Source organism: Pseudorhodoferax sp. Leaf265 (assembly GCF_001422365.1).
Classification (GTDB): domain Bacteria; phylum Pseudomonadota; class Gammaproteobacteria; order Burkholderiales; family Burkholderiaceae_C; genus Pseudorhodoferax.
In genome coordinates, this window is record NZ_LMMT01000002.1 from 1 (window position 1) to 224,686 (window position 224,686).

192 protein-coding genes and 4 pseudogenes (1 of these 196 cut by a window edge) are annotated in these 224,686 nt (G+C 71.0%); 100 read left to right on the forward strand and 96 right to left on the reverse strand.

Features of this window, described 5'->3' with window-relative positions; all coding sequences use genetic code 11:
• Positions 1-955 precede the first annotated feature (955 nt).
• A complete protein-coding gene (locus tag ASF45_RS35040) occupies positions 956-1,153 on the reverse strand; it encodes a hypothetical protein (RefSeq protein ID WP_156472846.1) in 198 nt (65 codons plus the stop codon).
• Positions 1,154-1,213: 60 nt separating this feature from the next.
• On the opposite strand from ASF45_RS35040, the gene ASF45_RS04310 reads away from it, so the two are divergent.
• Entirely contained in the window at positions 1,214-1,774 is a 561-nt protein-coding gene (locus tag ASF45_RS04310) for a GNAT family N-acetyltransferase (RefSeq protein ID WP_056657523.1), read from the forward strand.
• Positions 1,775-2,073: 299 nt separating this feature from the next.
• On the opposite strand, the gene ASF45_RS04315 is transcribed toward ASF45_RS04310, so the two are convergent.
• From ASF45_RS04315 to ASF45_RS04345, 7 genes are all read right to left on the reverse strand, one after another.
• Positions 2,074-2,322 (reverse strand): hypothetical protein, encoded by a 249-nt coding sequence (locus ASF45_RS04315; protein ID WP_056657526.1) that lies wholly within the window; start codon positions 2,320-2,322, stop codon positions 2,074-2,076.
• A complete protein-coding gene (locus ASF45_RS36895) occupies positions 2,323-23,754 on the reverse strand; it encodes a LamG-like jellyroll fold domain-containing protein (protein WP_056657529.1) in 21,432 nt (7,143 codons plus the stop codon).
• 53 nt (positions 23,755-23,807) lie between these two features.
• On the reverse strand, positions 23,808-24,677 hold the full coding sequence (locus tag ASF45_RS04325; RefSeq protein WP_162243957.1) for an efflux RND transporter periplasmic adaptor subunit: 870 nt from the start codon (positions 24,675-24,677) through the stop codon (positions 23,808-23,810).
• Between the two features lie 11 nt (positions 24,678-24,688).
• On the reverse strand, positions 24,689-26,686 hold the full coding sequence (locus tag ASF45_RS04330; RefSeq protein WP_056657535.1) for a hypothetical protein: 1,998 nt from the start codon (positions 26,684-26,686) through the stop codon (positions 24,689-24,691).
• An 8-nt stretch (positions 26,687-26,694) separates the two neighbouring features.
• On the reverse strand, positions 26,695-28,869 hold the full coding sequence (locus ASF45_RS04335) for a hypothetical protein (RefSeq protein WP_056657538.1): 2,175 nt from the start codon (positions 28,867-28,869) through the stop codon (positions 26,695-26,697).
• 16 nt (positions 28,870-28,885) lie between these two features.
• Positions 28,886-30,793, reverse strand: coding sequence for an HlyD family efflux transporter periplasmic adaptor subunit (locus ASF45_RS04340; RefSeq protein WP_056657541.1), 1,908 nt, complete (start codon positions 30,791-30,793; stop codon positions 28,886-28,888).
• An 89-nt stretch (positions 30,794-30,882) separates the two neighbouring features.
• The gene (locus tag ASF45_RS04345; protein ID WP_082550806.1) at positions 30,883-31,509 is read right to left on the reverse strand and encodes a PEP-CTERM sorting domain-containing protein; all 627 of its coding nucleotides are present in this window, start codon (positions 31,507-31,509) and stop codon (positions 30,883-30,885) included.
• 220 nt (positions 31,510-31,729) lie between these two features.
• Between ASF45_RS04345 and ASF45_RS04350 the strand changes: the two genes are divergently transcribed.
• The 3 genes from ASF45_RS04350 (at position 31,730) to ASF45_RS04360 (ending at position 35,015) form a co-directional block, all read left to right on the forward strand.
• Positions 31,730-32,920, forward strand: a complete 1,191-nt coding sequence (locus ASF45_RS04350) for a M20 aminoacylase family protein (RefSeq protein WP_056657547.1) — start codon at positions 31,730-31,732, stop codon at positions 32,918-32,920.
• Positions 32,917-33,999, forward strand: coding sequence for a M14 family metallopeptidase (locus ASF45_RS04355; protein WP_056658090.1), 1,083 nt, complete (start codon positions 32,917-32,919; stop codon positions 33,997-33,999). The genes ASF45_RS04350 and ASF45_RS04355 overlap by 4 nt, the downstream gene beginning before the upstream one ends.
• A 62-nt stretch (positions 34,000-34,061) precedes the next feature.
• The gene (locus ASF45_RS04360) at positions 34,062-35,015 is read left to right on the forward strand and encodes a LysR family transcriptional regulator (protein ID WP_056657550.1); all 954 of its coding nucleotides are present in this window, start codon (positions 34,062-34,064) and stop codon (positions 35,013-35,015) included.
• Here the strand turns inward: ASF45_RS04360 and ASF45_RS04365 are convergent.
• Genes ASF45_RS04365 through ASF45_RS04380 form a run of 4 tightly spaced genes read right to left on the reverse strand, consistent with a single transcriptional unit; the run spans position 35,012 to position 39,291 of the window.
• Complete coding sequence (locus ASF45_RS04365; protein WP_056657553.1) at positions 35,012-35,779, reverse strand: type III pantothenate kinase; 768 nt, start codon at positions 35,777-35,779, stop codon at positions 35,012-35,014. The two genes, ASF45_RS04360 and ASF45_RS04365, sit on opposite strands and share 4 nt — an antisense overlap.
• A 59-nt stretch (positions 35,780-35,838) precedes the next feature.
• The gene (locus ASF45_RS04370; protein ID WP_056657557.1) at positions 35,839-37,266 is read right to left on the reverse strand and encodes an amidase; all 1,428 of its coding nucleotides are present in this window, start codon (positions 37,264-37,266) and stop codon (positions 35,839-35,841) included.
• A 28-nt stretch (positions 37,267-37,294) separates the two neighbouring features.
• Positions 37,295-38,263, reverse strand: coding sequence for an AEC family transporter (locus tag ASF45_RS04375; protein WP_056657560.1), 969 nt, complete (start codon positions 38,261-38,263; stop codon positions 37,295-37,297).
• Positions 38,264-38,295: 32 nt separating this feature from the next.
• A complete protein-coding gene (locus ASF45_RS04380) occupies positions 38,296-39,291 on the reverse strand; it encodes a tripartite tricarboxylate transporter substrate binding protein (RefSeq protein ID WP_056657564.1) in 996 nt (331 codons plus the stop codon).
• A gap of 203 nt (positions 39,292-39,494) precedes the next feature.
• Here ASF45_RS04380 and ASF45_RS04385 point away from each other — a divergent pair, with 203 nt between their 5' ends.
• From ASF45_RS04385 to ASF45_RS04395, 3 genes are read left to right on the forward strand one after another with little or no spacing between them, the layout of a single operon-like run.
• The gene (locus ASF45_RS04385; protein WP_056657566.1) at positions 39,495-41,564 is read left to right on the forward strand and encodes an ATP-dependent helicase; all 2,070 of its coding nucleotides are present in this window, start codon (positions 39,495-39,497) and stop codon (positions 41,562-41,564) included.
• Positions 41,561-42,001 (forward strand): hypothetical protein, encoded by a 441-nt coding sequence (locus ASF45_RS04390; RefSeq protein WP_056657569.1) that lies wholly within the window; start codon positions 41,561-41,563, stop codon positions 41,999-42,001. Before ASF45_RS04385 ends, ASF45_RS04390 begins: the two co-directional genes overlap by 4 nt.
• 35 nt (positions 42,002-42,036) lie before the next feature.
• Positions 42,037-43,242 (forward strand): phospholipase A, encoded by a 1,206-nt coding sequence (locus ASF45_RS04395; RefSeq protein ID WP_056657572.1) that lies wholly within the window; start codon positions 42,037-42,039, stop codon positions 43,240-43,242.
• Here the strand turns inward: ASF45_RS04395 and ASF45_RS04400 are convergent.
• The 4 genes from ASF45_RS04400 to ASF45_RS04415 form a co-directional block, all read right to left on the reverse strand.
• The gene (locus ASF45_RS04400; RefSeq protein ID WP_156472847.1) at positions 43,211-43,672 is read right to left on the reverse strand and encodes a hypothetical protein; all 462 of its coding nucleotides are present in this window, start codon (positions 43,670-43,672) and stop codon (positions 43,211-43,213) included. The genes ASF45_RS04395 and ASF45_RS04400 overlap by 32 nt on opposite strands.
• Entirely contained in the window at positions 43,669-44,991 is a 1,323-nt protein-coding gene (locus ASF45_RS04405) for a hemolysin family protein (RefSeq protein ID WP_056657577.1), read from the reverse strand. Before ASF45_RS04405 ends, ASF45_RS04400 begins: the two co-directional genes overlap by 4 nt.
• Before the next feature lie 98 nt (positions 44,992-45,089).
• Positions 45,090-45,437 carry a hypothetical protein gene (locus ASF45_RS04410; RefSeq protein WP_156472848.1) on the reverse strand — a complete coding sequence of 116 codons (348 nt, stop codon included), beginning with the start codon at positions 45,435-45,437 and terminating at the stop codon, positions 45,090-45,092.
• Positions 45,438-45,488: 51 nt separating this feature from the next.
• Positions 45,489-45,863, reverse strand: a complete 375-nt coding sequence (locus tag ASF45_RS04415; RefSeq protein ID WP_056657583.1) for a hypothetical protein — start codon at positions 45,861-45,863, stop codon at positions 45,489-45,491.
• Between the two features lie 139 nt (positions 45,864-46,002).
• Here ASF45_RS04415 and dbpA point away from each other — a divergent pair, with 139 nt between their 5' ends.
• The 10 genes from dbpA to ASF45_RS04465 all read left to right on the forward strand — a co-directional run bounded on the left by dbpA (position 46,003) and on the right by ASF45_RS04465 (position 56,594).
• A complete protein-coding gene (gene dbpA / locus ASF45_RS04420) occupies positions 46,003-47,400 on the forward strand; it encodes an ATP-dependent RNA helicase DbpA (RefSeq protein WP_056657586.1) in 1,398 nt (465 codons plus the stop codon).
• A gap of 25 nt (positions 47,401-47,425) precedes the next feature.
• Complete coding sequence (locus tag ASF45_RS04425) at positions 47,426-48,124, forward strand: TetR/AcrR family transcriptional regulator (RefSeq protein WP_056657587.1); 699 nt, start codon at positions 47,426-47,428, stop codon at positions 48,122-48,124.
• 52 nt (positions 48,125-48,176) lie between these two features.
• Positions 48,177-48,692, forward strand: a complete 516-nt coding sequence (locus ASF45_RS04430) for a TRAP transporter small permease (RefSeq protein WP_235580801.1) — start codon at positions 48,177-48,179, stop codon at positions 48,690-48,692.
• On the forward strand, positions 48,689-49,969 hold the full coding sequence (locus tag ASF45_RS04435) for a TRAP transporter large permease subunit (protein WP_056657590.1): 1,281 nt from the start codon (positions 48,689-48,691) through the stop codon (positions 49,967-49,969). The genes ASF45_RS04430 and ASF45_RS04435 overlap by 4 nt, the downstream gene beginning before the upstream one ends.
• Before the next feature lie 34 nt (positions 49,970-50,003).
• Positions 50,004-51,005, forward strand: coding sequence for a TRAP transporter substrate-binding protein (locus ASF45_RS04440; protein WP_056657593.1), 1,002 nt, complete (start codon positions 50,004-50,006; stop codon positions 51,003-51,005).
• Between the two features lie 6 nt (positions 51,006-51,011).
• Positions 51,012-52,076, forward strand: coding sequence for a Gfo/Idh/MocA family protein (locus ASF45_RS04445; RefSeq protein WP_056657596.1), 1,065 nt, complete (start codon positions 51,012-51,014; stop codon positions 52,074-52,076).
• Positions 52,073-52,519: a type II 3-dehydroquinate dehydratase gene (gene aroQ, locus ASF45_RS04450; RefSeq protein ID WP_056657599.1), complete on the forward strand. Its 447-nt coding sequence runs from the start codon at positions 52,073-52,075 to the stop codon at positions 52,517-52,519. The genes ASF45_RS04445 and aroQ overlap by 4 nt, the downstream gene beginning before the upstream one ends.
• 148 nt (positions 52,520-52,667) lie before the next feature.
• Positions 52,668-53,561, forward strand: coding sequence for a DUF4394 domain-containing protein (locus tag ASF45_RS04455; protein ID WP_056657601.1), 894 nt, complete (start codon positions 52,668-52,670; stop codon positions 53,559-53,561).
• Between the two features lie 28 nt (positions 53,562-53,589).
• A complete protein-coding gene (locus tag ASF45_RS04460) occupies positions 53,590-54,201 on the forward strand; it encodes a methylamine utilization protein (RefSeq protein ID WP_056658097.1) in 612 nt (203 codons plus the stop codon).
• Positions 54,198-56,594, forward strand: coding sequence for a bifunctional diguanylate cyclase/phosphodiesterase (locus tag ASF45_RS04465; protein WP_056657604.1), 2,397 nt, complete (start codon positions 54,198-54,200; stop codon positions 56,592-56,594). The genes ASF45_RS04460 and ASF45_RS04465 overlap by 4 nt, the downstream gene beginning before the upstream one ends.
• Positions 56,595-56,609: 15 nt before the next feature.
• Here ASF45_RS04465 and ASF45_RS04470 read toward each other — a convergent pair whose 3' ends face one another.
• From ASF45_RS04470 to ASF45_RS04480, 3 genes are read right to left on the reverse strand one after another with little or no spacing between them, the layout of a single operon-like run.
• Entirely contained in the window at positions 56,610-57,515 is a 906-nt protein-coding gene (locus ASF45_RS04470) for a sugar phosphate isomerase/epimerase (protein ID WP_056658100.1), read from the reverse strand.
• 5 nt (positions 57,516-57,520) lie between these two features.
• Positions 57,521-58,429, reverse strand: coding sequence for a VOC family protein (locus tag ASF45_RS04475; RefSeq protein ID WP_056657607.1), 909 nt, complete (start codon positions 58,427-58,429; stop codon positions 57,521-57,523).
• 35 nt (positions 58,430-58,464) lie between these two features.
• Positions 58,465-59,235, reverse strand: a complete 771-nt coding sequence (locus ASF45_RS04480) for an SDR family oxidoreductase (RefSeq protein WP_056657610.1) — start codon at positions 59,233-59,235, stop codon at positions 58,465-58,467.
• 93 nt (positions 59,236-59,328) lie between these two features.
• Between ASF45_RS04480 and ASF45_RS04485 the strand changes: the two genes are divergently transcribed.
• Positions 59,329-60,402, forward strand: a complete 1,074-nt coding sequence (locus ASF45_RS04485; protein WP_056657613.1) for an adenylate/guanylate cyclase domain-containing protein — start codon at positions 59,329-59,331, stop codon at positions 60,400-60,402.
• 3 nt (positions 60,403-60,405) lie between these two features.
• Here the strand turns inward: ASF45_RS04485 and ASF45_RS04490 are convergent, their stop codons facing one another.
• Positions 60,406-61,209: an IclR family transcriptional regulator gene (locus ASF45_RS04490; RefSeq protein ID WP_056657616.1), complete on the reverse strand. Its 804-nt coding sequence runs from the start codon at positions 61,207-61,209 to the stop codon at positions 60,406-60,408.
• Positions 61,210-61,460: 251 nt separating this feature from the next.
• Here ASF45_RS04490 and ASF45_RS04495 point away from each other — a divergent pair, with 251 nt between their 5' ends.
• Together ASF45_RS04495 and ASF45_RS04500 are read left to right on the forward strand one after the other, a co-directional pair.
• The gene (locus ASF45_RS04495; RefSeq protein WP_056657619.1) at positions 61,461-63,506 is read left to right on the forward strand and encodes a PQQ-binding-like beta-propeller repeat protein; all 2,046 of its coding nucleotides are present in this window, start codon (positions 61,461-61,463) and stop codon (positions 63,504-63,506) included.
• A gap of 67 nt (positions 63,507-63,573) precedes the next feature.
• Positions 63,574-64,341 carry a PEP-CTERM sorting domain-containing protein gene (locus ASF45_RS04500; RefSeq protein WP_056657622.1) on the forward strand — a complete coding sequence of 256 codons (768 nt, stop codon included), beginning with the start codon at positions 63,574-63,576 and terminating at the stop codon, positions 64,339-64,341.
• A gap of 75 nt (positions 64,342-64,416) precedes the next feature.
• On the opposite strand, the gene ASF45_RS04505 is transcribed toward ASF45_RS04500, so the two are convergent.
• Positions 64,417-64,959, reverse strand: coding sequence for a PEP-CTERM sorting domain-containing protein (locus ASF45_RS04505; RefSeq protein WP_082550808.1), 543 nt, complete (start codon positions 64,957-64,959; stop codon positions 64,417-64,419).
• Between the two features lie 321 nt (positions 64,960-65,280).
• On the opposite strand from ASF45_RS04505, the gene ASF45_RS04510 reads away from it, so the two are divergent.
• The 3 genes from ASF45_RS04510 (at position 65,281) to ASF45_RS04520 (ending at position 68,678) form a co-directional block, all read left to right on the forward strand.
• A complete protein-coding gene (locus ASF45_RS04510; protein WP_063887577.1) occupies positions 65,281-66,246 on the forward strand; it encodes a ThuA domain-containing protein in 966 nt (321 codons plus the stop codon).
• Positions 66,247-66,747: 501 nt separating this feature from the next.
• Complete coding sequence (locus tag ASF45_RS36255; protein WP_056657632.1) at positions 66,748-67,224, forward strand: ThuA domain-containing protein; 477 nt, start codon at positions 66,748-66,750, stop codon at positions 67,222-67,224.
• Positions 67,225-67,226: 2 nt separating this feature from the next.
• A complete protein-coding gene (locus tag ASF45_RS04520) occupies positions 67,227-68,678 on the forward strand; it encodes an ELWxxDGT repeat protein (protein ID WP_056657635.1) in 1,452 nt (483 codons plus the stop codon).
• A gap of 433 nt (positions 68,679-69,111) precedes the next feature.
• Here ASF45_RS04520 and ASF45_RS04530 read toward each other — a convergent pair whose 3' ends face one another.
• The 11 genes from ASF45_RS04530 to ASF45_RS04580 form a co-directional block, all read right to left on the reverse strand.
• The gene (locus ASF45_RS04530) at positions 69,112-69,501 is read right to left on the reverse strand and encodes a type II secretion system protein (protein ID WP_056657640.1); all 390 of its coding nucleotides are present in this window, start codon (positions 69,499-69,501) and stop codon (positions 69,112-69,114) included.
• Positions 69,501-69,980: a type II secretion system protein gene (locus ASF45_RS04535; RefSeq protein ID WP_056657643.1), complete on the reverse strand. Its 480-nt coding sequence runs from the start codon at positions 69,978-69,980 to the stop codon at positions 69,501-69,503. The genes ASF45_RS04530 and ASF45_RS04535 overlap by 1 nt, the downstream gene beginning before the upstream one ends.
• Positions 69,977-72,193, reverse strand: coding sequence for a secretin N-terminal domain-containing protein (locus tag ASF45_RS04540; RefSeq protein ID WP_056657646.1), 2,217 nt, complete (start codon positions 72,191-72,193; stop codon positions 69,977-69,979). Before ASF45_RS04540 ends, ASF45_RS04535 begins: the two co-directional genes overlap by 4 nt.
• Positions 72,193-72,795 carry a hypothetical protein gene (locus ASF45_RS04545; RefSeq protein WP_156472849.1) on the reverse strand — a complete coding sequence of 201 codons (603 nt, stop codon included), beginning with the start codon at positions 72,793-72,795 and terminating at the stop codon, positions 72,193-72,195. The genes ASF45_RS04540 and ASF45_RS04545 overlap by 1 nt, the downstream gene beginning before the upstream one ends.
• Before the next feature lie 5 nt (positions 72,796-72,800).
• The gene (locus tag ASF45_RS35045; RefSeq protein ID WP_056657653.1) at positions 72,801-73,286 is read right to left on the reverse strand and encodes a hypothetical protein; all 486 of its coding nucleotides are present in this window, start codon (positions 73,284-73,286) and stop codon (positions 72,801-72,803) included.
• Positions 73,283-73,801, reverse strand: a complete 519-nt coding sequence (locus tag ASF45_RS04555) for a PilN domain-containing protein (protein ID WP_056657655.1) — start codon at positions 73,799-73,801, stop codon at positions 73,283-73,285. The genes ASF45_RS35045 and ASF45_RS04555 overlap by 4 nt, the downstream gene beginning before the upstream one ends.
• Position 73,802: 1 nt before the next feature.
• Positions 73,803-74,600, reverse strand: a complete 798-nt coding sequence (locus tag ASF45_RS04560) for a hypothetical protein (RefSeq protein WP_056657658.1) — start codon at positions 74,598-74,600, stop codon at positions 73,803-73,805.
• Complete coding sequence (locus ASF45_RS04565) at positions 74,578-76,266, reverse strand: GspE/PulE family protein (RefSeq protein ID WP_056657661.1); 1,689 nt, start codon at positions 76,264-76,266, stop codon at positions 74,578-74,580. Before ASF45_RS04565 ends, ASF45_RS04560 begins: the two co-directional genes overlap by 23 nt.
• 73 nt (positions 76,267-76,339) lie before the next feature.
• The gene (locus ASF45_RS04570; protein ID WP_056657664.1) at positions 76,340-77,533 is read right to left on the reverse strand and encodes a type II secretion system F family protein; all 1,194 of its coding nucleotides are present in this window, start codon (positions 77,531-77,533) and stop codon (positions 76,340-76,342) included.
• Between the two features lie 12 nt (positions 77,534-77,545).
• Complete coding sequence (gspG, locus tag ASF45_RS04575) at positions 77,546-77,962, reverse strand: type II secretion system major pseudopilin GspG (RefSeq protein ID WP_056657666.1); 417 nt, start codon at positions 77,960-77,962, stop codon at positions 77,546-77,548.
• A gap of 44 nt (positions 77,963-78,006) precedes the next feature.
• On the reverse strand, positions 78,007-78,807 hold the full coding sequence (locus ASF45_RS04580; protein ID WP_056657669.1) for an IclR family transcriptional regulator: 801 nt from the start codon (positions 78,805-78,807) through the stop codon (positions 78,007-78,009).
• A 125-nt stretch (positions 78,808-78,932) separates the two neighbouring features.
• On the opposite strand from ASF45_RS04580, the gene ASF45_RS04585 reads away from it, so the two are divergent.
• From ASF45_RS04585 to ASF45_RS04610, 6 genes and pseudogenes are all read left to right on the forward strand, one after another.
• Complete coding sequence (locus ASF45_RS04585) at positions 78,933-79,940, forward strand: TRAP transporter substrate-binding protein (protein ID WP_056657672.1); 1,008 nt, start codon at positions 78,933-78,935, stop codon at positions 79,938-79,940.
• 28 nt (positions 79,941-79,968) lie between these two features.
• Positions 79,969-80,415, forward strand: a complete 447-nt coding sequence (locus ASF45_RS04590) for a type II 3-dehydroquinate dehydratase (protein WP_056657675.1) — start codon at positions 79,969-79,971, stop codon at positions 80,413-80,415.
• A 4-nt stretch (positions 80,416-80,419) separates the two neighbouring features.
• On the forward strand, positions 80,420-80,950 hold the full coding sequence (locus ASF45_RS04595) for a TRAP transporter small permease (RefSeq protein WP_369802098.1): 531 nt from the start codon (positions 80,420-80,422) through the stop codon (positions 80,948-80,950).
• 12 nt (positions 80,951-80,962) lie between these two features.
• The gene (locus ASF45_RS04600) at positions 80,963-82,243 is read left to right on the forward strand and encodes a TRAP transporter large permease subunit (protein WP_056657679.1); all 1,281 of its coding nucleotides are present in this window, start codon (positions 80,963-80,965) and stop codon (positions 82,241-82,243) included.
• Positions 82,244-82,483: 240 nt separating this feature from the next.
• Positions 82,484-82,798 (forward strand): annotated as a pseudogene (locus tag ASF45_RS04605) (TRAP transporter large permease subunit); the annotation flags it as partial.
• Between the two features lie 8 nt (positions 82,799-82,806).
• Positions 82,807-83,100: a hypothetical protein gene (locus tag ASF45_RS04610; RefSeq protein WP_156472850.1), complete on the forward strand. Its 294-nt coding sequence runs from the start codon at positions 82,807-82,809 to the stop codon at positions 83,098-83,100.
• Here the strand turns inward: ASF45_RS04610 and ASF45_RS04615 are convergent.
• From ASF45_RS04615 to ASF45_RS04630, 4 genes are all read right to left on the reverse strand, one after another.
• Positions 83,090-84,073, reverse strand: coding sequence for an MDR family oxidoreductase (locus ASF45_RS04615; RefSeq protein ID WP_056657688.1), 984 nt, complete (start codon positions 84,071-84,073; stop codon positions 83,090-83,092). The genes ASF45_RS04610 and ASF45_RS04615 overlap by 11 nt on opposite strands.
• Before the next feature lie 49 nt (positions 84,074-84,122).
• Entirely contained in the window at positions 84,123-86,066 is a 1,944-nt protein-coding gene (locus ASF45_RS04620; protein ID WP_056658106.1) for a TRAP transporter large permease subunit, read from the reverse strand.
• Positions 86,063-86,683 (reverse strand): TRAP transporter small permease subunit, encoded by a 621-nt coding sequence (locus tag ASF45_RS04625; protein WP_056657691.1) that lies wholly within the window; start codon positions 86,681-86,683, stop codon positions 86,063-86,065. The genes ASF45_RS04620 and ASF45_RS04625 overlap by 4 nt, the downstream gene beginning before the upstream one ends.
• Positions 86,684-86,761: 78 nt before the next feature.
• Positions 86,762-87,880: a TRAP transporter substrate-binding protein gene (locus tag ASF45_RS04630; RefSeq protein ID WP_056657694.1), complete on the reverse strand. Its 1,119-nt coding sequence runs from the start codon at positions 87,878-87,880 to the stop codon at positions 86,762-86,764.
• A 133-nt stretch (positions 87,881-88,013) separates the two neighbouring features.
• On the opposite strand from ASF45_RS04630, the pseudogene ASF45_RS36265 reads away from it, so the two are divergent.
• The 3 genes and pseudogenes from ASF45_RS36265 to ASF45_RS04640 form a co-directional block, all read left to right on the forward strand.
• Positions 88,014-88,514, forward strand: a pseudogene (locus ASF45_RS36265) (MBL fold metallo-hydrolase); the annotation flags it as partial.
• Between the two features lie 138 nt (positions 88,515-88,652).
• Positions 88,653-89,123 carry a rhodanese-like domain-containing protein gene (locus ASF45_RS36270; protein ID WP_235580821.1) on the forward strand — a complete coding sequence of 157 codons (471 nt, stop codon included), beginning with the start codon at positions 88,653-88,655 and terminating at the stop codon, positions 89,121-89,123.
• A gap of 15 nt (positions 89,124-89,138) precedes the next feature.
• On the forward strand, positions 89,139-89,408 hold the full coding sequence (locus ASF45_RS04640; RefSeq protein ID WP_056657700.1) for a DUF2277 domain-containing protein: 270 nt from the start codon (positions 89,139-89,141) through the stop codon (positions 89,406-89,408).
• On the opposite strand, the gene ASF45_RS04645 is transcribed toward ASF45_RS04640, so the two are convergent.
• Positions 89,398-90,384 carry a response regulator transcription factor gene (locus ASF45_RS04645; protein ID WP_056657703.1) on the reverse strand — a complete coding sequence of 329 codons (987 nt, stop codon included), beginning with the start codon at positions 90,382-90,384 and terminating at the stop codon, positions 89,398-89,400. The genes ASF45_RS04640 and ASF45_RS04645 overlap by 11 nt on opposite strands.
• A gap of 98 nt (positions 90,385-90,482) precedes the next feature.
• On the opposite strand from ASF45_RS04645, the gene ASF45_RS04650 reads away from it, so the two are divergent.
• Positions 90,483-91,130 (forward strand): helix-turn-helix transcriptional regulator, encoded by a 648-nt coding sequence (locus tag ASF45_RS04650; RefSeq protein WP_056657705.1) that lies wholly within the window; start codon positions 90,483-90,485, stop codon positions 91,128-91,130.
• Positions 91,131-91,139: 9 nt separating this feature from the next.
• Here ASF45_RS04650 and ASF45_RS04655 read toward each other — a convergent pair whose 3' ends face one another.
• From ASF45_RS04655 to ASF45_RS04665, 3 genes are all read right to left on the reverse strand, one after another.
• Positions 91,140-92,579 carry an amidase gene (locus ASF45_RS04655; protein WP_200932111.1) on the reverse strand — a complete coding sequence of 480 codons (1,440 nt, stop codon included), beginning with the start codon at positions 92,577-92,579 and terminating at the stop codon, positions 91,140-91,142.
• A gap of 27 nt (positions 92,580-92,606) precedes the next feature.
• Positions 92,607-93,026, reverse strand: a complete 420-nt coding sequence (locus ASF45_RS04660; RefSeq protein WP_056657711.1) for a YgiW/YdeI family stress tolerance OB fold protein — start codon at positions 93,024-93,026, stop codon at positions 92,607-92,609.
• Between the two features lie 273 nt (positions 93,027-93,299).
• On the reverse strand, positions 93,300-94,484 hold the full coding sequence (locus tag ASF45_RS04665) for a glycoside hydrolase 100 family protein (RefSeq protein WP_056657715.1): 1,185 nt from the start codon (positions 94,482-94,484) through the stop codon (positions 93,300-93,302).
• Positions 94,485-94,534: 50 nt separating this feature from the next.
• Between ASF45_RS04665 and ASF45_RS04670 the strand changes: the two genes are divergently transcribed.
• A complete protein-coding gene (locus tag ASF45_RS04670; RefSeq protein ID WP_056657718.1) occupies positions 94,535-95,632 on the forward strand; it encodes a DNA glycosylase AlkZ-like family protein in 1,098 nt (365 codons plus the stop codon).
• 1 nt (position 95,633) lies between these two features.
• Here ASF45_RS04670 and ASF45_RS04675 read toward each other — a convergent pair whose 3' ends face one another.
• Entirely contained in the window at positions 95,634-96,896 is a 1,263-nt protein-coding gene (locus ASF45_RS04675; RefSeq protein ID WP_056657721.1) for a putative Na+/H+ antiporter, read from the reverse strand.
• A 272-nt stretch (positions 96,897-97,168) separates the two neighbouring features.
• Here ASF45_RS04675 and ASF45_RS04680 point away from each other — a divergent pair, with 272 nt between their 5' ends.
• The 4 genes from ASF45_RS04680 to ASF45_RS04695 are packed head-to-tail and all read left to right on the forward strand — an operon-like array spanning position 97,169 to position 102,172.
• Positions 97,169-98,647 (forward strand): aldehyde dehydrogenase, encoded by a 1,479-nt coding sequence (locus tag ASF45_RS04680; protein ID WP_056657724.1) that lies wholly within the window; start codon positions 97,169-97,171, stop codon positions 98,645-98,647.
• Positions 98,648-98,692: 45 nt separating this feature from the next.
• A complete protein-coding gene (locus ASF45_RS04685; protein WP_056658109.1) occupies positions 98,693-100,192 on the forward strand; it encodes an FAD-dependent oxidoreductase in 1,500 nt (499 codons plus the stop codon).
• Positions 100,189-101,196 carry a tripartite tricarboxylate transporter substrate binding protein gene (locus ASF45_RS04690; protein ID WP_056657726.1) on the forward strand — a complete coding sequence of 336 codons (1,008 nt, stop codon included), beginning with the start codon at positions 100,189-100,191 and terminating at the stop codon, positions 101,194-101,196. The genes ASF45_RS04685 and ASF45_RS04690 overlap by 4 nt, the downstream gene beginning before the upstream one ends.
• A 49-nt stretch (positions 101,197-101,245) precedes the next feature.
• On the forward strand, positions 101,246-102,172 hold the full coding sequence (locus ASF45_RS04695; protein WP_056657730.1) for a LysR family transcriptional regulator: 927 nt from the start codon (positions 101,246-101,248) through the stop codon (positions 102,170-102,172).
• Between the two features lie 100 nt (positions 102,173-102,272).
• Here ASF45_RS04695 and ASF45_RS04700 read toward each other — a convergent pair whose 3' ends face one another.
• Genes ASF45_RS04700 through ASF45_RS04710 form a run of 3 tightly spaced genes read right to left on the reverse strand, consistent with a single transcriptional unit; the run spans position 102,273 to position 104,892 of the window.
• A complete protein-coding gene (locus tag ASF45_RS04700; RefSeq protein WP_056657733.1) occupies positions 102,273-102,500 on the reverse strand; it encodes a DUF2783 domain-containing protein in 228 nt (75 codons plus the stop codon).
• Positions 102,488-103,273: a class II aldolase/adducin family protein gene (locus ASF45_RS04705; RefSeq protein WP_056657737.1), complete on the reverse strand. Its 786-nt coding sequence runs from the start codon at positions 103,271-103,273 to the stop codon at positions 102,488-102,490. The genes ASF45_RS04700 and ASF45_RS04705 overlap by 13 nt, the downstream gene beginning before the upstream one ends.
• Positions 103,270-104,892: an FAD-dependent monooxygenase gene (locus tag ASF45_RS04710; RefSeq protein ID WP_056657740.1), complete on the reverse strand. Its 1,623-nt coding sequence runs from the start codon at positions 104,890-104,892 to the stop codon at positions 103,270-103,272. Before ASF45_RS04710 ends, ASF45_RS04705 begins: the two co-directional genes overlap by 4 nt.
• A gap of 92 nt (positions 104,893-104,984) precedes the next feature.
• Between ASF45_RS04710 and ASF45_RS04715 the strand changes: the two genes are divergently transcribed.
• Positions 104,985-105,755 (forward strand): helix-turn-helix transcriptional regulator, encoded by a 771-nt coding sequence (locus tag ASF45_RS04715; protein ID WP_056657743.1) that lies wholly within the window; start codon positions 104,985-104,987, stop codon positions 105,753-105,755.
• A 108-nt stretch (positions 105,756-105,863) separates the two neighbouring features.
• On the opposite strand, the gene ASF45_RS04720 is transcribed toward ASF45_RS04715, so the two are convergent.
• Genes ASF45_RS04720 through ASF45_RS04755 form a run of 8 tightly spaced genes read right to left on the reverse strand, consistent with a single transcriptional unit; the run spans position 105,864 to position 113,649 of the window.
• The gene (locus ASF45_RS04720) at positions 105,864-106,838 is read right to left on the reverse strand and encodes a tripartite tricarboxylate transporter substrate binding protein (RefSeq protein WP_056657747.1); all 975 of its coding nucleotides are present in this window, start codon (positions 106,836-106,838) and stop codon (positions 105,864-105,866) included.
• Positions 106,839-106,856: 18 nt separating this feature from the next.
• Positions 106,857-107,876, reverse strand: coding sequence for a tripartite tricarboxylate transporter substrate binding protein (locus ASF45_RS04725; protein ID WP_056657751.1), 1,020 nt, complete (start codon positions 107,874-107,876; stop codon positions 106,857-106,859).
• A gap of 35 nt (positions 107,877-107,911) precedes the next feature.
• Complete coding sequence (locus ASF45_RS04730; RefSeq protein ID WP_056657753.1) at positions 107,912-108,823, reverse strand: CoA ester lyase; 912 nt, start codon at positions 108,821-108,823, stop codon at positions 107,912-107,914.
• Between the two features lie 32 nt (positions 108,824-108,855).
• Entirely contained in the window at positions 108,856-110,076 is a 1,221-nt protein-coding gene (locus tag ASF45_RS04735; protein ID WP_056657757.1) for a CaiB/BaiF CoA-transferase family protein, read from the reverse strand.
• Positions 110,073-110,561, reverse strand: a complete 489-nt coding sequence (locus ASF45_RS04740) for a MaoC family dehydratase (RefSeq protein ID WP_056657761.1) — start codon at positions 110,559-110,561, stop codon at positions 110,073-110,075. The genes ASF45_RS04735 and ASF45_RS04740 overlap by 4 nt, the downstream gene beginning before the upstream one ends.
• Entirely contained in the window at positions 110,558-111,790 is a 1,233-nt protein-coding gene (locus ASF45_RS04745; protein ID WP_056657764.1) for an acyl-CoA dehydrogenase family protein, read from the reverse strand. Before ASF45_RS04745 ends, ASF45_RS04740 begins: the two co-directional genes overlap by 4 nt.
• 3 nt (positions 111,791-111,793) lie before the next feature.
• The gene (locus ASF45_RS04750; RefSeq protein WP_056657767.1) at positions 111,794-112,291 is read right to left on the reverse strand and encodes a MaoC family dehydratase; all 498 of its coding nucleotides are present in this window, start codon (positions 112,289-112,291) and stop codon (positions 111,794-111,796) included.
• Positions 112,288-113,649, reverse strand: coding sequence for an MmgE/PrpD family protein (locus tag ASF45_RS04755; RefSeq protein ID WP_056657771.1), 1,362 nt, complete (start codon positions 113,647-113,649; stop codon positions 112,288-112,290). Before ASF45_RS04755 ends, ASF45_RS04750 begins: the two co-directional genes overlap by 4 nt.
• A gap of 104 nt (positions 113,650-113,753) precedes the next feature.
• On the opposite strand from ASF45_RS04755, the gene ASF45_RS04760 reads away from it, so the two are divergent.
• Positions 113,754-114,638 carry a CoA ester lyase gene (locus tag ASF45_RS04760; protein ID WP_056658112.1) on the forward strand — a complete coding sequence of 295 codons (885 nt, stop codon included), beginning with the start codon at positions 113,754-113,756 and terminating at the stop codon, positions 114,636-114,638.
• Between the two features lies 1 nt (position 114,639).
• Here the strand turns inward: ASF45_RS04760 and ASF45_RS04765 are convergent, their stop codons facing one another.
• Both ASF45_RS04765 and glnE read right to left on the reverse strand, forming a co-directional pair.
• Positions 114,640-115,377: an IclR family transcriptional regulator gene (locus ASF45_RS04765; RefSeq protein ID WP_056657775.1), complete on the reverse strand. Its 738-nt coding sequence runs from the start codon at positions 115,375-115,377 to the stop codon at positions 114,640-114,642.
• Positions 115,378-115,404: 27 nt separating this feature from the next.
• Positions 115,405-118,122 carry a bifunctional [glutamate--ammonia ligase]-adenylyl-L-tyrosine phosphorylase/[glutamate--ammonia-ligase] adenylyltransferase gene (gene glnE / locus ASF45_RS04770; RefSeq protein ID WP_056657778.1) on the reverse strand — a complete coding sequence of 906 codons (2,718 nt, stop codon included), beginning with the start codon at positions 118,120-118,122 and terminating at the stop codon, positions 115,405-115,407.
• Positions 118,123-118,239: 117 nt separating this feature from the next.
• On the opposite strand from glnE, the gene ASF45_RS04775 reads away from it, so the two are divergent.
• From ASF45_RS04775 to ASF45_RS04790, 4 genes are read left to right on the forward strand one after another with little or no spacing between them, the layout of a single operon-like run.
• On the forward strand, positions 118,240-122,271 hold the full coding sequence (locus tag ASF45_RS04775) for a YhdP family protein (protein WP_056657781.1): 4,032 nt from the start codon (positions 118,240-118,242) through the stop codon (positions 122,269-122,271).
• Positions 122,268-123,083 (forward strand): carbon-nitrogen hydrolase family protein, encoded by an 816-nt coding sequence (locus ASF45_RS04780; RefSeq protein WP_056657784.1) that lies wholly within the window; start codon positions 122,268-122,270, stop codon positions 123,081-123,083. Before ASF45_RS04775 ends, ASF45_RS04780 begins: the two co-directional genes overlap by 4 nt.
• Positions 123,080-125,176, forward strand: coding sequence for a nitrogen regulation protein NR(II) (locus ASF45_RS04785; RefSeq protein ID WP_063887579.1), 2,097 nt, complete (start codon positions 123,080-123,082; stop codon positions 125,174-125,176). The genes ASF45_RS04780 and ASF45_RS04785 overlap by 4 nt, the downstream gene beginning before the upstream one ends.
• Positions 125,163-125,789: a response regulator transcription factor gene (locus tag ASF45_RS04790; protein WP_056657787.1), complete on the forward strand. Its 627-nt coding sequence runs from the start codon at positions 125,163-125,165 to the stop codon at positions 125,787-125,789. The genes ASF45_RS04785 and ASF45_RS04790 overlap by 14 nt, the downstream gene beginning before the upstream one ends.
• A 185-nt stretch (positions 125,790-125,974) precedes the next feature.
• On the opposite strand, the gene ASF45_RS04795 is transcribed toward ASF45_RS04790, so the two are convergent.
• Together ASF45_RS04795 and ASF45_RS35800 are read right to left on the reverse strand one after the other, a co-directional pair.
• Positions 125,975-127,804 (reverse strand): ABC transporter ATP-binding protein, encoded by a 1,830-nt coding sequence (locus tag ASF45_RS04795; RefSeq protein WP_056658115.1) that lies wholly within the window; start codon positions 127,802-127,804, stop codon positions 125,975-125,977.
• Between the two features lie 70 nt (positions 127,805-127,874).
• Positions 127,875-128,015 carry a hypothetical protein gene (locus tag ASF45_RS35800; protein WP_162243956.1) on the reverse strand — a complete coding sequence of 47 codons (141 nt, stop codon included), beginning with the start codon at positions 128,013-128,015 and terminating at the stop codon, positions 127,875-127,877.
• Between ASF45_RS35800 and ASF45_RS04800 the strand changes: the two genes are divergently transcribed.
• A complete protein-coding gene (locus ASF45_RS04800; protein ID WP_082550817.1) occupies positions 127,948-129,210 on the forward strand; it encodes a murein transglycosylase A in 1,263 nt (420 codons plus the stop codon). The genes ASF45_RS35800 and ASF45_RS04800 overlap by 68 nt on opposite strands.
• Here the strand turns inward: ASF45_RS04800 and ASF45_RS04805 are convergent.
• Genes ASF45_RS04805 through badH form a run of 5 tightly spaced genes read right to left on the reverse strand, consistent with a single transcriptional unit; the run spans position 129,197 to position 134,609 of the window.
• The gene (locus ASF45_RS04805) at positions 129,197-130,174 is read right to left on the reverse strand and encodes a tripartite tricarboxylate transporter substrate binding protein (RefSeq protein ID WP_056657793.1); all 978 of its coding nucleotides are present in this window, start codon (positions 130,172-130,174) and stop codon (positions 129,197-129,199) included. The two genes, ASF45_RS04800 and ASF45_RS04805, sit on opposite strands and share 14 nt — an antisense overlap.
• Before the next feature lie 27 nt (positions 130,175-130,201).
• Entirely contained in the window at positions 130,202-131,845 is a 1,644-nt protein-coding gene (aliA, locus tag ASF45_RS04810; RefSeq protein ID WP_056657796.1) for a cyclohexanecarboxylate-CoA ligase, read from the reverse strand.
• Between the two features lie 23 nt (positions 131,846-131,868).
• Entirely contained in the window at positions 131,869-133,020 is a 1,152-nt protein-coding gene (aliB, locus tag ASF45_RS04815; RefSeq protein ID WP_056657798.1) for a cyclohexanecarboxyl-CoA dehydrogenase, read from the reverse strand.
• Between the two features lie 10 nt (positions 133,021-133,030).
• On the reverse strand, positions 133,031-133,813 hold the full coding sequence (badI, locus tag ASF45_RS04820; protein ID WP_056657801.1) for a 2-ketocyclohexanecarboxyl-CoA hydrolase: 783 nt from the start codon (positions 133,811-133,813) through the stop codon (positions 133,031-133,033).
• A gap of 28 nt (positions 133,814-133,841) precedes the next feature.
• Positions 133,842-134,609: a 2-hydroxycyclohexanecarboxyl-CoA dehydrogenase gene (gene badH / locus ASF45_RS04825; RefSeq protein WP_056657805.1), complete on the reverse strand. Its 768-nt coding sequence runs from the start codon at positions 134,607-134,609 to the stop codon at positions 133,842-133,844.
• A 143-nt stretch (positions 134,610-134,752) separates the two neighbouring features.
• Here badH and ASF45_RS04830 point away from each other — a divergent pair, with 143 nt between their 5' ends.
• Positions 134,753-135,265, forward strand: coding sequence for a MarR family winged helix-turn-helix transcriptional regulator (locus ASF45_RS04830; protein WP_056657808.1), 513 nt, complete (start codon positions 134,753-134,755; stop codon positions 135,263-135,265).
• Between the two features lie 43 nt (positions 135,266-135,308).
• Positions 135,309-136,367: a selenide, water dikinase SelD gene (gene selD, locus ASF45_RS04835; RefSeq protein WP_056657811.1), complete on the forward strand. Its 1,059-nt coding sequence runs from the start codon at positions 135,309-135,311 to the stop codon at positions 136,365-136,367.
• Here the strand turns inward: selD and ASF45_RS04840 are convergent.
• Positions 136,354-137,388, reverse strand: a complete 1,035-nt coding sequence (locus tag ASF45_RS04840) for a LacI family DNA-binding transcriptional regulator (RefSeq protein ID WP_056657814.1) — start codon at positions 137,386-137,388, stop codon at positions 136,354-136,356. The two genes, selD and ASF45_RS04840, sit on opposite strands and share 14 nt — an antisense overlap.
• Before the next feature lie 196 nt (positions 137,389-137,584).
• Here ASF45_RS04840 and ptsP point away from each other — a divergent pair, with 196 nt between their 5' ends.
• The 4 genes from ptsP (at position 137,585) to ASF45_RS04860 (ending at position 143,737) form a co-directional block, all read left to right on the forward strand.
• Positions 137,585-140,101 (forward strand): phosphoenolpyruvate--protein phosphotransferase, encoded by a 2,517-nt coding sequence (gene ptsP / locus ASF45_RS04845; protein ID WP_235580803.1) that lies wholly within the window; start codon positions 137,585-137,587, stop codon positions 140,099-140,101.
• Positions 140,101-141,066 carry a 1-phosphofructokinase family hexose kinase gene (locus ASF45_RS04850; protein WP_056657820.1) on the forward strand — a complete coding sequence of 322 codons (966 nt, stop codon included), beginning with the start codon at positions 140,101-140,103 and terminating at the stop codon, positions 141,064-141,066. The genes ptsP and ASF45_RS04850 overlap by 1 nt, the downstream gene beginning before the upstream one ends.
• Positions 141,067-141,081: 15 nt before the next feature.
• Positions 141,082-142,809: a fructose-specific PTS transporter subunit EIIC gene (locus ASF45_RS04855; protein WP_056657823.1), complete on the forward strand. Its 1,728-nt coding sequence runs from the start codon at positions 141,082-141,084 to the stop codon at positions 142,807-142,809.
• Between the two features lie 103 nt (positions 142,810-142,912).
• Positions 142,913-143,737, forward strand: a complete 825-nt coding sequence (locus ASF45_RS04860; protein WP_056657826.1) for a shikimate 5-dehydrogenase — start codon at positions 142,913-142,915, stop codon at positions 143,735-143,737.
• 72 nt (positions 143,738-143,809) lie between these two features.
• Here the strand turns inward: ASF45_RS04860 and mrtJ are convergent, their stop codons facing one another.
• The 10 genes from mrtJ to ASF45_RS04910 all read right to left on the reverse strand — a co-directional run bounded on the left by mrtJ (position 143,810) and on the right by ASF45_RS04910 (position 153,588).
• Positions 143,810-144,220 carry a JDVT-CTERM system glutamic-type intramembrane protease gene (gene mrtJ, locus ASF45_RS04865; protein ID WP_162243958.1) on the reverse strand — a complete coding sequence of 137 codons (411 nt, stop codon included), beginning with the start codon at positions 144,218-144,220 and terminating at the stop codon, positions 143,810-143,812.
• Between the two features lie 29 nt (positions 144,221-144,249).
• Positions 144,250-146,205: an alpha/beta hydrolase domain-containing protein gene (locus ASF45_RS04870; RefSeq protein ID WP_156472851.1), complete on the reverse strand. Its 1,956-nt coding sequence runs from the start codon at positions 146,203-146,205 to the stop codon at positions 144,250-144,252.
• Positions 146,206-146,358: 153 nt separating this feature from the next.
• Positions 146,359-146,703, reverse strand: coding sequence for a hypothetical protein (locus ASF45_RS04875; protein ID WP_056657835.1), 345 nt, complete (start codon positions 146,701-146,703; stop codon positions 146,359-146,361).
• Entirely contained in the window at positions 146,700-147,443 is a 744-nt protein-coding gene (locus ASF45_RS04880) for a hypothetical protein (RefSeq protein WP_056657837.1), read from the reverse strand. The genes ASF45_RS04875 and ASF45_RS04880 overlap by 4 nt, the downstream gene beginning before the upstream one ends.
• Positions 147,440-148,567: a PepSY domain-containing protein gene (locus ASF45_RS04885; RefSeq protein WP_056657840.1), complete on the reverse strand. Its 1,128-nt coding sequence runs from the start codon at positions 148,565-148,567 to the stop codon at positions 147,440-147,442. Before ASF45_RS04885 ends, ASF45_RS04880 begins: the two co-directional genes overlap by 4 nt.
• A gap of 36 nt (positions 148,568-148,603) precedes the next feature.
• A complete protein-coding gene (locus ASF45_RS04890; RefSeq protein ID WP_082550811.1) occupies positions 148,604-150,769 on the reverse strand; it encodes a TonB-dependent siderophore receptor in 2,166 nt (721 codons plus the stop codon).
• A 138-nt stretch (positions 150,770-150,907) separates the two neighbouring features.
• A complete protein-coding gene (locus ASF45_RS04895; RefSeq protein WP_056657843.1) occupies positions 150,908-151,582 on the reverse strand; it encodes an alpha/beta hydrolase in 675 nt (224 codons plus the stop codon).
• A 29-nt stretch (positions 151,583-151,611) separates the two neighbouring features.
• Entirely contained in the window at positions 151,612-152,079 is a 468-nt protein-coding gene (locus tag ASF45_RS04900) for a TerB family tellurite resistance protein (RefSeq protein ID WP_056657848.1), read from the reverse strand.
• A gap of 42 nt (positions 152,080-152,121) precedes the next feature.
• Positions 152,122-152,664, reverse strand: coding sequence for a hypothetical protein (locus tag ASF45_RS04905; protein ID WP_056657851.1), 543 nt, complete (start codon positions 152,662-152,664; stop codon positions 152,122-152,124).
• A 51-nt stretch (positions 152,665-152,715) separates the two neighbouring features.
• Positions 152,716-153,588 (reverse strand): MurR/RpiR family transcriptional regulator, encoded by an 873-nt coding sequence (locus tag ASF45_RS04910; protein ID WP_056657853.1) that lies wholly within the window; start codon positions 153,586-153,588, stop codon positions 152,716-152,718.
• 64 nt (positions 153,589-153,652) lie between these two features.
• Between ASF45_RS04910 and iolC the strand changes: the two genes are divergently transcribed.
• The 7 genes from iolC to ASF45_RS04945 all read left to right on the forward strand — a co-directional run bounded on the left by iolC (position 153,653) and on the right by ASF45_RS04945 (position 161,150).
• Positions 153,653-155,605, forward strand: coding sequence for a 5-dehydro-2-deoxygluconokinase (gene iolC / locus ASF45_RS04915; RefSeq protein ID WP_056657856.1), 1,953 nt, complete (start codon positions 153,653-153,655; stop codon positions 155,603-155,605).
• A complete protein-coding gene (iolB, locus tag ASF45_RS04920) occupies positions 155,602-156,396 on the forward strand; it encodes a 5-deoxy-glucuronate isomerase (protein ID WP_056657860.1) in 795 nt (264 codons plus the stop codon). The genes iolC and iolB overlap by 4 nt, the downstream gene beginning before the upstream one ends.
• An 81-nt stretch (positions 156,397-156,477) precedes the next feature.
• Positions 156,478-157,455 carry a tripartite tricarboxylate transporter substrate binding protein gene (locus ASF45_RS04925; protein ID WP_056657863.1) on the forward strand — a complete coding sequence of 326 codons (978 nt, stop codon included), beginning with the start codon at positions 156,478-156,480 and terminating at the stop codon, positions 157,453-157,455.
• Between the two features lie 141 nt (positions 157,456-157,596).
• A complete protein-coding gene (locus ASF45_RS04930) occupies positions 157,597-158,574 on the forward strand; it encodes a tripartite tricarboxylate transporter substrate binding protein (protein ID WP_056658121.1) in 978 nt (325 codons plus the stop codon).
• Between the two features lie 17 nt (positions 158,575-158,591).
• The gene (locus ASF45_RS04935) at positions 158,592-159,395 is read left to right on the forward strand and encodes an SDR family NAD(P)-dependent oxidoreductase (RefSeq protein WP_063887582.1); all 804 of its coding nucleotides are present in this window, start codon (positions 158,592-158,594) and stop codon (positions 159,393-159,395) included.
• Positions 159,396-159,453: 58 nt separating this feature from the next.
• Complete coding sequence (locus ASF45_RS04940) at positions 159,454-160,089, forward strand: HAD-IA family hydrolase (RefSeq protein WP_056657869.1); 636 nt, start codon at positions 159,454-159,456, stop codon at positions 160,087-160,089.
• Positions 160,090-160,139: 50 nt separating this feature from the next.
• Positions 160,140-161,150, forward strand: a complete 1,011-nt coding sequence (locus ASF45_RS04945; protein ID WP_056657872.1) for a tripartite tricarboxylate transporter substrate binding protein — start codon at positions 160,140-160,142, stop codon at positions 161,148-161,150.
• A gap of 3 nt (positions 161,151-161,153) precedes the next feature.
• Here ASF45_RS04945 and ASF45_RS04950 read toward each other — a convergent pair whose 3' ends face one another.
• Entirely contained in the window at positions 161,154-162,524 is a 1,371-nt protein-coding gene (locus ASF45_RS04950) for a PLP-dependent aminotransferase family protein (RefSeq protein ID WP_056657875.1), read from the reverse strand.
• 282 nt (positions 162,525-162,806) lie between these two features.
• On the opposite strand from ASF45_RS04950, the gene ASF45_RS04955 reads away from it, so the two are divergent.
• The 8 genes from ASF45_RS04955 to ASF45_RS04990 all read left to right on the forward strand — a co-directional run bounded on the left by ASF45_RS04955 (position 162,807) and on the right by ASF45_RS04990 (position 170,034).
• On the forward strand, positions 162,807-163,289 hold the full coding sequence (locus tag ASF45_RS04955) for an MSMEG_0572/Sll0783 family nitrogen starvation response protein (protein WP_056657877.1): 483 nt from the start codon (positions 162,807-162,809) through the stop codon (positions 163,287-163,289).
• 167 nt (positions 163,290-163,456) lie between these two features.
• Entirely contained in the window at positions 163,457-164,464 is a 1,008-nt protein-coding gene (locus tag ASF45_RS04960; protein ID WP_056657880.1) for a Nit6803 family nitrilase, read from the forward strand.
• A 73-nt stretch (positions 164,465-164,537) separates the two neighbouring features.
• Positions 164,538-165,620, forward strand: a complete 1,083-nt coding sequence (locus ASF45_RS04965) for an MSMEG_0568 family radical SAM protein (RefSeq protein ID WP_056658124.1) — start codon at positions 164,538-164,540, stop codon at positions 165,618-165,620.
• A gap of 11 nt (positions 165,621-165,631) precedes the next feature.
• The gene (locus tag ASF45_RS04970) at positions 165,632-166,201 is read left to right on the forward strand and encodes an MSMEG_0567/Sll0786 family nitrogen starvation N-acetyltransferase (RefSeq protein WP_056657883.1); all 570 of its coding nucleotides are present in this window, start codon (positions 165,632-165,634) and stop codon (positions 166,199-166,201) included.
• Positions 166,198-167,235, forward strand: coding sequence for a sll0787 family AIR synthase-like protein (locus tag ASF45_RS04975; protein ID WP_056657886.1), 1,038 nt, complete (start codon positions 166,198-166,200; stop codon positions 167,233-167,235). Before ASF45_RS04970 ends, ASF45_RS04975 begins: the two co-directional genes overlap by 4 nt.
• A complete protein-coding gene (locus tag ASF45_RS04980) occupies positions 167,232-168,404 on the forward strand; it encodes an MSMEG_0565 family glycosyltransferase (protein ID WP_056657889.1) in 1,173 nt (390 codons plus the stop codon). Before ASF45_RS04975 ends, ASF45_RS04980 begins: the two co-directional genes overlap by 4 nt.
• Before the next feature lie 9 nt (positions 168,405-168,413).
• A complete protein-coding gene (locus ASF45_RS04985) occupies positions 168,414-168,704 on the forward strand; it encodes an MSMEG_0570 family nitrogen starvation response protein (RefSeq protein WP_056657892.1) in 291 nt (96 codons plus the stop codon).
• A 19-nt stretch (positions 168,705-168,723) separates the two neighbouring features.
• On the forward strand, positions 168,724-170,034 hold the full coding sequence (locus ASF45_RS04990) for an MSMEG_0569 family flavin-dependent oxidoreductase (protein WP_056657896.1): 1,311 nt from the start codon (positions 168,724-168,726) through the stop codon (positions 170,032-170,034).
• Positions 170,035-170,058: 24 nt separating this feature from the next.
• On the opposite strand, the gene ASF45_RS04995 is transcribed toward ASF45_RS04990, so the two are convergent.
• Entirely contained in the window at positions 170,059-171,291 is a 1,233-nt protein-coding gene (locus tag ASF45_RS04995; RefSeq protein WP_056657899.1) for an MFS transporter, read from the reverse strand.
• A 179-nt stretch (positions 171,292-171,470) separates the two neighbouring features.
• Between ASF45_RS04995 and ASF45_RS05000 the strand changes: the two genes are divergently transcribed.
• Both ASF45_RS05000 and ASF45_RS05005 read left to right on the forward strand, forming a co-directional pair.
• Positions 171,471-172,739, forward strand: a complete 1,269-nt coding sequence (locus ASF45_RS05000; protein WP_056657901.1) for an NAD(P)/FAD-dependent oxidoreductase — start codon at positions 171,471-171,473, stop codon at positions 172,737-172,739.
• An 11-nt stretch (positions 172,740-172,750) separates the two neighbouring features.
• Positions 172,751-173,059, forward strand: a complete 309-nt coding sequence (locus tag ASF45_RS05005) for a UBP-type zinc finger domain-containing protein (protein WP_056657905.1) — start codon at positions 172,751-172,753, stop codon at positions 173,057-173,059.
• A 22-nt stretch (positions 173,060-173,081) separates the two neighbouring features.
• Here the strand turns inward: ASF45_RS05005 and ASF45_RS05010 are convergent, their stop codons facing one another.
• A complete protein-coding gene (locus ASF45_RS05010; RefSeq protein ID WP_056657907.1) occupies positions 173,082-173,819 on the reverse strand; it encodes a response regulator in 738 nt (245 codons plus the stop codon).
• A 151-nt stretch (positions 173,820-173,970) separates the two neighbouring features.
• Here ASF45_RS05010 and ASF45_RS05015 point away from each other — a divergent pair, with 151 nt between their 5' ends.
• Positions 173,971-174,333: a response regulator gene (locus ASF45_RS05015; RefSeq protein WP_162243959.1), complete on the forward strand. Its 363-nt coding sequence runs from the start codon at positions 173,971-173,973 to the stop codon at positions 174,331-174,333.
• Positions 174,334-174,542: 209 nt separating this feature from the next.
• A complete protein-coding gene (locus ASF45_RS05020) occupies positions 174,543-177,038 on the forward strand; it encodes an ATP-binding protein (RefSeq protein WP_056657912.1) in 2,496 nt (831 codons plus the stop codon).
• 89 nt (positions 177,039-177,127) lie between these two features.
• Here ASF45_RS05020 and ASF45_RS35050 read toward each other — a convergent pair whose 3' ends face one another.
• Positions 177,128-177,697, reverse strand: a complete 570-nt coding sequence (locus tag ASF45_RS35050) for a hypothetical protein (RefSeq protein WP_156472853.1) — start codon at positions 177,695-177,697, stop codon at positions 177,128-177,130.
• Here ASF45_RS35050 and ASF45_RS05025 point away from each other — a divergent pair.
• A complete protein-coding gene (locus ASF45_RS05025) occupies positions 177,696-178,253 on the forward strand; it encodes a Dps family protein (RefSeq protein ID WP_056657914.1) in 558 nt (185 codons plus the stop codon). The genes ASF45_RS35050 and ASF45_RS05025 overlap by 2 nt on opposite strands.
• A gap of 66 nt (positions 178,254-178,319) precedes the next feature.
• Here ASF45_RS05025 and ASF45_RS05030 read toward each other — a convergent pair whose 3' ends face one another.
• The 4 genes and pseudogenes from ASF45_RS05030 to ASF45_RS05045 all read right to left on the reverse strand — a co-directional run bounded on the left by ASF45_RS05030 (position 178,320) and on the right by ASF45_RS05045 (position 181,365).
• Positions 178,320-178,646 (reverse strand): N-acetyltransferase, encoded by a 327-nt coding sequence (locus tag ASF45_RS05030; RefSeq protein ID WP_235580806.1) that lies wholly within the window; start codon positions 178,644-178,646, stop codon positions 178,320-178,322.
• Positions 178,647-178,800: 154 nt separating this feature from the next.
• Entirely contained in the window at positions 178,801-179,295 is a 495-nt protein-coding gene (locus ASF45_RS35055) for a chloride channel protein (protein WP_056657920.1), read from the reverse strand.
• Positions 179,296-179,360: 65 nt separating this feature from the next.
• Positions 179,361-180,509, reverse strand: a complete 1,149-nt coding sequence (locus ASF45_RS05040; RefSeq protein WP_056657923.1) for an FAD binding domain-containing protein — start codon at positions 180,507-180,509, stop codon at positions 179,361-179,363.
• 34 nt (positions 180,510-180,543) lie between these two features.
• Positions 180,544-181,365: pseudogene (locus ASF45_RS05045) on the reverse strand (alpha/beta fold hydrolase).
• A gap of 301 nt (positions 181,366-181,666) precedes the next feature.
• Between ASF45_RS05045 and ASF45_RS05050 the strand changes: the two are divergent.
• A complete protein-coding gene (locus ASF45_RS05050) occupies positions 181,667-183,970 on the forward strand; it encodes an FdhF/YdeP family oxidoreductase (protein ID WP_056657926.1) in 2,304 nt (767 codons plus the stop codon).
• A gap of 19 nt (positions 183,971-183,989) precedes the next feature.
• Here ASF45_RS05050 and ASF45_RS05055 read toward each other — a convergent pair whose 3' ends face one another.
• On the reverse strand, positions 183,990-184,565 hold the full coding sequence (locus tag ASF45_RS05055; RefSeq protein ID WP_056657928.1) for a DNA-3-methyladenine glycosylase I: 576 nt from the start codon (positions 184,563-184,565) through the stop codon (positions 183,990-183,992).
• A 120-nt stretch (positions 184,566-184,685) separates the two neighbouring features.
• Here ASF45_RS05055 and ASF45_RS05060 point away from each other — a divergent pair, with 120 nt between their 5' ends.
• The 7 genes from ASF45_RS05060 to ASF45_RS05090 all read left to right on the forward strand — a co-directional run bounded on the left by ASF45_RS05060 (position 184,686) and on the right by ASF45_RS05090 (position 195,362).
• Positions 184,686-185,105, forward strand: coding sequence for a universal stress protein (locus ASF45_RS05060; RefSeq protein ID WP_056657933.1), 420 nt, complete (start codon positions 184,686-184,688; stop codon positions 185,103-185,105).
• A gap of 160 nt (positions 185,106-185,265) precedes the next feature.
• Complete coding sequence (locus tag ASF45_RS05065; RefSeq protein ID WP_056657935.1) at positions 185,266-187,512, forward strand: TonB-dependent siderophore receptor; 2,247 nt, start codon at positions 185,266-185,268, stop codon at positions 187,510-187,512.
• A 13-nt stretch (positions 187,513-187,525) separates the two neighbouring features.
• On the forward strand, positions 187,526-188,659 hold the full coding sequence (locus ASF45_RS05070; protein WP_056657937.1) for a PepSY domain-containing protein: 1,134 nt from the start codon (positions 187,526-187,528) through the stop codon (positions 188,657-188,659).
• Positions 188,659-188,844, forward strand: coding sequence for a hypothetical protein (locus ASF45_RS05075; protein WP_056658126.1), 186 nt, complete (start codon positions 188,659-188,661; stop codon positions 188,842-188,844). Before ASF45_RS05070 ends, ASF45_RS05075 begins: the two co-directional genes overlap by 1 nt.
• A 79-nt stretch (positions 188,845-188,923) precedes the next feature.
• Positions 188,924-191,044 carry a TonB-dependent siderophore receptor gene (locus ASF45_RS05080; RefSeq protein WP_235580807.1) on the forward strand — a complete coding sequence of 707 codons (2,121 nt, stop codon included), beginning with the start codon at positions 188,924-188,926 and terminating at the stop codon, positions 191,042-191,044.
• A gap of 20 nt (positions 191,045-191,064) precedes the next feature.
• On the forward strand, positions 191,065-193,188 hold the full coding sequence (locus tag ASF45_RS05085; RefSeq protein ID WP_056657942.1) for a TonB-dependent siderophore receptor: 2,124 nt from the start codon (positions 191,065-191,067) through the stop codon (positions 193,186-193,188).
• Positions 193,189-193,220: 32 nt separating this feature from the next.
• On the forward strand, positions 193,221-195,362 hold the full coding sequence (locus ASF45_RS05090; protein ID WP_056657946.1) for a TonB-dependent siderophore receptor: 2,142 nt from the start codon (positions 193,221-193,223) through the stop codon (positions 195,360-195,362).
• Here ASF45_RS05090 and ASF45_RS05095 read toward each other — a convergent pair whose 3' ends face one another.
• The 3 genes from ASF45_RS05095 to ASF45_RS05105 all read right to left on the reverse strand — a co-directional run bounded on the left by ASF45_RS05095 (position 195,363) and on the right by ASF45_RS05105 (position 197,282).
• The gene (locus ASF45_RS05095) at positions 195,363-195,980 is read right to left on the reverse strand and encodes a Crp/Fnr family transcriptional regulator (RefSeq protein ID WP_235580809.1); all 618 of its coding nucleotides are present in this window, start codon (positions 195,978-195,980) and stop codon (positions 195,363-195,365) included.
• Positions 195,981-196,045: 65 nt separating this feature from the next.
• A complete protein-coding gene (locus tag ASF45_RS05100) occupies positions 196,046-196,627 on the reverse strand; it encodes a YigZ family protein (RefSeq protein WP_056657952.1) in 582 nt (193 codons plus the stop codon).
• A gap of 31 nt (positions 196,628-196,658) precedes the next feature.
• A complete protein-coding gene (locus ASF45_RS05105) occupies positions 196,659-197,282 on the reverse strand; it encodes a pyridoxamine 5'-phosphate oxidase family protein (RefSeq protein WP_056658129.1) in 624 nt (207 codons plus the stop codon).
• Between the two features lie 74 nt (positions 197,283-197,356).
• On the opposite strand from ASF45_RS05105, the gene ASF45_RS05110 reads away from it, so the two are divergent.
• From ASF45_RS05110 to ASF45_RS05140, 7 genes are all read left to right on the forward strand, one after another.
• Positions 197,357-198,241 carry a LysR substrate-binding domain-containing protein gene (locus tag ASF45_RS05110; RefSeq protein ID WP_056657956.1) on the forward strand — a complete coding sequence of 295 codons (885 nt, stop codon included), beginning with the start codon at positions 197,357-197,359 and terminating at the stop codon, positions 198,239-198,241.
• A gap of 72 nt (positions 198,242-198,313) precedes the next feature.
• Entirely contained in the window at positions 198,314-199,114 is an 801-nt protein-coding gene (locus tag ASF45_RS05115; RefSeq protein WP_082550813.1) for an ABC transporter permease, read from the forward strand.
• 2 nt (positions 199,115-199,116) lie between these two features.
• On the forward strand, positions 199,117-200,070 hold the full coding sequence (locus ASF45_RS05120; RefSeq protein WP_056657959.1) for an MlaD family protein: 954 nt from the start codon (positions 199,117-199,119) through the stop codon (positions 200,068-200,070).
• Complete coding sequence (locus ASF45_RS05125; protein WP_056657961.1) at positions 200,067-200,690, forward strand: hypothetical protein; 624 nt, start codon at positions 200,067-200,069, stop codon at positions 200,688-200,690. The genes ASF45_RS05120 and ASF45_RS05125 overlap by 4 nt, the downstream gene beginning before the upstream one ends.
• A gap of 134 nt (positions 200,691-200,824) precedes the next feature.
• Entirely contained in the window at positions 200,825-201,499 is a 675-nt protein-coding gene (locus tag ASF45_RS05130) for a CsgG/HfaB family protein (protein WP_056657964.1), read from the forward strand.
• Complete coding sequence (locus ASF45_RS05135) at positions 201,496-201,891, forward strand: DUF4810 domain-containing protein (protein WP_063887580.1); 396 nt, start codon at positions 201,496-201,498, stop codon at positions 201,889-201,891. The genes ASF45_RS05130 and ASF45_RS05135 overlap by 4 nt, the downstream gene beginning before the upstream one ends.
• Entirely contained in the window at positions 201,888-202,559 is a 672-nt protein-coding gene (locus ASF45_RS05140) for a DUF799 domain-containing protein (protein ID WP_056657967.1), read from the forward strand. Before ASF45_RS05135 ends, ASF45_RS05140 begins: the two co-directional genes overlap by 4 nt.
• Before the next feature lie 43 nt (positions 202,560-202,602).
• Here the strand turns inward: ASF45_RS05140 and ASF45_RS05145 are convergent, their stop codons facing one another.
• A complete protein-coding gene (locus ASF45_RS05145; RefSeq protein ID WP_056657970.1) occupies positions 202,603-203,349 on the reverse strand; it encodes a hypothetical protein in 747 nt (248 codons plus the stop codon).
• A 158-nt stretch (positions 203,350-203,507) separates the two neighbouring features.
• Between ASF45_RS05145 and ASF45_RS05150 the strand changes: the two genes are divergently transcribed.
• Positions 203,508-203,945: a YciI family protein gene (locus ASF45_RS05150; protein WP_056657972.1), complete on the forward strand. Its 438-nt coding sequence runs from the start codon at positions 203,508-203,510 to the stop codon at positions 203,943-203,945.
• A 114-nt stretch (positions 203,946-204,059) separates the two neighbouring features.
• Here ASF45_RS05150 and ASF45_RS05155 read toward each other — a convergent pair whose 3' ends face one another.
• Positions 204,060-206,828 carry an autotransporter outer membrane beta-barrel domain-containing protein gene (locus ASF45_RS05155; RefSeq protein WP_056657975.1) on the reverse strand — a complete coding sequence of 923 codons (2,769 nt, stop codon included), beginning with the start codon at positions 206,826-206,828 and terminating at the stop codon, positions 204,060-204,062.
• A gap of 480 nt (positions 206,829-207,308) precedes the next feature.
• Between ASF45_RS05155 and ASF45_RS05160 the strand changes: the two genes are divergently transcribed.
• The 4 genes from ASF45_RS05160 to ASF45_RS05175 all read left to right on the forward strand — a co-directional run bounded on the left by ASF45_RS05160 (position 207,309) and on the right by ASF45_RS05175 (position 209,376).
• Entirely contained in the window at positions 207,309-207,764 is a 456-nt protein-coding gene (locus ASF45_RS05160) for a metallophosphoesterase family protein (RefSeq protein WP_056658139.1), read from the forward strand.
• A gap of 71 nt (positions 207,765-207,835) precedes the next feature.
• Complete coding sequence (locus ASF45_RS05165) at positions 207,836-208,354, forward strand: GNAT family N-acetyltransferase (protein ID WP_056657978.1); 519 nt, start codon at positions 207,836-207,838, stop codon at positions 208,352-208,354.
• A gap of 1 nt (position 208,355) precedes the next feature.
• The gene (locus tag ASF45_RS05170) at positions 208,356-208,718 is read left to right on the forward strand and encodes a DUF5329 domain-containing protein (protein WP_056657981.1); all 363 of its coding nucleotides are present in this window, start codon (positions 208,356-208,358) and stop codon (positions 208,716-208,718) included.
• Positions 208,719-208,746: 28 nt separating this feature from the next.
• Complete coding sequence (locus ASF45_RS05175) at positions 208,747-209,376, forward strand: LysE family translocator (protein WP_056657985.1); 630 nt, start codon at positions 208,747-208,749, stop codon at positions 209,374-209,376.
• Here the strand turns inward: ASF45_RS05175 and ASF45_RS05180 are convergent.
• On the reverse strand, positions 209,278-211,275 hold the full coding sequence (locus ASF45_RS05180; RefSeq protein WP_063887581.1) for a patatin-like phospholipase family protein: 1,998 nt from the start codon (positions 211,273-211,275) through the stop codon (positions 209,278-209,280). The genes ASF45_RS05175 and ASF45_RS05180 overlap by 99 nt on opposite strands.
• A gap of 157 nt (positions 211,276-211,432) precedes the next feature.
• Here ASF45_RS05180 and ASF45_RS05185 point away from each other — a divergent pair, with 157 nt between their 5' ends.
• The 6 genes from ASF45_RS05185 to ASF45_RS05210 all read left to right on the forward strand — a co-directional run bounded on the left by ASF45_RS05185 (position 211,433) and on the right by ASF45_RS05210 (position 216,658).
• Positions 211,433-212,605 carry a GNAT family N-acetyltransferase gene (locus ASF45_RS05185; protein WP_056657988.1) on the forward strand — a complete coding sequence of 391 codons (1,173 nt, stop codon included), beginning with the start codon at positions 211,433-211,435 and terminating at the stop codon, positions 212,603-212,605.
• Positions 212,606-212,697: 92 nt separating this feature from the next.
• Positions 212,698-213,825 (forward strand): ABC transporter permease, encoded by a 1,128-nt coding sequence (locus tag ASF45_RS05190; RefSeq protein WP_082550818.1) that lies wholly within the window; start codon positions 212,698-212,700, stop codon positions 213,823-213,825.
• Positions 213,822-214,631 carry an ABC transporter ATP-binding protein gene (locus ASF45_RS05195; RefSeq protein ID WP_056657990.1) on the forward strand — a complete coding sequence of 270 codons (810 nt, stop codon included), beginning with the start codon at positions 213,822-213,824 and terminating at the stop codon, positions 214,629-214,631. Before ASF45_RS05190 ends, ASF45_RS05195 begins: the two co-directional genes overlap by 4 nt.
• A 1-nt stretch (position 214,632) precedes the next feature.
• Positions 214,633-215,637, forward strand: a complete 1,005-nt coding sequence (locus ASF45_RS05200; protein WP_056657994.1) for an MlaD family protein — start codon at positions 214,633-214,635, stop codon at positions 215,635-215,637.
• Complete coding sequence (locus ASF45_RS05205) at positions 215,637-216,278, forward strand: ABC-type transport auxiliary lipoprotein family protein (protein WP_235580812.1); 642 nt, start codon at positions 215,637-215,639, stop codon at positions 216,276-216,278. Before ASF45_RS05200 ends, ASF45_RS05205 begins: the two co-directional genes overlap by 1 nt.
• 131 nt (positions 216,279-216,409) lie before the next feature.
• Positions 216,410-216,658 carry a hypothetical protein gene (locus ASF45_RS05210; RefSeq protein ID WP_056658002.1) on the forward strand — a complete coding sequence of 83 codons (249 nt, stop codon included), beginning with the start codon at positions 216,410-216,412 and terminating at the stop codon, positions 216,656-216,658.
• A gap of 14 nt (positions 216,659-216,672) precedes the next feature.
• Here ASF45_RS05210 and ASF45_RS05215 read toward each other — a convergent pair whose 3' ends face one another.
• The 8 genes and pseudogenes from ASF45_RS05215 to ASF45_RS05250 form a co-directional block, all read right to left on the reverse strand.
• Positions 216,673-217,095 carry a PPC domain-containing DNA-binding protein gene (locus tag ASF45_RS05215; protein WP_235580813.1) on the reverse strand — a complete coding sequence of 141 codons (423 nt, stop codon included), beginning with the start codon at positions 217,093-217,095 and terminating at the stop codon, positions 216,673-216,675.
• A 2-nt stretch (positions 217,096-217,097) separates the two neighbouring features.
• The gene (locus ASF45_RS05220) at positions 217,098-217,652 is read right to left on the reverse strand and encodes a 3-hydroxyanthranilate 3,4-dioxygenase (RefSeq protein WP_056658004.1); all 555 of its coding nucleotides are present in this window, start codon (positions 217,650-217,652) and stop codon (positions 217,098-217,100) included.
• A 9-nt stretch (positions 217,653-217,661) separates the two neighbouring features.
• Positions 217,662-218,465 (reverse strand): aspartate dehydrogenase, encoded by an 804-nt coding sequence (locus tag ASF45_RS05225; protein WP_056658008.1) that lies wholly within the window; start codon positions 218,463-218,465, stop codon positions 217,662-217,664.
• The gene (locus ASF45_RS05230; protein ID WP_235580815.1) at positions 218,462-219,436 is read right to left on the reverse strand and encodes a dihydrodipicolinate synthase family protein; all 975 of its coding nucleotides are present in this window, start codon (positions 219,434-219,436) and stop codon (positions 218,462-218,464) included. Before ASF45_RS05230 ends, ASF45_RS05225 begins: the two co-directional genes overlap by 4 nt.
• Entirely contained in the window at positions 219,430-220,392 is a 963-nt protein-coding gene (locus tag ASF45_RS37040; RefSeq protein WP_369802099.1) for a xanthine dehydrogenase family protein molybdopterin-binding subunit, read from the reverse strand. The genes ASF45_RS05230 and ASF45_RS37040 overlap by 7 nt, the downstream gene beginning before the upstream one ends.
• A 30-nt stretch (positions 220,393-220,422) precedes the next feature.
• Positions 220,423-221,610 (reverse strand): annotated as a pseudogene (locus tag ASF45_RS36280) (xanthine dehydrogenase family protein molybdopterin-binding subunit); the annotation flags it as partial.
• Between the two features lie 38 nt (positions 221,611-221,648).
• Positions 221,649-222,233, reverse strand: a complete 585-nt coding sequence (locus tag ASF45_RS05245; protein WP_056658017.1) for a GNAT family N-acetyltransferase — start codon at positions 222,231-222,233, stop codon at positions 221,649-221,651.
• A gap of 16 nt (positions 222,234-222,249) precedes the next feature.
• Entirely contained in the window at positions 222,250-222,465 is a 216-nt protein-coding gene (locus ASF45_RS05250; protein WP_056658020.1) for a DUF2917 domain-containing protein, read from the reverse strand.
• A 97-nt stretch (positions 222,466-222,562) separates the two neighbouring features.
• Here ASF45_RS05250 and ASF45_RS05255 point away from each other — a divergent pair, with 97 nt between their 5' ends.
• The 3 genes from ASF45_RS05255 to ASF45_RS05265 all read left to right on the forward strand — a co-directional run bounded on the left by ASF45_RS05255 (position 222,563) and on the right by ASF45_RS05265 (position 224,589).
• Complete coding sequence (locus ASF45_RS05255; RefSeq protein ID WP_235580816.1) at positions 222,563-223,495, forward strand: LysR substrate-binding domain-containing protein; 933 nt, start codon at positions 222,563-222,565, stop codon at positions 223,493-223,495.
• A 2-nt stretch (positions 223,496-223,497) separates the two neighbouring features.
• Positions 223,498-223,998, forward strand: a complete 501-nt coding sequence (locus tag ASF45_RS05260) for a DNA-deoxyinosine glycosylase (RefSeq protein WP_056658025.1) — start codon at positions 223,498-223,500, stop codon at positions 223,996-223,998.
• Positions 223,999-224,067: 69 nt separating this feature from the next.
• Complete coding sequence (locus ASF45_RS05265) at positions 224,068-224,589, forward strand: DUF962 domain-containing protein (protein WP_056658029.1); 522 nt, start codon at positions 224,068-224,070, stop codon at positions 224,587-224,589.
• On the opposite strand, the gene ASF45_RS05270 is transcribed toward ASF45_RS05265, so the two are convergent.
• A protein-coding gene (locus ASF45_RS05270) for an SDR family oxidoreductase (RefSeq protein ID WP_056658033.1) crosses the window boundary here: on the reverse strand, positions 224,590-224,686 show its end. Its footprint extends 650 nt past the window's final position; only the last 97 of its 747 coding nucleotides appear in the window; its start codon lies beyond the right edge, outside the window; it ends in the stop codon at positions 224,590-224,592.

Below are 224,686 nucleotides of genomic sequence, written 5' to 3' on the forward strand. Positions count from 1 at the left end.
CGCCATGGACTTCCCCTTTTCCGTTTCAGATTGAACTTCCGCGAGTCAATCTTGGTGCCTGGACACCGTGTTGGGACTGGGGAAGTCCCTTCGTATTCTTTCCATCGGACCGCCTTCGGCGTCCGCTGAAATCAGACGTTAGGCAGCATGGCAAAAGGCGCGTTCAAGCGAAGGCTGAGGTGGGTTCCGGGCGACGTATTCGTTGTACCGCTCAGCGATGGCAGCTTTGCACATGCCCAAGCTGTGGCGCCAGTCGCCTCGCATGCGATTGACTTCGTTCTGTTCAACACGCGAGTTCCCCCAAATTCGGCGCTCATCGGGCCTGCCGCCGACTGCATTGCAATCTCAGTGCACGCCACTTGGCGCACAGTGGTGACAGGTGGGCATTGGGGGTTCATTGGACATCATCCACTGTTGGTTTCGCCCGAGGCATGCCCCAACCAGCGGCTTATTGCAGCCGGAAGTGTGCAGGTCAAGCATTCTTCGTGGGGACTGGTGGAGAGCTTCTTGTCGGCTTACCATGGCCTTCTTCCTTGGAATATGTATCCAGCATTCGACTTCGATTCGTACCTTCTGCCGGGGGTTGATCGACCTATCGCTGCAAAAGTGCTTACGCCTTACCAATTGGCACTAATGCGCTCTCGGGAAGCCGGTAGCTCATATGCTGCCTAACAAGTCTGCAGCGGACGGCTTCGCCGCCCGCTGAACTTCAACGTTGAGCGACCGCTGTACGACCTTGAAATCGGCCAGCGCTTTGGCCGCTATGGGCCCTTTGCAGCCACCCACGACTCTCCTGTAGCTGATCTAGTCGCACGCGTTCCCCGAATCAACCCATGTTCAGTGGCGCAAAACCAGCACAAACCCATGATCAGTGGCGCGCGCAACCAAACATCCATGGCGCAGTGCTCGCTCGATCACATGGAGTCAATAACTTATCCGTGCCTAGTGCCGAACATCAATGGCGTTCCGCAGCGCTTGCAGGAATCCCTCTGGCATTGACGTACAACATCTGGGCGTGGACGCGGGCCGAGATGTTTCCCATTTCCGCGGATGCTTCTTCTTCCGCACGCAACGTGAACTGGTTTGTTACTTTGCTTGCGTTGTTGGGCATCTTTGGCTCTTGAGAAAACGTGAAGCCGATGCCGTTTGACATTTCCTCACATCGGGCCGTCTTCGGCGGCCGCTGATCGTCACCTCAGACCGCAGGTAGCTTATGGTCGATTTTCCAGCGCTGGAGACATCCCGACTCACACTGCGTGAGATCGTGGAATCGGACGCGGAGGATATTATTCGAATCCATGGCGACGCCGAGCACATGAGATGGTTCGGATCGGATCCGATTCGCGATGTTGACGGCGCCGCGAAGTTGGTCGCCATGTTTGCCAGTTGGCGGAAAGAGCCGGTTTCCGGTGCACGCTGGGCCTTGGAGTTGAGAAACCAGCCAGGACTGATTGGTACATGCGGCTTGTTTCGCTGGAGTCGAAACTGGAGATCCTGCACCATCGGCTACGAAATCACTCCGGCACATCAGGGCCGTGGATACATGAAAGAAGCTCTCAAGACAATCATCACCTGGGGTTTACGAGATGTGCCGTTGAATCGAATCGAGGCGCAGGTACACCCTGACAACACCGCATCGCTGGCCTTGCTTGAAGCGCTCGGGTTTCGGCAAGAGGGGCGGCAGCGGGAAGCTGGGTACTGGGCGGGCCGGCACCACGACCTCCTGCAGTACGCCCTGCTCAATGCGCAGTGGAGTACAGCGAAGACGGTCTAAGCTGTTGCTGCAGCGGGTGGCTTCGCCCGCGGCTGAGCGTGAACGTTGAGGCGAGCGAAGGGGCCTCTGCGTAGATCGAAGTCCAGAAGTCTGGTCGATGAACGATCAACAGCGGCTACAGGTCCCGAAAAGTGATTTGCTGCAGCGTGGCAGCTTCGCGTTCGCCCTGCCGACCCAGGCCGTGCAAGCCCTGCGGGTCAGGGCCGAGGGCGTGCAGCCCTCTGTGCGTTGCCCTTGCAAACCATGGTGCGTGCGTGCGTGCGGGCGGGCGGGCGGTTTGAGGGAGCCGTTCCGCCCTGCTACCGCCCACGCCACCACCGCCACCCCAGCCAGCAACACCCCAGCGCCAACCCCACGCCCACCAGCGTGAGCACGAGGTTGGTCGTGTAGGCCGCTTCCCCCGCCTGGTACACCGCCCCCAGCTTCCCCGGCACCTGCCCGGTGCGCCAGGCACGCCACAGGTGCCGCACGCAGTAGCCCAGCACCGCCAGGCCGCCGGCCAGCATCAGCAGGCCGGCGAACCGGTGGCCGCCGGGCGGGCTGGCCAATCAGGCCACCACGCCCTGCGAGACCGCCGACGGCACCACCTTCAACGCCACCGGCAGCAGTGCCCCATCGCGGCTGGCCGCCGTGCTGCGGCTGGCGGTGTCGCCGGAGGCCGCCGCCAGGCCAATGCTGCCGCCGTTGGCCACCGCGAAGTTCGAGAAGGTTCCTGCCAGGTTCAGCGTCGGCGTGGTGGACTCCACCGGTTGCTCCGGAATCGCCGGGATGGTCGCCGTGCCGGCCGCGCCCGCCATGCGGCGCTGCTGGATCATGGCGGCATCGGATGCGTTGAAGACGCCGTCGCCGGTCACGTCGCCCACCACCAGGAAGTCGATGTCGTTGGCCCAGGGCAGGTGGTTGTCCAGCCGCACGATCAGGCGCTGCGCCAAGGTCACGTCGTTGGCCTCGTACTTGCCGTTGCCGTCCATGTCGCCCGCATGGCCGACGAAGACGAGGCCGGCATCGGCCGACGCGGGCCGCGCTGCGCCGTTGACCATCAGCTGGTCGACCACCATCAGGCCCGCGCTGCCCAGCGTGGCGGTGGCGCTCACGGTGCCGACGATGCTCAGCAACTGCAGGTTGCCAGCCGCCAGCGGTGTGGCGCTCGTGATGATGATGCGCACGCCGCCCTCGGCCGCCTGCACGCTGAGCGTGGCACCGGCCGGCAGCTGGCTGCCGCGCCGCACCTCGGTGATGCGCAGCAGCGCCGGGTCGGCCTTGAGCAGAAAGCTCAGGCTGGTCACCGTGCCGTCCGTCGTGAGCGTGATCGGTACCCCCCCGTTGGCCGTGGCCGGCACGGCCTGGCCCGGGCCGCGTGCGAAGTCGGGCAGCCGCAGCCGCACGGTGGGCAGGGTGCCCACCTGGAACTGGCCGGCCCAGTCGCCGCCGGCCTGGCCGTTGGCGTCGCCGTCCAGGTGGCCGCGCTGCGTGCTGGTCAGCGCCTGCGCGCCGGACTTCAGCGTGAGCGTGTAGGCATCGGCCTCCAGCCCCGCGCCAGTGCGCACCCAGGTCAGGCCCTTGCCGTCGGCATCGAACACCACCGAGCCGAACTCGGGGCCGACGCGTGCCCCCGTGACCGTGAAGTCGGGGTTGGCGCCGTACAGGTTGAACTGGCTGGCGTCGATGCTGTCGTTGAAGCGCAGCGAGAAGCCCCAGGCGAACTGCTGCACCGCGCTCACGCGCAGCGTGCCCAGCTGCACACCGATGCTGAAGCTGCGCTCGGCCGTGCCGCCCTGGCCGTCGCTGACCTGCACACGCACGGTCTGCGGGCCGGACAGGGCCACGGCCGTCCAGCGCAGCTGGCCGGTGGCTTCGTCGAGCGTCGTGCCTTCGGGTGCCTGCAGCAGCGTGTAGCGCAGTGGGTCGCCGTCCACGTCGCTGGCCTGCAGCTGCAGCACCAGGGTCTGGCCTTCGGTCAGCTGCTGGTCGGGCAGCGCGTCCAGGGTCGGCAGGTCGTTGACCGGGCGCACCGTGATCTGCACGGTGGCGCTGCTGCTGCGCCCGCCGGGGCCGGCGATGCTGTAGGCGAAGCTGTCGCTGCCGTGGAAGTCGGCATCCGGCGTGTAGACCAGTTGGCCTTCGACCAGGGCCACGCTGCCATGCGCCGGGCCGTCGCCGACCAGCTCGAGCACCAGGCCGGTGGCGTCGGATATCTGGTCGTTGGCCAGCACGTTGACCGTGACCGAGTTGTCCTCGTCCACGGCCGCCTCGTCGGCCACGGCCTGGAAGGCGCCGGACTCCACGCTGCGCAGGCCCAGCGCGATGCCGGTCTGGTTCAACCCGCTCGTGACGGTCAGCGGCACGTCGTTGCCCGCGGTCTGGCCGGTCGGCGCGACCGCGCGCAGCGTGACGTTGCCCGGGCCCATGCTCTGGAAGGCGAAGCGGCCGTCGGCGCCCGTCACCGTGGACTGCTCGCCCTGGTCGAGGCTGCCGTTGTCGTTGGCGTCCAGGTAGACCTGGATGCCGGCCTGCACGGCCTCGCCCGCGTCGTGCTGGCCGTCCTTGTCGGCGTCGGCATAGACGACGCCTGCCACCTGGCCCAGCCGGAAGTTGCCGAAATCCTGGCCGCTGGCCGTGGCGCCCGGCGTGACCTGCAGCGTGCGCGCGCTGTAGGCCGAGAGCGGGCCGTCGGTCGGCGTCTCGCCCTGGCCGCCACCGCCCGCGCTGCCGCCGCCGGCCGCCGCATAGGCCTGCAGCCCGCGCAGCAGCTTGGGGATGTCCAGCTTGTTGTACGCGGCGCTGGTGTTGGCCACGTTGTCGCTCTCGTCGTCGCCATCGACGGCCCGGTAGGTGTTCTTGGCCAGCAGGTCGGCGAACTCGCCCGTGGTCAGGTAGCGGCCCATCAGCAGCTTGGCGGCCTGCTGCACCAGGGCTGCCGCGCCGCTCATGAAGGCGGCGGCCTGGCTGGTGCCCTGCATGGTCGACAGGCCACCGTTCAGGCCGGCCGAGGTGAAGCGGGCACCGGGCGCCATGACGTCGATCTGGTCCGGATCGCGCTGCGTGAAGCTGGCGATGCGGCCATAGGCCGTGGTGTAGTCGGTCGCGCCGCTGGAGAAGCGCCACGGTCCGCCGAAGTTGCCGGCCCACATGGCGCCGACCGACAGCACGGCCGGGTCTGCGCCCGGGTAGGCCACGCCCATGGCGCCGCCAGTCTGGTAGTAGTTGTTGCCGGACGCGGCGATGGTCACCAGGCCGCGTGCGGCCAGGCGCTCGAACAGCTCGCCCATGCCGTAGCGGCTGATGGCCTCGCCCCAGTTGCCGCCGTCGCCCAGCGACATGTTGATCACGCCGATGTTGTAGGCCTCGGCATTGGCCTCGACCCATTCCAGCGCGGCCTTGAGCTTGCTGAAGTAGCCGTTGCTGTTGGCGTCGAAGACCTTGAGCACGACCAGGTCGGCGCCGGTGGCGATGCCGCTGTACTGCGCGTCCTGGCCGGCGATCACGCCCGCCACGTTGGTGCCGTGGCCGATCATGTCGTTGGCGTCCGCATCGCCGTCGCCGAAGTCGTACTGGTAGACGATGCGGTCGGACACGCCGTCGCCGTCGCTGTCCGGGCCGAAGAAGCTCGAATCGGTGTCCACGCCCGTGTCGATCACCACCACGCGCACGCCCTGGCCGGTCAGCGAGGCCAGCATGGGGTCGGTCAGCGTGTCCATCTTGGAGAAGTGCGAGGCCGCCTGGCCCTGCGTGTACTTCTCCAGCACGAAAGTGCCGCAGCCGCAGTCGTAGTTCATGCCGGTCTCGTTGAGGTAGGCCTGCAGCAGGTCTTCTTCCACGTCGGCCACCATGCCGGGCAGGGTCAGCAGCGCATCCAGTGCCTGCTCGTGGCCGCCGCCGGCCTCCACCGTGCCGGGCGCGGTCTGGATCCAGCCCGTGCGGGCCAGTTCGACCACGCGGAAGCTGCCGGGCAACAGGCCCGTGAAGACGTAGTGACCGTCGGCATCGGTCTGCGTGAAGCGCTCGCCGGTGTCCAGCGCATCGTTGCCGTTGTCGTCCAGGAAGATGGTCCAGCCGGCCACGCCCAGCTCGCCCGCGTCGCGCTGGCCGTTGCCGTTGACGTCCTCGTACTTGGTGCCGCTGATGCTGCCGGGGCGCACGGCCGCGATGTCGCGCGTGAAGGCCTCGCCCGACTTGGGCGAATAGACCGTGGAAGCCAGCAGCGGCAGGTAGCCGTCGCCGGCGAACAACACCACGCGCAGTGTGGCCGGGGCCAGGTCCTGGAAGCTGTAGCCACCCTGGGCGTCCGTGGTGGCGGTGGCTTCGCCCACATCGGCCACGCCGTTGGCGTTGGCGTCCAGCAGCACCAGGCGGCCGGCCAGCGCGGCTTCCTCAAGGTCGCGCACGCCGTTGGCGTTGGCGTCGTCGAACACCGTGCCCGACAGGCTGGCCAGCGCGAAGGCGCCGAAGTTCTGCGTGACATCGGGCGCATCGGCACCGAGCGTGACCTGCACCTGCGTGCCGGGCGTCATGGTCCAGCCGCTCGGCGCAACGACCACGATGCGGTGCGTGCCGATGGACAGGCCGGAGAGCGTGTAGCGGCCGGTCACGTCGTCGGTGACGGCCGAGACCTCGCCTGCGTCGAGCTGGCCGTTGTCGTTGTCGTCGGCGAACACGGTCCAGCCGCCCTGGGCCAGCTCGTCGGCCTCGCGCGTGCCGGTGCCGTCGATGTCGTCGTAGACCACGCCGCTGATGCTGCCGGTGCTGGCCAGCTGGCCGGCGAAGGAGAGCGCCACGCTGCCGTCGCCGGCGTTGCCGACCTCGTCGCGCACCTGCGGCATGGCCACGCTGAAGCGGTAGCTGCCGGCGTCGTCCGTGCGCCCGGCCAGGCCACTCAGCACGTACTGGGTGGCGCTCACGCGCGTCAGCGTGGCGCCGGCCAGCAGGTTGGCGCCGCCGTCGCGCGTGAGGCTCAGCGCGGCCAGCGTGAGGCTGGCCGGGTCGATGGGCTCGCTGAAGTTCAGCGTGATGCGGTCGACGTTGCCGTCGGCGTCGCGGTGCAGCAGCGGCTCGGAGAGCGTGGGCTTGACCACGTCGACGAACACGCTCACCACCGCGTCGGCCAGGTTGCCGGCCGCGTCCACGGTGCGCACGCGCAGCTCGTGGATGCCGGCGGCGTCGAGCTGCACGGCGATGCTGAAGTTCAGCCCGTCCACGGTGGCGTAGCCGATCTCGTTGCCCGTGGTGCGGTCGGTCACGCGCACCGACAGGCCGGCTTCGCCGAGCTGGCCGCTCAGCGTGAAGTTCAGCTGGTTGCTGCGCATGTCGGTGGACGACTGGCCGTTGTCCGGTGCGATCTTGATCGCGCTGGCCGCCACCGGGTCGTGGAAGTCCATGAGCCAGGATTGGCCGGCTTCGCCCGTGCCGGCGTTGCCGGCCTCGTCCGCCAGGCCCGCGCCGCTGACGCTGAACTCGTAGGTGCCTTCCAGCCCGCTGACCCAGTTGAAGCCGCTCACGCGGTAGGTGTTGCCCGACAGGTGCTCGACCTTGGTCTGCGCGTCGATGAGGTTGCCGCTCTTGATGCCGGCCACGGTGCGCGTCAGCACGATGTCGCGGTAGTCGAAGGTGGCCAGGTCCACGCGCTCGGACAGTTCCACGTCCAGGCCCAGCACCACCGTCTTGCGCACGGTGTCGATGAGGTCGACCACGTCGAGCACGCGCGGCGCCACCGTGTCCATGCGCCAGCCGACCGACTGGCTGCCCAGGCCGGCCGCGCCGCCGGACGACAGCAGGCCGGTGGACAGCAGCGTCAGCGTGTAGGCGCCGTCGGTGCCCGTCACCGCGCCCAGGCCGCTCAGGCGGTACTGGTTGCCGGCCAGTGGCGTCAGCGTGAGCGTGGCGCCGGCCAGGCTCTGCACCACGCCGTCGCGCTCCAGGCGCAGGTCGCTGGCGCTGAAGCTGGCGGCGTCCAGCGCGGTGTTGAAGCTGATGTCCACCATGTCCAGCGGCGTGTGCCGCGCCGCCGGGCCGGCCGCCATGCTCAGCACGTAGGGGCCGATGTCGCCCATGCCCCAGGTCTCGGTCAGCACGCCCTCGCCGGCGTTGCCGGCGTAGTCGGCGATGCCGGTGGCGTTGACCGTGAGCCGGTACAGCCCGTTGCCGGCCGTGAAGCTGGCCAGGCCCGAGATGCGGTACAGGTGGTCGGCCGCCGCGCCAATCTGCGTCACCGTGATGCCGTTGGCGCCGGCCAGCAGGTTGCTGCCGTCGCCGCCTTCGCGCGTCAGCGCCAGGTCGGCCACCGAGAAGCTGGCCAGGTCCAGCGCCTCGCTGAAGCGCACGTCCACCGTGTCCACCGGCGCGGTGGCCGGGTCGGGCGAGACCGGCAGGACCTCGACCAGGCGCGGCGCCACCGCGTCGTCGATCTTGTAGTAGGCGGTGTAGCTGCCGGTGGAGCCCTCGTCGATGAAGTGCAGCAGGTTTTCGCGCACGGCGCCGGCCAGCGACTCGGGGAAGCTGCGGTCGGTGCGCCAGACCTCGCGGCCCAGCGTGAGCACCTTGCCGTCCGAGCGCACGATGCGGTCCAGCGCATAGCCCACGCCGGGGTCGGCGATCTTGAAGTAGCCCCAGCCCGCCGCCGCGTCGGCCGTCAGCGTGACCGCCAGCGCGCCCGGCGCGGCCGTGCGGTTGGCCGCGGCGTTCGCCAGGGTCTTGACCACGTGCTGCGAGCCGTCGTTCATGTACAGCCGGTCGGGCGTGTGGTCGCTGTCGGGGTCGTCGTTGGCCAGGAAGTCGGGCGCGTCGCCCGCGTTGGCCTTGACCGAGCGGATCAGCTCGTGGATGTTGACCGACTCGATCAGCGACAGCCGTGTGTCGCCCATGCCGTCCAGGTGCTCGAAGGTGGCCGTGTAGTCGATGAACTTGCCCTGCAGCGTGGAGGTCATGTTCCACTGCGCGACCTGGGTCTGGCCGGCCGCGATGTTGCCGAGGTTGGCGGTCAGCGTGGGCGCCTGGGCCTGGTCGCCGACCTGGGTGCCGACGATCTTGAAGTCGATCAGCAGGCCCTTCTCGTTCTCGATGATCTTGGGCTGGGCCGAGGTGATCGTGAAGTTGCGCGCATCGCCGGCGCCGTCGTTGTAGGCCAGGAGGCCCAGCGCGAACTCCTCGCTGGGTTCGACCACGTCGTCGGTGAACGGGTCGTCGCCGTAGACGTCGCGCTGCTGGAAGTAGTGCAGGTTCAGCCGCGCCTCGGGGTAGACCGTGATCTGTGCGGCCACCAGCGGCACCGTGATCTTCTGGCCGCCTTCCACGTAGCTCAGCGTGCCGCCGATGGTGTAGCGCGTGGGCTGGTTGCGCGCCGCGTCCACCGTGGGGATGAACAGGTACTGCGCGCTGCCGGTGGCGCCGCCGGCCAGCACGCCGCTGCCGTCCAGCGCCGTGAGGCCGGTCAGTGTGGGGCCGCGCGCGGCGAACAGGTCGTTGACGGCGTTGCCGGCCTCGTCGCGGATGTCCAGCACGAGCTGCACGCCGGTCAGCGGCACGCCGGTGTTGCCGTTGACGATCTGCAGCGTGCCCTGGAAGGCGGTGCGCGTGAGCACCGCCTCCTGCTCGATGCTGATGCGCACCTGGGCGCAGATGCCGGCTTCCTCGGCGTTGAGGATGCCGTCGCCATCGGCCGCGAGTGCCGCGAGCTGCTCGGTGCGCGACTCGTTGTGCGCCTCCACCGCCGCGATCGCCTCGGGCGCCACGGCGCCGGAGGCCACGGCCGCCATCAGGCCCTCGTCGGCGCGCTGCTGCTCCAGCGCCGAGACGGGCTCGCCGCGGCAGTTCACGTACTGGATGTCGTAGGACCAGCCCGAGCCGCTGGCGTAGCCGCCGCCCGGGTACCACCAGCCCCAGCCGCCGCCACCGCCGGACGGGCCGCCCGTCACCGTGCCGCTGCCGCCGCCGATGGGGCCCAGGATCTGGCACAGGCAGGCCAGCAGGTCGTCCAGCGCGCCGGCCGCGCCGGCCGCCGCGCCCCAGGGGCCCGCCGTGACGCCACCGACGATGGCGCCGCAGGCCGCGTTGATGAAGAAGGACAGGCAGTCGTCCGCGTCCAGGCAGGACAGCAGCAGGTCCAGCGCGTCGCAGCCCAGGTCCAGCAGGTTGAAGTCGTCGCCGATGTAGCTCAGCAGCTGGCCGGCGGCGGCCTCGTTGAAGTCCATCGCGCACAGCACGGGCTTGATGTCGGTCTTCTCGCTGTACCAGCGGCCGTCCGGGCCGCAGCGCAGCTTGTAGGCCGTGTCGATGCCCAGGCACTTGACGATGGCCGAGCCCCAGCCCTCGGGGCCGATGCCGCCGTTGGACAGCGAGGCCGCGGCCAGCATCTCGGGCGTGACGCCGTCCTTCACGCGGATCGTGATCGGCACCTCCACCGAGCTCTTGGCCGGCAGGATGTCGATCACGTTGGTCAGCGCCACGATCTCGAACAGGTCGTCGTTAGGCACGTTGATGCGCACGTCCTCGGCCTGGATCAGGCCGTGGTTGGAGACCTTGATCGTGATGGTCGAGGTCACGCCCGGCAGCACCACCGGCATCTTGAGCGCGTCCACCGTGATGACGGGCACCGGCACCTCGGTCTCGAAGGTGGACTCCAGCTTGATCTGGTAGCGGTCCTGGATCTCGACCGGCACCACGTTCCACGAGTAGCTGACCAGTTGGCGGTCCAGGAAGATGGTCTGCTCGCTGGTGGTGCCGGCCGTGATCATCTTGGTCGCGCGGTAGCTGCTGTGCTTGTCGGCGTTGACCGTGAGGATGTAGTTGCCCTCGGGCACGCCGGTCAGCAGCACGGTGCCGCTGGCGTCCGTGGTGGCGGTGGCGACCACGTCGAAGGTGTAGGGGTCGGTCAGCGTGACGGTGGCGCCGGCCACCTTGGGTGCGCCCTCGGCGTAGTAGGTGAGCTGGTCCTCCACCGAGACGCGCATCTCGCCCTTGGCCTCGCTGACGGCGCGGAACTGGAAGGGCATGGCCAGCCCGCCCAGGCGTGCGTTGAGCGCGATGTTGCCGTCGTAGCGGATCAGGTCGGCGTTGTCCTCGGTGGGCGAGAGCGCCACCGTCACCGTGGCCTTGCCGCCGGCCGCGATGTTGTCGATCACCGCGGGGCTGACGAGCTTGAGCCAGGGGAAGTCGGGCAGCTGCACGGTGACGGGACCGGTGTCGGCCGCGCCCTGGTTCGTCACCTCGAACGAGACCAGGGTCTGGCGGCCCATCAGCATGCCCTGGGCCAGGTAGCCGGGCGTGGCGACCAGCTTGGGCGTCTGCGGGATGCAGGCCAGGTCCAGCACCAGGCGCTCGGTCGCGCCCTCGGCCGTGGTCAGCACCAGCATGCCCTTGCTGGCCACCAGCTGGTCGGTGATGCCGTGGCCCGTGAGGCGCCAGTTGACCGTGACCGAGCCGTCGCCGGCCAGGCTGGTGGCCAGGTTCACGACCTCGAACTGGAAGTTGCTTGCCAGGCCTTCCACGGCGGCCGTGAGACCCGTGAGCGGCACGTTGCCCATGTTCTCGAGCACGAAGCTGCCTTCCAGGGGCGTCTCGTTCGTGCCCATGGCGCGGATGTAGGGCACGCTGGCCTCGATGGCGAGCAGCTTGAAGCTGTCCTGCACCGTGAAGTCCTTGTCGCCCGTGAAGCCGGCGCCGATCTCGAAGATGCCGGCCTCGCCGGGCAGCGGCACGAAGTCCACGCTGAACTTGCCGCTGGCGTCGGTGGTGGCGTCCAGCAGGCGCTCGACCGTGCCCACCCGCACCATGACCTTGACGGCGGTGTTGGCCGCGGCCTGGCCGGTGCGCACGTCGGTGGCGGTGCCGGTCATGGGCACCACGGTCTGGCCGGCCTCGCCGCTGACGGCCAGCTGCGTCACGGCGGTCTGCACCGTGGCGGTGATGGGCGCGCGCACGTTCAGCGGCAGCGAGGACACGCCCACGTTGTTGCGCTCGGAGCCCTCGTTCACGCTGCTCAGCGCGTCGGTGACGACGATCACGCGGTAGACGCCGGTCTCCTCGGGCAGCAGGATGGAGGCGGTCTGCGTGTAGCTCTGGCCCTGCGGCACCGGGCTGGTGTGGATCACGGCGGCGACCAGGCGGTCGGCCGAGCTCAGCACGTCGTCGCGCGAGAGGTAGACCCGGTCGCGGAAGCCGCCGTTGGCCGTCGCCAGGCCCTGGTTGGTCACGGTCCAGCTCAGGTCGATGCGGGTCTGGGCATAGCCGCTGGGGGGCTGGCCGATCTCGGTGACGAGGAGGTCGGGCAGGTCGCCCTCGGTCACGTTGAGGCCGGCGGCACCGCTGCTGAAGCCGCTGGCGCTGGCGCGGATGGTCACGGCCTGGGTGCCGTCCACGGTGCTGTCGGCCTGCGGCGTGATGCTGAAGGTGGCCGAGTCCTGGCCCGCCAGGATGGTCACGGTGGTCGGCACACGGGCCTCGGTCGTGTCGCTGCTCGAAAGGGTGACCACCAGGTCGCCCGTGGTGGCGGTGTTGCGCTTGACCGTGCCGGTGATGGCGCCGCCCAGCTCGCTGACGCTGTCGGCCGACAGCGTGACGGACAGCGTGGGCCCGTCGTCGTCGGTCACGAGGATGGCGTTGGAGGCGGTGTTCTGGCGCAGCTCGACGCCGGCCGGGTTGAGCATGGTGGCGAACACGTTCACGCTGCGGCTGCCGTCGCCCGACAGGGTGTTGTCCACCGGGCTGGCGTTGAAGTGCACCTCGGTCTCGCCGGCCGGGATCACCACGCGCGTGGGCACGGTCAGCGCGTCGCGGTTGTCGCTGAGCACGTTGAACACCAGGTCGTAGGTGCCCGGGCGGTCGCGCCGCAACGTCACGCCCACGGCGTTGGCGCCGGCGCCCTCGGCCACCTGGTTGCTGCTGAAGCTCATCGTGAGCTCGGGCAGCTCGTCGTCGGCGATGGTGACGTTGACCGCGTGGGCGGTGTAGCCGTCGGCCGCGGCGTTCACGCGCACCTCGCGCGTGCCCCAGACCTCCAGGTCGTCCATGATCTGGGCCTGGAAGCTCACGCTGGTGGCGCCGGCCGGGATGGTCACGATGCCGGGCACGCGCAGCGCCGCCGTGTTGGCACTGTTCAGCCGCACCTGCAGCGCGCCGGCACCGGCGTCGGTGTTGCGGCTCACGGTCATCGTGAGCGTGCCCTGGTTCTCCTGCACCGCCAGCACGGACGTCAGCGTCAGCGCGGCGCTGTTGCTGTCGGTCACATTGAGGTTGCGGTTGTCGCCCAGCACGCCATTGGCGGTGGCCGCGATGTTGACGAGCTGCGTGCCGTCGACGATGCCGTCGGCCGGCAGGCCGACCGTGAAGTTCACGAGCGCCTGGCCGGCCGGGATGGTGACCGTGGCCGGCACCGTGGCCTCGCTGGTGTCGCTGGAGACCAGGGCCACCGTCAGCGCGCTGCTGAGGTCGCCGTTGCGCTGCAGGCTGGCCGTGAAGCTGCCCGCGGCCTCGGCCACGCTGGCGACCAGGTTCAGCTGCAGCGCGGCGGGCACGGTGCTCGCGGTGGCCGCGATGGCGGCGTTGTCGAGTTCGTCGCGTTCGAGCACGCGGTTGGCGCTGTCGGTGCGCACCACGAAGCGCCAGGCGCCGGGTGCCAGCGTGGTGGGAAGCAGGACCTCGGCCGAGCGGGCCACCTGGCCGTTGGCCGCCAGGCCGCCCGTGAAGCTGGCCGAGCCGACCAGGATGTCGCCGCCGATGGCGTTGTCCGAGGACAGGTAGATCTGCGCCGACCAGTCGCCCGTGGCGGGCTCGTCCAGCAGGTTGCGCTCGGTCCAGGTCACGGTGGCGGCCTGGCCGGCGCGGATGCTGGCCGGGCCAGCCACGTTGCTGACCGTGAGGTTGGGCAGCGGCGCCTCGGCCACGGCGAAGGCGGCCGAGACCGCCAGGTTGTTGGCCTCGCCGGCCGTCAGCTCGCGCAGCGCGTTGTCCGCATCGCTCTGCACGATGATGCGCCAGCTGCCCGCGGCCAGGTTGGCCGGCAGCTGGGCCTGCACGCTGCGCAGCAGCACGCCGTTGGCGTCGATGGCGCTGCCCACGGTGGTGGTGGCCAAGAGGATGTCGTTGCCGTCCAGGACGTCGTTGGAGGACAGGAACACCCGCTCCAGCCAGTCCGGCGGCGCGGCGGCGCTGCCGTCGTTGCGGGCGGTCCAGCTGATGGTGCTGGCACGGCCCGCGGCGGCCCCGGCGCTGACGGTGATGCCGGTGGCGCCCACGTCGGGGTGGGCCACGGCGGTGGTGGCCGCGGCCTGGCCGCTGTTGCCTGTCTCGGCATCGGCCGCGCCGCTCTCGTAGACCTGGTTGTTCACGTCGGTGACCACGATCACGCGCCAGTTGCCGTCGGCCACGTCGGGCATCCAGAACTGGGTGTTGGCCTGCGTGGTGCTGTTGCCCGCCAGCGGGCTCTGGTGCGTGAAGCTGGTCAGGTAGATGGCGCCCGTGAGGCTGCCGTTGGACGACAGGTAGAGGTGGTCGGTCCAGGGTGCCGCGGCCGCGCCGGCGCCCGCGTTGCGGATCTCCCAGCTCACGGTCTGCTGCTGGCCCGGGCGGGCCGTGGCCGGGCCGGCCACGTTCTGCACGCGCAGGTCCACGGACGGCGCCTCGCTGAGCACGATGCTGGTAGCGGAGACGGCGCTGTTGTTGTCGTTGAAGCGGCTCTCGGCCACCCAGTTGTAGATGTCGGACTCCACCACCAGCTTGAAGCTGCCGCTCACGCCGTTGGGCAGCGTGACCTGCTGCTGCTCGACGCGGCTGGCGCCCGCGGCCAGCGCGCCGGCGCTGCGTGCGAAGTTGCCGAGCAGGATGGCGCCGGAACCATCGCCGATCGCGCCCGTGGGCGACAGCCAGAGCCGGTCGTACCACCAGGTGTTGCCGGTGCCGGCATCGCCGCCGTTGGTGGTGCGCCAGCTCACGGTGACGCTCTGGCCGCCGTTGCCGTTGGCCGGCAGGCTCAGCTCGCTGACGGTGAGGTCGGCGTGGTAGGGCGTCAGCAGCGCGGCGCGCAGCGCGCTCACGTTGTCGTTCTCGGCGTCGGGCTCGACCACGGTGTTGAACACGTCGGTCACGAGCGCGAAGCGGTAGTTGCCGTCGTAGCCGGCCGGCACGGTGGCCGACCACTCGACCGTGTAGCTGGCGCCCGCGGCCAGCGCGCCGTTGCGCGCCACGGTGGCCACGGTCACGTCGTCGGCGTTGCCGATGGTGGCGTCGGCCGACAGCACGATGCGGTCGTGCCAGGCCGTGCCCGGCGTGGCGGCGTTGCCGCTGTTGCGCACGGTCCAGGCGAAGGCGGCGGTGTCGCCGCTGCGCTGCGTGGGCGGGGCCGTGAAGTCGGTCACCACGAGGTTGGCGGCCTGGCTCAGCACGGCCGCGCGGGTCACCTGGGCCTGGTTGTTGCCTTCGTTGGTCTCGGCCAGGCCCGAGGCGTTGCTGGCGTTCTGGTCGGCCACCACGGTGAAGCGGATGTTGCCCACCGAGGCCTGGCCGTCCGGCAGCCGCAGCTGGAAGCTGCGCGTGGCCGAGCCGCCCACGGCGAGCGCGCTGGTGGGCGTGTAGAACACGTCCAGGTTCAGCAGCGTGGTGCCGGTGTCCACGTTGGTCACGACGATGTGGTCGAACCAGCCCGTGGGCGTGGGCGCGTTGCCTTGGTTGCGCACCGTCCACTGCAGGTCGACCAGGCCGCCGGAGACCGGCGTCGTGGTCAGCACGGTGAGGCCGTCGATGGTGAGGTCGGGGGCCGAGGTGAACTGCGTGCTGGCGGCGTTGTTCGATTCGGCCGTGTCGGTGGCGTTGTACTCGGCCACGGCGCCGTCGGCGTCGGCCGTGACGGTCACCTCGAAGTTGCCGACGCCGTTGGCACCGGCCGGCCAGCTGAACACGTATTGCCGGGCCAGCGCGCCGCCCGCCGCGATGGCGGCGCTGCCGGCCGGCACGGTGACGCGCTGGTCGAGCACGACGGCGCCCGTGCTGGTGTTGCGCACCACCACGCGGTCGGCCCAGCCGTTGGCGGGCGCGGCGTCGCCGCGGTTCTCGTCACGCCAGCTGACGGTCACCTGGTCGCCGGCCTTCAGGCCGGCGGCCGGCGAAATGGCCAGCTGGCCGACGCCCAGGTCGGGGTAGACCAGCAGCGTGGAGTTGACCGTGGCCTGCAGCGTGTTGTCCGACTCGCCGGCCGCGCCCTTCTCGAGCACGGCGTTGGTGGTGTCGGTGATGACGGTGATGGTCAAGAGGCCCGCGCCGGCCGCACCGGGCGGCAGCAGCACTTGGGTGCTGCGCGCCTTGGCCTGGCCGATGCCGATGACGCCGGCCACGGCCGGGTCGTAGGGCAGCAGCACGTTGACCACGGTCTGGCCCTGGGCGTTGGTGACGACCACGCGCTCCTGGAACGCGGTGTCCAGCGCACGGTCGCCGCTGTTGGTGGTCTGCCAGGCGATGTTGAGCGTGCCGCCCGAGTGCACGCTGCCGTCGGCGCCGCTGACCTGCAGGTTCTGCACCTGCAGGTTGGGCGCCGGCTGCAGGCCGATGCTGAGCGCGACGGGTGTCTGCGGCAGCACCGGCACGACGTTGACGTTGTAGTTGGCACTTTGCGTGTTGCCCGGATAGCCCTCGATGACCAGCGTGTAGCGTCCGGTGTAGGCCAGCTGCGTGACGTCCACGTCCTGCAGGTCGGTGCCGCCCCAGATGCGCTGGCCGTAGGGGTCGTACAGACGCCAGTACATGGTCTGGCTGGTCGTGCGCGAGACCATGTCGAAGAAGAAGCTGTCGCCGGCCTGGGCGTTGAAGGCGTAGAAGTCGACTTCGGTGCCTGGCGTCAGCGTGCCGCTCTGCGCGGTGCCGGGCGTCAGCAGCGTGGCTGTGGCCATGTCCACGAGCCGGAAGCCGAAAGCGCCCGCGGCCGCCACGCGGCCGTCGATCTGCAGCGTGTAGCTGCCGGCCGCCAACGTGAACGGGTCGTACCAGTTGGTGTAGTCGCGGATGTCGCGGTCGCTGAACACCGCGATGCCGTCGGCGTCCAGGATGCGCCAGACGATGTCGGAGCGCTCGGTCAGCGAATCGAACCACAGGCGCTTGGCGGCGTCCAGCGTGAAGCTGTAGTTGGCCATGTCGCCGGGCTGGGCGAGGGTGCCGCTGACGGTGCTGCCCAGCGTGAGCGCGGTGGTGGTGCTGGCATCCTTGTACAGCGTGAAGCCATAGGTGGACTGGCCGGCGGTGTCGAAGTAGCCCTCCAGCGTGAGGATGTAGCTGCCGTTGCGCGGCACGGTCAGGTCGTCGCCCTGGTTGTTGAAGTAGCCCTGCGCCACCGTGCCCAGGGTCTGCGCGTCCAGCAGCCGCCAGTAGGCGTTGCCGGTGTTGGTGGTGGTCGTGGCGTTCAGGAAGTAGCGCGTGCCGGCCTCGCCGTCGAAGCGGAAGAAGGCGGCGCTGTTGGCCTGGGCCAGCGTGCCCGAGACCGCCGTGCCCGGCGTGAGCGTCTGCGCCACGGCATCGATGTCGATGAGCTTGAACGCGAAGGGCGTGAGCGCCCAGTCGTAGGGCGTACGTACCGAGAAAGCGTAATCGCTGGCCGGCAGGTCGTAGTAGCTGCGCTGGTTGGGGCCGTCGGTGTCGTAGGCCCAGCGCTCGGCCACCGTGCCGGCCGGGCTGCTCAGGTTCCAGATCTTGTAGTAGGCGTTGTTGGTCGAGGGGTTGAGCGTGTCGATGTAGATGCGACGCGGCTGGGCCAGCGTGAAGGTGTAGACGGCCGGGGTGTCGACGGCCGTGCTGGTGCCGTTGACCGTGGCGACGCCGGCCGTGAACGTGAGCGCGGTGCCGGTGGGCAGGGCCGGCGGCGTCACCGTGCCGGCCAGGTGCACCTGGAAGCTCGGGCGGGTGACGCCGCGCTGGTCGATCTGGCCCTCGATGGCCAGCACGTAGGTGCCGGTGCGGGCCAGCGTGAGCGTGGGTGAGTCGCTGTAGAAGTAGCTCTCGTGGATCTGGTTGCCGAACGGGTCGTACAGGCGCCAGTAGGGCCAGTTGCCGCCGGACCACGCCAGCTCGTCGAGCACGATCTGCTGGCCGGCCACGCCGGAGAAGCTGAACAGCCGCGTGGCGTTGGCCGGCTCGGCCGGGTAGGCGATGGTCTGGTCGTAGGCGATGGCCTCGGCGTTGGTCAGGTTGAGCAGCCGGAACGCGAAGTCGCCCGTGTTCTGGCCGTCGGCATCGATGACCAGCGTGTAGCTGCGGCCGGCGCGCAGCAGCATGAGGCTGCTGCTGGAGTTGGCGGAATCGGCGTCGCGCAGGCGGCGGTTCTGCAGTGCCTCGCCGTTGACCTTGGCCACCACGCCGCCGCCCTCGTCGAGCAGGGACCAGGTGAAGGCGCTGTTGGCCGTCAGCGTGTCGAACAGCACGCGCGTGTCCTGCGCCACGCTGAGCTGGTAGAGCACGCGCTGGCCGGGCTGGGCGATGCGGCCTTCGACCACGGTGGCCGGCAGGTCGGCATGGACGCTCTGCACGCGCGCCGCGAGGCCGCCGGCCGCGCTGCCCTGCACCGCCAGGGTGCTGCCGCTGCCCCCGCTGATCGGCAGCAGCAGCACCAGGCCGGCCTCGTTGCCTGCCAGTGCGGTGGTGCTCTGCGTGGCGCCGATCTGGGCCGCCGTGCGGGCGGTGTTCCAGACGCGCACGTCGGCCACGGCGCCGTACAGCGGCGTGCGGTCGGTGAGCTCGGTCGCGCCGACGAACAGCTTGGCGCCCGGCTGGCTGCTGGCCGGGCCGTCCTGGTAGTACTGCAGCTGGGCCGAGGCCACCTGGTTGCCGTCCACATAGATCGCCACCGCGCCCGTGCTGCGGTTCACGCTGGCGCTGAGCCGGTGCCAGGCGTTCAGCGAGACGGCGCCATTGGCCGAGCCGACGTTCCAGACCTGGTCGAAGGGGTAGTCGGGGTTGGTGCTGCCCAGCTGGTGGCTGTCCAGGTAGATCTGGCCCTGGGTTCCGATCCACAGGCCGAAGGTCTGGTGGTTGTAGTCGCTGCCACGCGAGACCACGGGCATCCAGCCGTTGCTGTAGCTGTCGAGCCGGACCATGGCCTCGATGGTGAAGTTGCCCGTCAGGTCCAGGGCAGCGCTGGCCGAGACCTCCAGCTCGCGGCCGTCGCCCAGCTGCACGGCGCTGCCGGCGCCTTCGGGGCCGGCGACCCATTGCGGCGGGCGGACCTGGCTGGTGCCCAGCACCAGCGGCACGGTCTGGTCCTGCACGGTGCGCACGGCGAAGCGCACGTCGCGTTCGCTGGCGGCGCTGCCGGCTGCGGTGTAGTCCTCCAGGATCAGCGTGTAGGTGCCGGTGCGGCTGGCCGTGAACGTGTCCACGTCGGCGGCCCAGTTGATGCCGAAGACCTGGGCGCCCGTGGGGTCCAGCAGGCGCCAGGCCGGCTGGGTGCCGGTGTAGGCCAGCAGGTCCAGGAACAGGCGCTGGCCGGCGCTGGCCTGGAAGGTGAACAGCCGCGCCATGGCGCCGGGCTCCAGCCGCGTCTGCACCTCTGCATCGAGCGCCACGGGCTGCTGCGCGGCGGCCGCGTCGACCAGGCGGAACGCGAACTCGCCCACCGCAGCGCCCGCACCGTCGACGGTGAAGGTGTAGGTGCCGGCGGGCAGCTGCAGCAGGTTGTAGCTGTTGGTGCTGTCGGCCCCGTACAGGCTGGTGCCGATGTTCACGGTGGGGCCGGTCAGGCGCCAGTTGAGGTCGTGGCGGTGCGTGAAGTTGTCCAGGTAGATGGCGCGCGCGCTGGCCAGCGTGAAGGTGTAGGTTTTCACCTGGCCGGGCGCATCGATGCGGCCCACCACCAGGCCGGGCAGTTCATCGGCCAGGCGCACGATGCGACCGCCCGCGCCGGCGGCACCGGTGGCGTCCACCACCGCGGTGCCGCTGGCCTCGTTGAAGCGGTACAGCGCGGCCAGGCCGGCCTCGTTGCCCTGCAGGTTGGCGGCCATGCCGGCCGCGATCTGCGCGTTGCTGCGTGCCACGTTCCAGATGCGCAGCTCGTCCACGCTGACGCTGTAGCCCTCGTGGCCCACATGGCCCTCTGCATTGCGGCCCAGGCGCAGCGCGTCGGCGAGCTGCAGGGACGCCTGCGGCGAAAGGTAGCCACTGACCACCTCGGCGCCGTTGAGGAGCAGGCGCATCTGGCTGTTGGCGCGGTCCAGCACCAGCGCCACGTGCTGCCACTGGCCGCCCGCGACGTTGGGCACCAGCCCGGCCGCGCTCGTGATGCCGCGGCTGTCGTTGTTGAGGTCGGTGGCCTCGGCGTAGATCTGGCCGTTGGCGTTGATCCACACGCCGTACTGGCGCGAGGAGTCCCCGTCGGTCTTGACGAAGAGTTCGGTCCAGGTTCCGGTGCTCGGGCGGTCGATGCGGAACCAGGCCTCGACGGTCATCTGGCCGGCGAGGTTGGTGGCCGCGCCGTCGATCTCCACGTACTGGGTGCTGCTGATGGCCACGGCGCCGCCGCCGTTGCGGCCGGCCGTGCGCTGCGCCTGCTCGTCCAGCGACTGGCCGAGCACGATGGGCTGCGGTGCTGCGGGCGTGACCTTGCGCAGCGAGAAGCTGTAGTCGGACCAGCGGTCGCGTTCGTAGGGGTAGCCGTCGAGCACCAGGGTGTAGGTGCCGGCCACGGCCAGCGTGGTGTTCTCGCGGTCCGAGAGGCCGGAGCGGCCGAACACGGTGCGACCGTAAGGATCGACCAGGCGCCACAGCACGGCGCTGGCACCGCCCTGCGCGAGCGCGTCGAAGAACACCACCTCGCCGGCCTGGGCGTCGAAGCGGTACAGCTGGGCCTGGTCGCCCGGGCGCAGCTGGCCCTGCACCGTGGTGTCGTAAGCGATGGCCGTGGCCTGCGCCGCATCGAGCAGCCGGAACGCGAAGCTGCCCGTCTGCTGGCCCTGGCCGCGCACGGTGATGCGGTACTCGCCCGCGGGCAGGTCGAACATGTCGACGTTGTTGTCGACCCAGGCCAGGTCGGTGCTGCTGAGGTTGGTGTTGGGGCCGGTCAAGGTGACGTTGAACTGGCCGGGTGCGACCAGCGCGTCCATGAACACGCGGCGCGCCTGGGCCAGGCTCAGCGTGTAGGTGACGCTCTGGCCGGGCACGTCGATGGTGCCGACCACCACACCCGGGATGCCGGCATAGACGCTGGTGACCGTGGCATTGCGGCCTTCGCCCGAGGCATCGGACAGCGTGCTGGCGCCCGTGGTGTTCATGGGCAGCCACAGCGCCAGGCTGGTGTCGCTGGCGCTGGGCGCAGTGGTCTGGAAGGCGGTGACGTTGGCGGCGGTCAGCGCGCGGCTCCAGACCCGCACCTCGCTGATGCTGCCCTCGAAACCGGAGACGCTGTTGTACCAGTTCTCCATGGCGTTGCCGATGGTCAGCGGCGTGGCGTAGGTGCGGTTGGGCACCGAGGCTGGCGGCAGCGTGTTGGTCGACTCGGCGGCCTGCACGCCGTCGATGTAGATGCGCAGCTTGCCGTTGGCGCGGTCGACCACGCCGACCACGTCGTACCAGCGGTCGGCCTGGATGCTGGCGTCGGCCGTGCGCACGGTGTACTCGCCCCAGTCGGTGCCGATGGACAGGTGCAGGTAGCCGGCGCTGTTGAGCCACATCGAGTAGTTGCGCTGGGCGCCGTCCTGGACCTGGTTGCCCTTGTAGAGCAGCGACTGCCAGGTGGGGTCGAGGTTGTCGGCCTTGAAGCGCAGCTGGAAGCTCACGTCGCCGGGGATGCTCAGGGCCGGGTCGGCTGCCACGGTGGCGACCTGGTTGCCGTCGAAGTGCAGCGCGGGGTTGGCGCCGTCCGTGCCCCATTGCACGCCGGGCAGCTGGGCCACGCCGATGTCGTAGGCCACGGTGCGGTCCACCGGCCGTTCCAGCACGAAGCTGTAGGGCTGGGGCGTGGCGATGCTGTTGTGGCCTTCGACCAGCAGCGTGTAGCGGCCGGCATAGGGCAGCGCGAGCTCCAGGTTGTCGGTGCCGGGGTTGGCCGTGCCGCCCGTGACCAGGCGACCCCAGGGGTCGATCAGGCGGCGTTCCAGGTTGGTGAAGCCCGACGAGCGGCCATCCAGGAAGATGCGCTCCCCGGCGGCCGCGTCGAAGCTGTAGACGGCCACGCCGCTGCCCGGGTTGAGCTCGCCCTGCGTCACGCTGCCGGTGGACAGCGGCGAGGCCGCCGCGGCCAGGTTCAGCAGGCGGAACTGGTAGGCGGCCACGGCCGAGCTGCTGGAGCTGACGGTCAGCGCGTAGTCGCCCGCGGCCAGGTTCCAGACCTGTGCGCCGTCGGTGCTGTAGCTGGTGTTGTAGCCGCCGAAGCGCGTGCTGGCGGCGGTCTCGGTGCCGCGCGGGCCCTGCAGCGCGATGAACATGTCCACCGGCATGCCGCCCGTGAGCGGGTCGAAGTAGACCGTGGTCGCCGTGGCCAGCGTGAAGCGCCAGACCTGGCTGCCGCCGGCCGCTGCGATGGAGCCGCTGGTGGGCGTGGTACCCAGGGCCACGGCGTTGCCGGCCGGCAGGCTGACCGGCGTGTTGCCCAGGCTCACGACCGTGAACGCATAGTCGGTGGCGGGCTGGCGGTCGTTGTCGCCGCGCACCACCAGCGTGTAGTCGCCGGACAGGGCCAGCGCGATGTTGTTGACGTCGTTCCAGCCGGAGGCCTGGGTCACGCGCCGGCCGTAGGGGTCGTACAGGGTCCAGCCCAGCACGCCGGTGTTGCCGACGCCGCCCACGGTGGCGGTGCCGGCGTCCATGCGGATGCTGTCACCGGCCGTGGCGGCGATGCGGTAGACATGGGTGGCCCCGCCCGGGTTGAGCTGGCCGGCGGTGGACTGGTCGCGCACCACGGCCGTGGGGCTGCTGGCGTCGACGAAGCGCAGGGCGTAGTCGCCCACGGTGGCGCCGGAGCCGTCGATGCGCAGGGTGTAGCTGCCGGCCAGCAGGTCGAGCACGCCCCAGGGCGAGACGTAGTTGTCGACACTGCCCAGGCCCACGTTGCTCAAGCCGTTGCCGCTGGTGGCCTCGGTGACCAGGCCGGCCGGGCCGGTCAGCGTCATGAGCAGGCTGTTGTTGGTGCTGCGCGAGTCGATCAGGATGCGGCGCGAAGCATCGAGCGTGAAGCGCACGACCGCGCTGTCGCCCGGCTCGGCGATGCTGCCGCTGACCGTGGCACCAGCCGCGGGCAGGGTGCCCAGGTCGGTCGCGGGGGCGGCCAGCGCGCGCAACTCGAAGGCATAGGCGGCGTTCAGCGGCGTGCTGCTGTTGCCGTCCAGGATCAGCGTGTAACGGCCGTTGTAGGGCAGCAGCGGCAGCTCCGTATCGCTGCTCCAGGTGCCGATGCGGTTGCCGAACGGGTCGTGCAGGCGCAGGTTGCTGCCACTGGGCAGGGTGACGGTGTCCAGCCACAGCGCGTCGCCGGCCTGGGCGTCGAACTGGTAGGCCACCTGTTGCGCGCCGTCGGCGAAGGTCCCGTTGACGGGCTGGCCCAGCGGGAGGCTGTCGGCGCGCGAGAGGTCGAGCAGGCGGAAACCGTAGTCGCCCGTGGTCTGGCCCACGCCGTCGATGGTGATCTTGTAGTCGCCCGCCGCCAGGCTGAGCGGTGCGTAGGCTGCGGCATTGCTCTGGCTGTCCAGGCCCTGGGCGTTGACGACCGTGCCGCTGGGGCCGGTCAAGGTCCAGCGCATGTTGCCGTTGTCGGTCTGGCTGTTGAAGGAGACCGTGGTCGCGTTGTCCAGCGTGAAGGTGTAGACATCGGCCTCGCCCGGGCTGTCGAGCCGCGCGCTGACGGCGGCCACGGCCAGCGGGTCGGCGTCCATGAGCACGCGCTGCTCCAGTGTCTCCACGAGCAGCTTGCGCTTGAACGGCGCGGCGGCGCGGCCCTTGCGGCGCGGCAACAGGCGCGCGAGGCGGGACAGCGGGCCTGCACTGGGGGCAGGAAGTTCGACGGCGTTGCGGATGGGGTCGCGGTGCATGGTGTCTCTCCTGGTGCGCAGCTGCGCGTGTCTTGTGTGTTCGGTGCGGGCGCTCAGCCCTTGCTGGGATCGAAGCGGCGCTGCTCGCGCCGGGCCGGCGAGGCGGGCACATCGGGCAGGTCGACGCGGCAGGCGATGCCGGCGGGAATCTCGGCCTGGGCGTTGGGCAGCTCCAGGCGCACGCCGAAGGTGCCGGAGGCCGCGTCCAGCACCTTGTCGACCACGCGCACGGTGGCGGCGGCGTTCACCTTGACGGGCAGCTCGGCCCGCACCTGGCCCTGCTGGCCCACGCGCACATGGGCGTAGGCCTCGGCCGGCAGCACGGCCTCCACGTAGAGCGTGGAGATCTCGGCGATGCGCAGCAGCGGCTTGCGCTGCTCGCCCGGGTCGGCCAGCTCGCCCACGTGCACATTGCGTTCGATGACCACGCCAGTGACGGGGCTGCGGATGCTGCGCAGGCGGATCTGCTCCTCGTTGCGGCGCACTTCCAGCTCGGCCAGGCGGCGGTTGTCGCGCGCATCCAGCAGCTCGCTCTGCGCGAGGCGCATCTCGGTGCGGGATTCGTCGTGGTCCTGCTGCGAGACGTACTTCTGCGTGAGCAGCTCCTCGCGGCGCTTGAGTTTCTGCGTGGAAAACTCGAGCCGGCTCTCGCCGGTCTTGATCGCGCCCTCCATGGTGGCGCGGTGGCGCGCGATGTCCAGCGAGGCGCGCTCCAGCCCGGAGTCCAGCGAGACCAGCACCTGGCCGGCGCGCACCAGCTGGCCACGCTCGGCGTCGACGCGGTCGACCACGCCGGTGCTGGGGCTGCGCAGCTCGACCACCTTGCGCGGCTCGATCAGGCAGTTGAACTCTGCTGCCAGTGCGCAGGGGTGGACGGCCCAGGCCGTGGCCAGCACGCCCATCAGATGCATGTTTCGGGTCATGGCAAAGCTCCTCATTCGGGGCGGCCGGCGAAGGCCAGCAGCCGGTCGTTGTCGCGCTCGTGGCTGAGCGTCTGGCGCCGCACGTCGGCGTGGTGGGCTTCGGCGCGCTGCTGGGCCCAGCGGCGCAGCGCGTGGGCGGCCCAGCCGGGCAGGCGGCCCTGCGCGTCGGGCCGGCAGCGCGCGCCCACCCAGGCCTGCAGTGCCGCGGCATGGGTGGTGAACAGTTCGTCGTCCAGTGCCACCAGGCTCTCGAAGCTGCCGGGATCGCCCTGGCGGCCCGAGCGGCCGTAGAGCTGGCGGTCGATGCGCGTGGAATCGTGGAACTCGGTCAGCACCACGTGCAGGCCGCCGGCGCTGCGCACGGCCGGATCGAGGTGGATGTCGGTGCCGCGGCCGGCCATGTTGGTGGCCACCGTGATGCGGCCCGGCGCGCCGGCGCTGGAGACGATGGCGGCCTCTTCGGCGTCCTGCTTGGCGTTAAGCACCTGGTGCGCCGCACCGGCCGCGGCCAGCAGCGCGCCGATGCGCTCGGACGCCGCCACCGAGCGTGTGCCCACCAGCACGGCGCGGCCCTTCGCCGCCTGCGCCAATGCCGACTGCACCACGGCCGCGTCACGCTGCGCACTGTGCGCGAACAGGCGGGTGCCCAGGTCGCGCCGCAGGATCGGCCGGTGCGTGCCGATGCGCAGCACGTCCAGGCCCAGCACCGACTTGAGCTCGCCGGCGGTCTCGGTCACGGTGCCGCTCATGCCGCCCACGCGCAGGTAGCGGCGGAACAGGCGCTGGTAGGTGATGCGCGCCGTGGTGTGGCGCCGCGCGGTGATCTCCAGTGCCTCCTTGCGCTCGACCATCTGGTGCAGGCCGCTCTCCCAGCTGCGGTCGGCCATCACGCGGCCGGTGTACTCGTCGACGATCTGCACCTTGCCGTCGGCCACGATGTAGTGGCGGTCGCGCGTGTAGCAGTGCAGGGCCGAGAGGGCCTGCTCGACCACGCGCGTGCGCTCGACCTCGGCGTGCGGCAGCGCGGCGTCCTGCAGCGCCAGCACCCAGGCGCGGCCGGCCTCGGTCAGCACCACATGGCGCTCGCGCTCGCGCAGCAGGTAGTGCGCGCCGGCTTCCAGCCGCGCGGCCTGGGCCAGCGCGGCGTCGTATTCGGGGATGCCGGCGCCGCCGGGCTTGGTGGCCGAGATGATCAGCGGCGTGCGCGCCTCGTCGATGAACACGCTGTCGGCCTCGTCCACGATGGCGAACCAGAGGCCGCGCATCACCGCCTGCGGCGCGGCCCGGCCGGCCACGAGCGTGGCCACGGCGGCGCGTGCACCCAGCGTGCCGCGCAGCACCTCGATGCGGTCGCGCAGGTAGTCGAAGGTGAGGTCCTTGTTGACGCAGTAGGTCACGTCGGACAGGTAGGCGCCGCGCCGCTCGGGCGGCTGCTGGTCGGGCAGCACCTTGCCGACAGACAGGCCGAAGAAGGCGTAGACGGGCGTCATCTCGTCGGCGTCGCGCGCGGCCAGGTACTCGTTGACGGTGACCACGTGCACGGGCACGCCGGCCAGTGCCATGGTCACGGCCGGCAGCAGCGCGGTCAGCGTCTTGCCTTCGCCCGTGGCCATCTCGGCGATCACGCCGTCCAGGATGGCCCGCCCGCCCATCAGCTGCACCGGGAAGTGGCGCTTGCCGAGCTGGCGGCCGCTGACCTCGCGCACCAGCGCGAAAGCGGCCACCACATGGGCTTCGGTGAGGCCGTCGGCCCGCAGCGCGGCGCGCAGGGCCTGCGCGCGGACCTGCAGCTGGTCCGGCGTTTCGGCCTGCAGCTGTGCGTCGCGGGCCAGCACGCGGCGGGCGAAAGCGCGCACGCGCTGGCGCCGCAGCGGGCTCACCGCCGCCAGCAGCTGGCCCGCCGCGTACAGCAAGGCCCGGTCCATGCCGTTCTGGCGGGCTTCGGCGCGCTCGACCCAGGGCGAGGGGGCGAGGGCGGCGGCAGCGGGGGCCAGGGCGGCGCGGAGCATGGGCGGCCCTACAGCGTGAGCTTGGACAACAGCAGCTGGCGCAAGCGGCGCCAGCCCTGCAGGCCCAGGGGTTCGTCGTCGAGCACGAAGCGCACATGGGCGCGCTCGCCGATGCGGGCGGCGGCCACCGTCTCGGGCAGCGCCAGGTCGAACTGGAACACGCGGTTGAGTGCGCGCGGCTCCTCGCTCTGGCGCGGATCGACGGCCACGGTGCCGCCATGCTCCAGCGCCAGGGCCAGCGAAGGCAGGCTGCTGTCGCCGCCCGGCACCTCGCGCACCAGCTGCGCGGGCACGGTTTCGCCCAGGTCGCCGGCCAGCCGCACCTGGATGCGCTCGGGCCCGGCGCGCACGCCGTCGATGTCGTCCTGCGTGACCACCACGCGCACGGTGGGCGCGTCGTCGGTGCGCAGGTGGCCCACGTTCTCGCCCTTGCGCAGCCAGCGGCCGGGCAGGTCGGCGGCCACCGGCAGTGCCAGCACGCCGTCGCGCTGCGCCACCACGCGCAGGCCGGCCTGCTTGCGCAGCGCATGCTGATGTTCGTCCTCGGCCTGGTGCAGCGCGGCCGTGGCGACGGCCAGTTCGACCCGCGCGCCGGCGGCGTCCACGCGTGTGCGGGTGGCGGCCAACGCGGCCTGCCAGCGCGCGCGGGCCTGCTCCTCGCGCGCCTGCGCAGTCTCGAGGTCGCGCTCGAGCTGGTCGTTGGACAGCTCCAGCACCAGCGCGCCTTCGCCGACCGGCTGGCCCGGCGCGCCGCGCACCGCCGCCACGAAGCCCGATTCCTCGGCCCGCAGCTGCGCCGATTCGGCCGGCCAGACCACGCCCTGGGCATAGGTGCTGTGCGGCGCAGGGATGCCGAGCAGGCCCACGGCCAGCGCGCACGCGAAGACCGTGGTCACCAGAGCCGGGCGCAGGCGCCGCCCGACCAGGTCGGTGCCGGCCCAGAGCCAGCGCAGGCCCTTGAGCAGCGGCCAGACGAACTGCGTCAGCATGCCCCAGATGCCGATGGCCAGGCCCAGGTAGAGGTACTCCTGGCCCAGGAAGATCGCGATGCCCAGCGTGATCGACAGCCGGTAGCCCAGCGACAGCGGCGCATAGGCGGCCAGCCACTTGCCTTCGCCGGCCACCGCCTCGGGCTTGCGCGCCTGCTCCAGGCCGAAGGCGTAGCGCTTGATGAGCCAGATCCAGAAGGCGTTGCTGCGCTGCGCCAGGTTGGGCACCTCGATCGCGTCGCACAGCACGAAGTAGCCGTCGAAGCGCAGCAGCGGGTTGCCGTTGAACAGCAGCGTGGACAGGCCGCCCAGCACCATGACGCTGAAGGCCAGCGAGCGCACCAGGCCGGGCTCCACTGCCAGCCAGACCCACAGCGCCAGCGCGGCCAGGAACAGCTCGGCCAGCATGCCGATGCCGGCCACCAGCGCGCGCTGGCTGCGCCGCGGGAAGGCCGCGCTGCCCGACGCATCGACATAGGGCACGGGCGCGAAGACGAGGAACATGAGGCCCATGTCGTGCACCTCGGCACCATGGCGGCGCGCAGCGTAGGCGTGCGACATCTCGTGGATGAACTTCACGCCCGGGTAGACCACGGCCATGGTCAGGAGGCTGCTGGCCGACAGCAGCGCGTCGGAGGCGTTGCCTGCGATCTCGCCCCAGTTTTGCCAGGCCAGCACGCCGGCCGGCAGCACCACGGCCAGCCACAGGAGGGCGCCCACCGGGCCGAGCAGCCAGGCCATGGCGGGCAGGGTGCGCAGCAGGAAGCTGTCCGGGTCCCACAGCCGAAAGCGCAGCGCCATCGGGTTCTTGAGGTTGCGCAGCCACTGCTGGCGGCGCTGGCGGTCGCGCCGGCGCAGCTGGTCGTCCATGTCGGGCATGGCGTCGGAGGCCAGCGCGTCGGCCTCGTGCAGCTGCGAGAGCAGCTGGATCAGCTCGTCCTGCGGCGGCGCCTTCTCGCCCAGCGCGTCCACGGCGGCCTGCCACAGCTGCTCCACGGTGTGGCGGCCGTCCATGCGCGAGACCACGAACCAGGCCTCGGGCGTGAGCCGGTGGGTGCGCTGGTTGAGCGGGTCGAACAGCACGTACCAGGCGGTGCCGCGGATGGTCTGGCGCTGGGCCCGCAGCTCGGGCGCCAGGCGTGGCCGCACCGCGGACACGCGGTACCAATGTGCGGACTGGAATTCCTGGCCCATGGCTGCGCCTGTGCTTTCAGGGCAGGTAGCGCCACAGCGTGACGCGCGCCCAGTCCACCAGACGCCGCGTGGCGATCCACAGCAGCGTGCGCTCGCCCGCATCGATCTTGCCCACGCCCTCCATGCCGGGGCGCAGGCGTTCGGGTGTGCCGACCAGGTCGGCCTCGACGCGGAACAGGTTGGCGCCTTCCTCGGCCGTGGCGACCGAGATCTGCCGCACCACGAAGGGCAGCCGGTCCGCCGACATGCCCGACAGCACCAGCGCGCCGTGCTGGCCGGGCGCGACGTCGCGCACATCGCGCTCGTCGACCTTGAGCACCACACGGTAGCCCGTCAACGGCGCCAGCGTGAACAGCGTCTTGCCCTGCTCGATCGGGCTGCCGATGGCCTGCGACCAGTCGCCGGCCACGAGCACGCCGTCGAACGGGGCCTCCACGCGGGTGCGCTGCATGCGCTGGGTGACCTGTTCGAGCTTGGCCTGCGTCTCGCCGACCTGGGCCGAGACGACCGCGGATTCAGCCCGGTTGTGGGCGGCCATGGCTTCGGCGAGCTTTTGTTCCTGCTGCGCGAGTTCGGCGCGCAGGCGGGCTTGTTCGATGGCCAGGTCGCGGTCGTCCAGCCGGGCCAGCAGCTCGCCGCGCGCCACGCGCTGGCCGGCGCGCACGGGCGCCTCGGCCACGAAGCCTTCGAACGGCGCGGCCATCACGCGCTGCACCTCGCCTTCGAGCACGGCGCGGGCGGGAACGCGGTAGGCGGTGGGCACCAGGGCCACGGCGGCCAGCGCCGCCAGCAGCAGCACGCTGCCGACCGCGAAAGCCGGCCGGCGCGGGTCGCGCAGCGCGGACCAGCCCTGGCGCAGCTGGGCCGGCACCGCGCCCGAGAACCAGCGCGAGGCATCCTGCAGCCGCGCGAGCAGCGGGGCCAGCACCACGGCGATGCCCTCGATCTGGGCCATGAAGGCCGGCGTGACCTGGGCCGCGGGCAGGTGCCAGACCACGGCGCCGACTGCGCGCGCGCCGGCCACGATGGGCACGGTCAGCACGCCGCCGGGCGCGTCGTCGGGGCCAGGCATGGCGGCGGCCACGTCGTGCTGGGCACGGTCCACGCGCTGCGGGTCGCCGTGCACGGGCGGCCAGGACAGGCTGCAGCGCTGCTCCACGGCCTCGGCCATGGCGCGCTCGATGGCGGCGGCCTGCTGGCTCTTGCGGTCGAACCAGGCCGCATGCGAGAGTGCCACCAGGCGCAGCCTGCCGCCCGGTGCGACCAGGCCGATGGCCACCCGCAGGCCGCCCACGGCGCGGGCCAGTTCGGCCGCCACGGCCAGGCAGGCGTCGTCGACCTGGTCGTACTGGGCGATCAGCGCCACCAGGTCGAGCCCGGCGCGGGCGCGCTGCAGTGCGGCCTGCTCGGCCTCACGGCCGCGGCTGCGCGACAGGGCGTCGAGCCAGCCTGCCCCCCATTGCAGATCGGTCACGGCGCGGGCGACATCGGCCTCGCCGCCGCGGCGCGTCGTGAAGACCAGCGCGCCGATCAGGCGCTGGGCGCTGAAGAGGGGAGAGGCCACGACCACCTGGTCTTTGGGGGGCGGCGCGCGCTTGGCGGCCACCAGGCCCTTGTCGTCCGGCGCCGCCAGTGGCAGCACCACATCGCGCCGGCTGTCCACGCAGGCCTGGGCGGCCTGCGCATAGGGGCTCACATCGGCGATCTGCTCGGGCCACATGGCGCCGGGCACCAGCACGCCGGCCTCGTCCTCGACGAGCAGCAGCGCACCGTCGACCTGCGGCAGGCGCGCCACGGCCAGCGCCAGCCACTGGCGCAGGAAGGCGCGCGCGTCGGAGGCGTCGCCGAGCATGCGGTGCGTGGCCTCGTTCGCCGCGCCGGACGCCGGCGCGGCAGTGTTCTTCGTGGACGCAGCAAGACCCATCGTGCTTCCTCTGGCAGGAGCCGGACGTGCCACTGCGCGTCAGGGGCCCGTGGGCGCCGACGCCAGCGACTAAGTTGCTGGAAGGAAACTCAGGCGGCGGGGAGGGCGGGGCGCCGGCGGCTCACCCATCCCAGGCCCAGGCCCAGGCCCAGGGCCGTCAGCGCGAGGCTGGCGGGTTCGGGCACGGTGTTGCCGGGGGCCACGTCGAACGCGGGGGACGCCGCTTCGACGAACGCGTAAATGGGCGGGTCGCCGTCACGCAAGGCGAAGGGGGCAACACCGATGCTGCCCTGGCCGCCGGCCCCCGGCTGCACCGCGAAATGCAGGCTCAGGATCTCGGTCTTGCCCACCGGAACGTCGGTGGAGGGAAAGGCCAGCAGCGTGATGTCGACGAAGGCCATCGATCCGCTCAGCACGGTGGTGGCTCCCAAGGTGGCGAAGGCTTCGGAAGAATCCATCCATCCAGGGAACAGTGCGCCGAGCACGGGCCCCTGGATCAGCGCCGTGTCGAAGCTCAGCCGCAGGTCTGCGGCGCAGATGCCGGCGACACACAGCGCCGTGCCGGGATCGGCGTCGAACAGCCTGACCACCATGGTGGACCCGGCCGCAAACGGCCCTGTGCCATCTACTTCCACCGTCACGGGGGCCGCTTGGGAGAAGCCCGCGACGAGCACCATGCCGGCTGCAAGCCAGCGTTTCCAACTGTTCGCAAACATGTGAGTCCTCCTCCTCCCGCTAAGCGCTCGCACGCTGCGGACAACTTGCAAAAATTTGTTCTTGTGAAGCACTATGTCACACGACCTCACAAAAACAATCCATCGATTTGCTTAAGTCATGCTTGTTTTGTGTCGTCTGTTTCAAGCCCCTTGCGGTTTCCCTGGGGAGAGGCATCGACGCTAGACTGGAACGCTCGCCACCTGACATGACGCCAGTCACATGAAGCTCATCGATTCCATCGTCGGCCAGGCCGCCGGCATCGCCGCCATCCGCCGCGACATCCACGCCCATCCCGAACTGTGCTTCGAGGAGGTCCGCACAGCCGACCTCGTGGCGGCCAAGCTCACGGAATGGGGCATCCCGATCCACCGCGGCATGGGCACGACCGGCGTGGTGGGCATCGTCCAAAACGGCAGCTCGTCCCGCGCCGTCGGCCTGCGCGCCGACATCGACGCGCTGCCCATGCAGGAGTTCAACACCTTCGCCCATGCCAGCCAGCACCGGGGCAAGATGCACGCCTGCGGCCACGACGGCCACACCGCCATGCTGCTGGCGGCAGCCCAGCACCTGGCGAAGAACCGCCACTTCGACGGCACCGTCTACCTGATCTTCCAGCCGGCCGAGGAGGGCGGCGGCGGCGCGCGCGAGATGATCAAGGACGGCCTGTTCGAGCAGTTCCCGGTGGAAGCGGTGTTCGGCATGCACAACTGGCCCGGCCTGCCGGTGGGCAGCTTCGCGGTCAGCGAAGGGCCGGTCATGGCGTCGAGCAACGAGTTCAAGATCACCATCCGTGGCAAGGGCAGCCATGCGGCGCTGCCGCACATGGGCACCGACCCCGTGCCGATCGCCTGCCAGATGGTGCAGGCCTTCCAGACCATCATCAGCCGCAACAAGAAGCCGGTGGACGCGGGCGTGATCTCGGTCACCATGGTGCATGCCGGCGAGGCCACCAACGTGGTGCCCGACAGCTGTGAGCTGCAGGGCACGGTGCGCACCTTCACGCTGGAGGTGCTGGACCTGATCGAGGAGCGCATGCGGGTCATCGCGCAGAACATCTGCGCGGCCTTCGACGCGCAGTGCGAATTCGAGTTCGAGCGCAACTACCCGCCCACCGTGAACCACCCGGCCGAGACCGCGTTCGCGCGCGAAGTCATGGCCGGCATCGTCGGCGCCGAGAACGTGCGCGCGCAGGAGCCCACTATGGGCGCCGAAGACTTCGCGTACATGCTGCAGGCCAGGCCTGGCGCCTACTGCTTCATCGGCAACGGCGACGGCGCGCACCGCGACATCGGCCACGGCGGCGGGCCCTGCACCATCCACAACCCCAGCTACGACTTCAACGACGAGTTGATTCCGCTGGGCGCGAGCTATTGGGTGCGGCTGGCCGAGCAGTGGCTGGCGCGGCCGTGATCGGCGTCGCGCAGGCCTTCTCGTCCAGCTACCGCGCCGCGCGCGTCCAGTTCCTGGAGGGCGCGGCCCGCGCCGGCATGGCGATCCACTCGCTGGCCCACCCCTTGCCCGGCCGCGAAGGCGAGGCGCTGGCGCTGGACACGGCGCGCGATGGCCCGCCGGACGCCGAGCGGCTGCTGATCGTCACCAGCGCCTGCCACGGCGTGGAAGGCCATTGCGGCAGCGGCGTGCAGGTGTTTGCGCTGCACGACGCCGAATGGCGCGCCAAGGCCCAGGCGGCCGGCGTGGCCGTGTTGTACGTGCACGCGCTCAACCCCCATGGCTTCTCATGGACGCGCCGCGTGACGCACGAGAACGTGGACCTGAACCGCAACTTCCAGGATTTCGCGCAGCCGCTGCCCGCCAACAGCGCCTATGCAGAGGTGCACGGACTCATGCTGCCGCCCGAGTGGCCGCCGACGCAGGCCAACCGGGCCGCCGTGGCCGCCTACGTGGCCCGGCACGGCGCGGCCGCCCTGCAGGCGGCCGTGACCCAGGGACAGCATGGCTTTGCCGACGGGCTGTTCTACGGCGGCGCGGAGCCCACCTGGAGCAATCTGGCCTGGCGCGCCGTGCTGCGCCGCGAGGCCGGCCGCGCGCGCCGGCTGGCCTGGATCGACCTGCACACGGGCCTGGGGCCTTCGGGTATCGGCGAGCGCATCTTCGCCTGCCGCGACGATGCCGCCGCGCTCGCGCGGGCCCGGGCCTGGTGGGGCGCAGGCGTGACCTCGGTCTACGACGGCTCCTCGACCTCGGCGTTCCTGACCGGCATGGCCTTCAACGCCGTGTACGAGGAATGCCCGCGAGCCGAGTACACGGGCCTGGCGCTGGAGTACGGCACCGTGCCCTTCGAGGAGGTCATCGAGTCCTTGCGCGGCGACCATTGGCTGCACCGGCACCCGCAGGCGCCACCCGCGCTGGCAGAGACCATCCGCGCACGACTGCTGGGGGCCTTCTACACCGACACCGACGCCTGGAAGGGCCAGGTCATCAGCCAGGCGCGCCAGGCCATGTTCCAGGCGGTCGATGGCTTGACATGAAACGAAACAAACCGAAACCCGGCTGAGATTCCATGTCGGTTGTTGCAGCGCACCATGCGCCCATGGACCGACTCAAAGCCCTTGAAATCTTCGCCGCCGTGGCCGAGCGCAACAGCTTCACGCGGGCCGCGGCCGCGCTGGACCTGTCCACGCCCGTGGTCACGCGGGCCGTGCAGGAACTGGAGCAGAGCCTGGGCCTGCGCCTGCTGCAGCGCTCCACGCGTCGCGTGGCGCTGACGCGCGAGGGCGAGGCCGCGCTGGCGCGGGCACGCGGCGTGATCGGCGCCTACGAGGCCCTCATGCACAGCAGCCGCCAGCACGGTGCCGAGGTGGCGGGCGACATCCGTTTCTCGGCCCCGGCCTCGTTCGGCGCGGCCCGGCTGGCGCCGCTGCTGGCCGACTTCATGGCCCAGCATCCGCAGGTGCGCATCGACCTCGTGCTCGGCGATGCGCTGGAATCCATGGACGACGGTGGCGTGGACCTGGCGCTGCGCATCGCCCAGGTGCTGCCCGAGCACCTGGTGGCGCGCCGCATCGGCGAGGTGCCCATGGGCGTCTACGCCGCGCCCGCCTACCTGCGCGCACGGGGCCTGCCGCGCGACCCGGGCGAACTGGCCGGCCACGACTGCGTGGTGCACAGCGGCCCCCACGCCAGCCGCGCCTGGCAGTTCAGCCACCCGGTCACGCAGGAGCGCACCCAGCCGGTGTTGCGCCAGGCCCTGCGCGCCAACCATGTGGATGCGCTGATGGCCGCCGCGCTGTTGGGCCAGGGCCTGGCCGTGCTGCCGCGCGTGCTGGCCGACCCGGCCGTGGCGCGCGGCGAACTGCAGCCCGTGCTGGCGGCCTGGGCCTGCCCGGCGCCGGGCATCTTCCTGGTCTACCGCGAGCGCCAGCACCAGCCGCTGCGCGTGCGCAAGCTGATCGAGCACCTCACCAAGGCCTTCGATGCGGCCGATGGCATGCCGCGCATCGTGGCGCGGCCGCCGGTGGTGCAGGCCCAGGGCCTGCTGCACTAGCTTCCGAAACGCGCCTGTGCCAGCTCCAGCAGCCCGTCGAAGATCAGGTTGTCGACGAGTTCGAAGGGCCGCGTCATGTGCGGCGCCATCTTCCAGCCGGCACCGCCGGTCATGATGCAGGCCGGCTCCTCGCCGGCGTGCTGCTGCAGGTGCTGGACCATGCGCTCGACCGCGCCCGCGATGGCGTAGGTGCCGCCGCTGGTCAGCGCGTCGCTGGTGTTGGTGGGGAAGTCGCGCACATCTCCGGTGGGCACGTGCAGGCCGGCCGTGCCGGACTCCAGTGCGCGCAGCATGATGCCGTGGCCGGGCAGGATCAGGCCGCCCAGGAAGGTGCCCTCGATGTCCACGGCTTCCACCGTCACGGCCGTGCCGACCATCACCACCACCATGGGGCGCGGCCCGTCGCGGCGCAGCACGCGGTGGCGCGCGCCGACCATGGCGACCCAGCGGTCCGTGCCCAGGCGCGTGGGGTGGTCGTAGCCGTTGCGCAGGCCGGCCTCCTCGCTGTTGGACACCACCCATTGCGGTGCCACGTCCCACAGCTCCATCTGTTCCTCGGCGCGGCGCTTGAGCGCGTCGCCCGCCACCTGGCAGCCCAGCATGTGCTTCGGCTCGCTCAGCGCGGACCAGGGGCCGTCGCCGAGCTTGTCGATGTTCTCCAGGAATTCCGCGCCGTGCGCGAGCAGCCGGGCACCCGGGGCCGGGGCTTCGTACTGCGCCCACTTGAGCCGGGTGTTGCCGATGTCGATCGCGAGAAATGTCATTGCCGTCCCCTCCCTGCCGCGCGCCGTGCGCGTGCACGGCGCGCATTATCACGATGTGTCTACAGCAGGGGTGTCAGGTCCGGGCGTGGGATCGGCTGCATGCTCTCGTAGGCGCGCGCGGCGCGCAGCACCATGGCGTCGCCGAACATCGGGCCGACGATCTGCAGGCCGATCGGCAGGCCATCGCTGGTGAGGCCGCACGGGATGGAGCAGGCCGGCTGCTGCGTGAGGTTGAACGGGTAGCTGAACGGCGACCAGCCCAGCATGCTCTGCGCATCCATGGGCCGGTGGCCGGCCGGCAGCGCGTCGAAGGCGGGGATGGAGACGGACGGCGTCAGCAGCAGGTCGTAGCCGCCCATGAACTGGCGCATGTGCGAACCCAGCGCGCCGCGGCGCAGGTGCAGTTCCTGCACGTCCAGCGTGGACAGGCGCGAACCCAGCTGCGCCTGGGCCGCGAAGTCCGGGTCCGTCTGCGCCTGCTGGGCCGGCGTGAGGCCGCTCCAGACCTGCCAGGTGCCCAGGAACCACAGGCCGGCAGAGATGTCCAGCGGGTCGGCGAAGCCGGGGTCGACCTGCTCGACCAGCGCGCCCATGGCGACGAAGGCCTCGGCCGCGCGCAGCGTGGCGGCGGCCACCTCGGGGTGCACGTCCTGGGCATAGCCCAGCGTGGGCGACCAGGCCACGCGCAGGCCGCGCACGCCGTCGTTGAGGCCAATCAGGTAGTCGCGGCTGTCGAAGGGCAGGGACGTCCAGTCGCGCGCATCGGGCTGCTTGATCACGTTCATGACCATGGCCGCGTCGACCACGCTCATGGTGTGCGGGCCCAGGTGCGCCACTGTGCCGAACGGCGACAGCGGCCAGGCCGGCACGCGGCCGAAGCTGGGCTTCAAGCCGAAGGTGCCGCACAGCGCCGCCGGGTTGCGGATCGAGCCCGCGCCATCGGTGCCGATGGCGATCGGCCCCATGCCGGCGGCCACGGCCGCGGCCGCGCCGCCCGAGGAGCCGCCCGTGGTCTTGGCCGCGTTCCAGGGGTTGCGCGTGAGGCCGGTCAGTGGCGAATTGGTCTCGCACTTGCAGCCGAACTCGGGCGTGGCGGTCTTGCCCACGATCACGGCACCGGCCGCGCGCAGCCGGGCCGTCACGGGGGCATCCACCTCCCAGGGCTGGTCGGCGGCGATGGTGGCGCTGCCGCGCCGGGTCGGCATGCCTTTGGTCAGGATCAGGTCCTTGATCGATACCGGCACGCCGTCCAGCGGGCCGATGGGCGTGCCCTGCTGCCAGCGCTGGGTGCTGGCGCGGGCGGCCTGGGCCGCGCCCTCGGGGTCGAGGTGGCAGAAGGCCTTGAGCGTGCCGTCCACGCGGTCCATGCGGCCGAACACGGCGCTGGCCACTTCCAGCGGCGAGGCCTGGCCGGTGCGGTAGAGCTGCACCAGCTCGTGGGCGGCGCAATCGGCAAGGGCGTATTGGTCGGTGCGGTGCGTGGGCATGTGGACTCCAGGTGAAGGAACACGGGGTTCAGCGCAACAGCGCGACCGCCGCCGAGAAACTGAAGAAGGCTGCGGCCGTGGACCACAGGATGATGCGCGCGATGCGGCCGTTGTTCGCACCGAAGCGCTCGGCCAGCAGCGAGACATTGCTGGCGCTGGGCAGGGCCGCGGCCAGCACCATGGCGGACAGCGCGAACGGCGTGATCGGCAGGCCCAGCGCCATGGCGCCCATGCCGGCGCCCCACACCAGCAGCGGGTGCGCGAACAGCTTGAGCAGCACGACCGGCAGCACCTCGCGCCAGGGCACGGGGCGGTGCTGTTGGTGGTCGTGAAGGGCCAGCATCTGCGAGCGTGCCAGCACGGCGCCGATGGTGAACAGCGCCACCGGCGAAGCCGCGGCGGCCAGCAGCGCGATGGTGGCGTCCAGCGGCTGCCACAACCGCACGCCGAAGGCCTGGCAGGCCATGCCCAGCACGATGGACCAGGGCATGGGGTTGCGCGCCACGCCCTGCAGGGCCCGCGCCAGCGCCTGGCGTGCGCCGGCGGCACCGGCGGCGTCCAGCCGCGACAGCGCCACGCACAGCGAGGTGGTCAGCAGCAGGTCGACCACCAGCGTCAGCATCACCGGGCCGGCCGCGCTGGCGCCCAGCAGGGCCACCAGCAGCGGCACGCCCATGAAGCCGCTGTTGGGAAAGGCGGCCACCAAGGCGCCGAAGGCTGCATCGTTCCAGCCCAGGCGGCGCCGGTCGGCCACCACCACGCCGATGACCAGCATCCCTGCGCACAGCGTGTAGACGGCTGCCAGCACCGGGTCCAGCAGCAGCGCCAGCGGCGTGCTGGCGCCGAAGCGGTACAGCATGCAGGGCAGGGCGAAGAACAGCACGAAGCCGTTGAGCCCGGGGATCGCGTCGAGCGGCAGCATGCGCCGCCGCGCGGCGACATAGCCGGCCAGGATCAGCGCGAAGAAGGGGAAGGTGACGGAAAGAATGGCGAGCACGGGGCGCGATTGTCACTGCCCCGTGCCGGCCTTCAATCCAGCCGTGCGCCGGAGTCGGCGACGAGCTTCTCCCAGATCGGCAGATCCTTCTTGTAGACGGCCTCGAAGTCGCGCACGCCGTTGGCGGCGGTCTCGAAGCCCATCGCCGTGATGCGCGTGCGGACGTCCTCCAGCTGGCCGATGGCCTGCACCTCGCGCGCGACGCGCTCGATGATCTCGCGCGGCGTGCCCGCCGGTGCGGCCATGCCGATGAAGCCGACGACGCTGTACACGTCATCGCGCATGCCCTGCTCCAGCAGTGTGGGCACATCGGGCAGCACGCTCATGCGGCGCGTGCCGGTGACGCCGACGATGCGCAGCCGGCCGGTCTCGGCATGCGGCTTCACGCCCAGTGCGCTGGCATAGGCCAGTTGCACCTGGCCGCCGATCAGGTCCTGCAGCATCGGCGCCTCGCCCTTGTAGGCCACGTGCACCATCTCGGCCTTTTGCACGCGGCTCATGTGCGCGCCGGCGAGGTGGGCGTGTGAGCCCACTCCGTAGGAGCCGTAGGACACCTTGCCCTGGTTCGCGGCGATGTAGGCCAGCAGCTCGGGGCCGGTCTTCACAGGCAGGCTGGGGTGCACGGCCAGCGTGATCGGCGCGGCGGCCAGCTGCGAGACCAGGGCCAGCTCCTTGCGCGGGTCGTAGGGCAGCTTGGCGTAGAGAAACTGGTTGGTCAGCATGGAGGTGCTCAGCGAGACCAGCAGCGTGTAGCCGTCGGGCGCGGCCTTGGCCACCGTGTCCGTGCCCAGGATGCCGCCGGCGCCGGCCTTGTTGTCGATCAGCACGGGCTGGCCCAGCCGCTGCGCGAGCTTCTCGCCGAACACGCGGCCGATCACGTCGGTGGCGCCGCCGGCCTGGTAGGGCACGACCACGCGGATCGGCTTGGCCGGATAGGCCTGGGCGCGGGCGGCAGGCAGGGCGACGGCACCGGCGGTGCCGGCACACAGGGCCAGCAGTTGGCGACGGTTGAACGCGGGATGGGGCATGCGGGCGGGTCTCCTGGAGGGCTGGGGGAAAACGGTCGGCGGCATTCTTGATGGCGCATGGCGCCGTGCACATCCGGGTTTGCCGGGGCTCCCGTCCCGCTGGTGACACCCTTGGAAACGAGCGGCTTCCCGCGGGCTTTGTATGATCCGGCGCCCGCGGGCAGCCCCGCCTGCGCTGCCCCTGCGCCTGTCTGCATTCCCCCATGGTTTCCGGTCTCAACGTCGCCCAGCAAGAAGCTGTCAACTACATGCATGGCCCCTGCCTCGTGCTGGCGGGCGCCGGCTCGGGCAAGACGCGCGTGATCACGGCCAAGATCGCGCGGCTGATCCAGGCCGGTGTGCCGGCGAAAAGCGTGGCCGCCATCACCTTCACGAACAAGGCCGCCGCCGAGATGCGCGAGCGCGCCAAGGGGCTGATCGGCAAGCCGGCCAAGGACGTTGTGATCTGCACCTTCCATGCGCTGGGCGTGCGCCTGGTGCGCGAGGACGGCCACCGCGTGGGCCTGAAGTCGCAGTTCAGCATCCTGGACAGCGACGACGTGACCTCCATCCTCAAGGACGCTGGCGGCACCACCGACGCCAACACCGCGCGCCAGTGGCAGTGGACCATCAGCAAGTGGAAGAACATGGGTCTGTCGTCCGCCCAGGCCGAGGAGGTGGCCGTGGACGACAACGAGCGCATCATCGCGCGCATCATGGCGCGCTACGAAGAGCGGCTCACGGCCTACCAGAGCGTGGACTTCGACGACCTGATCGGCCTGCCGCTGCGACTGCTGCGCGACTTCGAGGAGGTGCGCGAGAAATGGCAGCGCGTGCTGGGCCATGTGCTGGTCGACGAGTACCAGGACACCAACGCCACGCAGTACGAGGTCTTGAAGCTGCTGGTCGGCGAACGCGCGCGCTTCACCGCCGTGGGCGACGACGACCAGTCCATCTACGGCTGGCGCGGCGCTACGCTGGACAACCTGAAGCGCCTGCCGGTCGACTACCCGAACCTCAAGGTCATCAAGCTGGAGCAGAACTACCGCTCCACCAGCGCCATCCTGCGCGCGGCCAACAACGTGATCGGCCCCAACCCCAAGCTGTTTCCCAAGACGCTGTTCTCCGAGCTCGGCGAGGGCGAGCCCGTGCGCATCGTCGATGCCGACAGCGAGGAGCACGAGGCCGAGCGTGTGGTGGCGCGCATCCAGTCGCTGCGCGCCAATTCGGTGCACAAGGACTTCCGGCATTTCGCCGTGCTGTACCGCGCCAACCACCAGGCCAAGCCGTTCGAGAAGGCGTTGCGCAAGGCACAGATCCCCTACAAGGTGTCGGGTGGCCAGAGCTTCTTCGACCGTGCCGAGATCAAGGACCTGTGCTCCTGGTTCCGGCTGTGGATCAACAACAACGACGACCCGGCCTTCCTGCGCGCCGTCACCGTGCCCAAACGCGGCATCGGCCACCAGACGCTGGGCCAGCTGGGCGTGTACGCCACGCAGTACAAGCTCTCGCTGTTCGAGTCGCTGTTCTCGTCCTCGCTGGCCAGCCTGCTGCCGCGCCGCGGCCACGAGAGCCTGACCGAGTTCGGCCGCTACGTGAACGACCTGGAGTACCGCGCGCGCCAGACCATGGGGGCCGAGGCCGCGCGCGCCTTCATGATGGAGTGGCTGAAAGAGATCGGCTACGAGCAGCACCTCTACGACAACGAGGAGAGCGAGTCGGCCGCCGCGACGCGCTGGTCCAACGTGATGGACTTCGTGGACTGGATGTCGGGCCGCTGCGGTGGCCAGATCGACGACACGGCCGGCGTCTCCACCCAGTCCGAGGTCAAGTCGCTGATGGAGGTGGCGCAGACCATCTCGCTGCTGTCCACCATGAGCGAGCGCCAGCAGGACCAGGACCTGGTCACGCTGTCCACGCTGCACGCCTCCAAGGGCCTGGAGTGGCCGCATGTGGTGCTGGTGGGCGTCAACGAGGGCATGCTGCCCTTCAAGCTCGACGACGACGACGGCCGCCAGCAGGTCGTCAGCGACGAGACCGCGCAGCGCCTGCAGGAAGAACGCCGGCTCATGTACGTGGGCATCACGCGCGCGCAGCGCACGCTGGCCGTGAGCTGGACGCGCAAGCGCAAGAAGGGCCGCGACCTGGTGCCGGCCAAGCCCAGCCGCTTCATCGCCGAGATGGGGCTGGACAAGACCACGGTGAAGGAAGACCCGCGCGAGAAGCTGCGCCAGTTGCGCGCGGAGTTCGCGGCCAAGAAGGCGGCCGGCGCTGCGCCGGAGAAGAGCGCATGAGGGCCGCGCTGAAAAGCTGCCTGGCTTGCTTCACGTGGCTGCTGGCCGGCCTGGCCCAGGGCCAGGGCGCGGACGCCGCGCCAGCCTGCCCTGCTCCGTACGAGATGCGCGCCCTGAACCTCTACGGCGCCTGGCGCGCGCAGTGGCAAAACAGCGACGCACCCGCCGCGACGCTGCAGCTGGAGCGCCATCCCGAGCTGGGCGACAGCGTGCGTGGCCGCGTCGAGCGCGACGGCATCACGGCCTTGCTGGCCGGCGACGTGAACGATGGCGACCTCACGCTCGAAGAATCGCGCGACGGCAAGCGCATCTCGGCCAACTGGATCGGCCGCGTCGTGGACGGCTCCTGCGGCAAGGAGATCCGCGGCATCTGGACCGATGCCGACACCGACGCCAAACGCGATTTCGTGCTGCGCCGCCAGTCCGGCTGGCAATGAACACCTTTTCTTCTTTCCGCTCCAAAGGATTCCCGATGCCCGGTCTTCCCCCTCTGTTGCGGCCTACGCCGTTCGCTGCCCTGTTGCTGAGCCTGGGAGGGATGCCGGGGGCGCAGGCCCAGACCGGACCGGTGCCGAGCTGGCAGACCTGTGCGGCCCAGGCCGGCGACGATGCCGCGCGGCTGCGCTGCTTCGACGACTGGGCGCGCCAGCAGCAGGCCGAGGCCGCGGCCGTCAACGCCAGGGCAGCGGCCAACGTGCCCAAGGACGGCCCCACCATCAACAAGCCGGAAAGCACAGGCGCCACGGCCACCACGGCCGTGGCCAGCACCGCCGTGCCGACGGCCGCGCCGGAGGCGCCCGTGGTGCCGCGCTGCCACGACACGCGCTACTCCACGCTCTCCCGCATCTGGGAGCTGGAGTCCGGCACCGACTGCGGCGAGTTCAGCCTGCGCGGCTACCGGCCCATCGCGCTGTCGCTGGCGCAGTCCAGCAGCGTGAACCGCACACCCGGTACGCCGAACCCCGAGAACCAGTCCACCGACGTGGACGAGTACCGCCGCACCGAGGCGCGCATCCAGCTGTCGGTGCGGACCAAGGTGGCGCAGGGCCTGCTCACGCCGCGTGAAGGCAGTGCGGTGGATTCGCTGTGGTTCGCCTACTCGCAGCAGTCGTTCTGGCAGGTGTTCACGCCGCAGCTGTCGCGCCCCTTCCGCGCCACCGACCACGAGCCCGAGATGGTCTACGTGTACCCCAGCTACGCCGAGCTCGGCAGCTGGCGGCTGCGCTACACGGGCCTGGGCGTGGTGCACCAGTCCAATGGCCAGAGCCTGCCGCTGTCGCGCAGCTGGAACCGCGTCTACCTGATGGCCGGCATGGAGAGCAAGGACGAGCGCTTCCGCCTCACGGGCCGCGTCTGGCACCGCTTCCACGAGAAGGCCGAGAGCGACGACAACCCGGACATCACCGACTACATCGGCCGCGCCGAGATCACGGGCGGCTGGACGCTGTCCAGCCGCGACAGCCTCGCGCTGACCGTGCGCCATCCGCTCAAGTCCAACGGCAAGGGCTCGGCGCGCTTCGAGTGGTCCCACGCGCTGGGCCCGCAGGGCGAGGGTGGCTGGCTGCGCAGCGGCCTGCGCCTGCACACCCAGGTCTTCCACGGCTACGGCGACAGCCTGATCGACTACAACGTGCGCAAGACCGTGTTCAGCGTGGGTCTGAGCCTGATGGACTTCTGAGGTCGTCGGCCTCGGCGCAGCGGCGTTGCAGCTGCTGCAGCAGCGAGCGCGTCTGCACCCAGTCGACCCAGCGGCCGCCCTGCTGGACGATGGCGGGCGCATCGTCGCCGCGCGTCTGGCCGCGGGCATAGACCAGCACTTCGTGGTCGGGCGCGTCCTCGTCGGTCAGCCGGGTGGTGATCTCGGCGCCGTCCAGCAGCACGCGCAGCGCGTCGTCGTTGTCGGCCCGCACCTCCAGCACGCAGCCCGGCTGCAATGCATGGCGGTAGCGTGCGCGCAGGTGCGCGCGTGCGCCGACCTGGTCCAGCGTCTGCAGCAGCTGCGGCACGCTCATCGCCGATTCGTCGAGCAGCGCGGCATCCTCGGTCGGGTAGGCGTCGCAGCCGGCCAGCAAGCCTGCCGTGGCCAGCACCGCCACGGCTGGCCTCAAGCGTGGGTCTCCTCGTTGCCGTCCGGCTCCACCGGATCGGGCAGGCGCTGGGCCAGCACCTTGTCGATGGTGCGCCCGTCCATGTCGACGATCTCCAGCTTCCAGCCTTCCCACTCGGCGGTGTCGGCCACGTTCGGCAGCCGGCCCGACAGCAGCATCAGCATGCCGGCCAGCGTGTGGTAGCGGCCGCGCTCTTCCTCGGGCACGCTGGACAGGCCCAGGCGGTCCTTGAGCTCGGGCACCGGGATGTGGCCGTCCAGCAGCCAGCTGCCGTCCTCGCGCTGCACGGCCCAGGAGGTCTGCGGGTCGCGCGGCTGGAATTCGCCGGTGATGGCCTCGATCAGGTCCTGCAGCGTGACGATGCCCTGCACCTCGCCGTACTCGTCGATGACGAAGGCCATCTGCATGTCGCTGGAGCGGAAGTTGTCCAGAAGTTCCATGCCGGTCAGCGTCTCGGGCACGTACAGCGGCTGCGTCAGGGTCTGGGTCGACAGGTCGCGCTGGTCTTCGCGCAGCGCGCGCGACAGCCACTGCCGCGCGTTCAGGATGCCCAGCACGTTGTCCAGCCCGCCGCGCACCACCGGGAAGCGCGCGTGGTCGCTCTCCTCGATGCGCTGCAGGTTCTCCTCGAAGGGCAGGTCGGCGTCCAGCGTGACCACGTCGCTGCGCGGCACCATCAGCGAGACGATCTGGCGGTCGTCCAGGCGGAACACGTTGCGCACCATGTCGTGCTCGTGCGACTCGATCACGCCGGCGGTCGTGCCCTCGGCCAGCATGGCGTGGATTTCCTCGGCCGTGATCGGGTTGGGGTTGCCGTCCTTCACGCCCAGCACGCGCAGCAGGAAATGCGTGGAGATGGTCAGCAGCTTGACGAAGGGCTTGGTGGCCGTGGCCAGCCAGTTGATGGGCCGCGCCACCAGGCGGGCCAGGGTTTCCGGATGCGTCTGCCCCAGCCGCTTGGGCACCAGTTCGCCGGCGACGATGGAGACATAGGTGATCAGCACCACCACCAGGGCGGTGGCGGCGTAGCCGCTGGAGGAGGCCGGCACGCCCATCTCGGTCAGCCAGTCCGCGAGCGGCGCGGCCAGCGCGGCCTCGCCGACGATGCCGTTCAGCACGCCGATGGAGGTGATGCCGATCTGGATGGTGGACAGGAAGCGCGTCGGGTCTTCGCCGAGCTTGATCGCGGCGCTGGCGGCCGGATCGCCTTCATCGACGAGCTTTTGCAGGCGCGCGCGGCGCGCCGTGACGAGCGCGATTTCCGACATCGCGAACAGGCCGTTGAGCAGGACCAAGGCCAGTAAAACAAGTATTTCCACAGGGCACCCAAAGGGTAAGACAAGAGGTTGGCACCGCCGCGACGGCGACGGGCTTGGCCAGGTTGGCCGGTAGACGGGAAAGAGGACGCGCGGCGGCGCTAGCCGCGCGCGATGAAGGCGATGGGCGGCCGCTGCAGGCGGGCTAGGTGCGGCGCGAGCCAGCCGCTGGGCACCGGCGCGTCGGGCCGCACGGCCAGGCCGGCCACGGCGACGGCCTCACCCGGCCCCAGCAGGCCGAGCAGGTCGGCCAGCAGCTGGAACGGCAGGTTGTCGAGGTGGTGGTCGTCGAGCGAGCCGCCCGCGGCTTCGGCGGGTGCGGAGGCGGGGGCGGCGAGGAACTGCTCGGAGAGGGCGTCGGAGCAGACCTCGGCGGCTTGCTCCTGGGCGGAGAAACCCATCCATGCCATGACCAGGGCAAGGAAGAAGGCGAGGGCCCGGGAACGCATGATGGGCCGGATTTTACGGGGGCGCTGCAGCGCCCCGCGGCGAGGGCAGTGTCAGGCGCGCGCGCGTGCCGTACTGAACTTGCCGTGCGGCAGGCTGGCCAGGCGCGAGAACATGCGCCGGCAGTAGCCCGCGACGGACAGGCACTTGTTGATCTCTTCCACGGGCAGCGGGCCGGAGACGACCACGATGTCGTTGGCGCTGTCCTGCGCGCCCGCCGCGCGCAGCCGGCGCCGCGCGCCATTGGCCCAGGAATGGATGCGCGCCGGGTTGCCGTGCTGGTGCAGGTGGCCAGTGCTGGCGTCGAAGGCAATGGCGACCGTGTCGGTCTTGAGTTTGAGCTTGTGTTCCCCCGTGGCCAGGCTCGGCGGGGTGGCCAGGTCGTACAGGTAGTAGCTGCCGGCTTTCAACTGGTACTGCAGATCCATACGGTGTCCTTTTTGGGGGCATTCTGGTGGGCGGTCAGGCCAGCCAAACGCCGGTGCAACAAGGGGAATCGGTGCCAGTTCGCGATTTTGCGCTGCAATCTGCGCAATTCCTGGCTTGACGAGCGCGGACAATCGCGACATGTCTGAAACGAATTTGGCGGACCTCGCGTTCGCACGCCTCCCGCTGGCCCCGGCCACGCTGGAGAACCTGGCCAGCCTGGGCTTCACGCAGATGACGCCGATCCAGGCGGCCAGCCTGCCGCTGGCGTTGGCCGGGCGCGACCTGATCGCCCAGGCCGAGACCGGCAGCGGCAAGACCGCCGCTTTCGGGCTGGCGCTGCTGGCCGGGCTGAACCCGCGCTTTTTCGGCGTGCAGGCGCTGGTGCTGTGTCCCACGCGCGAACTGGCCGACCAGGTGGCGCAGGAACTGCGCCGCCTGGCGCGCGCGCAGGACAACATCAAGACCGTGGTGCTGTGCGGCGGCGTGCCGCTGCGCAACCAGACCGCCAGCCTGGAGCACGGTGCGCACATCGTGGTGGGCACGCCGGGCCGCGTGCTGGACCACCTGGAGCGCGGCCACCTCGTGCTGGACGGCCTGCGCACGCTGGTGCTGGACGAGGCCGACCGCATGCTGGACATGGGCTTCATGGACGACATCGCCGCCGTGGCGCGGCGTTGTCCGGCCGAGCGCCAGACGCTGCTGTTCTCGGCCACCTATCCCGACGGCATCGCCCAGCTGGCGCGCCAGTTCCTGCGCGATCCGAAGCAGATCACGGTCGAGAAGAAGCAGGACGTGAGCCACATCGTCCAGCACTGGTACGAGGTGGAGGAGAGCGCGCGGCTGGACGCCGTGGTGCGCCTGCTGCGCCACCACCGGCCCGACAACGCGCTGGCCTTTTGCAACACCAAGCAGCAGTGCCGCGACCTGCTGGCCGTGCTGCGCGGCCATGGTTTCGCGGCGCTGGCGCTGTACGGCGAGCTCGAGCAGGTCGAGCGCGACCAGGTGCTGGTGCGCTTCGCCAACCGCAGCGCCAATGTGCTAGTGGCCACCGACGTGGCCGCGCGCGGGCTGGACATCGCGCGGCTGGGCGCCGTCGTCAACGTCGAGGTGACGCCCGACCCCGAGGTGCACGTGCACCGCATCGGCCGCACCGGCCGTGCCGGCGAGAAGGGCCTGGCCCTGAACCTGGCCAGCATGGACGAGATGGGCCGCGTGGGCCGCATCGAGCAACTGCAGGGCCAGCCCACGCGCTTCGAGTCGCTGGCCGCGCTGCGCGACGAAGGCATGCCCCCGCCCCCGCCCATGGCCACGCTGCAGATCCAGGGCGGACGCAAGGAGAAGATCCGCGCCGGCGACGTGCTGGGCGCGCTGACCGGCGAGGCCGGCTACACGCGCGAGCAGATCGGCAAGATCGACGTCAACGAGTTCTCGACCTATGTGGCGGTGGCGCGCGGCATCGCGCAGCAGGCCGCGAACAAGCTCGACCGCGGCCGCATCAAGGGCAAGAGCGTGCGCGTGCGCCTGCTCGACGATTGAGCGCTTCCGTTCCTATACTGCCGGAATGAACCAGACGGTACATTCCCGGCGCCGCGTGGCCGCTGCCAAGCCCGCGGCCAAGGAAAAGGAGACAAGCCGGACCAACGATCCCGCGCGCACCATGGCCAACATCCTGGACGTGGCGCTCACGGAGTTCGCGGAGAAGGGCCTGGACGGCGCGCGCATCGACGAGATCGCGGCCGCCACGCAGACCTCCAAGCGCATGATCTACTACTACTTCGGCAGCAAGGAGGGCCTGTACCTGGCCGTGCTGGAGGCCAGCTACCGCGCCATGCGCGAGACCGAGGCCGATTTGCACCTGGACGATCTGCCGCCCGAGGCCGCGCTGCGCCGGCTGGTGGAATTCACCTTCGACCACCACCTTGCGACGGAGCCTTACATCCGCGTGGTGATGGCCGAGAACATGCAGCGCGGCCACTACATGGCGCAGAGCCAGAGCATCGAGCGGCTCAACGTGCCGGCGATCTCGGCCATCGAGGGGCTCTACGCACGCGGCCTGGCCGCCGGGGTGTTCCGCGCCGGCGTGGACGCCATCGACCTGCACGCCACGATCTCGGCGCTGTGCTTCTTCAACGTCGCCAACCGCCACACCTTCGGCCTGATCTTCAAGCGCGACTACACCGACCCCGCCGTCGTCGCTGCGCGCCGCGAGTCCATCGTGCAGACCGTGCTGCGCTTCGTGCAAACCAGGGTAAGCCCCTAGAAAAGAAAACTAACCAGTTCGTACATTACTGGGTTCACACAGGAGACGAGGCGTGATCCAGAAATTCATCCACGGCTATTGCCGCCTGCTGGGCTGGCTCATGGTCGCGAGCCTGGCACTCATGGTGGTCATGGTGTTCGGCAACGTGGTCATGCGCTACGCGTTCAACTCGGGGCTCACGCTGTCCGAGGAGCTGTCGCGCTGGCTGTTCGTCTGGATGACCTTCCTCGGGGCCGTGGTGGCGCTGAACGAGCGGGGGCACCTGGGCACCGATACGCTGATCGCGCGCTTGCCGCCTGCCGGCCAGAAGGTCTGTCTGTTCCTGAGCCTGGTGCTGATGTGCTGGATCTGCTGGCTGATCTTCGACGGCGCCTGGCAGCAGGTGAAGATCAACTGGGATTCGACCAGTGCGGTGATGGAGGCCTCCATGGGCTACTTCTACGCCAGCGGCATGGTGTTCGCGGTCCTCGCGGCGCCGGTGCTGCTGCTCAACCTGGTGCGCCTGCTGGCAGGCCGCATGTCCGACGGTGAACTGATCGGCGTGCGCGAGAACGAGGACCAAGCATGACCATCGCGATCTTCCTGGGCTCCCTGCTGCTGGCCATGGCCATCGGCGTGCCGATCTCGTTCGCACTGCTGGCCAGCGGCGCCGCGCTGATGGTGCAGATGGACATGTTCGACGCGCAGATCCTGGCGCAGAACCTGATCGAAGGCTCCAACAGTTTCCCGCTGCTGGCCGTGCCCTTCTTCATGCTGGCCGGCGAGATCATGAACGCGGGCGGTCTGTCACGCCGCATCGTGCAGTTCGCCATGGCGCTGGTCGGCCACGTGCGGGGCGGCCTGGGCTACGTGGCCATCGGCGCGGCCGTGATGATGGCGGCGCTGTCGGGCTCGGCCGTGGCCGATGCGGCCGCGCTGTCGGCCCTGCTGCTGCCGATGATGGTGGCGGCCGGCCACGACAAGGCGCGCTCGGCCGGCCTGCTGTCGGCCGCCAGCATCATCGCGCCGGTGATCCCGCCGTCCATCGGCTTCGTGATCTTCGGCGTGGCCGCCAACGTGTCGATCTCCAAGCTGTTCCTGGCCGGCATCGTGCCGGGCGTGCTGCTGGGCGTGGCCCTGTGTTTCACCTGGTGGTGGCTGGGCCGGCGCGAGAACGTGCCGTCGCAACCGCGCCGCAGCCGCGCCGAGATTCTCCATGCGCTCAAGGATGCGACCTTCGCGCTGGGTCTGCCCGTCATCGTCATCGTGGGCCTGAAGTTCGGCGTGTTCACGCCAACCGAGGCAGCTGTCGTCGCGGCCGTCTACGCGCTGCTGATCTCGGTCTTCGTCTACCGGGAACTGAAGTTCAACCAGTTGTTCGGCCTGTTCCTGGCGGCGGCCAAGACCACGGCCGTGATCATGTTCCTGGTGGCCGCCGCCATGGTGAGCGCCTGGCTGATCACGGTGGCGCAGTTGCCTGACCAGATCGTGAGTTTGCTGCAGCCGCTGCTGGACAGCCCGCGCCTGTTGATGGCGGCCATCATGGTCCTGGTGATCGTCGTCGGCACGGCCATGGACATGACCCCCACTGTGCTGATCCTGACGCCGGTGCTGATGCCCATCGTCAAGGCGGCCGGCATCGACCCGGTCTACTTCGGCGTGCTGTTCATCATGAACAACGCCATCGGCCTGATCACGCCGCCGGTGGGCACTGTGCTCAACACCGTGGCGGGTGTTGGCAAGATCAGCATGGACCAGGTGACCAAGGGCGTCTGGCCGTTCATGATCGCGCAGTTCCTGCTGATGTTCCTGATGGTGCTGTTCCCCGCCATCGTCACGGTGCCGGCGCGCTGGCTGGCTGGCTGAGCCCTTCCGACCTCTTTCCCCACTGGAGACATCCATGAAACGACTCCTGCTCAAGACCCTGGTGGCCGCTGCCGCCGTCGCCGCGTTCGGTGCCGCCCAGGCCCAGGACACCCGCACCATCAAGTTCGCCACCCAGAACCCCAAGGGCCATCCCATCGTGATGGGCATGGAGAAGTTCGCCGAACTGGTCACCGCCAAGTCCGGCGGCAAGCTCAAGGTCAACCTGTTCCCGGGCGGCACGCTGGGCAGCGACCAGGCCAACGTCTCGGCCATCCAGGGCGGCACGCTGGAGATGGCGTCCATGAACTCCGGCATCCTGGCCAGCCAGGTCAAGGAATTCGCGGTCTACGACTTCCCGTTCATGTTCGGCAGCAACGCCGAGGTCGAGGCCGTGGTCGACGGCCCCTTCGGCAAGAAGCTGCACGACAAGCTCAAGGACAAGGGACTGATCGGCCTGTCGTACTTCGAGCTGGGGTTCCGCGACATCACCAACAGCAAGCGCCCCATCACCAAGGTGGAAGACCTGGCGGGCCTGAAGCTGCGCGTGATCCCGAACCCGATCAACGTGGACTGGGTCAAGGCGCTGGACGCCAACCCCACGCCGCTGCCCTTCCCCGAGGTCTATGCCGCGCTGGAGCAAAAGGCCATCGACGGCCAGGAGAATCCGGTCACGGTCATCAACGCCAACAAGTTCTTCGAGGTGCAGAAGCACGTGGTGCTGAGCCACCACCAGTACAACCCGCAGTCGGTGCTGATCAGCAAGAAGTTCTGGGATAGCCTGCCGCCGGCGCAGCAGAAGATCGTCGCCGACGCGGCCGCCGAGGCCACCAAGTTCCAGCGTCAGGCTGCGCGCGACCAGGTGGCGACCGCGCTGGACAACATGAAGAAGAACGGCATGCAGGTGACCGAGCTGCCGCCGGCCGAACTGAACAAGCTGCGCGACAAGATGCGCCCGGTCACCGCCAAGCACGCCGTGACGGTGGGCCAGGACGTGGTGGCCGAGTTGCAGGCCGAGCTGGCCAAGGTCCGCAAGTAAAGTCCCATGACGCGCATCGCCGTGGCCGGGGCCGGCTACATCGGCCAGGCCCACATGGCCGCGGTGCAGGCCGAGCCGGGTTGTACGCTCGCGGCGGTCGTCGACCCCTCGCCGGCCGCGGCCGGCGCGGCGGCACGCGCCGGCGTGCCGCTGTACCCTTCGATCGAGGCGCTGCTGGCGCGTGACCGGCCCGACGGCCTGGTGCTGGCCACACCGAACGCGCTGCATGTGCCGCAGGCGCTGCAGTGCGTGGACGCCGGCCTGCCGGTGCTGCTGGAAAAGCCCGTCGCCACCACCGTGGCCGAGGCCCGCACGCTGCTGGCGCGTGTGCAAGGGAAGGGCGCGCGCGTGCTGGTGGGCCACCACCGTGCGCACAGCCCCATCATGGCCAAGGCCCGGCAGGTCGTGGCCTCGGGCCAGCTCGGTCGGCTGGTCGCGGTGATGGGCAGCGCCACCTTCTACAAGCCCGACAGCTACTTCGCCGACGGCCCCTGGCGGCGCGAGCCCGGCGGCGGCCCCATCCTGCTGAACATGGTCCACGAGGTGCACAACCTGCGCATGCTGTGCGGCGAGATCACCCAGGTGCAGGCCATGGCCTCGCAGGCCGTGCGCGGCTTCGCGGTGGAGGACACGGTGAGCATGGGCCTGCGCTTCGCCAATGGCGTGCTGGGCAGCTTCCTGCTGTCGGACACCGCGGCCTGCGCGCGCAGCTGGGAGCAGACCAGCCAGGAGAACCCGGCCTACCCCAGCTACGCCGACGAGGACTGCTACGTGCTGACCGGCAGCAATGGCAGCCTCTCGGTGCCGACCATGCGGCTCAAGACCTACCCGCGGCCCGAGGAGCGGTCCTGGTGGAAACCGTTCGAGGTGGGCCAGGTCGGCCTGGTGCGCGAAGACCCGATCCAGCGCCAGATGGCGCACTTCGCCGCCGTGGTGCGTGGCGAGGCCGAGCCGCTCGTGGACGTGCACGACGGCTTGCAGAATCTTGCCGTCACCGAAGCCATCGTGCAGGCTGCCGCGAGCGGCCGCACGGTGGACATCCCTGAACCCGCTCCCAAGGAAACCGCATGAAGATCCTCACGCTGCACGGCATCAACCTGAACATGTTCGGCAAGCGCGACCCCAAGACCTACGGCACGGCCACGCTGGCGGACATCGACGCGCAGCTGGTCGCGCTGGGCCAGGAGCTGGGCGTGCAGGTCGAATGCTTCCAGAGCAACTTCGAAGGCGCGATGGTCGAGCGCATCCACGCCGCCCACACCGAGGGCGTGGACGCCATCGTCATCAACGCCGGCGCCTGGACCCACTACAGCTACGGCATCCGCGACGCGCTGGCCATCCTGAAGTGCCCCATCGTCGAGGTGCACATGTCCAACGTGCATGCGCGCGAGGCCTTCCGCCACCACTCGGTGCTGGCCGAGATCGCCCAGGGCCAGATCGCCGGCTTCGGCGTGGACAGCTACCTGCTCGGCCTGCGCACGGCCGTCACGCACGCCAAGGCCAAGCAGGGCTGAAGCGCAGGCCCAGGCCTGCGGCGTGCGCGCAACAAGCATGTAACACCGGGCGCCATTTCGGCGGGCTGCCAATTTGTTGCATGGGACTGTCTATATTCCGAAAATAAACTGATCGGAATTGAGACAAATCCGTCCTGGAGCGCCCGCCATGTCCTTCGCCTTTCCCCGTCTTCGCCTGACCGTTGCCGCCCTGGCGGCCGCCGCCTTGCTGGGCTGCGCCAGCGTGTCAGAGCCGGTCGGCGCGTTGCGCAAGGAGAACGTGTTCGCGGTCACCGCGGGCAACGAGCTCATCAGCTTCAACGCCGGCCAGCCGCAGCGCGTGCTGAGCCGCAAGCCCGTCACCGGCATGGCCGCGGGCGATGCACTGGTCGGCATCGACTACCGCGTGGCGCGCGGCGTGCTGTTCGCGCTGTCGCGCCAGGGCCGGCTCTACACGCTGAACACCGGCACCGGCGCGCTGACGCAAGTGGGTTCATCGCCGGCCGTTCTGCCGCTGGCCGGGCCGCTGTTCGGCTTCGACTTCAACCCGGCGGCCGACCGCATCCGCGTGGTCGGCGAAGGCGGCCAGAACCTGCGCCTGCACCCCGACACCGGCGCCGTGGTCGACGGCAACCCGAACCTGGACGGTGTGCAGCCCGACGGTGCGCTGGCGTACGTGGCCGGAGATGCGAACGCCGGCAAGCCGCCCGCCATCGTCGCGGCTGGCTACACCTACAACAAGCAGGACGAGAAGATCACCACCAACTACGCGATCGACCGCCGCCTGGGCGTGCTGGTGATGCAGGGCTCCAAGGAAGGCACGACGCCGGTGGTCTCGCCCAACACCGGCCAGCTGCGCACCGTGGGTCCGCTGGGCCTGGGCGAACTGGCCGACGCCACGCTGGACATCGCCGATGTGTCGAACGCCGCTTTCGCGGCCGTGCGCACGCCCACCGACGCCAAGACCAAGCTTTACCAGATCGACCTGGACACGGGCCGCGCCCGCTTCGTCGGCACCGTGGCCAACGGCGGCCCGCTGCTGGGCATGGCCATCGAGCCGTAAGCCGCTCGGCGTACAGGCTTCCATGCGCATGATGCGTCCGCGGGTCGGCTGGCTGCTGGGCCTGGCCCTGGGAACGCTGGCCGGCGCCGGCTGGGCCGGGAACGTGCAGGTCACGGTGCAGGACAGCGCGGGCAAGCCCCTGGCCGGTGCCGTGGTTTTCCTCGAATCGCGCGAGGCGCGGGCACAGGCCAAGCCGCTGTCCGGCGCCGAGATCGCGCAGCGCAACAAGCGCTTCGAACCCGACGTGACGGTGGTGACCGTGGGCAGCGCCGTGACCTTCCCGAACCAGGACACGGTGCGCCACCACGTCTACTCGTTCTCGCCGGTCAAGACCTTCGAGCTCAAGCTCTACATCGGCACGCCGGCCAGCCCGGTGGTGTTCGACAAGCCCGGCATCGCCGTGCTCGGCTGCAACATCCACGACCAGATGGCGGCCTGGGTGGTGATCGTCGAGACGCCGTACTTCGGCCGCAGCGCCGCCAGTGGCCAGGTGGCGCTGGTGGGCGTGCCGGCCGGCAGCTACCGGCTGCGCGTGTGGCACCCAGGCCTGGCCGTGGGCGCGCCGGCGGCCGACCAGGCGCTGGCGGTGGGCGCAGCCGACCAGGCCACCGTGTTCAAGCTCGCCGGCGTGACCCCATGAACTGGCGCGCCCGGCGCACCTGGTCATTGCCGGGCGGCCTGTCTTCCCGCATCGTGCTGCTGTCGCTGGTGCTGCTGCTGGTGGTGCAGGCGGCGGTGTTCAGCGTGGTGCGCATCGCCATCGAGCAGAGCGCGCGCCGCCAGGTCGCACAGGAGCTGCGCGTGGGCGAGCGCGTGTGGCTGCGCCTTTTGGAGCAGAACGCGCAGAAGCTGAACCAGGGCGCCACGCTGCTGGCGGCCGACTACGGCTTCCGGGCCGCCGTCGGCAGTGCCGACCTGGACACCATCGCCTCGGCGCTGGAGAACCACGGTGCGCGCATCGGCGCCACGGCCACGGCGCTGCTCGACACGCAGTTCCAGCTGCGCGCCGTGGCCGAGGGCCAGGACGCCGCTGCACTGCACCCGGTGCTGGCCAGTCCGCTGCGCGCCCTGGCCGAAGACCCGCACGCCTACCGCATCGCGCTGGTGGGCGGGGATGCCTTCCAGTTCGTGCTGGTGCCCATGCGCGCGCCGGTGGTCGTGGGCTGGGTGTTGATGGGCTTTCCGCTGAACCACAAGCTGCTGGAGGACATGCGCGGGCTGTCGGATGTGCAGCTGGCGCTGTTCGGCCGCCCGCCGGGCCAGCCGCCGCGCGTGCTGGCCACCACGCTGGGCCCGGCCGCGCTGCAGGCCCTGCAACAGGCCGGCGGCCAGCCCACCGAGCTGCCGGTGGCCGGCGACGTGCTGCTGGCACGCCCCGTGGAGCTCGACACCAGCGCCGACACGGCCGTCTACACCGTGCTGCTGCGCTCGGTGAACGAGGTGATGGCGCCGTTCCACCAAGCCCAGGTGGCGCTGGCCTGGATCACGGCGCTGGGCGTGCTGCTGTTCGGCGCCGGCAGCGTGGTGACGGCGCGGCGCGTGACCACGCCGTTGCGCGCGTTGGTCGCCGCCGCTGGCGAACTCGGCCGCGGCCGCTACGACCAACCGCTGCAGCACACCGAGCGGCGCGACGAGATCGGCGGCCTGGCGCGCGCCTTCGACACCATGCGCGTGGACATCGCGGCCCAGCAGGCCGAGGTCCGCCGCCTGGCCTACTGGGACCGCCAGACCGGCCTGCCCAACCGCGCGCGCTTCCGCGAGGCCGTGGAGCAGGAGATCGCGCGGCGCAGCGCCGAGGCCAATCCGCGCAGCCTGTCGGTGCTGATGCTGGACCTGGACCGTTTCAAGCACGTCAACGACGTGATGGGCTACGCCTTCGGCGACCAACTGCTGGTCGCTGTGGCCAGGCGGCTGGGCCAGCATGGCCTGCGCAACGGCGACATGGTGGCGCGTTTGGGCGGCGACGAGTTCGCCATGCTGCTGGTCGACAGCGACGCCGGCATCGCGCAGGCGGTGGCCCGGCGCATCGCCAAGGGCTTCGAGCAGCCGCTGGCACTGGGCGAGCAGACCGTGGACATCTCTGCCGGCCTGGGCATCGCCTGCTGGCCCGACCACGCGGCCGACACCGACACGCTGCTCTCGCGCGCCGAGGTCGCCATGTACGCCGCCAAGGCCAAGACCACGGTGGTGCAGCTCTACGACGCTGCGCTCGACGCCGGCAGCGTGCAGACGCTGTCGCTGCTCAGCGAGCTGCGCCGCGCGGTGGAGCACAACGAGCTGCGGCTGTTCATGCAGCCCAAGCTGCGGCTGGAGGATTCCACCGTGGTGGCGGCCGAGGCGCTGGTGCGCTGGCAGCACCCCGAACGCGGCCTGGTGCCACCGCTGGACTTCATCCCGTTCGCCGAGCAGACCGGCTTCGTGAGCCAGCTCACGCTGTGGGTGTTCGACGCCGCGGCCGACCTGCTGGCGCAGATCGGGCCGGGCACGCTGCGCATCGCCGTGAACCTGTCCACGCGCGACCTGCTCGACGTCGAATTCCCGGCGCGGCTGGACACCATCCTGGAGCGCCACGGCGTGCTGGCCACTGGCTTTTGCCTGGAGATCACCGAGAGCGCGATCATGGACGACCCGCAGCGCGCCCAGGCCGTGCTGCAGCGCCTGTCCGACCGCGGCTTCAAGCTCTCCATCGACGACTTCGGCACCGGCTATTCGTCGCTGGCCTACTTGAAGCGCCTCCCCGTGGACGAGCTCAAGATCGACAAGTCCTTCGTCATGAACATGGAGAAGGACGAGGACGACGCCAAGATCGTGCGCTCCACGGTGGACCTGGCCCACAACCTGGGCCTGACCGTGGTGGCTGAGGGCGTGGAGAACGCGCTGATCTGGCGCCAGCTGCGCGCGCTCAACTGCGACGAAGGGCAGGGCTACTTCATGAGCAAGCCGATGCCGTCCGCGGACTTCCTGCACTGGGCACAGCGCTGGCACCAGGGCCAGGTGCTGACGCACACCGGGCACGGGGCGCTGCTGCGTTAGGCAGCGCCACCACCATCACCCCGCCATCGCCTTCAGGCGCATCTGCCCCGGCAAGGGCACCGAGCGCTTGAGTACATCCTCGGCCAGCCACAGCGCCGACTTGCGTGCCCGCTCGGCCACGGTGGGCAGCGGCAGGTTCAGGAAGTCGTCGTTGAAGACCTCGAAGCTGTAGTCGCCGCGGTAGCCCAGCTTGTCCAGCCGCAGCACCAGTTCGACCACCTGCTCGCTGTGCACGCCTTCGCCCGGGAACACGCGCATGGTGCGCGCGGTGGCCATGCGTTCCTCGAAGGTCGGCGTGTCCTGCCACAGGAAGTCGGCCAGCTGCACGAGGAAGATCTTGCTCGGGTCCAGGTAGTCGATCTCCGAGAGCGGCGTCTTGGCCGCCAGCACGTGGAAGGAGTCGATGCCCACGCCCAGGTTGGGGCAGTCGGCGCGGCAGACCACGTCCCAGGCCGTCGTGAACTCGTTGACGGTGTGGCCCCAGGACAGGCCCTCGTACGCGATCTTGATGCCCAGCGGCACGGCGAGCATGGCCAGCTTGCGCAGGTCGCGTGCGATCAGGTCCAGGTCCTGCGTGGCGTGGCGCGAGGTCGACGAGCAGGCCAGCAGCACCGTGCAGCCCAGCGCGGCGCACATCTCCAGCATGCTCTTGGCGATGTCCACCTTGTAGTGGTGCAGGTGGCCGGACAGGCCTTCGAAATCGCGCAGCACCTGGAAGCCCGTGCCGCGCAGGCCGCTGTCCTTGACGGCCTGGACGGCGGCTTCCAGCCCGCCCGGATGCCCGACCAGGTCGTTGGCCTTGAGCATGACCTGCGTGAAGCCGGCCTCGCGCATGGCCTTGAGCTTGGCCTCCAGCGGCCCGGCCAGCGTGATCGTGTCCATGCCGAAGCCTTCGAAGTTGCCCTCGGTGTGCAGCCGCATGGTGCTCACTCCCCGCCGCTGTGCACGAGTTCGAACACCACCGAGCCCAGGTAGGTCTTGGTGATGGCGCCGCGCCGCTCGGTGTGGGCGGCGGCGGTTTCGACGAACTCCACGCCCAGCGCGCGCAGTGCCTGCACGGCGGCCAGCACGTCGGGCACGCCCAGGCCGATGCGCTGCAGCTTCTCGCCGGTGTCCAGCACATGCGGCTCGGGCTCGACCAGCTGCAGCATGAAGCGCTGCGTGGCGTCCAGCGCCGGCGTGCGCAGCAGGGTGCCCTTGGGCATGATGCCGAAGCGCAGGTCGTCTGGGATCAGCTCGGTGCCGAACAGCTCGCGGTAAAACTCGATCCAGTCGTTGCTGCGGCCCGGGCCGATGTACTGCACCACGCCGAAGAAGTGGATGCCCGCCGTGGCCGCGGGATGCTGCTCGACCGAGGGGATCGGCACGAAGTCCACGCCGTAGATCGAGAACTCCTTGTAGCGGTCGACGAAGTAGATGCGGCTGCCGCCCGCGCCGTGGATGGCCGGGATGTTCAGCTCCATGACCTCGGCATGCGTGGGCACGGCCCAGGCACCGCGTTCCAGCACGTAGTTGTAGGCGGCTCGCGCGTCGCGCGCGCGCAGTGCGATCGCCGAGATCTGCGGTACCTCCTGGTTGGCGCCCGGCGCGTCGGCCGCGTGGGCGTTGACGACGATGTTCAGGCCGCCCTGGCGGTACAGCAGGATCTCGCGCGAGCGGTGCCGCGCGATGGGCCGGAACCCCATCATCTCCAGCACCTGGCCCAGGGCCTGGGGCTTGGAGGTGGCGTATTCGATGAACTCGATGCCGTCCAGGCCCAGCGGGTTGGCGGCGTCGCTGAACGAGGCCTGAAGAGGCTCGCGCGGGTCGGGGGTATTCAGCAGCAGGTCACTCATGCGCACATTCTGCGCCAGCCGGCCCCGAATCCCGCTCAGCGCACGAGCAGAACGCCGCCGTCGACCGTCAGTGTGGTGCCGACCACATAGTCGCCCGCACGCGAGGCCAGGTAGATGGCGGCGGCCGCCATGTCCTCGGGCTGGCCGATGCGCTTGGCCGGGATGCGCCGGGCGACTTCCTCGCCCTGGTCGCGCGCGGCGCGGTTCATGTCCGAGGCGAAGGCGCCGGGCGCGATCGCGCTGACCACGATGTTGTCCTCGATCAGCCGCAGGGCCATGCGTTTGGTCAGGTGGATCAGGCCGGCCTTGCTGGCGGCGTAGGAGTAGGTCTCCAGCGGATTCACGCCCTGGCCGTCGATGGAGGCGATGTTGATCACCTTGGCCGGTCGGCTCTGGGCCGCCAGCCGCAGCGGCGCGGCCAAGGCCTGCGTCAGGAAGAAGGGCGCCTTGAGGTTCAGGTCGACGACCTTGTCCCAGCCCGATTCGGGGAAGTCGTCGAAGGGCTCGCCCCAGGCCGCGCCGGCGTTGTTGACGAGGATGTCCAGCCGGGGTTCCAGCGCGACGAAGGCATCGGCCAGCGCCCGGGCGCCGGCCACGCTGGACACGTCGGCCGGCAGCGCGATGCAGTGGCCCAGCGCGGCCATCTCGTGCGCGGCCTGGGTGCAGGCCTCGCCCTTGCGCGCCGAGATGTACACGCGCGCGCCCTGCGCCAGGAAGCCCTCGGCGATCATGCGGCCGATGCCGCGCGAGCCGCCGGTGACAAGGGCGGTGCGGCCCGCCAGGGAGAACAGGTCTTGGGTCTGCATGGAATGTCTCGCTCGGTATAGGGAAAACGCTGCAGCTTAGCGAGCCTACACTTGCCCGTCGCCACTTTGGCGACACCGCCACACCCCTCCAGCATGAAACAGATCCACCGCCAGCAATTGGCCGAGCGCCTGCTGGCCCTGGCCGAAACCGGTGCACTGCAGCAGGGCGACGCACGCGCGCGCATCGCCGAAGTGATCGACAGCGTGGAGCATGCCGATGCCGCGGCCGACCTGCGCCGCGTGACCATCCTGCTGTCGGATCTGCGCGGCTTCACGGCGCTGGCGGAGCAGCATTCGGCGCTGGCCATGGTCGAGGCGCTGAACCGCTACCTCGCGCGCATGACCGAGATCATCCTGCGCTGGGGCGGTTCCATCGACAAGTTCATGGGCGACGCGATCATGGTGCTGTTCGGCGCGCCCGAGGCGCTGGAGGACGACATCGTCGCGGCCATCGCCTGCGCGATCGAGATGCAGATCGCGATGGACGAGATCAACGCCGACAACCGCCAGCACGGCATGGCGCCCTGGTTCATGGGCATCGGCATCAACACCGGCGAGGTCGTGGCCGGGCAGCTGGGCTCGCGCCTGCACAGCGAGTACACGGTGATCGGCGACCAGGTCAACCTGGCTTCGCGCATCGAGGCGCACAGCCTGCGCGGGCAGATCCTGCTGTCCGAGGCCACCTGGCAGCAGGCGCAGGGCTTCATCGAGACCGGCGATGTCAACGAGGTCAGCGTCAAGGGCAAGCGCGAGACCGTGCGCATGTACGAATTGCAGGCCACGCAGCGCCCGCACCGGCTGGTGGCGCCCAAGCGCGAGATCCGCAACAGCCCGCGTGTGGAGGTCGACATGCCGCTGGTCTTCCGCCGGCTCAAGGGCAAGGCCGTGGGGCCGCGCCAGCTCGATGGCCGCATCACCGACCTCAGCTACGGCGGCATGTTCGTGCGCAGCGCGGTGGCCTTGCAGGCCTTCGACGACATCTGCTTTGCGCTGTCGCTGTCGATGATGGGCCGCGAGCTGACCGAGATCTACGCCAAGGTGCTGCGCGTGGTGCCGCAGGCCGACGGGCAGTACGGCTATCCGGTGGAGTTCACGGCCATCGAGGCCAAGGCCCAGCAGTCGATCAAGGAGTTCGTCGACGGCATCGTCGAACTCGGCCGGCCCTAGGTTTCAGGCCGCCGCCTGGCGCGCGGCGGCCTGCCGCACGAAGATCGGCGAGGCGGTGCTGGCCATGGCGAGTTCGCCGGCCGCCTGGTTCAGCGCCGCGCCCAGTTCCAGCATGCGCGGCGCGGTCAGCCGGATCGCCGGGCCGGCGATCGTGATCACGCCGATGGTGTCCTCGCCGCGCCGCTGCACCGGCGCCGCCATGGCGTTCATGCCGGGCGCGTAGACCTCCTCGATCAGCGAGAAGCCGCGCGCGCGGTCTTCCTGCAGCACCTGCTCCAGCGCCTTCCAGGTGGTGGGCGCGCGCGGGCCGTAGGCGGCCGGCTCGCCGAAGCCCTGCTTGACCACGAGCTCCAGTGCGCGCTCCTCGGACAGCGTCATGAGCCAGGCATGGCCGCCGGCGCTGCACGACAGGCGCAGGTCGATGCCCATGTCGGGGTCGTAGCGCAGGCCGAAGCGCGCGCCCTGCGCCTTGGCCACGAAGGTCAGCCGGTCGCCGTCGACGATGGCCAGGCGCACCAGCTCGCCCGACACGTCGGCCAGCCGGTCGATGATGGGCTGGGCGATGTCCACGATGCCCGAGCCGCCCAGGTAGGACAGGCCCAGCGCGGCCAGCTTGGTGGTAAGCGCGTAGTCGCCGTGGTCGCGCATTTGGCGCACATAGCCACAACGCACCAGCTCGGTCAGCACCCGGTGGCAGGCCGACAGCGGCAATTCCAGGTCCGCTGCGACGGCCGACAAGGCCTTGCCTTCGGGGCGTGCGGCCAGGTATTCGAGGACGGACAGGGAACGTTCCAGGGGGCTGCTCATGGCCGGGATTGTCACCCGAAGCCGGACGGCTCCATGTGGCATGCGCAGCGCCACCAGCGGCCCACTCGCCCGAACTGCGTACAGGTTTACCCCAGGTGCCAAACCCTGGTCGGCCCTTAACATGGAAACATATTCCATATGGAAACAGTTTCTGACAATTTGGGTTGGTGCTGCATTGGCACCCACCCAGGCGCGGCACGCCTGCAGGCATGTCGCGCTGGCTGCCATTTTCACAACCACCGGAGACCTGCATGCGCCTTGCGCTTCTACCTTCCCTGATCATGACGCTGGGCGTCCTGGCGGCGGCGCCGCCGGCGCTGGCCCAGCCCGCGACCCAGTCCCCCGGCTGCTGCACGGCCACCACGCGCGACGTCGAGAAGGTCGGCGGCAACCTGGGCAACCAGAACTACTCGGCACTGCGCCAGATCAACAAGGCCAACGTCAAGCAGCTCGGCGCCATCTGGCTCAACGAGATCGAAGGCGGCATCACCACCGGCACCAACCAGAGCACGACCATCGTCAAGGACGGCGTGATCTACATCGAATCGGCGCTGGGCAAGCTGCACGCGGTCGACGGCGTGACCGGCCAGACCAAGTGGGTCTACCCGGGCAAGGGCACCATCACGCGGCGCGGCCCGGCCATCGGCCAGGGCATGGTCTACACCATCGCCACCGGCAACACCGTGGTGGCGCTGAACAAGGACACCGGCCAGGTCGTCTGGGAAAAGCAGATCAACGGCTACGGCAACGTGGCCAAGGTCGGCGTGGTCTACCACGACGGCATGCTCTACCTGGGCACCAACGACGGCTCGCGCGGCGCCGCGCTGGCCGTGGACGCCGGCACCGGCGAACTCAAGTGGTATTTCTTCGGCATCCCCGGCCCCGGCGAGTTCGGCTACGACACCTGGGGCGGCGGCCCGCAGAGCGGCGCCACGCCCTGGATCCACCCGGCGGTGGACCCGGAGCTCAACCTCGTCTACTGGACCTTCGGCAACGCGCGCGGCGGCTCATCGCAGGACGGCTCGCAGCGCCCGGGCCAGAACCTGTTCGCCAACTCCATCGTCGCCACCGACGCCAAAACCGGCGCCTACAAGTGGCACTTCCAGTCCGTGCACCATGACATCTGGGACATGGACAACGTCAACGCGCCCGTGCTGGCGGATGTGACCGTCAAGGGCAAGCCGCGCAAGGCCGTGATCTATGGCAGCAAGACGGCCATGTGGTACATCCTGGACCGCACCGACGGCACGCCGCTGGTCGGCATCGACGAGAAGCCCGTGCCGCAGGACGCGCGCCAGAACACCTGGCCCACGCAGCCCTATCCGCGCGGCGACGCCTGGATGCCGCTGTGCGTGACCGACAGTGGCCCGGCCCGCGCCGTGCCCAACTTCAAGCGCGGCTGCCTGTACTCCGCGCACTGGGACGAACCCGTGCTGTCCATCCCCGGCCAGGGCGGCGGCGGCGACTGGAGCCATGTGTCCTTCAGCCACAGCACCAAGCTGGTCTACACCGGCTTCGGCTATGTGAGCTCGGCCCACTCGCTGACGGAGGCCAGCAACGGCCTGCGCCCGCTGGGCACGGAGATGACGGGCGGCATCGTGGCCATCGACCCGGCCACCAACAAGATCCGCTGGAAAAAGGACATGCCGTACTCGCTGGCCCACGGCAACGGCATCCTGACCACGGCGTCGGACCTGCTGTTCATCGGCCAGCCCGACGGCAACCTGCTGGGCATGGACGCGCTGAACGGCCGCGAGCTGTGGCGCTTCCAGACCGGCGCGGCCATCAGCGCCAGCCCCATCACCTACGAGGTCAACGGCGAGCAGTACATGGCGATCTATGCCGGCGGCACCGGCATCCCCTATGGTGACTCGGCCCAGCGCGGCGACCACCTGTGGGCCTTCAAGGTCGGCGGCACCGTGCCGCAGGCGGCCGAGCCGACCAAGCCCGTGATCCGCCGGCCGATCAACGCCGCGGCGGTCGAGGGCAGCGTGGTCAACAACACCGTGACCTTGGCCCGGCAGTGGAGTGGTGGCCAGGTGGGCGCCGCCGAAGCCGGCGGCACGAACGCGATGGCACCACAGCACCTGCGCGTGCCGGTGGGCACCACGGTGACCTTCCACAACCCGGCCACCAACGCCAAGCAGCATTGCGCCACGCAGTTCTTCGAAGGCCTGTTCAATGCCGGGCCGCTGGCACCGGGCCAGTCGTTCCAGTACACGTTCAGCGAACGCGGCGAGTACTTCTACAACGACTGCACCGATCCGCGCTCGACCGGCAAGGTCGTCGTGTACTGACAGCCCCCGAGGCCCCGCTGCCGGATGGCGGTGGGGCGCACCTTCCTGATCCCACCGGAGACATGACTTGAACCACCGCATCACCTCGCTCGGCCTGGCCCTGGCCCTCACGCTCGGCGCTGCCGCCAGCCAGGCCGCCGTCGCCCGCTTCGACACCACCAGCTTCGGCTACAGCGTTTCCAGCGGCGCGCTGAACTGGTCCACCACCGACCAGTACCAGCGCTTGGACACCGAGGCCGCCTCCGGCGGTGGCACGTTGGGCTACGACAGTGCTTCCAACGACTGGAGCAGCTGGGCCAGCCAGGCCCTGTCGGCGTCCAGCCCCTACGCCGGCGCATCGGCCGCCGCGGGAGCGCAGACGCTGCAGGGCAACGCCCAGGCCACCCGCACCAACCTGCTGCCCATCGACCTGTCCTCGCACACCAGCCGGGCCTATGCCAACCAGTCCGGCGTGTTCAGCCTGACCGAGGACGGCACCGTCACGTTCACCATCGGCTGGCGCATCGAGGTGCAGGGCGATGCGTCCGATCCGCTGGCCGACTACGGCCAGGCCATGATGGCGCTGATGGCCGGCGCCTACGACGGCAGCGCGGCCACGTCGCTGAACGCAGAACTGTTCTCGTTCGACGCCGTGAGCGGCCTGGCCGTGGCCACCGGCACCTGGGTCTTCGACGTCGCACTGCTCGCCGGCCAGCTGGGCTACTACGACCTGACCGGCACGGCCAGCGCCGAAGCCAGCGCCCAGGGCGCCAGCGAAGTGCCCGAGCCAGGCAGCCTGGCGCTGCTCGGCGCGGGCCTGGTGGCGCTGCTGGGCCTGCGCCGCCGCCGCGTCTGAACATCGACGGCCCCCGTGCCTGCGGGCGCGGGGGCCGTTCCGAAGAGAGGGCCCGGCACCGCCGGGCCTTGTGCTTCAGGCCTGCGGGCGGCGTGCGCGGCGCGACCAGCCCAGGCCGGCCAGGCCGGCCAGCAGCAGGGCGGCGCTGGCCGGTTCGGGCACGTCGTTGACCAGGGTCAGCGTCAGGCTGCCCAGGTTCACGTAGCCCAGGTACTCCTTGCTGACGGACAGGTTCAGTGCGCCGTCCTGCAACAGCGCCAGCTCGGCCCCCGTGAAGGTGTAGCTCCAGGCCGTGGGCGGACTCACCTCGCTGTTGGTCGAGCAGTCGTCCCACAGCGAGCAATAACCGACTTCGACGCCGTCGCCATACACGTACACCTCGGTCGTCGTGCTGGAAAAGCCATTGCCGAAGGTGCCGCTCAGCGTGGCCGACAGGATATTGCCTGCGGTGGAGAAATTGAATTGGCCGACATTCAGGCTCAGGGGCCAGGAGCCCCAGACGCTGTCGCCGGTGCTGAAATCGGCCAGCGTGCTGGTCACCACGCCGGCCTGTGCCACAGCGGCACCCGCCGCCAGCAATCCAGCGGCGACCAGCTTTTTCATTCTGGAAAAACGCATAAACACTCCAAGTCGTTGAATCTACAAGCCCCCTTCGTCCCAACCCATTGTCAAGACACAAAAAATTGGTGGCACGCGAGTCTAGTGATTTGGCATGGAAGATCTTTCCATGCTTCCCCTCTTGACGGTTGCAGCTTTTTGCAACAGGATTGGAAAAGTATTCCACATGCTTTGATTCCTTGAAATCAGGCGAATAACGAAAGGGGGAGACATATTCATCCAGCCAAGTTGCACAGCGCCTGATCCACATGCCAGAGGCTGTTGATTCGCCTATTGCACCGGCGCAGCTTCGTTTTCTCATTTCTCTGAAGGATTAACTCCATGCATCGAAGAATCGATGGACAGGGCGGCCGCCGCATGCTCGCCTGCGCCGTGGCGCTGGCGGGCGCGGGCCTCGCGCCCGCAGCCTTTGCCCAGCAGGGGGCGCCCGCGCCGGGCAGCCTCGACACGCAGTACAACGCCTGCCGCGGCACCAACCCCAATTGCTACAACGACTGGGGCGCGTTCGCCAACACGCCGAACAAGGTGCTGATCTACTCGCGCACCGCCGGCCCGCGCCACGCCAACCTCGGCCCGGCCCTGGCCCCTGGCCTGAACCCGCCGCTGGCAGCCGCCAACGCGGTGCAGAACGGCCTGGTCCGCCTGCTGGCCGCCGAGGGCATCCAGGCCGACTGGACCGAGGACGTGGCCCGCATGACCAGCCTGAACGGCTACAAGGCCATCATCTTCGCCAGCGCGCTCTGGGACCACGCCAAGAGCGCCGCCGGCGGCACGCAGCTGGACGCGGCACGCCATGCGCTGCGCCAGTACATGCGCCGCGGCGGCGGCTTCGTGGGCATCCACAACGCCTTCGGCACCGAATACAACTGGCCCTACTACGAAGGCCTGCTGGGCAACGCCAACTTCTACGACCACGGCGCCAACCAGAACGGCACCGTGCGCGTGGTCAACAAGAACGACAGCTCCACCTCCATGCTGCCGGCCAGCTGGGCGTTCAAGGACGAGTGGTACACGCTGATGCCGTACCCGACCAACGTGAAGTTCCTGATGGTGGTGGACACCAACTCGCTGGCCACCAAGCGCAGCACGCACCCAGGCCACGGAAAGATGCACCCGGTGTCCTGGTGCCAGTACTACGACGGCGGCCGCTCCTGGGTGACCACGCTGGGCCACGACGCCGGCGCCTTCGCGCAGGACACCTCCACCTTCCCGGGCGCTGCCGAATTCCAGAAACACGTCGTCGCCGGCATCAAGTCGGCCATGGGCCTGGTGCCCTTCTGCAAATGAGCGCGCCCCGCTTGGCCACCACCTCTTCGATCCAAGGAAACACCATGTCCCGTACGACCCGCGCCCTGGGCGCCGCCTTCGCCCTGTTCCTGGCCGGTACCGCCCAGGCCCAGACCGGCGCCCCCGCACCCGGCAGCCTCGACCCCTACTACAAGGTCTGCCGCGGCACCAATCCGAACTGCTACAACGATTGGGGCGCATTCGCCAACACGCCCAACAAGGTGCTGATCTACTCGCGCACGGCCGGCCCGCGCCATGCCAACCTGGGTCCGGCGCTGGGCCCGGGCCTGAACCCGACGCTGGCACCGGCCAACGCCGTGCAAAACGGGCTGATCCGCCTGCTGGCCGCCGAGGGCATCCAGGCCGACTGGACCGAGGACGTGGCCCGCATGACCAGCCTGAACGGCTACAAGGCCATCATCTTCGCCAGCGTGGGACCACAGCAAGACCGCGGCCGGCGGCACGCAGCTGGACGCCGCGCGCCACGCGCTGCGCCAGTACATGCGCCGCGGCGGCGGCTTCGTGGGCATCCACAACGCCTTCGGCACCGAATACAACTGGCCCTACTACGAAGGCCTCTTGGGCAACGCCAACTTCTACGATCACGGCGCCAACCAGGACGGCACGGTGCAGGTGGTCAACAAGAACGACGCCTCGACCGAGATGCTGCCCGACAACTTCGGCTTCAAGGACGAGTGGTACACGCTGATGCCGTTCCCGACCAACGTGAAGTTCCTGCTGACGGTGGACACCAACTCGCTGGCCACCAAGCGCGGCACGCACCCGGGCCACGGCAGCTTCCACCCGGTGTCGTGGTGCCAGTACTACGACGGCGGCCGTTCCTGGGTGACCACGCTGGGCCACGACGGCGGCGCCTTCGCAGCCGATACCTCGACCTTCCGCGGCGCGGCCGAGTTCCAGAAGCACATCGTGGCCGGCATCAAGTCGGCCATGGGCCTGGTGCCCTTCTGCCGCTGAGCATGGCTGGGCAGGGCCAGAACTGGCGCCGCCGGCTGGCGGTGCTGGCGGCCGGCTTCGCCGTGCTGCACGCGGCGGCGCAGATCGACCTGGTGCCGCTGCGCCACCCGGGCGGCATGGTCACGCTGCCCGGCGGCACGCTGCTGCTGGCGGCCGATGCCGGCGACGGCGGCCATGGCGCGGAGCTGTGGGCCGTCGACGCGCGCGACGGCAGCCGCCGCCTCGTGCGCGACATCCGGCCCGGGCCGCTGGGTTCGTACCCGAGCGGGCTCACGCTCTGGCGCGGCCATGCCTACTTCGCGGCCGACGACGGCCAGCACGGCCTGGAGCTGTGGCGCAGCGACGGCAGCACCGAGGGCACGGTGCGTGTGGCCGATCTGCGCGCGGGCCCCGAGGGTTCGCTGCCCAACGGTTTCGTGGCCTTCGGCGACGCGCTGTACTTCTCGGCCGACGACGGGCGCCACGGTTTTGAGCTCTGGCGCACCCAGGGCACGGTCGAGACCACGGTCCTGGTGGCCGACATCCACCCCGGCGCGCCGGGCGGCCTGCCGCGCCAGCTCACGGTGGTCGGCGGCGCGCTGCTGTTCAGCGCCAACGACGCCGAAGGCGGCACCGAGCTGTGGCGTAGCGACGGCACGGCCGCCGGCACCCGCCGCGTGCTGGACATCCGGGCCGATGGCGATGCCAACCCCGAGCAGCTCACGCGCGTGGGCGATACGCTGTTCTTCACGGCCGACGACGGCCGCCATGGCCGCGAGCTGTGGCGCAGCGACGGCACGCCCGCGGGCACGCAGCTGGTGGCCGACATCCGGCCCGGCCGCGACAGCGCGCAGCCGCGCCACCTGGTGCAGGCCGGCCGCTGGCTCTGGTTCGCGGCCGACGACGGCCGCCATGGCATCGAGCTGTGGCGCAGCGACGGCAGTGCCGCCGGCACGGCCCTGGTGGCCGACATCCGCCCCGGCCCCGCCAATGCGCTGCCCAGCCACCTCACCGCGCTGGGCGATCGGGTGGTGTTCGCGGCCTACGACGGCGTGCACGGCGTGGAGCCCTGGGTCAGCGACGGCACGGCCGCGGGCACGCGGCTGCTCGCGGACATCCACAGCGGCCCCGGCCATTCCAACGCCTGGGCCTTCAAGCGGCTGGGCGACCGCGTCGTGTTCGCGGCCGACGACGGCCGCCTGGGCATGGAGGTCTGGCAGACGCGCGGACAGCCGCAGGACGTGCAGCTGCTGCGCGACGAGCGTGCCGGTGCACCCGGTGCCTTCCCGCGCGGCTTCGTCGCGCTGGGCGAGCGCATCGCCTTCGTGGCCGAAGCCGCCGACGGCGCGACCTACCTCGCGCTCGACGGACCGGCGGGGCGGAACTGCGGCAGCGCCGACAGCGGCACCGTGGGCAAGGCGCCGGGCGCGGCCGGCTGTGTGGCCTCGGCGCCTTCCTCCTCGGCCACGCGGTAGACGAAGCGCCAGTCGGCCAGGGTGGCGGCGTCCTCGAAGGCGGTGTCGAAGCGGCCGAAGCCCTGGCGCTTGAGCGGCACCGCCGTCGAGCGGCTGTGCACGCCCAGGATGCCGCCGCTGGGTGCCGGCACCAGCACCCAGTCGCCGCCCGTCACCGGGTCCAGGTAGATGCGGCGCAGGTGGCGCTGCGTGGTGGGCCAGCGCTTGTCCAGCAGCAGGTCGTCCAGCCGCTGCGGAAAGCGGTGCTGCTGGCCCAGCGGCACCTCCTCGTAGTAGCGCTTGATCGCGGCGCGGATCTGGTCGCCGGCGAACAGCAGCTCGGCCTCGCGCTCGCGCTGGGCGTGCACGCTCCACAGGCTGCCCGTGGCCGCCAGGCCCGCGCCCAGCAGCGCCACGGCCAGCAGCAGGCCCAGGTAGGTGAAGCCGCGCTGGTTCACAGGGCGGACAGCTCGACGCCGCCGCGCGTCTTGCCCGGCGCGCCGCTGCGCACGTCGTAGACGCGGCCCGGTGCGGCGCGGCCGTCGGCGGCGGCCGGCGGCGGCACGAAGATCCAGCTCTCGCTGCTGTCGGTGTAGGGGTCCACCGGCGGCGCGCGCAGGTAGCGCCGGCGCACCAGTTCCGCGAGGTCGTCCGGGTAGCGGCCGGTGTCGGCGTAGAACTTGTCGATGTTGTCGCGCATGACCGCCAGCGACTGGCGCAGCGCGTTCTCGCGCGCGTGCTCGACCGCGCCGAAGTAGCGCGGCGCTGCGATCGACAGCAGCGTGGCCAGGATGGCCATGACCACCAGCAGCTCCACCAGGGTGAATCCACGCCGCTCGCGCATCACCAGTCCCGGTAGGGGCGGCCGTTCAGGCCGGTGCGGTCCGACAGCGAATGCACGTCGTACACGTCCTTGCCGGGCTGCGGCTGGTCGGCCGGCGAGGCGTAGCTGCGCAGGCCCCAGGTCTGGGCGGCGGGCACGCTGCCGTCGCCCGTGAAGAAGGGGTCGGGCGGCACGCGGCGCAGGAAGCGCAGGGGCCGGCCCTGCGGGTCGCGCGCGTCGGTGGCGCCGTCCACCAGCGCCTGCAGCGTGGGCGGGTAGCCGGTGGCATCGCTCGCGCGCGGCACGCTGCCGGCCTCCGTGGCGCGCTTGTAGTCGTCGATGGCCTGGCGGATCTGGCGCAGCGCGCTGCGCAGCTCGGCCTCCTTGGTGCGTTGCACGGCCAGTTCGGCCAGCGGCAGCGCCATGGCCGCCAGCACGCCGACGATGGCCACGGTGACCGTCAGTTCGACGAGCGTGAAGCCGCGGTGGCGCCGGTTCATCGCTGCACGATCCCGACCTGCACCGGCGGCGGCGCCTGCACCGGCAGGTTGGCGCTGGCCACGTCGAAACCGATCTCGGCCTGCACTGGCGCCTTGGCCAGCACGCGCAGGCGCACCGTGGCCGGCGGCGTGGCCACGCCGGCCATGCCCGAGGAGGACAGCTCCACGCTGGCATCGGCCGTGCCGCCCACGGGCGTCAGCAAGGCAGGGTCGTAGCGCAGCTGCACGCGTGTCGTGATGGCCTGGTTGCCGTCGGGCAGCGCCAGCTGCACGCTGAACTCCTCGCCGATGCCGACCTGCGCCGGCACCTGCACGCTGAGCGCGGCCGGCGCCTCGGGCACCGGTGCGGCAGCAGCCGCCGCACGGCCGGCCGGCGTGGCCGTGACCGCCGCGCCCGGCGGCGTCAAGCCCATGGCCGTGCCATCGCGAAAGCGCAGCGGCACGCGGCCCGGCACGGCTTCGGTGCCCGAGGCGAACTGGCTCTCCACGGTTTCGGGCCGGCGCACGTTGCGCAGCACGCGCGGCGTGACCAGCAGCACGATCTCGGTCTTGGCCACGGTCTGGTCGTTGTTGCGGAACAGCCGGCCCAGCACCGGCAGCTCGGCCGCGCCGGGCAGCTTGGCCATGCTCTGGCGGTCCTCGTTGTTGATGAGGCCGGCCAGCACCTGGGTCTCGCCGTCGCGCAGGCGCAGCGTGGTGCTGGCGTTGCGCGTGCCCAGCCGGTAGGCCACGGTGCCCGAGATGTTGAGCTGCGAGAGGATGTTGGAGACCTCCAGCTGCACCTTGATGGCGACCTCGTCCTCCAGGTAGACGTTGGGCTCCACGTCCAGCTTCAGTCCCGTCTCCAGGTAGCTCACGGCCGAGGACACGCCCACGTTGGCAGTGGAGGTGGTGGTGATCACGGGCACCTTCTCGCCGATGTGGACCTTGGCCTTCTCGCGGTTGCGCACGCGGATGCGCGGGTTGGCCAGCAGGTTGGCGCCGCCGTCGCTCTGGCGCAGGTTCAGGATCAGCAGCGGGTTGGCCGTGAACGCACGCAGGCCGCCGCTGCCCAGCTGCACCAGGCCGTCCGATGTCGTGCCGTTGGTGCCCGGGATGCGGCCGACGATCTGCTCGGGAAAGCGCAGGCCGATCTCCTGCGCCACGCTGGAGGCGATCTCCAGCACCTCCAGCTCGAGCATCACCTCGGGCTCGCCCAGGTCCTGCGTGGCCACCAGCTGCTCGGCCAGGCGGATGGCCTCGGGCGTGTCGCGCATGATCACCAGGTTCAGCCGCTCGTCGACGAACAGGTCGCGCGTCTTGACCAGCGCGCGGATCATCGCGGCGGTCTGCTTGGCGTCGGCGTTGGCCAGGTAGAAGCTGCGCATCACGAGCTCCTGGTACTCGCGCTGCTTGGCCTGGGTGTTGGGGTAGACGATCAGCGTGTTGTCGTTGAGCAGCTTGCGCTCGAGCTGGTTGGTCTGCAGCAGCACGCCCAGCACGTCCGACAGGCTGGTGTCGCGCACGAAGATGGTGGTGCGCTGGTCGCCCTTGACGTCCTTGTCCAGCACGAAGTTGAGCCCGCCGTGGTTGGACAGGATCTCGAAGATCGTGGCCAGCGGCACGTCGCGCAGCTCCAGCGTGAGGCGCCGCGCCATGGCCTGGCGCAGCTGCGGCTCCTTCTGCTCCAGCAGCCGGCGCCGCTCGGTCACGCCGCGCACCACGGCCTCGGCGCCGCGCTGGCGCGAGTCGCGCGCGAGCACGCTGCGCGCGATGCGGTCGGCACCGTCCAGGTCGCCCGCGGCCAGCAGGCGCTCGGCCTCGGCCACGGACAGGCGGTGCGCGCGGTCGGCCTGCACGGCCTGGATGCCGCCCTGCGCCACCACCGAGGCCGGGTCCATGCGCAGCGCGGTGCGGTAGCGGTCCTCGGCGATGTCCAGCGCGCCGGCCGCGCGGGCCGCGTCGCCGTCGCGCACGACCATGCCCACCAACGAGTCGCGTTGCAGCACGTAGGCGTTGTAGGCGTTCGGGTCCAGCGGCGGCGTGCGCGCCGCGCGTTCCAGCTGCGCCAGGCCGGCCTCCACCTGGCCTGCCGCGATGAGCTGCTGCGCCGACTGCACGGAGGCCTCGCGCGGCGAGGCACAGGCCGCCAGCAGTGCCAGCACCACCAGGGCAGGCCAGCGCCAGTGCGGCTGGGGGGCATGCGCGCGGGTGGCGCGGTGGGGCGATGTCACTAGTTCTGCTCCTCGGTGTCGGCCGCGGCGGGCGCCGGTCCAGCCGCTGGCGCGCTGGCGGTCTGGCCGGCCACCAGGGCCAGCGTTTGGCGGGTGCCGGTCGGCACATGCAGCAGGCGCAGTTCGCGCGCGCCGATGTGCTCGACCAGGTAGTCGGGTGAGAGCTGGCGGCCGGCCACGGCCGCGAACTTGCGCTGGCCCTGGGCCAGGAACACGGTGCTCGTGCCGTCCTCGGTCCAGCGGCCCAGGAAGCGGAAGGGCAGTGCCGCGGCCGTGGCGGCCGGTGCGGCCGCGGTGCTGTCCACGGGGGTGGGCGGTGGCGCGGCAGCGGCGGCCTGTGCCGCGGCGGCTGCCGCCGCCAGCGCCGGGTCGCCGAACGGGCTGCGGCCCGCGCCGCCGTAGGGGCGCTGCGGCAAGGCCAGCGGGGCGGCTGGCGCGGCCGGCGCGGTGCCAGCGGGCACGGCGCGGGCAGGCCGCGCAGCCGGCAGGCTCGCGGCCGCCTCGCCCGCCTCTTCCTGCGGCTGCACGGCCAGCATGGCCGCGCCCGTGAGCAGGGCGGCCACACCGTAGAGCATCCAGCGCTGGCGGGTCGACAAGGCCATGGCGTTCACGGGCGGCGCAGGTAGAGCGACAGCCGCAGGTCGGTCTCGAGCGTGGCGTCGGCCGCGCGGCGGAACTGCACGTCGTCGAGCGCGACGAAGGTGTTGCGCTCCAGCAGGCGGCCCAGGAAGCCGCGCACCTGCGCGTAGTCGCCCGTGGTGCGCAGCGCGATGCGGTAGCGGGCCAGACGCGGATCGTCGGCGCGTTGCTCCAGCCGGTACTCGGCCGCGCGCAGCGGCACGCCGGCTTCACGCGCCGCGCCGTCCAGCGCGGCCAGCGCCTCGGCCAGCGCCTCCAGCGGCGGGAATGCGGCGTGGAACTGCGCCAGCTGCGCGGCCGGTGCGGCCTGCGCGGCATCGGCCCGCGGTGCCGGTGGCACCACGGCTGCGAGCGCGGCCTGCTCGGCACGCAGCGGGGCCACCAACGCCACTTCCGCGGCGGCCGCCAACGCCAGCAGCAGCACGCCGGCCAGTGCCAGGCGGCCCGTCGTCATGGCGCCTCCCATTCGGCCGTCAGCGTGAAGCGCAGCGGCTGCGCACCCGCGTCTTCCTGCAGCGCGTGGTCCACCAGCAGCACCTGGCGGAAGCCGGGCGCCTGTTCGAGCCGCGCCATGTAGGCCAGCACCTGGGCCAGCTCCGTGGCCTGGCCGCCCACGCGCGCGCGCCGGCTGCCGCCCTCGGGCTGCAGCGCGGTCAGCACCACGCCGGGCACGCTGACCGATTCGAGCGCGCGGAACCAGGCGTCCCAGGGCACGGCCAGCGTGGCCGCCACCGCCTGCGCGGCCGCGATCTCGGCCGCCAGTGCGGGCGGCACGGGTGCCGCCGCGCGTGCGGCGCCGGCCTGCGGCTGCAGCCGCGCGAGCGCGGCGGCCTGGGCATCGGCCGCCTGGCCGTGGCGCAGCCCGACCAGCGCGCAGGCCGCCAGGCCGAGGGCCAGCACGCCGTGGCCCCACCAGCGGGCCCAGGGCGACGGCGGCAGGAACTCGAGCTCGGGTGCGCGCAGTGCCATGTCAGATGTCCGCGCCCGTCAGTGCGATGGTGTGTGCCTGCCAGCCGGTCAGTTCCAGCGGCGCAAGCGGTGCCAGCGGTTCGGCCGGCGCCAGGCCCTGCCAGGCCACGTGCACCAGTGGCAGGTCCGCGGGCTCCAGGCCATCGAGCAGTGCGCAGCGTGCGAGCCAGGGCGCCAGCGCGTCCGGCCCCTGCATGGCGTCGAAGGGCAGGGCACGCAGGCTTTGCCAACCCTGTGCCGGGTCGATGCGCGCCAGCAGCGCGCCGTCGGCCTCGGTGACCAGCAGCCAGGCGTGGCGGCCGGCCAGGCGGGGCCAGGCCTGCGCCGCGGCCAGCGCCAGCAGCGGGCGCACCGACACGGCGCGCAGGCCAGCCTGCAGCGCCTGTTGCTGCAGGCGCTGCAGCCAGCCCGTGTCGAGCGCGGCAGCGGGCATGCCGGGGCCGGCCGTGCCGTCCACCGCCAGGTCCCAGCCGTCGACGGTATCGCCGTGCACGCCGCGCAGCAATTCGCGCGCGGCCACGCGGCGCTCGGCCGTGCCACGCAGCACGCGGGCGTCGGGCAGCAGCGTGGTGCGCACGAAGCGGTTGGAGACCACGATGCGCGCGTGGGCGCGGCGCGGTGCGGCCGTGGTCGCCAGCTGCGCCAGCGCGCGCAGCGCGGCGTCGGCGCCGTCCGGTCCGTCCACGGCCTGCTGGTGGTGCGCGACCGGCCTGCGCCAGCCGCGCCGCTGCAGCGCCAGGCCGACCTGCGAGGGCGCCAGCCAGACGGCGGCCTGCTCACGCCACGGCGGTCGTGACACGGTCCACCTCCTGCAGGCTGGTCGCACCTTCGCGCAACAGGTCGAGCGCGGCGTCGCGCAGCAGCCGCGTGCCGTTGCGGCGCGCAGTCTCCTTGAGCACGCGCACGGGCTTGCGCGTGATGATGAGTTCGGCCAGTTCGTCGGTCATCACCAGGATCTCGGCAATCGCCACGCGGCCCAGGTAGCCGGTGGCGCGGCACTGGCCGCAGCCGCGCCCGGCCATGAAACGGAAGGCTGAAAGGTCCTGCCCGGCCAGGCCGGCATCGGCCAACTGCTCGGCCCCGGGCTGCACGGGCACGCTGCAGTGCGGGCAGTTGCGGCGGACCAGACGCTGCGCCACGATGCCGTTCAGCGCGGCCGTGAAGCTGTAGGCGTCGATGCCCATGTGGGCGAAGCGGCCCAGCACGTCGAACACGTTGTTCGCGTGCACGGTGGTGAACACCAGGTGGCCGGTCAGCGCGGCCTGGATGGCGATCTGCGCGGTCTCGGCGTCGCGGATCTCGCCGACCATCACGCGGTCGGGGTCGTGCCGCAGGATGGAGCGCAGGCCGCGCGCGAAGGTCAGCCCCTTCTTCTCGTTCACGGGGATCTGCAGCACGCCGGGCAGCTGGTACTCCACCGGGTCCTCGATGGTCACGATCTTCTCGTGGCCGTGGTTGATCTCGGAGATCGCGGAGTACAGCGTGGTGGTCTTGCCGCTGCCGGTGGGGCCGGTCACGAGCAGCATGCCGTGCGGCTCGCCGGCCAGGCGGCGGATGGTGCGGCGGTCGGCGCCCGAGAAGCCCAGGCTGTCCAGCGTGAGGCCGCGCGCGGCGTCGGCCAGCTGCTGCTTGTCCAGGATGCGCAGCACGGCGTCCTCGCCGAAGATGGACGGCATGATGGACACGCGCAGGTCGATCTCGCGGCCGCGCACGGCCACGGTGAAGCGCCCGTCCTGCGGGATGCGGCGCTCGGCGATGTCCAGCTGCGCCATCACCTTGATGCGCGAGATCACCTGCTCGGCCAGTTCCATGCCCTCGTCGCTGCGCACGGCCACCAGCACGCCGTCGATGCGGTACTTGATGGCCAGGCCGCTGGCGCCTGTCTCCAGGTGGATGTCCGAGGCATTGGCCTTGAGCGCGTCGTACAGCGTGGAGCGCACCAGGCGCACCACGGCGCTGCTGCCCTCGGCGATGCTCTGGAACGACAGGTCTTCCGCCTCGCTGCCCGGGGCCACGCCGGTGCCGGCGGCGATCTGCAGCTGCTCCAGCGCCGACAGGCCCTCCTCGTGCCGCGCCAGGCGGGCGGCGATGTCGCCCGCATGCGCCAGCACCCAGCGCGCCGGCTGGACCAGGGCATGCTGTGCGCGCGCGCAGCGCGTGTCGTCGAACGGGTCGCCCAGCACCAGCTGCAACGCGCCGCTGCCGTCGCGCATGGCCAGCATCTGCAGCGCGTGGCAGTCGGCGAAGGGCAGGGCGTCGAAGGCCGGCTGCCAGGCGTGCAGGTCGGCCATGCGTGCCAGCGGGTAGTGCAGGCTGGCCGCCAGCCGCGCGGCGAAGCGCTCGGGCGCATCGCCGGCCAGTTCTTCGAGCATGCGCACCACGGTGGCGCCGCGCTCGGCGGCCAGCACGCGCGCCTGCGCGATCTCGCGCGCCGCGAAGGGCGGCAGGGGCAGCGCGGCGTTCATGGGTGCAGCCTTCGGCCTGCGGCCCGTCCCGCCAGGCGCGCGCGCACTTGCTTGGAACGACCCTGCACCCAGCTCATCCCAGGCTCCCCGCCAGCTCGAAGATCGGCAGGTACATCAGGATCACGATGGCGCCGATGACCACGCCGATCACGGCCATCAGCACGGGCTCGAAGAGCTTGGTGAACCACTCGATCCAGCGCGCGAGCTCCTCGTCGTGGAAGCCGGCGATGCGCTCCATCATGGCGGCCATGTCGCCGCTGTTCTCGCCCACGCGCAGCATGCGCGCGGCCACGGGCGTGGTCAGGCCCGCGGCGGCCATGGCGTCCGACAGCACGATGCCTTCGCGGATCTGCTGCGTGGCGCGCACCAAGCCCTGCTGCATGTGCAGCGGCAGCAGGCCGGCCACCATGCCCAGGGCCGGCACGATGGGCGTGCCGCCGCGCAGCAGCATGCCCAGCGAGCGGTAAAAGCGCGCCAGGTGGTAGGTGGCAAGGCGTGCGCCCACGGCCGGGATGCGCGTGAGCAGCGCCACGCCGTGCGGCAGCAGCCGGCGCGCCATGGCGGCGGCCAGCACCGCGAGCGCGAGCAGCGTGGCGCCAATGGCCGCGCCGTGCGCCTGCATGCCCTGGCCCCAGCGCAGCAGCAGCATGGACATCCAGGGCAGGTCGCGGCCCGATTCGGCGTAGATGCTGGAGAAGCGCGGCACCACGTAGCCCAGCAGGAACAGCACCACCAAGCCGCCCAGCAGCAGCAGCGCGACCGGGTAGATCGAGGCCGACACCACCTTCTTGCGCACCAAGTCCAGCCGCTCGTGGTAGTCGACATAGCGCGCCAGCGACTCGACCAGGTCGCCGCTGCGCTCGGAGGCGCGCACGGTGGTCACGTAGAGCACCGGGAAGGCCTGGGGCAGCTCGGCCAGCACGCGCGAGAAGGACTGGCCTTCGAACATGCGCGCACGCATGGCGGCCAGCACGGGGCGCACGTCGCTGCGGGTTTCCTTCTCCAGCAGCGTGTCCAGCGTCTCGGGCAACGACAGGCCGGCCTGCAGCAGGGCCATGAGTTCCAGCGTGAACTGCAGCAGCGGAAAGCGTGGCCTGCGCTGCAGGCGCAGCGCCGGCAGGCCGGGCAGGGCGCGCCGGGGCGCGGCCGACAGCACGGCCAGGCCCTGGGCACGCGCGCGCTGCGTCGCCATGGCCAGGTCGTCGGCCTCGACCGCCAGGCGGACCACGCCCTCGCCCGGACGAAAGCCGCGCACATCGAACTGCATCGCGCCGCGCCTCTACCAGCTGGTCACGTCGGCGGCGTCGCCGCTGCCGCCGGCCTGGCCGTCCTTGCCCAGCGAGTACAGGTCGAACTCGCCGTGCTGGCCCGGCGACTTGTACAGGTAGGGCCGGCCCCAGGGGTCGGGCGGCACACCCTTTTGCAGGTAGGGCCCGTCCCAGCGCGTGACGCCGTTGGGCCGTGCGGTGAGCGCGGCCAGCCCCTGCTCGTCGCTGGGGAACTGGCCCACGTCGAGCCGGTAGGTGTTGAGTGCGCTGGTCAGCGCGGCGATCTGCGCCTGCGCGGCCCGCACCTCGGACTTGCCGACCTGCGAGAAGTAGCGGGGCGCGACGTAGGCGGCCAGCAGGCCGATGATGACCATGACCACGAGCAGTTCGAGCAGAGTGAAACCTCGGGGCCGGCGGTGGGCGGGCATGGGACGGTGGTCTCCTGGGTTCTTCTGGGGAAAGGGCCGCGGCGTCAGCGTGTGCCTGCGGGGGCCGGTGCACGTGCGAACACCGCAGCGCCGCTGCTGGCCAGTGCCAGCTCCTCGGCGGCCGCGAGCAGCGGCGCCCCCAGGTCCTGCATGCGTGCGGGCGTCAGGCGGATCGCCGGCCCGGCGATCGTGAGCACACCGCTGGCGGCCTCTCCGCGCCGGCGCACGGGCGCGGCCATGGCGTTCATGCCGGGCGCGTACATCTCCTGGATCTGCGCGAAGCCGCGGGCCCGGTCCTCCTCCAGGATCTCGACCACCGCCTTCCAGCCGACGGGCGCCTGCGGGCCGTAGTGCTGCGGCACGCCGAAGCCCTGCCTCACGATGAGCTCCAGCGCGCGCTCCTCGGACAGCGTCATGAGCCAGGCATGGCCGGCCGCGCTGCACGACAGCCGCACGTCGATGCCCATGTCGGCGTCGTAGCGCAGGCCGAAGCGCGCGCCCTGGGCCTTGGCCACAAAGGTCAGCCGGTCGCCATCGACGATGGCCAGGCGCACCAGCTCGCCGCTGGTCTCGGCCAGCCGGTCGATGACGGGCTGGGCGAGCTCGACAATGCCGGAGCCGCCCAGATAACTGAGCCCCAGGGCGGCCAGCTTGGTGGTCAGGGTGTAGTCGCCGTGCTCGCGGGTCTGCCGCACATAGCCGCAGCGCACCAGTTCGCCGAGCAGGCGGTGGCAGGCCGACAGCGGCAGGGCCAGCTCGTCCGCCAGCGTCGACAAGGTCTTGCCCGCCGGCCGCAGGGCCAGGTATTCCAGGATGGTCAGTGAACGTTCCAGCGTGCTCGCCATGGGGTCGGATTGTTGAGCGGAAGCGGTTTTCTTTGTGGAAGGGTTTTCCTTAATGGAAAAGATTTCCTGGAAATTTACCATTCCGGCACCGACCACCACCTTCCCATTCCTTCAAAGGACACAACGTGAAACCCCTGATCCGCTGCGCTCTGGCGACCGCCGTGCTTGCCCTGTCCGCCACGGCGGCCCTGGCCCAGGACATCCAGGAACGCACCATCAAGTTCGGCCACCTGAACAACACGGACCATCCTGTGAGCTTCGGGGTCAAGCGCTTCTCTGAACTGCTGGCCGCCAAGACCGGCGGCAAGTTCAAGGTGCAGGAATTCCCGTCCAACCAGCTCGGCAACGAGATGCAGCAGCAGTCCGCGCTGCAGGGCGGCGTGCAGGAGATGTCGGCCCCGGCCACGACCTCGCTGGCCGGCATCGTCAAGGAGTTCGGCCTGGTGGACTTCCCGTTCGCGGTGTCCACCTTCGAGCAGGCCGATGCGCTGCTGGACGGCCCGCTGGGCCAGGCGCTGATCGCCAAGCTGCCCGAGAAGGGCCTGGTGGCGCTGGGCTACTGGGACCTGGGCTTTCGCAACGTGACCAACAGCAAGCGGCCCATCACCAAGGCCGAGGACCTGGAAGGTCTGAAGCTGCGGGTGATCCCGAACCCGGTGTTCCTCGAATCGTTCAAGGCCTTCAAGGCCAACCCCGTGCCCATGCCCTTCGCCGAGCTGTACGGCGCGCTGGAGGCCAAGGCCGTCGACGGGCAGGAGAACCCCTTCGCCGTGATCCTGTCGAACAAGTTCTACGAGGTGAACAAGTTCGTCAGCGCCACCAACCACGTGTACGCGGCCAACATCGTGCTGGTCAGCAAGCGCTTCTGGGACAAGCTCTCCCCGGCCGAGCAAAAGGCCATGAACGAGGCCGCCAACGAGGCACGCGGCTACCAGCGCCAGGTCAGCCGCGCGGCCGCGCAGAAGGCCGTGGGCGAACTGCAGGCCAAGGGCATGCAATACAACACGATCGCGCCGGCCGAGCAGGCGCGCATGGGGGCTGTCGTCAAGCCGGTGCTGGAGAAGTTCGCCGCCAGCTACGACCCGGCCATCGTCAAGCTCTACAACGACGAGCTGGCCAAGGTCCGCAAATAAGGTGTCCAGCGCTTCGGAACAAGAACCCATGAAGATCCTCGTCCTGCACGGCCCCAACCTGAACCTGTTCGGCCGGCGCGAACCCCACATCTACGGCACCACCACGCTGGCGCAGATCAACGAGCAGCTGGCCGCGCTGGCCGGCGAGCTCGGCGTCGAGCTGGCCACGCTGCAGTCCAACCACGAGGGCGCGCTGATCGACTTCCTGCACGAGCACATCGACACCGCCGCCGGCGCACTGGTCAACCCGGCCGGTCTGACGCAGCACGGCGTGCCACTGCACGATGCGATCAAGGCCATGCCGTTCCCGGTGCTGGAAGTGCACATGTCCAACATCGCCGCGCGCGAGACCTGGCGCGCCCATTCCATCATCTCGCCTGCGGTGAAGGCCACGATCCAGGGCCTGGGCCCGATGTCGTACCTTCTGGGTCTGCGCGGCGTGGTGGCGCTGGCGCAGAACATCAAGAAGGCCTGACATCGTGCAGCGCGCGATCGACTGGCTCTTCAAGGGCTTGCAGTGGCTGATGGTGATCTGCATGGCCGTCATGGTGGTGCTGGTGTTCGGCAACGTGGTGATGCGGTACGGCTTCAACTCCGGCCTCCTGTTGTCCGAAGAACTGTCGCGTTGGCTGTTCGTGTGGATGACCTTCCTGGGCGCTGTCGTGGCGTTGAACGAACGTGCCCACCTGGGCACCGATTCGTTGATCTCCAGGCTGCCGCCCGGCGGCAAGAAGGTGTGTCTGCTGCTCACGCTGCTGCTGATGCTCTTTCTGACATGGCTGGTCTTTCGCGGCTCGTACGAACAGGTGAAGATCAATTGGGCCTCCACCAGTGCCGTCATGGAAACCTCCATGGGCTATTTCTATGCCAGCGGCCTGGTGTTCTCGGTTCTGTCCGTCCCTGTGCTGCTGTTGCAGCTGTTTCGGCTCGTGACCGGGCGCATGAGCGAGGCTGAACTCGTGAACATCACCGAAAACGAAGACGTGCCTCACGGCGACGCGAAAGCCTGAGGACTTGCCGACATGACCATCTTCATTTTCGTGGGCGCCCTGCTGGCCGCCATGGCCATTGGCGTGCCGATCTCCTACGCGCTGCTGGCCAGCGGTGCGGCGTTGATGTGGCATCTGGACATGTTCGACGCCCAGATCCTGGCGCAGAACCTGCTCGAGGGGGCCAACAGCTTTCCCCTGCTGGCCGTGCCCTTCTTCATGCTGGCCGGCGAAATCATGAACGCGGGCGGCCTGTCGCGCCGCATCGTGCAGTTCGCCATGACCATGGTCGGCCACGTGCGGGGCGGCCTGGGCTACGTGTCCATCGCAGCGGCCATCATGATGGCCGCACTGTCCGGCTCGGCCGTGGCCGACGCCGCCGCGCTGGCGGCGCTGCTGCTGCCCATGATGGTGGCCGCCGGGCACGACAAGGCGCGCTCGGCCGGCCTGCTGTCAGCCGCCAGCATCATCGCGCCCGTGATCCCGCCGTCCATCGGCTTCGTGATCTTCGGTGTGGCGGCCAACGTGTCCATCTCCAAGCTGTTCCTGGCCGGCATCGTGCCGGGCCTGCTGCTGGGCGTGGCGTTGTGCGTGACCTGGTGGATCCTGAGCCGGCGCGAGAACGTGCAGCCGCAGCCGCGCCGTACCAAGGCAGAGATCTTCTTTGCATTCAAGGACGCGCTGTTCGCGCTCGGCCTGCCGGTGATCGTGATCGTCGGCCTGAAGTTCGGCGTGTTCACGCCGACCGAGGCCGCGGTGGTGGCCGCGGTGTACGCGCTGGTGGTATCGATCTTCGTCTACGGTGAACTCAAACTGAACCAGTTGTTCGACCTGTTCCTGGCGGCCTCCAAGACCACGGCTGTGGTCATGTTCCTGGTGGCCGGCGCCATGGTCAGCGCCTGGCTCATCACGGTGGCGCAACTGCCCGACCAGGTGGTCTCGTTGCTGCAGCCGCTGCTCGACAACCCGCGCGTGCTGATGGCCGCCATCATGTTGCTGGTGATGGTCGTGGGCACGGCGCTGGACATGACGCCCACCATCCTGATCCTGACGCCGGTGCTGATGCCCATCGTCAAGGCCGCGGGCATCGATCCGGTCTACTTCGGCGTGCTATTCATCATGAACAACGCCATCGGCCTGATCACGCCGCCCGTGGGCGTGGTGCTCAACACCGTGGCCGGCGTCGGCAAGATCAGCATGGACCAGGTGACCAAAGGGGTGTGGCCCTTCATGGTCGCTCAGTTCATTCTGATGTTCCTGATGGTATTGTTTCCTGCGCTCGTGATCGTTCCGGCGCGCTGGTTGGGCGGCTGAAGCATCGCGCCAGGGGCGGCCGTCTGGCGGCCCCCTTTTTTCCATACGCTGACGATGGCCGGCTGGGCAGCGTCGTGTGGTACGGCACAGCCAGCCATCGCCGAGGAACCCATCCCATGACGCGGGCTTACAGGAACTTCATTGCCGTGAAACTGACCGCTGTGGCGGCGCCAGGGCGTTCATGGCGGAGAGCGCCGTACCAATGCCGCGCGACACGACGCCCTGCAGCGGCTGAACCTGCTGCCCCAACGCCTGCCCGAACTCCCGAAAGGCACCCTTCTGTTCGCCATCATGGTGCTCGTGATGCCGGGCGTGCAGGCGGCAGGCATCGATCCGGTCTACTTCGGCGTGATGTTCATCATCAACAACTCCATCGGCCTGGTCACGCCGCCCGTGGGCACGGTGCTCAACGTGATGGCCGGCGTGGCGCGCATGCGCATGGACGATGTCACGCGCGGCGTGCTGCCCTTCATGGCGGCGGAGTTCGCGATCATGTTCGTGATGGTGCTGTTCCCGGCGCTGGTCACGGTGCCGGCGCGCTGGCTGGCGGGGTGACTCCGGTCATGCAGGCGCTGAAAACACACAACTTCCACCATGTTGCAGATGCGATGGGCTTGCAATGGTGGTTTCATCGCAGCATGTCCATCACCCGCCTTGTGTCCCTCTGCTGTCTGATGCTGTTCGCCAGCGCCACGGCCGCAGTCGTGCTGCTGCCCGAAGTGCCGGCCGCCGCATTCGGCTGGCACCTGCCGGACCCTCCGTTCGGCGCGCTGCTGTTCGCGCTGGCCTGTGCCCTGGTGCTGCTGCCGCGGCGCGCTTCCGGGCGGTCCACGCGGCCGGAGCCGTTCAGCGATTGACGTCGACCACCAGCCGGCCGCGCACACGGCCGGCCAGGATGTCGGCGCCGGCCTGCACGGCATCGTCCAGACCGATCTCGGTCGTGATCGCATCGAGCCTGGCCAGGTCCAGGTCGCGCGCCAGCCGCTCCCAGGCCGGCATGCGCACCGAGGGCCTGGCCATCACGCTGTCGATGCCGTACAGCGTGATGCCGCGCAGGATGAACGGCGCCACGCTGGCCGGGAAGTCCAGGCCCTGCGCCAGCCCGCAGGCGGCCACGGCGCCGCCGTAGTGCGTCTGCGCGCAGGCGTTGGCCAGCGTGTGGCTGCCGACCGAGTCGACCGCCGCGACCCAGCGCTCCTTGCCCAGCGGCTTGCCCGGCGCCGAGAGCTCGGCCCGGTCGATCACCTCGGCCGCGCCGAGCGCCTGCAGGTGCGCGGCCTCGCCGGTGCGGCCGGTCGAGGCCACCACACGGTGGCCCAGCCCGGCCAGCAGCGTGATGGCCACGCTGCCCACGCCACCGTTGGCGCCCGTGACGAGCACGTCGCCCATGCCGGGAACGAGGCCGTGGCGCTCCAGCGCCAGCACACACAGCATGGCGGTGTAGCCGGCCGTGCCGATGGCCATGGCCTGGCGTGTGGTCAAGCCCTCGGGTAGCGGCACCAGCCAGTCGGCCTTCACGCGGGCCTTCTGTGCCAGGCCGCCCGAGTGCGTTTCGCCCACGCCCCAGCCGTTCAGCACCACGCGGTCGCCCACCTTGAAGCGGGCGTCCTCGCTGACCTCGACCACGCCCGCGAAGTCGATGCCCGCATGCAGCGGGAACCTGCGCACCACAGGCGATCGGCCCGTGATGGCCAGGCCGTCCTTGTAGTTGATGGTGGAGTAGTCCACCCGCACCAGCACCTCGCCTTCGGGCAGCGCGGCCTCGTCGACCGCCTGGACGCCGGCGCGGTAGCCGGCGTCGTCTTTCTCGATCACCAGAGCCTTGAACATGGCATGACCTCCTGCGGCGCATTCTGACCGCTGGGTGGCGGTGGCCGTGTCACCGCCCGTACAAGGTCTGGGGCAACCACAGGCCGATGTCCGGCCACTGGTAGAGCAGGAAGATCGCCAGGATCTGGATGCCCATGAACGGGATCATGCCGGCAAAGATCTGGTTCAGCGTCACATGCGGCGGCGCCACGCCCTTCAGGTAGAAGGCCGACATCGCCACCGGCGGCGACAGGAAGGCGGTCTGCAGGTTCAGCGCCACGAGCAGGCCGAAGAACAGCGGATCCACGCCGAAGTGGTCCAGCAGCGGGATGAAGATGGGCATGAAGATCACGATGATCTCGGTCCACTCCAGCGGCCAGCCCAAGAGGAAGATCACGACCTGCGAGAGCACCATGAACTCCACCTTGGACAGGTTCATGGACAGCACCCACTTCTCGATCAGCTCCTGCCCGCCCAAGAGCGCGAACGCGGCCGAGAAGATGGCCGAGCCCACGAACAGCCAGCAGACCATGGCCGAGGTCTTGGCCGTGAGGTAGACCGACTCTTTCACCACATCCATGCTGAGCCGCCGGTAGGCAGCCGCCAGCAGGAAGCCGCCCAGCGAGCCCATGGCGGCCGCCTCCGTCGGTGTGGTCAGGCCGAACACGATGGAGCCCAGCACCGCCAGGATCAGCACCACGAGCGGGAAGAACGAGGCCAGCAGCATCTTGAAGATTTCCAGCCGCGCGAAGCTCAGGAACAGGTAGAAGACGGCCACCAGTGCACCCAGCACCGCAAAGCTGACCCACCACCAGGTCGGTGCCGGCTTGCGCTCGGCTGGCGCCTGCGCCGTGATGGCCGCCGGCGCGCCGGCCGGCTCGGCCGCTGCCGGCGGCTCGGCTCCCGGCGGCTCCTGCACTGCACCTTCGACGGGAGGTTCCTGCAGCCCGCCCTCGGTCGGCGGCTCCTGCAGCCCCCCATCCGTCGGGGGCTCCTGCAGGCCGCCCTCGGCCGGCGCGCTGGTGCTGCTTTCGGCGCCGATGGGCTGGATGTCGTACTGCGCCTCCACCTCCACCGTGGTCACGGACCGCCAGGTGCCGACTGCCAGCAGCACGAACAGCAGGCCGGGCAGCACGACGATGGCCAGCTGGCGCAGCACATGGCCGGTCGGCACCTGGGCATTGCGCTTGCCCTTGAGTGCCTGCAGCAAGCGGGCCGGGGCGTAGCTGGCGGTGTCGGCCGGCAGCGCGCGGGTCAGCGCGGGCAGCTCCACGCGCCGTTCCTCGGCCGACAGCGGCGGCGCCCATTGCGGCTTGAGCTTGGCCATGATGATCACGTACACCACGTACAGGCCGGCCAGCATCAGGCCCGGAAAGAAGGCGCCCGCATACAGCTGTACCACCGACACACCGGCCGTGGCGCCGTACAGGATCAACAGCACCGAGGGCGGAATCAGGATGCCCAGGCAGCCACCGGCCGTGATGGCGCCGGCCGCCATCGAGGTGCTGTAGCCGGCGCGCAGCATGGCCGGCAGCGCCAGCAGGCCCATCAGCGTCACCACGGCGCCGACGATGCCCGTGGCCGTGGCGAAGATGGCGCAGGTGACCAGCGTGGCCACGGCCAGCGAGCCCGGCACGCGGGCCATGGCCAGGTGCATGCTCTTGAACAGCTTCTCGATCAGGTTGGCGCGCTCGACCAGGTAGCCCATGAACACGAACAGCGGGATCGCGATCAGCACGTCGTTGGCCATGCTCTTGTAGGCGGCCTGCACCATCAGGTCCAGTGTGCGCTGGATGTCACCGTCGTAGGCCAGCCAGGTGAAGATCATGCCCATGCCCATCAGCGTGAACGCCGTGGGAAAGCCCAGCATGATGGCAATGACCACCAGCGACAGCATCAACAGGCCCTGGTGCCCGTGCGTGACCTTGTCCACGCCCAGCAGCATCCAGACGATGGACAGCAGCACCAGGCCCATGATGGAAAAACCGAACCACAGTTCCTTGCGCATGCTCAGGCCCTCCCTTGCTTGGCCGCGAGTTCGCGGTCCAGCGCGGCGATGTCGGCGTCCTGCACGTGCACCATCTCCTTGAGCTTGTCGACGTCGACCTCCTGCACGTCGTCGCCACGCGGCGGCCACGCGCCCGTCTTCAGGCAGATCACGCAGCGCGCGATTTCCGCCAGGCCCTGCAGCAGCAGCGCCGCCGCGGCCACCGGGATCACGAACTTGAACGGGTACAGCGGCAGCGGCGTGGCCGAGAAGGTCTGCTCGCGGATCGCCAGCGACTCCTGCGCGTAGGTCCAGCCGGCCCAGGTCATGGCCAGCACGCCTGGCAGGAAGAAGACGATGTAGAGCGTGAGGTCCACGCCGGCCTGGGCGCGCGGGCTGAAGAAACCGTAGAGCACGTCGCCGCGCACGTGGCCGCCCTTGGCCAGCGTGTAGGCCCCGGCCAGCATGAACAAGGTGCCGTACAGCATGATCTGCGCGTCCAGCACCCAGGCATGCGGGTTGTTCAGCGCGTAGCGGGAGAACACCTCCCAGCTGATCAGCACCGTGAGGCCGACCACGGCCCAGGCCGCGGTCTTGCCGATGAAGGTGGAGACCGTGTCGATCGCAAACAGGAGCTTCTGCATGACTCGCTCTTTCCAGGGGCAGACAAGGACAAGGGCGCCGCTCGGGGCGCCCTTGTCACGGCACAGGCGTGCGAGGCATCAGCTCTTCTTCTGCGCGAAGTAGTGGTTGTAGGCCATCTTGAAGTCGACGGTGTAGTCGTTGTGCCACTGGCCGGCGCGCTGCGCGAACGCGCGCTGCGAGTCCAGCACCTTCTTGAACATCGGGTTCTCCTTGGACTTGGCCGCCACCGCCTTGTCCCAGGACGCCAGCTGCGCCCGCAGGATCGCATCGGGCGTCTTGTAGAACTTGATGCCCTGCTTCTTGAGCTCCTCGTAGTCCTTGGAGTTGCGCTCGATGGCCTTCCAGCTCATGTCGGCGCTGGCGGCCTGCACGCCGTAGTCGATGATGGACTTGAGCTCGGCCGGCAACGCGTCGAGCTTGGCCTTGTTGAACAGCACCTCGAACTGCTCGCCGCTCTGGTGGAAGCTTTGCAGCATGCAGTTCTTGGCCACATCGGGAAAGCCCAGCACGCGGTCGCTCGAGGCGTTGTTGAACTCGGCCGCGTCGATCAGGCCGCGGTCCAGCGCGGGCACGATCTCGCCGCCGGGCAGCGGGTTCACGGCCGCGCCCATGTCGGTGAACACGTCCACCGCCAGGCCCACGGTGCGGAACTTCAGGCCCTTCATGTCGTCGGCCTTGGCCACCGGCTTCTTGAACCAGCCCAGCGGCTGGCAGGGCATGGGGCCGTACATGTAGGAGACCACGTCCAGGTTCAGGCTCTTGTAGATCTCCTCGACCAGGGCCTTGCCGCCGCCGTAGTTGTGCCAGGCCAGCACCATGTTCGCGTCCATGCCGAAGCCCGGGCCCGAGCCCCACAGCGCCAGCGCCGAGTTCTTGCCGTACCAGTAGGCGATCACGCCGTGGCCGCCGTCCAGCGTGCCCTTGCTCACCGCATCGAGCAACTGGAAGGCCGGCACCACGGCACCGGCCGGCAGCACGTCGATCTTGAGCCGACTGCCGGCCATGTCGTTGATCTTCTTGGCCAGGTCCTGTGCGTACTCGTGGAAGATGTCCTTGGCCGGCCAGGTGCTCTGGAAGCGCAGCGTGGTGGTCTGGGCCTGGCTGACCATGGGCGCGGACATGGCGCCCGCGGCCACGGCGGCGCCCTTGAGCAAATTGCGACGGCGCGGTGCGGCAGAGGACTTGGCTTGGGTCATCGGTCGTGTCTCCAGTGGTTGAGGGCAGAAGGCGCGTGGATGTTGGGTCATATGACAACCGAGGCCAACCGGAAAGTCCCCGAGAGGGAATACCACTACGTACACTGCCGTAGAAACATCCATTCTTTGCACCATGGACCCCATCCAGCTCTTCGACCCCGCCTCCAGCACCTACACGTATGTGCTGGTCGACCCGGCCACGCGCGCAGCCGTGATCATCGACCCCGTGGATGCGCAGCTCGAGCGCGACCTGGCGCTGCTGCGCGAACGCGGGCTGCAGCTGGCCTGGACGCTGGAGACGCATGCCCATGCCGACCACGTGACCAGCGCCGGCCTGCTGGCCGAGCATGCCGGCGCGCGCACCGCCGCCCCCGCGGGCTGCGGCATCGCCACCGCGGCGGTGCAGCTGCGCGACGGCGAGGAGATCGCCTTCGGCCAGCAGCGCCTGCGCGTGCTGCACACGCCGGGCCACACCGCCGGCAGCATGTGCTACCTGTGGCAGGGCCATGTGTTCACGGGCGACACCTTGCTGATCGGCGGCTGCGGCCGCACCGATTTCCAGTCGGGCAGCGCGCAGGCGCTGTACCACAGCATCACCGGCGTGCTGTTCCAGCTGCCCGAGGCCACCGTGGTCTGGCCCGGCCACGACTACCAAGGCCGCACGCACACGACCATCGGCGCGGAGAAGCAGTCGAACCCGCGCGTGGCCGGCAAGAGCGAGGCCGAGTTCGTGGCCATCATGGAGGCGCTGAACCTGCCGCGCCCCAAGCGCATGGACGAGGCCGTGCCGGCCAACCTGCAGTCCGGCCTGGGCGCCGCGCCGGTCGCCGCCGATGCCGCACCACGCCCGGCCGAGGGCTACGCTGGCGATGTCTCGCCTGCACTCGCGGCGCAGTGGTTCGCGGACGGCCAGGCCGTGCTGGTGGACGTGCGCACCGATGCCGAGCGCGAGTGGGTGGGCTTTGTGCCCGGCGCCGTGCCCGTGGCCTGGAAGCAATGGCCCGGCATGGCGCTGAACCCGGACTTCGACAGCGCGCTGCGCGCCGCCGTGCCCGCGGGCGGCAAGGTGCTGCTGCTGTGCCGCAGCGGCGTGCGTTCGGTGGCCGCGGCCAAGCGCGCGGCGGAGCTGGGCATCGAGGCCTACAACATCCTCGAAGGCTTCGAGGGCGACCCCGACGCCGACGCGCACCGCAACCGCAAGGGCGGCTGGCGCTTGCGTGGCCTGCCCTGGCGGCAGAACTGAGGCGGGACGGTCGCCATGTGTCGCAGCATCAAGACCCTGTTCAACTTCGAGCCGCTCGCGACCGAACTCGAGATCCGCGCGGCCTCGCTGCAGTTCGTGCGCAAGCTTTCGGGCTTCTCGGTGCCGTCCAAGGCCAACGAAGCGGCCTTCGCGCAGGCGGTCGAGGCCGTCACGGCCACGGCCACTGCCTTGCTGGCCGAACTCGTGACGACGGCCGGCCCCAGGAACCGCGAAGAGGAGGCCGGCAAGGCCCGCGCGCGCAGCGCGGCCCGCTTCAGCGCCTGACCTGCCGCTCGGGTTGGCGCGCGAGCCAGGCCGCGTAGCTGCTGTCGGCCGGTGGCTGGTGCGCCGCGTCCAGCATGAACAGCGCGCCGATCAGGGTGTCGTCCAGCCCGATGGGGAAGGCCGGCTGCAGCCGCGGCACTGCGCCCCGCCCCAGGGCCTGGCCCAGTTCCAGGTCGACGAGCTGGCGGCCTTGCCGGATGTCGGCCAGCGCGGCGGCACCCAGGCCCGCGGCCTCGGCCAGCTGCTCCAGCTCCTCGAGCCCGGACACGGGTTCGAGCTGCAGCCAGCCGACCGCGCCAGCCGCCGTGCGCCCGAGGATGCCGAACGGGTCGCCCAGCACCACATGCTCGACGAAGCCATGCTGGTCCATCAGCTGCTGCAGCGCCCGCGCCGTGGAGGGTACGCGCAGCTGCGCGTTCTGCACCGGCGTCAGCGTGCCGCGCCAGATCTGCGAGGCCCGCGTGTTGGCGTTGGAAGGCATGTGGCGCAGCACCGTCAACAGGCGCGCCGCCACGTCGGGGTCCTGCTTGGGCAGGAACTGGTCGATCAGCGCGCGGTTGAAGGCATCGACCGCGATCTGCTCGTCGGCCTGGCCCGTGAGCAGCACGCGCAGGCCGGGCCAGTCGCTGAGTGCCGCGAGTGCATCCAGGCCGTTCATCTGCGGCATCGAGTAGTCGACGATGCAGGCGTGCGTGAGCGCGTAGCGTGCGCGCGCCGGGCCCGCCCAGTAGGCCAGCACCTGGGACAACAGCGGCGTGGCGCCCTGGCGCCAGCGGTCGATGATCTGCTGCTGCGCCCACGCATCGTCTTCCCAGACAGCCGACTCCTGCTGCAGCAGGCCCAGGCACTCGTCCACGCTGGTGTACAGGCGCACGTTCCAGTGGCCTGGCAGCATCAGGGCCAGCATCTGAAGGTAGTCCGGGTCGTCGTCCAGGAACGAGAAACTGCCGGGGCAATGGAACAGCGGAAGGCTCATGGAGAGGGGGCAGTGGGGCCTGGAAAATGCCGGTGGTATTGTCACGGCAAGGTTTTCCCATGTCGCCACGCTCACCTGTCAGAACTGCCAGTCGCTCCTTGATCGAACTCCTGCGGGAGTGGTTGCACGCGCTTTCCGCGCAGGATGTGGGCGCCATCGTGGTGCTGGGGCCGGAGCTGCAGGGCCAGGCGTCCGAGCGCCGCGTGCTGGCCGTCTACCCGCTCAGCGCGCAGCAGGCGGCCTATGCGCTGGCCCGCAGCCCCGATTTCGGCGAAGGACCGCAGCGGCATGGCATGCCGGCCGCGGCCTGGCAGCGGCTGGCACAGCCGCTGCACCAGCCCGAGGCCGAGGTGGATGCGCACTGGCGCAGCACCTGGCTGGCACTGGGCCTGCAGGCGGTGGTGCGCGTGAGCTTCGGCCTGCCGGCCGGGCGCAGCTTCGATTGCTTCCTGTTCGTCTCCGGTGAGTTGCAGCAGCGCAGCCACGTGGCCACGCTGGCCTTGCTGGCCCAGGGCTTTTGGCCCAGCTTGCGCAGTGCGCTGGTGGCCGCCTGGAGCCCGCTGACGCGGCGCGAGGAGGAGTGCCTGCGGCTGGCCTTCGACGGCCTGACCGCGCGCGCCAGTGCCGAGCGCATGGCGTGCTCCGAACGCACGGTCAACTTCCACATGGCCAACGCCATGGCCAAGCTCGGCGCGGACAACAAGATGGCCGCGATCCAGCGCGCCTGCTGGCTCGGCGCGATCTAGGTCGATGCGTCAGCCCCCGTTCGGCGGCGCGGTGCGCAGCAGCGCCTGCTCGGCCGCTTCGTAGGCCGCCGCCAGGCGCAGCACGCCCGCGTCGTCGCGCGGGCGCCCGATCAGCTGCAGGCCCATGGGCAGGCCCTGCGGACCGAAGCCGGCCGGGATGCTGATGGCCGGCAGGCCCGCGAAGGTCGCGTAGATCACCACCTCCATCCAGCGGTGGTAGGTGTCCATGGGGCGCCCCGCGATCTGCGTGGGCCAGCGCTCGGTGGCCGCGAAGGGCCAGACCTGGGCGCTCGGCAGGGCCAGCACGTCGTGCCGCTCGAACAGTCCCAGCAGGTGCTGGTAGAAGGCCGTGCGCCGGGCGCTGGCGGCCATGAACTGCGCGGCGCTGGTGCCCTGGCCCTGCTCGTATTCCCACAGCGCCTCGGGCTTGATGCGTTCGCGCGCCTGCGGCAGCGCCATCAGCGGCGCGATGCGCGCGCCCACGAGCACGCGGCGCCAGACGAGCCAGGCGTCCCAGACCGGTTCGGGCGCCGTGCCGAGCGCCGTGGGCTCGACCGTGCAGCCCAGGGCGGCCAGGCGGCGCAGCGCCTGTTCGCAGCAGTCCAGCACGCCGGCTTCCATGGGCAGGTAGCCACCCAGGTCGCCGAGCCAGGCGATGCGTGCAGGCTGCGCCGTCCGGCCCAGCGCTTCGGCGAAGCGTGCGCCGTCGTCCAGCGAGAGCGGCGCGCGTGGGTCGTGGCCGGCCTGCGTGTCCAGCATGCGTGCGAGGTCGCGCACGGTGCGCGCCATCGGGCCGGCCGTGCCCAATTGCGCGAGCCAGGTGTCGGCCGCCGGCACCTGGGGTACGCGGCCCTGGCTGGGCCGCATGCCGAAGATGTGGTTCCAGCCGGCCGGGTTGCGCAGGCTGCCCATGAAGTCCGAGCCGTCCGCGACGGCGACCATGCGCTGCGCCAGCGCCACGGCCGCGCCGCCGCTGCTGCCGCCGGCCGAGCGCGCCGGGTCCCAGGCGTTGCCCGTGGTGCCGAAGACGTCGTTGAAGGTGTGCGAGCCCAGGCCGAATTCGGGCGTGTTGGTCTTTCCGATCACGATGCCGCCCGCGGCCTTGATGCGCACCACCATCAACTCGTCGTCGCGCGGCACCGTGCGTGCCAGCAGCACGGAGCCCTGTGTGGTGGCGATGCCGGCCGTGGCCGAGAGGTCCTTGATGGCCTGCGGGATGCCGTGCAGCCAGCCCTTGGACTGGCCGCGCGCGAGCAGCGCGTCGTGCGCGTCGGCCTCGGCCAGCAGGGCCTCGGGATCGCGCAGGCTCACGATGGCGTTGAAGCGCGGGTTGCGCGCGGCGATGCGGGCCAGCGTGGCCTGCATCAGTTCGCGGCAGGACAGCTGGCCGGCGTGCAGGGCCTGCGAGAGGCCGGTCGCGTCGAGGTCGTCGAGGAAGTTCGGTGGCATGCCCGGTTTATAGGGCATGCCGCGGCGTCAGTTCACCAGCGTGATGCGGTCGACCTCGAACTCGCGCTTGCGCAGGCCCTTGTCGAACTCGCCGACCAGCTCCACGCGCTGCTCGGCGCCGATGGTCTGGCCGGGCGGGAAGCGGTCGTCGTCGATCTCCACCGTGATGCGGCCGCTGTCGTCGGCGAAGGTGTACTTGTCGCCGCCGTCGTGCGAGACGATGCGGCCTTGCAGGCGCGCATGCTGCTCGTCCTTGCCGGTCTCCAGCAGTTGCTTGACCGTGACCAGCGGTACCGAGCTCGGGCCGCCGTAGCTGCCGTGCTGGCCGGCCGGGGCCGGCTGCGCGGCCGTGCTGGGGCCGGAGTAGCCGGCGGCCGGCTGGGCCTGGGCGGCGCCCGCGGCGAGCAGCATGGCGGCGAGGGCGGCGGCGGTGAGGGAATAGCGCATGTTGAAACTCCTGTGATGCGAGTGCCGCAGACCCGTTCCGCGGCATGGCTGCATTGGACGCGCGGCAGATGAAGGCAATCTGATGAACCACCCCCGTTTGGACTTCTCACTTCGTGCAGAAGTCCCATCCCCCCTTCAAGGGGGCGCACCCGGCGGCCTGGCAGAGCCAGTTCCGCGGCTGCGCTGGCATGGCCTGCTCCGCGGCCTTCCGAACCGCTGCTTGCGGGCCGGTTCCATGGACTGCGGGTGCAGCGCCGTGCATGCTGATCTGCGCTACCAGCTCGCCGGCCCGCCATCGAGCATGCGCTGCGCGAGCAGGAAGCCCGCCGCGTTCCAGCTCTGGCCCGGCATGCCGCGCGGCGCCAGCGTCCTGCCGTGGAACCATTCGGTGAAGCGCCAGCCGTGCGCCGCATTGGCCTGCGCCAGCCGCAGCAGCACCACCCTGGCCTCTTCGGTGCGCCCGAGCCGCGCCAGCGCCATCGCCCAGAAGCCGCCCACGAAGGGCCAGATGCCGCCGTTGTGGTACTGGTGCACGAGGTTCTGCTGGTGCCGCTCCATGTAGCGGCGCCACAGCTCGTGCTGGCGCGTGAGCGGGTGCAGCACGACGCGCACGGGGTAGGGCACATCGGCCTGCGCGTGTGAGATGGTGTTGGCGATGCGCGCAGCCATGGCCTCGTCGGCCGCGCCGCTGAGGATCGCCAGCACGTTGCCGAACACGTCGCCCTCGTCGCCGACGACTGCCAGGTTCACGAACGAAAGGTACAGGCCCGGGTCGCGCCGGCCGCGCCGCGCGTAGTGGCGCAGCAGGCGTGCGCGGTGGTAGTTCGGCAGATCGCTCTGGAACGGGTTGAACAGGTGGTTGAAGTGGTGCGCCGTGGCCTCGGCATCGCCCAGCGTGAAGCGGCGCTTGACCTCCACCCACAGCGCATTCGTGTAGAGCACGTAGCCCGAGCGCGGCATGATGTCGGCCCAGTCGCTGGCCTCGTTCTGCTGCAGCAGCCGGAAGGTCTGGTGCTCCTGCGCCAGCAACCAGACGATGGCGCGCTGCACGCCGTCCTGCCAGTGCGTGGCACCCACCGTGCCGTGGCGGCGCACATGGTCCACCGCGATCAGCCACCACAGCGTGGCGTCGATGCAGCCCAGGTACCAGAAGTCGGCATCGAAGCCATCGGGGTCTACGTACTTGGGGATCTGGCCGTTGGCCGCCTGCTGGGCGGCCAGCGCATCGAGGCTGGCCACGGCCCCGCGCTCCAGCGCCGGCACGCCGCTGCCGCACATGGCCATCACGCAGATGGCGGCGTCGCGGCCGAAGATGCGCGTGTAGCGGCGCGCCTCGGCCGCCTGCGTGCGGCTGGCCGCGAGGATGCCGTGCGGCGTGCAGTTGGCCTCCAGCAGGGCCAGCGAAGCGCGGGTGCAGTCGGCCAGCAGCGTGGCAGGGTCGTGGTGTGCGTCGGTCATGGTCGGATCATTCTGAAGCACCGCGCAAAGTCCCGCGGCATGATGCCGGCATGCCAACCGCACCCACCCTGGAGCAGCTGCGCCGCCACGCGATCGCGCGCACGCTGTTCACGCCCACCACGCTGCCGCGCGCCATCGCCCGCCTGGGCTTCGTGCAGGCCGACCCGATCCGTGCGCCTGCGCGGGCGCAGGATCTCACGCTGCGCCACCGCGTGCGCGACTACCGTGCCGGCGAGCTGGAGCGCCGCTACGCCCGGCTCGGCATCGAGGAGGATTTCTTCGTCAACTACGGTTTTCTGCCGCGTGCACACGCCGACCTCATGCACCCGCGCACCGCGCGCGAGGCCTGGACGGCCGAGCGCGCGCAGCAGGCCGCCGCCGTGCTGGCCTTCGTGCAGGAGCGCGGTGCCGTGCACCCGCGCGAGGTCGAGGCGCAGTTCGCGCATGGCCGCACGCGCAACTGGTTCGGCGGCAGTTCCAACGCGAGCACCCAGCTGCTCGACGCCATGCACTACCGCGGCCTGCTGCGCGTGCTGCGGCGCGACAGCGGCACGCGCGTCTACGCCGTGCGCGCGGCCGGCCTGCCGGCCGACGATGCCCAGGCCACCGACGCGCGCATGGATGCCCTGGTCGACCTGGTGGTGGCCAAGTACGCGCCGCTGCCGGCCGCCAGCCTGGGTCAGCTGCTGAGCCTCCTGCTGCGCGGCGGCGCGCCGCAGTGGGCGGCCGGGCGCGCCGCAGCGCTGGCCCGGGCCCGGCTGCGGCTGGCGCGCGCGCGCGTCGACGGTGTCGACTGGTACTGGCCGGTTGCCGAGAATCCGGCCGCGGCGCGCTGGCGGACCGACGAGGGCGTGCGCCTGCTCACGCCCTTCGACCCACTGGTCTGGGACCGGCGCCGCTTCACGCTGTTCTGGGGCTGGGCCTACCGCTTCGAGGCCTACACGCCGGCCCCGCGCCGCCAGCTCGGCTACTACGCGCTGCCCCTGCTCTGGCACGAGCAGGTCATCGGCTGGGGCAACCTGGCGGTGGTGGATGGCGCGCTGTCGGCGCAGTTCGGCTACGTGGCCGGCAAGCCACCGCGTTCCGCTCTGTTCCGCGCCGGGCTGGACGAGGAACTCGACCGCGTGCGCGCCTTTCTCGGCCTCTGATTCACAGCAGCAGGAAGGCTGCCGCAGCCACCGCCGTCGGTGCCAGCGCGCCGAGCAGCAGCGCGCCGATGCTGACGGTCTCGTCCGCGAAGCCGCGCTTGAGCAGCGCCACGCCGGCCGGGTTGGGCGCGTTGGCGATCACGGTGAGGCCGCCGCCGGCCACGGCACCGGCCATCAGCATGTACTTGGCCTGGTCCGACATGCCCTCGATCAGCGAGCCCAGGTAGGTCAGCGCGGCGTTGTCGGTGACGGCCGTGAGGCCCAGCGCGCCGAAGAACAGCGCCAGCGGCTCCAGCCCCGAGACGATGGGCTGCAGCCACCACTGCTGCATGCCGCCCAGCACCACCAGGCCGGCCAGGAAGAAGCCGACCAGCAGCGCCTCCTTGAGGATCAGCGGGCTCTGGTGCTGCGCGTAGGCCTGGGTGAAGCCCAGGAACAGCAGGAACAGCCCCAGGAAGACGACCGGGTGGTGGGCCGACAGCACCACGCCCGCCAGCAGCGCCAGGTGCACGGCCACCACGGTGGGCGGCACCCTGGCCTGCGCCGGGGCGTCCGCCGTGCCGGGCCGCTGCGGGCCCAGGAAGCGGCGCAGCACGAAGGTGGCCACGGTGGCGTTCACGAGCACCGCCAGTGCTGCCTTCCAACCGAAGTTGGCCAGCATGAAGGCGCTGTCCCACTGCCAGGTGGCGGCGACCATGAGCACGGGCGGTGCCGCATAGGAGGTCAGCGTGCCGCCGATGGACACGTTGACGAACAGCACGCCCAGCGCCAGGTACTTCACGCCCTCGGGCACATCGCGGCGGAAGATCTGCGGCGCCAGCATGAGCGCGGCGATGGTCATGGCCGCGGGCTCGGTCACGAGCGAGCCGAACAGCGGCACGGCGGCCAGGCCCAGCCAGGCCGAGGCCAGCGGCGTGGGCACGGGTGCCAGCCGCGCCGCCTGGTCGACCAGGGCCGCCACCGTGCGCAGCACCGGGCGCGAGGCCGCCATGACCATCACGACGAAGACGAACAGCGGCTCGGTGTAGTTGCGCGACTCGGCATAGGCCAGCGCCTGCGGGCCGCCCGCGGCCAACGCCAGCACGGCGATGAGCACCATGGCCCAGAAGCCGAACACCACCTCGACCTCGCCGAGCAGGTGGAACAGGCCGGCATGGCGCGGAAAGCGGTGGGAGAGCCGCTCGAACTGCTTGGCGGCGAAGGTGTGGGCCAGCGCGATGGCGAACAGCGCGGCGGCGATCCACTGGATCGTGGGGTCGGACATGGGATGGACACGGGCAGACCGCGCGGCGGCCCGACCTGCGCGAAAACCTGGAATGCCCGAAGCGGCACGCCACCCGGACGCGGATTCTACGGACGCAGGCCAAGCCCCTGGGCCGGAGCGGGACACCCATGCGGTCCAAGCGCGGCGCGCCCCGCGCGATCTTTCCAAGACCGCAAGCTTCACTTTCGAACTTCTCGATGTTCATCGCGATGCGGCCGCCAGATACTTCCCCGCAGTTCCGGACTGCACCGGCGTGACACGAGACCCACACCATGGACATCTATCAACTCTTCATCAACAACCAGTGGGTCGAGCCCGATTCGGGCCTCCACTTCGATGCATTGGATCCGTTCACCGGCGAGCCGTGGGCGCGCATCCCGCAAGGCAACGCACGCGATGTCGACCGGGCCTGCAGCGCTGCGGAGGCCGCATTCCACGGGCCATGGAGCTGCTTGTCGGCCACCGAACGCGGCATGCTGCTGGTACGGCTCGCGCAACTGATCGAGCAGAACGCGGAACAGCTGGCTGCGGCGGAGAGCCGGGACAACGGCAAGCTGTTGGGTGAGGTGCTGGGCCAGGTCCGCTACACCGCCAAGTACTTCCACTACTACGGCGGCCTGGCCGACAAGATCCAGGGTGCGGTGGTGCCGATCGACAAGCCCAAGGTCTTCAACTACACGCGCTACGAGCCCGTGGGCGTGGTGGCCACCATCACACCCTGGAACTCCTCGCTGCTGCTGACCGCCTGGAAGGTCGCGCCCGCGCTGTGCGCCGGCAACACCATCGTCGCCAAGCCCTCCGAGCACACCTCGGTGTCCATGTTCCTGCTGGCGCGCTTGTTCGAGCAGGCGGGCTTTCCTGCGGGCGTCTTCAACGTGGTGGCCGGCTTTGGCAAGGAGGTGGGCGAGCCCCTGGTCGCGCATCCTGCGGTCGGCGTGGTCGCGTTCACCGGCGGCGACGAGGGCGGGCGCCGGGTGGCCGTGCAGGCCGCGCAGCATCTGAAGCGCTGCACGCTGGAGCTGGGCGGCAAGTCGCCCAACATCGTGTTCGACGATGCGGACCTGGCCAATGCGGCCAACGGCGTGGTCACCGGCATCTTTTCCGCCGGTGGGCAGACCTGCATGGCGGGTTCGCGCCTGCTGTTGCAGGAGCGCGTCCACGACAGCTTCGTCCAGCGCCTGCTCGACATCTGCAAGGACGCCCGCCTGGGCAATCCGGCCGAGCCGGGTGTGCAGATGGGGCCGGTGGCCACGCGTCCGCAGTTCGACAAGGTGATGGACTACATCGCGATCGCCAAGGCCGAGGGCGCCAGGTGCGTGCAGGGCGGGCGCGCCCGTTCGGGCCCGGGCTACGGCGCGGGGCAGTTCGTCGAACCGACGATCTTCACCGGCGTGCACAACGGCATGCGCATCGCCCAGGAGGAGGTGTTCGGGCCGGTGCTGTCCGTGATCCCCTTCAAGGACGAGGAGGATGCCGTGCGGATCGGCAACGACATCCGCTTCGGCCTGGCGGCGGGTGTCTGGACGCAAAGCCTGCACCGTGCGATGCACATGTCGCAGCGCCTGCGCGCCGGCACGGTGTGGGTCAACAACTACCGCTCCACCAGCTTCACGACACCTTTCGGCGGTTTCAAGAACAGCGGCCTGGGCCGTGAGGGCGGCGTGGAGGCCGTCAAGGAGTTCCTGGAGGTCAAGAGCGTCTGGATCTCGACCGACCTGCAGATGCCCGATCCATTCATCCGCAAGTATTGACGGGCGGCAGTTGCCGCAACGACGCCAACGATGATCGGGGACAACATGGATCAGATTCCAACGGACGGCACGGCGTACGACGTGGTCGTCATCGGCAGCGGCATCGCCGGCCTGTCCGCGGCCTGCGCTGCGGCGGACCGCGGTGCGCAGGTGGCGGTGCTGGAGCGTTCTTCGCCCGCGGAGTTCGGAGGCAACACGCGCTGGACCGAGTCCTACCTGCGCATGAAGAGCGAGCACGAGGTCAGCGACGACTTCGAGGAACTGCTGGTGGCCAACGCGGGCCACCACATCGACCCGAACGTCGTCGCGGAGGCTGCCGGTCCCTATGCGCAATGGCCGGGCTATGTGAAGGCCCACGGCATGCCGGACCCGGAACTGGTCTCCACGCTTTCGGCCGGCGCGGGCCCCACCGTGCAATGGCTCAAGGGCTACGGCATCCGCTTCGCGGCCCTGCCCACCTACTTCGTCACGGCGGCCGCACCGCGCCTGATGCCCGTGGGTGGCGGGCTCGCGATGATCGAGGCGCTGCAGGCGCATGCGCGCCAGCGTGGCGTCGTGCTGCATTTCCACACCACCGCGCTGTCGCTGTCCCGGCGCGATGCCGAAGGATGGCTGCGCGTGGGTGTCGCCGCGGGGGCGGAGGCAGGCGCCGCGATCACGCTGCGCGCGCGTGCGGTCGTGATCGCGTCGGGCGGGTTCGAGGGCAATCCGGAAATGATGACCCGCTACATCGGCCCCACGGCGCGCTACCTGCGCCCGGTGGCGCGTGGCGGCTACTACAACAGGGGCGAGGGCATCCGCCTGGCGCTGGAACTCGGTGCGGCGCCGGCCGGCGACTTCAGCTCGTTCCACGCCGAGCCGCTGGATCCGCGCTCGCCAGCGCCGGAAGCCCTGGTCATGAACTTTCCCTACGGCCTGCTCGTGAACCGGCAGGGCCGCCGCTTCACCGACGAGGCGCCTGGCCCGGTCGACGTGCACTACGACCACATCGCGCGGGCGATCAAGGACGAGCTCGACGGCATCGCCTGGGTGGTGTTCGACCAGCGCATCCACGACGTGCCGAACTGGAAGCGCAGCATCCGCACGGACCAGCAGCCGGTCCAGGCCGACAGCCTCGCCGCACTGGCGCAGGCCTGCGGCATCTCCGCGGCGGGCCTGGAGGGCACGGTGCAGGCCTACAACGCGGCCTGCGGCCCCGGCGAATTCAGTCCGCTGCGACCCGACGGCCTGGCCACGCGGGGGCTGGAGCCGCCCAAATCGCACTGGGCCCGTCCGATCGACCAGCGCCCCTACATGGCCTATCCCATCGTGGCGGGCATCTGCTTCACCTACGGCGGCATCAAGACCGACAGCCGTGCCCGGGTCGTGGATGCGGACGGCCGGCCGGTTCCCGGCCTGTATGCGGCCGGCGAAGCCACGGGGCTGTACTACCAGGTCTACACGGGGGCCACCTCCGTGCTGCGTGGCGCGGTCTTCGGAAAGATCGCAGGCGAACAGGCCGCAGCGCCGTTCGGAACACAAGACATTCACCAGGAGACGCCATGAAGCTTCCCGACCGAGACGACCATCGCGCCGCGCGCCGCGCCGCACTCAAGGCCCTGGCCTGCGGCGCTGCCGCCGGGCTGTCCGGCACGGCCTGGGCGCAGACTGCCGGCAAGTGGGTCGCCGCGGCGCCCATCCGGATGACCGTGCCCTATGCGGCGGGTGGTGGCACGGACGTGTTGGCGCGGCTGGTGTCCAGCCAGATCGGCAATGCGCTGGGACAGCCCATCGTGGTCGAGAACCGGCCCGGCGTGAACGGCATCCTGGGCACCAACCTGGTCTACGGCGCGCATCCGGATGGGCAGACCTTGCTGTTCGCCGCGGCCGACTTCATCTCGATCGCCCCGCACGTCTACAAGAACGCGGTCAAGTTCGATCCGGCGCAGTTCGTGCCGGTGGCGCTGATCGCCAAGATGGGTTTCGTGCTGGCTTCGCGCGCCGACAACAGCGCCAAGGATCTGGATGAGGTGATCGCGCGCGCCAGGGCGAAGGAGATCACGTACGCCCATTGGGGCCCCGGCAGCACCTCGCAGATGGCGATGGAGCTGCTGCGCTCGCGGGTGCCGGGGTTTCAGGCCCTGCCGGTTCCGTACGGCGGTGCCGCGCCGGTGCTGAACGCCGTCATGGCCGGCGACGTCGAGTACGGCTTCGTGCCGACACCGCTGGCCATGGCGAGCCAGAGCAAGCTCAAGCTCTACGCCATCGCCTCGCCGCAGCGGTTCGCCGGCATCAAGGACGTGCCCACACTGGCCGAGAAGGGCTATGCGGTGGACGCGGACACCTGGTTCGGCGTGCTGGCGCCTCCGCGCACCCCTGCCGCGGCGGTCGAGGCCCTGCGGGTGCAGATGGTCGCGGCGGCCGCCGATCCGCGCGTCAGCGCGCGCATGGCCGAGATGGGCTACACGGCCACCCACATCGCGCCGGAGAACTTCGGGGCATTCATCCAGACGGAGTACGCGCGCTGGGGCGGCGTCGTGCGCGCGGCGCACATCCAGGCCGTGGACTGAACATCGGCGGGGCGGGCGCGCGGCCTCGCGCGGCGCACAATCCGGTCGCATGAAGCGCAAGATCCCCAGCACGATTGCGTTGTCCGTTCTCGAAGCCGCGGCCCGGCATGGCAGCTTTGCGCGCGCCGCGGCCGAGCTGTACATGACCGAGAGCGCCGTGAGCCGCCAGATCGCGACGCTGGAGAACTACGTGGGCGTGCGCCTGTTCAGCCGCGAGAAGAAGCAGGTCGAACTCACCGAGCTCGGAAGCCGCTACGCTGCCGCCATCCGGCCAGGCCTGGACGAAATGGAGGCACAGACCCTGGCTCTGATGAACAGCAGGAACGGCGGCGGCGTGCTGGAGCTGGCGGTCATCCCGACCTTCGCCGCCCGCTGGCTGCTGCCGCGCCTGCACGGGTTCCGGACCGCCCATCCACGCATCTCCGTCAACATCGGGGAGCGCGCAGACCCGTTCCTGTTCCGTGGGACGCCTTTCGACGCGGCGCTGCACTTCGACGATGGTTCCTGGGAAGGCGTGCACAAGGTCCACCTGTTCGACGAGGAGGTGGTGCCGGTCGTGAGCCCGCGCCACCACGACGTGCAGGCGCTGCGGGATCCGGAGCGTCTTGCCGGGGTGCCCTTGCTGGTCAAGCGCTCGCGTCCGGAAGCCTGGCAACGCTGGTTCACGCTGGCGGGCTGCATGCCGGGCAGCGTGGTGCCGGCGATGCGCTTCGAGCTGTATTCGACCGTGATCGATGCCGCCAAGGCCGGGCTCGGTGCCGGCCTGGTGCCGCGCTTCTACATCCAGGACGATGTGCGCCGGGGCGAGCTGGCCATTCCGTTGGACCTTCCCATCCGCCACGAGAAGCGCTACTGCCTGCTCTATCCCAGCCACCGCCCGGTCTCGTCCGCGGTGGCAACGTTCCAGGCCTGGGTCGTGGCCCAGGCCCAGGCGTTCAGCGCAGAGTTGGCAGAAGGCCGCGGCGTCGCGCCGTAGTGTGGGCCGGCGGATCGGCTGCGCGCTGCCCGGACACGGCGAAGGCACGCGGCCGGCGTGGCCAGGCCAGCGCGCAGGGCGGCGTTGCAGCGGCCAGGATTCAGTCTCCGTTCGCGTGGCTGGACAGGGATGGCAGGGGCAGGGCGTGCAGGGCCTCGGCGAGTGCCTCCTGGCAGCGCGCCTCGTCGCCGACCTGCTCCATGAGCAGCAGCGCCAGCCGCGCCAGGAACAAGGCCTCGCGTGCGGGGCCGGCCTCGGTGACGGCCTGGGCGCAGGCCGCGTACAGACGGTCGCGCGCGTCCGCGGGCAGGGCGTTCACTGCTTCCATGACGGGTCCAGCCGGTCGATGCGCCGCAGCATCGCGGCGAACAGGTCCTGGCCCATGGCGGCGCCGCCCAGGAAGCGGCGCGCATCCTCCACGCAGCCCTGGCGCACGGCCTGGCCGATGGGCTGGCGCGGGCCCAGCGCCGCGCCGGCCACCTGCACCTCGCAAGCGCGCTGCAGCGCCCACAGCGTGTACAGCGCCTTGGGCAGCGTCTCGCTCCAGACCAGGAGGCCATGGTTGCGCAGGATCACGGCCTGGCGCTGGCCCACGCTGGCCAGCAGGCGCGGGCCCTCGTCGGCGTGCAGCGTGATGCCCTCGAAGTCGTGGTAGGCCACGCGGTCGCTGAGCTGGGCCGCGTAGAAGTTCGTGGTCTCCAGGCCCTGCGCGCTGCAGGCCACGGCCATGCCGGCCGTGGTGTGGGTGTGCATCACGCACTGCGCGCCCGCCAGGTGGCGGTGCAGCGTGGCGTGCGGCGTGAAGCCGGCCGGGTTGATGGGCCAGGGGCTGTCGCTGAGCAGGCGGCCGTCCAGGTCGACCTTGACGAGATTGGAGGCCGTGACCTCGCCGTAGTGCAGGCCGAAGGGGTTGAGCAGGAAGTGGTGCTCGGGCCCCGGAACGCGCAGCGAGATGTGGTTGTAGATGCCTTCGCTCCAGCCCCAGAAGTCGAAGATGCGGTAGCAGGCGGCCAACTGCAGCCGGGCCTGCCATTCGGTGGGCGCGATGCCGCGCGGGCAGGCTGCCAGCGCGGCGGGAAGCGGGTCTTGGACGGTGTTCATGCAATGGTCTCCTCGTGGTGGATGCAGGTGGCGCGCGCGAGCGCCCGGGCCAGCGCGCCGGCCGGCGGCAGGTCGGGCCAGCGCGCGGCCACATGGCCGTCGGGGCGCAGCAGCAGCGTGGCGCCGTCGTCGCTCTGCAGCGGCAGCAACGCCAGCGGTAGCGCGTCGGCGTCATCAACGAGCACCGCAGCGAGCGACGGCCGGCACAGCAGCGTGAAGCCCGGGCCGATGCGGTCGAGCAGGTGGCCGCCGCCGGGCAGCGGCCGGTCGGCCAACACCTCGCCAGGCAACGGGCCGGCGATGGCGTGGGCGTCCGGTGTGGACAGCGGCGAGTCCACATAGCGCACGGCCTCGGTCTGGCGCGGGTTGATGAGCTGGGCGATGCCGCGGTGGCGTTCGGCCAGCGACAGCGCGGCCTCGCGCAGCAGGTCGAAGCCGCGCGAGGGCGGCGACATGAACTCGGTGCTGCGCATGGCGTTCTCCGCGTTGGTGTGGAAGGCGCCGATGCGCTCGTGCGAGTAGCTGTCCAGCAGCGCGCCGCCGGCCCGGTCCTGCGCCACCAGCGCCAGCTTCCAGGCCAGGTTGTCGGCATCGTCGAAGCCCGAGTTGAGGCCGCGCACGCCGAAGATCGGCAGGGCATGGGCGGCGTTGCCGGCGAAGAGCACGCGGCCGTGGCGGTAGCTGGAAAGCGTCATCGCGCCGGCACGGTAGACCGAGGTCCAGACCGGCTTCCAGGGCAGGTGGCCTTCGCCGATGGCGTCCAGGTGGCGCTGCACGAAGGCCTGCACGGCCGCGGGCGTGAGTGCTTCCTCGGTGCTCTGGCCGGCGCGCAGCTGGTAGTCGATGCGCCAGATGTCGTCGGGCTGCGGGTGCATCAGCACGGTGCCGCCGCGGTGCCAGGGCGGGTCGAACCAGGCGCGGCGCTCGACCGGGTGCCGGCTCGGCAGTTCGATGTCGATGATCACGTAGCGGCCCTCGTATGCCGCGCCGTGCAGCTCCAGCCCCAGCGCCTTGCGCACGAAGCTCTGGCCGCCGTCGCAGGCCACCAGCCAGTCGGCATCGAGCGCGTAGTCGCCCAGCGCATTGCAGGCCTGCAGTTGCACGCCATCGGCCTGCTGCGTGAAGCCGCTCAGCGCCGTGCCCCAGCGCAGGTCGATCATGCCCGGTCGGGCCGCATTGCAGCGCGCGATCGCGTCGAGCAGGAACTGCTCGATGTAGTACTGCGACAGGTTCAGCATCGGCGGCAGCTTCTGGCCGGTGTCGTGCGGCATGGCGAAGCGCAGCACCTCGGTGGTCTGGTAGAAGCTGCGCCCGGCGGTCCAGGGCAGCCCCTTGGCGAGGAAGGCGTCGAGCGCGCCCAGGCGCTGCAGGATCTGCAGGCTGCGGCGCGACACGCAGATCGCGCGGCTGCCGGTGCAGACCGTGTCGTCGGCCTCCAGCAGCACGCTGGCCACGCCCTGCTGGGCCAGGCCCAGTGCCAGCGCCATGCCGACCGGGCCGCCGCCGGCGATGGCCACGGCATGGCGGCGGGCGTCGCGGCCGTCCTGCAGCGGCGGCAGCCGTGGCGCATGGCGGGTGTAGTGGAAGTCGCCGACGGACGGGGGCGGGGGCGCGGGCATCTTGGTCTCCTCGGGTTCGACGCGGTGGCGGGATTGTCCGGAGCCGGAGCACTGCCGTGTGTAGTAACTTCTGATGACAAGGACAAACCCCCATGCAACGTTGGCGCATCACCCCCACAGACCAGGCGCTGGCCGCCCGCGTGGTCGGCGGCGTGCTGGCCGGCGTGGGCACGGCGCGGCTCGCTGCGCACTACCTGGCGGCGTTGCAGGAGCTGCTGCCCGTGACCTTCTGCACCGTGTTCGCGGTGGGCGCCAGCGGCCGCATCGAGACCGTGTCGGCCGCCAGCAGCTACGGCGACACGGCCGAGCGCACGGCCGGCCGCTACGTGGCCGAGCGCTTCGACCGCGTCGATCCCATGCTGGTCTGGCTGGCCGCGCGCAAGCGGCCGGCACGCGCCCAGCTGTGGCTGGGCCACCACCGCGGCGACGAGCTGGCCGACGCGGCCTACCGCGCGGCCTGCTACACCGAGGTCGGCATCCGCGAGCGCGCCTCGGTGCTGGTGCTCTCGCCGAGCGGGCAGCGTGCGGCCATCAGTTGCTACCGCAGCCTCGCGCAGCCGGCGTTCGCGGCGGCGGATTTCGCGTTGCTGGAGGCGCACGCGGCGCTGTTGGCCGAGGCCACGGCCGCGCATGGCCGCGTGGTGGCGGCCGGCGCCCCCGTGGCGGCCGGGCTGGCGGGCGCGCTGCTGCGCCTGAGCCCGCGCGAGCGCGAGGTGCTGGACCGGCTCGCGGCCGGCCGCACGGCCAAGGAGGCGGCGCAGGACCTGGGCGTGGCGCTGAGCACGGTGCGCACGCTGCAGTACCGCGCGTTCCGGCGGCTGGGCCTGCGCTCGGTCAAGGACCTGCTGCGCGGTCGGACCTGACCAAGGCCCGGGGCGGGGCCCTGGTGTGGGCCGTGGCCGTGCAGCGCAAGCAGACAGAGCTGCGCATCGGCGCAGGCGTCGCAGAGGCCGCAGGTCTTGGCGGGCCCGCTACGCCGCCAGCTTCAGCCGCTGCAGCACCGGCCGCCAGCGTGCGACCTCCTGCGGCAGGAAGCCCGCCAGTTCCGCATCGTCGAGCAGTTTGACGCCCGAACCCGCCTGCTGCACGGCGGCCTGGTACTCCGGCAGCGCGAGCATCTGGCGCGTGGCCTGCGCGAGCAGGGCCTGCACGGGCCGCGGCGTGGCCGCCGGTGCGAACAGGCCGACCCAGAAGTCGCCGTTGACTTCGGGATGGCCCGCCTCGGCCAGCGTCGGCGTTCTGGGCAGGAAGGCCTCGCGCTGCGCCGCGGTGACCGCCAGCGGCCGCAGCTTGCCGGCCTCCACCAGCGGCGCGGCCGGGATCCAGGTCTCGAAGCTGGCATCGACGATGCCGCCCGCCAGGTCGTTGAGCGAGGGGCTGGCGCCCTTGTACGGCACGTGCAGCAGGTCGGTGCCGGTGGCCTGCTTGAGCATTTCCATCAGCAGGTGGTTGCCGCTGCCGGTGCCGCTGGACGAGTAGCTCAGCTTGCCGGGCCGGGCCCGGGCCGCGACCACCAGGTCGGCGACGCTGCGGTACGGTGCATCGGCCCGGACCAGCAGCACGTAGCCGCCGTTGGACAGCAGGCCCAGCGTGGCGAACGCACGCGCAGGGTCCAGCTTCACATGGGGGTTGACCAGCGGCGCGATGACCAGCGGCCCGTGCGACGACACCAGCAGCGTGTGGCCGTCGGCCTCGGCGCGCAGGGCCAGGCTGGCGGCCAGGGTCGCGGCATTGCCGGGAATGTTCTCGACGACGAAGGGCTGCTGCAGCGCAGCGCCGAGATGCTGGGCCGCCAGGCGCGCCCGCGCATCGCTGGCCGAGCCTGCGGGAAAGCCCACCAGCAGCCGGACCGGCCGGTTGGGATACCGGCTCGCGCGCGGCCGGCCCGGGAGCAGCGCCAGGCCGAGTGCTGCCGCACCGGCGCGCAGGAGTTCGCAACGTTGCATGCCTGTCCTCGTGTGGCGCTACTGCACTTGCAGGCCCAGCTCGCGCGTCATCGTCCGGTAAGTCGGCCACGAGCGCGCGATGAACTCCGTCAGTTCGTTGCCGGTCCACGGCGGGCCTTCCACGCCGAGCTGGTTCAGCACGTTCCTCATGGGCTCGGACTGCGACGCCGACAGCCGTGCGGCCTCGGCGAGCCGCTGCACGATGGCCGGCGGCAGTTGGGCCGGGCCGAGCACCATGTTGCTCTCGCGCAGGTCGTCGAAGGCCGGGCCGCTGAAGCCCGCCTCGGCCCAGGTCGGCACGCCGGGCAGCAGCCGCTCGGAGCGCTGGCCCGAGATCACCACGATGGGGCGGAAGGCGCCGTTCTTGATGCCGGGCGCCATGCCCGCCATCGAGCCCGCGCCGATGTCGATGTTGCCGGCCATGAGGTCGAACACCATCGGCCCCGTGCCCTTGTAGTTGACGATGTTGAACTGCGCGCCGGTCTCCTTGGCCAGCTGGTTCACCATGATCTGCCAGCCCGAGCCGATGCCGTAGTTGCCGACCGAGACCACGCGCTGGCGCGCCAGCTCCACCAGCTCCTTGACGTTCTGCACCGGCAGGTCCTTCTTGACGACCAGGGGCGAGGTGCCGGTGCCGAACGCGGCGATCGGGACCAGGTCCTTGGACGTGTCCAGCGGTGCCTTCTTGAGCAGCACCGGCGCCTGCGCGAGCTGGCTGTGCAGCGTGATCAGGAGCGTGTAGCCGTCGGGGGCCGAGCGTGCGACCGCGTCGGCCGCGATCATGCCGATGCCACCGGGCCGGTTCTCCACCACGACCGGGGTGCCCAGGTGCCCGGTCAGGAACTCGGCCAGCGCACGTGCCGTGGCATCGTTGGACGAGCCCGGCGCCTGCGCCGCGATGATGCGGATGGGCTTGGTGGGCCAGTTGTCGGCGGCGTGCACGTGGCGCGGCAGGGCCAGCGCGCCGAACAGGCCCGCGCCGGTGGCGAGCAGCTGGCGTCGCGTGGGCGGGGCCGTGGTGGATCGGTCGTCGTTCATGTGTCTCCTTCGTTGTGGTTCAGGCCGGCTGGGCTCTACATGCCGATGCGGTCGGCACGGTCCACGAGGTTGCGCACGATGCGGACCGACGCGATGTCGATCATCTTTCCCTCGTACTGCACGGCGCCCAGGCCCTGGGCCAGGGCCTCGTCGTAGGCGCGGATCATCTGGCGCGCACGCGCCACGTCCTCGGCCTGAGGCGAGAAGGCCTCCTGCGCCAGCGCCACCTGCGACGGGTGGATGGCCCACTTGCCGACCATGCCCAGCGTCATCGCACGCTTGCACTCCTCGCGGAAGGTGTCGGGCGACTTGAAGTCGGCGAAGGGGCCGTCCACGGCGTCGAGCCGGTGCGCACGCGCCGCGATCGTGAGCTTGTGGCGCTGGTAGCTCCAGATGTCGCCGGGGTAGCCGCTGGGCCCGCCGATGTCGCGCAGCGAGATGCCCTGGCTGGCAGAGTAGTCGCCCATGCCGAAGATCAGGCATTCGAGACGCGGCGTGGACGCGGCGATCTGCTCGACCTGCATCATGGCCTCGACCTCCTCGATCAGCACGTCGATGCCGATGCGCTTTTGCAGGCCGAGCTTCTTCTCCATCATCGAGAGCAGCTTGTCGACGAACTGCACGTCGGCGGCCGACATGGCCTTGGGCAGCATGAGCACGTCCAGGTTCTCGCGCGCGCCCTCGACGACCTCGATGATGTCCTCGTAGGCGTACTCGGTCGTGAGGTCGTTGATGCGCACGCAGCGCGTGGTGCGGCCCCAGTCCAGCGTGTTGAGGGCCTCGACGATCTTGGCGCGCGCGCCGCGCTTCTCGGACGGCGCGACCGCGTCCTCCAGGTCCAGGAACACGAAGTCGACGCCGAGTGCGGCGGCTTTCTGCATCATCTTCTCGCTGGAGCCGGGCACGGAGAGCTGGCAGCGGCGCAGGCGTTGGGGGCGTTGTGGCATGGGGTGGATTCCTTGGAAGGGGAGGGAAGGGGTCAGCGCGCGGCCGCGGCCTGCAGCGCCGCGATCTCGTCGGCGGCGAAGCCGAAGTCCTGCAGCACCTGCTGCGTGTGCTCGCCGGCCAGCGGCGCGCGCCGGCGCACGCCGCCCGGCGTGCCGTGCAGGTGCACGGGCGTGCCGGCCACGGTCAGCGGGCGGGCGGCGCCGGGCTGTTCGGTCTCGACCAGCATGGCGCGGGCGCGGAAGTGCGGGTCGGCGAAGATGTCGTCGGCGCCGAACACCGGGCCGAACGGGATCTCGCCGCCCAGCAGCGCGGCCAGTTCGGCCTTGCTGTGGCGTGCGGTCCAGGCGCCGACGATGCGGTCGACCTCTGCGCGCCGGGCCAGCCGGGCCTCGCTGCTGGCGTAGCGCGGGTCGGTGGCCAGTTCGGGCTGGCCCATCAGGCGGGCCAGCGGCGCCCAGAAGCGGTCGTTCGGCACGCCCAGGCTCACATGGCCGTCGCGCGCCGGGAACAGGCCGAAGGGGCACAGCAGCGGGTGGCCGTTGCCCTCGGGGCCCGGCACCTCGCCCGTGGCGCTGTGCTGGAACACCATGCGTTCGCAGACGGCCAGCACGGCGTCGACCATGGCCACGTCGACGAACTGGCCCTGGCCGCTGCGCTGGGCCTGCCAGCAGGCCGCAGCGATGCCGTAGGCCAGGAACATGGCCGGCGCGATGTCGCCGACGCCGGGACCGATCTTGGTCGGCGCGCCGCCGGGCTGGGGGCCGGTGATGCCCATGATGCCGCCCATGGCCTGCGCCACCGGGTCGTAGGCCGGCCAGTGGGCGTAGGGACTGGCGCCGCTGCGCGGGTCGCCGAAGCCGCGCAACGCGGCGTAGACCAGCCGCGGGTTGTGTTCGCGCAGCGTCTCGTAGCCCAGGCCTAGGCGCTCCATCACGCCGGCGCGGTAGTTCTCCACCAGCACATCGGCCTGGGCCACGAGCTTCAACAACGCGGCCTTGCCGGCCGCGGTCTTGAGGTCCAGCGTCAGCGATTCCTTGTTGCGGTTGATCGACGCGAAGTAGGCGCCGAAGCCGCCGCCCTCCATGCGCAAGGCGCCCTCCAGGTGCGGGCCGTTGCGGCGGGTGCCGTCCCCGCCCGGCGGTTCGATCTTGACCACGCGCGCGCCCTGGTCGGCCAGCATCATGGTGGCGTAGGGGCCGGCCAGCATGCGCGTCAAGTCCAGCACGACCAGGCCGTCGAGCGCGCCCTTCATCGCTCGGCCCAGTGGCTCTTGCGCTTGAGCAGCACGCTGCGTTCGGCCTGCACGCAGAGCTTGTCGTCCTGGTTGATGCCGTAGTGGCGAAAGCGCACCACGCCCGCGTCGGGGCGGTCGGCCTCCTCCTGCGCCAGCACCTCGCTGAAGGCGTACAGCGTGTCGCCATGGAACACCGGGTGCGACAGGCGGATCTGGTCCAGCGCGAGCTCGCGCAGGCAGTGCTCGGCCGTGTCCTGCGCCGCCAGGCCCAGCACCATGGACAGGTTGATGCCGCCGAACACCACGCGCTGCGCGAAGATGCCGCCTTCGGCCCGGCGCATCGCGTGTTCGTTGAAATGGCCCTCGGCCGTGTTCATCACCATGTTGGTGATGAGCACGTTGTCCATCTCGGTCACGGTCTTGCCGCGCGCGTGGCGGATCAGGCGGCCGGGCGTGAAGTCCTCGAACCAGTTGTCGGCGCTGCAGAGTGCGGCAGTCTTCATGCTGCCTCCCGCTTGGCCTGCTTCTCGAACGCGCGCGCAGCGATCATGCTCTCCACCTCGGACTTGCCGAGCAGGTGCGTGGCGATGATGCGCTGCTGGATCTCCGAGGTGCCCTCGAAGATCTTGGTCAGCCGCGCGTCGCGCCAGTAGCGCTCCACCGCGAACAGCTTGGTGTAGCCGGCGCCGCCGAAGATCTGCAGCGCCTCGGAGGTCACGCGCTCGGCCATCTCGGAGGCGAAGTACTTGGCCATGGAGGCTTCCTTGTCGCAGCGCCGGCCGCTGTCGAGTTCGCTGCAGACGAAGTGCATGAGCTGGCGCGCGGCCTCGATCTCGGTGGCCATGGTCGCGAGCTTGAAGCGGATGGCCTGGTACTCGGCGATCGGCATGCCAAACTGCTTGCGCTCCAGCGCGTAGGCGGTGGCGTCTTCCAGCGCGCCCTGGGCCAGGCCGATGGCGCGCGCGGCGGTGTGGGCGCGCGCGCCCTCCAGGCCCTTGGTCATCAGCAGGAAGGCCTTGCCCTCCTCGCCGATCAGGCCGGAGGCCGGCACGCGCAGGCCGTCCAGCGCGAGCTCGTAGGTCTTCCAGCCGAAGTAGCCGATCTTGGGAATCGGCGCGCCCGTCATGCCCTTGGGAAAGCCGCCGCGCTCCTTCTCGATCAGGAAGCACGACAGGCCCAGGTGGCGCTTGTCGGCGCTGGGCGGCGGCGCGGTGCGCGCGAAGAGCGTGATGTAGTCGGCACCGTCGGCGAAGGTGCACCAGTACTTGTTGCCGGTCAGCACCCAGTCGTCGCCGTCGCGCACGGCGCGGCACGAGATCGAGGCCAGGTCCGAGCCGGTGTCGGGCTCGGACAATGCGCTGGCGTTCAGGAACTCGCCGCGCACCACGCGCGGCAGGTAGCGCTGGCGCATGGCCTCGGGCATGGCCGACTTGATCCAGCCGCCCTGGGCGCGCGCCACGATGGAGGCCACCGACATCCAGCCGCGCGCGAGCTGCTCGCAGATCAGGCAGTACTCGAAGTAGCCCAGGCCCAGGCCGCCGTACTCCTCCGGGACCATGATGCCGAAGTAGCCCATGTCGGCCATCTTCTGGCGCAGCGCCATCGGGATCTCGCCCTCCGGGCCGTCGAGCTGGTTGGCGACCGGCAGCACCTCCTTCATCGTGAATTCGCGGGCGGCGTCGCGGATCATGCGGCGCTCGTCGGTCATGTAGCCTTGTCCGTCCTGAGACATGGGTCAGTTCCTTGTTTTGACGAGGTTGGAGCGTTGGAAGTCAATGACGTCCTGGCCGTGCTGGTTCGCGCCCGTGGTGTGCCAGGTGACGATGCCGTAGCCGGGCCGGCTGGCCAGCCGCGCGGCCACCACCTCCGAGCGCGCGTACAGCGTGTCGCCGGGGTAGACGTCGACGAGGTAGCGCAATGCATCCACGCCGAGGAAGGGGCCGCCGCCTTCGGACAGGTCTTCGACCGACAGGCCGAACACGGTGTTGAAGACCAGCAGCGGGTTGACCGGCACCGTGCGGTGGCCATGCGCCTGGGCATAGGCCTCGTTGGTGTAGTGCGGGTTGTAGTGCAGCGTCAGCGTGGAGAACAGCGTGTTGTCCGCGGCCGTGACGGTGCGGCCCCAGTGGTGCACGAAGCGCCGGCCGGGTTCGAAGTCCTCGTAGCGGTTGCCGCGCGGGCGCAGCTGGGCCTGGGCGTGCAGCCGGGCGACGGTCTCGTCGTTGGAAGTCATGCGATGGCGTGCAGGAGTGGTTGGAGGGAAGGGGCCGTGCGCAGCGTGCGCACGGCCTCCAGCATCTGGGCGAAGCGCGTGGCGCCCAGCACCGGCGTGGCGATGGCACCCGCCTTGGCCGCGAGGCGCTCCCATTGCGCGGGCAGATCGGTGGCCGGCACGGCGACGTTGGCGGACTGGTGCAGCCGGCGGCCGTCGCGGGTCAGCAGCTCCACCTGGGCGGTGTTGCGGTCCTCCGCGTCGACGAACACCAGCTGCACGCGCCGGCGCGCCTGGGCGTAGCGCGGGTCGCGGGCCGTGGCATCGGTGTAGAGGTCCAGGCTGGCCGTGGCGGCGCCGTCCAGCGCCAGCGTGGCCAGCTGCTGCAGCGAGAACTTGAGCGCCAGGCCCGTGTCGGGCTCTGCGATGTCGCAGACGCCGCGGTGGTTGATGGCCACCGTGACCGTCATCGCCTCCATGGCGTCGAGCGTCAGGCCGTGCTGCGCGCGCAGCAGCCGGATCGCCTCGATCGCCGAGTGCGTGAGGTAGCAGGCCGCGTGGTACTTGAACAGCGTGGCCTCGACGGCGAAGCCGGCCTGCGTGTCGAGGGGCGCGAGCGGGCGGCTCACGGGCGCCAGCGTGCGCGCGAAGCCCTGCGCGCATTCGATGGCGGCAGTGTTCGCGGTGAAGCCGCGCGCCGCGAGCTGCGCGGCCATGAGCCCGTTCATCGCGGCCTTGCCCGCATGCAGCGGCTTGGCCATGGTGCCGAACATGCACTTGAGGCCGGCGGCCTGCGTGGCGGCCAGGCCCAGCGCGTGCGCGGTGCGGCCCGCGTCCAGCCGCAGCAGACTGGCGCAGGCCGCCGCGGCGCCCAGCGTGCCGACCGTGCCCGTGGCGTGGAAGCCGTGCAGGTAGTGGCTGGGGCCGACCATCTCGCCCACGCGGCTTTCCACCTCGTGGCCGATGACGATGGCGCGCAGCAGGTCCGCACCCGAGGCCTTGTGCGCCTGTGCCAGCGCCAGCGCGGCCGGAATGACCGGCACGCTGGGGTGGCCGAACATGCGGCTGGCCACGTCGTCGAAATCCAGTGCGTGGCCGGCCGCGCCATTGATGAGCGCGGCATCCTGCGGCCTGGCGCCGGCACCGCGCGCCAGCAGCGTGCAGGGCTGCTCGCCGCTGCCGCCGTATTGCTCCGCGAGCATCTGCACCAGCGGCTCGCTGCGGCCTGCGATGGCCACGGCCAGCCAGTCGAGCAGCGCATGGCTGGCCCAGGTGGTGGCGCGCTCGCCGAGGTCTTCGTCGCGCAGGCCGGCGATCCATTCGGACAGCAGGCGCGTGGCTTCAGGGACGCCCGGAGGCGGTGGTGGCGTGGCGGTCATGGCAGGCGGTGGGTTGGAACGAGGCGCCAGTATTCGAGCCAGCGGCCGCCAGATGCATCACATATGTGATGAATGCGATGGCCCATGGCCTCGACACTGCGGCGATGACCCAGCCCTTGCCCATGCCGCGCCGTTCGGTGCTCTACGTTCCCGCGATCAACCAGCGGGCCATCGCCAAGTGCGCATCGCTGGCCTGCGATGCGGTGGTGTTCGACCTGGAGGATGCGGTCGCACCGGCCATGAAGCAGGCGGCGCGCGAGCAGCTCGCCCAGGCCTTCGCGCAGGGCAGGCCGGGGCCGCAGTGCTGCGTGGTCCGCAGCAACGGCCTGGCCGACGCAGACTTTGCGCAGGACCTGGCGCTGGTGGCGCGCGTGCGGCCCGATGCGCTGCTGGTGCCCAAGCTCGCCAGCGTGCAGGATGCCGAAGCCTTGTGCGCTGCGGTGGCGCCCCTGGACGCCCGCGTCCGCCTGTGGGTGATGGTGGAGATGGCCGGGGCGCTGAGCGTGCTCGATGGCATCGTCGCCTGCCTGCTGCAGGCCGGCACGCGGCTGGACTGCCTGGTGGTCGGCACCAACGACATCGCCAAGGAGACCGGCGTGTCCACCGCCGACGGGCGCGCTTACCTGGTGCCCTGGCTGATGCGCTGCGTGCTGGCGGCCCGGCGCTTCGGCGTGGGCGTGCTGGACGGGGTGTGGAACGACTTCGCGGACCAGGCCGGCTTCGCGGCCGAGCTGGCGCAGTCGGTCAGGATGGGGTTCGATGGCAAGACGCTGATCCACCCGTCGCAGGTGGACGCGGTCAACCGGGCTTTTGCGCCGGCCGAGGCGGCGCTGCGCGAAGCCCGTGCTGTCGTCGACGCCTTCGCGCAGCCGGCGCATGCCCAGGCGGGCGTGATCCAGATCGACGGCCGCATGGTCGAGCGCCTGCACCTGGCCCAGGCCGAGCGCCTGCTGGCGCTGCAGGCGGCGATCGCCGCGCGCGCTACCTGATCTACTTGGCCTGCGTCGTGGCGGTGGCCTGGGCGGCCGCCAGCACGGCGTCCAGCAGCGCCCGGCGGCGCTTGTGCAGCCGGTCCACGGGCGCGCCCACGCCGATGGCCAGGCGCTGCTGGCGGATCGGCGTGGGCAGCAGCGTGGCGATCACGCCGGCGCCCGGCGTGGCCAGGCTGGCCGACTCGTACCAGCCGTGCTCGCGTGCGAACGCGATGGCGCGGAAGGTCTCGGCGATGCGCGCCGTGGGCCCCAGCTTCTCGGCGTTGTAGCGGCGCAGCAGCAGGCCGATGCGTTCGTCGTCCTGCCGGCTCAGCAGCATGATGCCGATGGCCGTGCGGTGCAGCGGCCGCAAGGTGCCTGGCGAGGGCGAGAAGCGCAGCGCGCGCTGCGATTCGATGATGGACACGTACTGCAGCAGCAGGCCGCTCTGGCGGCCCAGCAGCACGGATTCACCGGTGTCGTCGGCCAGCCGGCGCATGGCGTCCTGCATGTCCTGGCGCTGGCCCGGCGCGCGCATGGCCCATTCGTTGAGGAAGGAGATCCGCACCGACGGGCAGTAGCTGCGGTCGGCCGCGTCGAACTCCATGTAACCGCGCGCCACCATGGTCTTGAGCAGCATCGACACGCTGGACTGCGGCATGTCCAGCCGCTGCACGATCTCGGTCACGCGCAGCGGGCGGCGCTCGGCGTCGAACAGCTCCAGCAGCTCGAAGACGCGGGCGGCGGACTTGACCATCCGCGTGCTAGAGCGGCCGCACCGGCGTCAGTCGAACACCGCGTGCCACAGTGCCAGCACGGCGTCGCGCTCGCTGGCCACGTCGGCGGCCTCGACCTGCGTGGGCGCCTCGTCCAGCCGCGCACGGTGCTGCAGGTGGCGCAGTTCGCGGTAGGCATCGGCTGCGGCGTGGCCCACACCCGTGGGCAGCAGGCCGCAGGCCTCGGCGCGGTGCAGCAGCGCGATGTTGCCCACGTTGGCGATCAGCTCGGCATGCCGGGCGGAATGCGCCAGCACCAGGTACTGCACGGCGAACTCGGCATCGACCATGCCGCCGGGGCTGTGCTTGAGGTCGAACTTCTCGCCGCGCACCGGATGGGCGGCGCGCACCTTCTCGCGCATGGCGACGATCTCGCTGCGCAGCGCCTGCGGATCGCGCGCCGACGTGACCACGGCGCTGCGCACGGCGTCGAAGCGCGGCTGCAGCGCATCCATGCCGACCACGAAGCGCGCGCGCGTCATGGCCTGGTGCTCCCAGGTCCAGGCGGTGTTGCTGCCACGCCCCTTCTGGTACTTGGCATAGGACTCGAAGCTCGTGATGAGCAGGCCCGAGTTGCCGTTGGGCCGCAGCGCGGTGTCGATCTCGAACAAGTCGCCCTCGCGCGTCTTGACGGTCAGCCAGTTGATCATCTTGCGCACGAAGGCGGCGTAGGCCTCGGGGGCGCGCTCGTCCTCGTCTTCGTAGACGAACACGATGTCCAGGTCGCTGCCGTAGCCCAGCTCTTTGCCGCCGAGCTTGCCGTAGCCGATGATGGCGTACTGCGGCTCGTCGCGGTGCGCGTTCTTCAGGCGCTGCCAGCACCAGCGGGCCGTCACGCGCAGCATGGTGTCGGCCAGTGCGGAGAGGTCGTCGGCGACCTGCTCCACGGTCAGCCGGCCTTCCACGTCGCGGGCCAGCGTGCGGAAGGCCTCGGCGTGGTGGGCGCGGCGCAGCAGGTTGAGCAGCTCCTCCTCGTCGTCTTCTCCGGTGCGGGCGAGCGACGCCCGGCGCTCTTCCAGCTCGCGCTCGAAGGCCTCGGGCACGAAGCGTTCGGCCAGCATCGAGGCGGAAGCCAGTTCGTCGATCACGCCAGGGTGGCGCAGCAGGTAGCGCGCCGGCCAGCGCGCCGCGCCCAGCAGGCGCAGCAGGCGCTCGTGCGTGGCCGGGCGCTCCAGCAGCAGCGCGAGGTAGCTCTCGCGGCGCAGCAGCGGCTCGACCCAGTCGGTCCAGCGCAGCGCGCCCTGCAGGCGGTGCGTCGCGTCGATGCCTTCGCCCGGGTGCTCGTCACGCAGCCAGTCGGCCGTGCGCTGCACCAGGCGCAGCAGCCGGCCGCGGCTCTCGTCGCGCAGCGCCGCCACGCGTGGATGGTTGCGCCAGGCCTCGATGCGCTGGCGGAAGTCGGCTGGCAGGCGTTCGAGCACGGCGTCGAAGTCCGGTGCCGCGGCCGTGCCCTGGGCCTTGGGGCCGCCCTTGCAGTTGCCCTTGCAGGGCTTGGCGTCACCGCCGAGCAGGATGTCGAATTCCTGGGCGACGAACTCGCGGTGCTGGTCCAGCTCGGACAGGAAGGGGCAGCACGAGGCATAGCCCATGGTCTCGGCGATCCAGGCCAGGTCGTCGTCGCCCGAGGGCAGCACATGGGTCTGCTGGTCGTCCAGGTACTGGATGCGGTGCTCCACGCGGCGCAGGAACACATAGGCCTTGGCCAGCGACTCGGCCGTGGCCTGGGGCATGAGCCCGGCGCGTGTCAGGCGTGGCAGCGCGTCCAGCGTGGAGCGCGTGCGCAGCTCGGGGAACTGGCCACCGCGCACCACCTGCAGCAGCTGCACGATGAACTCGATCTCGCGGATGCCGCCGCGCGAGAGCTTGACGTCGTTGGCACGCTCGGGGTGGCCGGCGGCGCGGCGCGCGGCATGCTCGCGGATCTGCCGGTGCAGCGTGCGCAGCGCCTCGAACACGTTGTAGTCCAGGTAGCGGCGGAACACGAAGGGCAGCACCACGCTGCGCAGCTCGCTGGCCGAGCCGTCCTCCACGCAGCGGCGCGGCGCCACCACCCGGCTCTTGAGCCAGGCGAAGCGCTCCCACTCGCGGCCCTGCACCTGCAGGTAGTCCTCCAGCGCGCCCAGCGAGACGGCCGGCGGGCCGGAGTTGCCGTGTGGGCGCAATGCCAGGTCGACGCGGAACACGAAGCCGTGTTCGGTGGTGTCGCCCACCAGCGCGTAGATGGTCTTGATGGCGCGCGAGAAGTACTCGTGGTTGCTGATGCGGCCACGCCCGTCGGCCGTGCCGGCGGTCTCGCCGTCCTGGTCGTAGATGTAGATCAGGTCGATGTCGCTGGAGACATTGAGCTCGCGCGCACCGAGCTTGCCCATGCCGATGACCCACAACTGGGCGCGCCGGCCGTCGACCGTGCAAGGCATGCCGTGGCGCTCGTCGAGCTCGCGCTCTGCCTGCAGCAGGGCCTGGTCGAGCGCCAGTTCGGCCAGCTCGGTGACGGCGGTGGTGACCACCGCGAGTTCGGCTTGCTGCTCGCAATCGAGCACCACCAGCCGCTCCATGACCAACTGGCGCAGCATGCGCAGTGCCGCGCTGAAGCCGTGGCCTTGGGCCAGCAGCTGCGCCAGCGTGGCCTGCATGGCGGCCTTGCGCGGCGGGCCCGGTGGCAGCAGTGGCAGCTCGGCCGCGTAGCGGCGGCGCAGGCGCTGCACGAAGCGCGAATGCGAGGCCATGACCGGGCGGTCGGCAGGGGAATCGGAGGAGGGCTGTGTGAACAAAGGGTCACGGGGGATGACGGAACCGGTGCCGGGGTCGCGGGTCATAATTCCTGGCCGATCTAGCTACTCAAAGTGACAGTTCCGACGCCACGTCCTTCTCGCCTGCTCAAGCTGGCGGCCGTCCTGGCGCCCTGGGTGCTCGGGCTGGTTCTGTGCGTGTGGTTGGTCGTTGGCGTCGCCTGGGGGGCGTTGCACGGCTGGATTGTGCCGCGTATCGGCGATTTCCGTCCGCAGCTGGAGGCCGCTGCCAGCCGGGCCCTGGGCGCCGAGGTGCGCATCGGCGCCATCACCGCCAGTTCCGCCCGCATCCTGCCCAGTTTCGAATTGACCGACGTGGTGCTGCGCGATGCGCAGGGCCGCGAAGGCCTGCGCCTGGCAAGGGTTTCCGCGCTGCTGTCGCCGCGCTCGCTGCTGCGGCTGGGCTTCGAGCAGATCGTCGTCGATGGCCCCGTGCTGGACCTGCGCCGCAATGCCGACGGGCACCTGCTGGTGGCCGGCATTGCCTTGTCCGAAGGCGCGGGCGACAGCAGCCCTGCGGCCGACTGGGTCTTCTCGCAGCGCGAGCTCGCGCTGCGCCAGGCCACCGTGCGCTGGACCGACGAGCGCAGCGGCCTGCCCACGGCCGAGCTGACCGACGCCGACCTCGTCATCCGCAACAGCGCGCGGCGCCACCAGATCCGCTTCGACGCCACGCCGCCGACGGCCTGGGGCCAGCGCTTCAGCCTGCGCGCGGCCATGCGCCAGTCGCTGCTGAACCCGCGCCGCGGCAACTGGCGCGAATGGGACGGCCCGGTCTACGCCGAGTTTCCGCAGCTCGATCTCGCGCAGTTGCGTGCCCATTTGCCGCCCGGCGTGGCGCACGACGTGGAGCTGCTGGCCGGTCGCGGCAGCCTCACGGCCTGGTTCGACGTGGTGCATGGCGCAGTGCTGGGCGGCCAGATGGACCTGGCCCTGGCCGACGCCAGCGCGCGCCTGGGCCCGGGCCTGGAACCGCTCGCGCTCACGCAGCTGCAGGGGCGCATCCGCGGCCGGCTGCTGGCCAGCGGCATGGAGCTGCAGACCCGGCAGCTGCGTTTTGCCACGGCCGAGGGCGCGCAGTGGCCGCAGGGCGACGTGTTCCTGAGTTACATGCGTGGCGAGAGCCGGGTGCCGGGCCAGGGCGAGCTGCGCGTGGACCACATCGACCTGGCGGCGCTGGCCGAGATCGCCGGCCGCCTGCCGCTGACGCCCCAGATGCAAGCCGGTTGGCAGGCCGAACTGCAGGCGCTGGCCCCGCGTGGGCGCATCGAGCAGCTGCAGGCCCAGTGGACCGGCCGCATCGAGGCGCCGGCCAGCTACCGCGCGCAGGGCAAGGTGCGGGCCCTGGCCCTGGCCGCCGGCCCGCTCGCGCCGCGCCGGCCCGACCTGCACTACCCCATGGGCCGCCCGGGCGTCGAGGGCCTGTCGGCCGACTTCACGCTGACCGAGGGCGGCGGTGAGGCGCGGCTGGCGCTGGCCGACGGCTCGCTGGAGTTTCCCGGCGTGTTCGAGGAGGCGCGCGTGCCCATGGCGCAACTCGATGGCCTGGTGCGCTGGCAGCACGCGGGCGCGCGGCTGGCGGTGCAGGTGCCCGAACTGCGCTTTGCCAATGCCGACGCCACGGGCCAGCTGCAGGCGCGCTGGGACAGCCGCGCCGATGCGCCGGCGGACGGCGCGCCACAGGGCCCGGGCCGGCTCGAACTGGAGGGCAAGCTCACGCGCGCCGACGGCACGCGCGTGCACCGCTACCTGCCGCTGGCCGTGGGCGACGACGCCCGCCACTATGTGCGCGACGCCGTGCAGCGCGGCCGCGCCAGCAGCGTGCAGTTCAAGGTGCGTGGCGACCTCGACCACTTCCCCTACCGGGACCCCCAACTCGGCGAGTTCCACATCGCCGCCGAGGTCGAGGACGTGCAATACGCCTACGTGCCGCCGCGCCTGCAGGACGCGGGCGAGCTGCCCTGGCCGGCCTTGACCGGGCTGGCGGGCCGGCTGGTGTTCGACCGCAACGGCATGCAGGTGCGCAACGCGCGCGGCCAGTTGGCGGGCGCCGGCGGTTTCGCCGTGGTCAAGGCCGAGGCCGAGATCCCCGATTTCGCGCACCCCGAGGTGGCCGTGCGCGCCGAGGGCCGCGGCCCGCTGTCGGGCATGCTGGCGGCCGTGGCCACCTCGCCGCTGGCGCGGATGACCGAGGGCGCGCTGGCGCAGGCCCAGGGCAGCGGCGCCGCCGACCTCAAGCTGCAGCTGGCCCTGCCGCTGGAGCGGCTGCAGGCCAGCCGCGTGCAGGGCAGCGTGGTGCTGGCCGGCAACGACATCCAGCTCAAGCCCGGCACGCCGCAGCTGGCGCGCACGCGCGGCACGGTGGCCTTCAGTGACAACGGCTTCAGCCTGGCCGGCGTGCAGACCGCGGTGCTGGGCGGCGAGACCCGCGTGGACGGCGGGCTGCAAAACGGCGCGCTGGCCGTGCGCGCCCAGGGCACAGCCACGGCCGAGGGGCTGCGGCAGGCCAGCGAACTCGGCGCGCTCACGCGGCTGGCCCAGCGCGCCAGCGGCAGCGCGGCCTACACCGCAGCGCTCACGCGCGGTGCCGATGGTGCGCTGGCCTTCACGCTCGACAGCCCGCTGCAGGGCCTGGGGCTGGACCTGCCCGCGCCGCTGGGCAAGCCGGCCGAGGCCGCGCTGCCGCTGCGCATGGCGCTGGCGCCGCAGCAGGCGAACCGACAGGACCTGCTCACGCTGGGCCTGGGCTCCGTGCTGCAGGCGCGCTTCGAACGCGACACCACGGGCCCCAGCCCGCGCGTGCTGCGCGGCAGCATCGGTCTGGGCCTGCCGCATGGCGAGGCCGCCACGCTGCCGGCGCAGGGGGTGGCCATGGACGTGCGGCTCGATGCCTTGGCGCTCGATGCCTGGCAGGCGCTGTCCGGCGCGCTCGGCGGCGAGCAGGCAGCCGCGGATGTGGACGCTGGCTACCTGCCCGACCGCTTCGCGTTGCAGGCCAACGAGTTGCGCTGGGGAAGCCGCCGCCTGCACCAGCTGGCACTGAGCGGCGCGCGCGAGGGCAGCACCTGGCGCGCCCGCATCGATGCGCGCGAGCTCGCCGGCCAGATCGCGTACAGCCAGGGCACGGGCAGCCAGCCCGGCAATGTGCACGCGCGGCTGCAGCGGCTCGTGATCGCCGCCGGCGAGGAGGAGGACGTCACCACGCTGCTGGACGAGCAGCCTTCCAGCGTGCCGGCGCTGGACATCGTGGTGGAGGACTTCGAGCTGCGCGGCAAGAAGCTCGGCCGGCTCGAGGTCAACGCCGTGAACCAGGGCGCGGAGTGGCAGCTGCACAAGCTGGCGCTGCGCACGCCCGAGGCCCGCTTCGAGGCTTCGGGCCAGTGGGGCGCACGCGGCGCGGGCACGGGCCGCCGCACGGCCATGGACTTCAAGCTCGCCATCGACGATGCCGGCGCGCTGCTGGCGCGGCTGGGCATGGCCGGCGTGTTCCGGCGCGGCCATGGGGAACTCGACGGCACGGTGGCCTGGGACGGTTCGCCGCTCGCGCTGGACTACCCCAGCATGGCGGGCAAGCTGCACCTGGACGTGCGCGATGGCCAGTTCCTCAAGGCCGACGCCGGCGTGGCGCGGCTGCTCGGCGTGCTGAGCCTGCAGGCGCTGCCGCGCCGGCTCACGCTGGATTTCCGCGACCTGTTCAGCGAGGGCTTCGCGTTCGACTTCGTGCGGGGCGACGCTCAGATCGCGCGCGGCGTGGTCAGCTCCAACAACCTGCAGATGAAGGGCATCAACGCCGCCGTGCTGATGGATGGCCGTGCCGACATCGCCCAGGAGACGCAGGACCTGCGCGTGGTGGTGGTGCCCGAGATCAACGCCGGCACGGCCTCGCTCGTGGCCTCGGTCATCAACCCGGCCATCGGCCTGGGAACCTTCCTCGCGCAGTGGGTGCTGCGCCGTCCGCTCATGGAGGCGGCCACGCAGCAGTTCCACATCGATGGCACCTGGAGCGAGCCGCGCATCGAGCGCGTTGCGCGCAGCGCGGCGAGCGCCCAGGCCGAGGACAACGACAAGAAAGGAGCCGTGCGATGAAGCTGGCCGCACTGCAGATGGTTTCGGGCATGGACCGCGACGAGAATCTGGCCGCCGCCCGCCGCCTGCTGGAAGAGGCTGCTGCCGCAGGCGCCGAACTCGCCGTGCTGCCCGAGTACTTCTGCCTGCTCGGCGCGCGCGACACCGACAAGCTCGCGATCCAGGAGCCCTTCGGCACCGGGCCCATCCAGGACTTCCTTGCGCGCGCGTCGCGTGAACTGGGCCTGTGGATCGTCGGCGGCACGCTGCCGATCACGGTCGGCGATGGCGCGCGCGTGCGCAACACCTGCCTGGTGTTCGACCCGCAGGGCGACTGCGTGGCGCGCTACGACAAGATCCACCTGTTCCGCTTCGACAACGGCAGCGAGCGCTTCGACGAGGCGCGCGTGCTCGAACGCGGCAGCGAACCGGCGCTGTTCACGCTTGCCGCGCGCGACGGCCGCAGCTGGCGCGTGGGCCTGTCGGTCTGCTATGACCTGCGCTTTCCCGAGCTCTACCGCGCCTATGCCGCGCAGGGCGCCGAGCTGCTGCTGGTGCCCAGCGCTTTCACGCACACCACGGGCCAGGCGCACTGGGCCACGCTGCTGCGCGCACGCGCCATCGAGAACCTTGCCTACGTGCTGGCGCCGGCCCAGGGCGGCCTGCACGCCAACGGCCGGCGCACCTGGGGCCACAGCATGCTGGTCGATCCCTGGGGCCAGGTGCTGGCCGAGCAGGCCGAGGGCCCGGCCTGCGTGCTCGGCAGCCTGGATGCCGGGCGGCTGGACGAGGCGCGCCGCCAGCTGCCGGCTCTGGAGCACCGGCTGCTGTGAAGACCCTGGCGGTGCCCGAGCTGCTGCGCCAATGGGCGCAGTTCATCCAGCGGCGCTGGTCGCTGTGGTCGCTGCTGATCCTGCTGGTGGTGGGCCTCTTGGGCACGCTGGTCTGGTTGGCCGGACGCTACGAGGCCACCCAGGTGCAGGGCAAGGTCGAACGCGACACCGCCGATGCCGTGGCCGACATCCGCGCTGCGCTGATCCGCAACGTGCAGAGCCTGCAGGCGCTGCACGCGTCCGATCCGCTGCACGAGGACTGGGGCCGGCGCGCGGGTGAGCTGCTGCGCGAGCGGCGCGAGATCATGCGGCTGGAATGGCGCGCCAGCAACCAGCGGCTGCTGGGCGAGGCCGACACGCCGTACCGCGCGCCCGTGTTCGGCCTGCTGCCGCGCCAGGACACGCTGAGCGACGTGACGCTGAACTGCGCCACGGCGCGGCGCCTGAACGGTCCGGCCTATTCGGCCAGCTACTACCTGCCGCAGCCCGACGGCCGCGGCATCGAGGTCATGGACCTGTGCCTGCCGCTGCTGGCCGATGGCCGCGTGACCGGCTACGTGCTCGCCACCTACGCGCTGCAGGACATCCTGGCCGAGTTCCTGGGCCGCCAGCTGCCGCACTACCAGGAGGCTTCCTTCATCGAGGCCGACGGCACGCGGCTGGCGCTGCACGGCGCCACGCGCCGCGGCGCCCGCGTGTTCACGGCGCAGCAGCTGCTGGACCTGCCGGGCAACCCCATGCTGCTGCGCCTGGCCAGCTGGCGCGCCGCGCCCGACCTGCTGCCCAACGTGATGACCGCGCTGGTGACCGGCATGTCGATCGCGCTGGTCTCGGTGCTCATGCTGCTGGCCAAGGACATGCGCCGGCGCCAGCGTGCCGAGCGCGACCTGGCCGATGCGCTGGCCTTCCGCAAGGCCATGGAGGATTCGCTGCTGACCGGCCTGCGCGCGCGCGACCTGGACGGCCGCATCACCTACGTGAACCCGGCCTTTTGCAGCATGGTCGGCTACACGCCCGAGGAACTTTGGGGCAAGTCCGCGCCCGCGCCCTACTGGCCGCCCGAGCTGATCGGCGAGTACGAGCAGCGCCAGGCGATCCGGCTGGCCGGCAAGATGCCGCCGCGCGAAGGCTACGAATCGGTGTTCCAGCACAAGGACGGCACGCGCTTTCCGGTGCTCATCATCGAGGCGCCGCTGATCAACGCCCAGGGCGTGCAGACCGGCTGGATGAGCGCCTTCCTGGACATCAGCGAGCAGCGCCGCGTGGAGGAACTCTCGCGCGCCAGCCAGGAGCGGTTGCAGGCCACGGCGCGCCTGGCCACGGTGGGCGAGATGGCCTCGCTGCTGAGCCACGAACTCAACCAGCCGCTGGCTGCGATCTCCAGCTACGCCACGGGGGCGCTGAACATGCTGGCGCACGGGCCGGCCGCGGCGGCCGACATGGCCATGGCCATGCGCCGCATCGCCGAGCAGGCCGAGCGCGCCGGCCGCGTGATCAAAAGCGTGCACGACTTCGTGCGCCGGCGCGACGAGGCGCACGAGGCGGTGGCGCCGCAGGCACTGCTGGGCGCGATCTGGCCGCTCGTGAGCCTGCAGGCGCGCAAGCTGGCGGTGCGCGTGCGCACCGAGGTCGCGCCGGGGCTGCCACGCGTGCAGTGCGACCGCACCATGGTCGAGCAGGTGCTGCTGAACCTGGCCCGCAACGGCATGCAGGCCATGGACGGCACGCCCGTGGCCCAGCGCGAGCTGCTGTTGCGCGTGGCACCGGCCGGCACGCGCGCGGGCGCCACGCGGCCCAAGGGCTGGCTGGAGTTCAGCGTGGCCGACTGCGGCGGCGGCATCGCACCGGCGGTGGCCGAGCGCCTGTTCACGCCCTTCTTCACGACCAAGGCCGAAGGCATGGGCCTGGGCCTGTCGCTGTGCCGCACCGTGGTGGAGCAGCACGGTGGCTCCATGGTGTACGAGCCGCGCGAGCCGCGCGGCACCGTGTTCCGCTTCACGCTGCCCACCGAGGCCGGCGATTCCGATCCCACCACCGATCCCATGCCACTGAACACCGTCGACCCGGTGGAGACCACCCATGCAAGTTCCTAAGGACGCCCTGGTCCACATCGTCGACGACGACGCCGGCGTGCGCGACGCGCTCTCGTGGCTGCTGCGCTCGCGCCGGCTGCTCAGCGAGGGATTCGACAGCGCCGAGGCCTTCGACGCCCGGCTGCAGGCCGGCTTCGTGCCGACGCAGGCCAGCTGCCTGCTGCTGGACGTGCGCATGCCCGGCATGAGCGGGCTGGAGCTGTTCGACCAGCTCGTCGCGCGGGGCCTGCACCAGGCGCTGCCGGTGATCTTCCTGACCGGCCATGCCGACGTGCCGACCGCCGTGGACGCCGTCAAGCGCGGCGCCTTCGACTTCTGCGAGAAGCCGTTCTCCGACAACGCGCTGGTCGACCGCATCGAGCAGGCCCTCCTGCAATCGGCCCGCACGCTGGCCGCGCAGCAGCACGATGCGCTGCTGCGCACGCGCCTGACCGAGTTGACCGAGCGCGAACGCGACGTGATGCGCCTGGTGGTCGAAGGCATGCCCAACAAGCTCATCGCCGACCAGCTGGAGATCAGCGTGCGCACGGTGGAAGTGCACCGCGCGCGCGTGTTCGACAAGATGGAAGTCAAGTCGGCGGTGGAACTGGCCAACCTGCTGCGCGGCCTGTAGCCGCTGCTTCAGCCGTCCTACAAGGGGCGCAGACGGGCGCCGACAGCGGGCAGGTGGCCGGCGGAGCATGCTTGGGCCGTCTTCAACACAACAGCACCCATACCATGAACTCCGTCATCTACATCGTTGGCCTGGTCGTCGTCGTCATCGCCGTTCTGTCGTTCTTCGGCCTGCGCTGACTGCGGTCATTCCTCGCCGAGGAAGCCACCGCTCTGGTGCGCCCACAGCCGCGCGTACAGCCCGTCCTTGGCGAGCAGCTCGCGGTGTGAGCCTTCTTCGACCACGCGCCCGCCGTCCAGGATGACCAGCCGGTCCATGGCCGCGATGGTCGACAGGCGGTGGGCGATGGCGATCACGGTCTTGCCCTCCATGAGCCGGTTCAGGCTCTGCTGGATGGCAGCCTCCACCTCCGAATCGAGTGCGCTGGTGGCTTCGTCCAGCAGCAGGATGGGCGCGTTCTTGAGCATCACGCGCGCGATCGCCACGCGCTGGCGCTGTCCGCCCGAGAGCTTCACGCCACGCTCGCCCACATGGGCCGCCAGGCCCGTGCGCCCCTGCAGGTCGGTCAACTGGTCGATGAAGCCCGAGGCTTCGGCGCGTTCGGCTGCGGCGCGGATCTGCGCTTCGCTGGCGTCCGGCAGGCCGTAGGCGATGTTGTCGGCCAGCGAGCGGTGCAGCAGGCTGGTGTCCTGCGTGACCATGCCGATCTGCGCCCGCAGCGAATCCTGCGTGACCTGGGCGATGTCCTGCCCATCCACCAGCACGCGGCCGCCCGCCATGTCGTGGAAACGCAGCAGCAGGTTGACCAGCGTGCTCTTGCCCGCGCCGGAGCGGCCGACCAGGCCGATGCGCTCGCCGGGCCGCACCGTGAGGTTCAGGTGCTCGATCACGGGCGGCTTGTCCGGGCCGTAGCGGAAGGTCACGTCCTCGAAGCGCACCTCGCCCCGCGTGACCTGCAGCGCGGTGGCACCCGGTGCGTCGACCACCACCCGCGGCCGGCTCAGCGTGTTGATGCCGTCCTGCACCGTGCCCACGGCCTCGAACAGGCTGGTCATCTCCCACATGATCCATTGCGACATGCCCTGCAGCCGCAGCGCCATCGCGATCGAGGCGGCCACCGCGCCCACGCCCACCTCGCCCAGCGACCACAGCCACAGTGCCGTGCCGGCCATGCCCGCCACCAGGACCATGGCCAGCGTGTGGTTGACGATCTCGAAACCGCTGACCAGGCGCATCTGCCGGTAGCCCGTGACCATGAACTCCTGCATCGCGCTGCGCGCCACCTGCGCCTCGCGCTGGGTGTGCGAGAACAGCTTGACGGTCATGATGTTGGTGTAGGCGTCGGTCACGCGGCCGACCATGGCCGAGCGCGCATCGGCCTGCGCCTTGCCCACGCGGCCCAGGCGCGGCACGAAGTAGATGGCGGCCAGGATGTACAGCAGCAGCCAGACCACGAAGGGCCAGACCAGCCCGCCCGCGAACACGCCGGCCAGCACGCCGATGGTCACGGCGTAGATGGTCATGGTCACCAGCACGTCGGCCAGCACGAACAGCGTGTCGCGCACGGCCAGCGCGGTCTGCATCACCTTGGTGGTGATGCGGCCGGCGAACTCGTCCTGGTAGAACGCCATGCTCTGGCCCAGCATGAGCCGGTGGAAGTTCCAGCGCAGCCGCATCGGCAGGTTGATGGCCAGCACCTGGTGCTTGACGATGGTCTGCAGCGCCACCACGAGCACGCTGGCGGCCAGCGCCGCGCCTAGCCACAGCAGCGCGCCGCCGCGCTCGGTCCACAGCTGCGCGGGCTGCACGCCGCCCAGCCAGTCGATCACCCGGCCCAGGAAGGCGAACATCAGTGCGTCGAAGGCCGCCATCGCGGCTGTCAACGCAGCCAGCCAGGCGACCTTGCCGCGCAGGCCCTCGGTGCAGGCCCACAGGAAGGCGAAGAAGCCCTTGGGCGGCAGGACCGGCTCGGCGCTGGGATAGGGGGGAAGGAGTTTCTCGAAGTAGCGGAACAGCAAGGCGGGGGTCTCCGGGGCGGGCCGGAGACTGTAGCCGCCCGCGTGTGACGGAGCCTGCGTAGGGGCTTCAGTCTGGTGTGTCGTGCGGCTTGCGCTCCTGCTCGGCCTGCGGCAGCTCGCCCTTGTCGCGGCCCGAGAACATGGTCCACCAGACGATGCCCACCAGCAGCAAAAGGGCTGCCAGGGCTTCGAGCAAAATCAGGACCATGAAGCGACTCTCCTGGTGGGTGGTGGGCGCGGCGATTGTAGGAACGCTCGTCGCCTGCTCCAGCAAGCCCCCACGGCCCGAACCCCCAAGCCTGCCCAGCCCGCCCCCGGCGAGCACGGCGCCGACCTGGCCGCCCCTGCCGCCGGTGGCCGACTGGCCCGGCGACACCGCGCCGCTGCCCGCGCCCATCCTGCGCGGGCGCAGCCAGTGGGTGCCGGTGCGCTGGAACGAATTACCCGGCGTGGGCCAGGATGCCTTGCACGAAGCCTGGAACGCCTGGATGCGCAGCTGCGAGCGCCCCGGCGCGATCTGGGCCCAGCTCTGCGCCGAGGTGCGCCGCCTGTCGATCGCCGCGCTGGACGACCAGCGCGCCTGGATGATCGCGCGGCTGCAGCCCTACCGCATCCAGCCGCTGCCCGGCCAGCCCCCCAGCGAAGGCCTGCTGACGAGTTACTACGAACCCATGTTCGATGCCGCGCGCCAGCCCAGCGCGGCCTTTCCCGTGCCGCTGTACCAGCCGCCGGCCACGCTGGCCCAGCGCAAGCCCTGGTACACGCGCCAGGAGATGGAGACGCTGCCGCAGGCCCAGGCCGAGCTGGCCGGCCGCGAGATCGCCTGGCTGGCCGACCCGGTGGACGCGCTGGTGCTGCAGATCCAGGGCTCGGGCCGCTTGCGCGTGACCGAGCCCGACGGTAGCCAGAAGCTGGTGCGCCTGGCCTATGCGGGCACCAACGACCAGCCCTACAAAAGCGTGGGCCGCTGGCTGCTGGACCAGGGCGCGATCCGCGATGCCACCTGGCCCGGCATCAAGGCCTGGACCGTGCAGAACCCGGCACGCGTGCGCGACATGCTGTGGGCCAACCCGCGCATGGTGTTCTTCCGCGAGGAGCCGCTGCCGCCGTTCGACGCCGGCTTCGGCCCGCGCGGCGCCCAGGGCGTGGCGCTCACGCCGGGCCGCTCGATCGCGGTGGACCCGCAGAGCATTCCCTACGGCACGCCGGTCTGGCTGGCCTCGCAAGGGCCGGTCACGACGCTGGCGCGGCTGGTGCTCGCGCAGGACACGGGCAGCGCCATCGTCGGTGCCGTGCGCGCGGACTACTTCGCGGGCTGGGGGCCGGAGGCGGGGGATTTCGCCGGCCGGCTCAAGCAGCCCTTGAAGATGTGGGCGCTGTGGCCGCGCATTACTCCACCGTGATTCCCTGCGTCTTGATCAGCGTCTCGAGCTGTCTGCCCTCGCGCTGCAGCAGCGCGCGGAAATCGGCCGTCTCCATCGCCACGGGCTCGGCCCCCAGGTCGCCGTAGCGCTTGGCCAGCGCGGGCTGGGCCAGCGCGCGGGCCAGCTCCTTGTTCATGCGCGCCAGCACCTCGGGCGGCGTGCCGTTGGGTGCCCACAGACCGAACCAGATGTCCAGGTCGGCACCGGCCACGCCCTGTTCGCCCACGGTGGGCACTTCAGGGAAGAAGGGCGAGCGCTTGGCGCTGACGATGCCCAGCAGCTTGACCTTGCCGGTGCGGATGTGCGGGAACGCGATGCCGGGGTCGCACACGAAGTCGGCCTGGCCCGACAGCACGTCCTGCAGCGCGGGCGCCGCGCCGCGGTAGGGGATGTGCGTGACGAAGGTGCCGCTCGCGGCCTTGAACATCTCGCAGGCCAGGTGCGGCGGCGTGCCCGTGCCGGCCGAGGCGTATGACAGCTTGCCGGGCTGGGCCTTGGCCAGCGCCACGAGTTCGCGCACGTCCTTGGCCGCCATCTGCGGCTTGGCCACGAGGTACATCTGCGTCTTGCCGATGGTGCCCACGGGCGTGAGGTCGCGCGAGGGCAGCAGCGTGGACTTGAACAGCCACGGATTGGCCGTCTCCACCGAGGTGGGCGCGATCAGGAAGGTGTGGCCGTCGGGCGCCGCGCGCACCACCTCGGCCGCCGCGATGTTGCCGCTGGCGCCGGGCTTGTTGTCGATGAGCACGGTCTGGCCGATGGCTTCGCCGACCGACTGCGCCACGATGCGCGCCATCACGTCGGTGCTGCCGCCCGGCGCGAAGCCGACGACGATGCGCACGGGCTTGCTGCCGGGCCAGGCCGGCGCCTGCGCAAAGGCGGCGCCCGCCAGGGCCAGGCATGCGGCGGCCAGCGCGCCGCGGCGCGCGATCTTCTGGTTCATGGTTGTCTCCTCGGGTCGTTGTGGGAATCAAGTGGCCGCGTGGTGCACCAGCTCGCGCAGCTTGAACTTCTGGATCTTTCCGGACGGCGTGGCCGGCATGGCGTCGAGCAGGACCAGCTTCTCGGGCGCGTACTGCACAGCCACCTTCTCGGCTTTCAGGAAGCGCACGATCTCCGGCAGGTCGATGGACTGGCCGGGCTTGGGCACGACCACGGCGCAGGCGCGTTCGCCCAGGCGTTCGTCGGGGTAGGCGACCACGGCCACCTGCAGCACGGCGGGGTGCTTGTAGAGCAGCGACTCGACCTCGAACACCGGGATGTTCTCGCCGCCGCGGATGATCACGTCCTTGCTGCGCCCGCTGATGCGGATGTAGCCCTCGGCGTCCATGCGCGCGAGGTCGCCGGTGTCGAACCAGCCGTCGGCATCGGTGCCGTTCAGGTGTGGGCGCTTGAGGTAGCCGCCGAAGTTCGAGGCCGCGCGCACCAGCAGCTTGCCGGATTCGCCACGCGGCAACTCCTTGCCGTCGAAGTCCACGACCTTCAGATCGACTCCAGGCAAAGGGCAGCCGTCGGTGGTGTAGGCGCGTTCGTCCGCATCGTCGAGCCGGATCAGCGTGACCGCGCCGTTCTCGGTCATGCCCCAGGCCGAGACGATCTTGGTGCCCAGCGTTTCGCGCGCCTGCTGCACCAGCGGGCCGGGGATCGGCGCGCCGGCGCACAGGAAGGTGCGCAGGGTCGGCACGCCCTGGCCGCCTTCGCGCACGGCCCGCGTGAGATCGGTCAGGAAGGGCGTGGAGGCCATCGTGAAGGTGGCGCCCGCCGCGCGGATGGCCTGCACCGCGCGCGCCGGGTCCCAGATGTCCTGCAGCACGGCCGGGCACTGCAGCAGGATCGGCATCTGCAGGCCATACATGAAGCCCGTCTGGTGCGCCATGGGCGAGGCCATGAACACCGTGTCCGCGCTGGACAGGCCCAGCCGTTCGGCATAGGGCCGGATGTTGGCCAGCAGCGTGTTGGCGCTGTGCAGCACGCCCTTGGGCTCGCCGGTCGTGCCCGAGGTGTAGATCAGCTGCACGATGTCGTCCGGTCCCGGGCGGCTCCTGTGCAGGATGGCTTCGGCATCACGTTCGCGCTCCCAGGCCGGGCCGGACAGCAGCGCCTCGAAATCGTCCGCACCGCCGCTGCCGACCACCACCACGTGCTGCAGCGTGGGCAGTTCGGCCTGCAGCGCGCGCGCCATGGCCGCATGGTCGAAACCGCGGAACTGCGCAGGCACGACGAAGACCTTGGCCTCGCCGTGGCGCAGCATGAAGGACAGCTCGCGCTCGCGGAAGATCGGCATCAGCGGGTTGATCACCGCGCCCAGCCGCGCGCAGGCCAGCGCCAGCAGGCTGAGCTGCCACCAGTTGGGCAGCTGCATGGCGACGACGTCGTTGCGGCCCACGCCCAGGCGCGCCAGGCCCACGGCGATGCGGTCGGCCATGGCCGCCAACTCGCGGGCGCTGAAGCGGCGTGGCTGGTCCGCATCGCTGCGCAGCGCGGTCAGCGCCACGCGGTCGGGGTGGGCGGCCACCGCGGCATCGAGCAGATCGTTGACGGTCTTGTCGGCCCAGTGGCCTTGCGCCACGCTCGCGGCGCGCCGGGGCGGCAGCAGGACGGCATCGAATTCCATGGCTTGTCTCCTTCGTTGTGGCTTCAGTTCGGCACGGCCTGGCGGCCCGCGCGGGCGCGCGCGATGACGGTCTTCATGATCTGCGCCGTGCCGTCGCCGATCTGGAAGCCCAGCACGTCGCGCAGGCGCTGCTCCATGGGCCCGCGGTCGTAGCCGCCGTGGCCGAAGGACAGCAGGCACTGGTGCACCACGTCGTAGGCCAGCTTGGGCGCCCACCATTTGCACATCGCGGCCTCGGCGCTGTGCGGCAGGCCCTTGTCCTTCAACCACAGCGCTTGCAGGCACAGCAGCCGCGCGGCCTCGACCTGGGTGTCGCCGTCCGCCAGCGGGTGCGAGACGCCCTGGAAGGCCGTCAGCGGCTTGCCGAAGGCCATGCGCTCCGCGGCGTAGGCCCAGGCTTCCTCCAACGACACGCGGGCCACGGCCAGCACCTGCAGGCCGATGAGCGCACGCGAGTAGTCGAAGCCCTGCATGACCTGCACGAAGCCCTTGTTCTCGTCGCCCAGCCGGTGGTCCACGGGCACGCGCACGTTCTCGAAGAACAGCGAGCCGCGGCCGATGGCGCGCTGGCCATGGCAGTCGAAGCGGTTGCGTGTGATGCCGGGCAGGTCCATGGGCACGAGCAGCGCGGTGACGCCGTGGGCCTGCGATTCCACGCTGCCGGTGCGGCCGAAGACCACGGCCGCATCGCACTGGTCGGCGGCCGAGATCGAGGTCTTCTCGCCGTTCAGCACGTAGTGCGCGCCCACGCGCTCCACGCGCAGCCGCAGGTTGGCCGCGTCCGAGCCGCCGCGCGGTTCGGTCAGCGCGATGGCCAGCAGCGCCTCGCCGCGCGTGAGCCGGCGCAGCCAGGGCTGCGCGACCTCGGGCAGACCATGCTCGGACAGGATCTGGCCGTTCAGCGAGGCCAGCAGGTTGATGTAGCTGATGGACAGGTCGGCCCGCGCGATCTCTTCGTGGATGACGCCGGCAGCCAGCGCACCCAGGCCCTGGCCGCCATGCTGCTCGGGCAGTTCGGGCGCGATGAAGCCCATCTCGCCCATTTCGCGCATGAGTGCGCGGTCGAGCACGCGCGTGCGGTCGCGCTCCTGGAAGCCGGGCGCCACGCGGTCGGTGGCGAAGCGCCGGGCCTGCTCGGCGATGGCGGCCAGGTCCTCGTCGATGTAGGGGTTCATGGCGCGGCCCCTACCTGGCGTACTTGCGGAAGTCGGGCGTGCGCTTGTCCTTGAGCGCGGCCACGCCTTCGCGCGACTCTTCGGTGTCGTAGTACAGCTTGAGCGCGTACATGCCCATGCCCGCGATGCCGGCCTGGTGCGCCGTGTCCATGTTGAAGCTGCGCTTGGCGATCGCGATCGCCGTGGGGCTGCGCTCGCAGATGGTCTCGGCCCATTCCTGCACCGTGGCGTCGAGCTGTTCGTGCGGCACGCAGATGTTGGCCAGGCCCATGGCCACGGCCTCGGTGCCGCTGTAGCGCTTGTTCAGGTACCAGATCTCGCGCGCCTTCTTCTCGCCGACCACGCGCGCCAGGAAGGCCGTGCCGTAGCCCGGGTCGACCGAGCCCATCTTGGGGCCGACCTGGCCCATGATGGCCTTCTCCGACACGATGGTCAGGTCGCAGATGGTGGCCAGCACATTGCCGCCGCCGATGGCGTAGCCCTGCACGCGTGCGATCACGGGCTTGGGCACGTCGCGGATGGCGGTGTGCAGCTCCTCCATGGGCAAGCCGATGGTGCCGCGGCCGTCGTAGTTGCCGTCGTGGGCCGACTGGTCGCCGCCCGTGCAGAAGGCCTTGTCGCCGGCGCCGGCCAGCACGATGCAGCCCACCGTCTTGTCGTAGCCGGCCTTGTTCAGCGCGCGGATCAGCTCGTCGCAGGTGGTGCCGCGGAAGGCGTTCATCTTCTCGGGCCGGTTGATCGTGATCCAGGCCACGCCGTTGCGGACCTCGTACAGGATGTCTTCGAAGTTCATGGGATGTCTCCTTGGGTGGCGTGAAGGTTCAGCCGTGCATGGTCAGTCCGCCGGAGACGGAGACCACCTGCCCGGTCACGAAGCCGGCGTCGTCGCTGGCGAAGAAGGCGATGGCGCCGGCCAGGTCGTCGGGCTGGCCCAGGCGACCCAGCGGGATGGCGCTGCGGAAGGCTTCGAGCAGCTTGGCCGGGTCGCGCGCGCCCTCGGCCACGCCGGCCAGCAGCGCGGTGTCGGTGGGGCCGGGGCAGACCACGTTCACCGTGACGCCCTGGCGCGCGTGCTCGCGCGCCAGCGTCTTGGACAGCGCCACCAACCCGCCCTTGCAGGCCGAGTACACGGCCTCGCCCGAGGAGCCGCCGCGCGCGGCGTCGGAGGCCACGTTGACGATGCGCCCGCTGCGCCGTTCGGCCATGCCCGGCAGCACGGCGTGCAGCATGTGCAGCGCGCCGGTCAGGTTGACGGCGATCAGCCGCTCCCATTCGGCCGGCACGGTCTGCACGAAGGGCTTGAACACGTCCCAGCCGGCGTTGTTGACCAGCACATCGATGGCCCCAAGCGCCTCGGCCGTGGCGGCCACGGCCTGGTCCACGCTGGTGCGGTCGGTGATGTCGCAGCCCATGGCCTGGGCCGTGCCGCCGGCCGCGCGGATCTGCGCCGCCACCTGTTCGGCGGCCGCCAGGTTCAGATCGAACACCGCCACCTTGGCACCCTCGCCTGCGAAGCGCCGGCAGGTCGCCCCGCCGATGCCGCCGCCGCCACCGGTCACCACCACCACCTTGTTCTCGAACCTTCGCATCGCACCGCTCCTTGGGTTGCCCGGGCGCCGCCTTGCTATCGTCGTGGCAAGGCATTGCCGGGATCAGAAATATAGGTAAATATGTTGACCCAATTGTGGTTCGGCAGCTCCCGCATTGCAAGTCCCGGATTTGAGGAGATTTGATGGTTTACCCTGAAGAGGAGTCGCAGGCGGCGCGCATGGCTCTGGCCAATCGCCTGTTTTTTCGTTTGTACCAATGTGCAAATATGTTGCATAAAACTGGAACGCGCGCCGTGGAGCAGGAGGGCTTGACCACACAGCAGTGGGCGGTGTTGGGTGCGTTGTCTCGGCCCGAGGCGGGGGGCGGCATGAGCGTGGGGGAGCTGGCGCGCTACCTCAAGGTGAGTCGGCAGAACCTGTCGGGCCTCATTGGCCGCATGGAGCGCGACGGCCGGGTGCAGACCGGGCCCGATCCGGCGGACCGGCGCTCGCGCATCATCTCCATGAGCGATGCCGGCCGGCGGCTTTGGCAGGACGAAGCCCTGCCCAAGATCCACGGCTACTACGGCCAGGTGCTCGACGGCTTCTCGGTCAACGATGTGACCCACAGCCTGCACTACCTGCTCAAGCTGCTCGACAACATGCAGCGGGTGGACGATGCGCAAGGCGGTGGCGAAGTGGCTGTGGACGGCTGAGCCGCACAATCCAGCCCCTGTTCGTTTGCCACAGCTGCCATCCATGTCCTCCACCACGCCCGCGGCCGAGCCGCGCCTGACCTCGCTCTCCCACGGCGGCGGCTGCGGCTGCAAGATCGCGCCCGGCGTGCTGTCTGAGATCCTGAAGAACCAGGGCGGCCTGCCCGTGCCGCCCGAGCTGCTGGTCGGCATCGAGACGGCCGACGATGCCGCCGTCTACCGGCTCAACGACCAGCAGGCGCTGATCGCCACGACCGACTTCTTCATGCCCATCGTGGACGACCCGTACGACTTCGGCCGCATCGCCGCGACCAATGCGATCTCCGACGTCTACGCCATGGGCGGCCAGCCCATCCTGGCGCTGGCCATCGTGGGCATGCCGGTGAACGTGCTGTCCACGGCCACCATCGGCCGCATCCTGGCGGGCGGGCAATCGGTCTGCCAGGCCGCCGGCATCCCGATCGCGGGCGGCCACACCATCGATTCGGTCGAGCCCATCTACGGCCTGGTGGCGCTGGGCCTGGTGCACCCGGACCGCGTGCGCCGCAACGCCGGTGCGCAGCCGGGCGACCGGCTGGTGCTGGGCAAGCCGCTGGGCGTGGGCGTGCTGTCGGCCGCCTTCAAGAAGGAACGGCTCGACGCCGCCGGCTACGCCCGCATGATGGACACCACCACGCGGCTGAACACGCCCGGCCCGGCCCTGGCCGCGCTGCCCGGTGTGCACGCACTGACCGACGTGACGGGCTTCGGCATCGCCGGCCATGGCCTGGAGATGGCGCGCGGCGCCAACTGCCAGGTGCTGCTGGACTGGGCGCGCGTGCCCGTGCTGGAGGGCGTGCGCGAACTCGTCGCGGCCGGCTGCGTGACGGGCGCCTCGGGTCGCAACTGGCTGGGCTATGGCGCCGAGGTGGCGAGCGGCCTGCCGGATGCCGAGCGCGCGCTGCTGACCGATCCGCAGACCAGCGGCGGCCTGCTCGTTGCCTGTGCGCCCGACAGCGTGGACGCGGTGCTGGCGCTGTTCGGCCAGCACGGTTTCACGCAGGCCGCCGAGATCGGCGAGATGCGGGCCTGGGCCGGCGGCCCCCGCCTCATCGTGCGCTGACCGCTCCCGCGCGCAGACTCGACCCCCGCACCAGCAGCTGCCCCTGCAGCACGATGCGCCGCGGCGCGCGGTCGGGTTCGGCCATGCGCTGCAGCAGCAGTTCGGCCGCGCTGCGGCCGATGTCCTGGGTCGGCTGGGCCAGCACGGTGATGGCCGGCTCGGTCATGGTGGTCCAGTCGTTGTCGTCGAAGCCGGCCAGGGCCAGGTCGTGCGGCAGCGCCAGCGCGGCGGCGCGGGCGGCGCGCCAAGCGCCCAGCAACAGCAGGCCGCTGGTGGCGAGCAGGGCGTCGGGCCGCGTGCCTGGTGGCTCGGCCAGCAGCTGCGCTGCGCCCTCCTGGCCGGCCTGGGCGTCGGGCCGCAGCGCCAGCACGCGCGGCGCCAGGCCGGCCTCGCGCAGCGCCGCCTCGTAGCCGGACTGGCGCTGGCGGCCCGTGCTGCTCTGGCTGCCCGCCAGCAGCGCGATGCGCCGGCAGCCCTGGGCCAGCAGGTGGCGCGTGAGCTCACCGGCCGCGGCGACGTTGTCCAGCAGCACGGCGTCGGCCGCGTTGGAAGCGGGTGCGCGGTCCACCATCACCAGCGGGAACGGCCAGGGGCCGCTCTGCGGGCGTTCGGTGAACTCCAGCGTGGGCGCGAGGATCACGCCGCTGGCGCGCTCGTCGGCCATCAGCTCCAGGTAGGACTGCTCCTTGGCCGGGTCTTCATCGCTGTTGCACAGGATCAACCGCAGCCCGGCGGCGTAGGCCATGTCTTCCACGGCGCGGCTGATGGCGGTGAAGAAGGGGTTGCGGATGTCGGCCACGACCAGGCCGATCAGCGAGGTGCGGCGCTGGCGCAGCCGCCGAGCCGCCAGGCTGGGCCGCCAGCCCAGCTCGGCGATGGCCTGCTGCACGCGCTCGCGCAGCACGGGGCGCACGGCATCGGCGTCGGTCAGCACGCGCGAGACGGTGGTCGTCGACACGCCGGCGCGCTGCGCCACATCCTTGATGCTGGGACTGGTCGGGCTGGCGAGGATGGACGACATGGCTGGGCTTGATTTGGTATCGATTCCTGAATTTTCAGGCGCGATTTGTCCGTGGAAGAACAAGATTTATCAGTGTTTACCCTTGTTTTTGATGTGATGCAGGGCAGTTCTATGGACCGGTGGCGTTCTCTTGCGGAATAATTTTGGAATCGATTCCATAACTTTGGAGACACGCTTGGAAGTCCTCCCCACTCCCGTGGAAGTCCGCCTCGCGGCGAGCCCGGCCGACCGCGACGATGCCGTGCGCAGCGCCGGCGCGCTGCTGGTGCAGGCCGGCTTCTGCGACGCCGGCTACGTCGCCAGCCTGCTGCGCCGCGAGCAGGTCGCCACCACCTATCTGGGCCAGGGCGTGGCCATTCCGCATGGCATGGTCGAAGACAAGGGCCTGGTGCGCCGCACCGGCCTGGCGGTGCTGCAGGTGCCGGATGGCGTGGCCTGGGGCAGCGCCGACAAGCCGGTGCACCTGGTCGTGGCGATTGCCGCCGCATCGGACGAGCACATCACCGTGCTGCGCCGGCTCACGCGGCTGATGCAGGGCGGCAACCGCATCGCGCAGCTCGTGCGCTCGGCGCGCGCGGAGGACATCGTCGCTGCGCTGACCAGCGACGCCGCGCCCGATGCCGCCGCCGCCCCCGCGCAGGACTTTTCCCTGGGCCTGGACCTCACGCTGAACTATCCGAACGGCCTGCACGCGCGCCCGGCCGGGCAGTGGGCGCAGCTGGCCGCGCGCTTCCAGGCCGCGCTGCGCGTGCGCCATGGCGAGGCCGTGGCCGATGCGCGCAACATGGCCGCGCTGCTGAGCCTGGGCGCTGGCCGCGGTGCGGCACTGCGCCTGTCTGCCCAGGGCCCGGACGCCGAGGCTGCCCTGGCCGCGCTGCGCGATCTGGTGCAGCGCCTGGGCGACGAGGAAACGCGCCAGGCCGAGCTGGCCGCCGCCCGCCAGTCGCAGGCCCAGGGCCTGGGCCGCGTGCTGGGCGACTGGCAGCCGGCCGCACGCCAGACCATCAGCGGCATTGCGGCAAGCCCGGGCCTGGTGATCGGCACGCTGGTCAGCGCCGAAGCCGGCACGCTGGAGGTGGCCGACCAGCACCAGGGCTTCGCCGAAGACGCCGCGCTGCTCGACCGCGCGTTGAACGCCGCTGCGGCGCAGATCTACCACCTGGCCGAGCAGGCCCGCGCCCAGGGCCGCGCCGAGCAGGCCGGCATCTTCGACGCGCACGGCCAGATGCTGCGCGACCCGGCGCTGCTGCGCGAGGTCAGCCGCCTGGTGGTGCAGGGCCATGGCGCGGCCTGGGCCTGGCGCCATGTGCTGGCCGAGCGCGTGGCCACCCAGCGCGCCGTGGCCGACGCCACACTGGCCGCCCGCGCGGCCGACCTGCAGGACGTGGGCGAGCGCGTGCTGCGCCACCTGCTGGGCCGCGGCGACGACGCCGGCACCGACCCTTCCACCTGGCCGCGCGACGCGCTGCTGCTGGCCGACGATCTCTCGCCCTCGGTCACCGCGCAGATCGACGTGCAGCGCGTCAAAGGCTTTTGCACCGCGCGTGGCGGCCCCACCGCGCACACCGCCATCCTGGCGCGCGCGTTGGGCCTGCCGGCCGTGGTGGCCGCCGGCCCCGGCGTGCTGCACCTGGCGCCGGGCGAGCGCGCCATCCTCGATGGCTACCGCGGCCAGTTGCACGTGGCGCCCACCGAGGAGGCACTGCTGCAAACCCAGGCCATGGTCGAGCGCCTGGCCCGCCACCAGGCCGAGGAAGCCGCCAGCCGCCTGCAGCCCGCCACCACCACCGATGGCCACACCGTCGAGATCGCCGCCAACGTGAACCGCGCCGACCAGGTGGCGCGCGCGCTGGAGCAGGGCGCCGAGGGCGTGGGCCTGATGCGCACCGAGTTTCTGTTCCTCGAACGCGACCACGCGCCCGACGAGGAGGAGCAGTTCGCCGTCTACCAGGCCATGGTGCAGGCCATGGGCGGGCGCCCGCTGATCGTGCGCACGCTGGACATCGGCGGCGACAAGCAGGTGCCGCACCTGAACCTGCCGGTGGAAGAGAACCCCTTCCTCGGCGTGCGCGGCGCGCGCCTGTGCCTGCAGCGCGACGACCTGCTCATGCCGCAGCTGCGCGCCCTGGTGCGTGCCGCGCAGACGGGCCCGCTGTCCATCATGTTCCCGATGATCAGCACGGTGGACGAGGTGCGCCAGCTCAAGGCGCGGCTGGCCGAGGTGCAGCAGCAGCTCGGCATGGCGGGCCGGGCCATCCCCGTCGGCATCATGATCGAGGTGCCCTCCGCCGCGCGCATGGCCGACCGGCTGGCCGCGCACGTGGACTTCTTCTCCATCGGCACCAACGACCTCACGCAGTACACGCTGGCGGTGGACCGCCAGCACCCGCAGCTGGCCGGCATGGCCGACAGCCTGCACCCGGCCGTGCTGCGCCTGGTGGCCGACACGGTGGACGGCGCGCGCCGCCACGGCCGCTGGGTCGGCGTGTGCGGCGGCCTGGCGGGCGAGCCGCTGGGCGCTGCGTTGCTGGCCGGCCTGGGCGTGCAGGAACTCAGCATGAGCGTGGGCGACCTCACCGCCATCAAGGCGCTGCTGCGCCGGCACAGCCTGGCCGAGCTGCAGGCCCTGGCGCAACGGGCGCTGGACATGGACGACGGCGACCAGGTGCGCGCACTCGGCGCGCAGCTGCGCGCCGCACCGGAGCGCGTGTGATGGCCGACGCGATCCAGGTCATCACCTTGACGCCCAATCCGGCGATCGACCACACCGTCACCTTGGAGCGCCTGGTGCCCGGTGCCGTGCACCGGGCGCGGGCCGAGCAGTTCGAGGCCGGCGGCAAGGGCATCGGCGTGGCCGCCGTGCTGGCCGCGCTGGGCGTGCGCGTGGCCGCGGGCGGCTGGCTCGGCGTGGAGAACCCGCAGCGCTTCGAGCGCAGCTTCGCACAGGCCGGCATCGTGGACGCCATGTGGCGCGTGCCAGGCCGCACCCGCACCAACATCAAGCTGGCCGATGCCGAGCGCGGCGAGACCACCGACATCAACCTGCCCGGCATCGCCTTCGACCCCGTGCTGCAGGCTGGCGCCGAGCAAGGCCTGCTGGAAACGCTGGTGCCGCTGGTCGGCCCCGGCACCTGGGTCACGCTGGCTGGCAGCCTGCCGCCCGGCGTGACGCCGGCCGACATGGCGCGCGTGGCGAGCACGCTGCGCAGCCACGGCGCGCGGCTCATGGTGGACACCGGCGGCGCCGCGTTGCGGACGCTGCTCGATGCGCTGCAGCCCGCGCCAGACTTCATCAAGCCCAACCGGGCCGAGCTCGAAGAGCTGGTCGGCCGCCCGCTGCCCACCGTGGCGGCCGTGGCCGACGCAGCGGCGCAGCTGCAGCAGGGCGGCATCGCGCTGGTCGTGGTGTCACTGGGTGGCGAGGGCGCCGTCATCGCCAGCGGCGGTGCGCGCTGGTTCGCCCCCACGCCGCGCGTGCCGGTGGCCACCACGGTCGGCGCGGGCGATGCGCTGGTCGCCGGCACGCTGGGCGCGCTGATCGCGGGCCGCGCGCCGCTGGATGCCGCCGTGTTCGGCATGGCCTGCGCGGCTGCGCGCATCCAGCGCATCGCACCCGGCCTGCCGCCGCTTCCCGAGATCGACGCGCTGGCCGCGCAGATCCACCCCCAAGCCATCTGACTGGAGACACCCACCATGGCCCAACTCTTCGCCATCGCCGCCAGCCAGGCCGGCCCCGCCCACAGCTTCATGCTGGGCGAGGCCCTGCTGGCGGCAGCCGCCCGGCTCGGACACGACCTCAAGCTGCGCGTGGTCAGCAGCTTCGGCACGCAGGAAGGCTTCTCGGCCGCGGAGCTGGCCCAGGCGCAGGCCGTGATCCTGGCCGCCGACGCGGGCAGCGGCATCGACCGCGGCGCGCTGCCGGCCGACAAGCTGCTGGAAGTGGCGCCCGAGGTCGTGTTCCGCGATCCGGCCCAGGTCGTGCAGCAGGCGCTCGCGCGGCTGGGCATGGCCGCCGCCGGGCCCGTGGCGCAGGCGGCTGCCGAGCCGCTGCGCATCGTGGCCATCACCTCCTGCCCCACCGGCGTGGCCCACACCTTCATGGCCGCCGAGGCGCTGGAGCAGGGCGCCAAGGCGCTGGGCCACCGGATCCATGTGGAGACACAGGGCTCGGTCGGCGCGCAGAACGCGCTCACGGCCCAGGCCATCGCCGAGGCCGACCTCGTGCTGATCGCCGCCGACACCCAGGTCGACCGCGCGCGCTTCGCCGGCAAGCGGCTGTACAGCGCCAGCACCAAGGCCGCCATCCACGACGCCGCGGCGCTGATCGGCAAGGCCCGGGCCGAGGCCACGCCGTGGCAGGCGGCCTCGTCCGCCACGCCCGCGGCCGGCGCGCAGAAGGCCGCTGCCAGCGGCCCCTACAAACACCTGATGACGGGCGTGTCCTTCATGCTGCCCTTCGTGGTGGCAGGCGGTCTGCTGATCGCGCTGGCCTTCGCGCTGGGCGGCATCTACGTCTACGACGACGCGCACCAGGGCACCATCGGCTGGTCGCTGTTCCAGGTCGGCGCCAAGGCCGCGTTCGCGCTCATGGTGCCGGCGCTGGCGGGCTACATCGCGTTCTCCATCGCCGACCGGCCCGGCATCGCGCCCGGCATGGTGGGCGGCATGCTGGCCGGGACCGTGGGCGCGGGATTCCTGGGCGGCATCGCGGCGGGCTTCATCGCGGGGTACACCGTGAAGTGGCTGAACCAGTGGATCCGCCTGCCGCGCGGGCTGGAGGGTTTGAAGCCCGTGCTGCTGCTGCCGCTGCTGGGCTCGGCCATCGTGGGTCTGCTGATGCTGATGGTCATCGGCCACCCTGTGGCCGCGGCCATGACAGCGTTGACCGAGTTCCTCAAGAGCATGCAGAGCGCCAGCGCCGTGCTGCTGGGCATCGTGCTCGGCGCGATGATGGCCGCCGACATGGGCGGCCCCATCAACAAGGCGGCTTACGTGTTCTCCACCTCGCTGATCGCCAGCGGCGTGGCCACGCCCATGGCCGCCGCCATGGCCGCGGGCATGGTGCCGCCGCTGGGCATCGCGCTGGCCTGCAAGCTGTTCGCCAGCCGCTTCTCGGCCGAGGAGCGCGAGGCCAGCAAGGCCGCCGCCGTGCTGGGCCTGGCCTTCATCACCGAGGGCGCCATCCCCTACGTGGCACGCGATCCGCTGCGCGTGATCCCGGCCTGCGTGCTGGGCGCGGCCACGGCCGGCGCGCTGTCCATGTGGTGGGGCGTGGCGCTGCAGGCGCCGCACGGCGGCGTGTTCGTGCTGGCGATTCCCAACGCGGTGAACCATGTGCTGCTGTATGGCGCGGCCATCGTCGCGGGCACGGTGGTCACGGCATTGGCATTGGGCTTGTTCAAGAAGAAGATCGCCGCATGAGCGCCAGGGAGAGGGCCCCCGCCTGCGGGGACCGGACCAGCGAATGCGGCAGGGGCGCCGACGGCGCTACGCTGCAACACACACCACTTGGCGGAGGCGCCGCATGAACATGGACATCAGCCGCGACACCGAGCTGTGCATGTCGCTGTCGGGCCGGCCCGGCAACTTCGGCACGCGCTTCCACAACCACCTGTACCGCGCGCTGGGGCTGGACTACGTCTACAAGGCCTTCACGACCACAGACCTGCCGGCCGCCATCGGCGGCGTGCGGGCCCTGGGCATCCGCGGCTGCGCCGTGAGCATGCCATTCAAGGAGGCCTGCATCCCGCTGCTCGACGAGCTCAAGCCCTCGGCGGCACGGCTGCAGTCGGTCAACACCATCGTCAACGAGAGCGGCCGGCTCATCGCCCACAACACCGACTACATCGCCGTGGCCGCGTTGCTCCAGACCCATGGCGTGGACCCGACGGGGCGTTTCGTGCTGCGCGGCAGCGGCGGCATGGGCCGCGCCGTGCTGGCCGCGCTGGTGGACCACGGCCTGCAGGGCTGCGTGGTGGCGCGCAACGCGCAGGCCGGCCCGGCCGTGGCCGCGCTGCACGGCCTGCCCTGGCAGGAGGCACTGGGCGATGCGCACCAGGCCGATGGTGCCTGGCTGGTCAACGTCACGCCGCTGGGCATGGCGGGCGCGCAGGCGGATGAACAGGCTTTCCCGGACGACTGGATTGCCCGTGCGGCCGGCGTCTTCGACGTGGTGGCCTTGCCGGCCGAGACGCCCTTGCTGCGCGCCGCGCGCCGGCTGGGCAAGCCGGTGATCGGCGGCGACGAGGTCATCGTGCTGCAGGCGGTGGAGCAGTTCGTGCTGTACACCGGCGTGCGGCCCAGCGCCGCGCAGATCGCTGCCGCCGCGGCGCACGCGCGCGCCGTGTGAGATCGGGCCGGCAGATCGAGGGGCCGGAGGACAGGGCCGCGCGCACGGCCTGAGCCGGCGCCGCGGCGCCACTCAAGCGACCGCGATGGCGCCCAGGTGGCAGGCGTTGAACCAGGCGTGGCAGGCCATCGCGCAGGCCAGGCCGTGGCGCGCGTAGGCGTGGCCGAACACCAGCGATGGCAGGAACACCGCGAGCGCGGCCGGGCCCTGGCCTGCTGCCAGGTGCCACGCGGCGAATGCGGCGCTGGCCACCACCATGGCCACGCCGGGCCGCCAGCCATGCCGGACCAGGCCGGCCTGCAAGCCGGCGCGAAAGACGATCTCTTCCAGCACCGGCGCGACCAGCAGCAGCATCCACAGCCCTTGGCCATCGGGCATGGCCGTGGCCGCGCCCTGTGGTGCCAGCCGGTGCCAGGCCCAGGCCGCCGCCGGTGCCAGCAGCACGGCAGCCCCTAGCGGCGCGCCCAGGCGAAGGCCTTGCACTCGCCGGGCTGCGCTGGCCACCGCGGGTGTCATCCAGCGCGTGCGCGGCGCACCAGCACGAGGCCGGCGAGCGCGGCCAGCAACCACAGCGTCGGATCGAACACGCCGCGCGCGCCGATGCTGCTGCAGCCACCGCCGCCGTCGCGGCCATACAGCGTTTCCACCACGCTCCCGTCGAGCTGCACGGACGCCGGATCGGCCCCCAGGGCGGCCAGCGCGTCGAGCAGCGTGCCGGCATAGCCCGACAGCAAGGCGGCCTGGCCGTCCGTCAGCCGTCCGTCGGCGCGGTAGGCGGCCAACTGCTCCTGCAGCCGCTGCAGCCACCTGGCGCCTTGCGAGAACTGTGCGGTCTTCTCGCGCGCGTCGGCCGCGCTGTAGCCGTGGGCCACGCTCAACGACGCCGCGTCGATGGAACGCAGCAGCGGCTCGGCATCGCGCACGTAGAGGAAGCGCACGTGGTCGCGCAGCAGGCCGGTGGACGGCTGGATCGGGAACTGCGCGAAATTGGCGCACAGCGGGCCGCAGTCCACGCCACGGCCGTACAGAGAGACCTCGGCCTCGCGCACCATCTCGTCGGCATCGGCCTGCAGCACGTAGCCCTGGACCACGTTGCCGGCCGCGGCGGTGCGGAACTTCTGCTGGTAGTCCGCCGGCGAGGGGTAGAGCGCGGCCAGCGTGGCGCTGTCGAACGGCACATGCGTGCCGTTCAGGAAGCACAGGCCGGTGCTGCCGGCCGGCACCTCGTTGTAGCCGCTGTCCAACGCCACCGGCACGGCGAACGGTGCCAGGCGGATGCCGCCCAGCGCGTTGCCGCGCTCATCGCGCTGCACCGTCGTGCCATCGGCCTGCAGCGCGATCGTCGGGCTGGACGGCGGCACGGCCGTGCCCGCCGCCCATTTGCCGAGCCAATCGATGGCCGCGGAGATCACGTAGCGGTCCGGGATGCGGCTGCGACTGGGCAGCGCGCAGTTGTCGCGCAGCGGGGCCGAGGGTTGGTCGCGTTGCAGCAGCGCGTAGCGCACGGCGAACGAGGCCCAGTCCGAATGCGAGGTGCCGGCCATGGACCACACGCGGATGCGCTCGGTGTCCGGCTGGATCACGTTGATCTCGTTGGCCGAGGCCGGCGCCGTGTACTCGGTCTCCGACAGCAGCTTGAGCACCGGCAGGTTGAGGTCGGTGCGCACCTTCTCTCCACCGATGTACAGCAGCGCCGCATCGGCCAGCTTCTCGTCGCGCGGGTGGATGGCGTTGAGGTAGACCGACAGCCGGCCCGCGGACTGGGACACGCCGGCGGCCACGACCTGCTGCACGCGCGGCGCCAGCGGCCCCATCACGGTGGCGCTGCGCACGGCCTTCAGTCCCTGGGCGTAGACGTCGTAGGACAGCGGATCGCCGCTCGTGAACCGGCCGCCGGCTGTCAGGTCCAGCGTGCCGTAGCGCGCCGGGCTGAACGCCTTCAGGCCCAGGGTGGCGTTGGTGATGGGGCCGCTCTGCGCCGTGATGCCGACCCAGGCGTAGCCCTCGCGCAGCACGAACTCGTGGATGCGGAACCACAACGCTTCCACGTCGTAGTTGCTGGTGGCGTTCATCCATTCGACGATGACCTTGCCGTTGAAGTGGGCCGCGTCGGCCGGCCGGCGCACCACCATGCGTGTCTTGTAGCCGTGGCCGCCATCGACGATGGCGGCGGTCGGCGAAGCGCTGGGTCGCGCGCCGATGCCACCGGCCACGGTGGCGTCGTAGCGGTTGGCCTGGCCGCTGTAGAAGAACTCTTCCTCGACATAGCCGCGCGCGGCGAGATCCAGGTCGGTGCCGAAGAACGTGCGGTTGTTGCCCGCGGCTGCCAGGTCCGAGCGGATGGGCCCTTCCACGGCCGGCACCGGAATCGCCGCGTGGGCCGCAGCCGTCCACACCAGCGCCGCTGCCGCCAGGGCGCTGCGCCACCGCCATCCGGCCATCAGGCCGCCCTTGTCTCCCATTCTCATGCTTGCCTCCTCAAAGCGGAAAACCATTCCACAAACCGTGGTGCCAAAAATGTACGGAACGGTTCGTTATAGAGGTCTGGTGGGAAACCCTGAAAATGCGCGCCGCTGTGCAACCAATCGCAACAGTCTGGCGGCGACGCGCGCCGCGCAGCGTCAGGGCAAGGCCGCCGCGAGGCCCAGGCCGCAGCCGGCCAGGCCGCCCAGCCCCAGCGCGAGCGCCACGCGCCGGGTCGGCGCAGGCCATTGGTTCATGGCCAGCACCAGCAGCCAGCCCAAGCCCATCCACGCCGACGCGACCAGTGCCATGCCGCCGGCGCTCCCGAGCGCATGGCCCGCGGCCACGGCCTGCAGCACCAGGCTGGCCAGCGCAATGGCCCAGGCAGCGTAGGGGCCCATGGCAGCGTCGCCCCAGGCCCGCGTCGGCACGGCGTGCGCCCACGCGGCCAACGGCAGCAGCGATGCCAGCACCGCGCAGCCGGCCAGCAGCACCGCGTTCACGGCGTGCTCCGGGCCGGCGGGCGGCGCAGCATGGCGTGCAGCGCCGCGCCCAGGCACAGCAGCGCCGCCACCGTCCATGCCGCCAGGCCGGCCCTGGCCGCCAACCCTGCATAGGCCAGCGCCGCCACGGCCCACAGCGCGCCGCTGGTGCGCGGCATCCAGGTGCGCAGCGTGGCGGCGGGCAGGGCGACCAGGCCGGCCAGCAGCAGGCCCAGCATGCCCGAGGGGCGCGCGTCGCCCGTGGCGACGACGTGGGCCAGCCGGAACGACTCGACCGCCAGCGCGCCGGCCAGCCAGAACGGTGCGTGGCCGGCCTGCGCGGCCAGCCGCTGGCGCCACGTGCGTGCCGGCGCGGCGCGCGCCGGCACGGGCCGGCGCGGGGCGGCGAGCACCCGCGCCGGGCCGATGCAGGCTGCCAGCGCAGCGCAGCCGGCGCCCAGCAATGCCAGCGCCCAGGCCATGGCCGGGGCCAGCGGCGCGCCCAGCCCCAGGCCGGCGGCTCCCGCCAGCAGCAGCAGCGCGGCGGCGGCAGCCAGCGCCAGCCGCCACAGGCGTGCACCGTCCACCCAACGCGCGGCCAGCACGGCGCTGAGCAGCCAGGTGCCGAGGAAGGCCCAGGTGGCCCATGGCGGGCGCTGCGCCAGCGGCGGCAGGCCGGCCGGCGGCCACAGGTGCAGCAGCATGGCCGCTACCAGGGCGGCCGGCGCGGTGGCGTGCAGCGCGACCAGCAGCCGCGTCATGGCGCCGGATGGGCCGGCAACGGCCCGCCGCTGCGCACGGCGCGCTGGCGGCGCCCGTCCAGCCAGACCAGCGTGCCGGTCAGCGACAGCATGGCCGGCGTCAGGCCCAGGAAGAAGTACAGCCACTTGAGCGGCAGGCCGCCGAAGTCGCCGAAGTGCAGCGGTTCCATGAGCCCGTTCGCCAGCGACCAGAAGCCGGCGGTGCGCGGGTCGTGCCGCGCACGCACGCGGCCGGTGACGGCCTCGATCTCCACGCGCGCGGTGCTGGCCAGGTGGTCCTGCAGGCCGCCCGTGAAGCGAACCTGCGCCGTGGCCGTGCCCCATTGGCGCAGGGAGACGTAGGCCACCTGCAGGCCGGGCACGGCCTGCCGTGCGGCGGCATGCAGCGCGTCCAGCGAGGGCATGGCGGCGGGCGCGGGGCGTGCCTTGCCCGGTGCGGCCGCCCGTGCGGCGGGCGCCGTGCCCGCGACGTAGTCCCAGCCCTGCTCGAACAGCGGCGCCAGCCCCAGCCAGGCGCCCGTCGCAGCGATCAGGATGTGGAAGCCCAGCCCCCAGATGCCGGCGGACTTGTGCAGGTCCGACAGCACCACGCGCAGGCTGCGGCCCCAGCGCTGGGTGAACAGCTCGGCGAGGATCTTGCGGTGGATGACGATGCCGGTGGCGATCAGCACCAGCATCGCCACGCCCAGGAAGCCGACGATCCAGCGCGGCCCGAAGAACAGGAACACGTGCAGCATGCGCAGGTACTGGCCGAGCTGGCTGTCCACGGGCCCGACGACGGCACCGGTGTCCGCGCGCAGCGCGACCTTGGTGCGCTGCGCGGCCGGCGTGCCCGCTTCGTGCAGGAAGGCGAAGTAGGCGGGGTTCACACCGTCCGGCAGCGCGATGGTCTCCACCGTCGCGCCCGGATAGCGCGCCTGCAGTTGCGCCAGCACGGTGTCCAGTGCCACGGGTGCCTCGGCGCGCGGCAGCCGGGCCAGCGAGGGGTTGGCCCACAGGTCGATCTCTTCCTTGAACACCACCACGGCGCCCGAGAAGCACACGACGAACAGCAGCAGTCCGGTGACGATGCCGGCCCAGGCGTGCAGGGTCAGCAGGCGGGCGAGGGTGCGCTGGCTGGGCATGGCTTGCGCGTGGCGACGGGTCGCGGGCGGCCCGTGTCAGAAGAAGTAGGTCGCGCCCAGGCTGAAGCTGCGCGGCAGGCCCGGTGAGACCACGTTGGCGTTGACGGCGCCGTCGTAGTAGGTCCGGTCGAAGACGTTCTTCACACCCGCGGTGATGCGGTAGTTGGGCCCTGCGTAGCCGATGGACAGGTCCGCCACGGTGTAGGCCGGCAGCGTGAACGGGTACGAGCCGATCTGCTCGCTGACGTAGCGCATGCCCGCGCCCAGCGTGACACGGGGCAGTTGCGGCAGCTTGTAGGTGGCCCACAGCGCCAGCGTGTGGCGCGGCGTGAGGTTGAGCGGCTGGCCCACGAGGGCGGCGTCGTCGTCCTGCGTGACCTCGGTGTCCGTGAACGTGTAGGCGGCCGTGAGCTTGAGGTTGCGGCGCAGGTCGGCGCCGACTTCCAGCTCCACGCCGCGCGCGCGCTGCTCGCCGGTCTGCAGGTTGAATCCGGTGTTGACCGGGTCGGCCTTGGTCACATTGCGGCGTGTCAGGTCGAACAGCGCGAGCGCGCCGGTGAGACCGCCGCCCGGCGCCTCGTACTTGAGGCCGGCCTCCCATTGCTTGCCGGTCTCCGGCGCCAGGGCGCCGCCGCCGGTGAGCTGGCCCACCACGGGCAGGAACGATTCGCCATAGCTCGCATAGGCGGCCCAGCCGGGCACGAACTCGTACACCAGGCCGGCGGACAGCGTGGTCGCAGCGTCGCTCTGCCGCGTGCGCGTGCCGGCGAGCCGGTCGTCGGTCCGCTGGTCCGACCAGTCGCGCCGCACGCCGACCAGCGCCGTCCATTGCGGGTGGAACTTGATCTGGTCCTGCGCGTACAGGCCCAGCACCGTGAGCTTCTCCGGCGCGTCGGCCGACATGCCCGTCGGACAGCTGGCGGCCATGCCGTAGACCGGGTTGAACAGGTCGAGCGCGCCGATGGTGCAGCGCCGGCTGCCCAGCCAGCTGTGGCCGGAGCGTGCGTCCAGCCCCGTCACCAGGCGGTGCTGCGCGCCCAGGGCAGAGAACTGCGCCAGCAGCGAGGTGTCGGTCGCCAGCATGTCGTCGTCGATGTACTGGCGCGTGGCGGTGCGGTTCTGTAGGCGCCGGTTGGCCTGCAGCGTGGCGTTGGCCACGACGTTGCCCGTGCCCTTCTCGCTTTCGTAGCGCAGGTTCTGGCGCAGCGTGAGCGCGGGCGAAAAACGGTGTTCCAGCGCATAGCCGATCGAGGTGGTCTCGATGTCGTAGCCGCCGAAGCTCGGATCGCCCGTGAACAGCGTGGTGCGCAGCTTGCCGTTGGGGTTGGGCAGCACCGTGCCGTAGGGCGAGATGCCCTGCTGGCGCAGCCAGTTGCTCTTGCTGTAGGTGGCGAAGAGCACCAGATCGGTGTCCGCGCCCAGGTCCAGCGCCAGCGATGGCGCGACCCAGCGGTCGCGGCGGTAGACGAAGTCCGTAGGGTCGTCGCTGTTGGCCACCTGCGCATTGATGCGCAGCGCGGCCTTGCCGGATTCGTTGAGCGGCCGGTTCAGGTCGGCCTGCAGCGTGCGCTGCCCGAAGCTGCCCACCTCCACGCCCACCTCGCTCAGCGCTTCGCGCTTGGGGCGCTTGCTGACCGCGTTGACGATGCCGCCGGGCTGCACCTGGCCATACAGCACCGAGGCCGCGCCCTTGAGCACCTCGACGCGCTCGTAGCCGTAGGGTGTCAGGCGTGTCCACATGCCCGGGCTCTGCACCAGGCCGTCGATCAGCACCGACTCGGTGGAGCGAAAGCCGCGGATGTTGATGTCGTCGATGCCGCGCCGGCCAAAGTTCACGGGGCTGACGCCGGCCACCGTCTGCAGCGCCTGCTGCAGATTGGTGACCTGGCGCGACTCCATCTGCTCGCGCGTCACCACGCTGACGGACTGCGGCGTCTCCAGCCGGCGCATCGGGGCCTTGCCGGCGGTCTGTGCCTCGGCAGGCGCGAATCCCACATCCTTCTCGGTGCTGGCGTTGATGCGCACTTCCTGCAGCTGCGCCGACGCGGCCGGGGCGGACTGCGCCCACACGGCCTGCGACAGGCACAGCGCCAAGGGGCTCCAGGCCCACAGCGTGCCGACGCGGTGACGCGGTTGTGGCGTGGGGGTGGCGCGGGACGGGGCGGTGCGGCGGGCGGCGGTGAAGGGCGTTGGTGGGTGCATGGCGGCGTTGACAGTGGCGCCGGCCAGCCCTCCGAGTGGGCAATTCAGGAATCCGGTGCGGGCGGGATTCTAATGAGAATTGTTTTTGTTCATAAAAATTTTGCACTGCCTGCCGCGCGCACGGCAGGCTTCCTGGATTCACGCCGCCGGCAGCACCTTGCGCAGGAAGGCCGAGATGTCCGCGATTTCGCGCGGATGCACGCTGTGCGGCATCGGGTAGGTGTGCCACTGCACGGCGTAGCCCAGCGCTTCGAGCGCCTTGCGCGATTCCTCGGCGCGCGGCAGCACCACCACCGGGTCGGCTGTGCCGTGGGCCATGAAGATGGGCGTGGCGAAGTTGGCCGGGTGGCGCTCCGCCGCCAGGCTGCCGACCAGCGGCAGGTAGCCCGACAGCGCGATCAGCCCGGCCAGCCGCTGGGGGTGGCGCAGCCCGGTGTGCAGCGTCATCGCACAGCCCTGCGAGAAGCCGGCCAGCACGATGCGGTTGGCGGGGATGCCGCGCGCCACCTCGTGCGCGATCAGCGCCTCGATGGCCAGTTCCGAACGCGCGATGCCCTCGGCATCTTCGCGGCGCACGAGGTCCGGCGCGAAGATGTCGTACCAGGCCGGCATCTCGAAGCCGTTGTTGATGGTCACCGGCATCACCGGCGCATGCGGGAACACGAAGCGGATCGGCGCGCAGCCGGCGAGGTCCAGCTCGGGCACGATGGCGGCGAAGTCGTCGCCGCTGGCGCCCAGGCCGTGCAGCCAGATCACGGCGGCGGTGGGCGAGGGGGCGGACTCGATCTGGATGCTGTCGAGCAAGGTCTTCATGGCGGCTCCGGTGCGCAAAAGCGTCGATGTTAGGCCGCGCCCGCCGCCTGCCTGGCGTGCAGCTTGGCCGCGATGTACTCGCCGTGCGTGACGTGCAGCAGCTCGGCGATCTTGAGGATGGCGTGGTTCTCGTGGGCCGCCACATGCAGGTCGGCATAGGCCACGGTCCACAGCGCCTCGACCAGCGCGACCTTCTGCGGCTGCGTGAAGCGCTCGTTGAGCAGGCTCGTGAAGCGGTGGTAGTCGTACAGCGCCTGGGCCTCGGCCTGGGCTAGCTCCAGCAGGCGCTCGAGCTCGTCGTCGGCCAGGTCGAACTTGCGGCGCAGCGCCGTCAGCACGGCCGCGCGCTCGGCCGGACCGGAGCCGGGCTCGGCCCGCATGACTTCCACGAGCAGCACGGCCACGGCCAGCTGCTGGGTGTGCGCGCGCTGCGCCAGCGACTGGCCGGCGGCAGGGGCGGTGAAGGCGTCGAAGAGTTCCTTGAGGGTGCGCAGCATGCGGGGCTTCGGGAATGGCGGTGGACGGTGGACCCGCTGCGGCTACTGCGGGTTCCCGGCGGCCGCCACGAGGCCGAGCTGGCGCAGCTGGCGCTCCAGCGCCGCCACCGAGTCCCAGGGCAGGATGGGCGCGTTGCCGCGCTCGTCCGGCGGATTGTCCAGCAGCCCGTCGGACCAGCCGCCGCAGCCCGTGAGCGGCAGCAGCGGCCGGTGGTGCAGCCAGGCCAGGCAGACCTCGGAGATGGTGCCGGCGCGCCCGCCGACCACCAGGCAGGCGTCGCCCGCCAGGGCCATCAGCAGGTTGCGCGCATCGCCCATGCCGCAGGGAATGACCACCGTGGCCGGCCAGTCCGGCGCCGGCATCTCGCCCGGCGGCACGATGCTGACGACCAGGCCGCCCGCGGCGATCGCCTGTTCGGCCGCCACGCGCGTGGCCGGGCTGCCGCAGCCGCTGACCAGCGTGATGCCGAGCTGCGCCAGCAGCCGGCCGGCCGCGGCGGCCAGGTCGTGGGCCGCGCTGCCGGGCTCCGCGCTGCCCAGAACGCAGACCTGTGGGCGGCGCAGGGTGTGTGGCGTCCATGCCATCGGGGTTCTCCTGTGAAGTCGATCAGACGGTGTGGCGATGGTCACAGCTTTTCAATCGCCCGAGCGTTTGCCGTAGGCCAGCTCCATGCGCCAGGCCAGCCCCAGGAACAGCGACTGCGCCAGGCACAGCGTGCTGGTCAGCGAGCGAAAGCCGAAGGTCGCGCCGTCCTGCGCCAGCAGCACGGCGTCGGCGCGCTTGGCCAGCGGGCTGAGCCGGCTGTCGGTCAGTGCCAGCACCTTGGCGCCGCGCGCCGCCGCGGCCTCGACGACGTTGAGCGTCTCGCTCGCGTAGGGCGCGAAGGACACGGCGACCAGCACGTCGCCCGCGGCCAGCGCGCGCAGCTGGCCCTCCTGCATGTGGCCCAGGCCATGCAGCCAGTGCACGGGCTTTTCTGTGTGCTGCAAGGCATAGGCCAGGTAGGCGCCGACCGGGAAGGCGCGGCGCGAGGCCACCAGCCACAGCGCGGGCGCCTGGGCCATGAGATCCACAGCGGCATCGAAATCGCCCTCGGGCAGGGCCTGCTGCAGCGCCTGCAGGCTGGCGATGCTGCCGCCGATCACTTCGTGCGCGATCTGCGCGGGCGAGCCGGCCCCGGCCAGCGCCCGCACGCGCTGCTGGTAGCCGCCCTCGGGCGCGAGCTGGCGCGCGGCACCGGCACGGAACAGCGCCTGCATCTCCGAATAGCCGGCCAAGCCGAAGTGCTTGGCGAAGCGCACCACGGCCGAGGGCTGGACCTCGCACTGGCGCGCAGTCTCCTGGATGCCGTCCAGTGCGAGCCGGTCGCGCTGCGCCTCCACATGGCGCGCGATGGCCTTGAGCTGGCGCGACAGCGGCTCGTAGCCCGCACGCACGGCGGCCAGGAAGGCGTCGGCATCGGTGTACGGCGCCTGCGTCACAGCTGGAACTGGATTTCTATTTTTCAAAGTATTGGAAATTTATTTCTAATCACGATACCATGGCGCCATTCCAACGGAGACCCTGGTTCCGATGCAGAGTTTGCACTTCCCCAGCGCCGATGCGCGCGACTTCGATGTGGCCTGCCTGGGCCGCATGGCCGTGGACCTCTACGCGCAGCAGATCGGCTGCTCGCTGGAGGAGGCCCACAGCTTCAACAAGTACCTGGGCGGCTCGTCCGCCAACATGGCCTTCGGCACGGCGCGGCTGGGCCTGCGCTCGGCCATGGTCTCGCGCGTGGGCGACGAGCAGAACGGCCGCTTCCTGCTGGAGACGCTGCGCCGCGAAGGCTGCGACGTGAGCCAGGTGCAGATCGACCGCGAGCGCCTGACGGGCATGGTGCTGCTGGGCCTGCGTGACCAGCACAGCTTCCCGCTGCTGTTCGCCCGCGAGAACTGCGCCGACATGGCGATCGACGCTGCCGCCATTTCCGAAGACTTCCTCGCGCGCTGCCGCTGCCTGGTCATCACGGGCACGCACCTGTCCACGCCCGGAACGCTGGCCGCGAGCCGGCGCGCGCTGGAGATCGCGGGCCGCCACGGCCTGGTGCGCGCGCTCGACATCGACTACCGCCCCGTGCTCTGGGGCCTCGCGGCCAAGGGCGATGGCGAGACGCGCTACGTGGGCAGCGACAGTGTCTCGGCCCACCTGCAGGCCCAGCTCGGCCAGTTCGAACTCATCATCGGCACCGAAGAGGAATGGATGATCGCGGGCGGCGTGGAGGGCGACCTCATGGCCAGCCTGCGCCGTGCGCGCGAACACACGCAGGCGCAATTCGTCGTCAAGCGCGGCCCGCTGGGCTGCTCGCTGATCGAAGGCGCCGTGCCGGCCGCCATCGACGATGCGCCCACCGTGCTGGGCGAGCGCATCGAGGTGCTCAACGTGCTGGGCGCGGGCGATGCCTTCGCCTCGGGCCTGCTGTCCGGCCTGCTGCGCGGCAAGACGCTGGCCGCATCGGCCGCGATCGCCAACGCCTGCGGCGCCATCGTGGTTTCGCGCCATGGCTGCGCGCCCGCCATGCCCACGCAGGCCGAACTCGCGCACTGGTTCTCGGGCCACCGCCATCCGCGGCCCGACAAGGACCCCGTGCTCTCCCACCTGCACCGCGTGTCTGCCGCCCGCCCGCAGTGGCCCGAGGTCTGCGTGATGGCCTACGACCACCGCTCGCAACTCGAAGACCTGGCACGCCAGACCGGCGCCGACGCCGCGCGCCTGTCCACGCTCAAGCTGCTGCTCAACGAGGTGGTTGCAGAGGTCGAGCAGGACGCCGGCAACCGCGGCCGCATCGGTGTGCTGATCGACGGGCGCATCGGCCAGGCCGCGCTGCACGCCGCCGCCGGCCGCGGCTGGTGGATCGGCCGGCCCATCGAGAAACCGGGCTCGCGCCCGCTGCGCTTCGACGGCACGGCCTCGCTGGCCTCGGAACTGGCGCACTGGCCGCGCGAACACACCGTCAAGTGCCTGGCCTTCTACCACCCCGACGACGCCGAGGCGCTGCGCACCGAGCAGGAGGAATGGCTGCAACAGGTCTGGGAAGCCACGCGCGCCAGCGGCCACGAGCTGCTGCTCGAGGTGATCCCGCCCGCCGACCAACTGGCCCCGGGCGACCAGGGCGAGGCCGTGGTGCGCGCCGTGCGCCGCTTCTACGACCTGGGCTTCAAGCCGGAGTGGTGGAAGCTGCCGCCCATGGCCGCCGCGCAATGGCAGGCGCTGGACGCGCTGGTGCGCGAACGCGACCCCTGGTGCCGCGGCGCCGTGATCCTGGGCCTGTCGCAGCCGCTGCAGCAGCTCGTCGACAGCTTCCACGCCGCACAGGCGCCCATCGTCAAGGGCTTCATGGTGGGCCGCAGCTGCTGGACCGCGCCGGCCGCGGCCTGGTTGCAGGGGGAGATCGACGATGCGGCCTTCACGGCCCAGGTGGCGGCCAACTTCCGCCGCTTGATTGCAGGCTGGCGCGCCAGCCGTCCGATGGCGGAGGCCGCATGAATCTTCTCGTGAAGGCCCAGGCAATGGGCCGTGTGATCGCCGACGTGACGCCCGCTTCGGCCGGCTGGACCTATGTGGGCTTCAAGGCCTTGCGCCTCGCGGCCGGCGACGAAGAGGCCTTCGACACCGGTGCGCGCGAATGCTGCATCACCGTGCTGGCGGGGGCGGTCGACGTGCAGGTCGGCGCCCAGCGCTTCAGCGCCATCGGCAACCGCGCCACCGTGTTCGAAGACCGCGCCCCGGCCGCCGTGTACGTGCCGCCGGGCCAGTCCGTGCGCATCGTGGCCGCGGGCCCGGCCGAGGTCGCGCTGAGCACCGCGCCGGCCGAGGGCCGCTTCGCCACGCGCGTGATCGCGCCGGCACAGATGGCGCGCAGCCGGCGCGGCGAGGGCAGCAACACGCGCTACGTCTGCGACATCCTGCCGCAGACCGAAGAGGCCGAAAGCCTGCTCGTGGTCGAGGTCATCACCCCGCCCGGCCACGCCTCCAGCTACCCGCCGCACAAGCACGACACGGCCGGCGAGGGCGAGACCGTGCTGGAAGAGACCTACTACCACCAGATCGACCCGGCCCAGGGCTTCGCGTTCCAGCGCGTCTACACCGACGACCGCAGCCTGGACCAGACCATGGCTGTGGAGCACCGCGACACCGTGCTGGTGCCGCGCGGCTACCACCCCTGCGTGGCGCCGCACGGCTACGCGCTGTACTACCTGAACACCATGGCCGGCCCACGCCGGCACTGGGCCTTCCGCAACGATCCCGCGCACGAATGGATGCTCGCGCCGCGCTGAGCGCCGCCGCAGTCCACCCGAAAGAACAACAACCGGCCCGCCGCGGCAGGCCCCCGCACGCCTTCAACCACCGGAGACACCATGCACAAGCGATCACTTCTTCAACTGCTGGCCGCCACGGCCCTCGCGGCCGGGCTGCCGACGGCGCAGGCCCAGACCGCCTTCCCGCACCAGCCCGTCAAATGGATCGTGCCCTACGCGCCGGGCGGCACCACCGACGTGATCGCGCGCCAGCTCGCGGTGCGCATGGGCCAGACCCTGGGCCAGCCCGTGATCGCCGACAACAAGCCCGGTGCGGCCAGCATCATCGGCGCGACCTTCATCGCGCGCGCGCTGCCGGACGGCTACACCGTGGGCACGGTGGACTCGGGCACGCTGGCCTTCAACCCGGCGATGTACGCCAGCCTCTCCTACGACGCGCAGAAGGACTTCAGCTGGATCGGCGGCCTGGGCAAGATGCCGCTGGTGCTGGCCGTGCACCCCAGCTTCCCGGCAAAAAACGTGCAGGAGCTCCTGGCGCTGGCGAAGAAGACGCCGGGCGCCGTGTCCTCGGCCTCGTCGGGCCCCGGCTCGCCGCTGCATGTGGCGCTGGAGCTGTTCAAGCAGAAGACGCAGGCCGACATCCTGCACGTGGCCTACAAGGGCTCGGCCCCGGCGCTGCAGGACCTCATGGCCGGTCAGGTCAACAGCATGTTCGTGGACCTGCCGCCCAGCCTGTCCATGATCAAGGCCGGCAAGGTGCGCGTGCTGGCCATCGCCACGCCCGAGCGCCTGGCCATCCTGCCCGACGTGCCCACCATGGCCGAGGCCGGCGTGCCGGGCTTCGAGGCCTATGCCTGGCAGGTGCTGGTCGGCCCGGCCAAGCTGCCCGCGCCCGTGGTCGAACGCATGAACAAGGACCTGGGCGCGGCGCTGGCCGACCCGGCGACGCGCGCCAAGCTCGAGGAGATCGGCATCCAGCCCATGCCCATGACGCCGGCCCAGCTCGGCAGCTTCGTGGCCAGCGAACAGAAACTCTGGAGCGGCGTCATCAAGGCCGCCAACATCAGATTGGACTGACCCCCGTTTGGACTTCTCACTGCGTGTAGAAGTCCCATCCCCCCCGGGGGGGCGCCGCCAGCGGCCTGGCAAAGCCAGTTCCGCGGCGGCCGCTGGCATGGCCTGCTCCGCGGCCTCTTGAACCACTCCTTGCACACCGAGATGACCAACATCACCACCCGCCGACAAGCCCTGGCCCGCGTGGCCGCCCTGGGCGCGCTGCCCGTGTTGGGCAGCGCCGCTGCCCAGGCCTATCCGAACAAGCCCATCGAACTGATCGTGCCCTTCGCGGCCGGCGGCGGCACCGACGTGCTGGCGCGTGCGCTGGCCGAGGCCGCACGCCCGCACCTGGGCCAGAGCCTGATCGTCGTGAACCGCGCCGGCGCCAGCGGCGGCGTGGGCTGGGCCGAGCTCATCAACGCGCGGCCCGACGGCTACAAGCTGGCCATCATCACGGTGGAGATCACCATGATCCCGCACATGGGCGTGGTGAAGTTCAGCGCCGACGATGTGCTGCCCATCGCACGCCTCAATGCCGACCCGGCCACCATCGCCGTGCGCACCGAGGCGCCGTACAGGACGGTGGAGGAATTCCTGGCCGCCGCACGCAAGGCGCCTGGCGACCTGCGCGTGGGCAATGCCGGCCCCGGCTCGCTGGGCCACCTGGCCGCCGCGGCGCTGGAGGACAAGGCCGGCGTGCAGCTCAACCATGTGCCCTTCCGCGGCGCCAACCCGGCCGTGCTGGACCTGATGGGCGGCCACATCGACGCGGTGGCCGTGACGCCCGTGGAGGTGGCCACCTACGTGCAGGCCGGCAAGATCCGCCCGCTGGCCGTGATGGCCGACAAGCGCATCGCGGCCGGCTGGGAGCAGGTGCCCACGCTCAAGGAGCGCGGCATCGACCTCGTGGTCGGCGGCTGGCGCGGCCTGGCCGCGCCCAAGGGCACGCCGCCCGAGGCCCTGGCCGTGCTGCGCGAGGCCATGGCCAGGACGCTGCGCGAACCGGCCCTGCGCGAGACCATGGCCAAGCAGAACATGGGCGAGGGCTACCTGGACGAAGCGAACTTCAAGTCGCTGATCGCGCGGGACAACGCTACATTCCGCGAACTGATCCAACGCCTGGGCATCAAGCCGGCGTGAACACCGAGGACGCAGACATGGGCAACGAGACCTGGGGCCGCTTCGCCGGCAAGACGGCTTTCATCACGGGCGGCGCCAGCGGCCTGGGCCTGGCCAGCGCGCGCCGCCTGCTGCGCGAGGGCGCCAAGGTGGCGCTGGCCGACGTCAACGCGCACGAGCTGCGCCGCGTGGCCGAGGAACTCGCGCAGCCGGCCGGCCACGTGAGCTACCACGCGCTGGACGTGACCAACGCGGCCCAGGTCGAGGAGGCCGTGGCCGCTGCCTGGCAGGCGCACGGGGCCATCGACGTGCTGGTCAACAGCGCGGGCGTGAGCTTCCAGGGCTCGGTGCTGGACACGCCCATCGAGGCCTGGCGCCGCGTGCTGGACATCAACCTGACCGGCTCCTACCTCACCACCCAGGCCGTGGCGCGGCGCATGGTGGAGCGGCGCCAGGGCCGCATCGTCATGATCGCTTCGATCTCGGGCCAGCAGGTCTGGTCCGGCCGCGTGGCCTACTGTTCGTCCAAGGGTGCGGTGCTGGCGCTGGCCAAGTCGTGCGCGATCGACCTCGCGCCCTTCGGCATCACGGTCAACTCGGTCTCGCCCGGCCCCATCGAAACGGCGCAGACCGCCAACCTGCACGGCCCCGTGATCCGCCAGGCCATCGTGCAGGCCACGCCGATGGCCCGCTACGGCCAGGCCGACGAGGTGGCCGACGCCATCGCTTTCCTGGCCAGCGACGACGCGCGCTTCGTCAACGGCCACGACCTCGTGGTCGATGGGGGACTCACGAGCGCGGCTATCCTGTACGACCTCAAGCAGAACCCGCAGAACGCATGAGCACCGCCGGGCCGCCCCAAGGGGCTCGGCACCGCAGTGCGAAGCACGAAGGCATCCAATGAATTCCATCCGCGCCCTGATCTTCGACTGCGACGGCACGCTGGTCGACAGCGAGCCCTGGCTCGTGGAGGCCATGCTGGCCGAGGGCGCGCTGCATGGATTGCCTGAAACGGCGCGCGCCGTGCTGGACGCGCAGCGCGGCGCCCCCATGTCGCGCCAGATCGGCGTGGTGGCCGAGCGCAGCAGCCAGCCGCTGCCGGCCGACTTCGAAGACCGCGTGCGTGCGCGCATGGCCGGCTACTTCAAGGCGCACCTGCAACCCATCGAAGGTGCGCTGGAGCTCGTGCGCGGCCTGCAGCTGCCGTTCTGCGTGGCCTCCAACGGGCCGCGCCACAAGATCGAGCTCGTGCTGGGCCTCACGGGGCTGCTGCCCTGGTTCGAGGGCCGCATCTTCAGCGCCTACGACATCGGTGCCTGGAAGCCTGCGCCCGACCTGTTCCTGCACGCCGCGCGCGCCATCGGCTTCGCGCCCGCCGAATGCGCGGTGGTCGAGGACAGCGCCTCGGGCATCGCGGCGGGCATCGCCGCCGGCATGCGCGTGTTCGCGCTCGGCGAGCATCCGGCCGACCTGCCCGCTTCGGTGCAGCGCATCGCCGGCCTGTCGGCCCTGCAGGGCAGCCTGGCCGCGCACTGAGAGCACCACAAGAACATGACGATTCCATCCACCCGACGAGGAGACACACCATGCATCACACATCTGGCACGGCCACCACGCGCCGCACCGCCCTGCAACACGGCCTGGCCGCAGTTGCAGCCATCGCCAGCCCGCTGAGCTTCGCCCAGGGCGCCTGGCCCACCAAGCCCGTCACGCTGGTCGTGGGCTACCCGCCCGGCGGCCAGACCGACTTCGCCGGCCGCATGGTCACGGCCGGCATGCAGGCCGTGCTGGGCCAGGGCGTGGTCATCGACAACAAGGCCGGCGCCGGCGGCAACATCGGCACCGACAACGTCGTGAAGGCCGCGCCCGACGGCTACCGCCTGCTGGTGGGCAACGGCAACATCACGCTGAACCCGCACACCTACCGCAACACGGCCATGGCCGACCCGCTCAAGCTGACGCCCATCGGCTTGCTGCTGACCTCCTCGCTGATCCTGGCGGTGCCCAACACCGTGCCGGCCAAGAACCTCAAGGAGTTCGTCGAGTGGGTCAAGGCCCAGGACAAGGCCGGCAAGGACATCGACTACGCCAGCGCCGGCCCCGGCAGTCTCACGCACGCGAGCATGGAGCTGTTCCGCGACCGCATCGGCAAGCCCAAGATGAACCACGTGCCCTACAAGGGCAGCGGCCCGGCCATGACCGACCTGATCGCCGGCCGCGTGAGCGCCATGTTCGACGCGGCATCGGTCATCGCGCCCTTCATCAAGTCGGGCCAGCTGCGCCCGCTGCTGGTGACGGGCGCCCAGCGCGTGCCGGCCTTCCCCGACATCCCGACCGCGGCCGAGGCCGGCGTGAAAGACTTCGAGGTGATTTCCTTCATCGGCCTGTACGGCCCGCCCGGCCTGTCGGCCGACATCGTGGCCAAGGCCAATGCGGCGATGAACACCGCGCTCAAGGACCCCAAGATCGTCAGCGGCATCACCGAACGCGGCGACGAAGTGGGCGGCGGCACGCCCGAGCAACTGGCCAAGATGACGCGCTACTACTTCGACCTGTGGCGCGACATCGTGAAGGCCAACGACATCCGGGCGGAGTGAGGCTCAGGCCGGCGGTAGCGCCTCGCGCACCGCCTGCAGCGCGCGGCCGCAGTCGTCGCGCGTGAGCCCGCCGCCCAGGCACAGGCGCAGCGCTTCGGGCGGCTGGCGGTCGGTGGAGAAGGCCGTGCCGTCCACGGCGGCGATGCCCAGCGCACGCAGCTCGGCTGCGATGCGTGTGGCCGGGCTGCTCTCGCTGTCCGAGGCCAGCACCGGCAGCCAGCCATGGAAGCCATGCGGCTGCGTGCGCACGCCATGCGGCCCCAGCAGCTGGCGCATCTGCGTGCTGCGCCAGGCGCATTCGGCGCGCACGGCCTGCAGCACGGCCTCGGCTTGGCCGTTCTCCATCCAGTTGGCGACGATGGCGTTGACGAGCGGCGAGGCCATCACGGTGGTGGCGCGCAGCGCGCCGGCCAGGCGCAGATGCGCTGCGGCCGAGGGCGCCTGCACGTAGGCCACGCGCAGGCCCGCACCCAGCCACTTGGACATGCCGCTCACGTAGTACACGAGGTCGGGCGCGAATTCGGCCATGGACGGTGGGATCGCGGCCGGCAGCATGCCGTAGGCATCGTCCTCGATGAGGGGAATGCTGTAGCGCAGCGCGATGTCGGCGATCTGCTCGCGTCGTTTGATCGGCAGCGTGGCCGTGGTCGGGTTGTGCAGGTTGGGGCACAGGTGCAGCGCCCCGATGGGCGTGCTCTTGCATGCGGCCTCGAAGTCGTCGGGCACGAGGCCCAGTTCGTCCATGGCCAGCGGGTGCAGGCGGGTGCCCAACTGCGCGGCGATGGCCTTGATGCCGGGGTAGGTCAGCGCCTCCACGCACAGGCTCTGGCCGGGCTTGACGAGCAGCGACACCAGCGCCAGCAGCACGGCATGGATGCCGGGCGCCACCAGCACGCGCGCGGCATCGGCCTCCACCCATTGGGACAACCACTGCGCGCCGAGCGCGCGGTCGCGCGGCGTGCCGCCGAAGTCCTGGTAGCGCATCAGGTCGTGCAGCGGTACGGCGGCCAGGCCGGCGTTGGCGCCTTCCAGCAGCGCCTGCATGGCGGGGTGGTCCTCGATCTCGGGCGGCATGTTCATCGTCATCTCGGCGCCGGTGCCGGCCCGCAGCGGCAGGCCGATGAAGGAGCCGCGCACGAACGAGCCCATGCCGGGCCGCGAGGCGATCAGCCCGCGCTCGCGCGCCTCGGCGAAGCCGCGCACCACGGTCGTGTAGTTCAGCTGCAGTCGGGCGGCCAGCTCGCGCAGCGGCGGCAGGCGCTCCCGCGGCGCGAGGCGGCCCTGCTGCAGGTCCTCGGCGATCAGGTCGGGGATCAGCTGGTAGGCCGGCAGCGGGCTGGACTTGAGGCGGTGGACCCAGTGGGCGAAGGGCATGCGGCGAGTTTGCCTGCTGCACGGGCTGATTGCATGGCCGCGTCCGGCGCAGCTTGGTGCATGCCGTCCATTGATCGGGTGCATTGATTGCATGGCCGGCGCGTTGTGCTGGTGCATGGGGCGCACGGCCTGCGCGGCCCGCCACAGGGCGTGCGAAGGCCCTGACGCTGCTTTGATCGGTCCTTGATCGCATGGTCTTGCGCCGGCCTGGTACGTCCTTCGCAAAGCGACAGGCGTCCGGCCATTCCGCCGGCCACCCAACCCAACCGCACGAGGACCACCATGCCCCAAGTCACGCACCCCGCCCACCGCAACGGCGACTTCCTGGTCGACTACGAAGAGAAGGTCTTCGAGGACGTGAAGGCCGAACCCGGCGAGAAGGCCCTGGTCACCTTCCACACCGTGGCCTTCGAAGGCTCCATCGGCTTCGTGAACCTGCTGCAGGCCACGCGCCTGCAGCGCAAGGGCTACGACACCTCGGTGCTGCTGTACGGCCCGGGCGTCACGCTGGGCGTCAAGCGCGGCTTCCCGAAGATCGGCGACGAGGCCTTCCCCGGCCACCAGAACTTCAACAACCAGATCACCAAGTTCATCGCCGAGGGCGGCAAGGTCTACGCCTGCCGCTTCGCGCTGCAGGCGCTGTACGGCCACGGCGAGGGTTCGCTGATCGAGGGCGTGCGCCCGATCAACCCGCTCGACGTGCTGGACATCGTGCTGCTCCACAAAAAGGCCGGCGCGGTGATCATCGACACCTGGACGCTGTAAATGACCACCCCGTTTGGCTGGCTCACTGCGTGTAGCCATCCCATACCCCTCAAGGGGCGCCGCCAGCGGCCTGGCAGAGCCAGTTCCGCGGCGTCCGCCGGCACGGCCTGCTTCGCGGCCTCTTGTACCGTGTCGTGCGACGCGCCGCTGTGCGAAGGAGACGGCGCATGAGCACCCCGCACCGCACCGTCCGCGCTGCGGCGGCGCAGATCGCGCCCGATCTCACGAGCGCCGACGGCACGCTGGCGCGCGTTCTGCAGACCCTGCGCGACGCCGCGAAGCAGGGCGTGGAGCTGATCGTCTTCCCCGAGACCTTCGTGCCCTACTACCCCTACTTCTCGTTCGTGCAGCCCCCCGTGCTGCAGGGCGCGGACCACCTGCTGCTGATGCAGCGCGCGCCCACGGTGCCCGGCCCGCTGACCGACGCCGTGGCCGCCGCCGCGCGCGAGCACGGCATGGTGGTGGCGTTGGGCGTCAACGAGCGCGACCACGGCAGCCTGTACAACACGCAGCTGGTGTTCGATGCCGACGGCCGGCTCGTGCTCAAGCGCCGCAAGATCACGCCGACCTACCACGAGCGCATGGTCTGGGGCCAGGGCGACGGCGCCGGCCTCACGGCCGTGGACACGCGCGTGGGCCGTGTCGGCGCGCTGGCCTGCTGGGAGCACTACAACCCGCTGGCCCGCTACGCGCTGATGGCCGAACACGAAGAGATCCACTGCGCGCAGTTCCCGGGCTCGCTGGTCGGCCCGATCTTCGCGGACCAGATGGGCGTGACGATCCGCCACCATGCGCTGGAGTCGGGCTGCTTCGTCGTGAATGCGACAGGCTGGCTGCACGACGCGCAGATCCAGTCCGTGACGCCCGACGAGAAGCTGCAGGGCGCGCTGCGCGGCGGCTGCCACACGGCCATCGTCTCGCCCGAAGGCAAGTACCTGGCCGAGCCCTTGACCGAGGGCGAGGGCCTGGTGGTCGCCGACCTCGACTTCGCGCTGATCGCCAAGCGCAAACGCATGATGGATTCGGTGGGCCACTACGCGCGGCCCGAGCTGCTGCGCCTGGCGATCCGGCGCGATGCGGCGCGCACGACGATGCCCTTGCCCGATGGCGAGGCGCTGCTCGACGAAGCCGACCTTCCCCTTGAAACCGACGCGCCGCTGCGCCGCGTCGCCTGACCTTGGAGCCCCGTCCATGACCACCGTCGTCCTCGAACCCGCAGAGACCTCTGCCGAGAGCGCACGCCAGCTCATGACCGAGCTGCAGAGCCAGGGCCTGCGCCTGGTCGATCCCGGCGCGGGCGCGGCCAGCCGGCGCGGCGGGGCCGGCCCGTCCGACCACAAGGCCGTGACCGTGGACGGCGTGACGCTGATGGTGCCGGTCCACACGGCCACGGCCTTCAGCTCGCCCTTCGTCGCCGAGGCGCCTGGGCCGGACGGCCGCAGCGTCCTGCGCCGGGGCAGCATTCCGATTGCCAGCATCGCGTTCCCGCGCGCGCCGCGCTTCTACGGGCTGCAGACGGCCGAGGGAATTCCGTACAACCAGATCGCCACCTTGCACGGTGCCGACGTGCTGGCCACCACCGTGCTGCAGACCTGCATCCGCTACGAGAGCCGGCGCAAGGCCTGCAAGTTCTGCGCGATCGGCCAGTCGCTCGCGGCCGGCCGCACCATCGCGCGCAAGACGCCGGCCCAGCTGGCCGAGGTGGCCAAGGCCGCCGTGGAACTCGACGGCGTCAGGCACATGGTCATGACCACGGGCACGCCGCCCACGCCCGACCGCGGCGCGCAGATCCTGTGCGAGAGTGCACAGGCCATCCGCGCCGCCGTGGACCTGCCGCTGCAGGCCCAGTGCGAGCCGCCCGACACCGACGCATGGTTCCAGCGCCTGAAGGACGCTGGCGTGGACACGCTGGGGATGCACCTGGAAGTGATCGGCGAAGCACTGCGGCGCCAGATCCTGCCCGGCAAGGCCGAGGTGCCCATGGCGCGCTACTGGGACGCCTTCGCCGCGGCGGTCGAGGTGTTCGGCCGCGGCCAGGTCAGCACCTACTTGCTGGCCGGCCTGGGCGACAGCGCCGAGACCCTGCTGTCCACCAGCCGGCGCCTGCTGGACCTGGGCGTCTACCCCTTCGTCGTGCCCTTCGTGCCGATCAGCGGCACACCGCTGGAGGACCGGGCCGCACCCACGCCGGCGTTCATGCGCAGCGTGCTGGAGCCGCTGGGCGCGATGGTGGCGGATGCCGGCGTGCGCGCGTCCGACATCAAGGCCGGCTGCGGGCGCTGCGCGGCCTGCTCGACCCTGTCGCGCTACGAAGCGCCCCTGGCCGCTTGAAGGAGACGCAGATGCTGACCGCCCACGCCATCCCCTGGTGCGATCTCGCCACCGACTACCGGCCGCAGGCCTTCCGCGTGCAATGGGCCAGCGATGGCTGGATGCTGCGCGAGGCGGCAGCCCTGCGCCGCCAGGTGTTCTGCACCGAGCAGGGCTTGTTCGACGGCGACGACCGCGACGCGATCGACGCCGACCCCAGCCTGCACACCCTGGTCGCGCTGTCGGTCCTGGCTGGCGAGGCCGACCAGATGGTGGGCACGGTGCGCATCCACGAGGCCTCGCCCGGCCTGTGGTGGGGTTCGCGCCTGGCGGTGCGGCGCGCGTTCCGCCAGAGCAGCGCGCTGGGCACCGAGCTGATCCGCCTGGCCGTCAGCAGCGCACATGCGCTGGGCTGCCACGAGTTCCTGGCCCATGTGCAGGCGCAGAACGTGCCGCTGTTCGAGCGCCTGCACTGGCAGGTGCTGGACGAGATGGTGCTGCACGGGCGCGTGCACGCGCTGATGCGGGCCGACCTCGCGCACTACCCGCCCTGCGACACGCCGTACGCGGGCTTCGTCGTTTCGCCGCGGAGGACGTCATGAGCGCGATTCTCGAAACCACTGTGTTGGAGCAACTGGCCGATGCGCTGCGCGCGAGCCGCGGTTTCGTGCACAAGCGCGACATCGCCGCCGTGCTGCCGCAGCTCGGCCCGAGCAGCTTCGCCACGGCCGTCCCCAACGGCGACGACTGCGCCGTGCTGCCCGACACCGACGGCCAGGGCCACCTGCTGCTGGCCATCGAGGGCATGGTGCAGGACTTCGTCGAGCAGCAGCCCTGGTTCGCCGGCTACAGCGCAGTGATGGTCAACCTCTCGGACATCGCCGCCATGGGCGGCCGCGCGCTGGCCGTGGTCGATGCGCTGTGGGCCGGCAGCGCGGAGCAGGGCCGCGCCGTGCTGGCCGGCATGCGCGCGGCGTCCGAGCGCTACGGCGTGCCGCTGGTCGGCGGGCACACCAACCTGCGCAGCGCGAGCGGCCAGCTGGCGGTGGCCGTGCTGGGCCGCGCGCAGCGCCTGATCAGCAGCTTCGCTGCACAACCGGGCGACAGAGTGCTCGTGGCGGTGGACCTGCGCGGCCAGTGGCAGGGCGAAGCGCCGTTCTGGAACGCATCGACCACGGCACCGGCCGACCGCCTGCGCGGTGACATGGCGTTGCTGCCGGCGCTGGCCGAGGCCGGGCTGGTCGATGCCGGCAAGGACATCAGCATGGCCGGGGTGCTGGGCACGGCGCTGATGCTGCTGGAGTGTTCCGGCGTGGGCGCCACCGTGGACCTGGCAAGGCTGCCGCGCCCAGCCGGCGTGCCCGACTGGTCGGTGGCGGGCGACGCGGCCGCGGCGCAGCGCCTGCGCTGGCTCAACGCCTTCCCCAGTTTCGGCTACGTGCTGAGCGTGCGGCCGGCACAGGCCGACGAGACCATCGAACGCTTCGCCCGGCGCGGCATCGCCTGCGCCGATGTGGGCACGGTGCACCGCGGCAGCGTGCTGGCCCTGCAGCTCGGCGACGCGCGCGTGCCCCTGTGGGACCTGGCGGACCAGCCCTTCATCGCACCGGCCGTCGAGCCGCGGAGGGTCGCATGAAGATCGGCCTGTTCACGCACTCGCTGCGCCCGCGCGGCGGTGTGGTCCACACGCTGGAGCTGGCCCAGGCACTGGTGCGGCGGGGCCATGCCGTGACCGTGCTCGCCGCGGCCGAACCTGGCGAGCGGCTGTTCCGCGCCGTGGGCTTTCCGGTCGAGACCATCGCGCTGCCGCAGCTGCAGGGCGACCTCGTCGCCCAGGTCGCGCAACGCATCGACACGCTGGTGGCGGCCTTGCCGCCGCTGCTGGCGCGCGGCGGTTTCGACCTGCTGCACGCGCAGGACAGCCTCTCGGGCAACGCGCTGGCGCTGCTGCGCGAGGCCGGCTACGTGCTGCCGCCCTGGTTGCGCACCGTGCACCACCTGGACGATTTCAGCCAACCGCTGCTCAACCGCTGGCAGGAGCGCGCCTGGCGTGCGGCCGATGGCGTGGCCTGCGTCAGCGACTTCTGGCGCCGGAACCTGCGCGAGCAGTGGAACCGGCCAGCCGAGCGCATGTTCAACGGCGTGGATCTGGCGCGCTACCGGCCTGCTGCGGAGCCCGGTGATGCCGCCGCCGTCGAGGCCCTGGGCCTGCCCGCATGCACAGGCCCCATGCTGCTGCTGGTCGGCGGGGTGGAGGAGCGCAAGAACAGCGTGCGCCTGCTGCAGGCCTTCGCGCAGCTGCGCGCCACCGATGCCGCCTGGGCGGATGCGCGCCTGGTCGTGGCCGGTGGTGCCAGCATGCTGGACCATGGCGCCGCGCAGCGCGATTGGCTGGCCACGCTGTGCGCCACCGGCCTCGCCGAGGGCCCGCAGCAGCCCGTGCTGCGCACCGGCCCGCTGCCCGATGCGCTGCTGCCCGCACTGATGCGCCGCGCCAGCGTGCTGGCCATGCCCTCGCTGGTCGAAGGCTTCGGCCTGGCCGCGCTGGAGGCACTGGGCTGCGGCACGCCGGTGCTGGTCTCGCGCCGGCCACCGTTCACCGAGACGCTGCACGACACAGCGGCCGTTGCCTGGTGCGATCCCGAGCACGTGGCCTCCATCGCCACCGGCCTGCAGCAGGCGCTGGCCCTGCCGCGCCTGCAGGCGCCGCCGCCCGTCTGCATGGCCCACAGCTGGGCCCGCAGCGCCGCATTGCACGAAGACTGGTACCAGCGCGTGCTGGCTGCTGAACCCGCCATTGCCTGAAAGAAGCCCATGCCCGCCATGCACTACCGCCTCCGCTGGCCAGACGCCAGCGAGAGCCTGGCCTACTCGCCCTCCCTCGTCATCGAGGAGTTCTTCACCCCCGGGCAGGACTACCCGCTGGCCGACTTCCTGCGCCGCGTGCGCGAAGCCACGGCGATTGCCAGCGCCCGCGTCGAGGCCAGGTACGGCTTCGCCTGCTCGCGCGCGCACGACCAGCTGGCCGACACCGAGGCGCGCGCCGCACCCTTCGCCGACCAGCCCGACGCGCGCGTGCGCGTTCTTGCTTTCACCCCCGCCTGAACACTCCCCGGAGATTCCCATGACCACTTCCACCATCCCCCGCCACAGCGTCGTCATCGTCGGCGGCGGCCAGGCCGGCCTCTCGCTGAGCCACGGCCTCAAGGCCCAGCGCATCGACCACGTCGTGTTCGAGAAGCACCATGCCATGCACGCCTGGAGCACCCAGCGCTGGGACAACTTCTGCCTCGTCACACCCAACTGGCAGTGCGCCTTGCCGGGCCACCCCTACCAGGGCGACGACCCGCACGGCTTCATGAAGAAGCCGCAGATCATCGAATACCTCGCCGCTTTCAAGGCCAGCGTGAACGCGCCGCTGCGCGAAGGCGTGGCCGTGCAGCAGGTGCGGCCCGCACCGGGTGGCTTCGTCGTGCGCAGCAGCGCGGGCGAATGCTTCGCCGAACAGGTGGTGGTGGCCTCGGGCGGCTACCACACCCCCATCGTGCCGCGCCTCGCGGAACGCCTGCCGGCCAGCGTGCGCCAGATCCATTCGGCCGCCTACCGCAACGCCGACCAGCTGCCGCCCGGCAGGGTGCTGGTGGTGGGATCGGGCCAGAGCGGCGCGCAGATCGCCGAAGACCTGCACCTGGCCGGCCGCCAGGTGGTGCTGGCCGTGGGCGATGCGCCGCGCTGCGCCCGCTTCTACCGTGGGCGCGACGTGGTCGACTGGCTGGCCGACATGCAGTACTACGACATGCCCGTCACCCAGCACCCGCTGCGCGAGGGCGTGCGCGACAACACCAACCACTACGTGACCGGCCGCGACGGCGGGCGCGACATCGACCTGCGTCGCTTCGCCCTGGAGGGCATGGACCTGTTCGGCGTGCTCGAGGGCCTGGACGCCGATGGCGACACGCTGCGCTTCGCGCCGCGCCTGAAAGAGGTGCTGGACCAGGCCGATCGCACCTACAACGGCATCAACGCGTCCATCGACAAGTACATCGCCGAGCGCGGCATCGTCGCGCCGGCCGGCGCACCGTACGAGCCGGTCTGGCAGCCTGCGCAAGAGCGTGCCACGCTGTCGCTGGCCGGCTCCGGCATCACGTCCGTGGTCTGGTGCATCGGCTTCGCACCCGACTTCGGCTGGCTCGACGCACCGGTGTTCAACGGCCGCGGCCACCCGGTGCACCAGCGCGGCGTGACGGCCGTGCCGGGCCTGTACTTCCTGGGCCTGCCCTGGCTGCACACCTGGGGGTCGGGGCGCTTCAGCGGTGTGGCGCGCGATGCGGCGTACCTGGCCGAGTGCATTGCGCAGCGCAGACTGGCCCTTGGCGCCGATCCCGCAGGTGCACGGGGGGCGCCCGCGCTGCAGTTGCAGGCCGCACTGGCCTGAGAGGCACGCCAGCGTCGCAGCCGATCAAACACGGGGCAGTGGTGCCCGCTGCAACCGCACGAGCAGCGCGCCCACCGCCGCCGCCGTCGCGAACGCCGTCACGGCCATCCACCCCCACTGTGCGAACAGCAGGCTGCCCACCGCGGCTCCCGCCGCCATGCCGACGAAGATCCCGGTGAACAGGAGCGCATTGAGCCGGCTGCGTGCGCCCGCGTCCAGGCCGTAGACGATGGTCTGGTGGGCGATCAGCGTGGCCTGGAAGCCCAGGTCGAAGCCGACCGCGCACAGCGCCAGCAGCACCAGCTGCGCCTGGGTCGACAGCATCGGCGCCAGCGCCATGGCCACGAACGACAGCGCAGCCAGGCCGGCGCCCAGCCGCGTGACCAGCTCCGGCCCGCGCCGGTCGGCCAGCCGACCGGCCAGCGGCGCGGCCAGCGCACCGGCCGCGCCCGCCAGGCCGAAGGCGCCGGCCGCCGCGCTGCCCAGGTGGAAGGGCGCGCCGTGCAACATCACCGCCAGCGTCGACCAGAAGGCGCTGAAGCCCGCCGCCAGCAGGCCCTGCGCGAGCGCGGCCCGGCGCAGCGCGCCGTGGTGCAGCCACAGCCTGGCCAGCGAGCCCATCAACGCGCCATAGGCCAGGTGCGTGGTGGCCTTGAAGCGCGGCAGGCCGCGCCAGCAGGCCAGCCCGATCAGGGCCACGCTGGCAGCGGCGGCGATGAACATGGCGCGCCAGCCGAAGTGCTCGGCCACCACGCCGCTGACCACGCGCGACAGCAGGATGCCCAGCAGCAGCCCGGTCATCACCGAGCCCACCACCTTGCCGCGGTGCGCGTCGGGCGCCAGCGTGGCGGCGGCGGGCACGATGTCCTGCGCCATCGTGGCCGCCACGCCGATGGCCAGGCTGGCCACCAGCAGCACGCCGATCGACGGCGCGGCCGCCGCCAGCAACAGGGCAGCCACCAGCACCGCGGCCTTCAGCAGGACGATGCGGCGGCGGTCGTAGCGGTCGCCCAGCGGCGCCAGCAGCAGAATGCCCAGCGCATAGCCCAGCTGCGTGAGCGTGGGCACGAAGCCCAGCGTGTGGGCCGTGGCGCCGATGTCGGCCCCCAGGTCGCCCAGCATGGGCTGGCTGTAGTAGAGCGCGGCCACCGAGATGCCGGCGCTGGTGGCCAGCAGCAGCACCAGCGACTGGGGCAGCCGGTCGGCCGCGCTGGCCGGCACCGGTGTGTGGAATGTGGGGTTCGAAGCGTGTGGCATGGGGCATCCCGGATGAAGCGGTGCGGCCAGTCTCGGCGCGCCCCCTTTCAGCGCGACGACGGGCTGCGTACACCTGTCATGGGGCCGTGTTGCGTTTGCATTGAAAGGCCCACCACGGGACACTGGCCGGCAACGGGCCCTGCCGACACTGGCGCTGTCCCCACTTTCAGACGACCGCCATGACCCCCGCCCACGATGCGCCCAAGCCAGCCCGGATCCGCCTGCTGGGCGCGCCCCACTCGGTGCAGGCCTTCGAGATCCGCGACTTCCTGAGCCGTAGCGGGGTGGCCTACGACTGGCTTGAGCTCGATGGCGCGGCCTCCCAGGCGCTGGCAGGTGTACAGCCGGTGGACAGCGCCCGGTTGCCGGTGTGCGAATTCCCCGACGGCACCCGGATCGACGCGGCCACCGTGCCCGCCGTCGCCGCGCGCCTGGGCTGGATCACCACACCGCGCCTGGCCACCTACGACGTGTCGATCTACGGCGCCGGGCCGGCCGGTCTCAGCGCCGCGGTGTACGCCGCCTCCGAAGGGCTCAAGACCGTGCTGGTCGAGCGCCAGGCCATCGGCGGGCAGGCCGGCAGCTCGTCGCTGATCGAGAACTACCTGGGCTTTCCGCAGGGCGTCAGCGGCGCCGAGCTGGCCGAGCGGGCCCGCCAGCAGGCCGCGCGCTTCGGCGTCGACATCCTGCAACTGCGCGAGGGCGTCTACGCCACCTTCCGCGACGACGGCATCCACGTCGACATGGCCGACGGCAGCCACCTCGCGGCGCGGGTCAACATCTGCGCCACCGGCATCGAATGGCGCCGCTTGCGCCTGGAAAACGAAGACCGCCTGCTGGGTGCCGGCGTGTTCTACGGCGCCGGCGCCAGCGAGGCACCCATGTGCCAGGGCGAGACGGTGTACGTGGTGGGCGGCGGCAACTCGGCCGGGCAGGCGGCCATGCACTTCTCGGCCTATGCGCATGCCGTGGTGATGCTGGTGCGCGGCAACAGCCTGGCCGACACCCTGTCGGACTACCTGGTGCGCAAGATCGCCGCCACCGCCAACGTGCGCGTGGTGACGCATTGCGAGGTGGCGGCCCTGCAGGGCGAGGGGTCGCTCCAAGCCATCACCGTGCGCGACCGCCAGACCGGCAAGGAAGAGACGCTGCCCACACGCCACCTGTTCGTCTGCATCGGCGGCCTGCCCAACACCGACTGGGCGCGCGACACGCCGATCGCGCGCGACTCCGCCGGCTACCTGCTGACCGGCGCCGACGTGCTGGCCGCCGCCACGCCGGCCAGCCCCTGGCCGCTGCAGCGCCCGCCGTACCATCTGGAGACCAGCGTTCCGGGCTCGTTCGCCATCGGCGACGTGCGCCACGGCTCCATCAAGCGCGTGGCCACCGCCGTCGGCGAAGGCGCCATGGCGGTGGCCTTCGTCCACCAGTACCTGCACCAAGCCTGAGGAGTTCCCGAATGCGACCAGTCTGTTCCCACACCGGCGGCATCCTGCGCGTGCACCCCAGCGCCCTGGGCTGCGAGGAATGCCTGAAGATCGGCAGCGAATGGGTGCACCTGCGCCTGTGCCGGCACTGCGGCCACGTCGGCTGCTGCGACGACTCGCCGCACCGCCATGCGCGGGCGCACTTCCACGCCACCGGCCACCCCATCATCGAAGGCTACGACCCGCCGGAGGGCTGGGGCTGGTGCTTCGTCGACAAGGTCATGCTCGACCTGGGCGAGGACACCACGCCGCAGAACGGGCCGATCCCGCGCTACGTCTGACCGCCGCGCAGGGCGCTGTTCCTCAGTTCAGCGCCTCGACCTGGGCGTCGAACAGGTAGCCCACGCCGCGCTCCGTGCGGATGAACTGCGGCGCCGAGGCGTCCACCTCGATCTTGCGGCGCAGCCGCAGGATCTGCACGTCGATGGAGCGGTCGTACACCTCCGCACCGTGCAGGCGCGACAGCTCCAGCAGCTGGTCGCGCGTGAGCGCGCGCTGCGGCGCCTCGCACAGCGCCAGCAGCAGGTTGAACTCGCCGTTGCTCAGCTCGACGCGGTGGCCCTGCGGCGCCGTGAGGCGGCGCGCCAGCAGGTTCAGCTCCCAGCCGGCAAAGCGGTAGGCCCGGCGCTGCGATGGACGGCCGGGCGCCGGCGCCTCGCTGCTGGCCTGGCAGCGCCGCAGCACCGCACGGATGCGCGCCAGCAGCTCGCGGTTGCTGAAAGGCTTGGTCATGTAGTCGTCGGCGGCGATCTCCAGGCCCATCACGCGGTCGGCCTCGTCGCGCTTGCCGGTGACGATGATGACCGGGATCTTCGTGGTGGCCCGCAGCTCGCGCGCCAGCTGCATGCCGTCCTCGCCGGACAGGCGCAGGTCCAGGATCACCAGGTCGATGATCTGGTCCTGCAGCACGCGGGCCATCTCGGCACCCGAGGCTGCGGTGGAGACGCGCAGCTCGTTTTCTTCCAGGTACTCGCCCATCAATGCGCGCATGGCCGGGTCGTCGTCGACGACAAGAATGTGGGGTGCCGAGGTGTGTGCCATGCGGTGGAGGCTAGTGGGGGTTTGCTACGGAGCGGTGAGGACTTGATTTCAACTGAAATATGCCGGCTCCGCCCGACATCATCGCGGCATCTGCCCATGCGCCAATGCAAGGCAGCGGCAATGGGTGCCGCACGGCTCGGTGGATGGGATGATGTCGACAATCGTGGTGATCGAACAGGACGTGGCCATGCGCGCGTTGTTCTGCGAATGGCTGCAGGCCGAGGACTACCGGGTGCAGGGCCGCAGCGCGCGCGGTGCGGCCGTGGAGCCCGGCATCGACCTGGTCATCGTCGATCTTCTCAACCTACCCACCCAAGGGGCCGAGGCCGTGCGACTTGTCAGAACCATCTACCCGGGCGCAGCGCTGATCGGCATCTCCACGCAGATGAGCCGCACGCTGGGTGCCGACGCTGCACAAGCACGCGCATTGGGCGTGAGCGCGCTGGTGGCCAAGCCGTGTGCGCGCGATGAGCTGCTGGCGGCAGTGGCGGACGCGATCGGCGCGGCTGCATGACCGGGCTGGCTGGTGCCGCGCGGGCCCACGCCGACGGCTACTCTGCTCTGCGAATGTCCTCCGCACCGGGCCGCAGGCGGCCCGTGGCTCTACCTTGATTTCGCTGCACAGAGCACGCCATCGCGGTCCTTCTGCGTCGTCGTTGTCCGGGCGGACGACAGCGACCCCCACACAACGCTGGAGTTCAAGCATTTCCAGGGTCTCCTGACATGCAACGCCGCGACGCCCTGCGCCTGCGCACCATCGCCCTCGGCGCGGCCCTGATCCTCGCCTTCATCGGCTCGGCCGCCTACGACGGCTGGCGCCTGCACCAGCAGATCACGTCGGCCAACGAGCGCGAACTAGGCAACCTGGCCAAGGCCCTGGGCGCCGAGGCCGCGCGCAGCCTGGAGGCGGTGGACGTGCTGCTGCGCGAGACGGCCGACTGGTACGAGGAGCCCGACGCGCCACGCGACCCCATGGGGATCGCCAGCGGGCTGGCCACGCGCGCCGCCGGCGTGTCGCAGGTCAGCGTGCTGAGCATCGTGGACGCCCGTGGCCAGCAGCTGGCCCGCTCGCGCGAAACCGGCGAGCCCATGGCCAACGTGGCCGACCGGCCGTACTTCCAGCGCCAGCGCGAGCGGGCACAGGAGGGCCTGTTCATCAACGAGCCCATCGTCACCCGCACCGAACGCATCCCCGCGCTGGTGCTGTCGCGCCGCCTCGACGGCCCCAGCGGCGCCTTCGACGGTGTCGTCACCGCCATCGTCACCCTGCAGCAACTGCAGACCGCCTACACCGCGCTGGACCTGGGCGAACGCAGCTCCCTCGTGCTGACCCTGGCCGACGGCACGCTGGTGGCGCGCCAGCCGCCGGCCGCCGAGCTGGAAGGCCGCGTCAAGTACCCCGAGCTGGTGGCGCTCAAGGGCGGGCAGCTGATCGACCGCAGCACCAGCCCCATGGACGGGCGCACCAAGCTGGTGGCGGCGGTGGGCGTGGGCCAGCAGCCACTGGTACTGGCCATCACGCGCGACGAGCAGCAGGCCCTGCTGCCCTGGGTCGACGAGATGCGCAGCGCTGTGGTGCGCACCGTGCTGCTGTCGCTGCTGGTGCTGGTCACCATCGCCGGGCTGCTGCGCCAGATGCGCCGGCTCGAACGCGGCGAGGCCGCCCTGCGCGCCAGCGAGGAGCGCTACGCCATGGTGATGGAGGCCGCCAACGAAGGGCACATCGAATGGCACCTGGCCGATGGCGCCGTGTTCCCGTCCGAGCGCTGGGCCGCGCTGCACGGGGTGGACCCGGCTGTGCGCCTGGCCAGCGCCGACGCCCTGCTGCGCCACGTCGCCATCCACCCCGAGGACACGGAGGCGGTGCGCCAGGGCATCCGCGACCACCTGGAGGGCCGCACCCCGGCCATCGAGATGGACTACCGCGTGCAGGCCCAGGGCGGCGAGTGGCGGTGGATCCATGCGCGGGGTCGCCGCGTGGTCGATGCCGCAGGCCAACCCGTGCGCGTGTTCAGCTCGGCCGTCGACGTCAGCGAGCGCCGCCGCGCCGCCGAAGAGCGCGCGCTGCTCGACGCCCGGCTGCAGCAGACGCAGAAGCTGGAGGCGCTGGGCACGCTGGCCGGCGGCATCGCGCACGACTTCAACAACATCCTGGGCGCCATCCTGGGCTTCGGCGAGATGGCCCAGCAGCGCGCCGAGCCCGGCACGCCCATCCGCCGCCACATCGACCAGGTGATGCAGTCCGGCGCACGTGCGCGGCTGCTGGTGCGGCGCATCCTCGACTTCAGCCGCAACAGCGTGGCCGAGCGCGTGCCGGTGAACCTGCAGGGCGTGGTGGAGGAGGTCGTGGCCATGCTCTCGCCCTCGCTCCCCGCCGGCTTGCACGTGCAGACGCAGCTCGCGTCCAGCACCGCCGCGGTGGTCGGCGACCCCACCCAGCTCTACCAGGTGGCGATGAACCTGTGCACCAACGCCGTGCAGGCCATGGGTGACGCGGGCACGGTGGACATCCGCCTGGTCCGTGTGGAGCTGGCCGAGGACCGCGCGCTGCTGCACGGGCAGCTGCAGCCCGGACCCTACCTGCGCCTGTCGGTGGGCGACACCGGCCCCGGCATCCAGCCCGACGTCATGGCGCGCATGTTCGACCCCTTCTTCACCACCAAGAAAGTGGGCGAGGGCACAGGGCTGGGCCTGTCGGTGGTGCACGGCATCGTCTCCGATCTGGGCGGTGCCATCGACGTGCGGGGCCGTGAACCCCACGGCACGCTGGTGAGCGTGTGGCTGCCCGTGTGTGGCGAGGTGGAGGTGTCCGCCGCCGTCGCCCCGGCCGACTGGCCCACCGGTGCGGGCCAGACCATCATGGTCATCGACGACGAGCGCGCGCTGCTGGACCTGGCCGAGGAACTGCTGGCCGGCCTGGGCTACGAGCCTGTGGGCTACACCACCGCCGAGGCCGCGCTGGCCGCCTTCGAAGCCGCGCCCCAGCGCTTCGACGCCGTCGTCACCGACCTGGCCCTGCCCGGCCTGCAGGGCGACGCCCTGGCGGAGCGCCTGCTGGCCATCCGGCCGGGGCTGCCGGTGCTGCTGATGAGCGGCAACCTGGGCGCGGCGACGGAGCAGCGGGTGCTGGCGGGCGGGGTGCGGGGGGTGCTGCACAAGCCGCTGGCGTTGCAGGCGTTGGCGGAGGTGCTGGCGGGGATTCTTGCGGACGGGCGTTGAAGCGGTGCCCGGCTGACGCAGGCGCAGACACGTGCGCCATCGGGCCTATCACCCCAGGTCCGCCGCCCGCGCTGCCGCTGCCCGCCAATTCACCGAAGCGCCGCCGCGCATGGCCGCCCGCGCCCGACACGCCCGACCGGCCTGCGGCCTCTGCGCACCGCCAGAAGGGCGAGCAGCGCAGGGGCCATCACCACCAAGGTTCCGGGCATCGGCGCGAGATGGACCTCGATCGGCGGACCGACCTTGTTGATGTATCCATCGCCCGGGCAATCGAAGATGCGTTCGGCGTTGCCCGTGAGGACATCCATCAGAGACGCGTTCGACAGCGCCGAGGTATCCGCCGTCCAGGCACCGAACCCGAGACTGCACGGAATGTTCCGCAGTGTTCCGTCCGCGCGGCTCTGCAGTTCGTCGAGCTGTCTCGCGAAGCGGCGCGGCGGTCTGCTGCGCGGGCCGCGGCGGACCGGTCCGGGCGGAGGGACTGTTGCGGGTGCCGCGCCCGGCCTGCTTGGCCCCCCCAGCCTTCGCATTGCAGCTGAAACCACCACGGGCTTCACCCGTATTGGCCCCGCTTCGCCCTGCAATGCCCCGGCAACGCCCGGCACGGACAGTTCACTGCGCGACAGGAACTTTTCAACCCCCACGAGGAAGTGCACCATGACCACGCTCACCCGCTCCCACACCGCCGATGCCAACGCCGCCAAGCCCCACCAGGGCGCGGTGCTGCGCACCCCCACCGACCTGCAGGCCACCGCCACGCGCGACATCGCGGCGGCCATGAACGGCGTGCTGGCCGACGTGTTCGCGCTGTACCTCAAGACCAAGAACTTCCACTGGCACATGAGCGGCCCGCACTTCCGTGACTACCACGTGATGCTGGACGAGCAGTCGGACCAGATTTTCGCGATGACCGACGCCATCGCCGAGCGCGTGCGCAAGGTGGGGGGCACCACGCTGCGCTCCATCGGCCACATCGCCCGCAACCAGCGCATCCTGGACAACGACGCCGACTTCGTCGAGCCCTCGGACATGCTGGCCGAGCTGTGCGAGGACAACAAGACGCTGGCCGCCCGCCTGCGCGCCGCGCACACCGTGTGCGACGAGGCCCAGGACATCGCCACCGCCAGCCTGATCGAGAACTGGATCGACGAGACCGAGCGGCGCACCTGGTTCCTGTTCGAGGCGGTGCGGCCGGGCGATTCCAGCGGGCATTGAGGCGCAGCCGGGGCGCGTCCGACGCGTCCGGAGGGCGCCGCGGCCCGCGTGGTCAGCGGCGCCGTTTTACCAGCCGGACGTCGCTGCCCCTGCGTCGGCGTCGAATGCCCACCCAAGGCGCCGGTAGAAGCCCGTGGCGCGGCTTGCGGCGCCGGTCTCCAGCCAGGCGGCCGGATGCCGCGCGAACAATGCCGCTTCGGCGGCTTGCACAAGCCGTCGACCCAGGCCCTGGCCCGCATGTTCGGGCAGCACGAAGGCTGCGAACAGGCAGGCGTCCTCCAGGTCCACCGCGCTGCGGGAGGATTGCGCGATGGCTTCCGGCGTGATGCCGAGACTGGCCGATTCGTCGCGGGTCAGCGTGTTCCCCCGGACCGATGTGCGCACCTTGAACATGGCGGCGACGTCCGCCACTCCGGCCTGCCGTACCAGAGGATGCGAGGGAGAGCCTGGAGTCATCCAGTGACGAGAGCCGCCTGCATCGGCGGAGGCGCCTGCTGGGGCCCCTGGGCGGGCCTGCTCCTGGCCCCCCGCCCACTGCGCCCGGCGATCACCGCGACAGCTCGATCGGGTTCCCGTACAAAGGCCGCGCCCCGCACCGCGTGCTGACCGCATAGGCCACGCCGCAGGCCAGCATGACGGGCACGGTGAGCTGGAATTGCTGCGTCATCTCCAGCACCATCACGATGGCCATCAGCGGCGCATGCGTCACCGCCGTCAGCACGGAGGCCATGCCGATGACGCTGAGCGTGCGTGGGTCGCCCACCCACGCCGTCGGGAGCCACAGCGCGGCCCACTGCGCCAGCAGGTTGCCCGCCGCCGCACCGAGGAACAGCGACGGGGTGAACAGCAGGCCGGCGAGCAGCCCGCCCAGCGTGCAGACCACGACGCGGCGCCACGGGGGCGGGGCGCCGGCCACGGCTTCCAGCCCGCCGCCGCGGCCGTTGGCGAGCAGCTCGGCCTGCTGCACCAGCCAGTGGAAGACGACCGGCGCCGCAGCCGCCAGGGCGCCGGCCACCGCCGCCCAGCACCAGAGCGCGGCCATGCGCCGGGCTGGCGGCGTGCCGGTGCCGCCATGGGGGGCCACCGGCCTGGTCGCGCCCCGGCCCGTCACCGCTGCGCGCCGCCCAGTCCGACGATGCTGTTGCCCAGCGCGATGCCCCGGTCGCACATCGCGGTGCCCACGCGCATCTGCGCGCGGTTCCAGCCGGCGAGCGCCTGGTCGATGTTCGACGAGGCCCGCAGGGCCTGCGCCAGCGCCATCGCGTCGGCGGCCGCCTTGGCCGCACCGCCGGCCGTGTGCGGGCGCGGGATGAAGGCCGCGTCCCCCAGCACGACGGTGCGGCCGAAGACCATCCACGGCACGCGCAGGTCGGTGATGGCCTGGGCGAAGGGCTCCTCGGTGGCGGTCACCATGTCGGCGAACGAGGGCGCAAGGTGCGCACGGGCCGCGTCGCGCAGGTCCTGCGCGACCTGCGGGCGCAGCGCGCCGGGCGGCACGGAGTAGGCGCGGCGCCGGCCGTGGATGTCGGTCATGGCGGCGTCCAGGGGCGCACCGGCGTCCAGCCGGCGGTGCCAGACCCAGTTCCAGCGGCGCTGGCCGGGGGTGGTGCTCTCGTCGGGCCCCGGCACCAGGTAGGCCAGGAACTGGAAGTCCGGACCGTCCTGGAACGCGAAGCTGCCGGTCAGTTGGTCAGAGGACCGGTCGGGCAGCGCACGCTCGGGCAGCAGGCCACGCCAGGCCGTGTAGCCGGCGTAGGTGGGCGCCAGCTGCGGCAGCAGGGTGGCGCGCACGGTCGACAGTGGGCCATCGGCGCCCACGAGCAGGTCGCCTTGCGCCACGCGCCCGCTGGCGAAGCGCGCGGTGACGGTGTGGCCTTGCGTTTCGAAGCCTTCCAGGGTTTCGCCCCGGTGGACGGTGTCCTCGGGCAGCGCGCGTGCGAGCGTGCCGTGCACCAGGCTCCACGAGGTCTGCGTCTGCGGCATGGCCATGCGCTGGAGCACCTGGCCATGGCGGTCCAGGAAAATGCGGTCGCCCGAGCGCACGCCGAGCGCGCCCGCATGTGCGATGCCCGCGAACCGGAAGGCCTGCACCACGTCGGGCTGTAGAACGATGCCGCCGCCGCGGCTGTCCAGCATGCTGGGCGAGCGTTCGAACACGTCGACACGCCAGCCGATGGCGCGCAGGGCGGTGGCGGTGAACAGGCCGGCCAGCGAGCCGCCGATGACCAGCGCGCGGGGCGGCGCGGTGTCTTTCATGGCCGCCTCCGCTGCAAGGGATGAAGCTGGCGGCTCATGCGCTGAAGAACCTGAGCAGATCGGCGCTGACCTCGTCCTTGCGCGTGGTGCACAGGCCGTGCGGCGCGCCGGCGTAGACCTTCAGCGTGGCGTTCTTCACCAGTTCCACCGTGCGCAGGGCAGAGGCGGCCATCGGCACGATCTGGTCGTCGTCGCCATGCAGCACCAGGGTGGGCACGTCGATGCGCTTGAGGTCTTCGGTCATGTCGGTCTCGGAGAAGGCCTTGATGCAGAAGTACGCGGCCGGAAAGCCGGCCTGCATGCCCTGCCGCCAGAACGCCTGGCGCACCGCGTCGGACTTGGCCGCACCCGGGCGGTTGTAGCCTTAGAAGGGCAGGCTCAGGTCCAGCCAGAACTGCGAGCGGTCCTTCAGCACACCAGCGCGGATGCTGTCGAACGCCTCCATCGGCAGGCCGCCCGGGTTGGTGGCGCTCTTGAGCATGACCGGCGGCACGGCACCGACCAGCACCACCTTGGCGACACGCGCCGTGCCGTGCCGGCCGATGTAGCGCGCCACCTCGCCGCCACCCGTGGAATGGCCCACGTGCATCGCGCCCTGCAGGTCCAGCCTGGTGACCAGTGTGGCCAGGTCATCGGCGTAGGTGTCCATGTCGTTGCCGGTCCAGGGCTGGCTGGAGCGGCCGTGGCCGCGCCGGTCGTGCGCGATGCAGCGGTAGCCGCGTGCGGCCAGGTAGAACATCTGGTCCTCGAACGCGTCGGCGCTCAGCGGCCAGCCGTGGCTGAAGACCACGGGCGTGCCGCTGCCCCAGTCCTTGTAGTAGATCTCGGTGCCGTCTTGCATGGTCATGGTCGGCATGGTGTTTCCTTGGTGCGGTGGTGGGTCGAAGGGTGGATCGGGGCTTGCTGCGCGGCCTGCGCACCAGGCGGTGGGTGGGCCGCGACGCATGCTGTCGAATGCGTGGGGTCCACTGTGGTGGCCGGGCATTGCGGCGCCGTTGCCCTGGGCCCGGCCCGCAATGCAGCCGCAATCGCGCGGATTGCAGCCGTAGCAATCGGTGCTGCGCCTGCAATCGGCCCGCACACCGCCCGCGCGACCATGCCTGCACCGGCCCGCACCCCATCCGCCGGGCACCACCACCCGCCACCAGGAACCCCGCATGCCACCCACCGAACCCACGCCCAAGATCGCGCCTTACACCCATGCCGCCGGGGGCTGGGGCGCGCTGCGCCAGGTGGCCGTCTCGCTGGTGAAGGAGCAGGTTCCGGGCGCGAAGTACCGCACGCTGTTCCGGCAGAACCAGCCCGAGGGCTTCGACTGCCCCGGCTGCGCCTGGCCCGACCGCGTGCACACCTCCACCTTCGAGTTCTGCGAGAACGGCGCCAAGGCGGTGGCGGCAGAGGCCACGGGCAAGCGGGCCACGCCGGCGCTGTTCGCCGCCCACTCGGTCACGCAGCTGCTGGCGCAGTCGGACTACGAACTCGAGGAGCATGGCCGCCTGACCGAGCCGATGGTCTACGACGCCGCCACCGACACTTACCGCCCCATCGGCTGGGAGGCGGCCTATGCGCTGGTGGCGCAGCACCTGCAGGCGCTGCCCTCGCCCGACGCCGCAGCCTTCTACACCTCGGGGCGGGCCAGCAACGAGGCTTCGTTCCTCTACCAGCTGTTCGTGCGGGCCTACGGCACCAACAACTTTCCCGACTGCTCGAACATGTGCCACGAGTCCACCAGCCGTGGCTTGCCCGTGACGGTGGGCGTGGGAAAGGCCACGGTGACGCTGGACGACCTGCAGCACTGCGACACGCTGCTGCTGTTCGGCCAGAACCCGGCCACCAACCACCCGCGCATGTTGGGCGAGCTGCGCGAATGCGCCAAACGCGGCGTGACCATCGTGGCCATCAACCCACTGCGCGAGCGCGGGCTGGAGCGCTTCACCAGCCCGCAGAGCCCCACCGAGATGCTGACCATGGGCAGCACCGACATCGCCTCGGTGTTCGTGCGGCCGCGCCTGGGCGGCGACCAGGCGCTGATCAAGGGTGTGGCCAAGCGCGTGATGGAGCGCGACGACGCGGCCCGGGAGCAGGGCGCAGAGCGCATCCTCGACACCGCCTTCATCGCCTCGGACTGCGCGGGCTTCGACGCCTTCGCCGCAGATCTGCGCGCCGAATCATGGGAGGTGCTGGAGCAGGCCAGCGGCGTGACGCGCGAGGAGATCGCGCACCTGGCGGAGATCTACATCCGCGGCCGTGCCGTCGTCTGCACCTGGGGCATGGGCCTCACGCAGCACAAGAATTCGGTGGCGTCCGTGCAGACGCTGTCCAACCTCATGATGATGCGCGGCAACATCGGCCGCCGCGGCGCTGGCCTGCTGCCGGTGCGCGGGCATTCCAACGTGCAGGGCAACCGCACCATGGGCATCGAGAACCTGCCCAGCCAGGCCTTCCTCGACCGGCTGGAGCGGACCTTCGGCTTCCACCCGCCGCAGGCCCCGGGTTTGGACGTGGTGCAGACCATCGAGGCCATGCGCGACGGGCGCGTGAAGGTGTTCTTCGGGCTGGGCGGCAACTTCGCCATGGCCAGCCCCGACTCCGCCGTGACCTGGGAGGCCCTGCGCGCCTGCGACCTCACGGTGCATGTGGCCACCAAGCTCAACCGCAGCCATTTGATCCACGGCCGCGACGCGCTGATCCTGCCGACGCTGGGCCGCACCGAGATCGACCTGCAGGGCGGCGTGGCGCAGGGCGTGACGGTGGAGGATTCGGTGTGCATGGTGCACCTGTCCTACGGCATCAACGCCCCGGCGTCGGAGCAGCTGCGCTCGGAGACCGCCATCGTCGCCGGCATCGCGCAGGCCACGCTCGGGTCGCATCCGGTGGACTGGCAATGGCTGGCGGCCGACTACGCCCGCATCCGCGATGCGATTGCGCAGGCGCTGCCGGGCTTCGCCGATTTCAATGCGCGCGTGGCCGTGCCGGGCGGCTTCCATCTGGACACGCCGGCCCGCGAGCGGCGCTGGTCCACGGCCAGCGGCAAGGCGCAGTTCGTGGTGTCGCCCATCGAGACCGACACGCCCATCGCCCGCGCCCGTGTGCTGCACGGCGAGCGCCTGATGGTGCTGATGACCATGCGCTCGCACGACCAGTACAACACCACCATCTACGGCCTGAACGACCGCTACCGCGGCGTGTTCGGCCAGCGGCGCGTGGTGTTCGTGCATGCGGAGGACCTGCGCATGCTGGGCTTGGACGCCGGCGAGTGGGTGGACCTGGTCGGCGTCTGGGGCGACGGCGTGGAGCGCCGCGCCGACCGCTTCCTGCTGGTGGCCTACGACATCCCGCGCGGGTGCATCGCGGCCTATTACCCCGAGACCAATCCGCTGGTGCCGCTGGGAAGCAGGGCGGATGGATCTGGTACGCCAACCTCGAAGTCGATCCCGGTGCTGTTGCGGCGCAGCGCCTGAAGTGGTGCCCGCATGCGTGTCAGCCCGGTGGCGCGCCGGCGAACTTGAAGCAATGCGCGGCGTGGTCGTCCACCATGCCGATGGCCTGCATCCAGGCGTGGACGATGGTCGGGCCGACGAACTTGAAGCCGCGCTTCTTGAGGTCCCTGGAAATAGTCTCGGACAGTGGCGTGGACGTGGCGAAGTGCACGCCGTCGCCGCGCAGCACCTGGCCGCCGCTGAAGGCCCAGCAGTAGTCGGCGAAGTCCTCGCCAGCGGCCATCATCGCGTTGTAGATCTTTGCGCCCGCGATGGTGGCCTCGATCTTGGCGCGGGCGCGCACGATGCCCGGGTCGGCCACCAGGCGCTCGACATCGGCGGCACCGAAGCGCGCCACCTGCCGGGGGTCGAAGTCCGCGAAGGCCCGGCGGAAGCCCTCGCGTTTTCGCAGGATCGTGATCCACGACAGCCCGGCCTGGAAGCCCTCCAGCATCAGCATCTCCCAGAGCATGCGCGCATCGCGCTGGGGCACGCCCCACTCGGTGTCGTGGTAGTGCTGGTACAGCGCGTCGGTGCCGCACCAGGTGCAGCGGGGCAGGGTCGTGGCGGTGTTCATCGGAGCGGCATTGTGCCGGGCCGCGTGCGTTGCTTTTGCCTGCTGTCTTGAGGGAGATCAAGGCCTGCCGGCGGCCTTGGGCAGATACTGGTCCGATCAGAACCACCAGGAGATCGAGCCATGAAGATCCTGATCGCCGTCGACGGCAGCGAACAGACCCAGCGCATGCTGACCTATCTCGCCCAGCACCAGCTGCTGGCCGCCGGCAACGAGTACACGGTGCTGACCGTGGTGCTGGAACTGCCCAAGCGCGCGGCTTCCTACGTGAATGCCGACGTGGTCAAGGGCTATTACCAGGAAGAGGCCGACAAGGTGCTCGAGCCCGTGAAGGCCTTCTTCGCGCAAAAGGGCATCAGCGCCCAGTTCGAGTTCAAGGTGGGCCACCCCGCGCACGAGCTGGCGCAAACCGCCGAGAAGGGCGGCTACGACCTGCTGGCCCTGGGCAGCCACGGCCATGGCGCGCTCGGCAATCTGATCATGGGTTCGGTCGCCACCAAGGTGCTCAGCCAGTGCAAGGTGCCGGTGCTGCTGCTGCGCTGAAACGGTTCTCACACCCCACGGAATCGTTGCCAATGCGCAACGATTTCGTCTCTGCTCGCAGGGGCCGGCGTAAACTCGCCGTCCCCCGCCAGCCAGGCATGCGTCCACATGACGCCATGTGCCAAGCCAGCCCACCACATCCCTCTTTGGGTGAGCTCGCATGCCTGTCCGTTCCTCCTCCCTGCGCGCCGTTGCCGGCTGCGCGTTGACGCCCCTGGCCCTGTGCCTGTCGCACGCCGTCTGGGCGCAAGCCGCGCCGGCCGCGGGCGAGAAGTCGCTGTCCACCGTCACGGTCAATGCCAGCGCCGATGCCTCGGCCGAAGGTCTGTCGCCGTCCTATGCGGGCGGCCAGGTGGCGCGCGGCGGGCGTGCCGGCATTTTGGGCACGCGCGACAACATGGAGACGCCGTTCTCCATCACGAGCTACACCAACGAACTGATCCAGGACCGCCAGGCCAGGAGCGTCGGCGAGGTGCTGCAGAGCGACCCGACCGTGCGCACGGCGCGCGGCTTCGGCAACTTCCAGGAAGCCTACTTCGTGCGCGGCTTCATCCTGAACTCGGACGACACGGCCTACAACGGTCTGTACAGCCTGATGCCGCGCCAGTACATCGCGACCGAACTGTTCGAGCGGGTGGAGGTCTTGCGCGGCGCCTCGGCTTTTCTGACCGGTGCGGCACCCAACGGCAGCCTGGGCGGAGCCATCAACCTGCTGCCCAAGCGGGCGCCCAATGAGCCGCTGTCGCGTGTCACGGTCGGCGTGGGCAGCGGTGGGCAGGCCAGCGTCTCGACCGACATCGCGCGCCGCTTCGGTCCGGATGGCGCGACCGGCATCCGTCTGAATGCCGCCTACCGCGGGGGCGACACGGCGGTGGATGACGAACACAGCAAGCTGGGTTTGCTCGCTTTGGGCATGGACTGGCGCAGCCGCGATGTACGTCTGTCGGGCGATATCGGATGGCAGGACAACCGGCTCAAGCGCACGCGGACCAATGTGGCGGTTGGTGCGGCCCTGACTTCCATCCCGGCAGCGCCGGACGCCAGCGCCAACTATGCGCAACCGTGGTCTTATTCGAACGAGAAGGATTGGTTCGGGACCTTCCGGGCGGAGGTCGATCTCAATTCCAATCTCACGGCCTGGGCCGCCTACGGTTTGCGCCGCAGTGAAGAAGCGAATTCGCTCGCCAACCTCACGCTTGCCAACGCTGCCACCGGCGCCGGCACGACGAGCCGTTTCGACAACGCGCGGGAGGACCGTGTCGATACCGGCGAGCTCGGTCTGCGTGGCAAGTTCCGCACAGGCTCCGTGGGCCACGAAGTCGTGGCGTCCATCTCGGCCTTCCAGCTCAAGAAGGACAACGCCTATGCGCTGGGCCGGGGCAGCACACTCGCAACCAACCTGTACAACCCGGTTGCGTATGCGCAGCCCGCGCTGACCTATCTGGGCAACGACCTCTCCGACCCGGCATACAACGGCGCGACGAAGCTGCAGAGTTTTGCGATCGGCGACACCGTGTCGCTCATGGATGAACGGCTGCTGCTGACGTTGGGGCTGAGGCATCAGAAGATGAAGGTGGAGGATGTCAGCTACCGCATCGTCGACAACGGCGTCGTCACCCAACCCGGTGGCGTACGGAAGGAATACGACAAGAGCCGCACCAGCCCTGTGGCAGGTCTGGTGTTCAAGATCACGCCACAGTTCTCGGCATACGCGAACTACATCGAAGGCCTGGTCAAGGGGGACTCCGCTCCGGCGACAGTTCTGGGCAATGTGCCCGTCACGAATTCCGGCGAGGACCTGCCGCCCTATGTCTCCAAACAAAAGGAGATCGGCCTGAAGTTCGATGGCGGCCGCTTTGGCGGCGGGGTGGCGTTGTTCAGCATCGACAGGCCCCGCGCGGTCACCACGGTCACTGGCAACACTGCGGTGTTCTCCGCCGCCGGCAAGGACCGCCACCAGGGCGTGGAACTCACCATGTACGGCGAAGCCATGCGCGGACTGCGTGTGCTGGGTGGCTTGACGTGGCTGGATGCCAAGCAGCGTTCCACCGGTTCGTCGACGACCGATGGCAAGCGCGTGATCGGTGTTCCCAAGACGCAGGCCAGCATCGGCGCCGAGCTCGATGTACCGGGCGTGCGCGGTCTGGCGGTCGACGGTCGCGTGGTCTACACCGGCAGCAGCTACGCCAATGCAGTCAACACGCTGCAAGCCCCGTCCTGGACACGCCTGGACGTCGGCGCACGCTATCTGATGGAAGTGCAGGGCAAGGCCCTGACGCTGCGTGCCCGGGTCGACAACCTGTTCGACAAGAACTACTGGGCCTCCACCGGCGGTTATCCGGGCTCCGGCTACCTCGTCGTCGGTGCCCCGCGCACCTTCATGTTGAGCGCCTCGGTCGACTTCTGATCCGGCGGCCCCGATGCTCAGCACCCGCGCCATCCGTGCCTGGACCTGGACCCACAAGTGGTCCAGCCTGGTCTGCACGGTGTTCATGCTGCTGCTGTGCATCACCGGCCTGCCGCTGATCTTCCACCACGAGATCGGCCACCTGCTCGGCACGGAGATCGAGGCGGCTGAGATGCCGGCGAACACGCCGCGTGCCGACCTGGACGCCGTGCTGCGCACGGCCATCGCGCGGCATCCCACACTGCAGGGCATGTTCGCCTCGCAGGAGGAGGACGACGAACGCGTCTGGTACGTCACGCTGGCGCCCACGCCCGACGCCAAGGCTGGCTTCAAGCAGGTGGCCGTCGATGCGCGCACCGGCCAGCCGCTCGGCGAGCCCTCGCTGGACAGCGGCTTCATGTACGTCATGCGATCGCTGCACATCGATCTGTTCATGGGCCTGCCCGGCATGCTGTTCCTGGGGCTCATGGGCGTGCTGCTGCTGGCCTCGCTGGTGTCCGGCGCGGTGCTGTACGCGCCCTTCATGCGCAAGCTGCGCTTCGGCGAGATCCGGCGCGAACGCAGCACGCGCGCCAAGTGGCTGGACCTGCACAACCTGGTGGGCATCGTCACGCTGGTCTGGTTCACGGTGGTCGGCGCCACGGGCGTCATCAACGCCTGGGCCGACCTGCTGGTCAAGTACTACCAGTCCACCGAGGTCGCGGCCATGCTCGCGCCCTACAAGGGCAAGCCACCGCTGGCCTCGCCGGGCTCGCTGCAGGGGGCGGTGGCCGCCGCGCTCGCGCACGAGCGCGGCATGAAGGTGGCCTTCGTGGCCTTCCCGGGCACCAGCTTCGCGAGCCCGCACCACTACGGCGTGTTCCTGCGCGGCGGCGAGCATGTCACGGCCAGGCTGCTCAAGCCCGTGCTGGTCGACGCCGCGACGAGCCGGGTGACCGACAGCCGGGAGCTACCCTGGTACCTCAAGACGCTGCTGGTCTCGCAGCCGCTGCACTTCGGCGACTACGGCGGCCTGCCCATGCAGATCCTGTGGGCGCTGCTGGATGTGGCGACCATCGTCGTGCTCGCCACCGGCCTCGTGCTGTGGTGGCGCAAGCGCGCGCCGGCGCGCCAGGCCAGCGCGGCCACCGCCAGGGCCCGCGCCTGATGCGCCGCGCGTTCTGGCACCTGTGGGGCTGGCCGCTCGTGGTCGGCCTGGCCAGCGGCACGGGCCTGGTCAGCGCGCTGGTGGCCGATGGTTGGGGCGACTGGTGGGCCTGGGCCGGCCTGGGCCTGCCGCTGCTGCTGGCCGCCTGGCACTGGTGGGGACCGCCCAAGGACCGCCGACCCTAGTTTTTCTTTTCATCACCACGCAAGCCCGCAGCCGCCGCCACGTGTCTTGCTCCGAACCCATTTCTGGAGGGAGCTTTTCATGTCGCACGACTGTCGATTCCGCGGCCATCGCCGCACGATGTTGGGCTGGGCCTGCCTGATAGCCTGTTCTGGTGGCGCGCTGGCCCAGACCGCGGCGCTGCCCGAGGTCAAGGTCAGTGCCGAGACCGAGCGCGAGGGTGCCGCCCAGGGTTACCGACCGGGCAAGGTGCGCCAGCTCGGTCCGCTCGGCGACGTGGACCTGCTGGATACCCCGTTCTCCATCAGCGTGACGCCCAGGGAACTGATCGAGAACCTGCAGGCAAGCAAACCGGAAGACGTGTTCCGCTACAACCCCGTGGTCCAGGTGACGGGGCCGCAGTCGCGCTTCTTCACGAGCCTGACCCTGCGCGGCTTCAGCGTCGGTTCCACCCGGCGCATCGACGGGATTCCCAACACCACGAGCTATGTCAACCTGGACCTGGAGGACAAAGAGCGCGTCGAGGTGCTGACCGGGCTGTCCGGCTTTCTGTACGGCTCGGGCAATGTGGGGGGAACCGTCAACTATGTGGTCAAGCGACCCACGTACCAGCCGCTGCGCCAGATCACGGCCGGCATCACCGAGGGCAGCAACCTGCGCCTGCACGCCGATCTGGGCGGCCGCCTGGATGGCGAGGGCCGTTTCGCCTACCGCTTGAACGTGGTCGGCCAGAACGGCGACACCGCCACGAACCACCAGTCGATCCGGCGCGGCCTCGTGAGCGCCGCACTGGACTGGAATCTCACGGACCAGGTGCAGCTTCAGTTCGAGGCGTCGCGCAGCCACTACCGCATGCGCGGCACCGAACCTTACTGGGCGGCCGATGCCGGCGTGCTGTATCCGCGTGCCCCCGATCCCGAGCGCTTCTACGGCCAGGCCTTCACGAGCACGGTCACGACGCAGGACCGCCTCGGTGCCCGGCTGAACTGGCGGCTCGGCGCCGACTCGGCCTTGCGCGCAGGCCTGGCCCGGCACCAGTCGACGATCGACCTCGTGGTCGTCAACAACACCTTTGCCGCCGGCCCCGGCGGCAGCTACCGCGTGCAGGGCAGTGCCTGGGAGTACCCGGACGTGGACGCCCTGGGCGGCTTCGCGCTGTTCGACCACACGCTGCGCACGGGCGGCATCCAGCACAAGTTCACGCTGGGCTGGTTCGGCGACCGCGACACGCGCACCAACTTCCGCAGCTCCGCGGGCGGCTGGGCCACGCTGACCTCCGGCCTCATGAACGTCGGCGCGCCGGCGCAGTTCGCCGATCCGGGCCTGGTGCCGGCCGGAGACAAGGTTCGAGGGCCACGCTCGCGCTTCGACAACTTCGTGCTGGGCGACCAGCTCACCTTCGGCGAGCGCTGGTCGGCGCTGCTCGGGCTGACCAGGGCGCGGATCCAGGAGGCGCCCTACAGCGACAGCCGCGCCACGCCGTCTGTGGCCGTGCTATTCAAGCCGCGGCCGGCGCTGACGCTGTACGCCAGCTACATGGAAAGCATGGAGAAGGGCGGCACCGCGCCGCTGGTGTTCAACGGCGTGGCCCTGGTCAACGCCGGTGCCGTGATGGCGCCGCTCATGAGCGAGCAGGTCGAGCTCGGGGCCAAGGCCGAGCTGGGCGGCATGTTGCTGACCGGTGCGCTGTTCCGCATCGACAAAGGCCTGCAATACACCGACGCGCGTGTTGCGGCAGCGCCCGTCTACGTGCAGGACGGGCGCCAGGTGCACCAGGGACTGGAGATCACGGCCAGCGGGCGGGCGACGCGGCAGCTTTCGCTGTGGGGCGGCCTGACGCTGATGGACGCGAGGATGGAAGAGAACGCTGTCAACCCGGCGCTCGAAGGCAAGACGCCTGCCAACGTGGCCGAGCGCATCGCCAAGCTCTATGCCGAGTACGACCTGGCGGCCGTGCCGGGGCTCACCCTGACCGGCGGCATTTCCTACACCGGTCGGCAGCAGATCAATGCCGACAACACCGACAGCGTGCCCGGCTTCACGCTGCTGGACGCTGGCCTGCGCTACCAGCTGCGGGCAGCCGGCAAACCCTGGGTGTTGCGGCTCGGCGTGAACAACCTGGCCAACAAGGCCTACTGGCTGAGCGGCAACTACGTGGGCAAGCCGCGCACGGTGGCGGCGTCGGTGCAGGTGAACCTGTGAGGGGATGGACGGAGAAGCGAATGACGAACAAGCTCTTTCGCCATCGCAGGACCTCCCTGGCACTGGCCTGCTGGATGGCATGCCCGGCCTGGGCCCAGACCGGCGCCAGCCTGCCCGAGGTGAAGGTCACGGCCGAGGGCGAGACCGCCAGCGGCCCGGCCAGGGGCTTCGTGGCCAAGCGCAGCGCCACGGGCACCAAGACCGACACGGCCCTGGTCGAGACGCCGCAGTCCATCACCGTGGTCACGCGCGAGCAGGTCGAGGCCCAGGCGGCCGACTCGCTGGACCAGGCCTTCGGCTACTCGGCCGGCATCACGCCGTTGTCCGGTGGCTCGCAGCGCCGCATCTCGACGAGCTTCACGGTGCGCGGTTTCAACGTGACGGGCCAGGCGCCGCTGTACCTGAACGGCAGCAAGTTCCCGATCAACTCGCTGTCCGGCGCGATGGAGCTGTACGCCTTCGAACGCGTCGAGCTGCTCAAGGGCCCGGCCTCGATCCTGTACGGCCAGACCGCGCCGGGCGGCATCATCAACCTCGTGAGCAAGCGGCCCACGGCCACGCCGCTGCGCGAGGTCGAGTTGCAGGCCGGCAGCTGGGGCCGGCGCCAGGCCGCTGTCGACCTGGCCGGCCCGCTGACCGAGGACGGCCGCGTGGGCTACCGCATCACGGCGCTCGCGCGCAATGCCGACGCCATGGTCCCACAGCTGGCCGACGACCGCCGGCTGCTCAACATCGCGGTGGCCTGGAAGCTCACGCCCGACACCGACATCACCTTGCTGGCCGGCTACAACCGGGGCAAGAGCCAGTACGACTACGGCAAGCCCTACGACGGCACGCTGCTGCCCAACCCCAACGGGCGCATCGTGCGGGATCTGTTCGTGGGCGAGCCGGGCTTCGACCACTTCGACACCGAAGGCAAGACCGCCGGCTGGCTGCTGGAGCACCGGCTGAACGAGGACTGGACGCTCAAGCAGAACCTGCTGGTGTTCGACTACACGGCCGACAACGCCTACGCCTCGATCGCTAGCCGTGCCGATGCCGCGACCGGCCTGCGCACGGTGAAGCGCGACCCGACTGTGCGCTATGACACCGACAAGGGCTGGAGCCTGGACAACCAGCTGCAGGGCCGCTTGCGCACCGGTCCGCTGGACCATCTGCTGCTGGCGGGTCTGGACTTCAGCGACCGCGATTTCAGGCGCGCGCAGCGCACCGGTACCGTGACCGCGCTGGACCTGTACAACCCGGTCTACGGCAACAGCGTGAACCTGGCTGCCGCTGGGTCGCGGTCGTCGACGTCGGCGCGGCAGCTGGGCCTGTACCTGCAGGACCAGATCAAGCTCGGCGCGGGCTGGGTCGCGCTGCTCGGCGCGCGCTACGACAAGGCGCACAACGAGGGCAGCACCGTCCTGGCCAACGGCGCAGCCTCGGCCACGGACGAGAGGTCGCACGCCTTCACGCCGCGGGCCGGCCTGCTGTACCACTTCGACAACGGCCTGGCGCCGTACTACAGCTACACGCGCTCGTTCCAGCCGGCCTCCGGCGTGGACTACTTCGGCCGGGCCTTCAAACCGACCGAGGGCACGCAGCACGAACTGGGCCTGAAGTACGAACCGCGGGGCACCAACCTGCTGGTCACTGCCGCGGTCTACGAACTCACGCAGACCAATGTCTCGACCGGCGATCCGGACCATCCGGGCTTCTCGATCCAGACCGGGGAGATCCGCTCCAGGGGATTCGAGCTGGAAGCGCGCGCCAGCCTGAGCAGGCAGTGGGACGTGACGGCCGCGCTGGGTGCGATCGACGCACGCGTGACCAAGAGCAACACCGCCAACCTGGGCACGCGGCCGACCTCGGTTCCGCGCAACACGGCTTCCGTCTGGGTCGATCACCGCTTCGCGGCCCTGCCGGGCCTGTCGGCTGGACTGGGCGTGCGGCGCGTGGGCGCCCAGGCCAGCAGCGTGGCCGGGCTCAACGTGCCGGCCTTCACGCTGGTCGACGCCGCGCTGCGCTACGAGACCGGCCCCTGGCGCTTCGCGTTGAACGTGAAGAACCTGGCCGACAAGAACTACCTGGCCGACTGCACCTATGCCTGCTTCTACGGCGACGAGCGCAATGCCACGTTGACGGTGTGCTACAGCTGGTGAGACCCCTTTTCCAACCTGAAGCCTTGAACACCATGTCCATCGCACAAGCTCCTTTCGCGCACCGCGCGGCCACGTTGGCCGTGCTGGCCTTCGTCCATGTCCTGCCAGCCTTCGCGCAGCAATCCGAACCCACAGCCGGCACGCTCGGCGAGATCCGTGTGAACGCGAACGCCGAGCGCGAGACCGCCACCTCGCCCGTCGTCGGCTACCGCGCCAGGCGCGCCCTGACCGCGACCAAGACCGACACCCCGCTGGCCGAGACGCCGCAGTCCGTCACCGTGGTCACGCGCGACCAACTGGTGGACCAGGGCGCCACCAACCTGCAGGACGCGCTGAGCTACGCGGCCGGCGTGCGCTCCGATGGCTATGGCCTGGACTCGCGCGCCGACTCGGTGATGATCCGCGGCACCGAGCCCAGCGTCTACCTGGACGGGCTGCAGCAGAACTCGGCCGGTTGGTACACCAGCACCACGCGGCCCGACCCTTACACGATGGAGCGCATCGAGGTGCTGCGCGGCCCGGCCGGCATGCTGTTCGGCGCCGGCACGGCGGCCGGTGTCGTCAACATGGTCAGCAAGCGGCCGCTGCAGGAGGCGCAGCGCGAAGTGGGCGTGCAGTTCGGCAGCTGGGGCCGCAAGCAGGTGCAGGCCGACCTGACGGGGCCGCTGTCGGCGCAATGGTCCTACCGGCTGGTCGCGCTGCACCGCAAGGCCGACACCCAGGTCGACCACGTGCCCGACGACCGCACGCTGATCGCGCCTTCGCTGGCCTGGCGGCCCGACGGCGCCACCTCGCTGATCCTGCAGGGCTTCTGGCAGAAGGACAAGACGGGCAGCACCTCGCAGTTCTTCCCCTGGGCCGGCACGCTGCTGTCCAACCCGAACGGCCAGCTGCCGACCAACCGCTTCATCGGCGAGCCGGGCGACGGCTACGACAGCGACCGCCAGTCCTTCGGCTGGCAGTTCGAGCACCGCTTCAACGACCAGTGGACGCTGCGCCAGAACCTGCGCACGGCGCGCAACGAGAACGACTCGGACTACTTCTACGCCAACTTCTTCGGCAACAACGCCGACGTACCCGCGGGTGGCTGGAGCGTCGATCCGGTCAATCAGCGGCTCATCGAGCGCCGCTACAGCCGCACCATCACGCGCACCCGCATGACCGGTGTGGACACGCACGCTGAAGGCCGGCTGCAGACCGGCGCGGTGCAGCACACCCTGCTGACCGGCCTGGACTATTCGCGCCAGCGCGAGCACAAGCGCCAGGGGACTTCCCAGGCCAGCGTGATCGATGCCTACGCGCCGGTCTACGGCGTGGATGTGCCGGATCGCGGCAACCTCGTGGGCCAGCCCGGCACCACGCAGCGCAACATCGGCATCTACCTGCAGGACCAGATGAAGCTGGACCGCTGGATCTTCGTCGCCGGCCTGCGGCACGACCGCGCCACTGCCAGCACCGATGGCAAGGACAGCGAGACCACGACCGCCACGACCAAGCGCCTGGGCCTCATGTACGCGCTGCCGGCAGGCTGGTCGCCCTACCTGAGCTACACCGAGTCGTTCACGCCGCAGGCGGGGCGCTTGGTCGGCGGCGGTCTGTTCAAGCCGCTGCGCGGCGAGCAGGTCGAGGCGGGCGTGAAGTATCTGCCCGATGGCGTGCCCCTGGCCTTCACCGCGTCGGTCTACCGGCTCAAGGAGAAGAACCGCACGGTCTGGGATCCGGCCGACCTGCTGCGGTTCGGCCGGCAGCTCGACGAGACGCGCAACAAGGGCGTGGAGCTGGAGATGAAGACCACCATGGCCAGGGACACGGACGTCATCGCGCACTACAACTACATCGATGCCGACCGCAAGCTCCCCGGCATGCCGCGCCACCAGGCGGCGGTCTGGGGCAAGCAGCGCTTCGCGATCGCAGGGCTGAGGGGTTTCTCTGTCGGCGCAGGCCTGCGCTACATGGGCGACTTCATCGACAGACAGGATGGCACCTCCGGCCCGCGCGTGCCCTCGGTCACCCTGCTGGACCTGGTGTTCGCCTACGACACCGACACCTGGCGCTTCGCACTCAACGTCAACAACGCCACCGACAAGACCTATGTGAGCACCTGCCTGTCGCGCGGCGACTGCTGGTGGGGTGCGCGGCGCAACGTGGTGGCCAGCGCGACCTACCGCTTCTGATCAGGCTGCGGCGAGCTGCTGCAGCCCTTGCGGGTCCGGCAGCAGCAGCTGCGCGCCGCTCTGCTGCACCAGGCCGCGCTCGCGCAGCTGGCGCAGCACGCGCGAGAAGGTCTCCGGCGCCATGCCCAGCTGGGCGGCGATGGCGCGCTTGCGCTGCTGCAGCGCGATGCCCACGCGGCCATCGTCCGCCTGCCGGGCATGCTGCAGCAGCCACTGGGCGCAGCGCGCCTCGGCGTCCTGCGCCAGCAGGGCCAGGGTGGCCTCGGTCTGGCGGCGCTGGGCCCGGGCCAGGTCGAGCAGCATGCGGGCTGCGGCCTCGGGCAGGCCTGCATGCCAGCGGCGCAGCGTGGCGGCCGGCAGCGTGCGCAGGTCCACCGGCGTTTCGGCCACCCAGTCGCAGGGCGAGGGCTGGTCCAGCAGCGCGGAGGCGGCGTCCAGCCAGCACGGCGCCTCGAACTCCGCGAGCCGGTGGCGCAGGTGGCCGCGCTGCAGCAGGCCGGCGACCACCAGGCCGCTCTGCAGGTACAGCGCGGTCTGCGGCGTGGCGAAGCGCGCGGCCAGCAGTTCGCCGGGCAAGGCATGGCGCGGCGATGCATCGAGCAGGAGGGCGGCGGACATGGGCATGGCGGCACTGTGGACCAGCGCGGTGCCGCGGGTTTTGCGTTAGCGCAAGAACTGCGCAGTCAGGGCCAGCCGATGCGGCCCTGGCCCAGCTGGTCCAGCCGCTCGCGCAGCGCGGCCTGGGCGTCGGCCGCGACCTCGAAGCGCATCTGCACCAGGGGGCCGTGCTCCACCGCCAGGCCGCGCGCACCGGCCGCCTCGAGCGCCCGGCGCACGCCGCCCTCCAACGCATAGGGCAGCACGCAGGCCAGCGGCTGCCAGCGCACCAGCGCCACCTTGTCGGCCAGCAGCAGGGGCTGGGCCACGGCGTCGGTGTAGGCACGCACGAGGCCGCCGGCGCCCAGCTTCACACCGCCGAAGTAGCGCACCACCGTGGCCAGCACGCCGTCCAGATCCTGCTGGCGCAGCACGTGCAGCATGGGCCGGCCGGCCGTGCCGCCGGGCTCGCCGTCGTCCACCGCGGCCGAGTCGCCGCCGGCCAGCAGCGCCCAGCAGACATGGGCCGCCCCAGGGTGTTCGGCGCGCAGGCCGGCCACCACGCGCAACGCCTCGGCGCGGTCGGCCACGGGCTGCACCTGCCCGAGGAAGCGGCTCTTCTTGATGACGAGTTCGTGCTGGACGGGACGGGCGATCGACTGCGGCATGGGCCGAGCTTACCCAGCCGGCCGTCCGGTCTCAGTACAGCGTGGCGCGCTGGCGGGCCGGCAGTTCGCGGTCGTAGGTCGCGCCGTCGAAACCGCCCTGCGTGAGCGCCGACAGGATCGCTCCGGGCGTGGGCAGGTCCAGTTGTGTGCGGGGCGGTGCCGGCCGCCACAGTCCGCTGCGCTGGATCGCGCGGGCGCACTGGAAGTAGACCGACTGCACCGCAATCTCCAGCACGCAGAACGGCGGTTTGCCCTGCACCGCGAAGCGCGCCAGCAGCTGCGGCGCCGTGCGTATGCGCGCGCTGCCGTTCACGCGCAAGGTCTCGCCCAGGCCAGGCACCAGGAACAGCAGGGCCACGCGCGGGTCGGCCAGGATGTTGCGCAGGCTGTCGGCGCGCTGGTTGCCGCGGCGCTCGGGCAGCAGCACGGTCTTGGCGTCCTGCACTACGGCGAAACCGGGCGGGTCGCCGCGCGGCGAGGCGTCCAGCCCGCCGGGCCCGCTGGTGGCCAGCACCGCGAACGGCGCGGCCTCGATCCAGCGGCGGTACAGCGGGTGCACATGGTCGATCTCCTTGTGTTGGGCGGCCGGGGCGGGTGGGCCGAGCAGGGCGTCGAGCTGGGCTGGCGTGGTCAGGTGGTCGGGGTGGGTGTCCATGGCGCCATGGTGGCTGGCCACGTGCGCGTCGGCAAACGAGATTGCGGCCGTTCATGCGTGAGAAGATGTCACGCATGACCTCCCGCATGCCGCCGCTCAACGCCGTGCGCGTGTTCGCTGTGGCGGCGCGGCACCTGAGCTTCACGCGCGCGGCGGCCGAGCTGCACGTCACGCACGGCGCCGTGAGCCGGCAGGTGCGCACGCTGGAGGATTTTCTGGGCACGCCGCTGTTCGAGCGCCGCATCCGCCAACTGCTGCTGACGCCGGCCGGCCAGCGCTTCCATGCCGAGGTCGAGCCCGCGCTGGCGCAGATCGCGCTGGCCGCGCAGGCCACGCGCGGGCCGGCGCCGGTGCAGTCCGTGCGCGTGAACGTGCGGCCCTCGTTCGCAGTGCGCTGGCTGATCCCGCGGCTGCCCGGCTTTGTGGCACTGCACCCGGACATCGTGCCCCAGGTCGTCACGAGCACGCAGACGCCGGGCGCGGTCGGGGCCGAGCCGTTCGACCTGGCGATCCGGCGCGGCCTGGATGGCTGGCCGCCGGGCCTGCGGCTGCAGCCCTTCCTCGAAGACGGGGCCCTGGTCGTCGGCGCGCCGGCCTTGCTGCGTGCGCACCCCGTGGCCACGCCGCAGGCATTGGCGGCCCATGTGCTGCTGGCCTCGCATTCGCGTGGCGAGGACTGGGCACGCTGGCGCCGCCTGGCCGGCCTGGCGCGGCTGCGGCCGGCCGGATGGCTGCACTTCGACCACCTGCACTTCGTGCTGCAGGCCGCGCTGGATGGCCTGGGCCTGGCACTGGCGCCGGCCAGCACCGTGGTGCAGGACCTGGCCAGCGGCCGGTTGCAGGCGCCGCTGCCGGCACTGTGCTTGCCGCTGGAGCGCTACTACATCGGCCAGGCGCCCGATGCCGGGCCGGCCGCACAGGCCTTCCTGGCATGGCTGCAAGACGGGGCGGGCGCGTAGCGCGGCGTGGCATCCCCAGGCTGCGTACGGGCGCCGCCCAGGCGGGGCATGCCCGCTCGCTATCATCGTCCGATGCCCGCCAGCCTCCCGTTTTCGCCCGTGCCGATGCCATCGGGCGGGCGCGTGCGCCGCCTGCTGGCGCAATGGTGGGCGGTGCTGCTGTTCGGCGCGGTCGCGGCGGTCTACGCGCTGTCGCCGTCCAGCCACGACGCGCGCAGCCGCGACGCCACCGCGCGGTTGCTGCACGCGACGACCTGGCTAGCCCTGCCCTGGTTCGCGCTGCTGAGCGCGCTGATCAGCCTGGCGCTGATCCGCACGCTGGTGGTCACGGCGCAGAGCTACGGGCTGTCGCAGTTCGCGCTGGAGATGGTGGTGCGCGTGCTGGTGCTCGAATTCGTGCCGCTGGGCGCGGCGCTGTTCGTGCTGCTGCGCGTGGCGCTGGCCGGCGACCTCCTGCCCGCGCCCGATGCGGCCGGCGGCCTGGCGCCGCAATCCATCGCGGCACCGCGCTGGCGGCTCGAACTGGTGCCACGCGTGCTGGCGCTGGGCTTCGCCGTGCTGGCCCTGGCGATCGCCAGCGGCGTGCTGGCGCTGGTGCTGGCCTACACCGTGGTCTATGGCATCTCGCCCTGGGGCTTCGAGGCCTACACGCGCATGGTGGGCCGTGTGTTCGACCCGGCCGTGGGCCTGGCCCTGGGACTCAAGACCGCGCTGTTCGCGCTCACGGTGGCCGTGGTGCCGTTGGCCAGCGCGTTGCAGGAGCTCCCTGCGCAGCGCCGTGCCGGCGGCTTCGCGGTGCGCAGCGGCACGCGGCGCGTGCTGGCGGTGCTGGTGCTGTTGCAGGCGGCGTCGCTCGCGCTGAAGTTCCTGTGAACATGGACGAACTGCAGGACGCTGCGCCGCCGCGCAACGTGGGCTTCAAGGCCGGCGTGCTGCTGGCCCTGGTGCTGGTGCTGCTGTGCGGCGCCGTGGCCTACCTGCTCTATGCGCGTGGCGTGTTCGAGGAGACGCAGGAGCTGCGCCTCCTGGCCGACGACTCCGAAGGCGTGAGCGTGGGCATGGACCTGACCTTCGCCGGCTTCCCGGTGGGCCGCGTGCGCCGCATCGAGCTGGCCGACGACGCCAAGGTGCGCATCGTGGTGGCCGTGGCGACCAAGGACGTGGGCTGGCTGCGCAGCACCAGCATCTACACGCTGGAGCGCGGCCTGGTCGGCGAGGCGCGGCTGCGGGCGTTCACCGGCGTGTTGACCGATCCGCCGCTGCCGCCGGGGGCGGAGCGTCCGGTGTTGCGCGGCGACGTGAGCGCCGAGATCCCGCGCCTGGTGGCGACCATGCAGGCACTGGTGGGCAACTTGGAGCGCCTGACGCAGGAAGGCGGCCATGTCGACACCAGCCTGGCCAACCTGCGCCAGCTGAGCGAGGGCCTCAACGGCCGCTACGGCGTGCTGGGCGCCGCGCTGGGCGGCGAGGACAACGCGAAGAAGCTGGTCGCGGCGCTGGACCGCGCCAATGCGCTGCTGGGCCGCACCGACCAGCTGGTGGGCAACGCCGACCGGCGCCTGTTCGGCGCGAAGGGCATGGCCGACGATGCGCAGGCCACGCTGCGCCAGGTCAACGCCCTGCTGGCCGATGCGCGCGCGAGCCTGACCAAGCTCGACGCGGTGCTGGTCGAGGCGCAGGCCGTCGGCGCCAATGCGCGCGTGGCCACGGCCGATCTGGCGCCGCTGCGCGCCGAGGTCGAGCGCAGCCTGCGCCGGGTCGATGCGCTGTTGGGCGAGGTCAACCGCAAATGGCCGTTCGCGCGCGACACGGAGATCAAGCTGCCATGAGGGCCGCGCTGCTGGCCGTGCTGCTGCTGGTGGGCTGCGCATCGCGCCCGCCCGTGCCCGATTGGCAAGGCAACGCCCATGGCGCGCTGCAGGCGGCGGTGGCCGCCACCTTGAACGGCGAGAACCGCGTGGCCGAGGCCGAGATGGCGCGGGCGCGCAGCGAGATCGCGCGCACCGGCCAGCCGGCCTTGCTGGCCCGGGCCGAACTGGTGCTGTGCGCCGCGCGCGTGGCCAGCCTGGATCTGGACGGCTGTCCGGCCTATGCGGCGCTGGCTGTGGACGCGGCGCCAGCAGAGCAGGCCTACGCGGCCTTCCTGTACGGCACGGTGCTTCCAGCGCAGGTCGACTTGCTGCCGGCACAGCACCGCGCGGTGGCCGTGGGCGGTTCGCCGCGAGCCGAGCCGCAGGACCCATTGGCGCGGCTGGTCGGCACGGCGGTGCTGCTGCGCCAAGGGCGGGCAGCCCCGGCCGACGTCGCGGCGGCCGTGCAGACGGCCTCCGGCCAGGGCTGGCGCCGGCCGCTGCTGGCCTGGCTCGGCGCGCAGTTGCGCGGGGCCGAGTCGGCAGGCGATGTCGACGCGGCGCAACACATCCGGCGTCGCATCCAGTTGGTGAACTGAGCGTCCAGCGGCCTTGCGGTGCCGCTTGTCTGGCTGTGCATTGCATTCACGCCTTCGGGGAAGTTCGCCTGTCTACAATTTCTTTCCCCGGCCTCCTGTGGGTCGGGTTTGTTTTCTCGAACCGGAGTTTTTCCATGCAACGACGTCTGGCCGTCTCGATGGCTGCTGTGGCCACGCTGGCCCTGGTGGGCTGCGCCACCGAAAGTTCGCGCACCGTGCAGGTGGCGCAGGTGGCGGCGGCTGCCACGCCCTATGGCGGCCCGCGCCTGCCGATCGCGGTGGGCAAGTTCGACAACCGCTCCAGCTTCATGCGCGGTGTGTTCTCCGACGGCGTGGACCGGCTGGGCAGCCAGGCCAAGACCGTGCTGGTCGCGCACCTGCAGCAGTCGCAGCGCTTCTCGGTGCTGGACCGCGACAACATGGCCGAGGCCGCGCAGGAGGCCAAGCTGCAGGGCCAGGCGCAGCAGCTGCGCGGCGCCTCCTACGTGGTGACGGGCGACATCACCGAGTTCGGCCGCAAGGACGTGGGCGACCGCCAGCTGTTCGGCATCCTGGGCCGCGGCAAGGAGCAGGTGGCCTATGCCAAGGTCACGCTCAACGTGGTCAACACGCTGACCTCCGAGGTGGTGTTCTCGGCCGGCGGCGCCGGCGAGTACGCGCTGTCCAACCGCGAGGTGCTGGGCTTCGGCGGCACCGCGGGCTACGACGCCACGCTGAACGGCAAGGTGCTGGACCTGGCCATGCGCGAGGCCGTCGATGCGCTGGTCGCGGGCCGCGACGCCGGCCGCTGGGGCCAGGAGCGCAAGTGAGCCGCACGTCCTTGCCCTGGCGCGCGCTGCCGCTGGCCGGTGCGCTGCTGCTGTCGGCCTGCGCGGCGCCGAACAAGCCGCTGTACTCCTGGGAAGGCTTCCCGCGCCAGCAGTACGAGGTGCTGCAGCGCTCGGGCGCCGACCCGAACGCGCAGATCCAGGCCATGCAGGCCCATGCGGAGAAGGCGCGCGCCGCGGGCGCCGCGCTGCCGCCAGGCTTCCGCGCGCACCTGGGGATGCTGCAGCTGGCCACGGGTGCAGCCGAGCAGGCCCGTGCGAGTTGGCAGGCGGAGAAACTGGCCTTTCCCGAATCCGCGCCCTACATGGACCAGCTACTCAAGCGGCTGGATGGCGGCACCGCCGCCCAGCCCGCACCCGCGAACCCGTCATGAAACTCCGCCTTGCAAGCCTGGCCGCCGTTGCCGGCGCGCTGCTGCTGAGCGGCTGCGCCACGCAGCGCGCGCCCTACGACTACAGCGCCTTCCAGCAGGCCAAGCCGGCGACGCTCTTGGTGCTGCCGCCGCTCAACGACTCGCCCGAGGTCAATGCCACGGCAGGCCTGTGGTCGCACACCACGCTGCCGCTGGCCGAGGCCGGCTACTACGTGCTGCCGGTGGCGCTGGTCGACGAGACCTTCCACCAAAATGGCGTGCAGACCCCGCAGGACGCGCAGGCCATTGCACCGGCCAAGCTGCGCGAATTCTTCGGTGCCGACGCTGCGGTTTACCTCAAGATCACGCAGTACGGCACGAGCTACCAGCTGCTGGCCAGCGACACGCGCGTGACGGCCGAGGCCCGCATCGTCGACCTGCGCACCGGCACGCAGCTGTGGGCGGGCAAGGCCACGGCCTCGTCGGCCGAGGGGCAGCAGTCGCAGGGCGGGATCATCGGCATGCTGGTCACCGCCATCGTGCACCAGATCGTCAACACCAGCACCGATGCGGCCTACAACTACGCCGGCATCGCCAGCCAGCGCCTGCTCGGCGCGCCGCGGCTGGATGGCGTGCTGCCGGGCCCGCGCTCGCCGCTGTACGGGCAGGTGCCCGGCAACCGGCGCTGAGCACGCAGCCCCGGACCGGCCGCCGACGCGCGCCAGGCAAGGATCAGCTGTTGCGGTAGGCCGCCAGCGCCATGGCGCTCAGGCTGCTGCTGGCGCTGCCGATGGCGGAGAGCTTGTTCGCCGTGCTCAGCACGGCGGCCTGCTGGTCCTTCAGCGCCTGCGAGCGCTTGTCCAGGCGGGCCAGGTAGTCGCTCAGGCGGCCGTCGTCGGCCAGCGCCTGGGTGCTGGCGCCGGCGAGGCTGTCGCCCAGCGTGGACAAGGCACCGGCAACGCCGGCCGCGCCGCCGGCCACGGCCTTGCCCAGCGCGCTGCTGTCCAGCACCAGCGCTCCGTCTTCCTGGCGGCCGATGCCCAGCCTGGCCAGGTTGCCGCGCGGCGTGTCGAGTGCGTCGATGGCCTTGTCCAGGGCCCGCTCGGTGCGGCCGACGCCCGCGTCGCTGCCCACGGCCGCGCCAGCCTTGCGGGTGGCGTTGTAGGCGGTGACCAGCTTGGTCATTGCCGACTGGATCGCCTCGGGCGTGCTGGATGCCGAAAGCGCGGTGAGCCCCTTGGCCGCCGTGCCCAGGTCGGCCAGGCCGGACTTGAAGCTGCCCAGCGCCGAGAGCGAGGCCGTGACGGTCTGCGCCTGCGCGGCGATGCGTTCCTGCACCTGCGCCAGCACCGGCGAGATCTTCCCGAGCGCCTCGGTGTCGGCGGATGGGGCCTTCGATGGGGTCTGCTGCGTGCTGCTGGCCAGCTTGGCCTGGGCCTGCGCGAGCACGCTGTCGACGGAGATGTTGCCAGTGCGCATGGCGGCAAGGATAGTCAGGCGAAGGCGCCGGCAGTGCCGGAAATGGGCCGGAAAAGCCAGCCAGTTCGCCGGCTGGTTCCGGCCCCTGTCGAAACCATGCGCCCTGGTGCGTCGTGCAGCTACAAGCGACTGTGTTCAACCCCCAAGAGGAGATCGACATGCGATTCATGGTCATCGTCAAGGCCACGGCCGACAGCGAAGCGGGCGCGATGCCCAGTGCGGACATGCTGGCCGCGATGGGCCGGTACAACGAGGAACTCGTGCAGGCCGGCGTGATGCAGGCCGGCGAGGGCCTGCACCCGAGTTCGCGCGGTGCGCGCGTGCGCTTCTCGGGCCCGGCACGCACCGTGGTCGACGGGCCGTTCGCCGAGACCAAGGAGTTGGTCGCCGGCTTCTGGCTCTGGAAGTGCGCGTCGCTGCAGGAGGCCATCGCGTGGGCCAAGCGCTGCCCGAACCCCATGCCGGGGGACTCCGAACTCGAGATTCGGCAGGTGTTCGATGCCGAGGATTTCGGCGAGGCGCTGACGCCCGAGCTGCGCGCGCAGGAGGAGCGGCTGCGCGAGCAGGTGGCTGCGCAGCAGAAGTCCGGGGCCTAGGTAGCGCCCCTTCGTTGCGGCCACGCGCCGTCGCCCGAACAGCCCCACGAAGGCGCACCCCAGCGACCAGGACAGCTCGCTGATCGCCGACGCGCCTGCGGCACGTCGGCGCCCTTACCAAAGGACCTGGAGGCCCAGGCTGCCGTTGACGCCGCTGCGCGTGCGCGCTCCGCCACCCGCGGCCCAAAGCTTGCCGAGTTCACCATAGAGGTTCACGCTGGGGCCCAATTTCCATGTCGCACCGGCGGCCAGTTCGCTGCTCGTGCCACCGGTTCTGGTGGCGATGTCCGCAGAGCCTCCCGGGCCGATGAAGCGCGTGATGTCGGTGCCGCTGCTTCTGCGGTAGAGGTTGAACCGCGCATAGGGCTGTACGACATCGCCGGCAGCGGTGTGGATCTCGCCCTTCACACGCACACCCGCGCGCAGCATCCAGCCACTGTGGCTGTCCTGCTGAACCAGCGCGGCGGCGATCTGCGTGTCCTGCAGCTTCTGGCGCTGGTAGACGAGCTGCAGTTGAGGCTCCACCCGCCAGTGCGGTGTGAGCTGCCACGACTGCCCCACTTCGATGGAGGCCAGCCGGCTGTGGCCCTTGTTGTCGTTGACAGCGGCTGCGGCGTCGGGACGCAGGTCATACCGAAGGCGCCCTGCCTGCAACACGGCATCGGCGTAGAAGCCGTTGTCGCCCATGTACGTGCCGTAGATGCCGAGGTTCTGGCTGCGCAGATCGCTGCTGCCCACGGCCGTATCGGCAATGCCTGAGGCCAATCCGTAGACACGCATGTTGCTCTCGAGCATGCCCACGTAGAGGCCGGCACGCCAGTGGGTGTCGACCCACAGGTCGGTGCCGGTCTGGAAACCCTTCAGGCGGCCTTCGCTGTGGGGGGCTGCGCTGCCGCCCTGGCGGATGCTGCGGTCCGCGTTGATGAACCGCGCCCAGGCCTGGCGCTGGCGGATACCGGTACCGTTTCCGCCATCCATGCGGATGCCATCGTCTCCCACGCGCTGGTGCAAGTTGCCCAGCATGACCAGGCCGGCTTCGCGGAACTGCTCCGGCAGCGCCGAGAACAGGGGGACCTCGACACGGTAGGTGGGGACGACCACCGGTGCTGGTGCCGGAGGGGCCGGAGGTGCGGGAGGGGCCGGAGGTGCAGGAGGTGCAGGAGGGGGCGGGGGAACGGGTGTCGGTGCGACCTCGGGGACCAGCACCGTGGATCGCAGGTACCAGTTCTCGCCCGCGCCCGTGGCATCCGCCGCGTACAACCGGTATTCGTAGGCTCCGCCATTGATGCGGCCGCCGGCCAGGTTGAACGCGTCCCGGGTGGTCTGGGCCGTGGTGGTCGCGCCATTGATCGCGCTGACGACTTCGATGCCGTCGCCCACGGTCAACGCGCCCAACCCGCCGAGCACGTTGACCTGCACTGTGGTGGTTCCGCTCGCAGTGACGCCAGCACCGTCGATCACCAACCGGTCGCTGATGCTGCCACTGCCCCCGAGCACGGTGCCGATGCGCAGGACCCCGTCGCGGCCGACATAGTTGCCGGTGGTGCGCAGCGTGCTGCCCAGGGCGTTGCCGAACAGGGACACCGTGCCACGGTTGTCCAGGCCCGCCACCACCTGGTTCAGGCCCGCCGTATCGAGCACGGCGCCGGGAGCCACCACATGCGCGGAGTTGGGACTGAAGGCGTTGGTCACTCCCGCCAGCAGCCGGCCTTGGCCAACGGTGGTGGTGCCTCCATGGACATTGTTGTCGGACAGCGTGAGCGTACCGGCACCCTCCTTGGCCAGGCCACCGGGGCCCGACAGCACGCTGGCCACCGTGACATCGAAGCCATTGGAATCCAGGCGCATGCCGCCGGTCGCCAGTTGGAAGCTGCCGGGCATGAACCCGGAGATCAACGGCGCGAGGGTGGTGCTGGCCGCGCTCGCGCGCAGGGTGCCGTTGTCGAAGCTCACGGATGCCGTGCCCACCCGCCTGGACAGCGCCGCCGTCTCGAGGATGCCTCCGGTGTCGACGACGAGGGTGCCCGTCGTCGCGCCGTCGGCCACCGCCATCTGCACCGAAGGTGCCGCGACCAGACCGCCGTCGCGGATGGTGAGGGTCCCTGCCCCTGACGTCGTTTCGAATTTGGTCCCGACGTCCAACCTGCCCGCATCGAGCAGCAGGCGGGAGCCCGCGCCGGTCACCAGCAGCGAGCCGTTTCCCCCACGGCCGATGGCGCCGACCGCACCCGGGCTGGAGAGCCGGATGCTGCCCCCGTTGGACACGGTCACGGCCACACTGTCACTGGCGCCGCCGATGGCAAGGAAGCTGCCGGCATTCCACTCCGTGCCCGCTCCGTCCACGGTGGCGGTGATGGTGGTCGCGGCTGTGGAGCCCGGGATCTCCCCCACGTAGGAGCGGCCGGTGGAGAGTTTGGCGCCATTGGAGAGCGAGAGCGTGACATCGTCGCCCCGGCCCAGCACCAAGTCCTTGGCGACCACGAGCGCACTGCCGTTGCCGCGGATGTCGAACCCTCCCGAGGAAAGGAACATGTCGCCAACGGTCTGCAGCATGGCGCCATCGGCCACTGCCAGGCCCGAAGATCCTGGCACGCCAAAGAAGTCGATGTAGGTATAACTTCCCGTGCCGGTGACCGAGGCCTGCGCTCCCTGGAAGCGCAGGGTGAATCCGGCGGTGTCCAGGAGCAGCGAGACCGGATTGGTGGAGGCGTCGAACACCCCGCCGACGGACACCGTGATGTTGTTCGACAGCGTGATGTACGTGTTGGCAGTGCCGTCGGAATTCGCTGCGTTGATCGCCATTCCCAGTTCCACGGGGGTGGCCACGGTGTAGTCGCCCGAATGGGCCAGGGGCACGCCGCACGTCGCCACGACGAGGCCCACCGTGTGCAGGCCAGGCCGGTGTGCCCGACGGACCACGTTCCAAACCCATCCGAACCTCTGGTTCATACGCCCGCCCTTGAAGAGTGAGAGACTGGAATACGTTGAAGCGGCCGGCCTCGCACCGCACGGCTGTGCAAAGTCTGCCATACCTGCACGGCGCAGGGCGGCGCATCGAAGAGTCGATGGCCAAGCAAGCGGGACAGCCATCCTTCGTGCCGCCACGCACCCCGCACTGCACAGGCGATGCTTGGCGGTGGACACCACCCCGCTTCACCCCGCTGCTGGCCTGCGGTTCACCAGCAAGAGCGCGTTCCTGGCGGAAATGGAACACGTGGTGCCGTGGGCCGTCCTTGTCGGCCTGATCGCGCCGTAGGCGCCGGAAGGCAGGCGCGGTCGCCCGCCGGCCTGACGCTCGCCACAGGGCGCAGAGCAGGGTGGACGCCGATGCTGCGGTGGCAGGCCTTCCTGCATACTGCGCCGATGTTCCGCATCGGCTTGCTCTCCGACACCCACGGCCTGCTGCGTCCGCAGGCCCTGGCCTTTCTGCGCGGCAGCGACCACATCGTGCACGCGGGCGACATCTGCGATCCGGCCATCCTCGACCAGCTGGCCGCCCTCGCGCCGCTGACGGCCGTGCGCGGCAACAACGACTTCGGCCCCTGGGCCGAGCGCCTGCCCGAGACCTGCGTGGCGGACATCGGCGGCCTGCGCCTGTGCGTGCTGCACGACCTGGCCCAGCTGCGGCTGGATCCGGCCGCGGGTGTGCAGGTGGTCGTCACGGGCCATTCGCACAAGCCGCGCATCGCGCGCGAGGGAGGCGTGCTTTACGTGAACCCGGGCAGCTGCGGGCCGCGCCGCTTCACGCTGCCGATCGCGGCGGCCGAGTTGCTGGTGGACAGCGGCGAGGCGACGGCGCGCATCCAGGAGCTGGTGTGAGCGCCGCGCCGGGCCGTCCCAAGCAAGCCCGCACCCCTTCGGGGGGCAGCGAACCGCGCGCAGCGGGGAGCGTGGGGGCCGCAGTCACCGTCGCCGAGACCCCGCGCCTCGCGCTGCGCCGCCTGACGCTGGCCGACGCGCCGTTCTACCTGCAGCTGCTCAACGGGCCGACCTGGCTGGCCCACATCGGCGATCGCGAGGTGCGCACGCTGGCGGATGCCCAGGCCCACATCGCGGCCCACATCCTCGTGCCCTACGCCAGCCACGGCTTCGGCATGTACCTGGTGCAGCGCCGCAGCGATGGCGCGCCGCTGGGCCTGTGCGGCCTGGTGCAGCGCGAGGCGCTGCCGGCACCGGACCTCGGCTTTGCGCTGCTGCAGGAACACGAAGGCCTGGGCTATGCGCGCGAGGCGGCGCAGGCCGTGCTCTGGCATGCCTTCGGCGAGCTGCAGCTGGCACGGCTGCTGGCCGTCACGGCACCGACCAACCTGCGCTCGACCAAGCTGCTGGGCGCGCTGGGTTTCCGTTTCCAGGGCATGGTGCCGGTCGGCGACCGCTCGCTGCGCCTGTATGCCTTGGCGAGGTCCTGAGATGCGTCGCGTGGTTGCTGTCCTCTCGAGCTGTTGTGCATTGGCCCAGGCCGCGCCGCCGCCCGCGCCTGTGCAGGCCGAGATCGACGCACTGCTGGCCGGCCTGCAGGCCTCGGGCTGCGAATTCCAGCGTAACGGCCGCTGGCATGCGGGCGCCGAGGCCGTCGCCCACCTGCAGAAAAAGCGCGACTACCTGGAAAACCGCGACGCCATCCGCAGCACCGAGGATTTCATCGGGCTGGCCGCCTCCGAAAGCAGCATGAGCAGCCAGCCCTACCGCGTGCGCTGCGCGGGTGCCGAGCCGGTCGACAGCCGTGCCTGGCTGCTGCAGCGGCTGCAGGAATTGCGCCGCAAGAAGCCTTGACGAATCCCCCCACTGAAGGAGACTTCCCATGTTCCCCGCCGACATCCTGATCGCCTACCTGCTCGCCACGCTGCTGGTGGTGCTGGCGCCGGGCCCCGACAACATCCTCGCGCTGAGCCGCGGCCTGGGCCAGGGCCGGACGGCAGCGGTCGCCTCCTCGGTCGGCGCCGGGCTCGGCATCATGGTCCACACGCTGGCCGCCACGCTGGGCCTCACGCTGGTCATCCAGGCCTCGCCGCTGGCGTTCTGGGCGATCAAGATCGTGGGCGCGGCCTACCTGCTGTGGCTGGGCGTCAAGGCGCTGCGCGCGCGCAGCCTGATCTCGTTCGCGCCGGCGGCGCACCAAAGCCTGCCGCGCGTGTTCTTCACGGGGTTGCTGTCCAACGTGCTGAACCCCAAGCCGGGCCTGTTCGTGCTGGCTTTCATCCCGCAGTTCGTGAGCGCGGAGCGCGGTTCGGTGCCGCTGCAGATGCTGGCTTATGGCGCGATCTTCGCGGTGCTCACGGCCGTGATCTTCTCGCTCCTCGGCGCGTCCGCGGCGCGGCTGTCGGGCTGGCTGTCACGTCGACCGCGCGCCACGGCCTGGCTCAACATCGGGGCCGGCGCGACCTTCGTGGTCTCCGGCCTGTCCATCCTGGCCCTGGGCAATCGGCGCTGAGCCCATCCCGAGCAGGCCGCGCCGCGCCGCGTCGACGCTGGCGACCACGGTCTTGCCATGCGTGTAGCCGCGCGCCACGATCTGGTCGATGCTCTTCCATTGCAGCATGCCCACGCGTTCCAGCGCCGGATGGAAGTACAGGTCGCAGCCCTGCTGGGCCTGGGCCTGGCGCGACATGCTGTACAGCCCCGTCACCGTCATGAGGTAGCTCGGCAGCGAGGGCAGGCGGTAGCGCCGCTGGGCCGGCGGGCGCAGCCGGTCGCGCCACAGGCTGATGTTGCCGGGCAGCTCGCCGGCCGGCACCTGCGTGGGGCCGCGCGTGTTCAGGTTCACGCCGATCACATAGCCCACGCCGCGCATGCGGCGCATCTGGTCGACCGGGAAGTTGTTGAAGGTGCCGCCGTCGCAGAGCAGCTCGCCGTCGCGCACCACGGGCGGCAGCGCGCCCGGGATCGAGATGCTGGCCAGCAGCGCCTGCACGAGGTTGCCGTGCGCGATGCGCTGCTCGCTGGCGCGCGAGTAGTTGGTTGCCACGCAGTGGTAGTTCTTCCAGAGATCCTCGATGTCGGCATCGAAACCCACCAGCGATTGCACGGCGCTGCGCAGCACGCCGCGCAGCCGCACGCCCTTGAACAGCGAGAGCAGCGGGAACAGGTTCATGTCGCCCGTGGGGTTCACGGCGAAGGCGCTGCGCGCGTTGGCCATCACCGTCTCCAGCGACTGGTCGGACGCCACATAGGCCGCCATCACGGCACCGATGCTGGTGCCGCCGACCCAGTCGATCTCCACGCCCTGTTCGCGCAGCACGCGGTACACGCCCAGGTGGGCGAAGCCGCGCGCCCCACCGCCAGCCAGCACCAGGCCGACTGCCGTGCGCGTGAGCAGCCGCGCCATGCGCGCCATGTCGCGTGCCAGCGCGGGGCGCAGGTGCACATGGCCGGCCAGTGGCCGGCGTTCCAGCCAGGCCGCCGTGCCCTGGGGCGAACGCCGCTCGGCCGGGTGCAGCAGCACCAGCAGTTCTGACACCTCGGTGCGCGGCGGGCGGTGCATGAGGAACTGCTGCTCCACCGCGTGCAGCGCCACCGGCTGCCCGGCGTCGGCCAGCAGCAGCAGCTCGTCGCAGTGGCGGCAGCAGCGCTGCGTCCAGGCCGTGGGGCCGGCGTCGGCCAGCAGCAGCACGGCGTCGTGCGTGGCCTCGATCTCGTCGAGCAGCAGCGCCACGCGGCGGCTGGCGTCGGCGCGGGCCTCGGGGTCGGCATCGTCGAGCGAGACGCCGGCATCGGCCAGGGCCTGGCGCACCTGCGCGGCATCGACGATGCGCACGCGGCCCTGGCCCTGGGTCAGCGCCAGCCGCTCGCCGACCTGGCGTGCCAGGTCGGCGGCGAAGGCCGCGGCGTCCACGCCCGCGGTGATGGGCACCAGGCTGATCGCCACCGGGCGCTCGTGCGCCTGCTGGCGCTGCTCGCCCTTCAGGCGCTGCACGATCTGGCGCGTCAGCGCGATCGACACCTGGGCGCTGCTTTCCAGCAGCGGCACGAACTCGGACTTGGCCAGCCGCACCAGCACCGAGTCGCGCACCGCCACCACGGTGGCCGCGCGCGGCTCGCCGGTGTACAGGCTCATCTCGCCCACGGTCTGGCCGCGCGCCATCTCGCCGACCATGCGCTCGCTGCCGTCGGCCGCGCGCACGTAGGCGCGCAGCCGGCCGCTGACGATGAGGTACATGGAATCGCCCTGTTCGCCCTGGTGCATGAGCGTCTCGCCGCCGGCGATCTCGATCCAGCGCAGGTGGCGGCGCAAATGGGCCAGGGCGGTCGGTTCGACCTCGCCGAAGATGGTCGACAGGTGCCGGGCAAGCAGTTCGTCGTGAAAGCGCTGGCGTGCCGTCGAGGAGTCCATGGGCCTGGAGGAAGGGGGACAGGGCGGGGCGGTTGCAAATTGTAGGTGGGGGGGGCTGTGCGGCTTGGTCCCCTCGTGCATCGCAGGATTGGATCTTTGCGGCAGGCCGGTATGCAGGTAGCTTCGGCCGCTGCCCATCTCACCGGAACCGCACACCATGACCCAGCGCGTGAATGCCTTCGACCAACCCATCGGCGCCGCCGTGTCGGACTGGACGCCGCGCCCGCGCCCGCAGCGCGTGACCCTCACCGGCCGCCTGTGCCGGCTCGAACCGCTGGACGCCGAGCGCCACGCGGCCGACCTGCACGCGGCCTACGCCGACGCGGCCGACGGGCGTGCCTGGACCTACATGGCCAGCGAGCCGTTCGCCGACGCGGCGGCCTACCGGCGCCATGCCCAGGCCATGGCCGAGAGCAGCGACCCGCTGCACTTCGCCGTCGTCGACCTGGCCAGCGGCCGGGCCGTGGGCACGCTGGCGCTCATGCGCATCGATGCGGCCAACGGCGTGGTCGAGGTCGGCCACGTGATGTTTTCGCCGCACCTGCAGCGCACGCCCTTGTCCACCGAGGCGCAGTACCTGCTCATGCGCCATGTGTTCGACGAGCTGGGCTACCGCCGCTACGAGTGGAAGTGCGACAGCCTGAACGCGCCCTCGCGCCGCACCGCCCAGCGCCTGGGTTTCACGTTCGAGGGCGTGTTCCGCCAGGCCATCGTGACCAAGGGCCGCAACCGCGACACGGCCTGGTTCGCCGTCATCGATGGCGACTGGCCCGCCCTGCGCGCAGCCTTCGAGGCCTGGCTGGCCCCGGACAACTTCGACGCCGACGGCCACCAGCGCCAGGGCCTGGCCGCGCTGCGCGCCGCGCACAGCGGCGCTGCCCGCGCCGACCTGCAGCTGCGTCCGCTCGCGGCCACCGACCATGCAGCCTGGCTGCCGCTGTGGCGGGGCTACCAGAGCTTTTACAAGGTGGACCTGGGTGATGCGCTCGACGCGCGCACCTGGCAGCGGCTACTCGACCCGGCCGAGCCCATGCACGCACTCGGCGCCTTCGACGCCGCGGGCCAGTTGCTGGGCATCGTGCACTGCATCTTCCACCGCTCGACCTGGACCGAGGGTCCCTACTGCTACCTGCAGGACCTGTTCACGGTGCCGGCCGCGCGCGGCCGCGGCGTGGGCCGCGCGCTGATCGAGGCGGTCTACGCGCGCGCGGCCGCAGAGGGCGCCAGCCGCGTCTGGTGGCTGACGCACGAGAGCAACGCGCCTGGCCGGCTGCTGTACGACCGCGTGGCGCAGAACGCCGGATTCATCCAGTACCGCAAAAGCCTGTAGCTGCGTATGGCCGCGGTCCTACGGCGTGCGCGGAGCGGCTTGGTACGATGCCGGCCTCGCTGCACCCGCCGTACACCGCCCATCCTGCCTGCATGGACGCTGCTTCCCCGTCATCACCGCACATCGCTGCCTCCGGGCAGGGCGACGACCGCCAGGCCGTGCTGACGGGCCGCTGGACGGCTTCCGACCTGGCGGGCGGCGACCACCTGGGCCGCGTGCGCCAGGCCCTGGCCGCGCTGCCGGCCACGGCCGGCTGGGACCTGCAGCAGATCGAGCGGCTGGACCACCTGGGCGCGCAGCTGCTCTGGAACCACTGGGGCCGCCAATGGCCGGCACGGCTGGCGCTGCTGCCCGAGCAGCGCAGCATGCTGGAGCGCGTGGCCGAATTCAGCTGCGCGCGCAAGGTCGAAGCGGACGGCAGCTTCGCGCAGACCATCGACACGCTGGGCGCCAGCGTGCTGCGCGGGCTGGGCCAGCTCAAGAGCGGCGTGCGCCTGATCGGCCAGCTCGCGCTGGACGGCCTGCGCTTCGCGCGCCGGCCGCAGTACGGCCCCTGGCGCGACATCTCGGGCCACCTGTACCAGATGGGCGCGATGGCCCTGCCCATCACGGCCCTGGTCGGCGCGCTGATCGGCGTGGTGCTGGCCTACCTGACGGCACTGCAGCTGCGCCAGTTCGGCGCCGAGTCCTTCATCGTCAACATCCTGGGCGTCTCGCTGGTGCGCGAGCTCGGGCCCATGCTGGCCGCCATCCTTGTGGCCGGGCGTTCGGGCTCGGCCATCACGGCGCAGATCGGCGTGATGCGCGTGACCGAGGAGCTGGACGCCATGCGCGTGATGGGCATCGCGCACGGCTTTCGGCTGGTGCTGCCGCGCGCCATCGCGCTGGCCATCGCCATGCCGCTGATCGCCACCTGGACCACGCTGGCCGGGATGGCGGGCGGCATGCTCGCGGCCGACCTCGCGCTGGGCATCACGCCGGCCTATTTCGTGGGCGCGCTGCCCGATGCGGTGAGCGCGGCCAACCTCTCCCTGGCGGTCAGCAAGTCGGTCGTGTTCGGCATCCTGATCGCCTTGATCGGCTGCCACTACGGCCTGCGCGTGAAGCCCAACACCGAGAGCCTGGGGCAGGGGACGACGGCCTCGGTGGTCTCGGCCATCACGGCCGTGATCCTGGTCGACGCGCTGTTCGCGGTGGTTTTCCGCAGCGTCGGCATATGAGTTCCGAGGACGTCGTCTCCATCCAGGGGCTGTGGACCGCCTTCGGCCAAGGCCGCGACCAGGTCGTGATCCATAAGGACCTGGAACTGTCGATCCGCGCCGGCGAGGTGGTCTCGCTGGTCGGCGGCTCGGGTACCGGCAAGACCGTTCTCTTGCGCCAGATGCTGGGGCTGGAGAAGCCCTACCGCGGCGAGGTCACGGTGCTGGGCGAGCCGGCCGCACAGCTGGGCCGGCGCGGCGCCGCCAGCCGCGTGGGCATGCTGTTCCAGCAGGGCGCGCTGTTCTCGGCCTTCAGCGTGCTCGACAACATCGCGTTTCCGCTGCGCGAGCTGCGCCGCCTGCCCGACGAGCTGGTCTACGACACCGCACTGGTCAAGCTGCAGATGGTGGGCCTGGGCCCGCAGCACGCCGGCAAGATGCCGGCCGACCTCTCGGGTGGCATGGTCAAGCGCGTGGCCCTGGCACGTGCGCTGGCCATGGACCCACCGCTGCTGCTGCTGGACGAGCCCACGGCCGGGCTGGACCCGCACGGCTCGGACGAGTTCGTCGAGCTGCTGCGCTCGCTGCACCGCGAACTGAACCTGACCGTGGTGATGGTCACGCACGACCTGGACACGCTGTTCGCACTGTCCAGCCGCGTGCTGGTGCTGGCCGAAAAGCGCGTGCTCGTGCACGGCACGCCGCAGGAGGTGGCCGCCTACGAGCACCCCTTCGTGCGCGACTTCTTCCAGGGCGAACGCGGCCGCCGCGCCATGACGCCGATCGGGCGCATCGTGCCCGCGCCGGTGTCCACCGAAAAGGATTGAGATGGAAAACAAAGCCCACGCCATGGCCGCCGGCATCTTCGTGCTGGTGGTCTCCGCATTGCTGATCGCGCTCGCGGTCTGGCTCGGCCGCGAGAGCGGCAGCAGCCACACCTACGAGCTGTCCACCAGTGACACCGTGACCGGCCTGCAGCCGCAGGCGCCGGTGCGTTACAAGGGCGTGGCCGTGGGCAAGGTCACCTTCATCGGCTTCGACCCCGACGTGCCCGGCAACATCGTGATCCGCCTCACGGTGGACGACACCACGCCGCTGTCGCCCAGCACCTTCGCCACGCTGAGCTACCAGGGCATCACCGGGCTGGCCTTCGTGCAGCTGGACGATTCCGGCGAGACCGCGCAACCGCTGCCGGCCGGTGCCAGCGGCGTGCCGCGCCTGCCGCTCAAGAACTCACGCCTGGGCGAGCTGACCGACCAGGCGCCGGAGCTGCTGGCCAAGGTGCAGCAGGCGCTGGACAGCGTGAACAAGATGCTGGGCGAGCAGAACCAGAAGAAGGTCGGCGCCGTGCTCGACAACACGGCCGTGGCGACCGAACGCATCGCTGCCGTGGCGCAGAACGTCAACCAGCTCGTCGTGCAGCTGGACAGCACGCTGCGCCAGCGCGTGGACCCGGCGCTGGCCCAGGTGCCGGGCATGGCGCAGGAGCTCACGCGCAGCCTGCAGGCGGTGCGCACGGCGGCCGACGACGTGGCCCGCATGTCCACCAACATCGACAAGACCGCCGACCGGCTGAACCAGAAGGACGGCCCGCTGGACCGCCTGGCCGAAGGCACGGCCGCGCTGTCGCGCGTGGCCGAGACCTTCGGCGCCGCCACGCTGCCGCGCGTGAACCGTGTGAGCGAGGACGCCTCCCGCGCGGCGCGCCAGCTGAGCCGCACCGTCAACGGCATCAACGACAACCCGCAGTCGCTGATCTTCGGCAGCGGCAATGTTCCACCGGGGCCGGGCGAAGCCGGCTTCGCGCCACCCGCCGCCGCAGGAGCCAGATGATGGGCCGCACCGCATTGCTTTCCCCCTTGTTGCTGGCCGCGTTGCTGGCCGGCTGTTCGGCACTGCCCGACAAGCCGACGCGCCCCGCGCAGTACGACTTCGGCCCCGGCCCGGTCGCCGATGCGCCCACGGACCGCCGTGCTCCGCTGGCGCCTTTGGCCCTGGACGAGGTCGAGGCCGCAGGCCCGCTCGAGGCCGGCACGGCCGTGCTGTACCGGCTGGGCTATGCCGATGCGCAGCAGCTGCGCCCTTATGCCCAGGCGCGCTGGAGCATGCCGCCCGCGCAACTGGTGCGCCAGCGCCTGCGCGAGCAGCTGGGCCAGCGCCGCACCGTCGTGGGTGCCGGCGAGGGCGCGGCCATGCTGCGCAATGACGGCCGCCAGCCGCTGGTGCTGCGCGTGGAATTGCTGGAATTCAGCCAGCTGTTCACGGCGCCGGCCCAGAGCGCGGGCCTGATGCGGCTGCGCGCCACGGTGGTCGACAACCTGCCGGCCGGCGAGAAGGTGCTGGCCCAGCGCCAGGTGATCGTGCAGCGGCCCGCGCCCACGGCCGATGCGGCCGGCGGCGTGCGTGCGCTGGCCGAGGCCACGGACGCGGCGGCGGCGGAGTTGTCGCAGTGGCTGGAGACGGTGGCGCGGTGAAGCCGGCCGGGCGTTGGGTTCTTACTGCCGCTGCGGCCTGCGCCTGCCTGATCGCGAGGGCGCAGGCACCGGTACCTGCACCGGCTGCCTCCGCTGCATCAGCGCCAGCCGCTGCGGAGACCGTACCGGCCATGTCCATCGTCGGCGAATGGCAGGGCCCCTTCCCCGGCACCAAGGTGGTCAAGCTGATGGACGGCGCGGACGGCGTGGCCTGCTACTTCTACGTGCCTGTGAGCGTGCCGTCCAACACCGTTTGCAACGGCAACGAGGGCTGCAACGTGCAGTACCCGAGCGGCGTGGGCACGGTGTCCTGCGTCAAGGTGCGCGAGGGCGACAAGGCGCCCGCGAAGGCAGCGGCCAGGCCGGCACCCAGGCGCTGAGCGGCTCTGGGGCCTCAGCGCCGCTGCGCCAGCAATTCCAGATACCCCGTCGCCGGGTCCGCCACCCGGTCGAACTGGTGGGCCGGCAGCAGCCCCAGCACGATCTCGGCCGTGGTGCGCACATTGCAACCGGGCATCACGTGGCCCCCCAGCACCTGGCCCTTGGCATCGGCCACGCTGGCATGCAGGTGCAGCCCGCCCGGCCCCAGCGTGCCGGCCAGGCCCAGCAGTTCCAGCGGGCCGTCGATGCGCGTGCCGGTGGGCGCGTCGGCGTAGCGCAGCATGGCCCGTGTGAGGCTGCCCACGGCCGAGAGCACGCAGGCCGCGTGCACGGGTTCGGCAGCATGGGCCGCCTGGTCGGCCCACCGCTGCAAGGCCGTGCGCAGGTCGTCGCCGGGCGCCAGGCGCAGCACCTCGACGCGCAGTTCGGTCGCCATGCTCAGGCCGCCACCGCGGCGTGCCAGGCCTGCCAGTCGCGGCCCGGGTGCACCTGGCCGCAGGAGCGGCAACGGCGTGCGGCCGCGTCGCTGCCGTAGAAGGCGTCGAACACGCGCGGCAGGTCGGCCACGATGCTTTGCAACTGCACCTCCGAGCGCTGCACCAGCGCCGCGCAGTGGGCGCAGTACCACTCGAAGCCGTCGACGAGGCCGGCCGGCCGCGCGCGCTCGACCACCAGGCACAGGCTGCCTTCCTCGGGCCGCTGCGGCGAATGCCGCACATGGGCCGGCAGCAGGAAGATGTCGCCCTCCTTGAGGTGGATGCGCTCGAACTGGCCGCGGTCCAGCACCAGCAGGCTGGCGTTGCCCCTGAACTGGTGGAAGAACTCCTCGAGCGGGTCGTCGTGGAAATCGGTGCGCTGGTTCGGGCCGCCGACCACGGTCACGAGGATGTCGGCGTCCTGCCAGACCTGCTGGTTGCCCACCGGCGGCTTGAGCCGGTCGGCGTGCTCGGCGATCCATTGCGGGAAGTTGATGGGCGGGCCGTAGCGCGGCATGCGTGTCTCCTAGGCGAGGGCGATGGCGGCGCCGCGGTTCAGGATGCCGCGCGCCAGGCTGGCCGGCGCCAGCATCGAGGTCTTGGGATTGTCGGGCAGCACCTGGCCGGTCACGGCGAAGTCGAAGTGGCCGAACGCGCCTTCGGCATGCAGCACATGGCGGTTGCCCTCGGCCGCCGGGTCGGCCATGAGCCGCACGCGCGTGGCCTCGAAGCCGGCACCGGCCAGGGCCACGGCGGCGGCCACGTTGGCGTTCTGCGGAAAGCGCAGCGCGGCCTCGCGCGCCGTGCCCTCGTAGAAGACGGTGGGCGCGGTCAGCGTGTCGAGTGCGCAGAGCTGCTCGGCCGGCGTGCCCTTCCAGGCGCGCGCGGGCTTGTGCGAGAGATAGTCCACCTGCGTGAGACCGGCCAGCCGCGCGGCCGAGAGGATGTCGAGCGCACCCAGCGCGCCGGCCGGCACCAGCACCTGGGCACGGCCGGCCTGGGCCGCGGCGCGCAGGCGCTGCTCCAGTGCGGCGTCGGCCAGCGCGCCGACGGCCGCCACCAGCAGATCGGTGCCGGCCGCGAGCACCTCGGCTCCGTGTTGCTGCAGGGCGGCATGGCCCGCGCATTCGACGACCAGGTCGGGCCGCTGCGCCAGCAAGGCCGCCACCGTCTCCACACGTTCGGCGCCTTCGGGCCAGCCGGCGCCCGCCGGCGTGCCGGGGCGCTGCAACACGGCCACGCAATGCACGCTGTCGCCGTGGATGGCCAGCATGCGCACGAGAGAACGGCCCATGGCGCCGAAGCCGATCAGGGCGATGCGCTGTGTCATGCCGCCCCCAGTCCGCTGGCGGCAAAGGCCGCGCGCACCTTGGCGCGCTGGGCGTCGTCCAGGTTTAGCAGCGGCCGGCGCACGGGCCCGCCGACCTGGCCCAACTGCTCCAGCCAGTGCTTCTGGAAGGCCTGCGGTGTGCCAGGGGGCCGGCAGGACTTGAGCGCCTGGCGCACGGGTTCCAGGCTGTCGCGCACGCGGCGCGCACCCACGGCGTCGCCGGCCATCGCCAGCCGCGTGTACTGGTCGATGCGGCGGTCGCCGGCCGTCTGGTAGAGCAGCGGCGGGATCGAGCACAGGTAGACCTGCCAGTTCAGCTCCAGGATGTTGTCCAGCCATTCCTCCTCGGAGGCGGTGCTGACGATCAGCTCGCCCTCGGTCATGCGCGTGAGCTCCACGTACATGGGGCGCGGCACGCTGTACTTGATGGCCACGATATTGGGGATGGCGCGCGCGATGCGCGCGCACAGCGCGGGCGACATCAGGTAGCCGGCGTCCTCGTGGCTCCACATGGCGATGCCGATGTCCACCTGCGCCGCGATGTGTTCGTAGTAGGCGAACACGGTGTCGTCCACGTCGCGGCCGAAGTGCAGCAGCGGCGCATGCACCACGATGTAGTCGGCGCCGATGGCCTGGGCGTGCCGGGCCAGTTCGACCACGGTGTCGATGTTCTGGTCCGAGCACGACAGGATGGTGCCGCTGCGGTGGCCGAGCGCGGCCGTCTCCTCCACCGCGATCTCGAAGCTGCGCTTGCGCTCGGCCACCGACATCGAGAAGAACTCGCCCTGCTTGCCCGAGATGAACAGGCCGCCGATGCCCAGGTCGCCGATCCAGTGGCGCAGGTTGCGGCGCAGGCCGGCCTCGTCGAGCGCCAGGCTGTCGGGAAGGAAGGGCGTGGGCGCGGCGGCCCAGACGCCGCGCAGGTGTTCGCGCGCATAGGCCTTGGCGTCGCGCGCGCGGTACTTCAGCATGGGGTGTCTCCGGTGGTGGCGTGTTGGATGGCCTGCCAGACCGACGCGGGCGTCATGGGCAGGTCGAGGTGCAGGACGCCCAGGGGCGCGAGCGCGTCCAGCACGGCGCCGCGCAGCGCGGCCGGCGCGGCGATGGCGCCGGACTCGCCCACGCCCTTGGCGCCCAGCGGGTTGGCATCGGTGGCGCTGGGGCGGCTGCGGTGCACGAGTTCCGGCAGGTCGTCGGCGCGCGGCACCGCGTAGTCCATCAGCGAGCCGGTCAGCAACTGGCCCTGGGCGTCGTAGTGCATGCGCTCCATGAGGGCCTGGCCCAGGCCCTGGGCGAAGCCGCCGTGCATCTGGCCTGCGAACAGCAGGGGGTTGACGACCGTGCCGGCGTCGTCGACCCAGAAGGCGCGTTCGGTGCGCACCGCGCCCGTGCGCGGGTCGACGCTGGCCAGCACGATGCAGCAACCCGCGCTCCAGGCCTCGGCCTGTGCGGTGTGCCGGGTCTCGACGCTGACGGGTTGTGGTGCGGCGGGCAGGTCGCGCAAGGCTTGCGCGGCGCGTAGCACGGCGCTGCCGCCGATGGCCATGCTGCGGCTGGCCAGCGCGCCGATGCCGGCCGGAGCGCGGTCACTGTCGCCTTCGACCACCTCGATCTGCTCCGGTGCGATGCCCAGCGCGTCGGCCGCGATCTGCGCGAAGGCCGTCGCATGGCCCTGTCCCTGGGTGCTGCTGCCGCTGGCCACGGTCACGCGGCCGTCGGGCCAGCGGGTGAGGCGGGCGCTCTCCCAGCCCGTGCCGCAGGGTTCCACATAGAGGTTGATGCCGATGCCCACGCACTCGCCGGCGGCGCGTCGGCGTGCCTGGTCGGCGCGCAGCGCGGGCAGGTCGGCAAGCAGGCAGGCGGCGTCGAGCAGGCCAGCGTAGTCGCCCGAGTCCAGCCACTGGCCGGTCGGCGTGGTCCAGGGCATGGCGCTGGCGGGCACGGTGTTGCGGCGGCGGATCGCCACCGGATCCAGGTTCAACCGGCGTGCGGCCGCGTCCAAGAGGCCTTCCATGACGAGCGCGGCCTCGGGCCGGCCAGCGCCGCGGTAGATGCCGACGGCGGCCGTGTTGGTCACCACGCCGCGCGCCACGGTGTCGATGGCGTCGCAGCGGTAGGGGCCGGGCAGCATGCGCGCCGCGTTGAGCGCGGGCACGGGCGTGCTCCAGGTGCTGCGGCAGCCCAGCGCTTACAGCAGCTCAGCTTCGAGGCCCAGCAGCTGGCCGTCAGCGGCAAAGAAGGCCCGGGCGGCGAGGTGGCCGGCCCGGCCCTGCGGCGCGGAAACGAAGTCTTCCTCGCGCGTGGCGATCCAGCGCACGGGCGCATCCAGGCGCAGCGCGGCGGCGGCCAGTGCCACCTCCTCCGGGCCCAGCGAGGCCTTGCCGCCGAAGGCGCCGCCCACGTCGGGCGCGATGGTGCGCACCTGTTCGGGCGCCAGGCCCAGCACCCGGGCCAGCTCCAGCCGCGCGCGGTGCGGCGACTGCAGCGGCGTCCAGGCCGTGAGTCGGCCGGCCTGCCAGTGCACGAGAAAGCCGCGCGGCTCCAGCGCCATGGGCGCGACGGGCGGGCAGGCGACGCGCAGCTGCACAGCGGCCGCGGCCCGGGCGCTGGCCCGCGCCAGATCGCCGGCCTGGTGGCGCTGCGCGAAGGCGGTGTTGTCGGGCCAGCCTTCCAGCAGCGGCGCCGCCGTGAGCGCTTCTTCGGCTGTGGTGCAGGCAGGCAGCGGTGCGTAGTCCACCGCCAGCGCCTCGGCCGCGTCGCGGGCCTGCACCGCCGTGTCGGCCACCACCAGCGCAATGGGCATGCCCACGCAGAGCACGCGACCGCGCGCCAGCACCGGGGTGCCGAAGGCGCGCACGCCTGGGAACAGGGGGTTGATGGCCAGCTGGCCCAGGGCCTGCAGGTCTTCGCCTGTCAGGACGAGGCGAACGCCGGGCATGGCACGCAGGTCCGCCAGGTTGGCCAGTGCGATGTGGGCGTGCGCCATGCCGCTGCGCGCGAATGCGGCGTCCAGGCAGCCCGGCGGTGCGAGGTCGGCCAGGTAGCGGCCCTGGCCGCGCAGCAGGTGCTCGTCCTCCCGTCGTGGGCAAGCGCGCCCCAGCCAGGGCAGGGGCGTGGTCGACGCGTGGGTTGGGGGCCGCAGCATGGCCCATAGGGTAGCGGCCTTGCGGCGCCGCCGGGCCGTCAGGCGCGTGCCGTGCGGTGGATGGGTTGGGGCAGCGGCTCGTCCAGCGCCAGGGCCACGCGCGCCAGTCGCGCATCGCCCTGCCGTTCGGGCGAAAAGCCATGGGCGCGGGCCAGCGTCAGCATGGGCTGGTTGGTGCGCAGCACATCGCCGTAGAGCCGCCGTACGCTGTGCCGGCGCGCCACGCGCACGAGTTGGCGCAGCAGCCTGCCACCCAGGCCCAGGCCCTGCCAATCGTCGGCCACGGCGAGTGCGAACTCGGCCTGGTCGGGCAGGTCGCCGTCGCAGACATAGCGCGCCTCGCCGACCTGCTGCGCACGACCGCCGTGTTCGGCGACGGCCAGCAGCGCGACATGCTGGCGAAAGTCGATGTCGGTCAGGTAGGCCGCCATGCCGGGCGGCAGCGCACTGAGCCCGGTCTGGAAGCGCTGGTAGCGCGACTGCTGCGTGAGCCCGCGTGCCACGAATTCCGAGGCCAGCTGCAGGTCGCCGGGCTGCACGGCGCGCACGGTCACGGCGCGGCCGTCGGCGAAGTCCCAGCGCGCGCTGGCGTTGCGCTCCGGGCAGGCGAGGGCGGTGTCCATGGCCTGGCCCCCCGTGTTATTGCAGCCGGTGCAGTCGGGCAGGCGACAGCGCGTAGACCAGCAGCGCGCCACGCGCCACGGGCGCAAACTGCTCGCCGGGCTCCAGCACGGTGTCCAGCATCTGGTCGTCCTCGGTGATCCACAGGCTGCCGCTGTCGCAGGCCACGCGGCTGCCTGGCGGCAGCCGCAGCAGGCCGCGCAGGGGCAGTTCGTATTCGGTCAGAGCATCCATGTCGTTCTCCATCACATGCTTCGGTGGAATGAATGTAGAACTTAGAATCCGATCGTTCCAACTGTCGTTTTGAATGTTTTGCATGCGAAATGAGAATGTGAAAACGCCAGACGATGTGGGCATCGCACGTGCCGACCTGCCGCGGCTGGACCTGCTGCGCAGCTTTGCCGTGGCGGCGCGCACGCTGAGCTTCACGCGCGCCGGCGCGGAGCTCGCGCTCACCCAGTCGGCCGTGAGCCGGCAGATCCAGCAGATGGAGGAGGGCCTGGGCGTGGCGCTGTTCGAGCGGCGCCACCGCGCGCTCGCGCTGACCCCGGCCGGCGAGACCATGTACCGCGCCGTGCAGGACTGCCTGGAGCGCCTGCGCGACGCCACGGCCAGCGTGCGTGCCGTGCGCCGGGCGCGCCAGGTGGCCGTGACGACCACGCCGGGCTTTGCCTCGCTGTGGCTGATCCCGCGGCTGGCGCGCTTCTCGGCAGACCATCCGCTGGTGGACGTGCGGGTGTCGGCCACCAACGAGCTGTTGAACCTGGAGCGGGCCGGCATCGACGTGGCGGTGCGCTTCTGCGCGATCGCCCAGGGCATGGGCCGGCCGCTGTTCGAGGAGACCGTGCTGCCGGTCTGCGCGCCGCGCCTGCTGCAGGACCCGGCGCGCCCGCTGCGCAGCCCGGCCGACCTCGTGCACCACACGCTGCTGGTCATGGAGGGCCACCACGGCATGGCGCCCATGGAGGACTGGGCGCCCTGGCTGCAGGTCATGGGGCTGGCCGGCATCCGCGGCACCAACCAGCTGCGCTTTTCCAACTACAACGACGCCGTGGCCGCGGCGCTGGCCGGGCAGGGCGTGGCCATCGGCCGGCTGCCGCTGGCGGGCGCGCTGCTGCATGCGGGCCAGCTGGTCGCGCCCTTCGAGGGCAGCGGTCATTCGCAGCGCGGCTACTTCGTGGCGGCCGGTCCGCAGGCCGAGGCCAACCCGGACGCACGCGACTTCATCGCCTGGCTGCATGCCGAGGCGCAGCGGCCGTTTTGACGATGTCGCAGGTCCAGAGTTTTCCTCCGGTCGCGCGGCCTGACGCGCGCGTGCTGGTGCTGGGCAGCATGCCGGGCGCCATGTCGCTGCGTCTGCAGCAGTACTACGCCCATCCGCAGAACGCGTTCTGGAAGATCATGGGCGCGGTGTTCGGTTTCGATCCGCTGCACACGGCGTACGACGAGCGCCTGATGGCCTTGCGGGACGGCGGCGTCGCGCTGTGGGACGTGCTGGCCAGCTGCGAGCGGCCCGGCAGCCTGGACAGCGCCATCGTGCCGGCCAGCATCGTGCCCAACGACTTCGCGGCCTTCCTCGCCGCCCATCCGCAGGTCCACCGCGTGTGCTTCAACGGCGCCAAGGCCGAGGCCGTGTTCCGCCGGCAGGTGCTGCCGCAGCTGACGCAGCCGCTCGAACTGCTGCGCCTGCCTTCGACGAGCCCGGCCCATGCCGGCATGCCGCTGGCGGCCAAGACCGCCGCCTGGCGCGACGCATTGCTGGCTTGAGCGGCCGGCGCCGCGGGTGTACAAGCGCGGCACAAACACGCGTGACAGACACGCGCCAAGGAGACCGCCATGCGCAACCTCGTCGACCAGCTGAGCCAGTACGCGGCGTACCACCGCGATCGCCGCAACATCGCCACGCATTTCATCGGCATCCCCATGATCGTGCAGGCCGTGGCCGTGCTGCTGGCCCGGCCGGTGCTGGCCGAGGCCGGGCCGCTGGCGGTCTCGGCGGCCACGCTGGTCACGCTGGCCACCGCGCTGTACTACCTGCGGCTGGACGCGCGGCTCGGCGCTGTGATGGCGGTGTTGCTTGGCCTGGCGCTGTGGTGCGCGCAGCTGCTGGCGGCGCAGCCCACGCCAGTCTGGCTGGGCTGGGGCCTGGGCCTGTTCGTGGTCGGCTGGCTGTTCCAGTTCGTCGGCCATTACTGGGAAGGGCGCAAGCCGGCCTTCGTCGACGACCTGGTCGGCCTGGTCATCGGCCCGCTGTTCGTGCTGGCCGAGCTGGCCTTCCTGCTGGGCCTGCGGCGCGAACTGCAGCAGCAGATCGAGGCCCGCGTGGGGCCGGTGCGCGGCGCGGCCGTGGCGGCCTGATCAGCGCCCGCCCGAAACGTCGAGCAGCGCCATCGTGGTGTAGCTCGCGCCTTCGCCCATGAGCCAGACGATGGCTTCGGCGACCTCTTCGGCCGAG

Bases quoted from the DNA above. Each gene is read 5' to 3' on its own strand.
- ASF45_RS05190 (WP_082550818.1), top strand. From the start codon at position 212,698: ATGGACGCTGCTTCCCCGTCATCACCGCACATCGCTGCCTCCGGGCAG.
- ASF45_RS36270 (WP_235580821.1), top strand. From the start codon at position 88,653: ATGGACGAGGCCGTGCCGGCCAACCTGCAGTCCGGCCTGGGCGCCGCG.
- ASF45_RS04370 (WP_056657557.1), bottom strand. From the start codon at position 37,266: ATGCCCACGCACCGCACCGACCAATACGCCCTTGCCGATTGCGCCGCC.
- ASF45_RS04615 (WP_056657688.1), bottom strand. From the start codon at position 84,073: ATGTTCAAGGCTCTGGTGATCGAGAAAGACGACGCCGGCTACCGCGCC.
- ASF45_RS05140 (WP_056657967.1), top strand. From the start codon at position 201,888: ATGAAACTCCGCCTTGCAAGCCTGGCCGCCGTTGCCGGCGCGCTGCTG.
- ASF45_RS04465 (WP_056657604.1), top strand. From the start codon at position 54,198: ATGAACTGGCGCGCCCGGCGCACCTGGTCATTGCCGGGCGGCCTGTCT.
- ASF45_RS04955 (WP_056657877.1), top strand. From the start codon at position 162,807: ATGCCCCAAGTCACGCACCCCGCCCACCGCAACGGCGACTTCCTGGTC.
- ASF45_RS05100 (WP_056657952.1), bottom strand. From the start codon at position 196,627: ATGCCGCAGTCGATCGCCCGTCCCGTCCAGCACGAACTCGTCATCAAG.
- ASF45_RS04645 (WP_056657703.1), bottom strand. From the start codon at position 90,384: ATGAGCCTTCCGCTGTTCCATTGCCCCGGCAGTTTCTCGTTCCTGGAC.
- ASF45_RS35055 (WP_056657920.1), bottom strand. From the start codon at position 179,295: ATGGCCGCGCTCTGGTGCTGGGCGGCGGTGGCCGGCGCCCTGGCGGCT.
- ASF45_RS04900 (WP_056657848.1), bottom strand. From the start codon at position 152,079: ATGCTGCGCACCCTCAAGGAACTCTTCGACGCCTTCACCGCCCCTGCC.
- ASF45_RS04760 (WP_056658112.1), top strand. From the start codon at position 113,754: ATGACCCAGCCCTTGCCCATGCCGCGCCGTTCGGTGCTCTACGTTCCC.
- ASF45_RS04415 (WP_056657583.1), bottom strand. From the start codon at position 45,863: ATGGATCTGCAGTACCAGTTGAAAGCCGGCAGCTACTACCTGTACGAC.
- ASF45_RS04600 (WP_056657679.1), top strand. From the start codon at position 80,963: ATGACCATCTTCATTTTCGTGGGCGCCCTGCTGGCCGCCATGGCCATT.
- ASF45_RS04625 (WP_056657691.1), bottom strand. From the start codon at position 86,683: ATGCAGAAGCTCCTGTTTGCGATCGACACGGTCTCCACCTTCATCGGC.
- ASF45_RS04725 (WP_056657751.1), bottom strand. From the start codon at position 107,876: ATGAACGACGACCGATCCACCACGGCCCCGCCCACGCGACGCCAGCTG.
- ASF45_RS04860 (WP_056657826.1), top strand. From the start codon at position 142,913: ATGAACATGGACATCAGCCGCGACACCGAGCTGTGCATGTCGCTGTCG.
- ASF45_RS04385 (WP_056657566.1), top strand. From the start codon at position 39,495: ATGGTTTCCGGTCTCAACGTCGCCCAGCAAGAAGCTGTCAACTACATG.
- ASF45_RS04475 (WP_056657607.1), bottom strand. From the start codon at position 58,429: ATGAGTGACCTGCTGCTGAATACCCCCGACCCGCGCGAGCCTCTTCAG.
- ASF45_RS04610 (WP_156472850.1), top strand. From the start codon at position 82,807: ATGCAGGCGCTGAAAACACACAACTTCCACCATGTTGCAGATGCGATG.
- ASF45_RS04765 (WP_056657775.1), bottom strand. From the start codon at position 115,377: ATGGTCAAGTCCGCCGCCCGCGTCTTCGAGCTGCTGGAGCTGTTCGAC.
- ASF45_RS04880 (WP_056657837.1), bottom strand. From the start codon at position 147,443: ATGACGCGGCTGCTGGTCGCGCTGCACGCCACCGCGCCGGCCGCCCTG.
- ASF45_RS04960 (WP_056657880.1), top strand. From the start codon at position 163,457: ATGAGCACCCCGCACCGCACCGTCCGCGCTGCGGCGGCGCAGATCGCG.
- ASF45_RS04345 (WP_082550806.1), bottom strand. From the start codon at position 31,509: ATGTTTGCGAACAGTTGGAAACGCTGGCTTGCAGCCGGCATGGTGCTC.
- ASF45_RS04640 (WP_056657700.1), top strand. From the start codon at position 89,139: ATGTGTCGCAGCATCAAGACCCTGTTCAACTTCGAGCCGCTCGCGACC.
- ASF45_RS04925 (WP_056657863.1), top strand. From the start codon at position 156,478: ATGCACAAGCGATCACTTCTTCAACTGCTGGCCGCCACGGCCCTCGCG.
- ASF45_RS04495 (WP_056657619.1), top strand. From the start codon at position 61,461: ATGCGCCTTGCGCTTCTACCTTCCCTGATCATGACGCTGGGCGTCCTG.
- ASF45_RS04780 (WP_056657784.1), top strand. From the start codon at position 122,268: ATGAAGCTGGCCGCACTGCAGATGGTTTCGGGCATGGACCGCGACGAG.
- ASF45_RS04510 (WP_063887577.1), top strand. From the start codon at position 65,281: ATGCATCGAAGAATCGATGGACAGGGCGGCCGCCGCATGCTCGCCTGC.
- ASF45_RS04380 (WP_056657564.1), bottom strand. From the start codon at position 39,291: ATGCCCCATCCCGCGTTCAACCGTCGCCAACTGCTGGCCCTGTGTGCC.
- ASF45_RS04310 (WP_056657523.1), top strand. From the start codon at position 1,214: ATGGTCGATTTTCCAGCGCTGGAGACATCCCGACTCACACTGCGTGAG.
- ASF45_RS04755 (WP_056657771.1), bottom strand. From the start codon at position 113,649: ATGACCGCCACGCCACCACCGCCTCCGGGCGTCCCTGAAGCCACGCGC.
- ASF45_RS04545 (WP_156472849.1), bottom strand. From the start codon at position 72,795: ATGGCCTTGTCGACCCGCCAGCGCTGGATGCTCTACGGTGTGGCCGCC.
- ASF45_RS04890 (WP_082550811.1), bottom strand. From the start codon at position 150,769: ATGCACCCACCAACGCCCTTCACCGCCGCCCGCCGCACCGCCCCGTCC.
- aliA (WP_056657796.1), bottom strand. From the start codon at position 131,845: ATGGAATTCGATGCCGTCCTGCTGCCGCCCCGGCGCGCCGCGAGCGTG.
- ASF45_RS04720 (WP_056657747.1), bottom strand. From the start codon at position 106,838: ATGCAACGTTGCGAACTCCTGCGCGCCGGTGCGGCAGCACTCGGCCTG.
- ASF45_RS04695 (WP_056657730.1), top strand. From the start codon at position 101,246: ATGAAGCGCAAGATCCCCAGCACGATTGCGTTGTCCGTTCTCGAAGCC.
- ASF45_RS04805 (WP_056657793.1), bottom strand. From the start codon at position 130,174: ATGAACCAGAAGATCGCGCGCCGCGGCGCGCTGGCCGCCGCATGCCTG.
- ASF45_RS05025 (WP_056657914.1), top strand. From the start codon at position 177,696: ATGACCACGCTCACCCGCTCCCACACCGCCGATGCCAACGCCGCCAAG.
- ASF45_RS04970 (WP_056657883.1), top strand. From the start codon at position 165,632: ATGCTGACCGCCCACGCCATCCCCTGGTGCGATCTCGCCACCGACTAC.
- ASF45_RS05245 (WP_056658017.1), bottom strand. From the start codon at position 222,233: ATGGACACCGCCCTCGCCTGCCCGGAGCGCAACGCCAGCGCGCGCTGG.
- ASF45_RS04630 (WP_056657694.1), bottom strand. From the start codon at position 87,880: ATGACCCAAGCCAAGTCCTCTGCCGCACCGCGCCGTCGCAATTTGCTC.
- gspG (WP_056657666.1), bottom strand. From the start codon at position 77,962: ATGCCCGCCCACCGCCGGCCCCGAGGTTTCACTCTGCTCGAACTGCTC.
- ASF45_RS04590 (WP_056657675.1), top strand. From the start codon at position 79,969: ATGAAGATCCTCGTCCTGCACGGCCCCAACCTGAACCTGTTCGGCCGG.
- ASF45_RS04945 (WP_056657872.1), top strand. From the start codon at position 160,140: ATGCATCACACATCTGGCACGGCCACCACGCGCCGCACCGCCCTGCAA.
- ASF45_RS04735 (WP_056657757.1), bottom strand. From the start codon at position 110,076: ATGAAGGGCGCGCTCGACGGCCTGGTCGTGCTGGACTTGACGCGCATG.
- ASF45_RS04830 (WP_056657808.1), top strand. From the start codon at position 134,753: ATGGTTTACCCTGAAGAGGAGTCGCAGGCGGCGCGCATGGCTCTGGCC.
- ASF45_RS05120 (WP_056657959.1), top strand. From the start codon at position 199,117: ATGGACGAACTGCAGGACGCTGCGCCGCCGCGCAACGTGGGCTTCAAG.
- ASF45_RS04455 (WP_056657601.1), top strand. From the start codon at position 52,668: ATGTCCTTCGCCTTTCCCCGTCTTCGCCTGACCGTTGCCGCCCTGGCG.
- ASF45_RS05020 (WP_056657912.1), top strand. From the start codon at position 174,543: ATGCAACGCCGCGACGCCCTGCGCCTGCGCACCATCGCCCTCGGCGCG.
- ASF45_RS05230 (WP_235580815.1), bottom strand. From the start codon at position 219,436: ATGCTGAAGTACCGCGCGCGCGACGCCAAGGCCTATGCGCGCGAACAC.
- ASF45_RS04360 (WP_056657550.1), top strand. From the start codon at position 34,062: ATGGACCGACTCAAAGCCCTTGAAATCTTCGCCGCCGTGGCCGAGCGC.
- ASF45_RS05055 (WP_056657928.1), bottom strand. From the start codon at position 184,565: ATGAACACCGCCACGACCCTGCCCCGCTGCACCTGGTGCGGCACCGAC.
- ASF45_RS05085 (WP_056657942.1), top strand. From the start codon at position 191,065: ATGACGAACAAGCTCTTTCGCCATCGCAGGACCTCCCTGGCACTGGCC.
- ASF45_RS04390 (WP_056657569.1), top strand. From the start codon at position 41,561: ATGAGGGCCGCGCTGAAAAGCTGCCTGGCTTGCTTCACGTGGCTGCTG.
- ASF45_RS04930 (WP_056658121.1), top strand. From the start codon at position 157,597: ATGACCAACATCACCACCCGCCGACAAGCCCTGGCCCGCGTGGCCGCC.
- ASF45_RS04870 (WP_156472851.1), bottom strand. From the start codon at position 146,205: ATGAGAATGGGAGACAAGGGCGGCCTGATGGCCGGATGGCGGTGGCGC.
- ASF45_RS04425 (WP_056657587.1), top strand. From the start codon at position 47,426: ATGAACCAGACGGTACATTCCCGGCGCCGCGTGGCCGCTGCCAAGCCC.
- ASF45_RS04840 (WP_056657814.1), bottom strand. From the start codon at position 137,388: ATGTCGTCCATCCTCGCCAGCCCGACCAGTCCCAGCATCAAGGATGTG.
- ASF45_RS04440 (WP_056657593.1), top strand. From the start codon at position 50,004: ATGAAACGACTCCTGCTCAAGACCCTGGTGGCCGCTGCCGCCGTCGCC.
- ASF45_RS05160 (WP_056658139.1), top strand. From the start codon at position 207,309: ATGTTCCGCATCGGCTTGCTCTCCGACACCCACGGCCTGCTGCGTCCG.
- ASF45_RS04980 (WP_056657889.1), top strand. From the start codon at position 167,232: ATGAAGATCGGCCTGTTCACGCACTCGCTGCGCCCGCGCGGCGGTGTG.
- ASF45_RS05065 (WP_056657935.1), top strand. From the start codon at position 185,266: ATGCCTGTCCGTTCCTCCTCCCTGCGCGCCGTTGCCGGCTGCGCGTTG.
- ASF45_RS05185 (WP_056657988.1), top strand. From the start codon at position 211,433: ATGACCCAGCGCGTGAATGCCTTCGACCAACCCATCGGCGCCGCCGTG.
- badH (WP_056657805.1), bottom strand. From the start codon at position 134,609: ATGCGAAGGTTCGAGAACAAGGTGGTGGTGGTGACCGGTGGCGGCGGC.
- ASF45_RS05005 (WP_056657905.1), top strand. From the start codon at position 172,751: ATGCGACCAGTCTGTTCCCACACCGGCGGCATCCTGCGCGTGCACCCC.
- ASF45_RS04670 (WP_056657718.1), top strand. From the start codon at position 94,535: ATGCCAACCGCACCCACCCTGGAGCAGCTGCGCCGCCACGCGATCGCG.
- ASF45_RS05130 (WP_056657964.1), top strand. From the start codon at position 200,825: ATGCAACGACGTCTGGCCGTCTCGATGGCTGCTGTGGCCACGCTGGCC.
- ASF45_RS04790 (WP_056657787.1), top strand. From the start codon at position 125,163: ATGCAAGTTCCTAAGGACGCCCTGGTCCACATCGTCGACGACGACGCC.
- ASF45_RS04715 (WP_056657743.1), top strand. From the start codon at position 104,985: ATGCAACGTTGGCGCATCACCCCCACAGACCAGGCGCTGGCCGCCCGC.
- ASF45_RS05095 (WP_235580809.1), bottom strand. From the start codon at position 195,980: ATGTCCGCCGCCCTCCTGCTCGATGCATCGCCGCGCCATGCCTTGCCC.
- ASF45_RS05030 (WP_235580806.1), bottom strand. From the start codon at position 178,646: ATGTTCAAGGTGCGCACATCGGTCCGGGGGAACACGCTGACCCGCGAC.
- ASF45_RS04705 (WP_056657737.1), bottom strand. From the start codon at position 103,273: ATGAACACCGTCCAAGACCCGCTTCCCGCCGCGCTGGCAGCCTGCCCG.
- ASF45_RS04330 (WP_056657535.1), bottom strand. From the start codon at position 26,686: ATGCTCCGCGCCGCCCTGGCCCCCGCTGCCGCCGCCCTCGCCCCCTCG.
- ASF45_RS05250 (WP_056658020.1), bottom strand. From the start codon at position 222,465: ATGGATGCTCTGACCGAATACGAACTGCCCCTGCGCGGCCTGCTGCGG.
- ASF45_RS05090 (WP_056657946.1), top strand. From the start codon at position 193,221: ATGTCCATCGCACAAGCTCCTTTCGCGCACCGCGCGGCCACGTTGGCC.
- ASF45_RS05080 (WP_235580807.1), top strand. From the start codon at position 188,924: ATGTCGCACGACTGTCGATTCCGCGGCCATCGCCGCACGATGTTGGGC.
- ASF45_RS04730 (WP_056657753.1), bottom strand. From the start codon at position 108,823: ATGCCACAACGCCCCCAACGCCTGCGCCGCTGCCAGCTCTCCGTGCCC.
- badI (WP_056657801.1), bottom strand. From the start codon at position 133,813: ATGAACTTCGAAGACATCCTGTACGAGGTCCGCAACGGCGTGGCCTGG.
- ASF45_RS05145 (WP_056657970.1), bottom strand. From the start codon at position 203,349: ATGCGCACTGGCAACATCTCCGTCGACAGCGTGCTCGCGCAGGCCCAG.
- ASF45_RS04895 (WP_056657843.1), bottom strand. From the start codon at position 151,582: ATGAAGACCTTGCTCGACAGCATCCAGATCGAGTCCGCCCCCTCGCCC.
- ASF45_RS05075 (WP_056658126.1), top strand. From the start codon at position 188,659: ATGCGCCGCGCGTTCTGGCACCTGTGGGGCTGGCCGCTCGTGGTCGGC.
- ASF45_RS05260 (WP_056658025.1), top strand. From the start codon at position 223,498: ATGTCGCAGGTCCAGAGTTTTCCTCCGGTCGCGCGGCCTGACGCGCGC.
- ASF45_RS35040 (WP_156472846.1), bottom strand. From the start codon at position 1,153: ATGTCAAACGGCATCGGCTTCACGTTTTCTCAAGAGCCAAAGATGCCC.
- ASF45_RS04410 (WP_156472848.1), bottom strand. From the start codon at position 45,437: ATGCGTTCCCGGGCCCTCGCCTTCTTCCTTGCCCTGGTCATGGCATGG.
- ASF45_RS04710 (WP_056657740.1), bottom strand. From the start codon at position 104,892: ATGCCCGCGCCCCCGCCCCCGTCCGTCGGCGACTTCCACTACACCCGC.
- ASF45_RS04965 (WP_056658124.1), top strand. From the start codon at position 164,538: ATGACCGAGCTGCAGAGCCAGGGCCTGCGCCTGGTCGATCCCGGCGCG.
- ASF45_RS04940 (WP_056657869.1), top strand. From the start codon at position 159,454: ATGAATTCCATCCGCGCCCTGATCTTCGACTGCGACGGCACGCTGGTC.
- glnE (WP_056657778.1), bottom strand. From the start codon at position 118,122: ATGGCCTCGCATTCGCGCTTCGTGCAGCGCCTGCGCCGCCGCTACGCG.
- ASF45_RS04460 (WP_056658097.1), top strand. From the start codon at position 53,590: ATGATGCGTCCGCGGGTCGGCTGGCTGCTGGGCCTGGCCCTGGGAACG.
- ASF45_RS04800 (WP_082550817.1), top strand. From the start codon at position 127,948: ATGGTCCACCAGACGATGCCCACCAGCAGCAAAAGGGCTGCCAGGGCT.
- ASF45_RS04905 (WP_056657851.1), bottom strand. From the start codon at position 152,664: ATGGCATGGACGCCACACACCCTGCGCCGCCCACAGGTCTGCGTTCTG.
- ASF45_RS05225 (WP_056658008.1), bottom strand. From the start codon at position 218,465: ATGACACAGCGCATCGCCCTGATCGGCTTCGGCGCCATGGGCCGTTCT.
- ASF45_RS04565 (WP_056657661.1), bottom strand. From the start codon at position 76,266: ATGAACGCCGCGCTGCCCCTGCCGCCCTTCGCGGCGCGCGAGATCGCG.
- ASF45_RS04535 (WP_056657643.1), bottom strand. From the start codon at position 69,980: ATGAACCGGCGCCACCGCGGCTTCACGCTCGTCGAACTGACGGTCACC.
- ASF45_RS04745 (WP_056657764.1), bottom strand. From the start codon at position 111,790: ATGTCTCAGGACGGACAAGGCTACATGACCGACGAGCGCCGCATGATC.
- ASF45_RS35045 (WP_056657653.1), bottom strand. From the start codon at position 73,286: ATGACGACGGGCCGCCTGGCACTGGCCGGCGTGCTGCTGCTGGCGTTG.
- ASF45_RS04470 (WP_056658100.1), bottom strand. From the start codon at position 57,515: ATGCGGCTGCACACCGAGGGCAACTTCGAAGGCTTCGGCATGGACACG.
- ASF45_RS04660 (WP_056657711.1), bottom strand. From the start codon at position 93,026: ATGCGCTATTCCCTCACCGCCGCCGCCCTCGCCGCCATGCTGCTCGCC.
- ASF45_RS04340 (WP_056657541.1), bottom strand. From the start codon at position 30,793: ATGGGTCTTGCTGCGTCCACGAAGAACACTGCCGCGCCGGCGTCCGGC.
- ASF45_RS04530 (WP_056657640.1), bottom strand. From the start codon at position 69,501: ATGCGCGAGCGGCGTGGATTCACCCTGGTGGAGCTGCTGGTGGTCATG.
- ASF45_RS04700 (WP_056657733.1), bottom strand. From the start codon at position 102,500: ATGGAAGCAGTGAACGCCCTGCCCGCGGACGCGCGCGACCGTCTGTAC.
- ASF45_RS04665 (WP_056657715.1), bottom strand. From the start codon at position 94,484: ATGACCGACGCACACCACGACCCTGCCACGCTGCTGGCCGACTGCACC.
- ASF45_RS35800 (WP_162243956.1), bottom strand. From the start codon at position 128,015: ATGGTCCTGATTTTGCTCGAAGCCCTGGCAGCCCTTTTGCTGCTGGTG.
- ASF45_RS04350 (WP_056657547.1), top strand. From the start codon at position 31,730: ATGAAGCTCATCGATTCCATCGTCGGCCAGGCCGCCGGCATCGCCGCC.
- ASF45_RS04855 (WP_056657823.1), top strand. From the start codon at position 141,082: ATGGCCCAACTCTTCGCCATCGCCGCCAGCCAGGCCGGCCCCGCCCAC.
- ASF45_RS05175 (WP_056657985.1), top strand. From the start codon at position 208,747: ATGTTCCCCGCCGACATCCTGATCGCCTACCTGCTCGCCACGCTGCTG.
- ASF45_RS05115 (WP_082550813.1), top strand. From the start codon at position 198,314: ATGCCCGCCAGCCTCCCGTTTTCGCCCGTGCCGATGCCATCGGGCGGG.
- ASF45_RS04950 (WP_056657875.1), bottom strand. From the start codon at position 162,524: ATGCCCTTCGCCCACTGGGTCCACCGCCTCAAGTCCAGCCCGCTGCCG.
- ASF45_RS05050 (WP_056657926.1), top strand. From the start codon at position 181,667: ATGCCACCCACCGAACCCACGCCCAAGATCGCGCCTTACACCCATGCC.
- ASF45_RS05110 (WP_056657956.1), top strand. From the start codon at position 197,357: ATGACCTCCCGCATGCCGCCGCTCAACGCCGTGCGCGTGTTCGCTGTG.
- ASF45_RS04435 (WP_056657590.1), top strand. From the start codon at position 48,689: ATGACCATCGCGATCTTCCTGGGCTCCCTGCTGCTGGCCATGGCCATC.
- ASF45_RS04570 (WP_056657664.1), bottom strand. From the start codon at position 77,533: ATGCAGTTCGATGTGCGCGGCTTTCGTCCGGGCGAGGGCGTGGTCCGC.
- ASF45_RS37040 (WP_369802099.1), bottom strand. From the start codon at position 220,392: ATGCCCTGGACCACGCCGACCGGCCAGTGGCTGGACTCGGGCGACTAC.
- ASF45_RS05000 (WP_056657901.1), top strand. From the start codon at position 171,471: ATGACCCCCGCCCACGATGCGCCCAAGCCAGCCCGGATCCGCCTGCTG.
- ASF45_RS05010 (WP_056657907.1), bottom strand. From the start codon at position 173,819: ATGGCACACACCTCGGCACCCCACATTCTTGTCGTCGACGACGACCCG.
- ASF45_RS04740 (WP_056657761.1), bottom strand. From the start codon at position 110,561: ATGAAGACTGCCGCACTCTGCAGCGCCGACAACTGGTTCGAGGACTTC.
- ASF45_RS04750 (WP_056657767.1), bottom strand. From the start codon at position 112,291: ATGACTTCCAACGACGAGACCGTCGCCCGGCTGCACGCCCAGGCCCAG.
- ASF45_RS05200 (WP_056657994.1), top strand. From the start codon at position 214,633: ATGGAAAACAAAGCCCACGCCATGGCCGCCGGCATCTTCGTGCTGGTG.
- ASF45_RS04690 (WP_056657726.1), top strand. From the start codon at position 100,189: ATGAAGCTTCCCGACCGAGACGACCATCGCGCCGCGCGCCGCGCCGCA.
- ASF45_RS05205 (WP_235580812.1), top strand. From the start codon at position 215,637: ATGGGCCGCACCGCATTGCTTTCCCCCTTGTTGCTGGCCGCGTTGCTG.
- ASF45_RS04985 (WP_056657892.1), top strand. From the start codon at position 168,414: ATGCCCGCCATGCACTACCGCCTCCGCTGGCCAGACGCCAGCGAGAGC.
- aliB (WP_056657798.1), bottom strand. From the start codon at position 133,020: ATGAACCCCTACATCGACGAGGACCTGGCCGCCATCGCCGAGCAGGCC.
- ASF45_RS05070 (WP_056657937.1), top strand. From the start codon at position 187,526: ATGCTCAGCACCCGCGCCATCCGTGCCTGGACCTGGACCCACAAGTGG.
- ASF45_RS05040 (WP_056657923.1), bottom strand. From the start codon at position 180,509: ATGAAAGACACCGCGCCGCCCCGCGCGCTGGTCATCGGCGGCTCGCTG.
- ASF45_RS05210 (WP_056658002.1), top strand. From the start codon at position 216,410: ATGTCCATCGTCGGCGAATGGCAGGGCCCCTTCCCCGGCACCAAGGTG.
- selD (WP_056657811.1), top strand. From the start codon at position 135,309: ATGTCCTCCACCACGCCCGCGGCCGAGCCGCGCCTGACCTCGCTCTCC.
- ASF45_RS04680 (WP_056657724.1), top strand. From the start codon at position 97,169: ATGGACATCTATCAACTCTTCATCAACAACCAGTGGGTCGAGCCCGAT.
- ASF45_RS36255 (WP_056657632.1), top strand. From the start codon at position 66,748: ATGCGCCGCGGCGGCGGCTTCGTGGGCATCCACAACGCCTTCGGCACC.
- ASF45_RS04480 (WP_056657610.1), bottom strand. From the start codon at position 59,235: ATGCAGACCCAAGACCTGTTCTCCCTGGCGGGCCGCACCGCCCTTGTC.
- dbpA (WP_056657586.1), top strand. From the start codon at position 46,003: ATGTCTGAAACGAATTTGGCGGACCTCGCGTTCGCACGCCTCCCGCTG.
- ASF45_RS04935 (WP_063887582.1), top strand. From the start codon at position 158,592: ATGGGCAACGAGACCTGGGGCCGCTTCGCCGGCAAGACGGCTTTCATC.
- ASF45_RS05125 (WP_056657961.1), top strand. From the start codon at position 200,067: ATGAGGGCCGCGCTGCTGGCCGTGCTGCTGCTGGTGGGCTGCGCATCG.
- ASF45_RS04490 (WP_056657616.1), bottom strand. From the start codon at position 61,209: ATGAGCAGCCCCCTGGAACGTTCCCTGTCCGTCCTCGAATACCTGGCC.
- ASF45_RS04885 (WP_056657840.1), bottom strand. From the start codon at position 148,567: ATGCCCAGCCAGCGCACCCTCGCCCGCCTGCTGACCCTGCACGCCTGG.
- ASF45_RS04655 (WP_200932111.1), bottom strand. From the start codon at position 92,579: ATGCCACCGAACTTCCTCGACGACCTCGACGCGACCGGCCTCTCGCAG.
- ASF45_RS04365 (WP_056657553.1), bottom strand. From the start codon at position 35,779: ATGACATTTCTCGCGATCGACATCGGCAACACCCGGCTCAAGTGGGCG.
- ASF45_RS04580 (WP_056657669.1), bottom strand. From the start codon at position 78,807: ATGGCGAGCACGCTGGAACGTTCACTGACCATCCTGGAATACCTGGCC.
- ASF45_RS04520 (WP_056657635.1), top strand. From the start codon at position 67,227: ATGGCTGGGCAGGGCCAGAACTGGCGCCGCCGGCTGGCGGTGCTGGCG.
- ASF45_RS04675 (WP_056657721.1), bottom strand. From the start codon at position 96,896: ATGTCCGACCCCACGATCCAGTGGATCGCCGCCGCGCTGTTCGCCATC.
- ASF45_RS04325 (WP_162243957.1), bottom strand. From the start codon at position 24,677: ATGACCCGAAACATGCATCTGATGGGCGTGCTGGCCACGGCCTGGGCC.
- ASF45_RS05105 (WP_056658129.1), bottom strand. From the start codon at position 197,282: ATGGACACCCACCCCGACCACCTGACCACGCCAGCCCAGCTCGACGCC.
- ASF45_RS36895 (WP_056657529.1), bottom strand. From the start codon at position 23,754: ATGCACCGCGACCCCATCCGCAACGCCGTCGAACTTCCTGCCCCCAGT.
- ASF45_RS04485 (WP_056657613.1), top strand. From the start codon at position 59,329: ATGAAACAGATCCACCGCCAGCAATTGGCCGAGCGCCTGCTGGCCCTG.
- ASF45_RS04555 (WP_056657655.1), bottom strand. From the start codon at position 73,801: ATGGCACTGCGCGCACCCGAGCTCGAGTTCCTGCCGCCGTCGCCCTGG.
- ASF45_RS04990 (WP_056657896.1), top strand. From the start codon at position 168,724: ATGACCACTTCCACCATCCCCCGCCACAGCGTCGTCATCGTCGGCGGC.
- ASF45_RS04975 (WP_056657886.1), top strand. From the start codon at position 166,198: ATGAGCGCGATTCTCGAAACCACTGTGTTGGAGCAACTGGCCGATGCG.
- ASF45_RS04445 (WP_056657596.1), top strand. From the start codon at position 51,012: ATGACGCGCATCGCCGTGGCCGGGGCCGGCTACATCGGCCAGGCCCAC.
- ASF45_RS05220 (WP_056658004.1), bottom strand. From the start codon at position 217,652: ATGCCGCGCTACGGCCCGCCCATCAACTTCCCGCAATGGATCGCCGAG.
- ASF45_RS05150 (WP_056657972.1), top strand. From the start codon at position 203,508: ATGCGATTCATGGTCATCGTCAAGGCCACGGCCGACAGCGAAGCGGGC.
- ASF45_RS35050 (WP_156472853.1), bottom strand. From the start codon at position 177,697: ATGGTGCACTTCCTCGTGGGGGTTGAAAAGTTCCTGTCGCGCAGTGAA.
- ASF45_RS04685 (WP_056658109.1), top strand. From the start codon at position 98,693: ATGGATCAGATTCCAACGGACGGCACGGCGTACGACGTGGTCGTCATC.
- ASF45_RS04850 (WP_056657820.1), top strand. From the start codon at position 140,101: ATGGCCGACGCGATCCAGGTCATCACCTTGACGCCCAATCCGGCGATC.
- iolC (WP_056657856.1), top strand. From the start codon at position 153,653: ATGCAGAGTTTGCACTTCCCCAGCGCCGATGCGCGCGACTTCGATGTG.
- ASF45_RS04995 (WP_056657899.1), bottom strand. From the start codon at position 171,291: ATGCCACACGCTTCGAACCCCACATTCCACACACCGGTGCCGGCCAGC.
- ASF45_RS04335 (WP_056657538.1), bottom strand. From the start codon at position 28,869: ATGGGCCAGGAATTCCAGTCCGCACATTGGTACCGCGTGTCCGCGGTG.
- ASF45_RS05215 (WP_235580813.1), bottom strand. From the start codon at position 217,095: ATGGCGACCGAACTGCGCGTCGAGGTGCTGCGCCTGGCGCCCGGCGAC.
- ASF45_RS04505 (WP_082550808.1), bottom strand. From the start codon at position 64,959: ATGCGTTTTTCCAGAATGAAAAAGCTGGTCGCCGCTGGATTGCTGGCG.
- ASF45_RS05170 (WP_056657981.1), top strand. From the start codon at position 208,356: ATGCGTCGCGTGGTTGCTGTCCTCTCGAGCTGTTGTGCATTGGCCCAG.
- ASF45_RS04395 (WP_056657572.1), top strand. From the start codon at position 42,037: ATGCCCGGTCTTCCCCCTCTGTTGCGGCCTACGCCGTTCGCTGCCCTG.
- ASF45_RS05180 (WP_063887581.1), bottom strand. From the start codon at position 211,275: ATGGACTCCTCGACGGCACGCCAGCGCTTTCACGACGAACTGCTTGCC.
- iolB (WP_056657860.1), top strand. From the start codon at position 155,602: ATGAATCTTCTCGTGAAGGCCCAGGCAATGGGCCGTGTGATCGCCGAC.
- aroQ (WP_056657599.1), top strand. From the start codon at position 52,073: ATGAAGATCCTCACGCTGCACGGCATCAACCTGAACATGTTCGGCAAG.
- ASF45_RS05060 (WP_056657933.1), top strand. From the start codon at position 184,686: ATGAAGATCCTGATCGCCGTCGACGGCAGCGAACAGACCCAGCGCATG.
- ASF45_RS05015 (WP_162243959.1), top strand. From the start codon at position 173,971: ATGTCGACAATCGTGGTGATCGAACAGGACGTGGCCATGCGCGCGTTG.
- ASF45_RS05265 (WP_056658029.1), top strand. From the start codon at position 224,068: ATGCGCAACCTCGTCGACCAGCTGAGCCAGTACGCGGCGTACCACCGC.
- ASF45_RS05195 (WP_056657990.1), top strand. From the start codon at position 213,822: ATGAGTTCCGAGGACGTCGTCTCCATCCAGGGGCTGTGGACCGCCTTC.